The following is a 169,717-nucleotide window of genomic DNA, read 5'->3' as shown; positions in this document are numbered from 1 at the left end:
TGGCCAGCCCGTCCTCCAGGTACTCCCGGATGGAGTCGAACTGGGTCTCGTTGATGACCGCGCCGATGTCGCTGGCCTCGTCCAGCGGGTCCCCGACCCGCATCGCGCCCAGCCGCTCGCTCAGCCGTGCCAGGACCTCGTCGTGCACGTCGCGGTGCAGGAACAGCCGCGAGCCGGCGGTGCAGCTCTGGCCCTGCCGGCTGATCCGCGAGGACAGCACCAGCCCCTCGATCAGCTCGTCGGTCACCGCACCGGGGAACACGATCGAGGGGTTCTTGCCGCCCAGCTCCAGGGACAGGTGGGCCAGCCGCTCCCCCGCCTTGCCGGCGATCCCCCGGCCGACCTCGGTGGAGCCGGTGAAGGAGATCTTGTCCACGCCCGGGTGCTCGACCAGGGCGTTGCCCGCCGCCCGGCCGGTGCCGGTCACCACGTTGAGCACGCCGGGCGGCAGGAACTCCTCGCAGATCTCGGCCATCAGCAGGATCGACAGCGGCGCGTCCTCGGCGGCCTTGAGCACGATGGTGTTGCCCGCGGCCAGGGCGGCCGGGACCTTGAAGCCGGCGATCATCAACGGCGAGTTCCACGGCAGGATCGCGCCGACCACCCCGAGCGGCTCCTGCCGGGTGTACTGCAGCTGCGTCGCCCCGGCCGGCAGGGTCGTGCCCTTCACCTCCCCGGCGACGCCGCCGAAGTAGCGGAACAGATCGACCAGCAACGCCGCCTCGGGCCGGGCCTGGGTGCGCAGCGCGTTGCCGGTGTCCTCGGCGGTGACCCGGGCGAGCTCCTCGGCGCGGCCCTCCAGCGCGTCGGCGATCCGCAGCAGCACCCGCTGGCGCTCCTTGAAGTGCTGGTCGCGCCAGGCGGGGAAGGCCTCCCGGGCGGCGGTGACGGCGCGGTCGACGTCCGGAGCGTTCCCGCGGGGCACGCGGGCGATGACCTGGCCGCGGCGGGCCGGGCTGGTGATCTCCCGCCAGTCGCCGTCGGCGGCCTCGACCCAGTTGCCGCCGATGAGCATCAGCCGGGTCGGCGGGGACGTCGTGCCGGTGGACGGGCTCAGGACGCTCTGCTGGGACATGGACTCCTCCTGTGCCTGGGTGGTGGGAGCCGGCCGGGCCGGACGTCCCGCTCGGCGTGCGGTGCCTCGAATCGTCAGCCTGCCCCTCTCGGTCGGCGACCCGGAACCCCGACGTCGCGCTGCCCGCCGGGCTCGTCCAGCACGTCGGCGCCGGACAGGCCCTCGCCGTACCGGGAGGCGATGACCTTGCAGGCCTCCACCCGGACGGTGTGCCTGGCGGTGCCGATCCGGGTGACGGTCCCGGAGCCCGCTCGACGTCTCACCGCGCCGCGAGGAGCTCGGCGGCGTCGGTGAACGGCAGCTCGTGGGCCTCCGCGACCGGCCGGTTGACCAGCTTCCCGTCGAGCGTGCTGAGGCCCAGGCGCAGGGCGGGATCGGCCTGCGCCGCGCCGACCACGCCGTCGCGTGCGACCCGGACGAGGTACGGCAGCGTGGCCGACGTCAGGGCCAGCGTCGAGGTGCGGGCCACCGCCCCGGGGATGTTGGCCACGCAGTAGTGGACGACCCCCTCCTCGACGTAGGTCGGGTCGGAGTGGGTGGTCGGCCGGCTGGTCTCGAAGCAGCCGCCCTGGTCGATGGCGATGTCGACAACCACGCTGCCCGGCCGCATCGCGGCGATCATCTCCCGGCTGACCAGCTTGGGCGCCTTGGCGCCGGGCACCAGGACCGCGCCGATCACCACGTCGGCCTCGGCGACGTAGGCCGCCGTCCGGGCCCGGTTGGGCGTCACCAGGTCCAGCCGGCCGCCGAAGATGTCGGACAGGTAGGCCAGCCGGCTGGGGTTGGTGTCCAGCACCCGGACGATGGCCCGCATGCCCAGCGCGATCTTCGCCGCCTCGGTGCCGGCCACCCCGCCGCCGATGATCAGCACCTTCGCCGCGGGGGTGCCCGGGACGCCGCCGAGCAGGATCCCCGCTCCTCCGGCGGGGTTCTCCAGGTGGTGCGCGGCGGCCTGCACGGCCATCCGGCCGGCGACCTCGCTCATGGGGGTCAGCAGCGGGAGCTTGCCGTCGGCGGTCTGCACGGTCTCGTAGGCGATGGAGCCGATCCGCCGCTCCAGGAGGAACTCGGTCAGCCCGCGGTCGGCGGCCAGGTGCAGGTAGGTGAACAGCTGCTGGCCGGGGCGGAAGCGGGAGTACTCCGCGGGCACCGGCTCCTTGACCTTGACGATCAGGTCGGCGGCGTCGAACACCTCGTCGGCGGTCGGCACCACCTTCGCGCCGGCGGCGGCGTACTCGTCGTCGGCGAACCGGGACCCGGCGCCGGCGCCGGCCTGCACGACGACCTGGTGACCGTCGTGGACCAGCTCCACGACGCCGTCGGGGGTGAGTGCCACCCGCCGCTCGTTGTCCTTGATCTCGCTCGGTACTCCGACGACCAGCGTGCTCATGACGTGTCTCCTCTCAGGGTCGGTGCGGTGGGGGCAGGACGGCCCCGTCCCGGGGCCCGCCCCGAGCCTGCGAGGGGTGGGGAGGACGGGGTCCTTTCTCAGACCAGGCTCTGGGCCTCGGTCAGCGTGTGCCGCAGGACCTGCTCGATCTCGTCGAACTCCGCCTGGCCGCAGATCAGCGGCGGAGCGACCTGGACGACCACGTCGCCGCGGTCGTCGGGGCGGCAGTACAGGCCGTTGTCGAACAGCGCGCCGGGCAGGAAGCCCCGGACCAGGCGCTCCCGCTCCGCGGCGTCGAACGTCTCCCGGGTGGCCTTGTCCTTGACCAGCTCGACGGCCCAGAAGTAGCCGTCGCCGCGGACGTCGCCGACGATCGGCAGGTCCAGCAGCTTGCGCAGGGTGGCGCCGAGCGCCGCCTCGTTGTCCAGCACCCGCTGGTTGAGCCCCTCGGCCTCCATCAGGTCCAGGTTGGCCAGCGAGACCGCCGCCGCCACCGGGTGCCCGCCGAAGGTGTAGCCGTGCGGGAACGCCACCCCCGGGCGCAGGAACGGCTCGACCACCTTCTCCGAGGCGATCATCGCGCCGATCGCGCCGTAGCCCGAGCTCATCCCCTTGGCACAGGTGATCAGGTCCGGGGTGTAGCCGAACTTCTCGCAGGCGAACGTCGCCCCGTGCCGGCCGAACGCGCAGATCACCTCGTCGGAGACCAGCAGCACGTCGTGCCGGTCGCAGATCTCGCGGACCCGCTCGAAGTAGCCCGGCGGCGGGGTGAGGCAGCCGCCGGAGTTCTGCACCGGCTCCAGGAACACCGCGGCGACGGTGTCGGCGCCCTCGAACAGGATCGCCTCCTCGATCCGGTCGGCGGCCCACCGGCCGAAGGCCTTGGGGTCCTCGGCGAACTCCGGGTGGCGGTAGAGGTTGGTGTTGGGCACCCGGAAGCCGCCCGGGGCCAGCGGCTCGAAGTCCTTCTTCATCGCCGGCAGCCCGGTGATGGCCAGCGCGCCGTGCGGCGTGCCGTGGTACGCCACCGCCCGGCTGATGACCTTGTGCTTGCCCGGCTTGCCGATGAGCTTGAAGTACTGCTTCGCGGCCTTCCACGCCGACTCCACCGCCTCGCCCCCGCCGGTGGTGAAGAAGACGCGGTTCAGGTCGCCGGGCGCCAGGTCGGCGACCCGCTCGGCCAGCTCGGCCTGCACCGGCGTGGTGTAGCCCCACACCGGGAAGTACGCCAGCTCGGCGGCCTGCTTCGCGGCCACCTCGGCCAGCTCCCGGCGCCCGTGCCCGACCTGGACGACGAAGAGCCCGGACAGGCCGTCGAGGATCCTGCGGCCCCGGTTGTCCCAGATGTAGGCGCCCTCCCCGCGGGTGACGACCGGGATGGGCGTCTCCGGGTGGCGGCCCTGGCGGGCGAAGTGCATCCAGAGGTGGTCCGCGGCGCGGGTCGCCGTCGCGTCCGGCACACCCGCCGGGGGCTGCTCGATCGAGGTGGTCATCCCAGGCTCCTCATCGCTTCGGGTCGGACGAGCGTCTGACGTACGGGGAGGCGGTCGACCCGGTGTATCACGCATGCCTGTTCGCGGCTCCTGTTCCCGAGAGAACGGCGACCACGGAGCCCCTGATGAACACGTACGACCCCTCGGACCACATCCGCTACGTGCACCTGTCCGGGCCGGCGTCCGCGCGCTCCGCTCCGGCAGCCGGCGCGACCACGTGCACCACGTTGCCCGGCGGGTACGCCAACCAGTCGCCGCGGACCCGCCTGCAGCGCCGTGCGGCCTCCTCCGTCGGCACCCGGGCGGGAGGCGCCTCGCTGACCGCGTGAGCGGCACCGGCTCGCCGGATCCGACGACCGGGTCCGCTCCTCACGAGCTCGGTCCCGAGGCTCCGTGCAGGACGAACGCGCCGTAGCCGACGACGCGGTCACGCCCCGCTCCGCTGTCCGCCGACGTGGCCAGCCGGAGCAGGTCGACCGTCCACCGGCGCTCGGCGGCGTGGTGCAGCAGCCCGCGCAGGGGGTGGTGGCCACAGGCGTCGTCCGGTCCCAGGGCGCCGGCGTCCCGGGCCAGGACCGCCTCGGCGGTGCGCCGGTCCCGCTCGTGCGCCGCGCGCTCGTCGAGGTGGTGGCTGAGGTCGGTGGAGACGACGGCGAGCGCGCGGTCGGCCGCCAGCACAGCGGTGAGGAGAGCCGACACGGACCCCGGCTGCGTGCGGCCGACCAGCACCGGCAGCACCGCCAGGCCGGGACCGAGGACCCGCTGGAGGAACGGCAACTGGGTCTCCAGGGAGTGCTCGCCGTCGTGGGGACGGTCGTCCACCGCCACGCCGGGCAGCGCGGTGACCGCCGTCCGGGCGTCGTCGTCGACCGCCACGGTGCCCAGCGGTGTGGCGAGGGCGTCCACGGCCGGCACGGCCATCCCGTCGAGCGGCCAGAGGTGCGCCGGCCCGAGCAGCACGACCCGGGCAACGGCGTCCGGTGCCGCGGCCAGCTGCGCGTACGCGGTCGCGGCCACCGCGCCCGAGTACCGGTACCCGGCGTGCGGCGCGACCAGCGCAGCGGGGAGGACCGGTTGCGGCCGCGCCCGCACCTCGCCGAGCAGCCGGTCCACCAGGTCGCGCAGCTCCTCCGGATCCGCGGGGTAGAACCGGCCGGCGACCGCGGGCGGGCGCACGCGCACCGATCAGCTCCCGGCGAGGAACACCGGCAGCCGCCGCGCTCCCCACCGGCCGACCGGCCCGTCGAAGCGGCCCGGGACGGCGGTACCGCAGGAGGCGCAGCGTCCGTCCTCGGTGAGCCGGTAGCGCCCGATGACGTACCAGTCCCGCTCCACGAGGGCCTCGCCGCAGGCCGGGCAGGTGGTGCGGCCGCCGTCCGCGTCGTGCACGTTGCCCGTGTAGACGAAGCGCAGCCCGTGGTCCTGCGCGATCCGCCGCGCGCGGGTCAGCGTCGCCGGCGGGGTGGGCGGGACGTCGCGCATCTTGAAGTCCGGGTGGAAGGCGGTGAAGTGCAGCGGGACGTCGGGGCCCAGGTTCTCGGCGATCCACGCGCACTCGGCGCCGATCTCGGCGTCGGAGTCGTTGTGCCCCGGGATGAGCAGCGTGGTGACCTCGAACCACACGTCGGTCTCGTGCCGCAGGTACACGAGCGTGTCGAGCACCGGCTGCAGGCGGGCGGCCGACACCCGCCGGTAGAAGTCGTCGGTGAACGCCTTGAGGTCGACGTTCGCCGCGTCGACGTGCGCGTACAGCTCCCGCCGCGCCTCGTCGCCGACGTAGCCGGCCGTGACCAGGACCGACCGGATGCCCCGGGCCCGGCAGGCGTCGGCGACGTCCACCGCGTACTCGAGGAAGATCGTCGGGTCGTTGTAGGTCATCGCGACGCTGCGGCAGCCCAACCGCTGGGCGGCCGCGGCGATGTCCTCCGGGCCGGCGGCGTCGGAGAGCCGGTCGATCTCCCGCGACTTGGAGATGTCCCAGTTCTGGCAGAACCGGCAGGACAGGTTGCACCCCGCCGTGCCGAACGACAGCACCGCGCTGCCCGGCAGGAAGTGGTTGAGCGGCTTCTTCTCGATCGGGTCCACGCAGAACCCGCTCGACCGCCCGTAGGAGGTCAGCACGACCTGGTCGTCGACGCGGCCGCGCACGAAGCACAGGCCCCGCTGCCCCTCGTGCAGCCGGCACTCCCGCGGGCAGACGTCGCACTGCACGCGACCGTCGTCGAGCCGGTGCCAGAAGCGGCCCGGCACCGTGGAGGGGTCCTGGAGACTGATGTCGGCCGTCATGACGCCTCCCGTGCTACTCCACCCGGCCGAGGAGCTCCGCGGCCCGCAGGCGCGCCCCGCGGGCGCCGCCGTCCGGAGCGCCGGCCCGCGCCCGTGCTCCCTCCGCGCCCGGTGCAGCCGGGGGGACCGCCGAGCTCAGGCGCACGGTGAACCCGCCCGGTGTGCGGTAGGCGTCGAGGCGGTCGCAGGTCTGCCGGGCGAGCCACAGCCCTGCTCCGGTCCGCTGCGCGTCGAGGTCCCCCCGGCTGTACCCGGCGAACAGCAGGTCCGCCCCCGACCCCTGGTCGGTCACCGTGCACAGCAGCCGCGACGAGGTCGCCCACACCCGGACGTGCACGGGCGGCCCGCCGTAGTGGAACGCGTTGGTCACCACCTCGGCGACCGCACCGGTGAACTCCTCGCCGACCACGGTGCCCGGGCAGGCCGTGTCCACCACGGCGCGCACCTGGCCGCGTGCCCGGGCCACGCCCGCTCGATCGGTGATGCCCTCGACGTCGAGGGAGGGCGGCGTGGCCTCCAGCGGGTCCGGCCGCGGAGGGCTGGTGCCGAGGAGGTCGGCCGGCGCCACGTAGGCACCGCTGGGGACGGGACCGTCCTCGGTGAGCAGGTGGGGGTGGGCGCGCTGGACGTCGTGCACCATCGGCGCGGACAGCCGCCGGACGTCGTACCCGCAGACGCTGGACAGCCGGAGCGCCGAGAGGGTGACGTTGGAGACGGACTCGAAGTCCGCCCACGTCTCCCACGCCCCCGGCTCGCTGCCGTAGGCGGGCTCGCTGACCAGCCGCGTCCCGCGGGCGCCCTCGGCGAGCAGACGGTGCACCAGCCGTTCGTAGGTCACGCCGACGCGCGCCGCGCGGGTGTAGACGGCGTCGCGCGGGAGGACCAGCACGTGGGCGTCGGCGGGCAGCGCTCGGGCCAGCAGGTCGTTGTGCGCCTCCTGGCAGACGACGAGCCCCGCCTCCCCCGCGGACAGCCCCGCCTGCAGGAACGGCAGGGCCTGGGTCAGGAAGTCCTCGTCCGAGTCGAAGAGGAGCGCGGCGTGCCGGTACCCCTGGCGCGTTCCCGGACTCACGGGCTCCCCCCGACCAGCTGGAACCCCGGGAGGTCGTCCAGCCCCAGGAGACACAGGGTCCGCTCGACCGGGGGTGGGGGTGCGACGAGCAGCACCCGTCCGCCGGACGCACGGAGGTCCCGGCTCCCCTCCGCGAGGGCCCGGCAGGCCGCGACGTCGATGAAGGTCAGCTCCGCGAGGTCGAGGCACAGCACGCACGACGGGACGTCGGTGAACGCGGTCACGGCGGCCTCGAGGACCTCCGCGTTGCAGGCGTCGACCTCCCCCCGCAGGACGAGCCCGAGCTCGCTCTCGCCGGTGCGCAAGCAGGTCTCGCGGATCCCCGGCACGTGGACGCCGACGGCGTCGCGGAGTGCCGGTCCCCGGGTGCAGCTGCGTGCGTACTGGCACAGCACCGACACCGGGAGGCTGCGGACCAACTGCTCCAACCGCTGCTCCACGGTGAGGTGGTGGGCCGGCGAGAGGATGGTCAACGCACCGAGGACGCCGACCGACATGCGCACCGCCGGGAACCCCTCGGCCAGGGCGCGGTCGACGACCAGCCGCTGTCCGTCCGCGGGGTAGAACTCGGCCAGCGGCACCAGCGTGAGACGTCCCTCACGGAGCGCCGTGGGGGCATCCACCTCGTGGGCCTCGAGAGCAGTGATCAGGGAGCCCTCCCGCTCGTCGGGACCCTCGGCGTAGAGCACCTTCTCGCCCAGGTCGAGGCCTCGCTGGACCCACGCGGCCACCCCGGCCTGCCGCTCGGCGGCGGACTCGTGCAGCAGCATCAGGTGGCCGTCCCACTCGGGGCCGGTCGTGGCGCCGTCCACGCCCCACACGGGGGGACGCTACCCCCGCGGGACGCCCTGGCGCGCGGCTCGCGCCCGCGGACCGCCGGGTTCCGGACGACCGCGGGCACCGGCTCCCGGGCGCCGGCTCCGCCGGTCAGCGGCCCCTGCGGTCGCGGTAGCGGGCGGCCCGCCGGGCGTTGGCAGCTCGGCGGCGCTCGCTGTCCCGCAGGTCGCGCTGGTGGGCGGCCTCCTCACGACGGGCGGTGGCGGTGCCGGCCGGGTACCCGGCCTTCACGACCCGGTTCTCGGTGGTCTCGGGCATGTAGGCCAGCGAGTAGATGAGCCCGAGGAAGATGCCGCCGCCGGCGACCGCCGCGCGCAGCCCGAACGGGGCGGGCAGGAAGACCAGGATCAGCGCGATCGGGATCGACATCTGGACGAGCATGCGGGCGAGGTGCCGCACCCACCACGTCCCGGTGGTGGTGTCGAACAGCACCCAGCCGCGGTGCCGCGCGGGCAGCCGGCCACCGAACGCGTACCACAGCCAGCGGTGGGGGGCGGGCCGGACGACCGGCTCGGAGGTGTCGTGCTCTGCCGGCTCTGCCATGGCCCCTGGGTGCTCCTGCTCGACGACGGTCACACCCTCATGGTGCCATGACGTCTGGTGCCCCAATGGTTGGGGCACAAAGTGTTGTCCGTCCTACAGCCGCCGGAGCGGCGGACCGCCGTCAGGCGACCGTGGCCTCCGGCCCGGCAGCCTCGCCCGCTGCGGGGTGCGCGAGGGCCTGCTGGGAGGCCGCGATCACCTGGGTGAGCGCCGCGTGCAGGTCCATCAACTGCTCGACCGGCATGCCCAGGCGCTCGACGATGCCGGCGGGGATCCTCTCGGCCTGCTCGCGCAGCGCCGTGCCCTTCTCGGTGAGCGCCAGGGCGAGGTTGCGCTGGTCCCTCGGGTCCCGCTCCCGGCGCAGCAGCCCCGCCGCCTCCAGCCGCTTGAGCAGCGGCGAGAGCGTGCCGGGGTCCAGTTGCAGCAGGCCGGAGAGCTCCTTGACCGACAGCGTCCCGTGCTGCCACAGCGCCAGCATCACCAGGTACTGCGGGTGGGTCAGCCCCAGCGGCTCGAGCACCGGCCGGTAGACGGCGACCACGTTGCGGGCGGCCACCGACAGCGCGAAGCACACCTGCCGGTCCAGGGCGAGCACGTCCTCGGGCCCGAGCGGGGCCCGGGGCGTCGGGCTGGTCGTCACCCTCCCAGCGTAGGAGTCGTGGCGCTCCGCGCGTTGGCGCACCACCCGTCGACCGCCGACGAGTTTTGGTCATCTGACCAAAACTGTGCCACGATGGCGCCGCCGGCCGGTCGGCCGGCGCTCCCGCCGCACTCCCAGTCCCCGAGGAACCCCGTGAGTCCGCTCCGTCGCTGGTCCGCCCTCGCGGTGCTGGCCCTCCCGGTCCTGCTGATCAGCATCGACATGACCGTGCTCGGCTTCGCCGTGCCCGCCCTGACCGCCGACCTGGGCCCGACGTCGACCGAGCTGCTGTGGATCGTCGACATCTACTCCTTCCTGCTCGCCGGCCTCCTCGTGCTGATGGGCAACCTCGGCGACCGCATCGGCCGCCGCCGGCTGCTCGTGGCCGGCGCCGCCGCCTTCGGGTGTGCCTCGCTGATGGCGGCGTTCTCGACGACGGCCGGGATGCTGATCGCGGCCCGCGCCCTGCTCGGGCTCGGCGGGGCCACGCTGATGCCCTCGACGCTGGCCCTGCTGCGCTCGGTGTTCCCCGACGCTCGGGAACGGCGGCTGGCCATCGCGATCTGGGCGGCCGCGTTCTCCGGCGGCGCCGCACTGGGCCCGATCATCGGGGGGTTCCTGCTCGAGCACGCCTGGTGGGGCTCGGTGTTCCTGGTGAACGCCCCGGTCATGGTCCTGCTGCTCGTCGGCGCCCCGGTGCTGCTGCCCGAGTCGCGCAACCCGCGACCCGGCCCGTTCGACGCGCTGTCCGCCGTCCTGTCGATCGCGGGTGTGCTGCCGCTGGTCTACGCCCTCAAGACCGCCGCGCACGACGGCGTCGGCGTGTCGGTCCTCGTCGGCCTCGCGGCCGGCCTCGGGCTGCTGCGGACCTTCGTGCGCCGGCAGCGCCGGCTGGCCGAGCCACTTCTGGACCTGCGCCTGTTCGGCTCCCGCGCGTTCTCCGTCGCGGTGACGACGAACCTGCTCACGGTCTTCGCCCTGCTCGGGCTGCTGTTCTTCCTCCCCCAGTACCTGATGCTCGTGCTCGGCATGAGCCCGCTGGTCGCGGGCCTGTGGATGCTGCCGCTCGCGGGAGCGACCGTGGCCGGCTCGCTGGCCGCACCGTGGCTGGCCCGCCACCTGCACCTGCGGTGGGTCATCGGCGGCGGGACGGCGCTGGCCGCAGCCGGGCTGACGGTCGGCACGCTGCTCGGGGTCGACGGCGACCGGGTCGTCCTGGTGGTGGCCGGCCTGCTCATCGGCGGAGGGGTCGGCGCGGCCGAGGCGCTGACCAACGACGTCATCCTCGCGACCGCTCCGCCCGAGCGGGCGGGTGCCGCCGCCTCGGTCTCCGAGACCGCCTACGAGTTCGGGAGCGCGATGGGCACCGCGGTGCTGGGCACCCTGGGCCTCTCGGTCTACGCGGCACACCTCGGCGCCGTCGACGGCGTGCCGGCGCAGGCCACCGAGGCCGCCCGGGAGACCCTGGGCGGCGCCGCGGAGGTCGCGGCAGGGCTGCCGCCGGACGCCGCCGCGGCCTTCCTGGCCGAGGCCGGACAGGCGTTCGTGACGGGCATGCACGTCGTCCTGCTGGTCGCCGCCGTGCTGGCGGCGTACGTGGCGGCGCAGGCCGTCGTCCTGCTGCGCGACCGCCCGGTGACCGGCACGGCTCCCGTGGCCGACGACCGGCCGGCACCTGAGACCGTGGGCGGGTGACGGAGGCCAGACGCGCGCACCTGCCCGTCGAGCAGCGCCGGGCCCAGCTGGTGGCGGCCGCCATGCGGGTGATGCAGCGCGAGGGGGCGTGGTCGCTCACCACCCGGGCGGTCGCGAAGGAGGCCGGCGTCCCGCTGGGGGCGGTGCACTACGCCTTCGGCTCCAAGACCGAGCTGGTGCGCGCGGTCTTCCGGGCCGACCGCGACCGGTCGACCGCGCTGCTGCGGCGGGCGGTGGACGCGGGTGGCCCGCCCGCGGAGGTCCTGACCCGGGCCCTGGTCGGCTACGCCGACAGCGTCATCGCCGACCCCGGCGCCGAGATCGTGCTCCAGGAGCTGACCATGATGGGCGGCCGGGACGACGACCTGCGGGCCGCGGCGCGGGAGTCCACCGAGCAGTACCGCGGCGACGTCCTCGAGCTGCTGCACCGCGTGGCCGAGGCATCCGGCGGCACCTGGTCCGGCGACGTCGAGGTGCTGGCGGAGTCGGTCCTGGGGCTGCTGTTCGGGGCGTCGGTGAACTGGCTGTGCACCGGCGACGACGACCTCTTCCGCCGGTGCGCCGGCGACGCCGCGCAGACCCTCGCCGCCCGCCTCGGCTGAGACGACCCCGGGCCGGCGCGAGCGGACCGCGCTCCGGGGAGGCACCCGCCTCAGCCGCGGGCGCGGCAGCGGTTGCGAGTGCCCGCTCCGGTCAGGCCCCCGCCGTGGTCGGGTCCCCGGCGGTGTCGCCGTGCGGCGCCTCGACCGCCGTCGACCGAGGGCCGGCAGCAGCTGTCGGCCGGCCCCGACGGCCGAGCGCCATCGTCAGGAACGCCGTCCCGACGCCGGTGCCCAGCGCGGCCAACGCCCACAGGGGCCCGCTGCGCTCGGTCCCCAGGAGGCGGTCGAGGGACAGGTCCCCGGGCCCGGTCCCGGCCAGCGACGTCACGGCCGCGATCAGGACGGCGTTGTGCTCCCAGCGGCCGTTGGCGGCCCACGGACCGTTGGGCAGGTGCACCTCGCGGATCGCCGTCGTCATGACGCCGGTCAGCGCCGCCGACGCCAGTGGCGTCGCCGGCCCCGCGGCCAGGGGACCTCCACCGACCGTCTCGGTCGTCCCCCACCGTCGCCCGACTCGTCGCCGACCTGGCTCCGTGGGATCCGGCCGGCATCGCTCCGGTCGCTGCAGCCGACCCCGCGCCGTGCGGCCATCGCCGCGCCGTCGGTGTGTCGCTCCTGAGCAGTCGCCACCCGCTACAGCGAGGGGCTCGTGCCGGCGAGCGCGCAGCGAAGGCGCTGACCGCTCCGGCGCTCCGCGGCCTGGTGGGGGGCCTCACTGCGTGCAGTACCCCCTCTCGGCCAGCCCGTCCAGGATCATGGGCAGGGCTGCGGGGGTGTTGTGCCCCGTGGCGTCGTGCAACAGCACGACGCTCCCCGGCCGCACGTCCCGCAGCACCCGGTCCCGGATCGTCGTCGCCGGCGGGTCCGCCCAGTCACGGGGGTCGACGGTCCACAACACCATCGCGTCCAGGCCGACCTGCCGGGCGGCCGCCTCCACGACGCCGTTGGTGTCCCCGTACGGCGGGCGCCACTCCCCGGGGGAGCGCCCCGTGGCCCGCTCGATGACCTCGTTGGTGCGTCGCAGTTGCGACTCCACCTGCGCCTGGTCCAGCGTGGTGAGCCTCGGGTGGTTCCACGAGTGGTTGCCGATCCGGTGGCCCTCCTGGCTGGCGCGACGGACGAGGTCGGGTCGGGCAGCGGCCATCTCGCCGGTGACGAAGAACGTCGCCTCCACGCCCCGGTCCGCCAGCGTGTCCAGGATGTCGGCTGTGGCGGTCGCGGAGGGCCCGTCGTCGAAGGTGAGCCGGACGGAGCCGGCTGCACACTGCTGCGGCGCCGACGCCGCCCGAGCCGGCGCAGCGAGCAGCACCAGCAGGAGTGCGCCGGTGACGAGGCCGGTCCAGCGGCTCGGACCCGGCCTCGTCAGCGCGCGTGCCGGTCCGTGGTCCCGGCCCACCCTGCCGCCGCTCCCCCGCCCCTGAGCCCTGGTGGCCCTGCGCCGGCTGGGGCGGAGGAGGGCCTGCGACCCGGCTCCGGGAGACGGCGCGGGGGTCCGGCTCGGCCCACCGGGCCGGCGGGATCGGTCGGGTGGGTCCGCCGTGGCAGGGCACGCCGATCCCGCCGGCGTGCCCTGCCGACGGGTCCCGGGTCCGGGCACGGTGAGGTGCCTCACCCGGGGACCTAGGTCCGGCTGAGTCGGCCGACCGCGGCCCGGGCCGCCTCCAGGTGCTTCCGGTACGAGCCGTTGGTGTAGGCCACCCACGGCTTGAAGTTGGTGCCCTTGGCGGAGATCCGATGGGCGGCGTTGGCGTTGCACTGGGCGTCGTAGGCGCAGCTCTTGGAGACCGAGGGGTGCCAGCAGCTGTTGATCTGCCAGAGACCACGGTCCACCGAGCCGTTCGGACAGCCCTTCGTCGGGCCGTTCGCGTTCTGCGCGTCCGCACGGCAGGACGACTCCCCCATGCCCACCGCGACCGCGGTGACGAGCCGGTCGCCGGTGAAACCGGCACGCGAGGCGACGGTCGCGCACAGGTCCACTGCTGCACTGGTCGAGGCGTCGGAGTCCGCCCTCGCCGGGGCCGGTACCGCGAGGACGGCGAGCGCCAGGACCGCCACGACGGCCAGGCGGAGGGGCAGCACCGCCCGGACGGGACGACGCATGCCGAGGATGTGCTGGTGCATGAGATCCTCCGAGCGCGCCTGCGGGATGAGCTGTCGGGTTCGGGCGGGAGGACTGCCCGGCCGTGGGGAGCACGGCTTCACCCCGAGGACCGCTGAGGCGGCCCGGAGGTCCTGCGATCTCCCGTTCCTGCCTGAGGTGAGTCGAGGTCGGCCCGGCCAGCGGCAGGACTCGGCGTGCTACCGGACCGTCCCGCGGATGCGGGCGGCCTGACCGTAGGTTGTGACGTGGGTCACAGCAAACGGAGCGCGGAGAGACGGCCGGCGGCCGCAGTGCCGTCACCCCTCCCGGGCCGTGCGCTCACGGTCCGGGACCGGCTGGGTGCACACCTCGGGCGGCGTGACCGATGACAGCGCACGCCGGTCGAGCCCGGCCCGGCTCGGCCCTCGTCCCACCCGGCCGGCGCACCTGTGCGGGACCGCGCCCACTGGCTAGCGTCGAGCCGCATGAGGGATCCCGACCTCCGGGTGGCGATCGTCGGCGCCGGCATCGGGGGACTGTCCCTGGCCCTGGCGTTGCGTGAGCGGGGTGTGCGGGCCGAGGTGTTCGAGCAGGCCGCGCAACTGACCGAGATCGGTGCGGCGATCGCGCTGTCGGCCAACGCCACCCGGGAGTACGCCCGGCTGGGCCTGCTCGACGAACTGGCCGCGGCCTCGACGATCCCCACGGAGCTGGTCTACCGCCACTGGCAGGACGGCAGCCGCATCGCCGCCCACCCGGTGGCCGAGGGCGGTACCTACGTGGACCGGTTCGGTGCGCCGTACTTCGGCATCCACCGCGCCGACCTGCAGAGGACCCTCAGCGGCGCGTTCGGCGCCGAGCACCTGCACCTGGGCTGCCGGCTGACCGATCTCGTCCCGGAGCGCGACTCGGTCGTGCTCGAGTTCGCCAACGGTCGGGTGGCACGCGCCGACGTGGTCGTCGGCGCCGACGGCGTGCGGTCCACCGTCCGCCGGTGGGTCACCGGTGCGGACGACGCCGTCTACTCCGGTACCAGCGCCTTCCGCGGCATCGTGCCCACCGAGAACCTGCCCTCCCTGCCCGATCCGCACGCGATCCAGTTCTGGATGGGCCCCGACGCGCACCTGCTGCACTACGCGATCGGCGGTGCCGGCGAGCTGGTCAACTTCTTCGCGGTGGTGGAGGGCCCGCCGACCTGGCTGCACGACGGCACGGTGGCCGAGGTGCACGAGGACGTCCCGGTCGCGTCCTTCCGGGGCTGGCACCGCGCCGTCACCGAGATGATCAGAGCGGCCGAGAGCCCGATCCGGTGGGGGCTGTTCACGGTGCGCCCCCTGCTGCGCTGGTACCGGGGCCGGGTCGTCGTCCTCGGCGACGCCGCACACGGCATGCTGCCGCACCAGGGACAGGGTGCGAACACCTCGATCGAGGACGCCTTCGCCCTGGCCGCGCTGGTCGCCGGCGCCCGGCCCGGCGACGATCTGGAGCCGGTGTTCTCCCGGTACCAGACGCTCCGCCGGGCCCGCACACGCGCGATCCAGCGCAGCTCCTGGGTCACCAACTCCCTGCTCCACCTGCCCGACGGACCGGTCGCCCGGATGCGGGACGCGAAGGTGGCGAGGTTCCCGGAGGACTTCGGCTGGATCCACGAGTACGACGTGCAGCAGGCGCTCCGGGCGTCCGCTCCCGCACCCCGCTGAGCCACGGGACGCCCCGCCACCGACCGGAGGCAGCACCCTGATGACGCGAGACGAGCTGGAGGAGGGGCCGGCGGAGGTCCTGCGGACGGTCGCCGGCACCGACCCCGCCGACATCGCCCCGGAGAAGTCCTTCACCGAGGACCTCGGCCTCGACTCCCTGGCGATGGCCGAGGTCCTCGTCGCGGCCGAGGACCGGTTCGGCGTGCTCGTCCCCGACGACGACTGGGCGCGGTTCACGACGGTGGGCGATGCCCTCCGGTACCTCGAGCAGGCGACCACCGCGCCACCGTGGACGCCGCCCCGAGCTGGGCGGGAGCGGCCCGCCCCGGGCGGCTGATCCCCGACCGTGCGCGCGGCCCGGGCCGGTCCGCCACGGATGGGCCCGGGAGGGTCGGCACCAGCGGCGGTCGCCGATCCCCGGGACCGGCGCTCAGCTCGGGGCCGGGGAGAAGTCCGGGCGCTCCAGCAGCCCGGAGACGGCCAACCCCGCGAGCAGACCCCAGAAGGCGGCCCCGACGTTCAGCACCGTCACGTCGGCGACGGTCACCACGAAGGTCACGAGGGCGCCGAGGGTGAAGCGGGTGCTGAACGCCGCGACGAAGGACCCCTGCAGCACCCGCAGCAGGGCCAGGCCGCCGAGCGTGGCGATGAACGCCGGCGGCGTGGCCAGCATGGCGCTGGTGAACAGCGGCGCGAACAGACCGAACAGCATGGCCAGCAGGCCGCAGGTGATCCCGGCGGTGTACTGCCGGGAACGCTCCCCGGACGCCGAGAGCAGCGCGTTCGTCGGCCCGGTCAGGCAGGTCGACACCGTGCCCACCGCCGCCGTGAGGAGCGACCAGGCGCCGCAGGCGACGGTGACGACGTTGATCGGTGGCGCGTGTCCGGCGGCCCGCAGCACCGCGATCCCCTGGCCGTTCTGCACCACCAGCACGGTGATGGCCAGCGGCACGACCAGCTCCAGCACCGCCTGCAGCGACCACTCGGGCACCTGCAGCACCGGCGCGGCGAACCACTCCGCGGCTCCGGCGGGGCGGAACCGGCCGGACACCAGCACCGTCGCCGCTCCCACGACGAGCGCCCCGATGATCGGCGGGATCCGCCGCCCCAGCCGCGGCAGCGCGCTGAGGAGCAGGAAGGCCAGGACCATGGGGGCGGCGATCCCCACGTCGTCCCGCAGGGAGTGCACCAGGTCGATCCCGAACCGCAGGAAGATCCCGGCGACCATGGCCATCACGATCGGCATGGGGACGACCGCCATGGCCCGGCGCACCCACCCGCTCAGCCCCAGGAGGAGGACGAGCAGACCGGTGGCGGAGAAGGCGCCGACCACCTGCGGCCAGGTGAGGTGGGTCAGGGCCGGCCCGACGAGCACCGTGCCGGGGATCGTCCAGAAGAAGGCCAGCGGCTGCCGGTAGAGCCAGCACGCCACGACGGTGAGGACGCCGTTGAGGAAGAAGGCGCCGAAGACCCACGAGGCCAGCTCCCGCTGGGACAGCCCGCCCTGCGCGCCCACCGCCAGGATCACCGCGACCGGGCCGGTGGCCGCGAAGACCAGGCCGATGAGCCCGTTGGCGGCGTAGACGCCCCCGGCGTCCCGCAGCAGCCGGCGCGGGCCCGGCAGGGGCCGGACGGGGCGTTCGAGCAGGTGCTCACGCACCGCCGCTCCGGTCCCGGCGTCGTCGTCGGCGCGCTGGGGTCCCATGTGCTCCGTTCCCGTCTGGTCGCCGTGCGGAGGAGGCCGTGTCCGGTGCACGGGCGGGGGGAACCGCGGGCGCCGCCCTGCTGCGTCGGCGCGTGCCACCCGGGCCGCCGCGACCCGACCCCGGAGCCGGCCGCGGGCGTCGCCGTCCCGGATCGTCGCGCGCCTGCCCCGCCCGGGCCGGTCGGGGCCACCCCCGGGTCAGCGGGTGGAGCCGGGGCGGTCGACCGGCGGGACCCCCTGTCGCCGCTCCTCCTGGGGTGGCCGGGCCAGCAGGATCGAGTAGGGCGGGTGCCGGTGGATCACCCGCTCCGCGGTCCGGGATCCCCGGTGGTGCTGGTGGCCGAGGACGAGGAGGTCCACGTCGAGGTCCTCGGCCCGCTGCAGGATGACGTCGGCGGCGTCGTGCTCCGTGGCGACGACGATCTCCCCGTGGGCGTCGATGCCGGCGGCGCTCAGCCGGTCGACCAGCTGCTGCACCGCGGCCCGGTCCGCATCCTCGGCGTCGTCGTCCGCCGACCAGACGCCGAGACGGGCCGAGGCACCGGTGATGTCCTCCGGGACGATGTGCCCCCGGGCCACGTGCAGCACGTGCACGGTGGCTCCGGTCAGCGTGCCGATCTGCTCGGTGCGCCGGATCGCCGAGGCGTTCTCCTCCGTCGGGTGCGCGTCGATCGCGACCAGGATCCGCTCATACACCGTTGCTCGCCTCCCTGGACGAGAAGGGGACCGCCGGGCCGGCCGCTCCCGCGATCGGGTCCGCGCGACCGGCGCTCATCGCCCGGGCGAGGGCTGGGGTGCGACGGTCGGCTCCACCGGCACGGCCCTGGCCGCGCCTCCCCGCCGGGCCACGGGCACCAGCAGGGTCAGGAGCGCACCGAAGGCCGCCATGCCGGTCAGCACGTAGAAGATCGCCTCCAGCCCGAGCCCCGCGGCGACGAGGAGACCACCCACCAGGGGGCCGGCGACCCCGCCCAGCCGCCCGAACCCCGCGCACCACGCCACCCCCGCGCCGCGCACGTTCGGGCGGTAGTAGTTCGCCACGAAGCCGTAGATGAGGATCTGCGTGCCGCTGGTGCCCGCCCCGACGACGGCGACGAAGAGCAGGAGCAGCGCCAGCGGGGCGTCGACGGTGAGCAGGAGCAGGGCGACCGCGCCGAGCAGGAAGGACGCGGCGACCACCATCTTGGGCCCGAACCGGTCGGCGAGCCGGGAGGCCAGCAGGGCCGCGACGACCGCGCCGCCGTTGAGGACGAGCAGGAAGGACAGCGAGCCCTGCGTCGAGTACCCGGCGCGGCCCATGAGCTCGGGGAGCCAGGTGTTGAGGACGTAGACGAGGACCAGCCCGGTGGCGCTCATCAGCCCCAGCACCACGGTGGGGAACCAGTACTCGCGCCCGAACAGGCCCGCGAAGCCGGCCCGCTCCCGCCGCCCCGGTGCCGCGGTCGTGGCGACCGGCGTGGCAGGTGCGCTGATCGGCACGCCGGTCCGCTCGGAGACCCTCCGGGCCTCGTCCACACGACCGCGGGACGCCAGCCAGCTGGGCGACTCGGGCATCTTGAGCCAGGCCAGCGGCAGCAGGGTCACCAGCGGGAGGGCACCGATCCAGAACATGCCGCGCCAGCCGATCCGGTCCAGGAGCAGGATCGCCAGCAGCGCGGCCAGCAGGCTCCCGATCGGCACACCGGAGTAGGTGATGGCGTTGGCGAGGTTCTTCCTCCCCGGCGGTGCGTACTCGGCCACCAGGGCGCCGGTGGTCGCCACCAGGGCCCCCACGCCGATGCCGGTGAGGAACCGCATGAGCCCGAACCCGCCGGTGCTGTTCATCACCGCGGTCACGCCCATGCCGACGGAGAACCACGCGTACGCGGTGAGCATGACCGCGCGGCGACCCACGATGTCGGCGACGCTGCCGGCGAGCAGGGCGCCGACGAGGACGCCGAACAGCGCGTAACTGCCGAGTGCGCCGGCGACGGCCGGTGTGACCTGCCCGATCTGGCCGGGATCGGCGAGGAACAGCGGGACGACGGTGCCGTAGACGACCAGGTCGTACCCGTCGAAGACGAGCCCGAGGGTGGCCAGCGAGACGACCCAGACGACGGTGCGGCGACGCCGGGCCTCCTGCTGCGGGGTCGGCTCCGTGGCGGCGTCCGGTGGACCACCGGTGGCGATCGACATCGCGCACCTCCTGGGTGTGCTGGCGTGGCCGGACGGGTCCGTGGGCACCGCTGGGCCCGGGGCCACGGGTCCGCGCCGGGTGCGAGGTGGTCCTCGAGCAGGTCGTCGAGGGTGGGAGGGACGGTCCCGCTCCGCCGCCGGGTACGGCAGGCGGGTGACGCGCCCGGTGGCCGGCGCAGGGACGCCGGCGGTCGTGCCGGTGCCCCGCTCGCGCCCGTGCGGCAGTGCGGCGCAGCAGCACCTCGGGGTGGGGGCGAGCGTCGAGGGACCCTCGCCCGGCATGCCCGGTCGTCACGGTCACGGCCACCCCTCACGTGGCCCGGCGCAGCCCGGTGTGCGCGGCTGCGCGGCTCGGATCGCTGCAGCGTAGAGGTGCTGCCGCGTCTCCGTGTCCCCATCCGTGGTCCGGACGGAGGTCGTGCACAATCGCCACGCATTCAGACGCGACGACCGGTCCGCAGTGGCGAACGGCCTGGCCAGGGGCCGATCGCCAGCGCGACGGCTGGACGGCTCCCCACGGCGTCGGCGACGATGGCAGCTCACCCATCCCGGGATCGCAGGCCCGGCCGGTGACGGACGGTCGGACCACCGCGCTGACATCCGAGGAGCACGCCATGACCGACACCCAGCAGGGCCCCACCGCGGCCGGGTCGGGGGCCAGCGCGACGGAGTCGTTCCTGACCACCGAGATGTACGAGGCTGCCCGCCAGGTGCCACCGGAACGGGTCGACGCGGTGGTCCGGGCGGTCCTGGACGGCGTGCACTCGGCCATCCGGGAGCACAGGGTCACCTATCCGGAGTTCCAGGCCGCCAAGGCGTGGCTGATCCAGGTCGGCGAGGGCGGCGAGTGGCCGCTGTTCCTGGACGTCTTCGTCGAGCACGTGGTCGAGGAGGTGCAGGCCGAGACCCAGCAGGGCACCAAGGGCACCATCCTCGGCCCGTACTACCTGCCCGGCCAGGAGCGCATCCCCTCCCCGGCCACGATGCCGATGCGCGAGGACGAGAAGGGCAGCCACCTGGTCTTCGCCGGGCAGGTCCGCGACGTGGACGGCAACCCGGTCCCCGGCGCCGAGATCGACATGTGGCAGGCCGACGCCGACGGCTACTACTCCGGGTTCGCCCCGCACCTGCCCGAGGGCAACCTGCGCGCCCTGGTGGTGGCCGACGACGAGGGCCGGTTCGAGATCCGCACCATCCAGCCCGCGCCCTACCAGATCCCCACCGACGGACCCACCGGCAAGCTCATCGAGGCCGCCGGCTGGCACCCGTGGCGCCCCGCCCACCTGCACCTGATCGTCAGCGCGCCGGGCCACCGGGCCATCACCACCCAGCTCTACTTCCGCGGCGGCGAGTGGCTCGACAGCGACGTCGCCTCCGCGGTCAAGCCCGAGCTCGTCCTCGACCCCCAGGACCAGGGCGACGGCACCGGACGCGTCGAGTACGACTTCGTGCTGGAGCGCGACGCAGGCGCCCGAGCCGCGTGACCCCCGCGCCCCGGGCCGGACAGCGGTGAGCCGCGGCCGGTCCGGGGCCCCGGGCGGGGCTCGCCCGGTCACCGTCGCCCCGGTCCAGGAGGAACTGAGCATGCTCTTCCACGTCCGCATGGACGTCGCCGTCCCCCACGACCTCGACCCCGAGGAGCGCACCCGGCTGGTCACCACCGAGAAGGCCCGGGCGCTGGAGCTGCAGCGCAGCGGCACGTGGGTGCACCTGTGGCGGGTGGTCGGCCAGTACAGCAACATCAGCGTCTTCGACGTCGGCTCCAGCGACGAGCTGCACGAGATCCTGTGGAACCTGCCGCTGTTCCCGTTCATGACGATCGCGGTGACCCCGCTGACCGAGCACCCGTCGGCGCTGTCGGCCAACCCGTGACGGGTCCCGGGGCGCCGTCCGGCCGCGGATCCGCCCGCGACGCCGCCGTCCCCCGGCGGGCGGCACGACCGCACGCCTGCACGCCGTCGGGGACCGGCCCGCCGACGCCCCGGTGCGCGTGCTCGGCCCGTCGCTGGGCACCGACACCGGCCTGTCCGACCCCCGGGTCGCCGACCTCGCCGGCGCCGGGACCCCGCCTCGGGCGAACTCCTAGCGGGGAGCCGGGACGCCGGCCTGCGGGCCACGTCCCCCGGTCCCCCCGGGGGCGGGTCCGCGGGAGAAGCGCGCGGCCAGTTCGGAGCGGGACCGGACACCGAGCTTGGCGTACACCCGGGTGAGGTGGAACTGGACGGTCTTGACCGACAGCAGCATCGACGCGGCCACCTCCTTGTTGGTCAGGCCGGTCGCGACGAGGGTGGCGACGGTCCGCTCCTGCTCGGTGAGGTGTTCGGTGCCGGTCTCGGCTCCGCGGGGCGCCGGCCGGGCCGTCTTGAGCTCCCGGTCGCAGCGCTCCACGTAGACCCGGGCGCCGAGCGCGGCGAACGACTGCCGTGCCGTGGTGAGCAGCGCGGCGGCGTCCCGCCGTCGGCCGGCGCGGCGCAGGGTGATGCCGTGGGCGAAGTCCACCCGCGCCCGCTCGTAGGGCAGCGGCAGCACGGCCAGTCGGGCCCGCGCCTGCTCGAACGCCTCCTCCGCGCCGGGCAGGTCGCCTCGGGCCGCCAGCAGCCGACCGCGGACGTAGCCGAGCCGGGCGCTCGCCGAGCGGTGCCCCCGGCGCTGCGCCGTCGTCTCGAGCGGCACGAGGAACGCCTCGGCCTCGGGGAGCCGGTCGGTGACGACGAGGGCGTTGGCGTAGACGTCGTGCCAGGGCCAGAACCCCGGTTCGTCGAGACCGGTGCGCGGCGTCCGGACGGCGAGGGGGGCGAGGTGGCGGACCACCGCGTCGTAGTCCGACGCCGCCTCGGCCACGTGCGCCCGCGCGAGCAGCGCGGGGACGGTCATGACGGTGTAGTCGTGCTCGGTGGCCGCGCCGAGCTGCAGGTGTCGCTCGGCGTCCTCGTGCTCTCCCCGCAGCGCGTGGACCTGGGCGCCGGTCCAGTGGACGAGGGGACGCAGCAGGTCCAGCCCGGTGGCGCTGAGCAGGGCCTCGGCCTGACCGACCGCGTCCAGTGCCCCGGACCAGTCGCCCAGGGCGAAGCGGGTGCGGGCGAGCCACACCAGGGCCCACAGGGAGATCCGGTTCGAGCCGGTCTGCCGCACGGTGGGCACGGCGAACTCCAGCTCGCGCCGGGCCGCCTCGGGCTGGTCCTGCGCCAGGTACAACCAGCCCAGGCCCATGCGCGCGCGCTGGTGCTGGGGTCCGGCCGGGCTCTCGGCGACCGCGTGCCGGTAGGTGGTGAACGCCTCGTCGACGCAGCCCCGCGCGGCGTGGCCCAGCCCCGCGATGGCGCGGGACTCGACGGCTGCAGGCGAGCCGGGCTCGGCGTACTCGACCGCCCGGCCGGCCCACCGGACCAGCTCGTCGCCGTCCCAGTCGGCCAGGGCGTGGAGCACGTAGCGCTGGCAGACGACGGCGGCGGCACCGCGGTCGGTCCCCCGGAGGCGCCAGGCGGTGTCGAGGTGGGCGGCGGCCTCGGCGCGGCGGCCGCGCTGGACGGCGACGTAGGCCAGCACGGCGTCGCGGCGGGGGCCGGTGGGCAGCGCCTCGACCTCGGGGAGGGCGTCCACGGCCTGCCCGAGCAGGCCCGCTCCGGCGAGCGCGTCGACGGCCTGCAGGAGGCGGGCCTCGCGGTCGGCCCGGGTGGGGCTGATGCGGCTGGCGTCGATGAGCGCGCCCGCGACGACGGCCCACGCCCCCTCGTCGGCCTTGCGCCGCGCCAGCTCGACCAGCTCCTCGGCGAGGCGCGCGTCCGGGAGCGGTGCCGCCTCGACCCGGTGGCGGAGCCGCTCGGTGTCGTCCGTGACCACGGCGGCCGCGCGCAGGTGGAGCTCGTGCCGCGCCCGCGGCGAGAGGGTGGCGTGGACGGCTCCACGGATGAACCGCTCCGGGAAGGCGAGCGCGTCCAGGCCGTGGCCGGCGGCGGTCGCCAGGAGGCCGGCAGCACAGGCCTCGTCGAGGGCGGCGATCGGGTCGGTGAGCCCGGCCAGGGCCGCGGCGTCGGCGAGCACGGGGTTCCGGCCGAGCACGGCCGCCGCCTCGACCAGCGCCCGCGCCTCCGGGGAGCAGCGGTCGAGGGCCTGGTGCACGCGGCGCTGCACGCTGGCCGGCGCGGGGAGCCGGGTCTGCCAGTCCGACCAGCGGACCGGCGGGGTGTCGCGGAACAGCTCCAGGAGGTGACCGGGGATGCCGGCGGTGTGCTCGCAGAGGCGCCGGGCGACGGGCATCGGGAGGTCGACCGCCGCGACCCGCGCGGCGAGCAGCCGGGTCTCGGCCGGTCCGAGGCGCAGCACGGGGACGGAGGTGGCCGCGAGCCGGTCGAGGACGGCGCCGGCCTCCACGGCGCCGGTGTCCGGCCAGCCGGTCGTCCGGGCGAGGAGCAGCAGCACCGGAGCGCGGTGGGTGCGCGCGACCGCGGAGGCGATCGCCTGCAGTGAGACCGGGTCAGCGTGGTGTGCGTCGTCGACGACGACCAGCAGCGGCTCCTCCCTGGCCCGGGCCTCCCACCGCCGGGCGAGCGCGGTGCCGAGGTCGACGGGGTCGTCGCCGGCCGGCCGCGCCGGGGAGTCCCCCGGGTCGTCGTCGAGGAGCCGACGGGCCAGCGCCCCGGCCCGGCCGCTCTCCCACGGCAGCCCGGTGGCCGCCGTCGTCGGCACCTCGGGGTGCCGGCGCAGGAACCGGCGCAGCAGGGTGGTCTTGCCGATCCCGGCCGGGCCCTCGACGACGACCACCACCGGTCCGCCGGCGCAGGCGCGGAGGAGCAGCGCCTCGAGCTGCGCGGTCTCGGTGGCCAGCCCCACGACGTGGGCGTCCTCGTCGGTCGCGCTCACGCCGACACCGTAGGGCCGGGAGGCCGGGGACTCCCCTGTTCCGCAGCCCCTCGCCCAGCGACTCAGCCCAGGTCGCCACCGGCCACGGGCAGGATGGTCCCGGTGATGTAGGAGGCCTCCTCCGACGCCAGGAAGGTGATGGCCGCGGCCTGCTCGTCCAGGGTCCCGTACCGCTTCATCAGCGAGGACTCGACCGTCTGGTCGACGATCGACCGGTACCAGGACTGCTCGAGCTCCGTCTCCGGCGCCGGGCCGCGCGGGGTGCGGCGCGGTGGGGCGTCGGTCCCGCCCGGGGCGGTGGCGACGACCCGCACGCCGTGCGGGGCCATCTCGAGGGCCAGCGCGGTGGTGATGGCGTTGACCCCGCCCTTGGCGGCGGAGTACGGCAGGCGGTTGACCCCACGGGTGGCCACCGACGACACGTTGACGATGGTGCCCTGCCCCCGCTCGACCATGTGCGGGACGACGGCGCGGCAGCACCACAGCGTCGGCCACAGGGACCGGTTGATCTCGGCCTGGATCTGCTCGGGCGGGTAGTGCTCGAACGGCTTGGCCCAGATCGTGCCGCCGACGGTGTGGATGGCGACGTCGATGCGGCCGAACCGCGCCAGCGCGGCGTCCACGACGGACTTCGCGCCCTCCCAGGTCTCCAGGTCGGCGACGACGGGGATCGCCTCGGCCCCGGGCTGCCCCAGCTCCTCGGCCAGGTCGCGCACCAGCTCGGCGCGGTCGGCCAGCACCATGGTCCCGCCCTCCGCGCTGATCCGCCGGGCCGTGCGCTCGCCGATCCCCTGCCCGGCACCGGTGACCAGGACGACCCGACCGGCGAACCGGCCCGGCGTCACGAACCGGGGACGGCGTCCCGCGGCGAGGTCGTGCATGGCCCGGCGGGTGGTCTCCTTGGAGCGTTCCGCGTGCTCGGTGATCAGGACCCGTGCCCGCTCGCGGTCGCCGTCCCGGAACGCCTCGACGATGTCGAGGTGGTCCTGGGCGCACCGGGGGTGGCACCAGGTGGCCGACCGGAGGGACTCCTCCATGTGCCCCTTGACGCCGAGCGCCTGGTAGGCGCGCAGCAGGTGCTCGTTGCCGGTGAGGGTGAACAGGTAGTCGTGGAAGGCGGCGTTGGTCTCGGTGTACGCCGCCGCGTCGACGAACCGGTCGCCTTCGACGTAGGGCACGGTGGCCTCGGCCAGCACCCGGTAGCCGATGAGCTCCTGGTGCGTCAGGCGACCGATGGTGAGCTCGGCGGCGCCGAGCTCGAGCGCCCGGCGGGCGTCGAAGATGGCGTCGGACTCGTGCACCGACGGGTGCTCCTCACCGATCTCGTACCCGTCGGCCGTGATGGAGTAGCCCTCGGGGGTCAGCGTCGGCTGGACCGCTGCGTCCTCGGTCCCGGCGTCCGGCTGACCGGCCGGTGGCGAGGGCGCCGGCGGGGTGAGCTGCTCCAGCTCCACCCGGGGCAGCATCTCCTGACCGGCGACGGCGCGGGCACCGACGGCGGGCACGAGGTCCTCGGCGTCGTCCACGGGGAGGACGTCGCCGGTGGGGAACGGTTCCCCAAGCTGCTGCCCCGCCAGCCGCCACATGTCCGACGGCGACTCGGTGCGCGGCCCGGCTCCGTCGGCGCCGAGGGGGGTCAGCTCCACCGGCGGGAACAGGCCCTGCCCGGCCGTCGTCCGGCCCTCCCGGCCGTCCAGGGCCAGCAGCTCGGCGACGGTGTCCGGGACGACGACCGGCGGCGGCTCGGGGGCCACCGCCGCGGACTCCGGAACGACCGCCTCGGGCTCCGGCGCGACGACCTCCTCGGCGGCCTCCGTCGGGACCGCGGCCAGCGCGAACTTCTCGTAGTAGAAGCCCGAGGGGGCCACCCCGAGCCCGGCGACGTGCTTGCGGACCGCCTCCACCATGGCCGGCGGGCCGCAGAGGTACACCGCGGCAACGCCGTCGTGCAGGTGCTCGGGCCCGTACAGGCCGGTGACGTAGCCCTGGTTGGGTGCCTTGGTGGCGGGGTCGGCGACGCAGTAGTCCCAGGTGAGCCCCTCGATGCCGCCCGCGAGCTGCTCGATGGCCTCCATCTCGACCAGGTCGTCGTCGGTCGTGACCCCGTAGACCAGGTGCATCTGCCGGTCGCTGCGGTTGCCCTCCAGCGTCCGCAGGATGGACAGGATCGGCGCCAGCCCGGTGCCGCCGGCCAGGAGCAGCAGCGGGGCGTCGGACTCGCGCAGGAAGAAGCTGCCGTGCGGACCGGTGAAGGTGATCTCGTCACCGACCGCGGCGCGCTCCTCCAGGTAGGTCGACATGACGCCGCCGGGCGTCAGCTTGACCAGGAACGTCAGCTCCTGGTCCTGCGGGGCGCTGCTGAAGGAGTACGACCGGGACTCCTCGGTCCCCGGGACGGCGATGTTGACGTACTGCCCGGGGAGGAACGCCAGGGCGTCCCGGTCGTCGATCTCGATGGTGAGCCCGACCGTCGTCGGGGACAGCCGGTCCAGCGCGGTGATGCGACCGCGGTGCGTGGCGGCGCTGGTCTTGGCCACCGCGGAGGTGGTCGCGATCTGCAGCACCAGGTCCGAGCGCGGCTTCATGCTGCAGGGCAGCACGTACCCGTTCTGGGCCTCGTCGTCCGACAGCGCGTCCTCGAGGTAGGTGCCCCCGTCGAACTCGCCCGACTCGCAGAGCGCCTTGCACGTCCCGCAGGCGCCGTCACGGCAGTCCAGCGGGATGTTGATCCGCGCCCGGTAGGACGCGTCGGCGACGGTCTGGTCGTCCCGGCAGGTGATGAAGCGGGTGACCCCGTCCTCGAACGCGAGTGCCACGCGGTGGTCCATGGAGATCTCCGTCGTCTCGGCGGAACAGCAGCTTGGAGGGGAACGGCCGGGAGCCGCCGCTCAGAGGTGGTAGACGTCGACGACGTGGTGGATGTAGTCGTTCTTCAGCACCACGGTCTTGCGCCGGATGAGCGGCGCGGGCCCGGAGAAGTCGATCGTGTAGAACGACGTCCCGTAGTAGGGGTCGACGGTCTTGTACCGGAAGTACATCGTGTGCCAGTTGAACCGGACGTCGACCAGGTCGCCGCGGCGCTCGATGACCTCCACGTTGGTGATGTTGTGGCTGGTGCGCGGCTCGGGCAGCGACGTCGCGCTGGAGCGCTCGGTGCGGATCCGGAAGACGCGGTCCTCGAGGCCACCCTTGTTCGGGTAGTAGATGAGGGACATCTCCCGGTGCGGGTCCTCGGTGAGCCGGTCGTCGTCGGCCCACGACGGCATCCAGAAGACGACGTCGTCGGCGTAGCACTCCAGCCACTTCTCGAACTCGCGGTCGTCGAGGTAGCGGGCCTCGCGGTAGAGGAACTGCTCGATCGCGTTCTGGGTGATGAGCTTGCCGCCCGCAGGTGCCGCCTCGGCCGGGGTCTGCACGGGGTTCTGGGTGGTGGTCACGGGATCAGCCCTCCGAGGTCGCGGTGGACACGCCGGCCTGCTTCTCGACGGCGGCGCGCATGGTCTGCAGCCAGTAGCCGTGCTGGATCGGGTACAGCCCCTCGTCCTCGTTGCGCTGCCCCGCGGAGATGACGCCGTCCATGCCGAGGGCCTTGGCGACCGGGTCCGGCCCGTTCAGCCAGTGCTCGGCACCGCGGCTCATGTCGTTCCAGGGCGCGGCGGTGGCCCGGAAGGTGAGCTGGCAGGAGCGGAACTCCTCCAGGTCGTCGGGGGTGGCCATGCCGGAGGCGTTGAAGAAGTCCTCGTACTGGCGGATCCGGTGCTCACGGGCCTCGGCGCTCTCGCCCCTGGGGGCGATGCAGTAGATGGTGACCTCGGTCTGCTCGGGCGAGATCGGCCGGAAGTGCCGGATCTGGGTGCTGAACTGGTCCATCAGGTAGACGTTCGGGTAGAGGCACAGGTTGCGGGAGCCCTTGACCATGAACTCGCCCTTGGCCTCCCCGAACTGGGCCTTGAGCTCGTCCATGCGGTCCCACAGCGGGCGGTCCTGCGGGTTGGCCGCCCAGGTCCACAGGCACAGGTGCCCGTTGGGGTAGGACCAGTAGCCGCCGCCGGACTTGCCCCAGCCGCCGGCGTCCAGCGCCTTGGTCGTGTTCTTCGACTCCCCCGTGCTGCGCCGCGAGGTCGTGGCCGCGTAGTTCCAGTGGGTCGCGCTGACGTGGTAGCCGTCGGCGCCGTTCTCGGCCTGGACCTTCCAGTTGCCGTCGTAGGTGTAGGTCGAGGAGCCGCGCAGCACCTCCAGCCCCTCCGGCGACTGGTCGACGAGCATGTCGATGACCTTGGTGGTGTCACCGAGGTGCTCGGCGAGCGTGCTCACGTCCGGGTTGACGCTGCCGAAGAGGAACCCGCGGTAGCTGTCGAACCGCGCGACCTTGACCAGGTCGTGCGAGCCGTCCTTGTTGAAGCTGGCGGGGTAGCCGGCGCCGTCGGGGTCCTTGACCTTGAGCAGCGTGCCGTCGTTGCGGAACGTCCAGCCGTGGAAGGGGCAGGTCAGCGTCATCCGGTTGTCCGTCTTGCGGCGGCACAGCATCGCGCCGCGGTGCGCACAGGCGTTGATGAGGCAGTGCAGCTCACCGCTCTTGTCGCGCGTGATGACGACCGGCTGACGGCCGATGTAGGTCGTGAAGTAGTCCCCCGCGTTCGGGATCTGGCTCTCGTGCGCGAGGTAGACCCAGTTCCCCTCGAAGATGTGGGTCATCTCCAGCTCGAAGATCTCCTCGTCGGTGAAGATCCGACGGTTGGCCCGGTAGATCCCGGCCTCGGGGTCTTCGATGACGGCATCGGCGAGGACGTCGCTGAGCTGGTTGGCGTCGACTGTCATGGCGGGCCTCCGGTCGGCATGGGCGGTGGTCGATGGCGCTGCACCCCACTGTGGGTGGCGCCGGTCACGTTCGCGTCAGCAATGTGCCTAGTCCTGACCAGGCACTGATTGAGACTTCCGGCATCTCAATCGAGCGGAACTCGGTCTTTGTGGGTACATGACTGGGGCCTCTACGTTGAGTGCGTCACAGCCGCTGCGGCACGGCGCGTCCCCTCGACGCCCGGGCCCGGAGCCGACCGATCGACGGAGGAGGGCACGTGGAGATCCGCCAGCTGCACTACTTCGTCACCGTCGCCCGGACCCGCCACTTCGGGCGGGCGGCCGAACGCCTGCACATGGCCCAGTCCCCGCTGTCCCAGGCCATCCGCCAGCTGGAGGCCCAGCTCGGGACCGCGCTGTTCACCCGGACGACGCGGCGGGTCGAGCTCACGCCCGCCGGCGAGGCGTTCCTGCAGGACGCCGAGCGCATCCTCGACTCGATCGAGGCCGCGCGGACCCGGGTCCGGCTGATCGGCGCCGGCAGCACCGGCCTCCTGCGCGTCGGGGCGACCGGGCTGGCGGCGCTCCGCCAGCTGCCCCAGCTGGCCCGGATCGCCGCCCGGGAGGTACCCGGCCTGGTGCTGCGGTTCCAGACCGACCTGCTCACCCCGGCGCAGGAACTGGCCCTCGAGGAGGACCGGATCGACCTCGCCGTGCTGCGTCCGCCGCTGCGCCGGGCGGGGTTGTCGTCCCGGCTCATCACCCGGGAACGGCTGGTCCTCGCCGCGCCCGGCAGCCACCGTCTCGCCGGTGACGAGCCGGTCGGGCTGACCGAGCTGCGGGACGAGGACTTCGTCGTCTACGGCGTCGAGGGCTCCGTCGTGAACACCGTCGTGACCCAGGCCTGCCTCGCCGCGGGCTTCCTGCCCCGGCGCACCCACCAGGCCGCGGAGACCTCGGTCATGCTCACGCTGGTCGCCGCCGGCCTGGGCGTGGCCCTGCTGCCCGAGTCCGTGCTGGCGCTGCGCGTCAACGGGGTCAGCTTCGTGCCCGTCGCCGACGACGTGCACATCGACCTGGCCCTGGCCTGGCGGCGCGAGGACCGCTCCCCCGCCCTCGCCCGGCTGCTCGACGCGCTGGAGGCCAACGGCTTCCTCGTGCCCGACGCGGGGTTCCCCAGCCCGACCGCACCCGACACCGCCCCACTGGGAGGGACCCGTTGAAGATCGAGAAGGTCGAGGCGATCCCGTTCGCGATCCCGTACAGGAAGCCGCTGCGCTTCGCCAGCGGCGAGGTGCACGTCGCCGACCACGTGCTGGTCCGGGTGCACACCGACGACGGCGTGGTCGGCGTGGCGGAGGCCCCGCCGCGGCCCTACACCTACGGCGAGACCCAGGAGTCGATCATCGCGGTGGTCGACAAGCTCTTCGCGCCGCAGCTGGTGGACCTCACGCTGCTGGAGCGCGAGACCGCCTCCGCGCGGATGGAGCGCACCGTCGGCAACCCGGCCGCCAAGGCGGCGGTGGACATGGCGATCTGGGACGCGCTGGGCCGCACGCTCGGGGTGTCGGTCTCCCAGCTGCTGGGCGGCTTCACCGACCGGATGCGGGTGTCGCACATGGTCGGGTTCTCCTCCGACGCCGAGATGGTCGCCGAGGCCGAGCGCGTCCGCGACACCCACGGCATCCGCACCTTCAAGGTCAAGGTGGGCCGGCGCCCGGTGGAGCTCGACGTCGGCGCCTGCCGTGCCCTGCGCGCGGCGCTCGGGCCGGACGTGGAGCTCTACGTCGACGGCAACCGCGGGTGGACCCCGTCGGAGGCGGCGCGGGCCCTGCGCGCAATGGCCGACCTGGACCTCACGCTGTCCGAGGAGCTGTGCCCGGCCGACGACGTGCTCGGCCGGCGCTGGCTCACCGCGCAGACGACGGTGCCCACCGTCGCCGACGAGAGCGCCACGACGCCGGGTCAGGTCACCCGGGAGCTGCTCGACGGCGCGGCCACCGCCATCAGCATCAAGACCGCCCGCACCGGGTTCAGCACCTCCCAGCGGATCCTGCACCAGTGCGAGGGCCTCGGCGTCGAGGTCGTCATGGGCAACCAGATCGACGGCCAGGTCGGCACCGCGTGCTCCGTGGCCTTCGGCGCCGCCCACCGGCACTCCGCACGCCGGGCCGGTGAGCTCTCCAACTTCCTCGACATGAGCGACGACCTGCTCACCGAGCCGCTGGAGATCACCGGCGGCGAGCTGGCCGTCCGCCCCGGACCGGGGATCGGCATCGAGATCGACCCCGACAAGCTCGCCCGCTACCGGCAGGACCGTTGAAGGGCCTCCCTGCCCCCCCCACCGAAGAAGGACCCCGTCCTCCCCACCCTTCGCAGGCTCGGGGTGGGACCCGAGACGGGGCCACGGCGGGCCCCTGCAGGGAGACCACCGCATCCCCGTCCCATCCGCACCGCACACGAGGAGATCACCATGACCGCGACCGTCCCCAACCCGACCGCGGCCGGCTCCGGCCGCAACGCCACCGAGCGCTTCGCCCAGAAGGAGCGCAGCGCCGCCGCCGTCGACCAGGCGCGCGTGTCCGCCATCGCCACCGACGCCATCACGGCCCTGCACGAGGTCATCCGCAAGCACGGGGTGACCTACGCCGAGTACGACGCCCTCAAGGCGTGGCTGATCCGGGTCGGCGAGGACGGCGAGTGGCCGCTGTTCCTCGACGTGTGGATCGAGCACGTGGTCGAGGAGGTCGCCAACGCCGGCCGCTTGGGCGCCGTCGGCACGATCGAGGGCCCGTACTACATCCCGGGCTCGCCGGAGTACCGCAGCGAGGCCACCCTGCCGATGCGCGACGGCGAGCAGGGCACGCCGTTCCTGTTCCAGGGCACCGTGACCGACCTCGACGGCACCCCGATCGAGGACGCGCGGGTCGAGCTGTGGCACGCCGACGACGACGGCTACTACTCGCAGTTCGCGCCGGGCATCCCCGACTGGAACCTGCGCGGCACCGTCCTCACCGGTGCCGACGGCCGGTTCGCGTTCCACACCATCAAGCCCGCGCCCTACCAGATCCCCACCGACGGCTCGTGCGGCGCGCTGATCGCGGCGGCCGGCTGGCACGCCTGGCGCCCGGCCCACCTGCACCTGAAGGTGTCGGCCCCGGGCAAGCAGCTGGTCACCACGCAGCTGTACTTCGCGGGCGGGCAGCACGTCGAGGACGACGTCGCCCAGGCCGTGAAGCCGGAGCTGGTCCTGCACCCGGCCCCGGCCGCCTCCGGACAGGGCGAGGAGGTCACCTACGACTTCGCGCTGGACCCCGCGTGACGCAGCTGTACGCGGTGCGGATGGACGTCGCGCTGCCGCCGGACATGGACCCGGCGGCGCGCGACGACCTCCTCGCCCGGGAGAAGGCCTACTCCCAGCGCTGGCAGCGCTCGGGCCACTGGCCGCACATCTGGCGCTGTGTCGGTCAGTACGCCAACCTCAGCGTCTTCGCCGTCGACAGCAACGAGCAGCTGCACCAGATCCTGTGGGGGCTGCCGCTGTTCCCGTACATGAGCATCACGGTCACCCCGCTGGCCGCGCACCCGTCGGACATCGCGCAGGACCCGGCGCAGTAGGCACCGCGCAGGACCCGGCGCCGTAGGCACCGCGCAGGACCCGGCGCAGTGAACACCGCGCAGTGAGCACCACCGCACGACCCGCACCACCGCACGACCCGCACCACCGCACGACCCGCACCACCGCACGACCCGCACCACCGCACGACCCGCACGACCCGCACCGCTGCACCACCCGGCCGCCCGGCGACCTCCCTCCAGCCCGGCGCGTCTCCCCTCCCCCACCCCGTGGCGACGTCGGTCGCCGGGTGTCCCCTGCCCTGCCACGGCTCCCGTGCCGTCTTCGAGCCAGGGCCCGTCCCGAGGAGAACAGCAGTGGCACCATCCACGCAGGACGGAGCCGTCCGGCAGGACGCGCTCCGTCGCAGGTCGGTCACCTGGATCGTCTCGCTGGCCACGGTCGGCCTGGTCTTCGACGGCTACGACCTGGTCGTCTACGGGACCGTCGTCCCGCTCTTCCTGCGCGACCCGGGTCAGATCGGCGAGGTGACGCCGGCCCTGGCCGGCGCCCTGGGCAGCTACGCGCTCATCGGCGTGCTCGTCGGCGCCCTCCTGGCCGGCAGCGTCGCCGACGTCATCGGCCGGCGGAAGGTCATGCTCACCGCCTACGCGTGGTTCTCCGTCGGCATGGCCCTCACCGCCCTGGCCACGAGCGCGACCGCCTTCGGCCTGCTCCGCTTCGTCACCGGCATCGGGGTCGGCGCCCTGGTCGCCACCACCGGGGCGCTGGTCGCCGAGTTCGCGCCCGCGGGCAGGAAGAACCTGGCCAACGCGATCACCTACTCCGGGGTGCCGCTGGGCAGCCTGCTCGCCGCGCTGCTGGCCATCCTGCTGCTGGACGTCATCGGCTGGCGGGGCATGTTCTGGATCGGTGCCCTGCCGCTGCTGACGCTGCTCCCCCTCGCCTTCCTCAAGATGCCCGAGTCGCCGGCCTGGCTGGCGTCGCGGGGACGCCTGGACGAGGCGCGGGCCGTCGCCGCGCGGACCGGGGTGTCGCTGGCCGCGCCGGGCACCGAGGGCCCCCGGGTCCCCGAACCGGTCGTCGAGGGCCGGGCGGGCTTCGCCGGGCTGGCCGGCCGCACCTACCTGCTGCCCACCCTCCTGCTGGGCCTGCTCAGCGCCACCGGTCTCCTGCTGGTCTACGCGCTCAACACCTGGCTGCCCGAGCTGATGGGCCGCGCCGGCTTCTCCACCAACGGGTCCCTGGCCTTCCTGCTGGTCCTCAACGGCGGCGCGGTCCTGGGCGCGCTGGTCGCCTCGCGGTTCGCCGACCGGTTCGGGCCCAAGCCGGTGGTGGCGGCGTCCTTCACGCTGGGTGCCGCGGCGATCGCGCTGCTGACCGTGAGCCTCCCGCTGGGCGTGCTGCTGGCGTTCGTGGCGGTGGTGGGGCTGGGGACGAGCGGGACGCAGATCCTCATCTACGGCTTCGTCGCGACCTACTACCGCACCAACGTGCGCAGCGCGGGTGTCGCCTGGTGCGCCGGGTTCGGGCGCCTCGGGGGCATCGGCGGTCCGCTCATCGGCGGCCTGCTCGTCGCCTCCGGCATCGCGCTCAACTCCATCTTCTACGTGCTGACCGCCCTGGCCGTGCTCGGCGCTCTGCTCACCCTGGTCGTGCCGACGGCGGACGCCCGGCACGCGCAGGCGGCCCGCCGGTCGGCGCCGGCCGCGCTCGCCGTGGAGCCGGGCGACCTGCTCGCCCACCGGACCCGGTAGCGGGTCCCGCAGCCACGGACGCACGATCCGCCGGTCCCGGACGCCGCACCCCGGCGTCCGGGGCCGGCGCGTCCCGGGCCGTGTCCGGACGGCGTCCTACTCCGCCCGGGCGGCATCGGGGCCCCACCGGTACAGGTGCTCGGGGCGGCCGGTGCTGCCGTAGCGCAGGGAGACGCTGGCCTGGTGGGTCTCGGTGAGAGCGGCGAGATAGCGCTGGGCCGTGGCGCGTGAGATGCCCAGGGCGTCGGCGACGTCGGCCGCGGTGAGGGCGGCGTCCGAGGTGCGCAGCCGCTCGGCGACCAACCGCGCGGTGACCGAGGACTGCCCCTTGGGTGGCGAGGCCCGGGAGGCCTGTCTCAGCGCGGCGAGGGCCCGGTCGACGCCCTGCTGGCCGAGCTCGTCGGCGGAGTCGCGCAGCAGCGCGCGGTAGCGGGCGTACGCGGACAACTGCTCCGCGAGCCGCTCCGGTGTGAACGGCTTGACCAGGACGTTGACCGCGCCGGCCGCCACGGCGGCACGGATCAGCCCCGCGGAGCTGTCGGCGGTCACCATGAGCACGTCGCAGCCGAGCTGCGGAGCGAGCTCGACCCCCTGCTGGTCGGGCAGGTAGTTGTCCAGCAGGACCAGGTCCGGGGAGTGCTCGGCGACCAGGTGCCGGGCCTGCTCGGCGGTGTGCGCGACGCCGACCACCCGGAAGTCGGGGACGTCCTCGACGAGGCGCGCGTGCAGCCGGGCGACCCGGAAGTCGTCGTCGACGACGAGGACGGCGAAGCTCACGAGCCCTCCTCGCCGGCGCTCGTCGGCCGCGTCCGCGGCGCCGCTGCGTCCACGCGTGAGCTCGCGAGCGCGCTCACGTGGTCACCTCCGGCCGCTCGAGCACACCGGGCAGCCGGCTGACGAACACGGTCATGGCGCCGTTCCCGCCCGGGTGGGTCACCTCGACCCACCCGCCGAGGCTCTCGGCGGTGCCGCGGGCGATGGCCAGCCCCAGGCCGCGGCCCTCGCCGCGGGTGCTCACGCCTCCGGTGAAGATGCCCGCCAGGCGCTCCGGGGGCAGCCCGTCCCCGGTGTTGGCCACCGACACCACCAGGTCGTCCCCGTCGGCGAGCAGGTCGACCTCGACCGTCGCCGGCCGGACGGCGGAGTCGTGCGCTGCCTCCACGGCGTTGCCGACCAGGTTGCCCAGCACGGTGATCACCTCCACCGGCGCCACCAGGCGGTGGGGCACCCAGCTGCCGTCGGAGATGAGCAGCTGCACGCCGAGCTCCGCGGCCCGGGCCACCTGACCGCCGAGGTAGGCGCGCACCGTGGAGGAGGCGATCGCCTCGCTGTTGTCGGCCATGGCGATCGCGGGGGCGTCCAGCAGGGCGCTGACGTACTCGGCGGCGTCGTCCGCGTCCCCCGTGTGCAGCAGGCCGTGCACCGTGTGCAGGCGGTTGACGAACTCGTGCCGCTGCGCCCGCAGGGCCTGCGTCATCAGCCGGACGGCCCCGAGCTCGTCGGTGAGCCGCTCCACCTCGGTGCGGTCGAGGACGGTGACCACCGAGCCGAGCGCCCGACCGTCGCGTTCGACCTCCCGCCGGGTGACCACGAGCACCCGGTCCCCGGTGACGGTGACCGTGGGGGTGCCGGACCGGTCCGCGAGCGCGCGGGCGAGCGGCGCGGGCAGGTCCAGGTCGGCCAGCGGCCTGCCGGGCACCACCGGGACCCCCAGGAGCCGGGACGCCTCGGCGTTCGCCGCGCTCACCACCCCGCGGTCGTCGACGGCGACGACCCCGTCGGAGACCCCGTACAGCACCGCCTCCCGTTCCCGGACCAGCTCGGCCAGGTCGGCCGGCTCCAGCCCGAACGTCCGGCGGCGGAGCAGCCGGATCAGCAGGAGGCTCCCGGCCACGCCCAGCAGCAGGGCCACGCCGAGGAAGGCAGCCGTGCTCTGCAGCAGTCGCCGGAGGGCGACGGAGATGTCGTTGGCGTCGAAGCCGACGCTGACCTCCCCGACCACGCGCCCCGTGTCATCGCGGAGCGGGACCTTGCCGCGGGCGGACAGCCCCAGGGTCCCGCGTTCGACGGTGGCGACCTCGCGACCGCGCAGCGCGGCGTCGGGGCTCGTGCTCACCCGCTCCCCGATCCTGGCGGGGTCGGGGTGGGCCAGGCGGACGCCCCGGTCGTCGGTGACCACGACGAACAGCGCGCCGGTCGCCCGCTGCACGGCCAGGGCCCGGGCCTGCACGTCAGCACTGTCCTGCGCCAGGACCTCGTCGGCCAGCCGGGGCTCCGCGGCGACGCTCCGGGCGACGGCGAGGGCGCGTTGCTCGAACTGCTGCTCGAGGCCCGCCTCCAGCCGCCAGGCGACCACCGCGAACCCCAGGGCCACCACGGCGACGAGCACGGCGAGCTGCAGCAGGAGCATCTGCCGGGTGAAGGGCAGCGCCCGCCGGAGGCCCGTGCGCGGCCCGGCCGCCCCGGACCCGGCCGGCCTCCGGCGAGCGGCTGAGCGGAACGAGCGAAACGTCGAGAACACGACCTGTGCGGCTTTCCTGCGGAAGAGAGACCTGGGCCACGTGCCTCCCTAGTGTCCCTGGTCACAAGGGCCTGACGGAGGAGCCGACCCGAGCTCTCCGTCGCCGAGCGGGCCCGCCGCCCGGTCGAGCCGTCCGGTCCCGACCAGGCCCCGCACCCATCGACACCACACCGTCAGGAGCCACCCGTGCTGGTCACCCTCGGCTTCCTCATGATCGCGGTCTTCATGTACCTGATCATGAGCAGGCGGACCACCCCCGTGGTCGCCCTCATCCTCGTCCCGGTCGCCTTCGGCATCGCTGCCGGCGCGGGCACCGACATCGGGGACATGGTGATGTCGTCGGTCGAGGACCTCGCGCCCACCGCGGCGCTGCTGTTCTTCGCCATCACCTACTTCGGCATCATGATCGACGTCGGTCTGTTCGACCCGCTGATCCGCAAGATCCTGCAGCTGGTCGGGCACGACCCGGTCAAGCTCGTCGTCGGCACCGCCGCCCTGACCGCCATCGTCAGCCTCGACGGCGACGGATCGACCACGTTCATCATCGTGACGTCGGCCCTGCTGCCGATCTACCTGCGCCTCGGGATGAGCCCGGTCGTGCTCACCTGCGTCGCGGCGGTCACCAACGGTGTGCTCAACGTCGTCCCCTGGGGCGGCCCGACAGCCCGCGCCGCGGCCGCGCTGAACGTGAGCCCGACCGACGTCTTCGTGCCGATGATCCCGTCGATGGTCGCCGGCATCCTCGCCGTCTTCGTCCTGGCCTGGCTGCTGGGGCGCTCCGAGCGCAAGCGCATCGGGCTCGTCCACCTGCCGGTGGACGGGGAGGCCGGGACCGACGGCTCCGGGGGTCCGGCGCCCGCACCGGCCGGGATGCGAGGACTCCGCCCGGCCGCGGCGGGCGTCGGCGGCGCTCCGGTGCGCTCGGGAGGCGTGCTGGTGGGCGCGCGCGTGCGGCAGGACACCGTCGAGGTGGCGGTCGGCGCCACCGAGCCGGTCCCCGTTCCCGCGCACGACCCCGCGGCGAGCCTGCCCGACCGGGGGGAGCGGGCCCGGCCGGGTCTGGTGTGGGTCAACCTGGCGCTGACCCTCGCGGTCATGGTGATGCTCGTCGTCGACCTGGTCCCGATCCCCTTCGTCTTCATGGTCGCCGTCGGCCTCGCGCTGGTGATCAACTTCCGGCACGTCTCGCAGCAGGCCGACCAGTTCAAGGCCCACGCCGGCAGCGTCGTGTCGGTGGTCGGCATGGTGCTCGCGGCCGCCGTCCTCACCGGCGTCCTGTCGGGGACCGGCATGGTCGACGCGATGGCCGACTGGCTCATCGGCGTGATCCCGCACAGCCTGGGCTCGCACCTGGCCGTGATCACCGGCCTGCTGTCGATGCCCCTCACCTTCCTGATGAGCAACGACGCCTTCTACTTCGGTGTCCTGCCCGTCCTGACCGAGACCGCCGCCAACTACGGCATCGAGCCGGTCGAGATGGCCCGGGCCGCGGTCACCGGCCAGCCGCTGCACATGCAGAGCCCGCTGGTCCCGGCGTTCCTGCTGCTGATCGCCCTGGCCAAGGTCGAGATGGGCGACCACCACCGCAAGGCCATCTGGCGGTCGGTCGTCGTCTCCCTGGTCATGCTGGCGACCGGCCTCGCGCTGAGCGTCATCCCCCTGTGAACCCCGACCGGCGCCGCCCCGTGGGGCCGGCGCCGGTCCGTCGACGAGGAGATCTGCGATGCGCAGCACGATCGTGCTGGTGAACGACCGTCCCGAGGGGGACGCCGCCCTGCGCTGGGGCGCCGACCACGCGCGCCGGTGCGGCAACGACCTGCAGGTGGTGCTCGTCCGCGCCGACTCGCCAGCGGCCCCGGAGTACAGCACCCCGGCACTCCGCGAGCGGGTGACGGAACGGCTCGTCGACGCCGGTCTGCCGCACCTGCTCCACGCCCCGGAGGAGGACGTGGTCGCGCAGGTCGACCGGCTGGCCACCGCGGTCGGCGCCGACCTCGTCGTCGTCCCGGTCCGGCGCCGCTCCCCCACCATGAAGCTCCTCGTGGGGAGCATCGCGCAGCGGCTCATCCTCGACGCGCCGTGTCCCGTCGTCGCGGTGAAGGGCCTCGGGTGAGCAGGAGCGGGGACGCCCCGCCCGGAGCCGGCTGACGGACCCGGCACCCACACCACAGCGGCCGCCCGGTCGTCAGCCCGGGCGGCCGCTGTGACGTGCGCCCGGGTCGCGCCGGCCCGGCGAGCCGGGTGCCTGCTCCGCGGGTGCGCCGGTGCGATGCGCGGCGAGCCTTGAGCCGGTCGGGCCACCGGGGTAGAGAGGCGGGACACCGCTGCGCCAGGAGGCTGCCATGAGCCGCAGGCACCGTCTGCTCCGCTCCGCCATCGCGGCCGCCGCGGCCGCCGTCGCCGGCATCCTGACCAGGTCGATGGTGAGGGCCGTCGGTCGTCCCGGGGACGGGACCGGGTAGGGCGTTCGCTGCGGTCCCCTAGAACTGCCGAGGGCAGTGCCGGCGACGACCGGGGCAGCGGTCGTCTCACCGCACCGGCCTGGCCGAGGACGGCGCAGCAGCGGCCGCACCCGGGATCGGTCAGGCCGCGTCGAGGTCGGCTGCGATCGCCGCTGCGGCTGCCGACAGCGCGACCGACCACGCCCGCAGCCGGTCCCCCGAGTAGCGGGCGGTGGGCATGGAGACCGAGATCGCGCTCGCCACGGCGCCCCCGCCGTCCGGGATCGCGACCCCGACCGCGGTGAGTCCGGCCTCGGTGTCCTGGTCGTTGACGGCGAACCCCTGACGCCGGATGGTGGGCAGTTCCCGGCGCAGCCGGGCCGCCGTCTCGTCGTCGTGCTGCCCGAGTGCGAGGTCGAGGTCGTCGGGGGTCAGAGCGGCGAGGAGCGCCTTCCCCCCGGAGGTCAGGTGTGCCGGCAGCGACCGGCCGGTCCGGTCCCCCACCCGGAGGACGTGCTCGCACTCGACGGTGGCGACGAAACGCACGTCCGGGCCGGTCAGGACCATCAGGTTGGTCGTCTCCCCGAGCTCGTCGACCAACCGCCGCAGGTGCGGCAGGGCCAGCTCCCGCAGCCGCGCGACCGGCGCCTGCGGGAGCGGGGTGCGCTCCAGGATCCGGCCGGGGCCGTAGCGCCGGTCGGGCAACTGCTCGGCGAAGTCCCGGTAGACGAGCATCCCGAGCAGGCGGTGCGCCGTCGACGCGGAGACCCCGAGGCGCTCGGCCGCGTCCGTCACGCGCATCGGCCCCTCGTGCTGCAGCAGGGTGGCCAGGAGCAGGGCCGAGTCGACCGAGGCGATCGCATAGGGCGGTCGGTTCTTCACAGCAGAAAAGGCTATTCCGGGCTGCGGCATCGAGGGGACCGTCTGGCTGCGGACCCCACCGGCTCAGGCCAGGGTCCACACGCCGAGCGACGAGGAGGGCCGAGACGATGCAGTTCTACCTGGACGGCTACACCCCCGGCGACCCGCTGGTCGAGGAGCCGCACCCGTCGGTCGCCGACCGGCCGGACGGACTCCCCGAAGAGGTCGACGTCCTGATCATCGGGTGCGGTCCGGCCGGGCTCGTCCTGGCCGCCCAGATGGCCGCGTTCCCGGAGATCAGGACCGCGGTCATCGACCGCAGGGAGGGCCCGCTCGAGGTCGGCCAGGCCGACGGGGTCGCCTGCCGCACGGTCGAGATGCTCGAGGCGTTCGGGCTGGCGGGTCGCCTGGTCGACGAGGGCTACTGGGTCAACGAGGTCGCCTTCTGGCAGCCGGACCCGGACGACCGGAGCCGCATCCGGCGCACCGGCCGGGTCCAGGACGTCGAGGAGGGCCTGTCGGAGATGCCGCACGTCATCGTCAACCAGGCCCGCATGCTCGCCTACCTGCTGGAGCACATGGAGCGGTCGGCCAGCCGGTCGACCCCGCACTACGGCCTGCAGGCCACCGACGTCCGCATCGACACCGACGGCTCCTCGGAGCACCCGGTGACGGTGACCGTGCAGCACGTGTCGGGCGGCGAGGAGACCGGGCAGACCTCGACGATCCGGGCCCGGTACGTCGTCGGCTGCGAGGGTGCGCGCAGCCGCACCCGGTCCGCGATCGGCCGCGAGCTGGTCGGCGACCCGATGAACCAGTCCTGGGGCGTCATGGACGCCTTCGCGGTCACCGACTTCCCGGACATCCGGCTCAAGTGCACGATCCACTCCGCCGACCAGGGGAACATCCTGGTCATCCCGCGCGAGGGCGGGTACATGGTCCGCTTCTACATCGAGCTGGACCAGGTCGGCGACCAGGAGGGGCTCGACCGCCGCACCGTCACCCCGGAGGAGCTGGCCGCGGCCGCGAACCGGATCCTGCACCCCTACACCCTCGGCGTGCGGGACGTCGGGTGGTGGTCGGTGTACGAGATCGGCCAGCGGTTGTGCGACAAGTTCGACGACGTGCCGGCGGAGGAGGTGCCGGGCCGGCTCCCCCGGGTGTTCATCGCCGGGGACGCCTGCCACACCCACAGCGCCAAGGCGGGCCAGGGCATGAACGTGTCCATGGCCGACACCTGGAACCTCGGCTGGAAGCTCGGCGCCGTCCTCAGGGGGACGGCCCGGCCGGAGCTCCTGCACACCTACTCCGCGGAACGGCAGGCGGTCGCCCAGGAGCTGATCGACTTCGACCGCGAGTTCGCCCGGATGTTCAGCGCTCGCCCGAAGGAGTCCGGGGACGTCGAGGGCGAGGGGGTCGACCCGGAGGAGTTCCACCGGTACTTCGTCGCCCAGGGCCGGTTCACCGCGGGGGTCGCCACCCGGTACGCCCCGTCGATGATCACCGCGGAGAGCTCCGTCCAGGACCTCGCGGCGGGCTTCCCGGTCGGGATGCGCTTCCACTCCGCCCCGGTGATCCGGCTGGCCGACGCCAAGCCGCTGCACCTCGGCCACGTCGCCCGGGCCGACGGCGCGTGGCGGCTCTACGTCTTCGCCGACCGGGTGGAACCGACGAGCCCGGACTCCCGCGCGCGGGCGTTGTGCGACTTCCTGGCCTCGGACGCCTCCCCGATCGCCCGGTCCACCCCGACGGGCGCCGATCCGGACTCGGTGATCGACGTCCGCGCCGTGTTCCAGCAGGGGCACCGGGACCTGGCCGTCGACGCGCTGCCGCCGGTCCTGCTGCCGCGGAAGGGCCGCCTCGGCCTCGTCGACTACGAGAAGGCGTTCTGCCCCGACCCCGGGCGCGGCGACGTCTTCGACCTGAGGGGCGTGGACCGGGACCGGGGGTGCCTCGTGGTCGTCCGCCCGGACCAGTTCGTCGCGCACGTCCTCCCGCTGGACGCGCACGAGGCGCTGGTCGACTTCTTCGCCGGCATCCTGGTCGACGCCGCGTAGCGACGCCGTCCACCGCAGCCACATCCGGGCGAGGCACTCAGTTGGGTGTGCGGCGCTCTGCGCGGCCGTGCCTCGGGGCCCACGCGTCCGTCCGACTCGGTCCGCCGGAGCTCTATCCGAGGCGATGCAGGAGAGCAGGTGACCGCACGACTGATCCCGCCAGACCTCGAGATCCCGCTCCGGCCTCAGCTCACGAACTCCACGAGTGCCGAGATCGCGCCGCGGGTCGTTCCCGGCGGCGTCGTCGGTGCCGGTTCCACGTGCAAGGACGCCGCGCACGCCTCTGGCGGGACCTCGATGGGCCGGCAGTCCCCGGCCCTGAGCTGGACTGAGGAACCCGAGCCTGCCCCGAGGAAGCGCACGTCGACGACAATGCTCGGCATCGCACCCGGCACCTGATCGTCGTAGTAGAGCGTCAGGCGCCGTTCTCCGAAACGGATGTCACCGGCACTGACAGGCAGGGGCACGACCCGGTTGATGTGGGCGTTGGGGCCGCTTCCTGCGCTCTGGTCGACATAGACAGCGAATGCTCCAGAAGGCATGTCCGGTTTCCTCGTCTCGAGCCGCACATCGACGACACACCTCGCGCAGGCTCCTCACTTCGGCGCCGCTCCGCCGTGACCGCGCCCACCAGTACGCGTCGACCGGGCGTCTCCCCGTCCCGGAGCCCTGGCCGGAGTCAGGACCGGTGGTCGGCTCCCGGAGAGCCCCGTAGCGCCGACCGCGGTCCTCGCACCCGTCCCCGGCACGCACCCGCTCCGGCTCCGGAGGCGTCCCACACCGACTGCGATGCGGGCCGAGCCGCCGGCGCCATGCCGGCCAGCTCGGCCCGCCGCATCGAGCGCGACGGCGTCGATCGCGCTGGCGTAGCGCCTCCAGGAGCCGGCGGAGCCCCTGCCCCAAGAAGGCGTGAGGTCCGCACCGAGGAGCTCGGCAACCTCCCTGAGGCGCACGGCGGAATCCGGACGCCTACCCGCGCCCCCCACCACCGATCGCGCCTCCCGCGGCGCAGCGACCTCTCCGGTCAGCACACCTGGAGAGGTCTGCAGGCAGCCAGGGAGGACATCGCGGAGGAACCGGGACTCGAACCGGATCAGCGATGCTCGGCGAAGTACTCGTGGCTGTCCGCATTCACCACTGCTCGCGCCGGATCGTCCTTGGCGAGGGCACGACACGCATTCACCCCGTAGGCGATGTCGTCAGTGCGGCACACTGCGTGACTCCACTCATGGATCAAGGTGCCGAACTTGGAATCGGTACCTGACTCCGGCGCGCTGTGGTAGAGAGCGCACAGCCACACCGTCCTGCTGCCTTTGAAGGTGTACGCGTACACGTTCGGCCGGCAACCGGTGCCCGTGAGGTCGTAGGTGACCTGGATGTTCGCGAGGAAGTCCCGCATGTCCTCGAAATGGCTGGTCACGGTGTCGTACCGACCCTGGTCGAAGACACCGAACCACTCGATGAACAGGGCGTTCGTGCTCGGCGTGGCCGACGTGAGTTGTTGGAGGCACAGCCCACACTCCTGCTGCGCCTTGTCGTGCGCTCGTCGGGTCACGGCCTGCTGGGCCGGAGTTCCGCCGTTGAAGTTCGGCGCTGCAGCCTTGTCCTCGGCAGACCTGACCTCGGGTCCTTCCGCCTGCCGCACCGACGCCCCCAACGTCAGCTTCGGTTCCCCGTCCGGAGTCACGGTGAAGCGCGCCGTGGACCCGTCGATGTCATGGGCTTCGAGGGTGTCGCGAGTTCGTGGTGCCGCTTTCGTGTCGCCGGCGACCACGAAGGCGTCGTACAAGCGAGGATTCAGCGTGATCTCGTAATCGCCGGGCCGGTCGATAGCATAGAGCCTCGAGATGTCGACCTCCGCCGAGATGGACTGGCCCGGAGCAAGGAAGACGTAGTCCTCGTCCAGGGGGTCCCCGCGATTGACCAGTTGACCGTCGTACTCGACCGGCTCACCGTCACGCCGCACGATCAGAAAGTCGGCGGCCACATCACCCTCGAACGGCGTACCCCATGCCAGGAACTGCACTGCCTGCTGACCGTCGTTCCGGACTTCGAGCCCCACGGTCACGGGCTCACCCAGCGCATAGGAAGGCGCAGCACTCAGTGCGGCAACGAAGGGTTGATCCTGCATCTCACATCTCCTCACTCGTCCGGTGGCACCCGGGCCGGTGACCCACCGTCAACACACGGTCGAAGTCCGAGTTCGACTGCGTGCTCACTGGTCGCGGATCGCAGCCCCAGGTCGACATTGCACTCCTACTGGGCGATGGCACATGCACCCACGGAGCCATAGCTCCGCCTCCGTCGACCACCGCACGTCCGCTCTAGGTCAGTTCGTCATCGCGCCGATCTCGCCACGGTCGGACCCATGGCGGCGTTCCCTCTGCACCCGGCTCTCCCGACGCTCTCAATCCGGTGTCATCGTGAGCCTCCTCGCGTTGTCCAAGTCCGGTAGGGCTACACGGCAAAAGAATCTCATCCGCAGCGTCACCGTCCTGTCACGGCATCATCACCGCGCATTCTCGAGTGCCGTTGCACGAGCTCATGACGATGTGGCGGCAGGTCGACGCCATGTGCCAGCAGCGCTACCGAATCCGTCAGCCTGCGGAGGATGTCGAATAGCAGACTCGGCATTCCTCCCTGAGGCACCGAGGCGAGGATCAGGCTCGTGCGGTCAGACCCGACCCTTCGTCGAATTGTCGCGAAGTGCTGGTGTCGAGCCACTCACGGAGCACCGTGGCCAGCGTGAACCGCGTGATCCCGGTCAGGTAGTTGTCGTAGTCCAACGTGTCCGGAGTGTCCGACGTGGCGTGGTAGTGCGGGTTACCCACGCCCTCGTAGGCCCCGATCACCACGTGGCCCTTGGCCTCGAAGGGCATGTAGTCGCTGAAGTAGATCGGCCCCTGCTTGATCGGCAGGTCGGTGTAGTCGGCCGCAGCCTGGGTCATCACCGCGCCGAAGGCTCGGGAAGCGGCGTCGTTGGCGGCCACCAGGTTGCCCATGTCGAACTCCACGACCACCGACCCGTCCTCCGGTGGGCGGCCGACCATGTCCAGGTTGATCATGCGGTGGACGTCTACGCCGGCCGCCTGCAGCGCGTCGGCGTAGGCCGAGGAGCCCCACAGTCCCTGCTCCTCCCCGGAGAAGGCGACGAACTGCACGGTCTCGGTGAGGTCGACACCGTGCAGCAGCCGGGCGACCTCCAGGATCGCGGCCACGCCGCTGGCGTTGTCGTCCGCGCCGGGCGCACGAGCGCTCGAGTTGTCGCGGCTCTCCATCCGGCAGTCGTAGTGGGCGCACAGGATGACGATGCGACCGTCGCCGTTCGTGCCGGGTTTCGTGCACACCACGTTGTCGGCGGTGTGCCCGTCGCGGATCCAGGGGAGTTTCACCACCTCGTCGTGACCTGCAGCGGTGAACGCCGCCGCGATCAGGTCGGCCGCCTGGTGGATGTGCGGGGAGAACGTGTGCCGGGTGGGTAGCGCTGCCAGCGCCTCCACCGTGGCGCGCAGTCGGCCGGCCGATACCTGCCCGACCAGCTCGGCGACCCGCTCCTCCGTGGCGGCCTCTTTCCGGGATCGTGCGGTCGGCGGGGATACCGGGACTGCCGGAGCCGGGGGGACGCGCTTGTCCGGCGGCGGGAACCTCAGCGGCCCGGTCACGACGACCGACTCGTGGCGCTGGTCGGCATGCGAGACACAGGAGCGTCGCCGCGGCTGTTCGGCGCGGGCAGGTCTCGGTCCTTGCTCCAGGGGTTCACGGAATCTCCCTGCTGCCGTGCGCTGTGGACGGCGCCGAGGCCGAGCCGACACGTGTGTCGGCCGCGCGGTCGGACACGGTCACCCGTGCGCCCGCCACGCCCTCTGGCTGCACCGCCTGGACGGGGACCTTGCGCTGCCCGATGTTGTTGTCGAAGCGGGCCAGCTGCTCGTGTGACACCGAGCCGGCGAGGGTCGCGGTGATCGCCGGGTCCTCGGTCCCGTGCACCACCACCAGGAGCCCCTCCTCGCCGGCACACTGTGGCGTCCAGGTGATGGGGCCGACCCGGAGTGTCCCGCCGGCCGGGATCGGATCCGCGACGGTCGAGGACCCCAGCGACGTGAAGTCGTCCGGCCACGTGGTGGCGGTCGCCGGGTCACAGCGGAACGCCTCCATCTGGAAGGTGCCGGCCGAGGCCGCCTGAGCGCCGCGGTTGCGGAGCTGCACGTAGAGGTGGTTGGGCCGGCCGGCGAGCGGCGGCTGGTGGCCCTGTCGGGGATCGTCGCCGTCGCTCATGGCGTGGTTGCGCACCCAGATGTCCGGCGAGCTCCAGTGCGGAGCCGGACTGGGGATGACGCCGACGTCCCCGGCGCTGTCGGTGACGTACACGTCGACCGGACGCCGCACCCACAGCCCGCGGTTGACGAAGGCCTCGTCCATCACCTTGCTGTACAGCCCGCCGGTGAGCTGCGTGTCAGCGATGATGAGGTCCTGAGCCAGTCGGCGGGCGTGAGCGGCGCCCGTCGACTGGTCGTCCGGCGTGATCAGCAACATCTCGAGGACGGTCGCGATGAGCGCGTCCGCGGCCTGCCGCCGCACGAGCGGATCAGGCGAGCCCCCGCCCATGCCCAGATAGGACTCCCACACCGCGGTCCCGAGCATGGAATTGCGCAGGTTGAAGCGGTAGCCGGCGAATCCTGGGTCGTCGAACCGCTCGGCGCGGTCCAGGGTGCGCTCGGTGCTCCACCGGTTGGTGACGTTGTTGTCGAACGGGAACGTCTCCGTCCGTCGGTGCTGATTGGCGTTGAACCGGTCGCGGTAGATGGCCGGGACCGCGTCGCAGAAGCTGTGCTCGTAGGAACCGGATCCCCCGTGGTCGCTGCCGAGGAACTCGAACACGCCGTGCATGTACTCGTGGATGATCACACCCATGTCGGCGGCATCCGGCGTGCCGCCCTCACCAAACCGGATGCGTGGTGGGGTCGTTCCCATCCACTGGCTGTTGTCCTCGCCGTCGAACCCCTGTGCATCGACGTCCACCCGCACCATGTTCGCGTTCAAGGTGGGATTACCGAAGGTGCGCAGGTAGCGGGCGAACGAGTCGATCCAGAAGTAGGCGTTCGCACTGAGGGACCTGCGATCCGCCGGGAAACTGTCATAGGCGAAGTCGGGTCCGGGTTCCTCGGGCTGGGGAAATGCCGGGGTGTCCCAGTCGTTGCAGTTGACCCAGTCACCGCGGAGGCGGAATGTCCGACCCGTCGCCGCATCGATCCCAGCCTGCACGGAGTGCAGGAACGGGTTGAGGACGGCGGCGCCGGATCCGCTGTGCAGGGTGGCGTCGTCGGACTCGCTCACCGGGTCGGGCACGAAGACCCGCAGGTTTGCGGTCGCGTACTTGCTGAGCAACTGGACCCACAGCACGGTGCCCGACACCGCGTCGACGACCACCCGGAACACCTCGAACGGCTGACCGGTCTGCACCTCGACGTCATGCACCAGGTGAACCGCACCGTCGGATGGGACGCCGGTCGACAGCAGCGCCACCGACGCCGTCGGATAGTCCGCCTCCGGCACCGAAGGCCGTTCGACGTCTCGGAGATACGCCAGCCGGCTGCGCACGATCTCGGCGGAACCGAACCCGGTCTCGAACGGCGCTAGCACCGCAGATCGCAGTTCGTCGATCGAGCGCGCCTGCTCAGGCGTCGCTGCACCGCTCAGTTCCTGGTCAGCGGCATTGCTCACACTGACGACACTGCTGGTACGCGTGCTCGCCACCGCCTGCAGCGTGGCTCCCAGCACCGGGAGGTCGTTGTGGAACTGGCCGTAGCGCACCCGCAGTGTGCCGGCGCCCTCTGCGGAGTCCAGCTCACGCAGGTCGGCCCCACCGGCCTTCAGGTCTCCACCACGCTGTGCCATGAAGCGGTCGATCGCCGCCCGCGGGCTCTCCGCGCGGTATCGCGTGCCGCCGGGGTCGGTGAACTCCCGCAACACTCCGTCCTGCACGGTGTCCCCGACCTCGGGAACGATGCGCAAGGCCTCCGCGCGTGATTCGCGGCCTTCATCTCCGTCGACAGTCACGTGCTCCCTCCACTGGGTGCGGACTCCCGCCATGAGGCATTCGCCCGGGCAGCGGTGCTCGAATGTCTCGCCGGTACGACAGCAGGAAGCCCGCCCGCCGACCCGCTGACAGCAAAGCGCACGGTATGGGACGTCCGTCACGGAGTCGTCACCGCGGCGTCACAAGATCCCCCTCCTCGACGGCGGACCGCCAGGACGTGGGCTCCCGGTGACGATCGACTGTTCTCGCGTGTCCACCACCTCCTCGAGGTGGGAGTGGTGGATCGCGGGCTCACCTCACACTCGGCCACTCCGGAAACAATCCACGCCCTTCCCCCGATGCCGCGGAATGGACGATTCAGCGAGCACTCCGGCGTGGGAGCTCACCCGCGGCTGCCATTGGGCCGACGCGCGAAGGTGGAGCGGCGGCCGGTCACAGAACGCGGGCCAGGCGCATGGTGACGGTGACAATGCCGTGACGCTGCGGTGATGGAGCCCGTGCAAGCTTGCGTGCCTCCTGGCCATTCGAGGGCCGGGCCGAGAGAGAGGGATCCGGCGATGACCACTGATCAGGCCGTCCAGGTGCAGGCCAAGACCGAGGGTGCGCAGCCGGCGACGAGGGAATGGATGTTCCGCACTCGGCAGACCGCAGAAGAGGTGCGCAATTTCCTCAACGAGGACCCCCGAACGGGGCCCGGTGAAGGCATCGTGGTGTTCCGGGACGGCTGGTACGAGATCTACTACCTCCTCTGATCGTCGAACGGAGGAGCTGTCGGCGTCCGGTCGCCGTCACTCTCCCTGCCGTGCTCGGATGATCGTGCTCCATCGCCGTCGTTCCTCCCCGTGAGCCGACGGCGATGGAGCACCCTGGGAACACCGCCAACCATGCTCGAGGGACGGCCACGAGGCCGGCGAGGACCTGCCTGGTGTCCCTGGACCCGGCCACCTGCGTCGTCGCGGCAGGCGAGCGGCCCGGGCGACCCGGTCGACGCGCCACTTCCCCGGCTGACCGTGGACGTAGCCGGCGCCCCACCGGTCACGCACCCTGGTCCGATGCGCATCCTGATCTGGCACGGCTACCTGCTCGAGGGCAGCGGCTCGAACGTCTACACCCGGGAGCTCGCCCGGGCGTGGAGCCGGATGGGCCACGAGGTTGTGGTCCTCTGCCAGGAGCCGCACCCCGAGCGCTACGACCTGGGCGGCGCCGCGGTCGTCCGGCCGGGTCTGCCCGGGCCGCTCCCGGTCTTCGTCATGGGTCCGTACGAGGACCTGCAGCCGCGGCTGTTGACCGAGCTGAGCCGCGCTGAACGGGAGGCGTTCGTGGCGGCGAACGCGGCGGCCGTCCGGGCACAGGGCCCCGCGGACCTCCTGCTGGTCAACCACGTGCTGCTCGGCGCTCCGGTCGGGGCAGCGTCCGGGCTGCCGTACGTGGTCAAGGCGCACGGGTCGGAACTGGAGTTCGCCATGCGGGGGGACGCCGAGCTGTGCGCCTGGGCCGGAGAGACCCTTCCCGGCGCGGCTGTCGTCCTGGCCGGGTCCGGCCACGTGTCCGGCGTCCTCGGCGAGCTCGTGGTCGTGGACCCCGAGCGGGTCGCCGTCGTCCCCCCGGGCGTGGACGTCGACGGGCTGCGCCCCCGCGAGCGGGCCGCCGCACTGACCGCGCTGATCGAGGAGAGCCGGCGGGATCCGGCTCACCCGGCCGGGGGGCACGACGAGCGGTTGCCCGACGCGGGCAACGCCGAGCGACTGGCGGCGTTCCTGAGCGGGGACCGCAAGACGGTGCTGTACGTCGGCAGCCTCAGCGCCGAGAAGGGGGTCTCGCTGCTGCTGGAGGCCCTGCACGGACTGGACGCCCGGACGGTGGTGGTCGGCTTCGGCCCGGCCCGTGCCGAGCTGGCGGCTGCGGCCGGCCCGGACGTCCTGTTCACCGGCCCGCTGCAGCACCGCCACCTGGCGCACCTGTGGCCGCTGGCGGACGTCAGCGTCGTGCCGTCGGTCTTCCCGGAGGCGTTCGGCATGGTTGCTGCCGAGGCCGCGTCCTGCGGTTCACCCCCGCTGGTCGCCCGGCACTCCGGCCTGGCCGAGATCGCGGCCGGCCTGGAGGCCGAGTACCCGCCGCAGCTGCGCCACCTGGCGTCCTTCACGAGCGGGGACGTCGAGGACCTCCGCACCCGGCTGGGCGAGCTGCTGGACCTGGACGCCGAGTCCTGGCGAGCGCTCTCCTCAGGGGCCCGCAGGGCAGCCGTCCGGCTGTGGAGCTGGGACCACGTGGCCGGCCGCATCCTCGAGCTGGCCGCCGTGGCCGGGGGCGACGGGCCGGAACCGGGTGGTGATGGCGCGGCGCTCTGCCGTCCCCCGCTCCCCGCGGACGAGCGGGACCGGGCAGGAGCCCTCCGGCCCCTCGTCCAGCCGCAGGAGGACCGGGGTCGGGGCGGCAGGATCGGTCGTGGCGGCCCAGCCCCCCGTCGACCGGATCAGTACCGCGGGGAAGCCCCGGGCTGGCAGAGGTGCGGGTAGGACACGGGATCGGTGCCGGGTGGACGACGCGCGCCGTCGCCGTCCACCCGTCGTGTCGCCGACCGTCCTCGTGCACTGGTGAGTCCGCTGCTGCGCTGAGTCCGCTCCCGCCGCGCTGGGCGTGTCCGGGCGCGGGCGGGTCTTGTCGGGGTCACTGGCCCTCCCGACGCTGGACCCCTCACAGCAGAGGGGAGCAGCCATGGCGCGCACCGACATCGACGCGCTCAACGCCACCTTCGTGCAGGGCCTGGAGAAGGGCGATCCCGGGCTGATCGCCTCGGTCCACGCAGAGGACGGCCGGGTGCTGGCACCGGGGTCCGAGGCGGTGAGCGGCCGGGCGGCGATCGAGCAGTTCTGGCAGGGCGCGCTCGGCCAGGGGCTCACCGGGGGCAGCCTGTCGACGGTGTCCCTCGAGGAGCAGGGCGACCTCGCCGTCGAGGAAGGCCGCTACGAGCTGACTGCCGGGAACCAGGTCGTCGACACCGGCAAGTACGTCGTCGTCCACCGGCGGCAACCCGACGGCACGTGGAGGTACGGGATCGACATCTGGAACTCCGACCAGGCGCCGCCGTCCTGACCGGGCCGAGCGGCCGCGCACAGAGGAGGGACCTCGAATGGGCCAGATGTACCTGCAGCGCTTCGCCTACCGCGACGGCGCAACCCGCTCCGAGATCGACGCAGCCTGGATGGAGGGCTACAAGACGTTCGCCCGCTCGGGCAACTGGGGCGGAGTGGACAGCGGGGTGGAGCACCACCGGACGTACGGCACGGCCTGGGGCGGTTACGTGCTGATCGAGGTCGACGACCCCGAGGCGTTCGGCCGCTACCAGGCGCACCACAACCAGACCTACGCCTCGGCGGTGAACATCACCTTCGAGCCGCTGTGGGACCTGGACGCCGCCTCCGCGGAGACCATCGCCCGCCTGAAGTGACGCTCGGGTCGGCGACGCCGGGCGGTGGAACGTGGGTTCGTGGCTGACCTCCTCCGTGGAGTCGCTGGGTCACCCGGCCGCGAGACGACGGCGATCCTCCGTGGAGAGCAACGCGTCCAGGGTCACGAAGGCGTAGCCGGCCGCACGCATCCGCTCGATCACGTCGGGCAGCGCGTCGGCATCCAGGGTCGTGCCGTCCTCCGGGTTCGCCCCGAGGTGCATCAGCACGATCTCCCCGGGTCGAAGGGCGTCCACCGCCCGATCCGCCACCTCCTGTGCGCTCATCCCACCGCTGGTGCCCTTCCACCCCAGCGTGTCCACCGTCCACCGCACCGCGACGTACCCGAGGTCGTTGACCGCGGCGATGGTCCGCTCGTCCCGGTCCCCGAACGGGAAGCGGAACAGCGGCCGGGGATCAGCTCCCGCGGCGAGGATCCGCTGCTCCGCGCCCTGCACCTCGTCCCGGATCGCCTGGTCCGGCAGCGCGGGGAAGTGGGGATGGGTCATCGAGTGGTTGCCCAGGCGGTGGCCGTCCGCGTGGATCACCGCGACGCCGTGCGGGTTGCTGCCGACCCACTGTCCGGTCAGGAAGAAGGTCGCCGGCACCTGCTGGTCGGCGAGGGTCCCGAGGATGCTCGGCAGCCCCGCCGAGTTGGCACCCGCATCAAACGTGAGCGCGACGACGCGGTCCCCGGTCGGGATCTCGGTGACGTCCTTGCCACGCAGGTGAGCCGGGACGGCCGACGGGTCCGCGGTCGTCGGCTCCGGGGTCGCACCGGTGGACGGCGACGCCGGCGCAGCCGGCGGAGCGCTCTCCGAGCCACGCCCGGTGCTGTCCCCCGGGTGCGTGTCCACCAGGGCTGCCATCGACCGGCCGGATGTCCGGGGATCCTCGTGCACGCACGTCGTCATCGTCTGCTCCCTGGTGCCCGGGCGTTCAGCACATCGCGGGACCGGGCCGCAGGCAAGCGGCTGCGACCTCCCGGATCCGATCCAGGACCAACGGCACGACGGACGGAGGTCAGCGGCCGGCTCCCGGGCGGGAGCGCCTCGGAGGGTCGGTGTCCCGCTGGAACCCCCACCGCGGGCTCAGCAGCGTGCCGCGGGTGCTGGCCGGGAGGGACGTCGGGGACGGCCCTCGTGGCCTGTGTCGATGACGCGAGGACGGATCACTGGACGCCCCTCTCGACAGGTTGAGCCGGGGGGAGGAGCGGGTACGGAGAGCTGCCGCAGTGTCGGCCCACCTCGTCGCGGAGGAGGAGGCGGGACAGAGATGTGGACCTGCGCCACCCAGGCCGTCCGCCTGCGCCGTGCGTGGCGGTGCGAGCGGTGGTGGCTGCGCCGAGGTGCTCGCCGGCGCAACGCCCACCGAGCAGCCGTGAGGACGGTGGACCAGTGTCCGGGCGTACCGGCGGCCGGAGACGCCGGCGCTGCGCCGCCACAGGCCCTGGGTCGACGCACCCTCCTCGTCGGCTCGTTGGCGACAGCTCTGGCGATCCCGCTCGTCGCAGTGGTGCCTGAGGAGGCCCGGGCCCGAACCCCCTTCAGGGGGGTCGACGTGCGTCCGCGAGCCGAGTGGGCTCGGGGTCTGGCTCCCACGGGTCCGCTGCAGCAGGAGCGACCGGGCGACACCCGCTTCCTGCTCGTCCACCACACCGCCTCCGCGAACGACTACGACCCCGGCGATGTGCCGGGTCTGCTCCGCGGCTTCTACTGGTTCCACACCGGCCCGGACAGGAAGTGGCCGGACGTTGCCTACAACTTCTTCGTCGACCGGTACGGCACGGTGTGGGAGGGCCGTACCGGCAGCCTGGCCGGTCCGGTGATGGCCGATGCCACCGGTGGCAGCCAGGGGTTCGCCCAGTTGTGCTGCTTCATCGGCAACCACCAGGTCGAGGCTCCGACCCCGGCAGCTCGGAAGTCCATGACGGCCCTGCTGGCGGCACTCGCGGACACCTATGCCATCGAGACCGCGCCGGGGGCCACGACCACCTTCGTGTCCCGCGGGTCCGACCGCTGGCCGGTCGGTACCACGGTGACGACCACGACGATCGCTGGACACCGGGACATGTCTCGCACCACCTGCCCGGGTGATGCCGCGTACGAGCTGGTGCGACACGTGTTCCCCGCGGCAGTCACCGCGCTGAGGCCGACCCCACCCTGACTCCCCACCCACGACCGCGAGTGGTGTCCTCGAGCGGACCGCTGCGTCGGCCGACGCGCGCCACCGGGGCCTGTCCTGCGGATCCACGCGGAGCCACAGCACGACGGCGGCGATGAGCAGGATGGCCTGGCGCCGCCGAGGCGGCCGGTGGCGCACGGCCGACGCCGTCCCCGCCAGTGGTGCCCCGGGCGTGACCACGGTGGCGGAGGATCGCGCTCAGCGGGGGTGCTCGCTGAAGTTGGCGTAGAGGTCGTGCTCGGTGAACTCCCGGCCCAACTGGCGGCGGAAGAACGCGTTCGTCGAGTAGCGGGTGGAGGAGAGGAAGAAGCGCTCCTCGTTCCTCCGGACCATGGCGAAGAAGGGATCCGCCGCGTCAGGGCCGAGGTCGAAGTTGTCGTAGTTGACGACGACGTGCACCCGCCGGTCGAGCGCGGAGAACCGGCGGTCGAGCTCCCGGGCCAGGTCGTCGGCGTCCTGCGCCGTTCGCAGCCGCAGCCCCTCGAAGTTGACGTAGACGGTGTCGGTGGCCGCGTCGAACCGGAAGCGCTCCGACATGGCGACGGGAGGTCGGTCGCGCAACCCCATCGGCCGGTCGCGGAAGATCGCCGCGTCCATCGCGCACAGGTCGTCGCCGATGACGGGAGCGACGTCCATGTGGGCCAGCACGTCCCGGTCCACGTCGACGCCCGGGGCGACCTCGACCAGCTCGAGGCCCCGCTCGGTCAGCCGCAGGACGCACCGCTCCGTGACGTAGTAGACGCACTGCCCCCGCTCCGCAGCCAGGCGCCCGTTGAAGGTCACCTGCCCGACCCGGTCGCGGAACTTCGCGACCGCGCCGGTGTCGTCGACGACCAGCGCGCCGTCCCGCACCGCCACCCGCGAGCGGGCGGTGAACGTGCCGAGGAAGAAGACCGCCTTGGCGTTCTGGCTGATGTTGATGAAGCCGCCCGCACCGGCGACCCGGCGACCGAACCGGCTGACGTTGACGTTCCCCTCCGCATCGGCCTCGGCCATGCCCAGGAACGCCTGGTCCAGCCCGCCGCCGTCGTAGAAGTCGAACTGGTACGGCTGGTCGATGATCGCCTGCGGGTTGGCGACGGCGCCGAAGCTCAGCCCGCCGGCCGGGATGCCGCCGACGCCGCCGGGCTCGACGGTCAGCGTGATCAGGTCGAGGATCCGCTCCTCGGCAGCCACCGCCGCCACCCCCTCGGGGATGCCGATCCCGAGGTTCACCACCGCGTTCGTCGACAGGAACATCGCGGCGCGGCGGGCGATCACCTTGCGCGCGTCGAGGGGCATCGGGGCCAGCCCGGTGCTGGGCGCGGTGATCTCCCCCGTGTAGGCGGGGTTGTAGGCCTCGGCGAAGGTCTGACCGTGGTGGGCGGGCTGCGCGACGACGACCGCGTCGACCAGGATGCCGGGGACCCTCACCTCCCGCGGGCTCAGCGTCCGGTGCTCGGTGACCCGCTCGACCTGCACGATCACCACGCCGCCGGAGTTCTTGGCCGCCTGCGCCATCGACAGCACCTCGAGGGTGAGCGCCTCCCGCTCCATGGTGATGTTGCCCTCGGGGTCGGCCGTCGTACCGCGGAGCAGGGCCACGTGCACCGGCTGCGCGGGGAAGAACAGGTGCTCCTCCCCGCGCAGCGTCACCAGCTCGACCAGTTGCTCCGTGGTGCACTCGTTCATCCGGCCGCCCCCGTGGCGCGGATCGACGAAGGTGCCGAGCCCGACCTTGGTCACCACACCCGGGCGCCCGCCGGCGATCTCCCGGAACAGGTGGCTGATCACGCCCTGCGGCCAGCAGTACGCCTCGATGCGGTCGTCCAGAGCGAGCACGCCCAGGCTCGGCACGAGCCCCCAGTGCCCGCCGATGACCCGGCGCACCATGCCGTCGGCCCCGAAGTGGTTCAGCCCGCGCGTGCCGCCGTCGCCCTGGCCCGCCGCGTAGACCAGGGTGAGGTCCCGCGGCGAGCCGGTGGCCTCGAACCGCCGTTCCAGCGCGAGCGCCAGCTCCTCGGCGAACCCGACGCCGACGAATCCGCCGGTGGCGACGGTGTCGCCGTCGAGGACGATCTGCGCTGCGGCGTCGGCCGAGATGACCTTGTTGCGCTGCACCGGACGACGGTGCTCAGCGCCGGCCGGCGCTGAGCACCGCCCGATCGGCGGCGGGGTCCCGCGTCAGGTCGCTGCGCGCGGTCTCCCGGCTGAGCACGACGGCGATCACCGTGAGCACCGCGGCACCGGCGAGGTACAGCGAGATCGGCAGGGAGCTGCCGTACTCCAGCAGCAGAGCCGTGGCGATGATCGGCGCCAGGCTGCCCGCCACGATCGAGGACACCTGACCGGCCACCGACAGGCCGCTGTAACGCACCTGGGTGGAGAAGAGCTCGGAGAAGAAGGACGCCTGCGGCCCGTACATCGCTCCGTGGAGCACCAGGCCGATGGTGCCGGCGAGCGCCAGCAGCAGGAACGACTGCGAGTCGTACATGGCGAAGAAGACGAAGCCCCACACCCCGACGCCCACGGCCCCGACCAGGTAGACCGGCCGGCGGCCGAACCGGTCGGACAACGCCCCCATCACGGGGATGGCTGCGAAGTGGACCGCGGAGGCGATGAGCGCCGCGTTCAGCGCCGTGCCCCGCGAGATGCCCGCCTCACCGGTGGCGTAGGCCAGCGCGAACGCGGTGAAGATGTAGTAGCCGATGTTCTCCGCCAGGCGGGCGCCGATGGCCAGGATGATCTCGCGGGGGTACTCGCGCAGCACCTGGACCACGGGCAGCTTGGGAGCCTCCTCCGCCTTGGCGGACTGCTCCCGGGCGGCCCGGAAGACCGGCGACTCCTCGATCGAGACCCGGATCCAGAGACCCACGCCCACCAGCACCGCGCTGAGCAGGAACGGGATGCGCCAGCCCCAGGACTCGAACTGCTGGTCGGTGGTCAGCGCAGAGACCAGCGCCAGGACGGCGACGGCGAGGAGGTTGCCCGCCGGCGCACCGGCCTGGGGCCAGGAGGCCCAGTACCCGCGTCGCTCCGGCGTGCCGTACTCGGCGGCCATCAGCACCGCCCCGCCCCACTCGCCGCCGAGGGCGAAGCCCTGCACCAGCCGGAGCAGGATCAGCAGGATCGGCGCCCAGACGCCGATCGCCCCGTAGGTCGGCAGCAGGCCGATGAGGAACGTCGCGCCGCCCATCAGCATCAGCGTGATGACCAGCATCTGCTTGCGGCCGACCTTGTCGCCGAAGTGCCCGAAGACGATGCCCCCGATCGGCCGGGCCGCGAAGCCCACGGCATACGTGGCGAACGCGAGCAGCGTGCCGACGAGGGGGTCGAAGTCGGGGAAGAACAGCGTGTTGAAGACCAGCGCGGCAGCCGAGCCGTAGAGGAAGAAGTCGTACCACTCCACGGTCGTCCCGACGAGGCTGGCGCCGACGACCTTGACGATGGACGTGCGCGATGCCGGCGGGACAGCGGCTTCCTGGTGAGACCTGGACAAGGCTCATCCCCTCTGCGTGTGGAGGTTGCGGATGTCTCCGGCCGTGGGGCGGGAGCCCCCGGCGATCGAGCCGGCCGCTCGCCCACGGGCGGCCGGCTCAGCGTTCGGGGCTGGTGCAGGAGCGGCGCGGGAGGCGACCGGACGACAGGCTGGAGGCCCGGCGCCGGGCACGGGACACGGTCCTCGCGGAGGCCGGTGTGCAGGCGGCCGTCGGAGGTCCGTGGCTCGGCACCGCACGGGAACGGGCAGGGCCCATGGACGACTGCGCAGATCCACGGTCACCTCCTTGCTGCCCGAGCTCCGGCGACAGCATCCCGGGGTTGCGGCGCATCGGCCAATTGTGGGCGTTCCTGATCCGGTGACCGGCGCCGGCCATGGCCGCCCGGCAGGCGGTCAGGGGCCGGTCCGGCTCTCCCCGGACACGGTCCACGCCCGCGCACCGGCGTCGTCGTCGTCCGTGGTGGTCTGGTGACCGGCAGCGGTGCGCCGCTCCGCTGTCCCGATCGAGGGGGACTCCAGCGACACGCAGACCTCCACCCTGCGAGGTGGTCGGGTCACCATCACCGACCGCCGGCCGACACGGATGTCCGGGTCGGGTCGACCCAGGAGCAGCGCGTGGCCCAGCGCTCGGTCGGTGCCGGGGGTCGACGGTGCCGGTCGGGCGTCGCGACACGGCGCGCAGCGTCGAGGGGCCCTCGACGCTGCGCGCCGGCTGACCAGCGAGGTGCCGCGCTCCCCCGTTGGACGTCGGTGACCGCCACGAGGGAGGTGGTGCCTACACGGCAGGTGACGGCGGTCGTTCCCACGAGCGCTCCGGTGGTGGTGAGGGTGCCCCCCGGAGTCGTCCGGTCAGGCCCGGCTGACGACCGTGGTGACCGGCAGACCGAAGCGGCGCTCGACCCGGTGCGGGACGTCCGATCCGAGCCAGCGCGAGACCCGCTTGGGCAGGGTCGCCACGATGACCTCGTCGAAGTCGTGGTCCCTGAGGGCCTCCTCGATGGCCACCAGCGGCTGGGGACTGCCCAGGTGCCCCTCGGCCTCGACTCCCGCCTCGGCGAGGCCGGCCAGCATCCGGGACAGTCGCTCCCGGGCCTCCTCGGTCGCCTCCTCGTCGGTCTCCGGCCCGCCGTAGCTCGTGGCCATGCTCGGCATGGGCACGACGCCACCGGCCGCAGGCACGACGTGGTAGTGGGCAGCGCGGGTGTTGGGCACGAGCACGTAGAACGAGGACTCACCCGCCACCGCACGCTTGCGGACCTCCTCCTGGAGCTCCCGCCCACCGAGGGTCTGGTTCGCGACGACGAGGTACCTGCGCATGTGATCGACCTCCGCCTGTCGACCTACGGGAGGAGTCTAGGAACCCGACCTGCCCCGGGACAGGGTCCGCGCGCCGTGCGGGGCAACGAGCGCGGGCACGGTCGTCAGCCGGAGTGCCCGGCACCGCCACGCACCGCCCCGGCGTCGGCGTGCATCTCCTCCAGCTCGACGCCCTTGGTCTCCCGCACCCAGCGCAGCACGAAGACGAAGGACAGCACCGCGCACACGGTGTAGAAGCCGTAGGCCAGGCCCAGGGACGCGTCGCTCAGCACCGGGAAGCTGACCGTGATCAGCCAGTTGGCCACCCACTGGCCGCCCGCGGCGAAGGCCAGCGCCGCGGCGCGGATCCGGTTCGGGAACTTCTCGCCCAGCAGCACCCAGACCACCGGCCCCCAGGACATGCCGAACGCGACGACGAACAGGTTCGCCGCGAGCAGGGCGATCGGGCCGGTCGTACCCGAGAGCACCGGGTTGCCCTCGGCGCTCAGCGGTGCGGTCCCGAAGATGACCGTCAGGGTGCCGAGCGTGACGGCCATGCCGACCGAGCCGATGAGCAGCAGCGGCTTGCGGCCGAAGCGGTCGACCGTGGCGATCGCGATGAGCGTGGTCGCGATGTTCACCACGGAGGTGATGACGGTGTGGACGAAGGCGTCGTTCTCGCTGAAGCCGACGGCCTCCCACAGGATGTTCGAGTAGTAGAAGATCACGTTGATCCCGACGAACTGCTGGAAGACCGACAGCCCAAGGCCCACCCAGACGATCGGCAGCAACCCGGTCCGCGGGGCGCGCAGGTCGGCCCACGACGGCGGCTTCTCGCGCTCCATGGTCTCCCGGATCCGGTTGATCTTGATGTCGATGCCGCGCTCGCCCAGCAGCGTGCTGAGGATCCGCCGCGCCTCGGGGATCCGGTGGGTGGCGATGAGGTAGCGCGGGGACTCCGGGATGGTCAGGGTCAGCACGCCGTAGACCACGGCAGGGACGGCCATGGCGAGGAACATCCAGCGCCACGCCTCGAGGCCGAACCAGAACGGCTCCCGGGACCCGCCCGCCGCCACCGCGAAGAGGTAGTCGACCAGCAGGGACAGGAAGATGCCGGTGACGATGGCCAGCTGCTGCAGCGAGCCCAGACGACCGCGGATCCGCGCCGGGGCGACCTCGGCGATGTAGGCCGGGGCGATGACGGACGCGACACCGACGCCCACGCCGCCGATGATCCTCCCGAGGACCAGGACCACCAGGTTGGGCGCGAACCCGGTGACCAGCGCGCTGACGAAGAACAGCACCGCGGCCACCTTCATGGTGAACAGCCGGCCGAAGCGGTCGGCGAACCTCCCGGCGGTCAGGGCGCCGGCCGCGGCGCCGAGCAGGGCCGAGGCCACGGCGAAACCCAGTGGGCCGGGGGCCACGTTGAACCGGTCCTCGACGGCAGCCACGGCACCGTTGATCACCGCGCTGTCGTAGCCGAAGAGGAAGCCGCCCAGCGCGGCCACGGACGCGATCCGCACCGCGCTGCGACCGCTGCCGGTGTCCGTCTCGTCGTAGATGGACGCGTGCTGATCAAACGAACCGTGCTCGCTCACCGGATCCCCCTCCGCCGTCCCCCGCGCTCCACCGTGTGCCGCCTGGCTCTGCCGTCTGACATCCCCCGCGAGTCCTCTGCCCCGTACTGCCTCACCGGCGTCGCGCGAGGTCGGCCGCGCCGACGATCCCGGCCTCGGGGCCGAACTCGGCGAGCCGTACGGCCGGCACCTGCCGGTACGCGCGCGCGGTGATCCGCTCCTGCAGCGACCGCTCCGCGGGCTCGCGCAGCAGCTCCCCGGCGGCGGAGACCCCGCCGCCGAGCACGAACAGCTCCGGGTCCAGGACCGCGGTGAGCGCGGCCATGCCCTGGCCGAGCCAGGTGCCGATCACCCGGAACGCCTCCAGCGCGGCCTCGTCCCCGTCCTGCGCCGCACGCGTCACGTGCAGCCCGGTGATCGCCTCCGGCCGGCCACCGGCCAGCTCCAACAACCGACCGGCGATGGCCGGCGAGACCGTGGCGAGCTCCTGCGCCTCGAGGATGAGCGCCCGGCCGCTGGCGTAGCGCTCCCAGCAGCCACGGCCGCCGCAGCCGCACCGCCGTCCGCCCGGCTCCACCGTCACGTGCCCGAACTCCGCGGCGATGCCCTGCCGCCCCCGGTACAGCTCCCCGCCGGTCACGAGCCCGCCGCCGAGGCCGGTCCCGACGGTGAGGACGACGAGGTACTGCTGCCCCCGCCCGGCACCGAAACGGGCCTCGGCCCAGGCCGCCGCGTTGGCGTCGTTCTCCACGACGACCGGCAGCCCGCACCGCTTCTCGACGTTCACGCGCAGCGGCTCGTCGCGCCAGGCCAGGTTGGGCGCGAAGACCACGGTCGATCGCGCGGCGTCGACGAACCCGGCCGCCCCGATGCCGACGGCCTCGACCTCGTGGGAGGCCTGCAGCTCCCGGACGACGTCGGCGATGATCTCCTCGATCCTGGCCGGGTCGTGCGACGGTGTGTCGCGCCGGGCACTGGCGACGATGCCGCCCTGCTCGTCGACCAGGCCGGCGGCGACCTTGGTGCCGCCGATGTCCACGCCGATCGCGAGTGCCATGGTCGCTCCCCGGTGCTGGGTGCGGTGTGATCCAGAGCACTGTGGACTCTGCCCCCTTCCCGCACCCGGTGCCACCGGAACCGGGTCGGGTGGGCCGGTGGCGCAGTCGGGTCCTCGGGCTGACGGTCCGCCGTCCGCCATCGGACCGGGGTTCCGGGGAACGGCGGGCTCAGGACCCCCCACGGACGTCCCCGGCTCCGGTTCCGATCAGGTGCCCCCACGAGCATGATGTGACCCGACTCACGGGAAGGCCTCGCCCGAGGCCCGGAGCCACACGCGCACCCACCACGGGACGACAGGTCGTCGAGGCCCGAGGTGGGCGGCTCAGGAGGTGTGGGATGGCGGAGCCGAGGATCCTCGGGATCGTGCTGGCCGGTGGTGCGGGCACACGGCTCGCGCCGTTGACCGAGGACCGGGCCAAGCCCGCCGTTCCGTTCGGCGGCCTCTACCGGCTGATCGACTTCGCCCTGTCCAACCTCGTCAACGCCGGCATCCTCAAGATCGCTGTGCTCACGCAGTACAAGAGCCACAGCCTCGACCGCCACATCACCACGACGTGGCGGCTGTCGAACCTGCTCGGCAACTACGTCACCACGGTGCCGGCGCAGCAGCGCCTCGGCCCGCGCTGGTACACCGGCTCGGCCGACGCGATCCTCCAGTCGCTGAACCTCATCAACGACGAGCGCCCCGACCTCGTCGTCGTCTTCGGTGCCGACCACGTCTACCGCATGGACCCGGGGCAGATGTGGCGCCAGCACCTCGACGGGGGCGCCGGGCTGACGGTCGCGGGCATCCCCGTGCCCCGCCAGGAGGCCACCGCCTTCGGTGTCATCCAGACCGCGGACGACGGGCAGCGGATCGAGGCGTTCCTGGAGAAGCCCGCCGATCCACCCGGGCTGCCCGGCCGCCCCGACGAGACCTTCGCGTCCATGGGCAACTACGTCTTCAGCACCGAGGCGCTGCTGGACGCCCTGCGAACGGACTCCGCCGACGAGGACAGCAAGCACGACATGGGCGGCGACATCGTCCCGCTGCTGGTCGGGCAGGGCGCGGCGCAGGTGTACGACTTCACCACGAACGACGTCCCCGGGGAGAAGGCCGGCACCGAGCGCTACTGGCGTGACGTCGGCACGCTGGACTCCTACTTCGACGCCCACATGGACCTCTGCGCGACGATCCCGGCGTTCGACCTCTACAACGAGCGCTGGCCGATCCTCACCCACATCCCGTCCCGGCCGCCGGCGAAGTTCGTGCACGACGACGGCGACCGGGTCGGCCGGGCGATCAGCAGCATCGTGTCCAACGGCGTCATCGTCTCCGGCGGCTGTGTCCGCGAGTCGGTGCTCTCCCCCGGCGTGGTCGTGCACAGCTGGGCGTCCGTCGAGCGGTCCGTGCTCCTGGACGGCACGCACGTCGGCCGCCGGGCCGTGGTCCGCGACGCGATCGTCGACAAGAACGTCCGCATCGGCGAGGGCGTCGAGATCGGCGTCGACAAGGACGACGACCGCGCCCGCGGTCTCGTCGTCTCCGCGGCGGGCATCACCGTGGTCGGCAAGGGGCGGGAGATCATGAAGTGAGGGCGGACGCCGGCGGCCGGATCATCATCCGGCCCGACGAAGGCGCGCGAGTGCACGGGATGGACATGGCTCACAAGGTGGACGCACACCATCTCGGCGGTCGTCTGCTCATCATGGAGGGTCAGGTCGCTCCCGGTGCGCTCATCCCGCCGCACACCCACACCCGTGAGGACGAGTGCTCCTACGTCATCTCCGGGAGAGTGGTGTTCCAGGTGGGTGAGGACATCGTCACAGCCGATGCCGGCAGCTACGTGATCAAACCTCGCGGGGTGTCGCACGCCTTCTGGAACCCCGGCAGCGAGCCCGCGCGGGTGATGGAGCTGCACGTGCCGGCGACGTTCGCTCACTACTACGACGAGGTCGCCGTGATCTTCGCCGATTCCGCGATGACCGAACAGGAGCGGCGCGAGGCCCTGGAGGCACACCATGCTCGTTACGGCGTGACCTTCCACTGGGACCGCGTTGCGGATCTCGCCCGTCGCTACGGCGTCGAGCCGTGAGCCGCTCAGGTCGCTCCCGGACGGGGAAACGGCCTGACCGGTGAAGGACTCGGACCGAGGGCACCCGCACCCCGATCTCCGCACCAGCAGGCCCTCACCATCGCGTTCGTGGCGGTGCACCGCCGCCCCCCGGGCCGCCTCACCGTCAGGGTCCCGCGGCCGCGAACTCCCCCGCAGGCCGTCGACGGCAACCACCGACAGGGCTCGTGCCGACCCGCCGGACGCCTGGCACCCACCCCGCCCACGGCCGTGGCCGGTTCGTCGAACCCGAGCAGCCGACCTGAGCCGCCCCGGCGCCGGCGCCAAGGTCTGGGTGTGACCAGCCTCGACGACGTCGCGGCCCTCGCCGCCGACGAGCACCACCTCGCGGTCGTCTCCACCCTGCGGGCCGACTCGACCATCCAGGCCTCGGTGGTCAACGCCGGGATCCTCGCCCATCCGGCGACCGGACAGCCGGCGCTGGCCTTCGTCACCTACGGCACCGGCCCCTCGGACCGATGGGCCCCGGCGACCACCGTGCCCTGGAGTGGCTCTGACCGGCGCGGCGGTGGCCCTACGCAGACGCGGACGCAGCGCCGGCGGCTCACCAGGGCGGTGAGGGTGGAGGACCAGGCCGCTCATGTGCGCCGGTCCCGACCTGCGCAGAGGCGTCGGAGGATTGCGTCGTGTCTGGCGGACCGCGCCCGTTCGCCCGAGCAAGCGCACGGAGCGGGTCGTGCAACGCGTTCGGGACCGGTCGACGTCGTGCCGCCGGGCGCAGCACACTACGCGGGGTTCCCTGCACCCGATACTCCCCGCGCCGCGATCCCTCAGGAGTGGACGATGCCGCGCTCGTACACCAGCTCCGTCATCGGTGCCGATCCCGACACCGTCTGGGACTTCCTCCGCGACTTCAACCGCACGCCGGACTTCGTCGACGCCATCACCGCGAGCGAGATCCTGGACGGGAAGCCCGCCGATCAGGTCGGCTGCGAGCGGAAGCTGACGCTGAACGACGGCTCGCTGGTGCGGGAGCGGCTGGTCGCTCTGAGCGATCTCGATCGCAGCTACACGTATCACCTGCTGGAGGGACCTTTCCCGTTCACCCGGTACTACTCGACCATCCGCGTCAGCCCCGTGACCCAGGGGGGCGCGAGCTTCGTCGAGTGGTGGAGCACGTACGACTGCGAACCCGAGGACGAGAAGGCCATGGACGACCTGCTGGCGGGCACCCTCTACGCAGGCGGCCTCGCGGCGGTGGAGGCCCGTCTCGGCTGAGCCGCCCGTCGTACCGAGCGGGCGTCGGCACGGTGGTCGACGGCAACGCCCTCCAGGTGGAGCACGTGCTCGTCCGAGGCCCTGGACGACGAAGCGGCCGAGGTCGTGCCGCGCAACGGGGTCCGGTCCATCACCTCGCCACCAGCGGGTCCGACGCCGTGGAGTGGTGACCGGCGCCCGCGGGGACGAGACCGCCGACCTGCAGGTCGGTCGGCTCGCTAGCCCTTGAGGTGGGCCACGTCGCTGACCATCGCGACGTGTTGCTGCATCGCCAGAGCGGCCGCTGCGGCGTCACGCGCCCGGATGGCGTCGGCGATCTTCCTGTGACCCCGGAGTGAGCTGGCGGGCCGGTCTGGCTGAGCCAGCGACGCTATCCGCGTCTCCCTGATCAGATCGCTGATCTCGACCATGAGCTTGGCCAGCAGCGGCGAGTGGCCGGCGGCTGTCACCGCGGCATGGAACCGTTCGTCCCCCTCGACGCCTCGTCCTCCGGAGGCGATGTCGCGCTCCATGCAGTCCAGGGCTTCCTCCATGGCGGCGAGATCGCTGTCGGTCCGCCGCTCGGCGGCGAGCGCGGCCAGCTTGGTCTCGAGCGCATCGCGCGCCTCGATGATCTCGGGCAACTGCTGGGCGTGCCGCCGCAGGGCGTTGACGACCTTGGTCGACCCGGCGGGCTCGACGAGGACGACACCGTCGCCGTGCCGCACCGAGACCACGCCGACGACCTCCATCGCCACCAGCGCCTGGCTCAGGGTCGCCCGGCTGACACCGAGTTTGGCGGCGAGCTCCCGCTCCGGCGGCAGACGGGCACCGACCTCGAGGCCGTTCTCGGCGATCCAGGCCTCGATCTCGCTCACGACCTGCTCGTACAGGCGCGGCCGGGCAACCGGCCGGAAGGTGCCGCCCCCAGACATGACACCAGTCTATTGACAGGTGTCCCGATGTGCTATTGGCTCAGCCACTGAGCCACCGTGTGAGGGGTGCCACAGTCAGCGGCCATGCCCCCGGGCTCCCTCCAGTCCCGACCCAAGGACCGCACATGTCACCGGAGTTGGTCTCGATCCTCGCGCTCGTGGCGTTGTTCGTCGTCGGCACCGTTCTGCCGATCAACATGGGCGCGCTCGGTTTCGTCGCCGCCTGGGGCGTGGGGATGTACGCCCTGGGCCTCGACGAACGGGAGATCGTCGACGGCATCAACGGCGATCTCATCCTCACTCTCGTCGGCGTCACCTACCTGTTCGCCATCGCCCGCAACAACGGGACCGTCGACCTGATCGTGCGGGGGGCCGTGCGCGCGGTCGGCGGCCGGGTGGCGCTGATCCCCTGGGTCATGTTCGCCGTGACCGCCGTGCTCACCGCGATCGGCGCCGCCAGCCCGGCGGCCTGCGCGATCGTCGGCCCGATGCGCTCGGGTTCGCCGGCCGCTACTCCATCAGCCCGCTGGTGATGGGCATGCTCGTCGTCCACGGTGCCCAGGCGGGCGGGTTCTCCCCGATCAGCATCTACGGGGTCATCACCAACTCCGTCATGGCCGAGAACGACCTGCCCGTCAACGAGGGAGCGATCTTCCTCTCCAGCCTGCTCGTCAACCTGGCCATCGCCATCGCGCTCTTCCTCGCGCTCGGCGGCCGCCAGTTGGCGTCCCGCCGCATCGGCTCGGAGGAACCCGGCGACGGCAAGCAGCCCGGAGTCGGCGACGTCGTCCCGGCCGGCGCGTCCGGGGGTGGCGCTCCGGCGGCGGCCCCGAGCGGGGGCACGGTCACCGAGACCCGCGGTGACACGACGGTCGCCCGCGGGCGTCTCGCAGACCAGGTCATCACGCTCGTCGCGTTCGCCGCCGTCGCGTTCGTCGCGCTCGCGTTCGATCGCAACATCGGGTTCGCCACGATCACCGCCGCGGTCATCCTGACCGCCCTGTTCCCCAAGGAGCAGAAGGGCGCCATCAAGCAGATCGCGTGGCCGACCGTGCTGCTGGTCGCGGGCGTCAGCTGCTTCGCGGCGATCCTCAGTGCCGCCGGCGCGCCCGAGGCGGTGGGCACCTGGGCAGCCGGTCTGGGCACCGTTCTCATCGGCGCGCTCGTCCTCTGCTACGTCGGCGGCATCACCTCGGCGTTCGCCTCGTCGACGGCACTGCTGCCCATCATCGTCCCGATCGCGATCCCGCTGATCGCCACCGGCGAGGTCAGCGCCGTCGCCGTCGTCGCCGCCCTCGCCGTGTCCTCGACGATCGTCGACGTCAGCCCCTTCTCCACGAACGGGGCGCTCATGGTCGCCAACCGGCCGGACACCATCACCGAGGAGAAGTACTACAAGCAGGTCCTCTACTACAGCGTCCTCGTGACGCTCGCGGGACCACTCCTCGTCTGGGCCGTGCTCGCGGTTCCCGGCTGGCTCTGAGGAGGTGCACACCATGACCGGCACTGCACCCGGGACGCTCCCCGGCACGCTCGTCGCGGACCTCTCCCGAGCCCTCGCCGGCCCCCACGCCACCATGCTGCTCCGCAGCAACCCCGAGCCCCGCAACGTGCTGCGTGGCTTCGAGACGTTCGGCGTAGCGCGCCGGTCCCAACGGCGTCCACCTGCACCCCTGAGGCACTCCGCGGCGAGCTCCCTGCTGGCGGCCGACGCACACCGAGGTCGTCCACGAGCACCTGGGCCACGTGGTGCTACGCCATCAGGGCCGACACCGACGGGCACGTCGGTCCGGATCAACTCTGCGAGGCCGCTGACCGGCTCGACGAGGCGCTCCGGTGGTGACCGTTGCCGTAGGCGGTTCGCCGGCATGCGGGGTCGTACGACCTGCGCAGGTCAGACGGCCGGTTCAGCCAGTGGCTGATGTCGGTGCCGCCGACACGAGCGGTGGCGCTGCTCGACCGGCTGCGGATGTCCCACGAGGCCGCCACCGCCCGGGTCACCGCCCTGCGTGAGCAGCTCACCCTCACCGAGGGCCTTGCCGACGTCCTCGCCGACCACCTGCACCGCGGGGGCTGTCGTGGGATGGGTGCTCAAGCAGCCTGACCGGGTGGGATGAGCACCAGCTTTCCGACGTGCTCCTTCGTCAGGAAGGCCTCCTGCGCAGAAGCGATCTCCGCCAGGGGGTACGTGCGCGAGACGACCGGGCGCACCTCGCCGCGTTCGACGTACTCGATCAGGTTCTCGAAGACCTCGTCCTCCTGGAACGTGCAGCCGAAGAGCGAGAGGTCCTCGAGGTACAGCGTTCGCAGGTCGATCTCCGCGATCGGCCCTCCGATGGCGCCCGAGACGGCGTACCGACCGCCTGGCCGCAGGAGGTCCAACAACTGCGCGCAGCGGGGGCCGCCGACGACGTCGATCACCACGTCGACGGTCGCCCTGCCGAGGTCGTCGACCAGGTCCGCGTCCCGGTCGACGGTCCGATCAGCGCCCTGTGCGATCACGTCGGCGGCCTTCGACGCCGAGCAGACCGCAACGACCGTCGCGCCCCGGCGCTTGGCGAGCTGGACCGCGGCGAGGCCCACTCCCCCCGAGGCGCCGGTCACCAGCACCCGCTCCGACGCCACCGCGGCCCGGTGGAGCATGTTCTCCGCAGTGGAGTAGGCGCACGGCAGCGCAGCGAGTTCCTCGTCGCTCCAGTCACTGCGGACGGCGTACGTCTCGCGAGCGGGAGCCACCGTGAACTGCGCGAACCCGCCGTCACACTCGCTGCCGAAGGTCCAGCACTCGAACGGCCGGTAGCCGACCGGCGTGCGGAGCATGGTGCGAACGAGGACCCGTTCGCCGATGCGGTCGCGGGAGACCCCCTCCCCCACGTCGACGATGCGACCACAGACGTCCCCACCCTGGATCCGCGGGAACTCGAGCGCCGTCCCCGCCCACGTGGCGTCGACGCTCTCGACGGCGTCGAAGCCCGCTGCCCCGCCTTCTCCGGTCCCGGAGGTGATGGCCTTCGAGTACCACCCGATCCGCGTGTTCACGTCCGTGTTGTTGATCCCGGCTGCGGCGACCTGGATGAGCACCTCACCCCTCCCGGGGTGGGGAACGGGTACGTCCGTCCGGTACTCGAGCTTCTCCAGCCCGCCGTGTCCGGTGAGCAGAACGGCGGCCATCGTCTGCGGCAACGACAAGTGAGCTGCTCCATCCTCAGATCGCGCTGCACAGGCGGAAGGAGTCGAGCACGGCCGCGTGGATGTTGCGGCTGCTCACCGCATCGCCCACGCGGTAGATGCTGAACCGGCCGTCCTCGTTGTGGGTCGGCGACTGGGGCGACAGCGCCAACAGCTCCTTCGTGTCGATCTCGCCGCAGTTGATCGAAGCGTCGACGAGTGCGTCGTAGAGGTCGGTCACGGGCAGCGTTCCGTGCTCGATGACGATCGTGTCGGCGTACCGCTCGATCGACCGCCGAGCACCGTCCACGGCGAACGTCGCCTTGAGCCGTCCGTCGGATCGTTCGACACGGATCAGGCGGTGGGCCGGCGTCATCGTCACGCCGTGCTCGGCGAGCATCTGCAGGTAGCCGGCCATCGTCAGCGCACCGACGTCGGGTGAGATGGTCCGCTCCGGGGTGACCAGTTCGACCGAGGCCGCGGCGGGCGCGATGACCTCGATGGCGTCGAGCGCCTGGTGCCCTCCGTGGTCGTCGTAGACGAGCACGTCGCCGGTGGGCTTGACCGCTCCCGACATGACGTCCCAGGAGTCGATCGCGAGGTCGCTGCCCTCGGCGACCTCGACGTCGGGCAGGCCACCGGTCGCGACCACGATGACGTCGAAGTCCCCGTCGGCGAGCTCGCCCGGCTCCACGAGGTGGTTGAGCTCCAGGTGGACACCGAGCCGCTTGCACTCCTCGATCCGCCAGTCGACGATCCCGATCAGGTCACGCCGCCGCGGGGACTTCGCCGCGAGGGCGATCTGGCCGCCCAGACTCGGGTTCGCCTCGAAGAGGACGACCTCGTGTCCCCGTTCGGCGAGCGTTCTCGCGGCTTCCAGTCCCGCGGGCCCCCCGCCGACGACGGCGGCCCTCTTCCGCTGGGCCGCCTTGCGGACGGTGTGCGGGAGGCGCAGCTCCCGGCCGGTCGAGGGGTTGTGGGCGCAGTAGGCCGCACCGGAGCTGTAGATGCCGTCGATGCACATGTTGGCGCCCACGCACGGACGGATGCGGTCCACCTGTCGGGCGGCGACCTTGTTCGGCAGATGAGGGTCCGCGATCAGCGCCCGGGTCATCCCGACCAGGTCCACGAGTCCCTCGGTGACGGCGTACCGCGCCGTCGCCACGTCGCCGATCTTGGCGGCGTGCATCACCGGGACGTCGACGTTCTGCTTCACCCAGCCGGTGAACGCGAGGTGCGGCGCCGCCGGCGTGCCCATCGGCGGGATCACCTGTGCCAACTCGGCGTCGGTGTCGATGAACCCCTTGATCACGCTGAAGAAGTCGATGCCCGCGTCGGTCAGTGCGTGCGCGATCCGCAGGGCCTCGTCGGTCCGGAGGCCGTCGCTGCGTCCCTCGTCGAAGGTCATGCGGACGCCGACCACGAACTGCTCACCGACGGCGGCGCGGATGGCACGGACGACCTGGAGCGGGAAGCGCATCCGGTTCTCGAAGGATCCTCCGTACTCGTCCTCGCGGCGGTTCCGGGCCGGGGTCCAGAAGGCGTCCAACAGGTGCCCGTACGCCATGAGCTCGATGCCGTCCAGTCCTCCCTCCTTGCAGCGCACGGCCGCGTCGGCGAAGTCCCGGACGATGCGGTCGAGATCCCATCGGTCCGCCGGCCGCGTGAACGCCCGGTGCGCCGACTCCCGGAGGGCGCTGACCGACATAGCCGGCAGCCAGTCGTGGGTGTAGTTGCTCGTCCGGTGGCCGAGGTGGGTCAGCTGGGTCATGACCGCAGCGCCGTGCTCGTGGACCTCGTCCGCGAGACGACGCAGCAGCGGGACCGCTTCGTCCTTGAACAGCTGCAGGTTGCCGAATGCCGGTGCGCTCTCCGGACTGACGATGGCGCTGCCGCCGATCATTGTGAGCCCGACCCCGCCTCGCGCCTTCTCGACGTGGTAGGCCCGGTACCGGTCCCCCGGGAGCCCGTCCTCGCTGTACGCGGGCTCGTGGGAGGTGCTGACGATCCGGTTGCGCAGCGCGACGCCCTTGAGCGTGAAGGGACTCATCAACGGGTCTGCGGATTGCACGGGTGCCTCCAGGAGCAACGGCGGCCGATGGCGTCTCCCCGACCTCCTCCTCCGCGCTTCCTGCCTCGTCGGAGCAGTCGGCACGGTCGCGACGTCGACGGCCCCTCGACCAGTCCCTGCTCGGTGGACGGTGCCCATCGCAGGGGCTGCCAGCGGCCCTCGGTCGCGTCGGGAGGAAAGAGTGCAGCGGTGTCCGCCGGTCCGGTAGTACCGCGCCCGGACTCGTACCGGGCGTGAGTCGGTGAGTTACACTATGCACTCCACGCTCGAGGAGTCAGGTGAGCGATCCGCAGCTCGAGGACCTCTCGCGGGACGTCGACGAGGCGGTACGTCTGCGCGCACGACTGGTGCAGGACGTGCTGTCGCTCGGGCCTGCGCGCGCCGCCCGGGAACACGGCGTCACCAGGCAGACGGCCGCCAAGTGGGCTCAGCGCTACCGCCTAGGCGGGGCGGCGCAGCTGAGCCGGCCCGCCCACCGACGCCGGACGACGGAGGAGTTGCGGCACGCCGCCCTCACTGCGCCGCTCTGGATGCCCACCACCAAGTGGTCCAGTCGCTCGATCGCTGACGCCCTCGGCGTCAGCCAGTCCTTCGTGGCGCGCGCCTGGGAGGCCATGCGGTCCGGTACCGCGCTCAGCGATGACCTGACCGCCGCGACGACCGGGCGTCAGCCGGTCGTCCTCGGCCTCCTGGTGACGTCGCAGTACGCCGTCCTGGCCGTTCAGCTGACGCCCGCTCCCCGGCGGGAGGACCCTGCTCCACCAGCACGCGTCGACCCGGCGGTGCAACGGTCACTGCGTGCGGTCCTGGCCTCCGATCTGGTCCGCCCCGAGGTCCCGGCGATCTCCGCTGCCGACACGAGTCCGTTCTGGGACGAGGTGGTTGACGCTGCCGACCCGGACGCGACCCTGATGGCCCTCGCGTCCGCCGAGGCGCCCGTGCCGGCCGAGGTGTCGGTTCGGAGGGTGTGCCGGGATCTCGGCGAGTGGCTGTCCCTCTTCCCGCTCCTCGTCGACTGGGGGGCGCTCCTCTCCCCCGCTTCGGCACTGCAGCTGGAGAACGACCTGCGCGCGTGGGCGCGAGCGCCCCGCCGTGCGTTCACCTGGGTGCGTCCCACACCCCGGGCGGGAGGAGGCCGCGGACCCGCGACCCGATCCGCGGCGCGTCACCTGGGACCGGAACGAGCTCTCGCCGACGAGATCGTCCTGACGATCCGCCAGGGCATCGCGGAAGGCCGGCTCGCCGGTGGTGACCGCGTCACCGAACGCTTCCTGGCGGGTCGGTTGCGGACGTCGCGGGCTCAGGTCAGGACGGCGATGGGACTCCTGGAGAGGGACGGCCTGCTCACGATCACGACGGGGCATGCGGCGGTGGTCCCCGTGCTGACGACGAACGACGTCGTCGAGACGTACGCCGCTCGGCGCGCGCTGGGAGCCCTGGTGATCCGAGCCGCCGTCCGGTGGTCTCCGCAGGAGCGACAGTCGGTCGCGGAGTCGCTGGACGCGCTGGAACAGTGCGCCGCGACCGGCGACGTCCACCGGACAGGCGAGGCGGACATCGCCTTCCAGAACACCCTCGCCGAGGCCTCGGGCCTGGTCCGCATCGCACCCATGCTGGAGGTCCTGGCGGACCACCTGCGCATGTTCATCGCCGTGATGGGGCTGGACTACGCGTATCCGATCGACGCGATCCTGCATGATGATCGCGCCATCTTCGAGGCGATCGACTCCGGGAACGGTGAGGTCGCGGTGGAACGCTGGCGCGTCAAGATCGACGACGCCGCCACCTACATGATCGGACAGCTCGAGGCCACCAGATCGCGGCCGACCAGGAGGTCGTGAGCAGTCGAGGACGACCCGGGCGACTGTCACCGCATCGGTGCGCGGAGGCGCCGAGACCTCCGCACGCCTCGACCGGCTGACCGTTGACAGTGGTCCAGCTCACACTGTTTCGTACGGCGCGACGGAAGCGCTCTGCGGAACGGAAGGTGTCTCATGAGCCCCGACGACCCCGATCACCGGATGCCCGCCCGAGCGGCCGACGGCGACATGACGGTCGAGGAGACGGTCGTCGTCACCGAGCGCTTCGTCCACGCCGCGCCCGATGACGACCGGATGCACCCGCGAGCCGCCGACGTGGACCAGCCGGTCGACAGGACCGTCTTCATCGCCGGCCTCGCCCTGACCCTGGCGTTCGTGCTGTGGGGGGTGATCTCACCGAGCTCGTTGGCCACCGTGGCCTCGACGGTCCTGGCGAAGATGATCGACGCCACCGGCTGGGTGTACGTGCTCGTGACCGTCGGCTTCGTCGCGCTCATGCTGCTGCTCGCCCTCTCGCGCTACGGGCGGATCCGGTTGGGCCGCGACGACGAGCGCCCGGAGTTCAGCACCGTCTCCTGGATCTCCATGATGTTCGCGACCGGCATGGGCATCGGGCTGATCTTCTGGGGCGTCGCCGAGCCGCTGTCGCACCTGCTCACCCCGCCGCTGGACCTCGCCGAGCCCGCGACGCCCGAGTCCGCCGAACTCGGCATGGAGTACACGATCTTCCACTGGGGGCTGCACCCGTGGGCGCTGTACGGCGTCGTCGGGCTGGCCCTGGCCTATGCCACGTTCCGCAAGGGTCTGCCCAACCTGCTCAGCTCCATCGTGTTCCCGCGGAAGGACCCGTCGCACCCTGCCCGCCGGGCCGTTGACATCTTCGGTCTGTTCATCACCACCTTCGGGGCGGCCACGTCCCTGGGGCTGGGCGCCCTCCAGATCAACAGCGGGCTGACGCGGGTGTTCGACGCCCCCCAGAGCAACACGGTGTCGATCGTGGTGATCGTCGTGCTGACCGCCCTGTTCGTGGTGTCCGCGGTCAGCGGGACCGAGCGGGGCGTCAAGTGGATGGCGAACATCAACGCCGGGTTGGCCGTCGGGGTGCTGGTGTTCGTGTTCGCCTTCGGGCCCACGATCTTCCTGATGAACACCCTCGTCGAGTCCTTCGGCGGCTACCTGGCCCAGTTCGTGCCCATGTCGTTCCGCACGGGCGCCGCCGGTGGCCGCGAGTGGCTCGCCGGCTGGACGATCTTCTACTGGGCGTGGTGGATGTCGTGGGCGCCGTTCGTGGGCACCTTCATGGCGCGGATCTCCCGAGGGCGGACCATCCGCGAGTTCGTGATCTGCGTGTTGATCGTCCCGACGCTCGTCAGCACCATCTGGTTCGTCGTGATGGGGGGGACCGCCATCCGGTTCCAGCTGACCGGGGTCACCGACATGGCCGGCTCGCTGGCCACGGGTGTCGAGAACACCCTGTTCACGATGCTCGACGCGATGCCGCTCTCGACCATCACCGCGGTGCTCGTCGTCGTCCTGATCATGCTGTTCTACGTCGCCGGAGCGGACGCGGCGTCCCTGGTGCTCGGGATGCTGTCCCAGGGCGGCTCGCTCCACCCCCGGACCTGGCTGGTGGTGACGTGGGGATCGATGATCGGCGCGGTCGCGATCGCTCTGCTGCTCGCCGGTGGACTGGACGCGATCCAGACCACGGTCATCGTGTTCGGCGTCCCGTTCCTGGTCGTCATGCTCGGGGTCTGCTACAGCCTGCTCAAGCAACTGCGCGCTGAGCCGGTCGTCGCCACGGTCCCGCCTGGTGTCCGAACGGTGGTCACGGAGATGCGTTCGAACACGGTCCAGCAGCAGGACCCGACCCAGCCGCCCCCGGCCGGCCCCGAGAACGGTGCCGCCGCTCCCACCCGCGAACCGACGGCGTCACGAACACCGCTCTGACGAGTGCAGCCACCGGTGCGCATCGACAGGGCCGCACCTCGTCCTGTCCGGCTGGGCGATCACGGCGCGGCCCGCTCGGCTGCACCGCCGCCGGCTGGGAGCCAGTGGTCGGCGCACCACCCCGCGCAGCCCTCCGGCCAGAGCGGTGCCTGACCGAGTGGGCCCCTGCCGAGCACCTGCTGTGGAGAGCCGCTCATGACCAGTACACCGGGCGCGTCGTCAGGCCGGGCCACCCGACCCAGGTACGACGTGCCGCGGTCGGTCGCGCCGGCCCGGACCAGCGAGGCACAGCCGGAGGTGGACACCGCGCTGGTCCGCGGGGCCGTCGAACACGGGCTCGTCCGCACCCGCGACGCGCTGCGCCGCCACGACCTGGCAGCCGCACTGCTCGTGGATCCCGTCAACATCCGATACGTGTCCGGCACCTCCACCATGCCGGTCTGGACGATGCACGTGGTCGACCGCTACGTGCTGGTGCCGGCCGAGGGTGAGCCGATCCTGTGGGAGTACGCGTCGGCACCAGCCGAGCTGGTGTCTCCCCATCCGCACCTGGAGACGCGGACGGCGATCAGCTGGTCGGTCTTCGGGTCTGCGGAACGCGCCTCGGGCCGGGCCGAGCGGTTCGCGGCGGAGGTGACCGACGTGCTGCAGGAGCGCGGGATCCGGGACGCCCGGATCGGGGTGGACAGACTCGACGCGTACGGGTTCCTGGCCCTCCAGGCGGCCGGTCTGCACCTCGAACCGGTGCAGCTGGCGATCGAACAGGCGCGGGCCACGAAGGGAGCGGCGGAGATCGAGCTGATCCGCCGATCGGTTCGCGCCTGCGACGCGGCGATCACCCACCTGCACCAGGCCCTCCGGCCGGGCATGACCGAGAACGAGGCGTGGGCGTTGTTCACCGGCCGAGCGTTCGCCCTGGGGGGCGAGTACGTCGAGGCGCGTCTGCTGTCGTCCGGACCGCGGACGAACCCCTGGTTCCGCGAGGCCAGCGATCGCCGCATCAAGTCCGGCGACCTGGTCTCCTTCGACACCGACCTCATCGGTCCGGCCGGCTACCTCGCAGACGTGTCCCGCACGTACCTCGTCGACTGCACGAAGCCCACCGCTCGGCAGCAGAGGTTGTACGCGGATGCCGAGGCCTTCCTCGAGGAGATCATCAGTGAGTTGAAGCCGGGAGCGGCCTTCGACGAGGTGGGCGAACGACTCAGCAGTCGCCTTCCTCGTGCCTATCACCCGCAGCGGTATCCGTTCATCGCCCACGGCAGCGGGCTGAGCGACGAGTACCCGGTCCTCGTCTTCGAGGACCACCACGCCGGCCAGATCGAGGCCGGGATGGTGTTCAGCGTCGAGGCGTACGTGGGGGTCGAAGGAGAGGCCGAGGGGCTGAAGCTGGAGGAGCAGGTCCTCGTGACGGAGGGCGGCGTGGAGGTGCTCAGCCACGCACCGCACGACGAGCACCTGTCCGACGCGTGACCGGCTCCCCGCGCTGTTGACTCACCTCGAGACAGCGTGCTACCACTCACCTAGTGGACACGCCCATCCACTGGGTGGTGGCCACGGCGCCGGTTGGTCGAGCAGGTCGACGCCGCACCAGCACCGCGATCAGCGAGCACGTCCCCTCCACCCAGGAGACGCACCATGACCATGCAGCTGGAGCGCCCCACCGGACACGACCTGGTCGACCTGGTGGAGCGTCGTGTGCCCGGGTACAGCCTGGAGGCGCCCTTCTACACCAGCCAGGAGGTCTTCGACCTGGACGTGAGCGCGATCTTCGCCAGGCACTGGCTCTTCGCGGCCACAGAGGCGGAACTCCCCGAACCGGGCGACTTCGTCACCGTCGCGGTGGGCAGCTACTCCGTCATCATCGTCCGGGACGACGACGAAGAGCTGCGCGCCTTCCACAACGTGTGCCGGCACCGGGGATCGCGGCTGCTCGACGAGCCGCGGGGCAGCGTGGGGAACCTCGTCTGCCCCTACCACCACTGGACCTACGGCGTCGACGGTCGACTGATGCACGCCGACAACCAGCCGGCCTCGTTCGACCGCAGCTGCTTCAGCCTCAGGCCGGTCCAGGTGCGCAGCATCGGCGGTCTGGTGTTCCTGTGCCTCGCCGATGACCCACCGGCCGACTTCGACGAGGTCGCCGCGCGCATCGAGCCCTTCCTGGCCCCGTACGGCCTGCGCCAGGCGAAGGTCGCCCACCAGGTCGACATCGTCGAGGTCGGCAACTGGAAGCTCGTCATGGAGAACAACCGCGAGTGCTACCACTGCGACGGCCACCCCGAGCTGGTGAGCGCCTACTTCCCCCTGTTCGGCTACACCGCCGAGGACGTCCCGCCGCGGCTACGGGCGGCCTTCCAGCGCTACGACGAGGCCGCCGCCGCGCTCCGGTCGGCGTGCGTCCGGCAGGGCTTCCCCATCGAGGGAGCTCGGGAACTCGACACACGCGCCACGGGGTTCCAGCTCTCCCACGCGCCGCTCGACGGTGCCGGCAAGTCGTTCAACACGAACGGCGAGTCGGTGTGCAGCAGGCTGATGGGTTCCATGACCACGGACCGGTTCGGTGACCTGTCCCTGCACATGCAGCCGAACTCGTGGTTCCACGTGCTGGCCGACCACGCGGTGGTGTTCTCCGTGCTGCCGCTCGCCCCGGACCGGACCCTCCTGCGGACGACCTGGCTGGTCCACCCGGACGCGGTGGCGGGCCTGGACTACGACGTGGCCACCCTGACCAGGGTCTGGCAGGCGACGAACCAGCAGGACGGGACCCTGGTGGCCCGCACCCAGAAGGGCGTCGAGGACCCCGGCTACCGGCCGGGCCCGTACTCGACGGTCGAAGGGGACGTCGATGCCTTCGTCACCTGGTACGTCTCCCGGCTGGCCGCTCACCTGTCCCGCTAGGGACACATCGACGGTCGAGGCCGCAGAACCGCAGAGGTGGGACATGGACGAGACGGAAGGCCCGACGAGGCCATCGGCGCTGCCGAGCCGAGGACCTCGTGGCCGCACGAAGACCGGTGACGAGGGAGCCAAGCTCAACCAGTCGGTCAGGAAGGCGATCACCCTCCTCCGCGCGACCGCCGACGACCACAGGGCGAACGTCTCCTCGCTGGCCCGGGCTGCCGGGCTCCCGCGTGCCACGGCGCTCCGGATGATCCAGACGCTGGAACAGGAGGGCTTCCTGCTCCGGGTCGCCGGTGACGACCGGGTGCTCCTGGGGCCGGAGCTGCTGCGCCTGGCCCGGAACACCGACGAAGGGCTCCTCCTGCTGGAGGCAGCTCGCCCGGTCATCGCCGACCTGGTGGCCGCGGTCAGGGAGACCGGGACGCTGAGCGTGGTGGCTCCCGACGGAGGCCTGGACCTGGTGCACCAGGTCGACGCACCCCACCACCTGCGACCGGGATCCTGGGTCGGACAGCGGTTCCCGCTGCACGCCAGCGCGAGCGGGAAGGTGCTGCTCGCCACGTTCGACGACGAGCAGCTCGAGCGCTTCCTCCGCGAGCCGCTCGTGCGTCTCACCCCCTCGACGATCACCACGGCCGACGAGCTGCGCATCGACCTCGGCCGCGTCCGCGAGCGAGGGCACGCCCTCTCCACGGACGAGGCAGAAGAAGGCCTGTCGGGCGTCGCGACGGGCATCTACGGGCAGGTCGGCGAGCTCGTCGGCGTGCTCACCGTCAGCGGCCCCACGCAGCGACTCGATGGGCGCCGGGCGCGACGAGCGGCCGACCACCTGACGCGCGCGGCCGACCGCATCGAGTCAGCTCTCCATCAGAGGCGGGAGCGCGCTCGGGCCCTCTGACCCGACGCCGTGCGGCCTCTGCCACGCAGCGGCCCGACCCGGGCCTGCGCCCGACCCCGCCCACCCAGCCCATCGCCGGCCGACACGCCCGGCACCCGAGCCAGCACGTCGAGAGGCTTTCCGATGACCGCGCCCCCCAGCCCCGTGGCGGTACTGGATGCAGGTCCGCCGGCGCCGTCCCCCGCTGGTGGGCACGTCGGTCTGACGGCCCACCCGTCCGTGCTCCCTGTCTGGGGAGAGACGGACAACTCCACGCTGGTGTGCCGGCAGGTCCTCGACGTCACCCACGACGTCAAGACATTCCTGTTCCAGTCCGAGGACCCCGCGCTGTTCCACTACGACCCCGGCCAGTTCATCACCCTGCGACTGCAGATCGGCGGCCGCGCTGTCGACCGGTGCTACACGATCTCCACGCCACCGACGCGGCCCCATCTGATCGGGATCACGGTCAAACGACAGCCCGGAGGGCTCGTCTCCAACTGGCTGCACGACACCATGGGGCCTGGCCAGCGCGTCTCGGCGGACGGACCGTTCGGGCTCTTCTCGCCCGCCCGCCATCCGGCAGGCAAGTACCTGTTCCTGTCGGCAGGCAGCGGCGTCACCCCGCTCATGTCCATGACGCGCACGCTGTACGACCTCGGCTCGGACACCGACGTCCTGTTCGTGCACAGTGCGCGGACGCCGTCCGACATCATCTTCCAGCGTGAGCTCGACGTCATGGCGAGCACGGCACCCACCATCCGCGTCGCCCACGTCTGCGAACGGGACTCCCCTCGGGAGCCGTGGGTCGGACTGCGGGGCTTCCTGAGCGGCGAGATGCTGCGTGTGCTCGCGCCCGACCTCCACGAGCGCGAGGTGTTCTGCTGCGGACCCACCCCGTACATGGCCGCGGTCCGCCGGATGCTCGTCGCGGCAGGCTTCGACATGGCGCGTCACCACGAGGAGTCCTTCTCCTTCGAAGACCTCACGGTCGAGGTGCCCCCGGCCCGCGTGGACGCCGCCTGTGCGGACGAGTCCCAGCCGCCGAGCGCCGAAGCGCAGGCTGTCGCCTACTCCGTCGAGTTCGTCCGCAGCGGTCGCACGTTCCGCTGCCGCGCCGACGAGAACGTCCTGGACGCCGCGTACGAGGCTGGGTTGACCCCTCCCTCGTCCTGCGGCCAGGGCATGTGTGGCACCTGTAAGACGACCGTGCTCTCCGGCACCGTGGACATGCAGCACCAGGGCGGCATCCGGCCGCGTGAGATCGCGCAGAACAAGCTGCTCATCTGCTGCTCGAAGCCGCTCAGCGACCTGCGGATCGACGCCTGACTCGCCCGTGCAGGTGGGTCGACCGGCCCGGCGCAGGCCCCCCGGCACGACGGCGGCCTCGGGTTCGCCGTCCGCGGGGGACGGTGTGACGCGGGCGGCAGCCCCTCGGTCGCCTCAGCGACGGCCGAGCGCGCGACGGGCCCCGTGCCGCCGCTCAGCCGCGCTTGGGATGGCCGTTGCGCTGCGAGATCTCGTCAGCCGCCGCTAGGACGTGCTTGGCCAGGCCTGGGATCGTGTCCTCGTTGACCCTGAACGTGGGCCCGGAGACCGTGACGGCGGCGACCACACCGCCGTCGATGGAGCGGATCGGAGCCGCGATGGCCGCCAGGCCCACCTCGTGCTCCTCGCTCGTGGAGGCGTAGCCCCGGTCCCGGACGAGCTCGAGCTGCGTCCTGAGGACGATCGGGTCCACCACGGTGTGCGGGGTGTACCGCTCCAGGTCCTCGGCGAGCACGGCGTCCACCTGGTCAGGCGGCATGTGCGCCAGGAACACCTTGCCGGCCGAGGTCGCGTGCAGGGGGCTGCGCTGCCCCACCCAGTTCACGGTCGTCACTGCCGCGGCGCCGATCACCTGGTCGACGCTGACGACCCACCGACCGTCGCGCACCGCCACGTTGACCGTCTCGCCCACGGTCTCCGCGAGTTCCCGACAGAGTGGGAGACCGAGGAGGGAGAGGTCGCCGGTCCTCGTGGCTCCCGCAGCCAGCTGCACCACCCCGTAGCCGAGCTGATACCTACCGCGCTCAGCGTGCTGCTCGACCAGCCCGCGCGCGTCCAGGGTGGCGAGCAGGCGGAACACGGTCGACTTGTGCAGGCCCAGTTCGCCGGCGATCTCCGTGACGCTGGCGGTGCGATGGCGTGCAAGCACCTGCAGGACCGAGATCGCCCGGTCCACGGACTGCACCGAGTTGTCCCGCGCAGTGCGACTGTCCTGCATGGCGGAAACGTAGTCGTAGCCGGGCTGCCGAGGCCACCGGCTGCGGACGAGCGACACGGCCGCACAGCCGAGCCTCCTGGCCGCGCTCGCGTCCGCACGGACCCACGCACGTGAGACGCCGATCCCGCAGGATCGACGTACGACTCACCGTCCGTGCCGTGTCCGGCGTGGGGACCGGCTGCCGGACGACGAGCGCCTGCCCCGCACAGGGAGAGGGGCCGGTCCGGATCCCTCCGGACACGACCCCTGAGCTGCGGTTTCCGCTGTCGGGCTGACAGGACGTCAACCTGCGACCCCTCGACCTCCAGGCGTCGGCTGTGGGTGCGCCTACGTACGCCTAGATACGTCTTCGCAGGTCAGACGGGACACGGGACGTCAGCGCACTGTGGCGAACGGCCCTGACCCGAGGCCCATGGTGGTGAACACGGTTGGCGAGCAGCGCCATCCCGAGCTGTACGGACAGGGCACTCGAGCAACGGATCGATCCGCAGCAAGGCCAGCGGGGGCAGGGATCATCGGAGTGGGGCACCAGTGGCGCGGGTCAGGCGGCCGGGGAGGCGTCAGCCAGCTCGTCGGAGGTGAGGACGTCCTCGCCGTAGAGGTCGGCCACCCAGTTGGTCTGGTAGATCGTGTCGAGGTAACGCTCCCCGAGGTCGGGGGCGATGGCCACCGCGGTCAGGTCCGGCGTGCCGTGCTCGGTCAGCCAGTCCATGGCGCCGCTGACCACGGTGCCGGTGGAGCCGCCGAACAGGAACCCACGCCGAGCCAGGCGGTGGCAGGCCCGGATGGCGTCGGCCTCCTGGACGTGGACCACCTCGTCGACGTAGGACTCGTCCAGCAGCGGCGGCCGCACCCCCATGCCCAGGCCGGGGATCATCCGCCGGGCCGCCGGGGCGCCGAAGGACACCGAACCGACCGGGTCGACGGCCACGATCCGCACGTGGGGATGGTGCTGGCGGAAGTAGCGGGCGCAGCCCATCAGCGTGCCGGTGGTACCGGCGCCGACGAACAGCACGTCCAGCTGCGGGAACTCCCGGGCGATCGCCGGGCCGGTGGTGCGGTGGTGCGCTTTCCAGGCATTGGGGTTGGTGTACTGGTTGAGCCACACGTACCGGTCGTCACGGGCGCACAGCGCGCGGATGAAGTCCATCCGGGCGCCGAGCAGGCCGGTGACGGGGTCGGGCTCGGTGATGGTGTGCACCTGCGCGCCCAGCGCCTCCATCAAGAGCCGGGTCGCCAGGTTGCACCGGGAGTCGGTGACGCACAGGAACCGGTAGCCCTTGCTCGCGGCGATCATGCTCAGCGCCACGCCCAGGTTCCCCGACGAGGATTCGACCAGGCACGCCCCAGGTTGCAGGGTCCCGTCGCGTTCGGCGGCCTCGACCATCTCGGTGGCGGCCTTGAGCTTGACCGAACCGGCGAAGTTGAAGCCTTCGCACTTGAGGAACAGCGACTGCCCGAGGATCGGCTGCAGGTCCACGTACAGGTCGTGTTCGTTGAAATCCTGGGGAGAAGCGACGACCGGCATGATCACCCTCATCTGGTGCGCTCGAGTTCCCTCACGGGTGTCTCTTGACGCCCATAGGATGCGCACCCGTTGCGCCGGCGCAGTATCCCGCGCGTGGAGCAATCCCGTTGCTTCCATGTGAGGCGCTCCTCATACCGACATAAGGCGCGCCGGTGGCAGCGTCGCCCGACGCCCGGCCCCTCCCCCACACCCCTGGATCGACGAGCAGTCACTGCACAACGCGATGGTCTACGGCGATCGGTGCCGACGCCGCTGGAGCCCAGCAGACCTCGCACCCTCCGTCGTCGGATCACGCGACGGACCGCACCTGCGACTGCTGCAGAAGAGATGAGGGAACGCGGCATCACGCGGGCAGTCGCCTGATGATCGGTTCGCCGCCGTTTCTCAGGCGGTCAAGCTGGACACCTCGACGGGAGCGGGCCGGTCATCCGCGGTGCCGTCGCCGAGCTGACCTTCCGCATTCCAACCCCAGGCCATGACTGTGCCGTCGGCGAGCAGCGCGAGGCTGTGCTGGGTCGACGTCGAGGCGGTGGTCACCTCGGTGAGGTCGAGGACGTCGACGGGAAGGGGTTGATCGTCGAAGGTGCCGTTGCCGAGCTGGCCACGTTCGTTGGCCCCCCATGTCGTGACTCGGCCGTTTCGGCGTAGGGCGAGGCTGAACCGGTCCCCGGCGGCGATGGCGGTGATGTCGGTCAACCCGGACACCGTGACCGGGGACGGCCGGTCGTCCGTCGTGCCGTCGCCCAGCTGACCGAAGGCATTCCAGCCCCAGGCTCGGACGGTCCCGTCTCCCAGCAGGGCCAGACTGTGGAAGTTGCCGGCGGAGATGGCGGTGACATCGGCCAGTCCCGACATCGCGACCGGGGCGGTGATGGCGCTCCGTTCGGTCTGTGCCGAGGTACCTCTGCCGGTCGGGCCGCGCAGACCGTTGTCTCCCCAGGTCACGACGGTGCCGTCGGTGAGCAGGGCCAAGCTGTGCGTGCCGCCGGCGGCGACGGCGCTGACCCCGGTGAGGCCGGGTACCGCGGCCGGTGCGAGGCGGTCGGTGGTGGTGCCGTCGCCCAGTTGTCCGTCGTTGTTGCTGCCCCAGGACCTGACCGTGCCGTCAGCCAGCAGGGCCAGGGTGTGCGCGAAGCTGACCGGATCGCCACGGCCGTCGTTGCCCAGGAATCCGCCGACGGCGATGGCGGTCACACCCGTCAGGTCGGGCAGCGCTGTCGGGGTGGACCGGTTGGTGGCGGTGCCGTCGCCGAGCTCGCCGAACTGGTTGTCGCCCCAGACCCTGACGGTGCCGTCCCGCAGGAGCGCCATGCTGTGCCAGTCACCGGCGTCGACGGTCGTGACATCGGTCAGGTCGGGCAGCGCCACCGGCCTGGATCGCCGCGATGCGGTGGTGCCGTCGCCGAGCTGACCAGAGCCGTTGAAGCCCCAGGCCTTGACGGTGCCATCGGCGAGCAGGACCAGGTTGTGCGTGGCGCCGGCGGCGACCTGTCGCACTCCGGGACCGGACGCCGGCCGCGGTGACGGTCGTGGCTCGGGCGCGGCGGTGTTCCAGACCACGGCTGTTCCGCCGGCCACGAGCACAGCTGCCGAGCCCAGGCCGGCCAGCAGGAAGCTGCGCCGGCTCAGACCGGGGCGGGTTGCCCGCGGGAACTCGCGGTCGGCCGGGAGCGCGGTCTCGAGCGCGTCGACGAATGCGCCGGCGGAGGGGTAGCGCTGGGTGGGGGACTTGGCCAGTGCACGCTGGAAGGCGGCGTTCACCGGCCCCGGCAGGTCCGGATTTCGCTCGGTGGCACGCGGCACCGGATGGGTTCCATGGGCGAGCAGCAGGGCCAGGGTGTCCTGCTCGGTGTAGGGCGGGGTGCCGGTCAGCATCTCGAAGGCCACACACGCCAGGGAGTACAGGTCGGCGCGGTGCCCGATCGGGTCTCCGGAGGCCTGTTCGGGCGCCATGTACGTCGGCGTCCCCAGATACTGGCTGCTCACGGTGACCGAGGTGTCGCCGAGGGCCTTGGCCAGGCCGAAGTCGACCAGCACCGGCCGGCCCTGCGGGTCGATCAGGATGTTGGACGGCTTGATGTCGCGGTGGATCACTCCCCGGCTGTGCGCATGGTCCAGCGCCTCGGCGAGCTGCTCGAGGATCGAGACGGTCTGCTCGGGCGGGAGCCGGCCCTCGGCGAGCAGGTCCTTGAGGCTGATCCCGGTGACCAGGCGCATCGCCAGGTAGAGCCGTCCGCCGGCGTCCCCGGCGTCGAACACCGTGACGATGCCGGGATGGTCGAGGCTCTGCATCACCCGGGCCTCCCGGACGAACCGGGCGCCGAACTCCTCCTGGGTGGCCAGCACCGGGAGGAGCACCTTGAGTGCCACCGGGCGACCCAGTTCACGGTGGACCGCACGGTAGACCTCACCCATACCGCCCCGACCGATGAGCGCCTCCACGGTGAACGCACCGACCGCCGCCCCGGGTGGCAGCGATCCGGTGGTCATGGCGGCGAGTCCCAGAGATCGGCAAGGGGGACCGCGCCGCGGCGAACGGCCTCGTTGGCCAGCTGGCCTCGGCGGCTGCCCGTGCCGGGGGCGATGCCGAACTTGTCGTAGAGCCGCAGGAGGTGCTGCTGTACCGCGGCCTCGGTGACGACCAGTGCGGTGGCGATCTCGTGCAGGGTCGCCGGCTCGGTGAACACCCCACCGCCGACCAGGGGCCGACACAGCGCGCGCAGCACGTCACGCTCGCGACGGGTCAGCTCCGGCGCCGGTGCCGCCCCCTCGGTTCGCGTGGTCCCTGCCGGCTCCGCCGCCCGGAACACCAACTTCGTCTGGCCCACCGCGAGGTCATCGCCGTGCCGCAGGGCGCACATCCCCAGGATGCGCTCCCCCCGCACGAACGTGCCGTTGCGGCTCCCGACGTCCTGCACGCACCAGCCCCCGCCGACCGGCTCCAGGACCGCATGCAGGCCGGAGACCGTCCTGTCGTGGCCGAGGGGGATGTCATTGCTGCTGTTGCGGCCGATCGTCACCCGGCGTGTCTCGAGCAGCACGAGCTCGACACCCAAGGGCTTCCACACCTCCAGGTACGCCGTCATGCCCGCCGACCGCCACCGAGCCATGGCTCCCGGCTCCGCACCGGCGATCCCCCGGCCAGCCCCCAGACCCAGCGTGACGACATGGCGAGTCTCCCTGGAGACCACTGCTACCAGCCCCGGCTGGCCGAGCTTAGCGACCTGACCCGTCATCCGGCCCTGATCGCCGGCCGAGAACTGGGCCGCGACGGGGAGCCCACGGCGGCTTCCACCGCCGCGCCCTCTCGAGCGGGTGCGTGCTCAGCCGTGGACGGACCCCAGGGGGCCACTGTCCTTACGAATCCAGTACAAGACCCTTACCCGCACGTGCTGGAAGTGTGCCGTCGGACACCATGCCGCATCGGATTTGCGCAGACGACCCTGAAGAAGTCCGCAAAACCACGAGCGCCGGCCACAGCGAGCGCTTCTGCACGTCAGGGAATTCGATGTCTGGACGATCTCCCGAATTGCAAGTCGGACGGGCGAGGGGCGCGTCTGCCAATCGTCCCTGTCATCGCCACGCCACCCGCGTGTGGATGGCCTACTGCTCGGAATGCACCGCCTGGCATCTCGGCCACCAGATCGCCACCCCGTCCCCAGGGCTGACGCAGCGCCCCGCGGATCGGGAGCCGGCTCGATCGTCACCGGACGGCCTCGTCAGCGGGCTCGGTGGCACGGACCCGGCGGTGCGCCGCACCGTCGCGGCCGAGAGGACGAGGTCCTCCATGGTCGCCACCCCGCTGCAGTCCAGGGCTCGTCCCGATGGCGTGGCGCACGGCCGCGGGTCCACCGCTCCCCGGACCGGTGGGCACGAGATCACCGCGCAGCTGGTCCGGCGGGCCGCGGGCGGCGACGAGGTCGCCTGGAACGTCATCGTCGACGAGTACGGGCGCCTGCTGTGGTCGGTCGTCCGCGGGTTCCGGCTGACCGACGCACAGGCCGCCGACGCCGTCCAGACGACGTGGGTGCGACTGCTGGAGAACCTCGACGCGATCCGGGAACCCGAGCGGCTGGCCGGTTGGTTGCGGACGACCGCGCGCCGAGCCTGCCTGGAAACCATCCGCCGAGGGAGCCGCGAGAGCCCGGTGGACCCGCAGACGCACACGGTCCTCGAGCAGGTCGCGGAGCGGGCCGAAGACCCGGAGGCGCACGTCCTGCGGCGGGAGCGGGCGGCCATGGTGCGCGAGGCGCTGAGCAAGCTCCCCGAGCGGCATCAGCGGCTGCTCGAGCTGCTGGTCGCGTCACCCCCGGTGAGCTACGAGGAGATCAGTGCGCGGCTGGGTATGCCGGTGGGCAGCATCGGCCCGACCCGCGCCCGTCTCCTCACCCGGCTGCGTACGACGCTGGCCCCGGCCGTCCTCTGACGACCTCGTGCACGGTCAGCGGGCCTGCAGCTCGACGAGCCCCAGACGGACAGGTCCCGCAGGGCCGTGCCACTCCCCCGTTCGGCCGTCGAGGCGCTCCGTATGCACCGGAGCGGACATCTGCAGCCACGTCCGTCCGGCGCAGCAGCGGGAGGCGGCCGACCGGCCCGACCGAGCGCTCCGCTGGTGACCGTTGCTGTCCCTCGGGCCACGTTGCTGTGGTCATGCAAGGGGCGGGCCGGCCTCCTCGGCCGACCCGCCTCTGACCTGCGGTTCCGCTGTCGGGCTGACAGGATTTGAACCTGCGACCCCTTGACCCCCAGCCGTCGGCCGCGGGTTCACGGTCGTCCGCCACAGTGCAACTGCGCAGGTAGACCGGCATACGGAACGACGGCGGACAGGGAGGGACAGTCCCGAACTGACCTCAATGGTGGTCAGAATGGTGGTCAAGACGTCGTCCGGGCTGGGCAGACGCAGGCGGTACGAATCACATTTCGCGGTTGCTGCGCGTGACCGCGTCGCAGGCATGCGGCGGTCCCCCGCGACAACTTCGCGCGGCCGACGTCAAGTGGTCATGTCCTTGACCGTGTTCATCCTGGTTCGCGAGCCGGACACAGCATCCCCGTCCGGGTCGAGCCCGCCAGAGCCGCTGGACGGACGACGGCCCCGCGGGAATCTCCCGCGGGGCCGTCGTCCGTCGGTCAGACGCGTCAGTGCGCCGCGAGGGCGGGGTCCGCGGCGGCCGTCGGTCGGACCAGTCGGACGGCGACCGCCGCAGCGACGGCGACGGCACCCAGGACCAGCAGTGCGGAGCCCAGCCCGTCGAGCGCCCCGGTCAGCCCCAGGACGACGAGGGGGCAGACGAACTGGCCGATGAACAGCGCCGAGGTCCAGACGCCGGTGCCGCGGCCGCGCTGCTCGAAGGTGAGGGAGCCCAGCGCCCAGGTCAGCAGGGACGGCAGCAACAGGCCGTTGCCGAAGCCTGTGACGACGGCGAAGGCGGTGACCAGCGGCACGTTCGGGGCGAGGGCCAGGCCGATCAGGCCGAGCCCGGACAATCCGAAGGCCAGGGGCACGGTGACCGCTGGGCCCAGCTTGGCGAGCCGGCCGAACAGGAAGGCGCCCACGGCGGTACCCAGTGAGCCGATGGCGCTGACCGCGCCGATGGTGCCGGTGGACTCCACACCGATGCTGTCGAGCTTGAAGGACAGTTCGACGATGAGCACGTAGAAGATCAATCCGCCCAGCAGGGTCACGGCGACCGGCTTGACCAGCTGTCCCCACGGCAGCGGCGGCAGCTTCGTGGCGTGGGCGTGCGCCTGGGCTCGGGGGGCGGGCTGCCAGATGTACTTCGCCGCGAGGACGGCCAGCGGCAGGCTGACGACGTAGAGCCAGAACGGCGTCCGCCAGTCCTGCGCGCCCAGCGCACCACCGACGCCGAAGAAGACGGTGGCCGAGACGGTCGTGTAGACGACCTGCAGGCCGAAGTAACGCTCCCGCTTGGAGCCGTGGAAGTAGTCGGCGAGCAGCGTGGTGCAGCAGGTCATGATCGCGGCCTCGGTCAGACCGAGGAGCACCCGGCTGGCCACGATGAGCTGCAGGGAGGGCAGCCACAGCGGCGCCGTCCCGACGAACGCGTAGACGACCAGTGCGCCGACGAGCAGCCGCTTGCGGCCGAGCTTGTCCACGATGCGGCCGGCGATCATAGCGGTCAGCCCGATCACCAGCGCCGGTGCGGTGAGCACCACGGGGGTGAGGGCCTCGACCCCTGGCGTGCCGGCGAAGGCGTCCTGGATGCGTGGGAGCACCGGGGCGAGGAGGACGGCGCCGAGCACCGACAGGCAGCTGGACACCAGCAGCACGAACGCCTGGATGCGGCCGGCGGGTCGGCCGGTGGCCGGATCGACGGCGACCTCGCCGGCGAGGGGCTCCTCGACGGCAGGGATGGAGCTCGCGAGCGGTTGCGACACGGGGCTCTCCGGTTGTCAGGGGTGCCGACCGCGGTGATCGGCATCACTGGCGGAGAAGTGTCAGGACGGCGCGGAGGGAGCGGAAATCACTTCTTCCGGGGTGCGGTATCAGCCAGGTCGATGCCCTCCTGGGCAGCGGGTCCGACGGCCTGTTCGGCCGCCCGGGACACGACGTCGCGCAGGTACTGGTGCTCGGGGTCGTCGTCGTAGGCGGGGTGCCACCACATCGCCTCGACCAGGGGGCCGGCCTCGAAGGGGCACGGCAGGGCACGGATGCCGATGTCCAGGGGCAGCAGGCTGACCAGCCGGCGCTGCAGCAGGGCGATCCGGTCGCTGCCGGCGATGAGAGCCGGCACGGTGAGGAAGTCCTCGTTGACCACCTGCACCCGGGGCTCGATGCCGAGCATGCGCATCTGCCTGGCGGCCGGGGTGGAGGCCGTCTGGCCGTGGTAGGTGGCTACCCACGGGAGCGTCTGCAGGTGCTCGATGGTCAGGCCCTCGTCGACGACGGGATTGTCGGCCGAGACGACGCAGACCCATTCGTCGCGGTAGAGGTCGCGGTGCGAGAGATCCGTGACGAACCCGTGCGGCAGGAGCAGGAGGTCGGTGCCGAGGAGGACCTGGTCGGCGCGTTCGACGATCGCGGGTGAGTGCGGCGTCAGGCGGAGCCGGGTGTGCGGTGCCTCGTCGGCGAGCAGGGCGGCGATGGTGTCGCCGAGGACGACGACCACGTAGTCGCTGACCAGTACGGAGAACTCCCGGTTCGACGACGCCGGGTCGAAGTCCGGCTGGGCGGCGAACACGCGCTCCACTCCGGACAGCGCGATGCGGACCAGTTCCCTGAGCTGCACGGCCAGCGGCGTGAGCCGGTACTCGTTGCCGACCCGGGTCAGCAGCTCGTCGCCGAAGTGCCGGCGCAGCCGGGCCAGCGACGCGGACAACGCCGGCTGGGACAGCCCCATCTGCGCCGCGGCGCGGGTGACGCTGCGCTGCTGCAGCAGCGCGTCCAGCGAGACCAGCAGGTTGAGGTCCAGGCTCGCCAGGTTCACCGGGGCAGTATCCACGGCTCTTATGCCCCGCATCACACATCTCGTCTTCCCGAGTGACACGCGTCCGTAGACGGTGGGACACGTGACCGACATGCCACAGCTGGACCGCACCGACCCGGAGGGCGCCATCGCTGCCGCGGCGAAGCGCTGCTCCAACTGGGGCCGCTGGGGCGCCGACGACGTCCTGGGCACGCTGAACTTCCTGGACGAGGCCAAGCGGGTGGAGGGCGCGCGGCTGGTGCGCCGGGGCGTGAGCTTCTCGCTGGCGCAGTCGTTCGACGCGAACGGCCCGCAGAAGGGCTGGCGCCGACGGACCAACCCGGTGCACACCATGCTCGACACCGGTTTGGACGCTGAGCGCGGGCAGGGCTTTCCGCACGGCCTCGGCGGCGCCGACGACGTCGTGTTCATGCCGCTGCAGGCCTCCACCCAGTGGGACGGCCTCGGCCACATCTTCGACCACGGGACCGCCTGGAACGGCCGCCGGGCAGGGGACGTCGTCACCAGCGAGGGCGACGGCGTGACCGGCATCGAGACCGTCGCCTCCCTCATCACCGGGCGCGGCGTGCTGCTCGACGTCGGCCGCGCGATCGGCACCGACGGCGAGCTGCCCGACGGGTTCGCCATCACCGCCGAGCACCTCGAGGCGACGATCGCCGCCCAGGGCGAGAGCGCCCGGGTCGGCCGTGGCGACCTGCTGCTGGTGCGCACGGGCCGGCTGGCCCGGGCGCGACGGGAGGGCTGGAGGGACTACGCCGGCGGCGACTCCCCCGGCCTGTCGTTCACCACCGCCGACTGGCTGCACGGCACCGAGATCGCCGGCGTCGCCACCGACACCTGGGGCTTCGAGGTCCGCCCCAACGAGTTCGACATCGCCTTCCAGCCGCTGCACCAGGTCGCCATCCCGCACATCGGCCTGTTCATCGGCGAGATGTGGGACCTCGACGCGCTCGCGGCCGACTGCGCCGCCGACGGCGTGTGGGACTTCCTCCTCACCGCCGCGCCCCTGCCCGTGACCGGCGCCGTCGGCGCCCCGGTCAACCCCATCGCCGTCAAGTGAGGGAGCACCCCGTGACCGCAGTGGACAACGTCCTGGTGGTCGGCGCCGGCCTGGCCGGGACCGCCACCGCCATCCGGCTCGCGGAGGCCGGCGTCGCCGTCGACCTCGTCGAGGTCAAGCCCGAGGTCACCGCGCTGGGCTCCGGCATCACCCTGCAGGGCAACGCGCTGCGCGAGCTCGATCGGGTCGGTGTCTGGGAGCGGGTCCGGGAGAAGGGCTTCCCGTTCGACGTCACCGGCATCCGGGCGCCGGATGCGGACGGCACGGTGCTGTTCGAGGTGCCCGACGCCAAGTCCGGTGGCCCGGACTACCCCGCGGTCATGGGCATGTCGCGTCCGGAGCTGGCCCGGATCCTGCACGACCGCGCCGCGGAGGTCGGCGTCAAGCTGCGGTACGGCATCACGTTCACCGAGTTGCGCCAGGACGACGCCGGGGTCGACGTCACGTTCACCGACGGCTCGACCGGCCGCTACGACCTGGTGGTCGGAGCCGACGGCGTCCGATCCGCCGTGCGGCAGGCGCTCGGCATCGAGCTGGAGACCCGGCCGACCGGGATGGGCATCTGGCGTGCCTTCGGCCCCCGGCCGGCCGACGTGACCCGCACCGACCTGTACTACGGCGGGCCGTCGTTCATCGCCGGCTACTGCCCCACCGGCGAGGACTCCCTCTACGCCTACATCGTGGAGGAGGCTCAGGACCGCTCTGCGATAACGCCGGAGGAGCGGCTGGCGACGATGAAGGAGCTCTCAGCCCCCTACCACGGGCCGTGGGACGAGATCCGCGAGCAGCTCACCGATCCCAGCCGGGTCAACTACACCTGGTTCGAGACCCACATCCTGCCCGCGCCGTGGAACCGCGGCCGCGTCGTGCTGATCGGGGACGCGTCGCACACCTGCCCGCCCACCGTGGCCCAGGGCGGCGCGCAGGCGCTGGAGGACGCCGCGGTGCTCAGTGACCTGCTGCTCACCCGGGACACCCTCGACCAGGACCTGTGGAACGCCTTCCACGCGCGTCGGCTCGACCGGGCGACGGCCGTCGTCGACGCCTCCAACCAGCTCGGCCAGTGGCTGCTCGACCACGAGCAGGGCGACGTGCCCGGCCTCATGCGCAGCATCGCCGTCCTCGTCAGCGACCCGGCCTGAAGAAGGACCTCGTCCTCCCCACCGCTCGCACGCTCGCGGTGGGACCCGGGACGAGGCCGCCCCGACCCCCACTCGAGGAGAACCCGTGACCCAGCGCCTGATCACCCACCTGCGGCACGTCGACCTGGCCGTGCCCGATTACAAGAGCCAGCTCGACTTCTACACCCACACCTGGGGCCTGAAGGCCGAGCACAGCGACACCGGCCTGACCTTCCTGGCAGCTGAGGGCAGCCCGGAGCAGTACGTCGTGCGGCTGCGGGAGTCGGCCGACAAGCGGATCGACCTGATCTCCTTCGGCGCCGCGACGCCGGCCGACGTCGACACCCTGGCCGCGCAGCTGGCGGCCGACGGCGTCCGGCTGGTCAGCGAGCCCGGGGACCTGCAGACCCCCGGCGGCGGCTACGGGTTCCGGTTCTTCGACAACGAGGGCCGCACCGTGGAGATCAGCGCGGACGTCGCCGTCCGGCAGCACCGCCCGATCGAGGAGGGCGAGTCGATCCCGGTGCGCCTGTCCCACGTGGTCATCAACTCCGCCGACCCCGAGGGCACCCGCTCCTTCTACGAGAAGCACCTGGCCTTCGCCCTGTCGGACACCCTGATGCACCCGCACATGGGCGAGATGATGTGGTTCATGCGGGTGAACTCGTGGCACCACAGCATGGCCATCGCCCGCTGCCCACACCCCTCGCTGCACCACGCCAGCTTCGAGCTGCGCGGCCTCGACGAGTACATGCGCGGCACCGGGCGCGTGCTGCGGTCCGGGGTCGAGAAGATCTGGGGCCCGGGCCGGCACCTCGCCGGCAACAACACCTTCAGCTACTTCCTGGACCCCAACGGCAACACGATGGAGTACACGACCGAGCTGGAGCAGATCGACGAGGACACCTGGCACCCGCACCTCTACGACTTCACCAACCCCGAGGTCTCCGACCAGTGGGGCACCGCGAACCAGATGAACGAGTTCGTGGCCAAGAAGTCGTTCAACGACCCCGACAAGGGTCTGTTCGTCGCTCCCCCGGTCTGATGCGGTTCGCGACCTGGGAGACCGGGAGCCGCGTGCGGGCCGGCGTGGTCACCGCCGCCGGCCTGCACGCCCTCCCCGACGGGACGACGGTCCTGGACCTCGTCCGCGCCGGACTGCCGACGGCGATGCAGGCGGGCACGGCTGCGCTTCAGGGTCCGGCGGTGCCGCTGGAGGACGTCCGGCTGCTGCCACCGCTGCAGCCGCCGACCCTGCGGGACTTCGTCGCGTTCGAGGAGCACGTCGAGGGGGTTCGCAAGGCCATCGACGGCCAGGCCGGGGTCGTGGCCGAGTGGTACCAGGCGCCGACGTTCTACTTCACCAACCCGCACGCACTGATCGGCGCGCACGACGACGTCCCGGTGCCCCCGGGGTCGCAGCGGTTCGACTTCGAACTCGAGGTCGCCGTCGTCGTCGGCCGGGACGGCGCCTCGCTAACCCCGGAGGCCGCAAGGGAGCACGTCTTCGGCTACACGGTCATGAACGACTGGTCGGCCCGCGACCTGCAGGCCCGGGAGATGAAGGTCAGCCTGGGCCCGGCCAAGGGCAAGGACTCGGCCACCACGCTCGGTCCGTGGCTGGTCACCGCCGACGAGCTCGAGCCGTACCGGGACGCCGACGGGTTCCTGCCGCTGGACATGCGGGTGTCGGTCAACGGCACCCAGATCGGCCAGGACCTGCTGTCCAACATGGGCTGGCCGTTCGAGGAGCTGATCGCCTATGCCTCGCGCGGGACGGAGGTCCGGTCCGGTGACGTGCTCGGCTCGGGCACCTGCGGCAACGGCGGCTGCCTGGCCGAGCTCTGGGGCACCCGCGGCGAGGCGGCCCCTCCCCCACTGCAGCCCGGCGACGTCGTGGAGATGACCGTCGAGGGCCTCGGCACCATCCGCAACCGCGTCGTCCCCGGCCTCGACCTGCCGCCAGTGGCACCCGCCCGGCCGCGGCCGCGCACCCGGCAGCGCCCGTCGTGACGCTCGACGGGAAGGTCGTCGTCGTCACCGGCGCCGGTCAGGGGCAGGGCGCGGCCGAGGCCCGGCTGCTCGCCGCCGAGGGCGCCACCGTGGTCGGTTGCGACCTGACCGACTCGCCGGCCGAGGAGCTGCCGGGGATTGCCTACCGGCGGCTCGACGTCACCGACGCCGCCGGCTGGACGGCGCTGGCCGACGACCTGCGGGACCGGTACGGACGCGTCGACGGGCTGGTCGCCAACGCCGGGATCACCTGGCGGGCGCGGCTGGGCGACCTCGACCCGGCCGACCTCGCCCGGGTCACCGAGGTGAACGTGACCGGCACGCTGCTGGGCATCCAGGCGCTCACTCCGCTGATGACCGACGGCGGGTCCGTCGTGGTGGTCGGCTCGGTCGCGGCGTTGACCGGCCACTTCCCGGTCGCGTACACCGCGTCGAAGTGGGCGCTGCGCGGGCTGGCGAAGGCCGCCTGCCTGGAGCTCGGTCCGCGCGGCATCCGGGTCAACACCGTGCACCCCGGCTACATCGAGACCCCGATGACCGCCTCGGCGGCACCGGCGTTCCGCGCCGCCAACGTCGCCGAGACGCCGCTGGGCCGCACCGGCACCGTCGACGAGGTCGCCCCGCTGGTCGCCTTCCTCCTCGGCGACGGCGCCACCTTCATCACCGGCGCCGAGATCCCCGTCGACGGCGGCATGACCGCCCACGGTGGCGTGAAGTCGATCAGCGACGCCGTCCGGGCGGCGACGTGAGCGGGCGGCTGGCCGGCAAGGTCGCGCTGATCACGGGCACCGCTGGCGGGCAGGGACGAGCGGCGGCGCTGCTGTTCGCCGCGGAAGGCGCCACCGTGGTCGGCACCGACGTCAACGCCGTCGGCGCCGCCGAGACCGTCGAGCTGGTGCGCGCGGCCGGCGGTGCCATGGACAGCACCCACCCGCTCGACCTGACCGACGAGGACGGCGTCCGGGCGTGGGTGGACGCCGCGGCCGCCCGGCACGGCGGCATCGACGTGCTCTACAACAACGCCAGCGCCACCCGGTTCGCACCCGTGGCCGAGACCTCGTACGAGGACTGGTCCTTCGTCCTGCGCAACGAACTGGACGTCGTCTTCCTGGCCACCAAGCACGCCTGGCCGCACCTGGTCGCCCGCGGCGGCGGCAGCGTGCTGCTGGTCGGCTCCACCGCCGGCATCACCGGCTCGCTGACCAACACCCGCATCGCGCACACCGCGACCAAGGGCGGCGTCGTGGCGATGACGAAGCAACTGGCCGCCGAGGGAGCGGTGCACGGCATCCGCGCCAACTGCATCAGCCCCGGCATGATCCGCACCCCCGCCACCGAGGGCGACCTGCTCGCCCCTGATCACCCCATGCGCGCCATCGCCCGGGCCATCCCGCTGGGCCGCATCGGCACCGCCGACGAGGTCGCTCGCTGCGCGCTGTTCCTCGCCTCCGATGAGGCGTCCTACGTCACCGGCGCCAACCTCGTCGTCGACGGCGGCTGGTCCGCCGTCCTGCCCGGCGCATCCTGAGAAACGAGAGGAACCCACCGTGTTCGAGTACTTCCCAGGCAACTACGTCTGGAACCTGGGCGTCGTCGCCGCACTGAATTCCGGCGGCCTGATCGACGAGGTCGACCGCGCCTGCCGACCGATCAAGGACGCCGCGCAGCAGGGCGAGGACGCCGGCACGCCGGATTTCCTGCGCGCCTGGACCGCGCTGACCGACCAGCTCGTCGGCCAGGCGGAGGACGCGGAGAAGGCCGGGCACACGCGCACCGCCGGACAGCTGTACTTCCGCGCCACCAACTACCTGGCTCAGGCCGAACGGATGCTGGCCCACTCCGACCCGAACCGGGTACCCACCTACAAGCGGCTGCTGGAGCTGGCGCAGAAGGCCTTCGAGCTGCACAGCCCGCGCGTCGCACGGGTCGAGGTGCCCTACGAGGGGACGACGCTGCCGGCCTACTTCAGCCAGGCGCCGGCCGCCGACGCCGGGCCGGTGCCGGTGGTCGTGCTCGTCAACGGCCTGGACTCGACCAAGGAGCACCAGTACTCCTCGGGCCACTGGGAGGAGCTGGCCGCCCGCGGCATCTCCTGCCTGATGCTCGACCAGCCCGGCACCGGCGAGGCGTTGCGGCTGCAGGGGCTTCCCGCCCGCGTGGACACCGAGGCGTGGGGCGCGGCCGCCGTGGACTTCCTGCAGGCCCGTGATGACGTCGACGACGCCCGGATCGGGATCGTCGGCTGGTCGCTGGGCGGCTACTACGCCCCGCGCGCCGCGGCGTTTGAGAAGCGCTTCGCCCTCTGCGTGGCCTGGGGCGCCAACCACGACTGGGGCGCGGTGCAGCGCCGCCGGCTCGAGCGCGAGGGCGAGCGGCCGGTGCCGCACTACTGGGAGCACGTGCTGTGGGTGTGGGGCCACGACGACCTCGACGCCTTCATCGAGTTCGCCGACCAGGTGAACCTCGAGGGCGTCGTCGAGAACATCACCGTGCCGTTCCTCATCGCCCACGGCGCCAACGACCGGCAGATCCCCGTCGAATACGCACACCGCTCCTACGACCAGGCGGTCAACTCCCCCAAGCGCGAACTCCGCGTGTTCACCCCGGAGGAGGGCGCCACCGAGCACATCGGCCTCGACCACCTGCCCTACGTCAGCACCTTCATCGCCGACTGGGTCGCCGACACCTTCGCCGAGCTGGCGAGCCGGTCCGCTCGGACGGGGGCGTCGTCGTGAGCATGCTGTTCATCAAGCTCCCGGTGCGTGACCTGTCGGCGGCCCGGGCGTTCTACGAGGCCCTCGGCTTCCGGATCGAGGAGCACTCCTCCGACGAGGAGACCGCCTCGGTCGTCCTGGACGACGACGTCGCACTCGTCCTGCACACCCGCAACCGGTTCAGCGGCCTCGTGCCCGGCGACGTGGGGGATCCCTCGCGCGGGGCGACGGCGGTGCACTGCCTGACCGTGGACAGCCGCGCGGCGGTGGACGACCTCGTCGCGAAGGCCGTGGCCGCCGGCGGCCGGTCCGGACCGCCGACGCGAGCGGAGGACACCCGCTACACCGGCAGCTTCACCGACCCGGACGGCAACGTCTGGGAGGTCGTCTGGATGGACCAGCTGCACGTCATCAACTGACCAGGCTCCGTCTCGACTGCGGTGACCTCGCCCCTCCGGAGCCCGATTCGGCCATCCTCCCGCGACGCTGGACTGGCCGGTCACACCGGGACGCTCGACCGCAGTCGAGGAACCCGGTGCGGCGGCTCCCGATCGCGCGAGGGTGCGAGCGGGGCACGGGGATGCCGCGCGACTGGGCCGGACCGGCGTTTCGGCGTCATGTCCGGCATGCCCGGATGATCTCGAGCGAAGGAGACAGGAATGCTCGGCCCTGAAGTGATCAAGACCCGCGTCGGCATCGTGGGCGGAGGCCCGGCCGGGCTGATGCTCTCCCACCTGCTCGCCGGCGCCGGCATCGACAACGTCGTGGTGGACAACCGCGAGCACGACACCATCCGGACCACCCACCGCGCCGGGATCCTCGAACACGGCAGCGTGGATCTGCTCGTCGACTCTGGGGCCTCGGACCGGGTGCTCACCGACGGACACAAGCACGAGGGCATCGACCTGCGCTTCGGCGGGGAGAGCCACCGCATCGACTTCACCGACCTGGTCGGCGAGGCGGTGTGGCTCTATCCGCAAAACGAGGTGTTCACCGACCTCGCCGCGGCCCGCCAGAAGGCCGGCGGCGACGTCCGATTCGGCGTCTCCGACACCGCCGTCGCCGACCTCACCGGCACACCGCGCATCTCCTTCACCGACGCCGATGGCGTCGCCCAGGAGATCCGGGCCGAGATCCTGGTCGGCGCGGACGGCTCCCAGGGCATTACCAAGTGGGCCATCCCCAGCGAGCACCGCACCGACAACTTCATCGAGTACCCCTTCGCCTGGTTCGGCATCCTCTGCGAGGCACCGCCCAGCGCCGAGGAGCTCATTTACGCCCACTCACAGCACGGCTTCGCACTCATCAGCCAGCGCGACGCGAACATCCAGCGGATGTACTTCCAGTGCTCCCCCGACGAGGACGCCGCCGCGTGGTCGGAGGACCGGATCTGGGCGGAGCTGCAGAAGCGGGTGGACGGCCCGGACGGCCTGGAACTGAAGCAGGGGATGATTTTCGACACGAGCATCCTGCGGTTCCGCAGCTACGTCTGCGAACTCATGCGGTACGGCAACCTCTTCCTCGCCGGGGACGCCGGCCACACCGTGCCCCCGACCGGCGCCAAGGGCCTCAACCTCGCCTTCGCCGACGTCCGCGTGCTGTTCGAGGGGATCGAGTCCTGGGCCGCCACCGGCTCCCAGGACCTCCTCGACCGGTACAGCGAGCGGACCCTGGAGCGCGTGTGGAGGGCGCAGAACTTCTCCTACTGGATGACCTCCATGCTGCACACCCGCCCCGGCGCCAACCCGTTCGATCACAAGCGCCAGCTCGGTGAGCTCAGCAGCATCGTCGGCTCACGCCACGGATCGGCGTACCTCGCCGAGGCCTACACCGGCTGGCCCGCGCAGTAGGCCCCGTGATCACGCGCACGTCCGTGGCCACGGACGCCTCAGAGGGTGTTGGGTAACCGACCCGGCGCGGTCGGCGACGGCCTGACCGGCGGTGCTGACTGATCGGCGGGGCGGCGGACTCGGTGGCGCGGCAGGGTGATGGTTCCGGTGGATGTGCGTGTGCCGGTGCAAGCCCCGCTATGCGACGTCGCTGACCGATCGGCAGTGGGCGGTGATCGCGCCGCTGCTGCCGGTCCGCGATCCCCGCAGCGGTGGGCGGCCGCTGAAGTACGACCGGCGGCTGATCCTGGACACCATCCTGTACGTGCTGCGCACCGGCTGCGCCTGGCGGCACGTCCCGCATGACCTGGCCCCCTGGGACGCCGCCTATCGCTGGTTTGCCGCCTGGACCACCGATGGCACCTGGCACCGAGTGCACCAGGCGCTGCGCGACCAACTCCGTGAGCGGGACGGGCGCAACCGGCAGCCCACCGCGGCGGTGCTGGACTCCCAGTCGGCCAAGAGCGCCGAGGGGGGCGAGGAGATCGGCTACGACGCCGGCAAACGCGTCCGCGGCCGCAAGCGGCATCTGCTGGTCGACAGCGACGGATTGATCCTGCACCGCGTGGTGCACGCGGCTGGCGTGCAGGACCGTGCCGGCGCCAAGCTGGTCCTGCGCGACCTGCACACACGCCTACCCGGCATCGCTGTGGTCTGGGTCGACGGCGGCTACGCCAACGTCGTCGACACCGGCCTGCTCGACTGGGCCGAGCGCACCGAGCACCTGCACCTGGTGGTCGTGCCGCGCAACGCCGACGTGCGAGGCTTCCAGGTGCTGCCCCGTCGCTGGGTGGTGGAACGGACCTTCGGCTGGTTGGCGAGGTGCAGACGGTTGGCCCGGGACTACGAACGCAAGACCGCCCACGCCGAGGCCATGATCGACGTGGCCATGATCCGGCTGATGGCCGCCCGGCTGGCCGGCGAGGACGTCGAGCCGCAAGGGCCCATCGAGACCGAAGCCGCTCGACGCCTCGCCGAAGACCTCAACGAAGACCGGTAGTCAGCCGGTTACCCAACACCCTCTCAGGCCTGAGGTGAGGGTGGCCAAACCGCCTCGGAACGCGATCAGGGGCCGCTCCCGGTCTCCCGGGAACGGCCCCTGAGCTGCAGTTTCCCGCTGTCGGGCTGGCGGGATGTGAACCTGCGACCCCTTGACCTCAGTCACGTTCGGGGCGTTCGCCACGGATCGCGCGTGTCCTGTCTGCGCAGCTCAGAGGCGTAGGACATCCGTCGCCGTCCGGTTCGATTCGCCGCCGTTCCGAGCGTGGTGCTGTACCGGTTGCTGTACTGCTTCCCCGCGCCCGGGCGTGTTGGGCGGGCTGCTGGCCGGGATCTCGGCTGTCGCCACTCATCGCCACCGACGGGCTGCTCGCCGCGGCGTCCTCGCCGACCGACGGCCACTGCACCCCCGAGCCGTCGAGTGGGACACCCTGAAGGACCGCACCGAGCGCTCCGTCGCATTTCCCGAGTGCCGGCAGTGGCGAACCCTCGTCAGCCCGAGCCCACGAGAGTCCCCGTTGTCGGGCACTCCAATCCGCTGCGTGGATGATGGCTCGATGCTGATCACCGAGGATCGGGATGACGTTGCCGTTCTGCGCATCCAGCACGGCCGAGTCGGCGCCCTCGACGTAGAGCTGCTGAACGCCCTCACCGAGGCCGTGACCGCATCCGACCGGGCGGTGGTCATCACCGGCAGCGGCTCGTCCTTCTCCGCCGGGGTGGACCTGCGCCGAATTCTGGACGGCGGCCGGCCGTACACCGAGGAGCTCCTGGCGGCGCTGTCCCGCACATTTCGCGTCGTGTTCGACCATCCGCGGCCGACGGTTGCGGCGGTCAACGGGCACGCGATCGCCGGCGGCTGCGTGCTGGCCCTGGCCTGCGACCTGCGGCTGATGTCGGGCGGCCGGATCGGGTTGACCGAGCTGGCGGTCGGCGTCCCCTTTCCGACCACCGCCCTGGAGATCGTCCGGCACGCGCTCGACTCCCGTGCCGGCCAGGTGCTGCTCGGCGCGCAGACCGAAGACCGCGAGCGGGCGCTGGCCCTGCGGATGGTCGACGAACTCACCGAGCCCGGCGAGCTGCTGCCGCGGGCGGTCGCGCTGGCCACCGAGCTGGCCGCCCGGTCCCCGGAGTCCTACCGGCTGGCCAAGGTCCAGCTCCACCGACCCGCGAACGCAGCGATCGAGGCAACCGCCGACGGCGACGCGGCCGTCCTCGACGGCTGGACCTCCGACGACACCCGGCGGCGGATCGAGGCCGCGCTCGCGGCGCTGGCCCGGCGCTAGATGCAATCCCCGCACTGCCAGGCCGTCGTGATCGCGTTCATGGCGGTTCGCCACAGTTCCGTAAGCCGTGTGACCAGCGGACAAATACGGCCGCGCACGGCTACGAATAGGCGCGAACGCGACCAACTGCAACCAGAACTGCCACCACGCCGGCCGGCTCTGAGCCCTCGTCGTCGGCGCTGACTGTGGCCTCAGCCGGCGGCTGCAGGCTTCACCCGCGCCGCAGCTCTTCGGTCATAGAGGCGACGTTAGACACGTGACGGTCGCTTGCTGGCCGGACGCCGCTCGCACCGACCGCCGCGAGCACGTCCCATGGTGTCCGTGTAGACGGCCCTCAAGAGATTCCGGCGGCACACCGCTCCGGTTCGGCCCTCTGGACAGGCCATGACCGACGCCCTCACTCGCTGCCTCGGCGGCAAGGGCTGGTTCCGGCGCCGTCAGCAGCCGTCGCTCTCTAGGTCGGTTGGCTCGATTCCGCGCCTTGCCCTCGCAGGCAATCAAGGGGGTGTCCCCTTCAGTCGCTGGGCACCCTGAAGTCCCGCAGCGTCGCCGCGCCCGGCCCGACGGCGGCGAACGACACGGCGAGCTCGAACAGCGCCACACCCCCGGCCGGGAAGCCGGACTCGACGCCACGTCGCGCCACCGGATCCCCGCGACCGTCGTCGAGGACGCCCGCCAGCGCACCGATCGAGGGGTTGTGCCCGACGACGGCCACCGACAGCACGTCCTCCGGGGTCTCCCGGATCGCCGCGAGCAGCGCCTCGACGGTGTTGTCGCCGATCCGCGCGTCGCCGATCGGCTGTACCGCCGATGACAGGGCGGTGCCGGCCTGCTCCCAGGTCTGTACCGCGCGACGGGCCGGGGACACCAGCACCCGGTCCGGTACCAGACCGGCGTGCTCCAGCCAGGCCCCGAGCGCCGCGGCCTGCTGCACGCCTTCGGCAATCAGTGGCCGCTCCCGATCGACCGGGCCGCCAGCGGCCCTGGCATGGCGGATCAGCAGAAGTCGACGCGGCCGCACCGGCCGAGTCTGGCACCCATCCCCCACGATGCTCGGCCGGCGACAGGGCGCCGCGCGTCAGAGCCTCGGCCGCCGGGCGCGGCCGTCCGGCGTCCATCGACACTGCGATGCCGAAGATCGACGCGAGCTCCACTGCCGCCCGTGGGAGCTCGAAACACCTTCCAAGCCGGCCATGCGGGTTCCATTCCCGTCACCCGCTGAACTGGGTCGACCTCTACGACGGCGACCAGCCCGGCGTCCGGGTCCAGCCCCGCGACCCTGCCGACTGGGTGCGCATGGACCGCGAGCTCACCGAGGCCGCCGCGACCCTGGAGGCCGAGGGCTGGACCTCCACCCTCGTCCGGGGCGCGATGCGCCAGGCGACGTTCTTCCGGGTAGGCACCGCGCTGCCCGCCGTCCGCCAGCACACGCTGCGCTACCTGCAGGGCGGCCAGCTCTGGTCGACCAACAGGCCCAAGACGCCCGTGCCTGCACCCCAGGTGCAGCACACCCGCCTCGACCTGGGCAGCGACCTGGCCGTCGCGGTCGGCGTGGCCGTCGACCCGACCGACGCTGTCACCGCCTACCTGCGGAGCCAGGCCATTCCCGTCAGCGAACTGGTCACCGTCCAGCCGGCCGCCGGCGCGGACGACCAGGCCGTGGCCAACGCCGGGCGGGCGGTGGCGTACGCCCAGCAAATCCGTAACCTCGTTCGTCAGGGACTCGATCGCGCGGCCGACACCGAGCGTGTCCACCTGTTCCTCGCCGGCCCCGGCGGGCTCGCGCTGCTGTTGGGGCACCGCTGGAACCGCATCCGCCCCACCGTCGTCTACGAGCACCTCGGTCCGGGGCGCGGCTACACCCCGGCGTTCAGCGTCAACGCCTGAGCCGGCCACAGCGCCCCGAGCGCCGGGGAGGCGAAGGCGCTGCAGGACCGTACATCGCGAACTCCGGCGGTGACGCCGGTGAGACCGGCGGGGCGCATGGTGCGCCACCGGCCGCGACGTCCCGGGCAGACGTCCCCGTCCCGATACCGTCCGGTCTCCGAGCCGGTGACGGGGGGACGATGAGCGGGAACAGTCCGGTCTTGGCGGTCGTGGACGCCATCGACGGAGCGCCGGTCGTGTGGTGGGTCGACCTCGGCCTGCGCATGAGCCCCATGTCGCGCATGTGTGGCGCGTGGGTCCTCGACGGCGCGGACAATGCCCAGACGCTGCAGGCGCTGACCGCCGGCCGGCGCCTGATGGCCACCGCGGCCGGCGCAGACGTCCTGCCGGACCCGTCGACGCCCGAGTCGGCGGTGAATCCGGCGGCCACCCTGGCCGCCGTCGCCGCCACCGTGGACGAGCTGCAGGCCGCCTTCATCGACGCCGTCGCCGCGCGCAAGAACGGGCGGTCGCTCACCGCGCCCCGCTGGCCGGCGCTGCCCGATCCCCTGGACCCGGAAACTGCCGAGGACGCCGGCGGCGAGCCGCGCACCCGGCGCGCGCTGGGCATCGCCCGCTGGTTCGAGCGGCTGTGCACCGCCTGGGACGGCATCGAGGACCAGCGCCTCGCGCGCTCCTACCTGCGGGACCTGGGCGGGCCGGCCACCCGGCCGCTGCCCGTCGTCCTGCAGGCCGCCGCGGCCGAGGCCGCGGCATGACCGCCCTGCTGCCGACTCCCCGCACTCCGCTGGAGGGCGGGGCAGCCGTGGGGCTCGACTTCGTCGCCTTCGACGTCGAGACTGCCAACGCCGCCCGCGGCTCCGTCTGCGCCATCGGGGCCGCGGTCGTCCGCGGCGGCACGGTGGTCGCCACGCATTCGTGGCGCACCCGGCCACCGGCCGGGCTCGATGAGTTCGATTGGTTCAACGTCGACCTGCACGGCATCACCGCCGAGATGGTCGCCGAGGAGCCGCCCTTCGCCGAGCGGCTCGACCAGCTGCTCGAGGTCGCCGACGGCCTGCCGCTGGTCGCGCACAACGCCGCCTTCGACATGGGCGCGCTGCGCGAGGCGTGCATCGCCGCCGGCCGGGAGTGGCCGGCCGTGGACTACGCGTGCTCGCTGGTCATGGCCCGCCGGGCGCTGGACCTGATCTCCTACCGGCTGCCGATGGTCGCCGACGAGTGCGGCGTCGACCTCGCCGACCATCACGAAGCGGGTGCCGACGCGGCCGCGTGCGCGCGCATCGTGCTGGAGATCGCCCGCCGCCGCGGCGCCGCGGACTTCGCCAGCTTGTGCCGCGACCTGCAGGTGCTGCCCGGTCGGCTGGAGGCCGCCGCATGGTCGGGCTGCCACAGCAGCAGCCCGAGCGGCGCCGTTCCGGCTGCCGCCGCCGACGCTGATCCCACGCACCCGCTGTTCGGACAGGTCGTCGTCTTCACCGGCGCGCTGAGCATCCACCGGCAGGACGCCTGGGACGCCGTCGCCGGCTGCGGCGCGGTCGTGGAGAAGGGCGTCACCAAGCGGACCACCATGCTGGTCGTCGGCGACGGGTTCACCGGTCGCGACCCGGCCGAGTTCTGGAGCGGCAAGGCGGAGAAGGCCGTCCGCTGGCGTCAGAAGGGCCATCGCATCGAGGTGCTCACCGAGGCCGACCTCGTTGACCTGCTCACCGAGACCCGCACCTCCGGCACCCGCGCGGTCGTCGTGCACTGACCGCGCACCTCCGCGAGGGCCGTCGCGGCGGCCTTCGCAGGATGCGTCGTTGAGCTGTGTCGCGTAGTACGCCCGGGACGGACCAGGCGCGGCATGCCCTCACCCCCGAGAGTGGGGCGTCGGTGCCGGACCGGACCGCGGGCAGGCGGCCGCGATCACGATGGCCTCCGTGCCGACCTTCACCGCGATCACGGCGCTGCCGTATGCCCACCGCGACCGGGCAACCGCGGGGGCTACGGGCGGCGCTGCGGGAGCAGGCCGGGCCCCATGACCGGCTCGACTGGGCCACGCTGACCGTGACCGGTCCTGACGTCACCCAGGATGCCCGCGGCCGGGACTGGTTCGAGTACCGCGCCGAAGTCAGCACCGCCGGCCACCCCGAGCCATGAGGCGGCCGCGCTGACCGACGAGGTCAGCGCCGCCGGGTCGAAGTGCGGCCTGCCGACGCCCGACGCTCCGTCGCTGGGTGAGGTGCGAACCCGCGCACGTACGTGCGGTTGAGGATCTGCTGCAGCAGCACGGTCTCCGACCAGCCGTGCTCCAACGCCGCCACGGCGTACCAGTCGCGGGCCCGCGGGTCAGCGACCTCGTCCAGCAGCACCCGGATGTGCCCCCACGGCAGATGGTTCAGCGGCGGCGCGATGCCCGGGTCCGGCCACGCCGCAGCGAAGCGCCGCATGTAGTCGAGGTTGGTGGGCGAGAACGTGATGTGGCCGGGGAACCGTCTTCGGAGGTCGGTGCTCAACCGGTCGAGGATCTCGGACCGGGGCCTGTTCGAGCGTCACTCGGATTGGTACCGCGATGCCGTGGCCGGCGCCCTCGGCAACCTGGCGATCGACCTGCGGACCCTGGGCAACGACGCAGAGGCAAGGCAGGTGGAGCGCGAACGCGACGCCCTGGGTGGCTGAGGGACGGCACGAAACGACGCGGGACCTGGCGGATCCGCGCGCCCCGTCGTACGGAAGGAAGCATCCCGTGACAAGACCGCCGTACCGCAGTCGGATGGGCTACCATGACTCTGCGCGCAGGCGACCCTACCTATCCCCAGGGTTGCACCTCGCCTTAGCGTTCGGAGGCCGGAAGGCCCTCGACTGATGGGCCGCCCACAACTGATGGGTCGATAGCGAGGCCAGTAGGTCCTCGCACCCGGGAGTTCGCCGATCAGGAGCCTAGCGACCGCTTTGCTTCCTGGAGTCGAACTTGACCGTCGCCTGCCTCGTCCTCGCCGGCATCCTCGTTGTCGTCCTCGCCGTCCTGTGGCGCCAAGACCCCGAAGAGCTGGAATTGGGCGTCAAGTTGCCCTTCGGCATCGGCTTGAACCTGAAGTCCAAGGGGAGGCGGCGCCGGTCAACCGGTCAGGGCCGCCGCGAGCCCGGGCGGCCAGACGTCTTACCCCCACCCGCCGGCACGCTGCCTCCGTCGGAAGCGCCCGGCGAAGCAGGTCCACGCGGTCGCGATGCACACCCCGCGAAAAACCGAGAGCGGGCGTAACGGGAAGGAATAGCGACCCATCGTGTAGCCTGACTCCACCCCGCGACTATGAGACAATAAATCTCATAGGCAGGCGCGGTCGCTATGGCCGACAGGGCCGCTATCGATACGCGCATTTCTGAGGATCGCACCGGCGCTGGCCTTGGCGTCGAGCATCAGGAGAAGGACTGTAGGGAACTAGCCGAGCGCCTTGGTCTGACCGTCGCGTTCGTCTTCTCCGACAACGACCTCAGCGCCTACAGCGGCAAGCCGCACCCGGCCTATAAAGAGATGCTGCGCCGCTTGAAGGCCGCGACTTCGACGCCGTCATCGTCTGGCACCAGGACCGGCTGCTGTGCCGCGTCCAAGACCTCAAGACCACGATCATGCCGCCCGTCATCTCGACGTAGGCGTCGATGCCGTGACGGTCACGCAGGATGCTGACGACTTGATCCATGCTGAACTCGGCCACTTGGCCCCTCTCGTAGGTGTGCCGGTTCCGGTGAAGGTGGCGCTACCCCAAGCCGCCAAGCGCCTCCGATAGTGCGCGTGCCACGCGGTCGGCGGTTGGCTTGGGGTTGCACTCCTTCAAGATAAAGCCCAGCAGGTGTTGTTCCTTCTTGCGATTGCCTGCGGCGGCGGCCCTTGCGTGCTCGGGGTATGAGTGAACGACAGCGACCGCGCGGCGAGCAATCTCCTCGTCACCCAGTGGCGGTTCGGTGAACGTACGTCCAACGAAGTCTGCAGGAGATTCTCCCCCATGGGCCGCTCGCAAGACGTCTAGCGCCTGCGATCGGTCGAGTCGATGGCTGTCAATGACGCGTATTGCATCGGCTACCAGCCGATCTGCTATTCCAAGGTCGAAAGTGGACACGCCGATCTCCCGTGCCAAGGTGGTCATCTCGCCAAGCCACGTGGTGGCGGATCTCCTGATTGCGATCCCGTGCCCCGAAGTCGATCTAACGCGAGCGGATAGACGCCTTCGAGCCACGGCTACTGCCTCGTCCCGAAGTAGCCCTTCTGTCTCAAGGGCGGCAACCAGACCGGCATCGTAAGACCTCGGACCGCGACGGGCGCTAGTCCTTTCGTACCAGTGTGTGGCAAGTTTGGGATCCACGCGTGGCAATAGTCCCTTGTGGTTAGGCACTCCCGGGACGTCTCGGAGGACTGATTCAAGGCGCCCGCCAAGACCTGGAAGGAAGGTGAGCCACCATACTTCGCGCTGGCGTGAGAGTCGTCGCATAAGCCTGCCCTTCGCCTTACGGGCCTCTCGGGTCGGCCTGGCGAGGACCGTGGCAAACCCTGTGATCCTATAGACCTTGGGCTCCCGACTGGCCGGGGCCGGTTCCTTCAGGGACAGTGCTGCGCCATGTGCACCGTCCCCAGGTGCGCACATCGCCCACACCGCCTGCTCAAGTATTTGGGTTCTCTCGGCGAACTCTGTGATGACACTCTCAGCCTCAGGCGCATGTCGTCTGGGCCTCTTCTCGGGCCCGTCGCCGTAGCGGCTCCGCAACCACTTGTTCACGTGCCGCTGTAGCACTGGGTCGGGAATGAGCATCACTCCAGTTTCTAGGTTTGCGAGGCGGTGCTCGTTGAACAGTGGGTCGATCCCGGCGACGAAGGCACCCAGCATCTCATGCTCGTCCGTGAATCGAGGCGCCGCCTTTGCGGTCGCAATCTCTTCGCGGAACTCAAGGTATGAAACGAAGGAAAGTGGCTCGGGCAGGAGGTCGCGAATCAGGAGCATCTCTTGTGCGGAGACCACTAGGGGAGATGCGCCTTGGGGCCACACGCTTTCCGCCATCAACAAGGCATGTTCGGTCGCGACCGCGCCGAAGTCGTCGGCCGTGGGTACTACTACGTAGACCTTGCGAACCTGCTCGGCAACTATCGTCAGCGCCTCGCTGCTCCGATGCAGCGTGACGCTCTTGTCCTGTTCAAGCACTCGGACCAGGCGGAATGCCTGGTAGTAGGCTTCTCCAAGTGTTTCATGAAGGTCTTTGACCGCCGCGTCATGTGATCCCCTTCGGGCTGACTCTGAGATGAATCCTCCTTTCGCCTCTATGATAATGCAGAGGTCCCTCCACAGGATGACGCCATCACATTCCGCCTCTGTCGATCCGTCCGCTGAACGGTACATCGCTGCAGAGATCGACTGGGCTTGAGGGAGGTCTGCGATGGAGTTAAAAGTGATCTCTTCGACGACAGCCCCACGACCGTGGAAGTAGTCCTCGCCGTACCGGTTCGACCAGAGGCTATGGAGGATGGCCGTAAGGTCGGTGTCCAAGCGATGCGGAAGGGCGAGAAGCAGTTGGTCGCCGACACGGAGCATCGGCTGTAGCAGAAGGGCTGAAGCGCCATCCGTGCGCGGCACGCCGGACCAGGTGAGCAGTTGTACCCATCGCTGAATGTCGAGGTCCGTGTATGCGACATCTGGTGCAGCCTTCACGTCCTCTTCTGTCAGCCACATGCCAGCAATGTGCCGGGTCAGGATGGTGAACTCGTGATCCGTGAGATTGTTCTGATCCGATAGGAAGAGGGCGTGGCTGCGAAGGAGCCGGAGGAGCCGAGCGGATGTGCGCGCCTCTTGGAAGAACTGGCCAAGCGCCTCGGTCCACCGCCTGAGGAAGAGGCGCTTCAGGGCCTCGGCCGCCGCAGGCTCTTCTGGGTCGTGGCCGTGTGCTACCAGTCTTGAACGCACTTCCCCAGCGACGATTAGGTCGTAGTAGCCGTAGAAGCGTCCGTGGACCAGGGTGGTACCGGTTACCAATCGGCCTGCTAGCCTATTGCTGTCTCTCGTTCCTGCAAGGTGCCGGAGGTGAAGGACTCTGCGCGCTAGCGCCAGGGATCGAAACGCTGCCGCCACATTCTCGACACTCGGCTCTGCTGGGGGAGCGGTCTGCAGGGTGGCCAAGAGTTCAGTCTCACTCGTGTACGGGCCCGCCCCGGCGGACACGCTTCTGCCGGGTTCGTCTCCCTGTCCAAGTAGGACGGGCAAGGAGAAGAGGACGTTCACCGGAACGGTCCTCACAAGTTGGGTAAGCCGGTTAGAGGCTTCGATCGCAAGGTTCCTGCACGCAGCCTCGAACGCGGCCTTGTCCCCGGCGGATACGGCTGGGTCGTCTGGCACATGGCGTGCAGGCTCAGTCGAGAGGAGTTCCGCCTGGTGAGCGGCCAAAGCCTCGGCTTGCGGCCCGCCGATCTCTCGAAGGAGGGTAAGTTCATCTATGAGGATGTGCCGCTCGGGCGTCGGGACTGCCACTTCTCCCCCTGGATACACATGCAGCCGGGGGTATGCCCACGGCGGTGGTGGCAGTGATCCTGCCCGTGGATGCTCGACGATCGGTGACCGGTGCCGGGTCGCGCGTGTCGTAGCGACCGAGGTCGGCTAATCGGAGCGGAAGCCATCGTGGCGAGATGCGTGCCGACTCGCGGCGTGGGGTCAGCGTCTTGCGGCGGTTAGGCACACCATCCGAGTCGGTTCTTGCCGCTCGTGCCTAGTGCCCGTTTTCCTCGCCAAGCACTGCGCTTAGCCCTGTCTGCCTACGGATCACAAGGTTACAGGGGTTTGAGTCCCCTCGGCGGCACAATGAGGGCTTGACCTACGGTAACGCGGGTCGAGTGCGCATCGTGCAAGAATCGGGCCTTATGCTTCTCCGCTCCGGGCTCGTATTCCCTTATTGCTGGGTGGCGTGCGACAAGTAGCCCGATGCCGCTATAAACTGCACTGATGTCTACTAGCGCTTGCTCAGTGCAGGAACAATCCGCTAGCGTATGGGGAGACTGGACATCGGCATTCACACTGCGCGCTCGTGGACCTAGCAGTCTTAACTTGCTCGAGCGCGCACCCCAGAATGCGGCGCCGGCGCGGCGAGTCGACGCACTCAGTGGCGGTTATCGAAAAAGGCTCGTTATCCGAGGTCCCTACTTCGTGGACTTAGCAGGTCAGCACTCTCCCTGCTCTCTTCGCCTGTCTTGGGCCTCAAGTCGTCGTATTTCCTGAAGCAGTGCCTCCAAACCGCCCAGTCTTTCCTGGAGCAACTCAAGGAGGGGCGTGGATTCGAGTGTGGCATCAAGCACGCGAAGCCTCCGCTCAACGGATTCGAAGGTGGCCCTAAGAAGGCATACGCATGCGGGATCGAACTCGGCGTTGCAGTCCAGCAGGCAGGCGCATGCGGGCAAGCAGCCAAGTTCGTCAAGAGGGGGCATGGACGTCTCCTCGTCGTCCGGCCGCGACAGCAGGGAGGCTTCGGGTTCATCGAGAGCCATCGGCTGCGCCTCTCCTCGCGGTCGTGCCGGTCAGTGTAGGCGGTGCGGCGGCAAGGTGTCATACAGCGTCGTGACAGACCGCTGTCTGTAACTTATGCAGGGGGTGACGAGGTGCCAGGTTGCGAGTCGTCGGCATGTGCGGCTATCTTGGCAAGGTTGCCCATCGTCCGTCGGTAGCAAGTTCATACCTTGGAAGTAGCCCTACGTATGGCGTACTGTCGTAAAACGTGAGACAGTACCCATGCCGTCACACAGCAAAAATTCTCCTCGACCGGAGAGTCGTGACGGTGCGCAACCAGGCGTATGCGGCTAGCACCGGTACCACTCACGCACGGGAGGAGTCGATGGCGCCCAAGTGTTTCAAACTCATCGAGCGCCCTCTGCGCCTCCTTATACCCCATCACCGGTACAAGGAGCAGGCATCGGCCATGCCCAGCATCACTCTTCGGATTAGCGACGAGGAACACGAGACCTTGCGCGCCATGGCGAAGTGGAAGGAGGTGACGCTGAGTGACCTCATCCGGGAGTACAGCCGGGCAGGGGTCCGCGCAGACGCCGCTAACACCGCCATCCGAGAGGAGATCCAGAAGACGATCCAGCAGGAAAGGGAACGGCTGGAGCGGGTTGGAGAACTCTTGGAGCAGGCTGCCCGCCTAGGCCTGAGTAAGGATGCGGACTCCTCTGGGAGCGGCTCCTCAGGTGCCCCGGCCTCTCCCTCTCAAGCCGTCGACGACCCGAACGCCGACGCCGACGATGCTGCACGGGCAGGCATGACAGGCAGTCCGGGGCCCAACAACTGACCGTACGGGACTCGACCACTAGAGGGGCGGCCGACTGCGGCCGCCCCTCTAGACGTATGTAGGACCGTGCCGCTCCCTCGACGGCAATAGCCGCTACCTCAACGGCAATAGTGGTGCATTACCAATAAGCGCTTCGAGTTCCTGCCAAGAGCGCGGCTCTGCGGTGGCGATCCCCGGTCGCTTTCACAAGGCTGAGCAGGCGTGAGGCCATGATGCATCGTCCCCGCGTGCCGACTAGCGCGGGAGGCGGTGCTTGCGCCCCCGTCGCGGGTCGCCAAGCCCGGGGGCAAGGGTCCTACGCAGGCGGACCGCATCGCCTCGTTGAGTCCGCGCATCTGTGGCCTAGTTGGCGTGCGGTGTGGCTGCGGTGTTGACGCAGAGGGGGGAGGTGTTTGTGCCTGGCTGTGGCCCGATAGTTGTCCTGGCCGAAGTGTCTGCGACTCTGCCAGACAGGCCGATGAGGTCGCCCAGTGAGGAACCTTGCGACTTGTATCTCGGTGCGGCGATGGACGCGTCCTAAGTGCGAACCGCTTGATCGCGTGGTCAGGGGCGGGTGCCATGCCGCGAAGCCCGGGGGTGGGGCAACGCCGCGCAACCAATCCTCTTGGTCGCCAAGGCGCCCTCTCCGTGAGGCCTTAGACGCGTTATGTGGGTTGCCCACGCCAACTGATTGCTTGACTTGAGGGCGCCTCTGCGGAACGTGGCGGTTGTCGAAGACCCCTCGCCCGCAGAGGCGCCCATCATGCTGCCCACCGAGGACCTGTTCGTCCACGTCTACGTGCTCGTCGATGACGCCATCACCGCCGGGGAGGTCACCATCCCGGCTCGGCCGGGTCCGACCCCGGCCTGCACTGACGCCGAGCTGTTGACCATCGCGCTGGTGCGCCACCTGCTGGGCCGGCGCAGCGAGGCCGGGTTCGTGGCCGAGGTGGCCCGCGACTGGGCGCAGCTGTTCCCCCGGCTGCCGCACCAGTCGGAGGCCAACCGGCGGATCCGCTGGCTGTGGGCGGCCTTCGAGCAACTGCGCGCCGCGCTGGCGGCCCGCTGCCCGGTCGTTGACTGCGTCCAGATCGACACCAGCGCGCTGCCGGTCAAGCACCCCTCCCGGGTCCGCGGCCCCGACAACTGGGTCGGCCCCCACGACCTGGTCGCCGGCTTCGGCCGCGACGCCGCCCACGGCGAGTGGTGCTACGGCTTCCGGCTCGCGGTCCGCACCGACCTGGGATCCCGGCTGGTGCGCGCCTGGAGCATCGTGCCCGCCGCGGTCAACGAGCGAGACGTCGCCGTCGATCTGCTCGAGGCCGGGCCACCACCGCGCGACCTGCTGACCGACAAGGGCTTCGCCGGGCGGGCCTTCGCCGCCGCCTGCGCGGCTCGCGGCACCGCGGTGCTGACCCCGCCGACCAAGGCGCAGCGCCCGAGCATGCCCACCGCCCTGCGCCAGGCGATCGCCTGCTGGCGCAATCGCATCGAGGTCACCCTCGGCGAGCTCACCGATCGGATGGAGCTGGCCCGCCACGGCGCCCACACCTTCTGGGGCCTGCTGTCCCGCACCGCCGCCACCATCGCCGCGCACACCCTGCTATGCGTCCACTCCATCGACCTCGGGGTTGCATAGGTCAACCCACATCACGCGCCTCAGACGTTGGTGCGTCCTTGCGGATGGGGCGACCGTGTTCAGGATGTGCTCCGGGCCTGCGGACTGCAAAGAGGCGCTGCGCCCTGGCGAGGACTCGCAACTCGCTCTGTGTGGCCGAGCAGGTGGGGGAGCCCCTCCCTTGCCTGTGGGGGCGCTTGGGGCGGACCCCGCCAGTCGGATCCAGGCCATCCTCGGGGGGCACCTCACGGCTTCCGCTTGGACCGCTTCCGCTTCTTCGGCTTTGAGATCTTCTTGGGCGCCTTCACGCGGTCCATGTCCTGGTTGACCGAGTTCAGAGCGTCAAGGGACTCGCGGATGTCCGTCCCCTGGCGAATCGCGCGGCGCACGAGCTGGTGGATGTGGATCCGCAGGGCCAGGTCCACCAGCGTCTTGATCACATCGGTGACCTTGCTGATCACCTTGAGGAACACGTTGGTGAGTCCCCTGACGATCATCAGGATGATCATCGCGATGACCAGCCATTTGGCGAGGGTCTGGGACTCCGGGGAGGACAGCAGCCGGAGCAGTTCAGCGAGCATCGGTTCGACCCGCCTTGGACCTGTTGAGCTGCGGCGCGGTGCCGCTACAGAAGATGCTCTCCCTTCAGAATCTTGGCGTCAAGGCGGTAGGGTTACAGCCGTCTGACGTCTGTATGACGATGGCGGTGCGTGATGAGGCCAGCACCCAGGAGTGGTGTCGCTGCTTCGGGCAAGGCTGAGGCGAAGGTTGAGAGACGCCACTCTGCCCTCGGTGACGTGCCGCTGAGTAGTGGATGTAGTCCTCACCGTGTCGGTCAGCGGTGGGGCGACTATGACGCGATCAGGGCCGGCTGCGCCACCTCCTCGACTGGGGTGAGCCGGTTCAGTTAGGCCATGGAGCTCTCGGAGAGGTAGCGGCGCTCGGAGACCTGCCATTCATCGTGCGCCTCGACCAGCACGGCGCCGGCCAGCCGCAGCAGCGCCTCGGGATTGGGAAAGACCCCGACGACATCGGTGCGCCGCTTGATCTCTTTGTTTCGCCTGCGGGAACTGCCGACCGAGCATGCCGGCGATCACGTCGAGCTGGGCGTGCACGTGGTCGGCGTCGGGCTGGGCGAAGATCGTGCGGATCGCGGCGGCGACCATCTCGGCGTTGCCCTTGGGTACCCGGGCGAGCACGTTGCGCACGAAGTGCACCCGCACCGCTGCCAACTGGCGCCGAGCAGCACCGCGCCGATCGCGGCCTTCAGCCCGGTGTGCGCGTCGGAGATGACCAGCTGGGTGCCGCCCGGGCCGCGGGCTTTGAGCGAGCGCAGGAACGCCGTTTAGAAGGCGCCGTCCTCGGAGTCGCCGACCGCGAAGCCGAGCACCTCCCGGTGCCCGTCGGCGGCCACGCCGGTGGCGATGACGACGGCCTGGGAGACCACCCGCCGGTCGACCCGGGCCTTGCAGTAGGTGGCGTCGAGAAACACGTAGGGGAACGCGGTCTCGGCCATCGAGCGGGCCCGAAAAGAGCTGACTTCGGCATCCAGGTCGGCGCAGATCCGGGACACCTCGGACTTGGAGATGCCGGTGTCGGCGCCGAGGGCCCGGACCAGGTCGTCGACCTTGCGCGTGGAGACGCCGTGCAGATAGGCCTCCATCACCACCGCGAACAGCGCCTGGTCGATCCGCCGCCGCCGTTCCAGCAGTGACGGGAAGAACGACCCGGCGCGCAGCTTCGGGATTCGCAGCTGCAGATCCCCGGCCGTGGTCGTAAGCACCCGCGGGCGGGTGCCGTTGCGCTGGGCGGTGCGGGCGTCGGTGCGCTCGTGCGGCGCCGCGCCGATCACCGCGGTGAGCTCGGCCTCGATCAACGCCTGATAGATCGTGGTGGCCGCCGAGCGGATGCGGTCGTCGACGTCGGCGGCCTTCAGTGCCTGGAGCACCTCGAGCAGGGCTGTGAGGCTGAGGGTGTCGGGTCGTGAGGCCGGCCCGATGCCAGGCTGGCGCCTACAGCCGAGGGCGTGACCCCCGTGGCAAGTAGGGTGGCCCGCAGTACCAGGGCGGTGCCTTGATTCTGACCTGTCCGCCGGAGGCTGCCGGCGCCGGCCTGGGCATCCGCACGTTGGCCTGATCAGAAGCCTGTCCGCCTCGCGGCGTGACTCATCACAGTCCTGCTATGCGGTGTCCTCTCCCTGGCCGGCGCCGGACCGTCTCATCCTGCGCCCGAAGGGAAGCCCGACACATGCTGGCCGAAGAAGTCGACGCGGTCATCGGCGTCGACACCCACCGCGACACTCACACCGCTGCGCTGGTGCGTCCCACCGGGGCCAGCATCGCCTCCACGGTGATCCCCACCGACCCGGCCGGCTTTACGCACCTGCTGGACTTCGCCATCGTCAACGCGCCCGGCCCTCGCCTGGTCTGGGCGGTCGAGGGCAGCCGCAGCTACGGCATCGGACTGATCCGCTTTCTGCAGCGGCACGGTCAGCGCGTCGTCGAGGTCAACCATCCCCGCCCAGCCCCTCGCGGGGGCCGTCGGCGCGCGGGTTGCTCTGCACGGTGCGGGCCAGCGCTTCGCGCGCGGCCTGCACCGCGTCGAGCTGTTCGGACTTGCCGCAGCGACGAGCCGGGCTCGACCGCCTCAAGCGCCCAGCTCGGCGGGCTGAGGCGAAGTCCGATCCGATCGACGCCGAGCGCGCCGCCCGCGACGCGCCCGCCCGCGGCCACCTGGCCCAGCCCTAGACCGGCGCGGAACGGGCGGCGCTGCAGATGCGGCTCACCGCCCGCCGCGCCGCGGTCGAAGCCGCAACCGACGCCCAGCGCCAACTGCGCGCGCTAGTCATCACCGCACCGGAGCCGGTGCGTGGCCGTTTCCGGGGCCGCAGCACCCGCGGCATGCTCGCCACCGCCGCCTGGCTGCGGCCGGCACCGAGCGCGGACGTTGATGTGTGCACGGCGCTGACGGTGCTGCGCGCTCTCGCCCGGCGCATCCACACCCTCGAGGCCGAAGCAGCCGAGCACGAGGTCGCGCTCCGGGCGATCGTCCGCTCGTGGCGACCGGACCTGCTTGAGCTGCCCGGAGTCGGCCCGATCGTCGCGGCCACCGTCCTGGCTGCCTGGTCCCACGCCGGACGCTGCCGCAACGACGCAGCCTTCGCCATGCTCGCCGGCGCCGCCCCCATCCCTGCCTCATCGGGCAAGACCGTCCGTCATCGGCTCAACCGCTCCGGCGACCGACAGCTCAACCGGGCGCTGCACACGATCACGCTCTCCCGCCTGCAATACGACGAGCGCACCCGCGCCTACGCCGACCGCCGCCGCGCCGAAGGCAAGACCGACCGTGAAATCAAACGCTGCCTCAAGCGCCACATCGCCCGAGAGCTCTACCGAGGCGCCACCTTCAGCGGCTCGACGCGTCATAGGAGCGTCGGGGCGATGGCTGCGGGCGACGTGAGCACCGGCCGGACGTCACACCCGTCCCTCGCTCATGGCCTTGATCCCCTCGGCCTCGGCTGTCAGATAGCGATCGGGCGGCGGTAGAAGCGCCCCATCACCACGCCCACGGGCCCGGCCTGCTCCACCGCCAGCGTCACGCGCGAGCTGCCGGGACCGAGAGACTCGAGCAGGTGCCGAGCGGTGGTGCGGACGCCCGGACCAGTGGCCACCCAAGTGAACGAGCAGCCCGGCTTAAGCTCGGTCACCACATACTCGGTCGGGGGGATCCGAGGCTGCTCCACCCGGGCGCGGGACCCGACAGCGAGCGGCCCGTCGTCGAGGCGGCGCACCGAGGTCACCGACGACGCCCACTCCGGCCACCGCTCGACCTCGCGCAGCACCTCCCACACCTGCTCGACCGGGGCCTCGACGTCGATCCTGGTGCTCTGCTCCACCAGGCCATCCTGCTCCTGGTTACTACTGGAGATAGACCAAGATCATGTGCCACACACGTCTTGCACTTCGGGCTGGGAAACTCGTGGTGACGGGTTACAGGAGGATCGCCAGCAGACTGAGGACATGGGAACCAGCGGCACCCCTGAGTACCGGGCCCGACGGCGGGCGCACGAACAGCATCGCCGCAAGCGCCAGCAGCAAACGCCGGAAGGAGGCCCCCGTCCGAGCCAGGCCAGTCCTGCGGCGGACGGGCCGGAACGACGCACCGCCGCGACGACCTGCGGATGGTGCGGCGGACCGATCACCCCGCGCAGCCGCGGCCCGATCCCGAAGTGGTGCTCGACCACCTGCCGGCACCGCGCCTGGGAACAACGCCGGGCGGCGACTTCCAGCCGGACGGCGGTGGAGGTGGTCGAGCGGCGGGTCGAGATCCGTGTCCCGCTCGAGCCGACCCGGCGGGACTGGCCGAGGTTGCTTGGCGAGCTCGCCGGTCAATTAGATGACGGCCGCGTCTACGACCGCGACCTGCCCGCCCTCGGCCGGGCACTGGACCCGGTCCTGCGGTCCTACCGGCGGCGGGCCCGCTGGAGCGGCGCGCCCGACCTTCCCTGAGTGCCCGGAGCCGCAGCTCCCGTACTGCTCCTGTAGGGCACAGGCGTCGACGGTGACGTCGGGACAGTCGTCGTGGAGGGGGGAAGCCAACGGGGGTGACAGGGGCAGTGACGACCCGACCAGCCCGACGTCACCCCAACCGGCGCGCCACCGCTGGCGACGTGACCCCCGGCCCCGTTGGACGGCAGAGCCCTCTGGCCAAGCAGCACGCCCCGCCAGAAGGCGCACCGACCCGGTGCGAGGGGTAACGCGCCCCGGTGACGCCCGCCCGGCATGCCGTCCGGCAGCTGACCGCACCTGTCACCCCCGTCGTCAGCTACTCGTCACAACGGATTGCGCAGTCCTGGATGCATAAGGTGTGTCGGCTCGTGATCTTGTCCCGTTGGGTAGCGGAACCGGGGCCGCGGGCGAGGATCGACTACGCAGCCGAGGGTCGACGGTGCGGCGCTGCGGAGGCCCGTGGCAGGTTGCAAGTTGCACTGCCGCGGAGGCGACTTGCCGAGGAGTGTCATGACGCCCTGAACGAGGACATGTCCGAGATTCCCCACCAGATCACGACTCCACGGGACTCGTGGACGCCGCACCCCGTCCGCGTGGCCCGAAACGGGCGCAGGTCTGCCGCTATTGGAGATGGCGGATACGCAGCAGGCCACGCTGCGCGACGGTGACCGTGCCGGCCAGCGTCGTCAGGTCGTGACCTGCGACCAACTCCGCGAGCGCAGCGGCTACGGTCGGCGGCGACTGATCAGATGGCCGCAGTACGAGGATCCCGGCGTGGCTGCCCGGCGGGTACGCCCGGATGTCGCCCAGTCCGCGATCGAGGGTGATCAACAGTCGTCCGTCAGCGGCTGCAGCGGTCACGACCCGCGGATCCGTTGCACCTGCGAGGTTTTCGTCGACAACGGTGTCGACATCGTGTCCGGCGGCGGTGAGGACCTGGCGGGCCGAACGAGGGATGTTCTCGTCGAGCGCGACCTTCACTCAGGGCCCCGCGGGACCAGTTCCTCACGGGCCAACAGCGCCCCGTAGGCGGCGGCGGCCTGCACGCCTTCAGAGGTAACGGTCGGGTACTCCTCGACGATCTGTTCAGCGCTCACGCCGGCGGCAAGGCAGTCGAGCACCACGCTGACCGGCACGCGGGTGCCGGCGATCACCGCCTGGCCGCTCAGCACGACCGGATCGGTGGCGATCAACCCCAGCCGGTCGGAACTCATGCGCCCAGTGCGCCCGTGCCCGCCAACCCAGCCCAGCACGCCGAGCCCTCGACCGTGCGGACCTTCGTCGAGCCGGACCCTCAATGCCTGCGCTGCGACCGGCGACCGCCCGAACACCTGCGACCGCGGAACACCGCCCGAACCCCTTGACGTACCGGAGGAAAACCGGAGACACCGGAGCCAGCCGGGAGGACGAGGGACTCGAAGGACGCCACCCCTCGGTGATCGAGGCCCCGGACTGCAGGAGAACCGGAGAAGAACAGGAACTTCGCCGTGCAGTGTCACCAATCGGCCGGAAATGGCGCCTTCTCCAGGTGGGCTGCCGCGCCGAACGCCGGCGCACGAGGCCGGCCGACGAGGAGGGCGACACATGGGCGACACTCATCGACCTCGAAAGCCCGTGTCCAGCGACCCGCTGCTGCTCACACCCGAGGAGGCCGCCGAGGTGCTCCGCGTCGGCCGCACCACGATCTACGCCCTCTTGAAGGCCGGCGACCTGCGCTCAGTGCACATCGGCCGCAGCTGCCGGATCTCCCACGCCGAGCTCGAGCGCTACGTGCAGCACCTGCAGGCTCCCCCACCGCCTCAGCTGGCCCGGACGCGCTCTCGACGCAGAAGGACCGGCACGGATCAGGACAGGCTCTTCGACGTTGTCCACAGTCGGCCGGAACGGCCCTGACCTGTGGATCCACGCCGGCCCACGTCGGCCCGACCGCAGACACTCGCCGCCTGGTGACGGCGAGAGGGGCCGGTGGTGAGTCCACGGACGCCGCGGAGCGGGTCCTCGGCGAAGCGTCGCGGCAACAGGGAGGGATCCACGCCGCGACGCCGACCGGACGGGCGCTGGCAGATCAACCTCCGGGTCACCGACGACCTCGGAGTGGCCACCCGTCACACCGTCTACGGCGACACCCCCCAAGAGGCGCGTGACAAGGCGGCCGCAATCCGGCGGAGGGTGGCGGACGGGCAGCCCGCCCGGGACCGCAGACAGACGGTCGCGACCTTCGCTCAGCACTGGATCGACACCACGCTGCAGGCCTCCGAGCGCAAGCAGACAACCAAAGTCATGTACGCCGGCGTCGCCCGGACGCACATCCTTCCCAGCCCCATCGGACGCCTGACCCTGGACAGGGTCCGGCCGTCCCACGTCGAGGGCTGGGTGGTGGAGCTCCGCGGCAAGGGCCTGGCCGAGTCGACCGTTCGCTCGGCGTACACGATCCTCGGCGCCGTGCTGCACACCGCCGTCCGCGACGGTGCGCTGGCGTCCAACCCGGCGGCGGTCATCCGGCGGCCGAAGGTGACCAGCAGGGAGGCCGCTCACCTGACCACTGCGCAGGTAGCCGACCTGCTTCGTGCGGCTGAGGACACCCGATACGCGCCGCTCTTCGCGTTGCTCGTGCACACCGGCCTGCGCCGCGGTGAAGCACTGGCACTCAGGTGGGCGGACGTCGACCTGGAGAAGGGCCTCCTACGTGTGCGGGGCACGCTCGCCCGCGTCCAGAGACGCCTGGTGGTCACCGAGCCGAAGACGGCGAGGTCCAAGCGCTTCGTTCCGCTTTCCGCACCGGCCGAGCGACTGCTCCACGACGTCCGGGGCAGCCAGGACGACGAGCGGCGCCGGGCCGGCTCGGTCTGGCAGGAGACCGGGTTCGTGTTCACCACCGTGACCGGCGAGCCCTGCGACCCACGCAACGCCCTGCGTGCACTCAAGGTCGCCGCCGAAAGGGCCGGGCTCCCGCACGTCGGGCTGCACACCCTCCGACACTCGGCGGCCAGCGTGATGCTCTCCTCCGGAGTCCCGCTCAAGGTCGTCTCGGAGATCCTCGGTCACTCGTCGATCGCCATCACCGGCGACGTCTACGGACACGTCGCGCCCGACGTGGCGCGCGGCGCGATGGACATCCTGGGCGCTGCCTTCGGCGAGTGAGGGCCACCTAACGGTGGTCACAATGGTGGTCAGGCGCCCTCCGGAAGCGGCCAGGGGCCGTTCCGGATCTCTCCGGACACGGCCCCTGACCTCCGCTTTCCCGCTGTCGGGCTGACAGGATTTGAACCTGCGACCCCTTGACCCCCAGTCAAGTGCGCTACCAAGCTGCGCTACAGCCCGAGCGCCGGGCGGCTCGCACCGCCCGGACGCTTGCGTAGAGCAGGTTACCGCACCCGCGATCGCGTCCCGACCGGTGGTCAGCTGCCGGTCGCCACCGGGTCCCGGTCGCCGGCCAGGACCGCGCGCAGCCGCTCGGCCACCGCGTCGACGTCCGGCGGCGGGCCGTAGCCGGCGTCGAGGAAGCTGCCGTGGTCGCCGGGGAACTCGACCGCCGCCGTCCCCAGCCGCTCGGCCAGGGCGAGACCACCCCGGTGCGCCAGCTGCCCCGCCGAGCCGACGCCGACAGCGGCCACGATCCGGGTGGACGCGCGGCGCAGCGCCTCGACGTCGTGCTCGTACGAGGTGCAGGTCAGCAGGTTCTGCGCGAGCAGCACGTCGTCCCGCGAGCCGTCGTCCTCGGTCGGCAGGCCGAAGGCGGCCGGATCGGCGCCGGGCTGCTCCAGGTGGTCGTCGGTCACCGGCCCCGACGCCATGACCAACCGGATGAACTCCGCCATCCCGGCGCCGAACCCGGCGCGCACGTACGTGTCGTGCACGTGCCGGTTGGCGGCCAGCGCGGGCTCGCGGTCGGGCAGCAGCTGCACCGCGGGCGGCTCGTGCGCCACCAGGGTGCGCACCTGCTCGGGGTGGCGGGCGACGAGCACCAGCGCGTTCACCGCTCCCCCGCTGCTGGCGAACACGTCGACCGGCCCGGCGTCCAACGCGTCGACGATCCGGGACAGGTCGTCGGCGTGCTCCTCGGGCGTGGACCCGGCCGCGCCGTCGGTGCGCCGGCTGCGGTCGGCCCCGCGCGGGTCGTAGGTGACGACGGTGCGGTCGGGGAAGCGCGCGGCCAGCGAGGCGAAGCCCGAGGCGGCCATCGGCGAGCCGATGAGCAGCAGCGGCGGCTCCGAGGCCGACGAGCCGGGCCGGACGTCGTAGGTGAGGACGGCGCCCTGCGTCTCCAGGGTGTGCGTCTGCGGTGCGGTCATGCCCGGGTGGACCGGCGGCGAGGGCGGAACTCATCGGCGTCGAGGTCGACCACCCGCCAGCGGGCATCCAGCGCGGCCGCGTCGTGCGTGACCAGCAGGACGGCGCGGGGGTCGCGGGCGAGCAGGTCCAGGACACGGGCCGCCAGCGCGGTGTCGAGGTGCGCGGTCGGCTCGTCGAGCAGCAGCACGTCGGCCCGGCTGAGCAGCGCCCGGGCGAGCGAGACGCGGGCGCGCTCGCCGGCCGACAGGCGCTCCCCCGCCTCCCCCACCCAGCCGTGCAGCCCGGGGTCCGCGAGCAGGCCGGCCAGCCCGACGTCGGCCAGGACGGCGGCCAGCTCCTCGTCGGGAGCGTCGTGCCGGCCGAGGCGGAGGTTGCCGGCCAGGGTGCCGCCGAGCACCTGGGGCGCCTGGGCCGACCAGGCCACCCGGGACCGGACGCCGTCGAGGGCCAGGTCGCGCAGGTCGGTGCCGCCCAGGGTGACCCGCCCGGTGTCGGGGTCCCGCGCGCGCAGGGCGAGGGCGAGGACGCTGCTCTTGCCCGCGCCGCTGCGCCCGGTCAGCGCCACCTTCGCGCCGTCCGGCACGGCGAGGTCGAGGCCCGCGACCGCGGCCCCCGCGGCGCCGGGGTACCGCAGGCCGACGCCCTCGAGGCACAGCGCGGACCCGGCGGGCAGCGGCCGCGGCGCCTCCGGGTCGGTCACCGCGGGACGCAGCTCGCCCAGGGCCCGCACCCGCTCGGCGGCGGCCCGCACCCCGCCCGCGGCGCTCCACGCCGCACCGAGCCCACCCACCGCCTCGAAGGCACCGAGCACCCCGAGTGCGCAGGCCGCGAGGAGCAGCGGGCCGGTCGTCCCCGCGGCGACGTCCGCCCCGACCAGCCAGAGCGCCGCCACGAGCCCCAGGCCGGGAACGCCCTCCCGGCACGCGGTCGTCACCGCGGTGAGCCGCGCCCTGGCCCGCTCGGCCTCCTCCTGCCGCAGGAGGGCCTCGTCCAGCGCCTTCAGGGCCGTGGCCCCGCCGTCGCCGCTGAGGTGGTCGGGCAGGCCGCGGACCAGGTCCAGCGTGTCCGCCGCGACGGCGGTGTCGGCCAGCGCCGCGGCCACCGCCGCCCGCCGTCCGGTGCGGGCCGCGACGGCCGGGACGGCCACTCCCAGCACCAGCAGGAGGACGGCCAGGACGCCGGCCGTGGCCGGTGACACCAGCGCGGTCAGCCCCACCGCCGCCCCGCCGGCGAGCACGGCGACCCCCGCGGGCACCAGCAGGCGGGCGACGACGCCCTGCAGCTCGTCGACGTCCGTGCGCACCCGCGACAGCAGCTCGCCGCCCCGGGCGCCGGTGAGCGCGGCCGGCGCGAGGGGGGTCAGCCGCTCGAGCAGCCGGCCGCGCACCCGCGCGACCACCCGCAGGGTGACGTCGTGGGTGACCAGCCGCTCGGCGTAGCGCAGCGCGGCCCGGGCGACGCCGAACAGGCGCACCCCGGTGATGAGCGGCATGAGGACCAGCAGCGTCGAGGGCCGCTGCGCCGCGCCGGTGATCAGCGCCCCGGACGTGGCCAGCAGCGCCGCGCCGGACAGCACGGTCAGCGCCCCCAGAGCGACGGCGAGCGCCGTCCGCGGGCCCCCGGCCAGCGCGAGGACCTCCCTCATCGCGGCACCGCCGTACCGCGGACCACGCCGTCCTCGATCACCACGACCCGGTCGTGCAGTGCCAGCGGCGCGGTCCGGTGGGTGACGGTGACGACGGTGCGCCCGGCCGCGAGGTCGTCGAGCGCGGCCAGCACCGCGGCCTCGGTGGCCTCGTCGAGCTGGCCGGTGGGCTCGTCGAGCACGAGCAGCGCCGCGTCCCGGACGAACGCGCGGGCCAGCGCCACCCGCAGCCGCTCCCCGCCCGAGAGCCGGGCGGCGTCCTCGCCCAGCGGCGTGGCCACGCCCCGCGGCAGCCGGCGGACGGCGTCGAGCAGCCCCGCCCGGGCCAGCGCCTCCTCGACGTCGGCGTCGGGAGCGCCGGGCCGCCCGAGTCGCACGTTGTCCGCGACGCTGCCCGGCAGCAGCCACGGGCGCTCGGGCACGTAGGCCACCCGGGCCCGCCAGCTGTCGGGGTCGAGCTCGGCCAGGGGGACGCCGTCCACCAGCACGCTGCCCTCGTCGGGGACGGCGAAGCCGAGCAGCACCCGGACCAGGGTGCTCTTGCCCGCACCGCTCGGCCCGACGAGCGCGGTCCGGGACAGCGGCGGCAGGTCGAGCTCGACGCCGTCGAGGGCGGCCCGCTCGCCGTACCGCAGGGTGACCCCGCGCAGCTCGACGTGCGGGACACCCGCCGGCGCCGGCCGGGTGCCGCGGTGCGGTGCGGGCGCGTCCAGCAGCGCGAACACCCGCTCGGCGGCCGGCGCTCCCTCGAGGCTCGCGTGCCGGTCGGCTCCCAGCGCGCGCAGCGGCGCGAAGAACTCCGGCGTCAGGAGCAGCACGAGCAGGGCACGCTGCAGGGTCAGCTCGCCCTCGAACAGCCGCACGCCGACGGTGACCGCGACCAGGGCCGTGCACAGCACCGCGCCGAACTCGAGCACGAAGCCGTTGAGGAACGCCGTCCGCAGCAGCCGCAGGGTGCTCCGCCGGTGCGCCTCGCTGACGTCGGTGAGCCAGCGGGCGCTGCTCCGCGCGCGGCCGTAGGCGACCAGCGTGGGCAGCACCCGGAGCGTGTCGACCAGCGCGGCGCCGAGCCGGGCCAGCGTCTCCCACTGCGCGCGGGACGCGCGGGCGGCCAGGGTGCCGGTCAGCCACAGGAAGAGCAGCACGAGCGGGCCGGTCAGGAGCAGCAGGGCGCCGGCGGCCGGGTCGAGCACCAGCACCGTCGCGGCCACCAGCGGCGGGACGACGGCCGCGGTCACGGTGCCGGGCAGCAGCCGCCCGACCACGCCGTCGAGCCTGCCGACGCCCTCGGTGACCGTGGTGACCAGCTCCCCCGCCCGCTCGCCGGCCACGGCGCCGGGGCCGCGGACCAGCAGCCGGCGCAGCAGCGTGGCCCGCAGCGTCCGCCGGACCCGCGCGGAGGCCCGTGCCGCCGCCCGGTCGCGCACGCCGGCCACGGCGGCGCGGGCGCCCCAGGCCGCCAGGACCCCGGCCAGGAGCCCGGCCAGCGCGCCCGGTGCCCGGCCGTCCTCGACGACCGCCGTCACGAAGGCCGCGACCAGCGCCCACTGCACGACCAGCAGCGCCCAGGTCAGCAGCCCGAGCACCCCGCAGACGAGCGCCAGCCGCCGGGGACCGGGCAGGGACAGCAGGCGTGCTGCGGGGCCGCGGGCCATCAGTACCCGTGGGTGAGGGCGCCCTCGTCGGGGCGGACCCGCTCCCGGAACACGTAGTAGTTCCAGATCTGGTAGCCGATGATCAGCGGCAGGAAGATCCCGCCGACCCACGTCATCAGCACCAGCGTGTAGTGCTGGCTGGCCGTCTCCTGCAGCGTGAGGCCGAAGCCCGGGTCGAGCGTCGAGGGCAGCACCTCGCCCCGGGTGAACAGCGCGATGAACACCGTGACGGTGGCGAACAGGACGGTCAGGCCGCTCATGGTGAACGCCAGGGTGTCCCGGCGGAGCGACAGCGCCAGCCAGATGCTGGCCAGCGTCAGGAAGGCCGCGACCGGGAACACCCAGGACGCGAACCCGAAGTCCTCGAACAGGTCCTCGGTCACGTAGCCCATGACGACGAACGCCACGATCGCCACCGTCGCCAGCGCCCCCCACCGCAGCGCCGCCGTGCGCGCCCGGTCGTACAGGACGGTGTCCTTGTGCAGGCGCAGCAGCAGGAAGTTGGCGCCGTGGAGCATGAACAGCAGCAGCGTGGTGACGCCGCCGACGATCGAGAACGGCGTGAACATCTCGGCGAAGCCGCCCTGCACCCGCCCCTCGGCGTTCACCGGCAGCCCCTCGATGATCTTGGCCATGATCACGCCCCACAGGAACGACGGGACGACGCTGCCGCCGAAGGACATCCAGTCCCAGAAGGAGCGCCACCGCTCGCTGTCGACCTGGTTGCGGTACTCGAAGGAGACGCCGCGCAGCAGCAGGACCAGCAGGATGAGGACGAACAGCGGGTACATGCCGCTGAACACCGCGCCGTACCAGACCGGGAAGGTCGAGAACATCAGCCCGGCCGCGGCGATCACCCAGACCTCGTTGCCGTCCCAGAACGGCCCGATGGTGCCGGTGAGCGCCCGCTCCTCCGCCTCCGTCCGCGCCAGCGTCGGCCGCAGGATGTCGACGCCGAAGTCGAAGCCCTCCAGGAAGAAGTAGAGGGTGAAGGCCAGCGCGATGAGCCAGAACCACAGCGTGACCAGGTCCACCGTCAGTCCCTCTTCTCGTACCCCTGGAACCCGGCGCCCTCGTAGTCCGGCGCCGGCGCGGCGACCAGCTGGGCCTCGGGCCTGCGGTGGATGCCGGCCCGCGCGGTCACCGTCAGCAGGTAGACGTCCAGCCCGATGAGCGCGAGGTAGACCGCCCACAGCCCGATCAGGCCGGCGAGCACCTCACCGGCGGTGTTCGCGCTCACCCCCTCCTCGACGGTGAGCAGGCCGTAGACCATGAACGGCTGGCGGCCCATCTCGGTGACCATCCAGCCGGTGAAGTTGGCGATCCAGGGCAGCGGGATGAACAGCACCAGCGCCCGCAGGAACCAGCGGGTGGTGTCCAGCCCCTGCCGTCGCCGCCACCAGAGGAACAGCCCGAGGAACGCCGTCGCCAGCAGCAGCGAGCCGATGGCCACCATGATCCGGAAGGACCAGTACACCCACGCGACCGGCGGGATGTAGTCGCCCTCGCCGTAGAGCTCCTGGTACTCCTCGTTGAGCGGGATCAGCCCCTCGTAGCGGCCCTCGAGGCTGTTGTAGGCCAGCACCGACCCGACGAACGGGATCTCCACGTTGAACGAGTTCCGCTGCTCGTCCTGGTCCATGACCGCCACCAGCGACCACGGGGCGGGCGAGTCGGAGGTCTCCCACTGGGCCTCCATGGCCGCGAACTTCATCGGCTGGTCCTCGCGCGCGACCTGGGCCTCGGTGTGCCCGCTGACGATCGAGAACACGGTGCCGATGGCGGCGAAGACCAGCCCGATCCGCAGCGACCGGGAGTAGACGTCGGTGTCCTGCCGGCGCAGCAGGTGGAAGGCGCTGATGCCCAGCACGAAGAAGGCGGCGACGACCCAGGCGCTGCCCTGCACGTGCGCGAAGTAGAGCCAGGCCTTGTAGTTGAAGACGACCTCGCTGAAGGAGGTGAGCCGCGCCTGGCCGTCGACGACCTCGTAGCCGACGGGGTGGTGCATCCAGGCGTTGGCCAGCACGATCCAGAACGCGCTGATCTGGGTGCCGATCGCGACCAGCCAGATGCTGGCCAGCCGCATCCACGGCTTGAGCCGGTCCTTGCCGAACCACCACAGCCCGATGAAGGTGCTCTCGAGGAAGAACGCCATCAGCACCTCGAGCGCCAGCGGGACGCCGAAGATGTTGCCGACGAAGTCGGAGTACTCGCTCCAGTTCATCCCGAACTGGAACTCCTGGACGATCCCGGTGACCACGCCCACGGCGAAGTTGATGAGGAAGAGGTGACCGAAGAAGTTGGTCATCTTCCCGTAGACCTCGCGCCGGTCCTCGCGGACGAAGGCGATCGTCTCCATCACCGCGATCAGGAACGCCAGCCCCACGGTGAGCGAGACGAAGAAGAAGTGGAAGATGCTGGTCGAGGCGAACTGGAACCGCGAGAGCTCCACGACGTCCACGCGCACCACCTCGGTCCGGGACCGGGAAGGGGGGAGGCGCGGGGCTGACGCCTCGGCACCGGCGACCGGGGCCACAGACTCGCACGCGACCGGCCGCGTGGCACCCCCAGCGGTCGCCTGCCCCCGGACGGACCCGGCCCGTGCAGCCGCTGGTCAGCCGCGCGGCCGCTCCCGGCCCTCGCGGACCCGCACCGAGATCTCGATCGGCGTCCCGTGGAAGCCGAAGCGCTCGCGCAGCTTGCGCTCCAGGAACCGCCGGTAGCCGGCCTCGAGGAAGCCGGTGGAGAAGACGACGAACCGCGGCGGGCGGACGTCGGCCTGCGTCACGTACTTGATCTTCGGGGCGCGGCCACCACGGGCCGGTGGCGGGGTCTCCTGCACCAGCGCCCGGACGTAGGTGTTCAGCTCCGCCGTCGGCACCCGGGTCTCCCACGAGTCCAGCGCCTCGCGCAGGTGCTGGGCGAGCTTGTCCACGCCGCGGCCGGTCTTCGCCGAGACGTTCACCCGCGACGCCCACCTCACCCGGGCCAGGTCGCGCTCGATCTCCCGCTCCAGCTGCAGGCGGCGGTCCTCGTCGAGGACGTCCCACTTGTTGAAGGCGATGACCAGCGCGCGGCCGGCCTCGATCACCTGGGTGATGACCCGCTGGTCCTGCTCGCTGACCACCTCGTCGGCGGCCAGCAGGACGACGGCGACCTCGGCGGCCTGGATGGCGGCCTCGGTGCGCAGGCTGGCGTAGTACTCCATGCCGCTGGCGGTGTTGACCTTGCGGCGCAGACCCGCGGTGTCGACGAACCGCCACTCCTCGCCGCCGAGGGTGACGATCGAGTCGACCGGGTCGACGGTGGTGCCGGCGACCGAGTCCACGACCGACCGCTCGTCCCTCGCCAGCCGGTTGAGCAGGCTGGACTTGCCCACGTTGGGCCGGCCGACCAGCGCCACCCGGCGCGGGCCGCCCTCCTCCTCCTGCTCCCGCGGGGCCTCGGGCAGCGCGTCGAGCACGAGGTCGAGCAGGTCGCCGCTGGCCCGGCCGTGCAGGGCGCTGACCGGCTGGGGCTCGCCCAGGCCGAGCGACCACAGCTCCGCGGCGCCTGCCTCGCTGCGCTCGTCGTCGACCTTGTTGGCCACCAGGATCACCGGCCGGTCGCTGCGGCGCAGGATCCGCGCGGCCGCCAGGTCGGTGTCGGTGGCGCCCACCTGGCTGTCGACGACGAAGACGATGACGTCGGCGGTCCTCATCGCGTACTCGGCCTGGCGGGTGATCGACGCGCCCAGCCCGCTGGCCTTGGGGTCCCAGCCGCCGGTGTCGACGACGGTGAAGCGCTTGCCGTTCCACAGCGCCTCGTAGGCGATGCGGTCGCGGGTGACGCCCGGGGTGTCCTGGACGACGGCGGCGCGGCGGCCCAGGAACCGGTTGACCAGCGTGGACTTGCCGACGTTGGGCCGGCCGACGATCGCGACGACCGGCAGCGGACCGGTCTGCTCCGTCATCGCGCGACCCCCACCGTCGAGAGCGCGAGCTCCACCACCCGGTCGACCACGCCCTCGCGGTCCAGGTGCGTGCTGTCGACGACGACGGCGTCCTCGGCCGGGCGCAGCGGGCTGTCGGCGCGGCTGCTGTCGTACTCGTCGCGGCGGCGCAGGTCGGCGGCGAGCTCGGCGATCTCGTCGGGCGTGGTGAGGCCGAGCTGGGCGGCCCGTCGCTGGGCGCGGGCCTCGGGCGCGGCGGTCAGGTAGACCTTCAGCGTCGCGTCGGGCAGGACGACGGTGCCGATGTCGCGGCCCTCGACGACGACCGCGTCGGCCGCCGCCACCAGCGCGCGCTGCTGGTCGACCAGCCTGCGGCGCACCGCGGGGACCGCCGAGACCGCCGAGACCGCGCGGGTGACCTCCGGGCCGCGGATGCGCACGGCGACGTCCACGCCGTCGACCTGCACCAGCTCGGTGTCGGCCGCCGTCCCGACCTCGATCGCGGCCGCGGCGACGGCGGCGGCCACGGCGTCGGCGTCCTCCGGGTCCACCCCGGCGTCGAGGACGGCGACGGTGGCGGCGCGGTACATCGCGCCGGTGTCCAGGTAGGCCGCGCCCAGCCGCGCGGCGACCGCGCGCGCGACGCTGGACTTGCCCGTCCCCGACGGCCCGTCCAGCGCGACCTGGCCCACGAAGTCCGCGGTCACTGGGCGATGTCCCGCCGCAGCGCCACGGCCCCGCGCAGGTACACGTGCTGCACCTCGGCGCGCGGCCGGTCGGTCTCCACGTGGGCCATCAGCCGCAGCACCCGCGGCAGCGCGTGCGGCACGTCGATCTCGGTGGCGCACATCAGCGGCACGTCCCCGAAGCCGAGCTCGCGGGCGGCCAGCGCCGGGAACTCCGAGACGAGGTCGGGGGTGGCGGTGAACAGGATGCTGATGACGTCGTCGTGCTGCAGCTGGTTGCGCTCCATGACCGCGGTGACCAGCTCGCGGGTCGCGTCGAGGACCAGCTCCCGCTCGTCGGCGTCCACCTGCGTCGCGCCCCGGATGGCTCGGACGGCCACTACCACTCTCCTCGATCGGTGCGGGGCGACGGGTCGCCGTGCCCCTCGGTCGAGTCTAGGTACCGGCGTCCCGGGGGCTGCCCGGGGCGCAGATCCGGTGGACCCACGGGCCTGGCTCGGTACCCACCACGGAGGTGGCCGCGGCCACGCGGGGACAGGCTCGTCGGCAACCGGCCACCGGTGCCGGCCCGACCCCCACCTCCTCCAGGAGATCCCGAGATGACGACGACCCCGTCGGCCACGGCCACCATCGAGCGACGCCCGGCCGGCCGTGAGCAGCTGACCGGCACCTACGCCCTCGACCCGGACCACACGCGGCTCGGCTTCGTGGCCCGGCACGCCATGATCACCAAGGTCCACGGCCAGTTCGACCGGTTCAGCGGCACGATCCACCTCGACGGCCGCGACCCGGCCCGCTCCACCGCCGAGGTGGTCGTCGAGACGGCCAGCGTCAACACCCGGCTGGCCGTCCGCGACGAGCACCTGCGCAGCGGCGACTTCCTCGGCGTCCCCGACCACCCCACCATGACCTTCCGCTCCACCCGCATCGAGGAGGTGGACGAGGACCGCTTCCTGGTCACCGGGGACCTCACGATCAAGGGGACGACCCGCCCGGTGACCCTCGACGTCGAGTACACGGGCGCGACGGTCGACGACGGTGAGCTGCGCATCGGCTTCGAGGCCTCGGCCGCCATCAACCGCCACGACTGGGGCGTCAGCTGGAACAGCGCCGTGGAGTCCGGCGGCGTGCTGGTGGGCGACGTGGTGCGGCTGCAGCTCGACGTGGCGGCGGTGCGCACCGGCTGAGCGGTCCCGGCGGCGGCGCCCGCCGTGCCACCGCACGGAGGGCGCCGCCCCTATCGTCGGCCCGTCCCCGCGCACGTCACCGTGGGTCGCGAGGCGGAGCTGGCCACCCTCGACCACCGGCTGCTCGACGCCCAGCGCGGCCGGGGCGGCCTGCTGCTCCTCACCGGGGAGGCCGGCATCGGCAAGACCCGGCTGCTGACCGAGGCCACGACCCGCGCCCGCGCCCGCGGCATGGTCCCGCTGGCCGGCCGGGCGGTCGAGGGCAGCGGAGCACTGCGGCCGCTGGCCGAGGCGTTGCTGCCCGCCGCCGGCGCGGACCTCGCCGACGACCCCCGGCTGGCCCCGTACCGCCCCGTGCTGGCCCGGCTGCTGCCCGGCTGGTCCGCGCAGCCGGCGGCCGTGCCCTCGGTCGTCGACCCCGCGGTGGAGATCGGCGAGGCCGTGCTCGCGTTCCTCGGGGTGGTCGCCGACCGCGGCCGCGGGGTCGGCGGCGTGCTGCTCGCCCTCGACGACCTGCACTGGGCCGACCGGGACACCCTCGCCGTCCTCGGCTACCTGGCCGGCCGGCTGGGCAGCGCCCGCGTCGCCGTCGTGGCCGCGGCCCGCGACGAGGCCGCGGTACGACCGGCGCTCGACGGGCTGCTGCGCTCGCCCGGTGCCGACGAGCGAGCCCTGTCCCGGTTGGACGCCCAGCAGGTGGCGGCCCTGGCCGGCGCCTGTGCCGGGGGTGAGCTCCCGCCCCGGGTGCTGCGCGTCGTCACCGAGTCCAGCGACGGCCTGCCCCTGCTGGTCGAGGACCTCGTCGCCGGCCTCACGGGCAACACCTCCGCCCCCCGGCCGGCCGCGCCGGTGCCGCGCACCCTGCTCGCGTTGACCACCGCGCGCCTGGCAGCCCTCCCCGAGGAGGCGCAGCGCGTCGTCCACGCCGCTGCGGTGCTGGGCGAGACGGTCGACTGGCGGCTGCTGCCGGCCACCGCCGGCGTCGACGAGGACGGCGTGGCTCGGGCGCTGCGGCTGGCGGTGGACGGTGCCCTCCTCACCGTCGACCCGCTCGACCCCGCGGTCCTGCGGTGGCGGCACGCGCTGACCCGGGACGCCGTCCTCGCCGGTCTGCTGCCGCCGGAACGGGCGGCGCTGGCCCGCCGCGCGGTGGCCGCGCTGTGCCCGGAGGACGCCCCCGTGCCGAGGGAGCGCCGTCCCCTGGTGGCCGGGCTGCTCACCGAGGCCGGCCGGGACGACGACGCCGCCCGGCTGCTCCTGCAGGTCGCGCGGGACGCCGTGGCCGCCGGTGCACTGCGCGCCGCGGACGACACGCTGGCGCGCGCCCTGTCCCTCGCCGGCCCCGACACCCCGGTGTCCACCGAGCTGCAGGCCGAGCGGGTCCGCGTGCTCGCCCTCGCCGGTCGCGCCGCGGAGGCCGACGCCCTCGGGGACCGGCTGCTCGACTCCGCCGACGGCCGGCAGCGGGTCGACCTGTCCCTCCACCTGGCCCGCAGCGCGGTCGTCGCCGAGCGGTTCGGGAACGCCGCCGGGTACCTCGAGCGCGTCGCCGGCAGCGCCGACCCGCGGGTCGAGGCGCTGCGGGCGGCCGTCGCCCTGGGGCTGGGCGAGGTCGAGGAGGCGCTGCGGACGGCCCGGCTGGTGGTCACCGCGTCCGGGCCCGACCGGTGCCCGGAGGCCGTGTGCGAGGCGCTCGAGGTCGTCGGGCGTTGCCTGCGCCGCACCGACCCGGTCGCCTCGGAGGAGGCGTTCGCCCGCGGGGAGCGGCTCGCCGAACGGCACGGCCTGCGGCTCTGGCAGGTCCGAGCGCTCTCGGAGCTGGGCGCGGCGGACCTGCTGCGCACCGGTCGGTCGGACCGGCTGGAGGAGGCCCGCCGGCGGGCGGTCGAGGCGGGCATGCTGGCCACCGCCGCCGTCCTCGACGTCCAGCTCAGCGGGTGCGTCTCCGTGCGGGACGGGCACGTGGCGGCGCTGCCCACCGCCGTCCGGGGGGTCGAGGAGGGCGACCGGCTCCGGCTGCCCGCGGTGGCTGCGGCCGCGCGGTTCTTCGTGGCGCTCGGCCGGTTGTGCGCGGAGCAGCCCGAGGCGGTGGAGCCGCTGCTCACCGAGGCGACCGCGCTGGCGCCCGACTCCCTCGACGTCGCCTTCCGCGCACCCGGCGTGCGCGGGTGGGCCGCGTGGCTGGCCGGTGACCCCGCGGCCGCGCTGCGCTCCTTCGAGACCTGCGTCGGCGTCCTGCGGGGCCACCGCGAGGCCGCGCCGACACCGTTCTGGGGACAGTGGGCGCTGCTGGCCACGGTCCGCCGTCCCGGCGACGACCGGGCGCGCGCGGAACTGCGTACGGCCGACGTCGGGGTCCAGGCGGGCAACACGGCAGCGCTGGCCTACGCCGACGCGGTGGCCGCCGCCCGCACCGGCTCGCTCCGGGACGCCGAGCGGCTGGTGGCCACCGGGGACGAGGCCTGCGCCGGGCACCCCTACTGGCGCCACGTGCTGCACCTGATGCTGGCCGGGGTCGCCGCCACGGAGGGCTTCGGCGACCCCGCCGGGTGGCTGCGCACCGCCCTCGCCGACCTGGAGCCCGCCGGTGAGGTCGCGCTGGCGCGCCGCTGCCGCCAGCTGATGCGCCGGCTGGGCCTGCCGCTGCCGCGCCCGGGACGCGAGGGGCTCGCCCTGCCGGCCGAGCTGCGGCGGGCCGGCGTCACGGCGCGGGAGGCGGAGGTGCTCGACCTGGTGGCCCAGGGGCTCACCAACGCCCAGATCGCCGGCCGCCTCGTGCTGTCCACCCGCACGGTGGAGACGCACGTGGCCAGCCTGCTGGCCAAGCTGGGCGTCTCGGGTCGCGGCGAGCTGCGCACCGCCCGGCCGGTTCCGTAGACCCGCACCGCTGTCCCCGTGCCGCCCACGGATCCGGCCGGTGCCGGCACGCCGGACGGTGACGGGCATGACCACGACGACTGTCTCCCCCGACCTCATCCGCCCGGGCGACCCCCGCTACGACGCCGCCCGCGGGACCTGGAACGCCGCGGTCGACCAGCGGCCGGCGGCGGTGGCGGTGCCCCGGACACCCGCCGAGGTGGCCGCCGCCGTCCGCGCCGCCGCGGACGCCGGCTGGCGCGTGGCCCCGCAGAGCACCGGCCACAACGCCTCGGCGCTCGGCCCGCTCGACGACGTCCTCCTGCTGCGCAGCACGGGCCTGACCGGCGTCGAGGTCTCCCCGGCGACGCGGACCGCCCGGGTCGGGTCGGGCACGGTGTGGCTGCCGGCAGTCGAGGCCGCGGCGGCGCACGGCCTGGCCGCGCTGCACGGCTCCTCCCCCGACGTCGGCATCGCCGGGTACTCGCTCGGCGGGGGCACCGGCTGGTACGCCCGGTGCCTCGGCCTGCAGACCAACGCCCTCACCGCCGTCGAGCTGGTGACCGCCGACGGCGAGCTGGTGCGGGTGGACGCCGGGCACGACCCCGAGCTGTTCTGGGCGCTGCGCGGCGGCGGCGGCAACTTCGGCGTCGTCACCGCCCTGGAGTTCCGGCTGTTCCCGATCGCCTCGGCGACCGCCGGGATGCTGGTCTGGGACCGCGCCGACGCGGTCCGGGTGCTGACCCGCTGGCTGGCCTGGGCGGCCGACGCGCCGGACGCGGTGAGCACCTCGCTGCGGGTCCTGCACCTGCCCGACCTGCCGCCGCTGCCCGCGCCGCTGCGCGGCCGGTCGGTCGTGGTGGTCGACGGCGCCGTCCTGGGCCCCGACGAGGTGGCCGCCGCCGTGCTCGCCCCGCTGCGGGAGCTGCGCCCGGAGGTCGACACGTTCACCCGCGTGCCGGCCCCGGCGGTGACCCGGGTGCACATGGACCCCGAGGGGCCCACCCCCACGGCGAGCGCCAGCGCGGTGCTGGTCGTCGGGAGGGATCCGGCCGAGCTGGCCGCGGCGGTCGACGCGGTCGCCGGGCGGGACGGGCGGTCCACCCTGCTCATGGGCGTCGAGCTGCGCCAGCTCGGCGGTGCGCTGGGCCGGCCCCACCCGGGCGGCGGTGCGCTGTCGCACTTCTCCGGCGACCTCATCGCCTTCGCCGGCGGCATCCCTCCGGCGGCGGACCTCGTGGCACCCATCGCGCGGCAGGCCGAGGAGGCGATCGGAGGTCTGGCGCCGTGGGCGACCGGCCGGCCGTACCTCAACTTCGTCGAGCAGCCGGGCAGCGCGCGGGACGCGTTCGACCCGGGGACCTGGGCCCGGCTGCGCGCCGTCCGGGCAGCGGTCGACCCCGGCGGGCTGATCGTCGCCAACCACCCGATCCCGCTGCCGGAGCGTGCGGGTCAGGAGGGAGCGGCCCCGACCCGCTCGGCGGTGAGGTCGCGGACCTCGGCGTAGCGCTCGCGGACGGCGGGCACGGGGTCGGCCTCGTGGACCTCGGTGGCGGCGCTCGGCCAGACCGGCGGGGTGTCCCCACCGGCGAGCACCCAGGCGGCCTGCCGGGCCGCGCCGTCGGCCACGTACTCCCCCGGCGGCGGGACGAGCACCGGCACGCCGAGGACGGCGGGGGCGATCCGGCGCACCGCCTCGGAGCGGGCGCCGCCGCCGACGAGGAAGACCCGCCGCACCGGCGTCCCCCCGGCGGCCACGGCCGCGAGTCCGTCGGCGAGCCCGCACAGCAGGCCCTCCACCGCGGCCCGCGCCAGGTGCGCCGGGTCGGCGGTGGTCAGGGTGAGGCCGTGCAGCGCCCCCGTGGCGTACGGCTTGTTGGGGGTCCGCTCACCCTCCAGGTAGGGCACCAGCACCAGGCCGCCGGCCCCGGGCGGCGCGGACAGCGCCAGCCGGGACAGCTCCGCGTGGTCGACCCCGAGCAGCCGGGCCGTCGCGTCGAGCACGCGGGCGGCGTTGAGGGTGGTGACCAGCGGGAGGAAGTGCCCGGTGGCGTCGGCGAACCCGGCGACGGTGCCGGTCGGGTCGGTCATCGGCGTGGTCGAGACGGTGGAGACCACCCCCGAGGTGCCGATGGAGACGACCACGTCGCCGGGCTCGGCGCTGAGGCCGAGGGCCGCGGCGGCGTTGTCCCCCGTGCCCGGCCCGAGCACCGCTCCCCCGTCGGCGGCCAGCGCGCCGGCGGCGACCGTCCCGGCCGGCTCGGCCGGGCCGAGCACGCGCGGGACGACGGGGGTGCGGCCGAACGCCCGCTCGAGCAGGTCGAGGCGGTACTCGCCGGTGAGGGGCGACCAGTAGCCGGTGCCGCTGGCGTCCCCGCGGTCCGTGACGAGGGTGTCCACGCCGGGCGCCCCCGCCAGCTCCCAGGTCAGCCAGTCGTGCGGCAGGCACACCGCCGCGGTCCGCGCGGCGTTCCCCGGCTCGTGCTGCGCCAGCCAGCGCAGCTTGGTGACCGTGAACGACGCGACGGGCACCAGGCCGACGGCGTCGGCCCACGCCCGCCCGCCGGCCTCCGGTCCGCCGAGCTCGGCCACCAGGTCGGCTGCGGCGCCGGCGGACCGGGTGTCGTTCCACAGCAGCGCCGGGCGGACCACCGCGCCGTCCTCGTCGAGGCAGACCATCCCGTGCTGCTGCCCGCCGACCGCGACGGCGGCGACGTCGCCGAGGCCGCCCGCCCCGTCGATCGCCGTCCGCAGCGCGGCCCGCCAGGCGGCCGGGTCGACCTCCGTGCCGTCGGGGTGCGGCGCCCGGCCCTCCCGCACGAGGGCGCCCGTCTCGGCGTCCCGGACCACGACCTTGCACGACTGGGTCGACGAGTCGACCCCGGCCACCAGCGTCATGACGGAGTGCCTACCGGACTCAGCGGGCGCCGAGCACGTGCTCGAGCATCAGCTGGTCGAGGCGGACCACGCCGGCACCGCGCTGCGCGACGGTCTCGGCGTCGAAGTCCTCGAACGCCGAGCGGTCGGCCAGCAGGTCCTCGAACGTCTCACCCTCGGCCAGCGTCGGCCGGCGCAGCTCGGGCACCCGCGCGGCAGCCAGCGCCTCCTGCACCTCCGGGTCGGCGCGGAAGGCCGCGGCCCGTTCCTTGAGCAGCAGGTAGGTCCGCATGTTGGCCGCAGCCGACCGCCAGACGCCGTCCATGTCCTCCGTGCGCATCGGCTTGTAGTCGAAGTGCCGGGGACCGTCGTAGGCGCGGCCGCCCTGCGGGCCGCCGTTCTCCAGCAGGTCCACGGTGCTGAACGCCTGCAGCAGGTCGCCGTGGCCGAACACCAGGTCCTGGTCGAACTTGGGCCCGTGCTGGCCGTTGAGGTCGATGTGGAAGAGCTTGCCCAGCCAGATCGCCTCGGCGATGCCGTGGGTGTAGTTCAGGTTCGACATCTGCTCGTGGCCGACCTCGGGGTTGATCCCGACCAGGTGGGCGTGCTCGAGCTTGTCGATGAAGGCGATGGCGTGCCCGATGGTGGGCAGGAAGATGTCGCCGCGCGGCTCGTTGGGCTTGGGCTCCAGGGCGAAGCGCAGGCCGTAGCCGCGGGCCTCGGAGTAGGCCGCGAGGGTGTCGATGGCCTCGGCGTAGCGGTCCAGCGCGGCGATCAGGTCCTTGGCGATGTCGACCTCGGTGCCCTCGCGGCCGCCCCACAGCACGTAGGTCTGCGCGCCCAGCTCCGCGGCCAGGTCCATGTTGCGCATGACCTTGCGCATCGCGAAGCGGCGGACCTCGCGGTCGTTGGCGGTGAGCCCACCCTCCTTGAACACCGGGTGGGTGAACAGGTTGGTCGTCACCATCGGCACGACCAGGCCGGTCTCGTCCACAGCGGCGCGGAAGCGCTTGATGTGCCTGTCCCGCGCGGCGGTGTCGCTGCCGAAGGGGATCACGTCGTCGTCGTGGAAGGTGACGCCGTAGGCGCCGAGCTCGGCCAGCCGGTGCACGCTCTCCACCACGTCCACGGCGGGGCGGGTGGCGTCGCCGAACGGGTCGCGGGCCGGCCAGCCGACCGTCCAGAGGCCGAAGGTGAACCGGTCGTCCTTGGTGGGCTGCAGCGAGCTCATGCCATCTCCCTCGATCGGATTTGTTCTGCCGTAGAACATAAAGCAGTCGGGCGGCTAACCTCAAGGGGTGCGGACGACGGAGCAGACCGGGGCGCGGCAGTCGACGCTGCGCAGCTCCAACCTGGCCCTCGTGCTGCGCACCGTGTGTGCCGCCGACGGGCCCCTGTCCCGCGCCGACGTCGCCGCCCGCACCGGGACGACGCGGGCGACGGCCGCCCGGCTGGTCGACGAGCTGGTCGCCGGCGGACTGCTCGACGAGGGCGAGCGGCTGGCTCTCCCCCGGCGCGGCCGCCCCGCGACCCCGCTGCTGCCGGGCGCCCGGATCGGCGCCCTGGGTCTGCAGGTGGACGCCGGGCTGCTGGCCGCGCGGGTGCTCGACCTGCGTGGCCGGGCCGTCGCCGAGCACGTGGAGGACGCCGACCTGGTCGGCAGCGACCCGGCGCGCACGCTGGCCCGGCTGGGCGCGCTGACCACGGCGCTGCTGGACGGTCCCGCCGGGGAGCTGCGGCTGGCGGGGGCCGGGCTGGCGCTGCCCGGCCTGGTGGACGGCGAGGTGCTGCTGCGGGCGCCGAACCTCGGCTGGTCCGACGTCCCCGCCGTCGACCTGCTGGCCGCGCACCTGCCCGGCGGGCTGCGTCCGGTGCTGGGCAACGAGGCCGACCTGGCCGCGCGCACCGTGGCCGAGGCCGCGCCGGGGCGCCCCGGTCCGCTGCGCGACTTCCTCTACGTCTCCGGGCAGATCGGCATCGGCGGCGCCGCCGTCCTCGGCGGGCGGGTGCTGACCGGCAGCGCCGGCTGGGCCGGCGAGGTGGGGCACGTCTGCGTGGACCCCGACGGGCTGGCGTGCCGCTGCGGCTCGACCGGCTGCCTGGAGCAGTACGCCGGGCGGCACGCGCTGCTCGCCGCCGCCGGGCTGCCGCGGGACACACCGCCGGCGGAGGTGGTCGCCCGCGCCGGGGACGCCGACGTGCAGCACGCACTCGACGCCGCGGCCGGCGCGCTGGGCGTGGCGCTGGCCGGCGTGCTCAACGTGCTCGACCTGCCGGCCGTCGTCCTCGGGGGGCACCTGGCCGCGCTGGCCGAGCCGCTGCGCCCGCGGCTGGAGGAGCTGCTGGGCCGGCGGGTGCTGTCGGCACGGTGGCGCCGTCCGGTGGTCGAGGCCGTTCCTGGCACGCCCGCGGCGGGCGCGACCGGCGCGGCGCTGCGGGCGCTGGACGGCGTGCTCGCCGACCCGGTGCGCTGGGTCCCCTAGAGACCCACGGCCTCCTCGAGAGCACCGACCTCGGCGCGGGTGAGCCGGCGGATCGACCCGCTGCGCATGCGCTCGAGCTTGACCGGTCCGACGGCGGTACGGGTGAGCCGGGACACCGGCAGCCCGACGTGCGCCAGCAGCCGCCGCACGATGTGCTTGCGCCCCTCGTGCAGCACCACCTCGACGACCGACTGGCCGGCGTGGGTGTCGACGACGCGGAAGGAGTCGACCTTCACCGGGCCGTCCTCGAGCTCCACGCCGCTGCGCAGCCGGCGGCCCAGGTCGCGCGGGATCGAGCCCGACACCTGCGCCAGGTAGGTCTTCTCGACCTCGTACGAGGGGTGCGCCAGCCGGTGGGCCAGCTCGCCGTCGTTGGTGACCAGCAGCAGACCCTCGGTGTCCTGGTCCAGCCGGCCGACGTGCACCAGGCCGGGTGCGAGGTCGCCGACCATGTCACCGACGGTCGGGCGGTTGCGGTCGTCGCTCATCGCCGTGATGACACCGGCGGGCTTGTTCAGCGCGTAGGTGACCCGGTCGTCGCGCAGCTCGATGCGGACCCCGTCGACGGCGATCTTGTCCCGCTCCGGGTCGACCCGCATGCCCTGCACCGTGACCGTCGTGCCGTTCACGCTGATCCGGCCCTGGTCGACCATGTTCTCCACGACCCGGCGCGAGCCGACCCCGGCGCGGGCCAGGACCTTCTGCAGCCGCTCGCCCTCCGCCGCGGCGTCGCCGCGGGCGCGGCCGCGGTCACCGGGGTGGACCGGGGCGAGCTCCATGTCCTCCGACCAGCCCTCGCCGGGGCCGGAGGTCGTGTCGTCGTGCGGGGCGGTGTCCATCCGCTCCAGTCTCCCACCCGGCACCGAGGCGCCGGGCGGGCGGACGTCGCCCCGCGGGGTCGCCCGCCAGGCCGCTGGAGCCGACTCCCGCGCCGTTCCTGCCGCTCTCGCGCGGTTGCCGCAGCGCGAGGACGCGGGGAACCGCGCGAGAGTGCTCGGATCGCCGGCCTCGCGTGGCCACCCTGCAGAGGGGTCCTCCTTCAGGCGTCGGGGTGCTCGTCCAGCACGGTCGACGGGTCGGGCAGCAGCGGCCCCAGCTCGGGCAGCTCGTCGAGGCTCTCCAGCCCCAGCCGCTCCAGGAACAGCGGGGTGGTGGCGTACAGCCCGCCGCCGCTGTCGGGGTCGGTGCCCACCTCGGACACCAGGCCGCGGGAGATGAGCGTGCGCATGACGCCGTCCACACCGACGCCGCGGATCGCCGACACCCGCGCGCGGGTCACCGGCTGGCGGTAGGCGATGACCGCGAGGGTCTCCAGCGCCGCCTGGGTGAGCCGGCTGCGCTGCCCGTCGACGAGGTAGCGCTCGACGACGCCGGCGTGCTCCTCGCGGGTGTAGAGCCGCCAGCCCTCCCCCACCCGGCGCAGCGTGATGCCGGCGCCGCGGCGGTCGTAGTCCTCGGCGAGCTCGGCCAGCAGGGTCCGCACCCGCGGCACGGGGCAGCGCAGCGCGCCGGCCAGCGTGACCTCGTCGACCGGGGTGTCGACGACGAAGAGCAGCGCCTCCAGGCCACCGCGCAGCGCGGCCGGGTCGAGGTCGGGCTCCGGCTCGTCCTCGGGCTCCGGTTCGGGTTCCGGCTCGCGCGGCGGGACAGCGGCGACGGGCGGGGCCAGGGGTGCCGGTTCCTCGACCGGGGCGGGCTCGGCCACGGGTGCCGGCCGCTCGGCGACCCGGGCGGCCAGCTCCGCGGCGACGGCGTCCCACGTGGCGGGGTCGGCGCCGTCGCGCTGCTCCGCCTCCTCACGGGTGGCGGCCAGCTCAGCGGCCAGCGCGTCCCACGAGATCGGCGGCCGCTCCTCGGTCACGTGCCCTCCTCGCCGGCGCTCGTCGGCCACGTGCCGAGCGGTGCCGTACCCCTGCGGGACCTCGCGAGCTCGGTCACGTGTACTCCCCGTCGACGGGGAGGTCGGGCCCGGCGTCCGCGCCGCCGACCCAGCGCACGTGCAGCTCACCGAGCGGGGTGAGCTGCTCGAACACCACCCGCTGCTGGCGGTAGAGCTCCAGCAGGGCGAGGAACCGGGCCACCACCTCGAGGGTGTGCTCGCAGTCGGCGGTCAGCGCCCGGAAGCTCGCCGTCCCGGCCTCGAGGAGCTGGTTGCGCACCAGCAGGAGCTGCTCGGAGACGCTCACCGGGGGTGCGTGCAGGTGCGAGACGCCGACCGTCGGCGGCACCTTCGGGGTCAGCGCCCGGGTGGCCAGCGCGGCGAACTGCTCGGGGGTGACGCCGAGCAGGACCTCGGGCAGCAGGTCGGCGAAGCGGGGCTCGAGCGCGACGTCGCGGGGGTACCGGCGGACGGCGTCGGCCTCCCGCTCGCGCAGGAACGCGGCGGCCTGCTTGTAGGCGCGGTACTGCAGCAGCCGGGCGAAGAGCAGGTCGCGGGCCTCGAGCAGCTCGAGGTCCTCGTCGTCCTCGACCTCGGCGGCCGGCAGCAGCCGGGCGGCCTTGAGGTCGAGCAGGGTGGCGGCGACGACGAGGAACTCGCTGGCCTGGTCGAGGTCGAGCTCGTCGCCGAGCGCGTTCAGGTGCGCGATGAACTCGTCGGTCACCTGCGACAGCGCGATCTCGGTGATGTCGAGCTTGTGCTTGCCGATCAGCTGGAGCAGCAGGTCGAACGGGCCCTCGAAGTTCGTCAGCCGGACGGTGAACCGCCCGCTGCCGACCTCCGGCGCGCTCGTCGCTGTCACACGTTCAGCTTAGGAGCGGTCACCGACGGTGCCGGACACCGCGAGCCTCTACTTCTTCAGGCGCTGGACCAGGACCGAGTCCTCGCCGCGCTCGGCGAGGTCGGCCAGCAGCACGCTGATCGCCTCGCGGACGATCCGACCCCGGTCCGCGGCCACCCCGTGCTGGCCGCGCAGCGTCAGCCGGGCGCTCTCCAGCGCCAGCAGCTCCTCGGCGGAGATGTAGACGGTGATCTTCTCGTCGTGCTTGACGCGCTCCCTGCGCTGCGCCTTGCCGCGGGTGGGCCGGACCGGAGCCACGGTCGGCGGGGGCTGGCGGAAGGACGCCAGCGGGTCGGCGTCGTCGGCACCACCGGGGACGAGCGTCAGCGGCGTGGCCGGTGCGGCCGGCTCGGCCGGGTCCTCACCCCGGCGGGCGGCCCCGCCGCGCAGCGCCGGCGAGCTGACCGTGGCACTGATGCTGGGCAGCTCGGTGACCTCCGGCGCCGGGGCGGCGTCGGTGCGGCGGAACAGCTCCGCCGCACCGGGGAGGGTCGGACGGCGCGTCACGCCGCCACCTCGCCGGCGCTCGGCGCCTGCGTGCCGCAGCGTGCTGTGCTCAGCGGTGAGCTCGCGAGCCCGCTCACAGTGCCAGGACCTCCTTGGCCAGGTCGCGGTAGGCCGACGCGCCCGAGGACGTCGGCGCCCAGGTGGTGATCGGCTGACCGGCGACCGTGGTCTCCGGGAAGCGCACGGTCCGCTGGATGACCGTCTGGAACACGGTGTCGCCGAAGGCCTCGACCACCCGGCTGAACACCTCGCGGCAGTGCACGGTGCGCGCGTCGTACATCGTGGCGAGGATCCCGGAAATCTCCAGCTCGGGGTTGAGCCGCTCCTTGACCTTCTCGATGGTGTCGACCAGCAGGGCCACGCCGCGCAGCGAGAAGAACTCGCACTCCAGCGGGATGACCACGCCCTGCGCGGCGGTCAGCGCGTTGACCGTCAGCAGGCCCAGCGAGGGCTGGCAGTCGATGAGGATGTAGTCGTACTCGTCGCGGACGTCGGCCAGCACCCGCAGCAGCGTCTGCTCGCGCGCCACCTCGCTGACCAGCTGGACCTCGGCGGCCGACAGGTCGATGTTGCTGGGCACCAGGTCCAGGCCGGGGATGTCGGTGGACACCCGCACGTCCTTGAGCGAGGTGCGCCGCTCCATGAGCGCGTTGTAGACCGTCCGGTCGAGGTTCTGCGCCGGGACGCCGAGGCCCACCGACAGCGCCCCCTGCGGGTCGAGGTCGATGAGCAGCACCTTGCGGCCGTACTCGACCAGCGCGGCACCCAGGTTGATGGTCGACGTCGTCTTGCCGACGCCGCCCTTCTGGTTGCACATCGCGATGATCCGCGCGGGGCCGTGCTGCGTCAGGGGCTTGGGGTCCGGCAGCCGGCGCATGCGCGCGCGGGCCGGGTCCAGCCGCGGGGCCGCGGCACCCATCTCGGGCTCGGGGTCGGTCGGGAGCGCGAAGGCCTGGCCGGCCGCGTCCCCTCGGATCGCCATCGCTGTCGTGTCCTCCACCTCGTGCCCGTTCCGGCTCTCGCCGGGTGCGGTCAGCCGTTCTGCCGCGCGGGATGCACCGACGGTAAGGAGATCGACACGAACCACCGAGGAGGCACGCCGCATGTCGTGTCGACTTGGCGACCCGTGCCAACCCACACGTCACACCCGCCCGAAACCGCTGGCAGAAGACGCCGAGGAAGTCCTCGGCCTTCTGTCAGGTGAGCGCCCGCGGGTGGCTGCTGGCGTACACCTCGCGCAGCCGGTCGACGGTGACCAGCGTGTAGACCTGCGTGGTGGTCACCGAGGCGTGGCCGAGCAGCTCCTGGACGACGCGGACGTCGGCGCCGCCGTCGAGCAGGTGGGTGGCGAAGGAGTGCCGCAGCGTGTGCGGCGACACCTCCGCCGTGAGGCCGGCCCGCTCCGCCGCCGTCCGCAGGATGGCCCAGGCGCTCTGCCGCGACAGCGAGCCGCCGCGCGCGTTGAGGAAGAGCGCGCCGCCGCGCACGCCGGTGCGGCCGGCCGCGGCCAGCGCCGGACGGGCGCGCACCAGGTAGTCCTCGACCGCCGCGAGCGCGTAGGACCCCACCGGCACGATCCGCTGCTTGCCGCCCTTGCCGGCCAGCCGCACCACCGACTGGCCGCGGTCGAGGTCGTCGACGGCCAGCCCGACCGCCTCGGAGATCCGGGCCCCGGTGCCGTACAGCAGCTCGAGCAGCGCCCGGTCGCGGAGCCCGCGCGGCCCCTCCAGCGCGGCGGCGGCCTCGATCAGCGCGACCACCGACTCGACCGGGATCGCCTTGGGCAGCCGCCGCGCCGGCGCCGGCGGGCGCACCTCGTGGGCGACGTCGTCGGGCACCAGCCCGTCGAGCAGCGCGAACCGGTGCAGCCCCCGGACGGCGACCACCGCGCGCGCCGCCGACGTGGCCGACAGCGGCGGGTGGTCGTCGTCCCCCTGCCGGAGCGCGGCGAGGAACCCGGCGACGTCGGACTCGGCCACCTCGCCGAGCCCGCGCACGCCGGCGGCGTCGAGGAACTCGGTGTAGCGGCGCAGGTCGCGGCGGTAGGCCGAGACGGTGTTGGCCGACAGCCCGCGCTCGACGGTGAGGTGGTCGAGGTAGCCGGCCACCACCCGCTCGATCGGGGACCTCGTGGCCGTGGCGGTCAGCGGAGCACCTCCTCGAGGGGGACGGCGGTCATCCCGTGCGCGTCGGCGACCTCGGGCAGCACCACCTGCCCGGAGACGACGTTCACGCCGTGCGCCAGCGCCGGGTCCGAGTGGACGGCGGCCGCGGTGCCCTCGTTGGCCAGCGCCATGACGTAGGGCAGCGTCACGTTGGTCAGCGCGTGCGTCGAGGTGTTGGGCACCGCGCCGGGCATGTTGGCCACGCAGTAGAAGACCGAGTCGTGCACGCGGAACGTCGGGTCGTCGTGCGTGGTGGGGCGGGTGTCCTCGAAGCAGCCGCCCTGGTCGACGGCGATGTCCACGAGCACCGACCCGGGCTTCATCCGCGACACCAGCTCGTTGCTGACCAGCGTGGGCGCCTTCGCACCGGGCACCAGCACCGCCCCGATGACCAGGTCGGCGTCGAGGACGGCCCGCTCGACCTCGTAGGCGTTGGAGGCCACCGTCTGCAGGTGCCCCTGGTAGATGCGGTCGGCGGCGCGCAGCTTGTCGATGTCCCGGTCCAGGACGACGACCTCGGCCTGCATGCCCAGGGCGATCGCGGCGGCGTTCATGCCCGACACCCCGGCGCCGATGACGACCACCTTGGCCGCGTAGACGCCGGAGACGCCACCGAGCAGCACGCCGCGGCCGCCGTGCGCGCGCTCCAGGCTGTGCGCGCCGACCTGCGGCGCCATCCGCCCGGCGACCTCCGACATCGGGGCCAGCAGCGGCAGCGCGCCGCCGGCGGTCTGCACCGTCTCGTAGGCGATCGCGGTGGTGCCGGAGGTGACCAGCGCGTCGGTGCACTCCTTGGACGCCGCCAGGTGCAGGTAGGTGAACAGCGTCTGCCCGGCGCGGAGCCGGGGGTACTCCTCGGCGACCGGCTCCTTGACCTTGAGCAGCAGGTCGGCGTCGGCCCAGACGTCGTCGGCGTCGGCCACGATCGTCGCCCCCGCGCCGGTGTAGTCGCCGTCCGGGATGGACGACCCCTCCCCCGCGCCCCGCTCGACGAGCACCGTGTGCCCGGCCCGCACCAGCTCGGTCACCCCCGCAGGGGTGAGCGCCACCCGGTACTCCCGGTTCTTGACCTCTCGGGGAACCCCGACCCGCATCGTCCGCTCTCCTGGTCCCGGTGGGACGTCCCGAGGGTGACGGGCGCCGCACCGCGTCGTGGGCCCGCCCGGTCGGGGCACGCCTCGCGCGGAGTCTAGGAGGGCCGGGCCGCCCCGGGGATCACCCGGCGGTGGTGGCGAACCCGCAGGCGGTGACGGCGGCGCTGCAGACGTCCTCGTCCTGCTGGCCGGTGCCGCCGCTGGCGCCGAGCGCCCCGACCAGCTGCCCGTCGGCGTAGACCGGGACGGCGCCCGGCTGCGGCGTGAAGCGGCCCCCGGTCATCGTGGTCAGCGCGGTGGAGAAGTTCGGCAGGCTGTCCATCTTGGCCTTCTGGCCGGCGCTGGGCATGCCGTAGGCCGCTGCGGTCCAGGCCTTGCCCTGGGCGACGTCGGTGGAGATCCACGGTGCGCCGTCGGTGCGCAGCACGGCCACGAGGTGGCCGCCGGCGTCCATGACGGCGAAGGACATGGGCACGCCGACCCGGGCGCACTCCTCCCGGGCGGCGGAGAGGAGGGCCAGGGCCTGGTCGGAGGTCAGCACGGGGTCAGCCTGCCAGCGCCCCCGAGGTCTCCGCCTGCGGGGAGGGCGGCCGGGGCGGAAGGTGGTCGGGTCCCCCGTCCGGCAGGAGGAGTGCCCGTGCCCCTGTACGCCCCGTCCCCCGCGCTGCGCGGTCGCCAGCTGGCCGCCGACGTCGGGCTGCTGGCCTGGCTGGTGCTCTGGGTGTCCGTGGCCCGGACGGTGCACGGCGCGGTCCTGGCCCTGGCCGAGCCCGGCCGCGCCGTCGAGGACCTCGGCGCGTCGGTGGCCGGCAGCATGTCCTCGGCCGCGGAGGCCGCCGAGGACGTCCCCGTGGTCGGCGACGAGCTGGCCACGCCGTTCGAGGCCCTGGGCTCGGCCGGCGGGTCGGTCGGCGGCGCGGGACAGGCCGCGCAGGACGCCGTGGGCACGCTGGCCACGGTGCTCGCCGTCGTCCTCGTCGTCCTCCCGGTGGGCTGGCTGCTGCTGCGCTGGCTGTCCTGGCGGCTGGGCTGGGTGCGGGCGGCCGGCGCGGCCCGGCGGCTGGCGACCGCCGACCCCGCGGTGCTCGCGGCGCGGGCGCTGGCCACCGCGCCGCTCGGCCGGCTCGCCGACCTGCCGCCCGGCACCGCCGACGCGTGGCGCGCCGGCGACCCGGCCGCGACCCGCGCGCTGGCCGCCGTGGAGCTCGCCCACCTGGGGCTGCCCGCGGACACCCTCGAGCGGGACGAGCGCCGGTTGGGGTTGAGGTGACGCCTGGGACTGCCGATGACCGGGAGGACACCAGGAGGTACTGCGTGGCACGACGGGCACGACGACGGGGACGCGGGACCGGCACGGTCGCCGCGGTGGCGGCGGTCGGGCTGATCGCGCTCAGCGGGCCGGTCACCGGGGTCGCCGCTACGGTGACCGCCTCCCGGACGGCGCTGCCCGCGGCCCCGGCACCCGCGGCGGCGCTCCCCCGCCCGGTCACCGTCGTCGCCCCGCCCCCGGCCGCGCCGGCCGCCGTCCCGCCGGTCAGCGTGGTGGACGTCCCGCGTCCGCGGCAGCTCGAGGTCCGGGTGCGCCCCGGCGTCCCCCACGGCGTCGTGCCCGACACCGACCCGCCGCCCTCGTCGTGCGGCGGCTACGCCAACCCCCGGCAGATCCTCCCCGGCGTGGTGCCCGGCGTCGCGTCGGCCACGGTGAGCTGGCAGGCCGACGGGCACACCGAGGTGCAGCGGTACCGGGTGCGGGGGGTCAGCCAGCGGCTGGTCCCCGGCCTGCAGCCCGAGCCGCCGTCGTTGATCGCGCCCCAGCCCGCCGACTGCGCGCCGGTCACGGTGACCTTCGCCGGGCTGACGTCCGGCGTCCCCTACGTGTTCTGGCTCGAGGAGGAGGTGCCCGACACGTTCGGCGTCCTGCGCTGGGTGCAGGTGGGCACCTCCGCCCCCGCCGTCATCCGGTGAGGACCACCCGTCCCCCCACGCCTCGCACGCTCGGCGCGGGACCCTGGGGGACGGCCGTCCCTGCCGGGGCTACGTGGCGTCGGCGGGGCGCAGCTGCGGCGCGGTCGCCCGGGCCTGCGCCGCGGCGAGCACGCCGATGACCGCCGAGGAGTTGCGGATCCCGCCCGAGAACACCCGCTGCACCGCCTCGTCGAGCGGCACCCGCTCCACGGTCATGTCGAGCTCCTCGTGCTCGACGACGAAGCCCTCCGGCCGGTCGACGGCCGAGAGCCCCTCGGCGAGGTAGATCAGGATCTGCTCGTCGCAGAAGCCCGGCGTCGAGTAGTTGTTCGCCAGCAGCGACCAGCGTTCGGCCGCCAGGCCCGCCTCCTCGGCCAGCTCGCGCTTCGCGGTGGCCAGCGGGGCCTCGCCGTCGGCGTCGCGCAGGCCGGCGGGCAGCTCCCAGAGGTAGCCGCGGACCGGGTGGCGGTACTGGCGGACCATCACGACCCGCCCCTCGTCGTCCACCGCGGCGACGCACACGGCGCCGATGTGCCGGACGATCTCCCGCACGCTGTCCCCGCCGCCGGGCATCGCGACGGTCTCCTTGACGAGGGTGATGATGCGGCCCTCGTGCACGGTCTCGCTGGCGAGGACCTCGTACTCCCCCGGCCGCGCGGGCTCGGCCACTAGATCCCGACCTTCTCGTCCTCGTCCAGCGGCACGGGCAGCCGCGCGGACTCGGAGAAGTCGATCGCCGCCTGCACGAACGCCGCGAACAGCGGGTGCGGCCGGGTCGGGCGGCTCTTGAGCTCCGGGTGGGCCTGGGTCCCGACGAAGAACGGGTGCACCTCGCGGGGCAGCTCGGCGAACTCGACCAGCAGCCCGTCGGGCGAGGTGCCGGAGAAGACCAGCCCGGCCTCGCCGATCCGGTCGCGGTAGGCGTTGGCCACCTCGTAGCGGTGCCGGTGCCGCTCGGTGATCTCCGTGGAGCCGTAGGCCTGGGCGACGACCGAGCCCTTCTGCAGGGACGCCGGGTAGCTGCCCAGCCGCATCGTGCCGCCCATGTCGCCGCGCCCCGCGACGACGTCGACCTGGCTGGCCATCGTCGCGATGACCGCGTCGGGGGTGTCCGGGTCGAACTCGGCGGAGTTGGCCTCGGGCAGCCCGGCCAGGTTGCGCGCGGCCTCGATCACCATGCACTGCAGGCCCAGGCACAGGCCCAGCAGCGGGACGCCGTTGACCCGGGCGTGCCGGATGGCGCCGAGCTTGCCGTCGATCCCGCGCACGCCGAACCCCCCCGGGATGCAGATGCCGTCGACACCGGCCAGCGCGCGCTCGGCGCCCTCCGGGGTCTGGCAGTCGTCGGAGGGCACCCAGCGGATCTCCACCCGGCTGCGGTGGGCGAACCCGCCGGCCCGCAGCGCCTCGGTGACCGACAGGTAGGCGTCGGGCAGGTCGATGTACTTGCCGACCAGCGCGATCGTCACCGTCTGCTTCGGCGCGTGGACCCGGTCGAGCAGGTCGCCCCACACGGTCCAGTCGACGTCCCGGAACGGCAGGCCCAGCCGGCGGACGACGTAGGCGTCCAGGCCCTCGCGGTGCAGCACCTTGGGGATGTCGTAGATCGACGGCGCGTCGGGGCAGGAGATGACGCCCTCGGCGTCGACGTCGCACATCAGGCTGATCTTGCGCTTGAGGCCGGTGCCGATCTCCCGGTCCGAGCGGCACACCAGCGCGTCGGGCTGGATGCCGATGTTGCGCAGCGCGGCGACCGAGTGCTGCGTCGGCTTGGTCTTCAGCTCCCCGGACGGCGCGATGTAGGGCACCAGCGAGATGTGCAGGAAGAAGCAGTTGTCCCGGCCGATCTCGTGGCGCACCTGGCGGGCGGCCTCGAGGAAGGGCAGCGACTCGATGTCGCCGACGGTGCCGCCGACCTCGGTGATGACGACGTCGACGCGACCGGGACCCTCGGCGGCGGCCATGATCCGCGACTTGATCTCGTTGGTGATGTGCGGGATGACCTGCACGGTGTCACCGAGGTACTCGCCGCGCCGCTCCTTGGCGATCACGTCCGAGTAGACCTGGCCGGTGGTCACGTTCGACCGGCCGGTGAGGTCGGTGTCGAGGAACCGCTCGTAGTGCCCGATGTCCAGGTCGGTCTCGGCGCCGTCCTCGGTGACGAACACCTCGCCGTGCTGGAACGGGTTCATCGTCCCGGGGTCGACGTTGAGGTAGGGGTCCAGCTTCTGCATGGTGACCCGCAGGCCACGGCTGGACAGCAACGCCCCGAGGGAGCTGGCCGTCAGGCCCTTGCCGAGAGAGGAGACGACCCCACCGGTGACGAAGACGAACTTCGTCGGCTGGGAGTTGTGGAGCAGAGTCCTCGCCCCGAAGTCATGTACCCCGTAGTCATGGTCACGCGTTCCATGCGGTCGATCCACGGGAGACCACCGTAACACGATCAGCCCCCTCCCCCGCCGGGCCCGCGGCCGTGCCGTCGGCTCCCGCCGCGCCTCCCCCGCCCGGGTCCCGCGGAGCCGCCGCGAGCCACACCAGCAGCGGCACCAGCAGGGACGCCGCCGTCGCCGGCAGGGCCACCCCGGAGTCGTTGGCCGCCGCCCCCAGCGCCAGGCTGAGCGCGACGGCCAGCAGCCCGGCCCGCAGCACCGCGAGGTCGCCCGGCGGCAGCAGGTCGCGGCGGCCGCGGAGCAGCCCGGGCCCGCGCAGCGGCCCCGGCAGCCGGCGCTGCAGCCACCTCCCCCACCGTCCCGCCGCCGGGCGCACCAGCCAGACGGCGGCGACCAGCGCGACCGGCAGCAGCCAGGCCAGCGGGCTGCCGAACAGGATGCCGAGGTTGGCCTCCGCCTTGCGGGTGACCACCGTCCACGCCTCGCCGGTGAGCAGCTGCTCGACGAAGCGGCCCAGGTGGCTGCGTTCGGCGGGCGGCCGCAGCCAGTCGACGTAGGCCAGCGAGCCGACCGCCGCCACGGCCAGCGCCAGCACCGCCGCCATCCGGGTCACCGTCACGCGGGTGCCGGTCAGCAGCATCGCCAGCAGCAGGAAACCGGGCAGCGCCGCCAGCACCCCGCCGAAGTCGCGGCCCAGCGCCGGCGACCCGACGACCAGCACGGTGAGCGCCCCGGCGCCGAGCACGACGGCCGCGGTCACCACCCGCGCCCGGCCCGCGGGGGCCCGGCGGGCGGCGGCGGTGGCGAGGAGGGCGGTGAGCAGCAGCGCGCTGACCGCGAGCAGGCCGAAGCCGAGGTTGCCGTAGCCGGTGAACCGCCCGGCCACGATCGGGTCGTAGCCGAGCAGCCCGTCGAGCTCGAGGGTGGACCCGGTCAGGACGTCGCCGACGAGGGTGCCCAGCGTGACCGCCAGGACGACGACCGGCGGGCCCAGCGGGCGCCGCCGCCAGGGCCCCAGCGCGGCGATCGCCAGCACCGCCAGCGCGGCGAGCAGCACGCTCCCGGCCAGCGCCAGGCGGGGCACGCCGGCGCGCTCCCAGGGCAGCAGCCCGGCGAGGTAGCTGGCGACCGGCACCGCGGCGGCCCCGAGGGCCACCGGGCGCAGCGCACCACGCAGCCGCTCCCCGGCCGGGCGTGGTGCCCGGTCGCGGCGCCGTCCCCCGGCCGCGAGCAGGCCCAGGCCGACGACGGCGGCGTCGAGCAGCACGAGGGCCCAGAAGAAGGTGCCCGTGCTGCGGTAGTGGACGGAGGCGGCGGTGTTGGCCTGCTCGAGCGCCTCGATCGCCTCGGCGAGCGGCGGCCGCTCGCCGTCGGCCTGCAGCGCCTGCCCGTTCATCGACGCCGGCCGCTCCAGGCCCAGGGCGGCGAGGACGGTGGGCGCGACGTCGATCAGCTGCACGAATGGCGCCCGGCCGGTGCTCGCCGAGGTCAGCCAGCGCTGCTCGTCGAACCCCGGCCCGGAGGCGATGCCGACGTGCAGTTGCGCCCGCCCGTCGTTGACCTCGGAGACGCCCTGGACCAGCAGCAGCGTCTCCCCCGGCGCCGCCGCCACGGCCTCGACCATCCGGCCGAGGGCGGCGTCGATGCCGGCGAGTGCGGCGGCGCGGGGCCGCGGCTCGGTGCCGGTGTCGCTGCCCTCGAGCCCCGGCTCCCCGGCGTCCACCAGGTCGTCGAGGCCGACCAGCACCAGCGGGCAGCCGGTCAGCAGCTCGCCGGGGTCGGCGGGCAGCTCGTCGCGCTGGCCGGTGGTCACGCCGGGCGCGGCGACGGCCAGCGCCGGTGCCCGGCCCACGACGGTGGCGCAGCCGACCGCCACCCCCAGCGCCGCGGGCTCGGCGCCGAAGCGGGCCGTGGCGGGGTCGTCGGCGGCCGCGGCGACGGCGGCCTGCGGATCGGCCAGCCCGGCCGCGGCCAGCCGCTCCTGCAGGCCGCAGTGCGACAGCGCGGGGCTGGCCGGCGGCACCGGCGAGGTCTGCTCCTGCGACGGCTGGGCGCCCGGATCGGTCGGCGCCTCGGGAGGCAGCGGCACGGTCGGCAGCGGCACCGGCGGCATCGACTCGTCGGGGGCCGGGAAGCGGGCCCGGTTGCCCGCTCCCAGGGTGGCCCAGCCGTCGAGCACGCAGCTGGTGGCGCGGGCGGCCCGCACCGACACCGCGCCGATCGGGGACCTCTCCGCCAGCGCCCACAGCGCCGGCGTGGCCTGCGGGTCGACGTCCTCCCACACCAGACCGGGGACGCCGACGACGACCACGCGGTCGGCGCCCGCCCCCTCGGCCGGCGCGGCGGCCGCGGGAGCGGCGGGGACCGCCACGGCGGTCAGCAGGACCGCGAGGACGGCGAGCAGCAGCGCCCCGAGCCGGGTCATCGCGGTGCGCCGAGCAGCTCGCGGTAGAGGGCGACCAGCTGGCGGGCGGTGGCGGCCTCGTCGGGCCAGGTCGCCGCCTGCCGGCTGCCGGCCTCGACCAGCGCCCGGGCGCGCACCGGGTCGCCGAGCAGGCCGGTGACCGCGTCCGCCAGCGCCGCGGCGTCGCCGACCGGCACCAGGGCCGCGCCGTCGCCGAGCAGCTCGGGCAGGCCGCCGGTGCGGGTCGCCACCAGCGGGGTGCCGGCGCGCAGCGCCTCCTGCGCGGTGAGCGAGCGGGCCTCCCACCGCGAGGGCAGGACGGCGAGGTCGGCGGCGGCCAGCAGGTCGGCGACGTCGCCGCGCCGGCCGAGCAGCACCACCGGCAGCCGCTCGGCGGCGATGCGGGCGGCCAGCTCGTCGTGCAGCGGTCCGTCGCCGGCCACGGCGACCAGCGGAGGGCGCGGATCGGCGGCCCACCGGCCGGCGGCGTCGAGCAGGACGTCGTAGCCCTTCTGCGGGTGCAGCCGCCCCACGGCGACCACCAGCGGGCGGCCGTCGGCGACCCCCAGCTCGGCGCGCACCTCGGCGGCCGGCCGGGCCGGGGCCGGCAGCGGCGGGGCGGAGACGGGCGCGACCCGGACGTCGCGCGCGCCCTGTCGCCAGGCGTTCTCGGCGAGGTCGCCGGAGGCGGCGAGGACGACGTCGGCGCCGCGGATCGTGGCGCGCTCGGCCAACCGCAGCACCCGGCGCAGCGCGCCCCCGCGCTCGGGCAGGGCGTTGTGCAGCGTGAGCACCAGCGGCCGGCCGCCGCGTCCGCGGGCGGCCGCGGCGACCAGGCCGGCGCGCAGGCCGTGGGCGTGCACCAGATCGGCGGCGGCGGTGGCGCGGCGCAGCCCGGCGATGGCGCGGGCGTCGGCCACCGGGGAGAGGCCCGCGGAGATCTCGACGGGCGCGAAGGCGGCGCCCGCGGCGGTGAAGCGGAACAGCCGCTCGGTCGCGGCGGGCCCGCACACCCGCACGTCGGCGCCGGCCGCGACGAGGGCGGGCAGCACCGCGCGCACGTGCGTGCCCACCCCACCGGTGCTGGTGGCCAGGACCTCGGCCACCCGGCGGCCCTGCAGCGGGAGCCGCTCAGCCACCGTGCACCTCCTGGGGATCGCTCCGACGCAGCCCGCGCACCGCCGCCAGCAGCGGGCGCCGCGCGGTTCCCATCATGACCGCCGCGGCGACGGCCAGTGCGGCTGCCGCGGCGAGCACCCCGGCGCCGACGGTCGCGACGAGGCGGCCCTGCGGGACCGGGTCGGCGCCCAGCGCGCCGGCGACGGCCAGCCCCGCGGCGGCGGCGAGCGCGGCGGCGAGCAGCGCGGGCAGCCCGGTCCGGACGACGCCGGCGAGCCCGGCCGGGCCCACGACCCGCGCGACGACGGCGAGCAGCGCCAGCCCGGCCACGGTGACCCCGGCGCTGTGCCCGGCGGCCAGGGCGACGCCGCGGTCGGCCGCGGGCAGCACCGCGGCGAGGACGACGTCCGCCGCCACCGCGAGCAGCCAGCCGCCGAGCACGCACGCCGTCGGCGCCCGCCACAGGCCGCGGGCGTAGAGCGCGCGGGAGAGCACCGCCACCACCCCGTAGCCGGGCAGCCCGGGGGCGAAGGCGACGATCGTGTCGCGCAGCGCGCCCACCACGCCCGCCGGCTCCCCGGCGAGGAACACGCCCGCCATCGGCCCGGCGACCGCGACCAGCACCGCCGCGGCGACGGTCGAGGCGACGACGACGAGGGCGGTCACCGGGGCCAGCGCCCGGCGGAACCCGGCCTCGTCGCCGGTCTCGGCCCGCTCGGCCAGCCCCGGGTAGGCCGAGGTGGCCAGCGGCACCGCCAGCGCGGCCCACGGCACGAGGAAGACCGTCAGCCCGGCGGCGTAGACCACCTGGGTGCCGTCGGGCGCGCCGGCGTTGGCCAGCCGGATCGCCACCGCGGCCAGCAGCTGCTGCCCGGCGAGGGTGAGCACGCCGGCCACGGCCAGCCGGCGCACCCGCGGCGCGGCGCCCACCGGGAAGCGCAGCGACGGCCGCAACCCGAGGCGCAGCCGCCGCACCGGCAGCAGCAGGGACAGAGACAGTGCGGCCACGCCGAGCGTCGTCCCGACCGACAGCACCAGCTCCGCGGGGGTGCTCAGCCCCTCCGCCGTCCGGCTGCCGCCGATCGCGGCGAAGGCCAGGTACGCCCCGGCGACGACCACGCTCGACAGCAGCGGCGCGAGCGCGGGCGCGGCGAAGCGGCGGTGCGCCTGCAGCACGCCGGTGAGCACGATCCCGATGCCGTACAGCACGACCTGGGGGGCGAAGACGACGAGGAAGCGGGCGGCGAGGTCGACCTGCCCCGGGTCCTGCGAGCCCAGCAGCAGCCGGGCGACCGACTCGGCGCACACCGCGAGCAGCACGGCCAGCGGGGTGAGCACCAGCAGGCTCCAGCCGAGGAGCGCCGAGGCGGTGCGCCGCACCTGCTCGCGGTCGCCGGTGGCGATGCCGCCGGCCAGCATCGGGACGACGAGGCTCGCCAGCGCACCCCCGGCGACCACCTCGAAGACGATGTTGGGGACGTTGTTCGCCGCCAGGTAGGTGTCCCCGGTGCTGCCGGCGCCGACGGCGTTGGTGAACACCAGGGTGCGGCCGAACCCGGCGAGCCGGGCCAGCACGGTGAGGACGGCGATCAGCACGGCGGCGCCGGCGACCCCCTGGACGACCTGCCGGGGGCCCATGCGACCTCCTCGCCGGCGCTCGTCGGCCACACGAGCCGGCCCGCTCCACCCACTGGTGGGCTCGCGCGCTCGCTCACGCACCGCGGCGGCGGCCGAGCCGGTCCAGGTCCCGCAGGACGGGGGTGGCCTCGATGACGCGCGTGAAGCTCACCCGCTCGCTGGCCAGGGTGAGCCCGACGACCACCGCGAGGGCCCCGGCCCGCGCCGGGCGCCCCGGCACCGCGGCCAGCCGCAGCCCGAGGATGGCGCCGACGGCGTTGGCGCCGCAGTCGCCGAGCATGACCCGCTCCCCCAGGTCGGCCGGCAGCACGGCGAGGCTCGCGCCGAACGGCCCGGCGACGAGCGCGCCCGACGGGCTCCCCAGACCCGCGGCGGCGACGAGCGCGGCGGCCTTGGCCGCGCGGCCGGGACGCAGGTCGAGCAGGTTGACCAGGTTGGCCGTCCCGGCGACCAGCCCGGTGGTGAGGACGGCGTCGGCGAGCGTGGTGAGGCGGTGCAGCCCCGCTGCAGGTAGAAGGCCCCCGTCCCCCCCGTGAAGGACCCTCCTGCCCCCCGCCACTCGCAGGCTCGCGGCGGGACCCTGCAGGAGGGCCGATCGAGGCTGGGGGCGGTGCCCTGGACGGGGCCGCTGGGGGGCAGCGGGGTCCTTGTAGAGGAGGGCCGCGGCCGCGGCGGCGGCGCCGATGCCGGCGACCTTCACCGCACCGGCCGACACCCGCCCGGCGCGCAGCGCGCGCAGGTGCCCGGCCAGCCCCTTGTCCCGTGCCTGCTCGGGGCGGGCGCCGGCGAGGTCGTCGTAGCCGCCCACCAGCCCCGACACGCTGCCGACCAGCGCGGCGGCCGCGCGGGTGCCCGCGGGCCCCCCGGCCACCGCGGACGCCGTCGCGGCCAGCGCCAGGGCCGGGCCGCCGAGCAGGGTCACCGGACGGCCGGCGTAGTTGGTGCGCCGCCAGGGCGCGCCGGCCGGGCGCGCGTCGAGCGCGGCGGCCCCGGCCAGGCCGAGCCGGGCCGCGGCGGCACCGGCGAGGGCGAGCAGCGCCAGGCGCCGCGCGCCGCCGTCGGGGCTGCGGCGGGTCACGGGGTCGCGCTGGGGATCGGCGGGACCGGCTGGGCGTCCTCACCCGTGCCGTAGGCGCCCGAGGTGCCCGCGCTCTCCCGCCCGAGCGCGAGCACCGTGCTGATCCGGCCGGACGCCGAGTCGACGTTGTCCACGGTCGAGACGGCCACCGAGTTCTCCGGGTCGGCCCGGATGACGCCGACCAGACCGGTCTCGCCGGCCGAGGTCGCGTCCCCCGCGACGACGGCACCCGAGCCGGCGGCGTCGAGGGCCAGCGCCAGGTCGACGAGCGTGTCGGTGCGCTGCTCGGCGTCCTCCCCGGCCGGGGCGCCGGCGGTCAGCACCACCGCGAAGTCGGCCGGGGTCACCGAGCTGGACTCGACGTCCAGGACGTCGAGGGCCCGCAGGCCGGCCAGCACGGAGGAGAGAGCGGCGGTGTCCGGGGCGGGTGCGCCGGGCGCCGTCGGGCGCATCAGCGCCTGGGCCAGCAGCGAGCCGACCAGCTGGCCGGTGTCGTCGGTCTCGGGCAACGTGAGGCCGGTCGGCAGGCCCGGCCCCGTCACGTAGCTCTGCACCTCGGCGGCGGTGGCCGGGTCGGTGTACTCCGGCTGCAGCCGGATGGTGCCGGTCAGGGTGCCGCCGGCCTGGCCGACGAGGGTGGAGACGTCCTCGACCGTGTCGGCGGCGACGTCCTCGGTGGCGACCAGCACGACGCTGCGCCCGGCCAGGCTGCCGGCGACCAGCGCGGGGGCGACGGCCTCCTCGAAGGCGTCACTCGTGTCCAGCTGGGTCTGCAGCTCCCGGGTCTGCGTCTCCAGGTCCCGCTTGTCCTCGGTGAGCGTGGCCACCTGGCCCTCGAGGTCCTCGAGGATCGGCGCGTTGAGCGCGGTGGTGCCGATGACGATGCCCAGCGCGACGGCCAGGAAGACCGCGATCAGCGAGACCAGGTGGTAGCGGAAGTCGATCACGAGAAGAGGTTCTCCAGCCAGAACACGAAGCTGTTCCATTGGTCGACCATCAGGTCGAGGTAGACGCGGCCGGCCGCGGAGACGGCGAGGGCCGACCCGATGGCGATGAAGGCGGCGAGCACCAGGACGACGAGGGTCAGCGTGGAGATGCGGCTGCGGTAGAGCCGGCTCACGCCCTTGGCGTCGACGAGCTTGCCGCCCAGCCGCAGCCGGGTGAGGAAGGTGGAGGCCATGCCACCGCGGCCCTTGTCGAGGAACTCCACCAGGGTGGCGTGGGTGCCGACGGCGACGATGAGCGAGGCGCCCTTCTCGTCGGCCAGCAGCATCGCGATGTCCTCGCTGGTGGCGGCGGCCGGGAAGGTGATCGCCTCGACGCCGAGGTCCTGGACCCGGGCCAGGCCCGGCGCCCGGCCGTCGGCGTAGGCGTGGACGACGACCTCGGCGCCGCTCTTCAGGACCTCGTCGCTCACCGAGTCCATGTCGCCGATGATCATGTCCGGGCGGTAGCCGGCCTCGACGAGCGCGTCCGCCCCGCCGTCGACGCCGATCAGCACCGGGCGGTAGTCCCGGATGTAGGACCGCAGCGCCTGCAGGTCCTCCTTGTAGTCGTAGCCGCGGACGACGACCAGCACGTGCCGGCCCTCGATCGGCGTGACCACGTCGGGGACGCCGACGCCGTCGAGCAGCAGCGCGCGCTCGCGCTTCATGTACTCCATCGTGTTGGTGGCGAACGCCTCCAACTGGACCGACAGCCCGGCCCGCGCCTCGGCCATCGCCTCGGCGACGGACTCCGCGGTCTGCTGGGTGCCCTCGGCGAGGACGGTGCCGTCCTCCAGCAGCAGCTGGTTGCCGTCGACGCGGACCGCCGTCCCCTCCTTGACCGCCGAGAGCACGTCCTTGCCGACGCCGTCGACGAGCGGGATGCCGGCGTTGACGAGGATCTCGGGGCCGAGGTTGGGGTAGCGGCCGGAGGTGCTGGGGGCGGCGTTGACCACCGCGGCGACCTTGCACGCGACCAGGGAGTCCGCGCTGACCCGGTCGATGTCGACGTGGTCGATGACCGCGACGTCACCCGGGCGCAGCCGCTTGGTGAGGTTCTTGGTGCGGCGGTCCAGCCGCACGGTGCCGGTCACTCCGGGGGCCGCTTCCGGCGCCCGGCCACGGCGGAGAGAGCCGATGCGCATGGCCTGCACTCTCCCACGGAGGCTCAGCACCGCTGTCCTCCGACGCGCATCGACGACTCTATGGTCACTCAGAGTGACCGACACCACGGAACGGCGACACGCCGGGCCCGAATGGCCGACGAGCCCCTCCGGCGCACTCGGGCGGGCTGTCTAGCGTTGTCCGGGTGACTCCAGGGGCGCGGGCGGTCGGTCGTACGGACTCCGACGACGAGGTCCGACCGGAGGCGTCGGACGCGGTCGTCCACGAGCTGTCCGCGCCCGAGCCGCCGGCCGGTGCCGACGACGAGACGCCCCCGCTGCCCGGAGCCACCACCCCGGCCGCTCCGCCTGTGCCGACCGAGCAGGAACAGCCCGCCCGTGGCCGGCGCGGCCGGCGTGCCCTGCGCGGACCGGGCCTGCGCGAGCGGCGCCGCCAGCAGACCCGCGCCACGATCATCGAGGCCGCCGCCGCGCTGTTCGCCGAGCGCGGCTTCGACGCGGTGAGCGTCGTGGAGATCGCCCAGCGCGCCGGCGTCGTCGAGAAGACGGTGTTCAACCACTTCCCGGTCAAGGAGGGGCTGGTCTTCGAGGCCGATCCGCCGATGCGCGCGGCGCTGCTCGAGACGGTGCGCACCCGGCCCGCCGGGGAGTCGGTGAGCGCGGCGGCCGGCACCTTCATCGTCCGGGCGATGAGCGGGCTGGGCGCGCCCGAGGCCGCGGCCGGCGTGGCGGAGATGGCGCAGGTGATCCGCGGCAGCCGCACCCTGCAGGTGCGCGAGCGCGAGATCCTCGGCGAGCTGACCACGGCGCTGGCCGAGCTGATCGCCGAGGAGACGCGGGCCGAGCCCGGTGAGCTGGCGCCGTGGCTGGCCGCGCACGCGGTGCTCGGCCTCTACGCCGCGCTGCTGGAGCTGGCCCGCGACCGGGTGCTCGCCGGGGTGTCCGGTCCGGAGCTGTCGGCCGAGCTCCGCGCCCGCGGCGAGCGTGGCCTGGCGCTGCTGCAGTTCGGCCTCGCCGGCTACGCCAAGCGGCGTTGAGCCTCGCTCGAGCACTGGTCGTCACCGCGAGTGGGCAGTTCGGGTCGGCGTCTTCGGCGTGTCCGCGGATGTCGGCGTCCCCATCTGCCCACTCGGCAGGACAGGTGATCAGACGGGCAGCTGCAGCGCCCGCAGCAACTGGCCGGCGCGGTCGCCGGGGATGTCCGGGTCCTGGGTGAACAGCGCGACGGCGACCATGTACTCGCCCTCCCCCGCCCAGCCCCGGCCCTCGGCGACCAACCGGCGGATGTGGTCGCGCACCTTGGGCTCGCTGCTGTACTCGCCGTAGTCCAGGCCCATCGCGAGGAAGTTGGCGACCCGGTAGCCGAGGTCCTCCGCCGTCCGGACCGTCGTCTCCGGGTCGGCGTAGCTCGGCACCGCGGTGACGACGTTGCGGTAGCCGGCCTTGAGCAGCTGCAGCACGAGGTCGTTGCCGTACACCCCGCCCCACAGCTCGGGCATGAGGATGTCGCGGTCCGGCGCCGGGATGTAGGGCGGGTTGGCGATCACCGTGGACGCCACTGCCCCGGCTGCGGAGTCGGCGCCGTCGAAGAAGTCGCCGAGTTCCACGGTGTACCGGTCGGCGACCCCGCGGGCGGCGATGTTCTCGCGGGCTCGTTCGACCGACGGGGCGCTGATGTCGAAGCTGCGCACCCTCAGCTCCGGCAGGCCGGCCACCACGTCGGCGATGGCGGTGGCGTCACCGGTGCCGAGCTCGACGACGCCCTCGCGCGCCCAGCCCAGCTGTTCTCGGTACTGCGTGAGCAGCATGCAGACACTGAACCCGTAGTGCGCCGACTCGTCGGCGGAGGAGAAGCAGCTCACCGGGCGGCACCGGTCAGCGGGCGGTGGGCGAGGAACCGCGCGACCGCGGCGGTGCGACGTCGGTGGGGCACGATCCGGCCCTACCCCACTCGTTCCGCCGTCACTCCTGCCGTCCCTCGACTGGCTGGTCCCCCCGCCCGGCTGGTCCCTCCGCCGGGTTACGCCGCTGCCCGCGCCGTGGCCGCCACGGCCAGCAGCTCCCGGGCGTGCGCCTGACCGGTGTCGCTGTCGGCGAGCCCGGACAGCATCCGGGCCAGCTCGCGGACCCGGTCCTCGCCGTCGACCGCCCGGATGTCGGTGGCGGTCACGCCCGCACCGGTGTCCGGGGACTTGTCGACGACCAGGTGGGTGTCGGCGAACGCCGCCACCTGCGCCAGGTGGGTGACGACGACGACCTGGTGCCGCCGCGCCAGCCGCGCCAGCCGCCGGCCGATCTCCCCGGCGGCCTGCCCGCCGACCCCGGCGTCGACCTCGTCGAAGACCATCACCGGCACCGGGTCGGCCCCGGCGAAGACCACCTCGATGGCGAGCATCACCCGCGACAGCTCACCACCGGAGGCGCCCTTGTGCACCGGCCGCGGCGGGGCGCCGGGGTGCGCGGCCATCAGCAGCGCCACCTCGTCGATGCCGTCGGGGCCGGGGGCGTCCGGGTCGCTCTCGATGGAGAACGAGACGCGGGCGCTCTTCATCGCCAGCCCGGCCAGCTCCCGGCCCACCTCGGCGGCGAAACCGTCGGCCGCCGCACGCCGCCCGGCCGACACCTGCGCGCCGAGGTCGTCGACCTCGGCCCGGGCGGCGTCGCGCGCGGCCTCCAGCGCCTCGAGCGCCTCGTCGGAGACGTCGAGCTCGTCCAGCCGGCGGCGGGCGTCCTCGGCCCAGGCCAGGACGCCGGCCACCCCCTCGCCGACATCGGCGTACTTGCGCACCAGGGCGGTGATCGCCGCACGGCGGTCCAGCACCTCGGCCAGCCGCGCGGGGTCGGCGTCGAGGTCGGCGACGTAGCTGGCCAGCTGGCCGGCGACGTCGGAGACGACCGCGACCGCGTCGTTCAGGTCCTGGGCCAGCATCACCAGCGTGGGGTCGTCGGAGGCGGCCAGCGCCCGCTCGGCGATGGCCAGCGCGGCGCTGGCGTCCTGCGGCAGGTCGTCCCCGAGGTCGCCCGTGACGTCGCCGACCAGCGCGGTGCGGGCCTCGTCGGCGGCGGCGCGCAGCGCGTCGGCGTCGCTGAGCCGCCGCGCCTGGGTGTCCAGCTCGTCGTCCTCCCCCGGCTGCGGGCCCACGGCCTCGATCTCCTCTAGCCCGTGCCGGAGGACGTCGGCGGCCTGCGCCAGCTCCCGGGCCTGGCCGCGGCGGCGCTCGAGGTCGCCGGCCAGCTGCCGCCACCGGCCGTACGCCTCGCGGTAGCGGTCCAGCAGCTCCAGGTGGGCGGTGCCGGCGTAGCGGTCCAGGGCCCGGCGCTGCTCGGCCGGGCGGGACAGCCGCAGCTGGTCGCTCTGCCCGTGCACCGCGAGCAGCCCCTCGGCGAGCTCGGCGACGACACCCACCGGGACGCTGCGCCCGCCGAGGTGCGCACGCGACCGCCCCTCGGCGCTGACCGTGCGGGCCAGGATCAGCGTGCCGTCGTCGTCGGGGTCGGCGCCGGCATCGGCCGCCCGCTCCCACACCGGGGAGTCGGCGGGAAGCGCCAGCCGCCCCTCGACGCCGGCCCGCCCGTTGGCGCGCACCCGGCCGGGGTCGGCCCGGCCGCCGAAGAGCAGCGTCAGCCCGGTGACGACCATCGTCTTGCCCGCGCCGGTCTCCCCGGTGACCACGGTCAGGCCGTCGCCGAGCTCGAGGGTGACGTCGTCGATGGCGCCGAGGCCGCGGATGCGCAGCTCGGTCAGCCGGCCCTGCGTCGTCCCGCCGTCGGCCGGCTCGGGAGCGGCGACCGGCTCGGCCGGCTGCGCCGCGCGGGCCGGCCGCCGGGTCTCACGCGTCGTCGTCCGTGCCGCCACCGCGGCCTCCCTCCTCTCCGTCCCCGCGGACCCAGCCGCGGGTCAGCACGTTGCGGTCCGGGGCCATCTCGTGGCCCGGGTCGTGCCGGCGGGCGTCGCGGAACCCGCGCACCGGCAGGCCGAACTTGGCCACCAGCCGGTCGCCGAACGTGGTCTTGTGCACCCGCGCGATGCGCACCGGCCGGGCGGCCCGGCGGACGTCGACCCGCCCGCCCTCGGGCACCTCCAGCGCGCGCCTCCCGTCGGCCGACACGCGGGCGCGGTTGCCGTCGGCCGGGATGGCCACGGTGAGCACCGAGTCCGGCGAGGTGACCAGCGGGCGGGAGAACAGCGCGTGCGCGTTGGACGGGACGACCAGCATCGCCTCGACGTCGGGCCACACGACCGGCCCGCCGGCGGAGAACGCGTAGGCCGTGGACCCGGTGGGCGTGGCGAAGAGGACGCCGTCGCAGCCGAAGCTGGTCAGCGGGCGGCCGTCGATGGCCACGACGAGGTCGAGCACCCGGGAGCGCTCGGACTTCTCCACCGACGCCTCGTTCAGTGCCCAGGTGCCGCCGACGACGGCGCCGGTCGCGTCGAGGACGTCGACCTCGATGGCCAGGCGCTTCTCGACCGAGTACTCGCACTGCTCGATCGCGGTGAGGGTCTCCTCGACCGCCTCCGGCTCGGTCTCGGCGAGGAAGCCGACCCGGCCGAGGTTGACGCCCATGAGGGCGGCGTTGCTGTAGCGGGCGAGCTCGGCGGCGCGCAGGAAGGTGCCGTCGCCGCCGAAGACCATGACGATCTCCGCGCCACGGGCGGCCTCGGCGTCCGCGGGCACCACCTGGGCGCCCTCGATGCCGAGCGCCTCCGCCTCGTCCGCCAGCAACCGCACGGTGATGCCGCCCTTGGCCAGGCGGGCGGCGGAGCTGCGGGCGAGCTCGACGATGTCCTGGCGGCCGGTGTGCACGGCGAGCAGCACGTGCCGACGGCCGCTGGGTGCCCAGACGGTGGGGCTGACCTCTGTCACGCTTCCTCCTCGCTGGCGCTCGTCAGTCGCGTGCCAGGCAGTGCGGTGTCCCTGGGTGACCTCGCGAGCTCGATCACTGGCCCTCCTCGGGGGGTGGTGGCCGGCAGGGTGCCGGCGCGGCCGCGGTGCTCGCCGCCCGACGGGTGGTGGGTACCCGTCACGACGGGCCCTCCTCCACGGCGCGGCGCACCTCGTCCTCCCGCGGCGGCCCGGCGTCCCGGCGCAGCCAGAGGAAGAACTCGACGTTGCCGGCCGGCCCGGGGAGCGGGCTGGCGACGACGCCCGCCGTCCCCCACCCCAGCTCGGCGGCCGCCCGCGCCACGGTCAGGACGGCGTCCTGCCGGTGCGCCGGGTCGCGCACCACGCCGCCGGCGCCGAGGCGCTCGCGGCCGACCTCGAACTGTGGCTTCACCATGGGCAGCAGGTCGGCCTCGGGGGTGGCGCAGGCGGTGAGGGCGGGCAGCACCAGGCGCAGCGAGATGAACGACAGGTCGGCGACGACCAGGTCCACCGGGCCGTCGACCTGATCGGGCGTGAGCGTGCGGACGTTGGTGCGCTCCAGGACCCGCACCCGCTCGTCGGTGCGCAGCGACCAGGCCAGCTCCCCGTAGCCGACGTCGACCGCCACGACCTCCCGGGCGCCGCGGCGCAGCAGCACCTCGGTGAAGCCGCCGGTGGAGGCTCCGGCGTCCAGCGCGCGCCGGCCCTCGACCTGGACGGGGAAGGCCTCGAGCGCGCCGAGCAGCTTGTGCGCCCCGCGGGAGACCCAGGTGGGCTCGTCGGGATCGGTGCGGACGACGACGGGCGTGTTGGCGTCGACCCCCGTGGCGGGTTTGGTGGCGGCCCGCCCGGAGACGGCGACCCGCCCCTCGGCGATGAGGGCGACGGCGTGCTCCCGGGAGCGGGCCAGGCCCCGCCGCACGAGCTCCGCGTCGAGCCGGCTGCGGCGGACCATCAGAGCTGGTCGATCGTGCCGAGCTCGCGCTGCAGCCGGGCGTGTTCGGCCTCGAAGACGGCGACGTGCTCGGCCACCGGGCGCGTGGCGAGGTCGGCGAACGTCGTGCCCTCGTCCGCGGCCGAGGCCTCCACCCGCACCGCCTCGGGAGACGCCGTTGCGGCCGGGACCGGCGCCGGACCGCCCCACGGGCCGGGCCGGGGCGGCCCCGGGACCGGTCGCGGTCGGGACGGGTCGGTCATCGCGGGCCTCTCGGGTGGACGGGCGCGGCACGAGCCGGCGCCGGCAGGACCTCGGGGACCGGCGGTCCGGGCACGGCCCGGTGCTGTTCCCCCGGCCCGCGAGGGTACCGGCCGGGGGTGACGCGCACGGGCCGGCGGCGGGCGCTAGCGTTCGGCCGCCCGGTCCCCGAACGCGATGGAGGCGTGCCCGCGTGGCGACGATGGAGCAGTGCATGACCGCCCTCGAGGGCATCCTCGGCGACCTCGCGGCCAAGCCGGCGGCGCAGGGCCTCGACCGCAGCCTGTCCTGCCGGCTGACCGACCTCGGGCAGGTCGTCCGAGGCCGGCTGGCCCGGGGCTCGGTGCGCGACTTGCGGACCGAACCCGACGGCTCGTCGGTGGAGAAGGCCGACATCCGGCTCACCATGTCCAGCGACGACCTCCTCGCGCTGACCGATGGGCGGCTGTCGTTCGGCCCGGCCTGGGCGTCGGGGCGGGTGAAGCTGGAGGCCGGCCTGCGGGACATGCTCCGGCTGCGCTCCCTCCTCTGAGGAAGGCCCCTCCTGCCCCCCACCGTGGAAGGACCCCGTCCTCCTCGCGCCTCGCAGGGTCGGGACGAGCCTCGGGGGGGGGGGGGCGGCGGGCCCCCGCAGGAGGGCCGTGCGGCTCACCGGGCCACCTCAGGACGGCAGGCCCCACTGCCGCAGCACGACGGCGGCGGCCTCGTCGTCGGCGGTCACCTGCACCGGCGCGGCGGCCTCGGGGTGCCGCCCCCAGTGCGCGACGCAGAGGGCACGGAGCCCGTCGAGGCCGTCGGCGCCCGCGGGTGCCCCGACGCCGTCCCGGCCCAGCCGCAGGGGTCCGTCGCCGCACCGGACCGTCCACTCCCCGCAGCGCCACCTCCCGTCCTCGGTGACCACGCCCGGGTGGGGGGTGAGCAGGCCGCCGGCGTCCGGCGCGAGCAGGTCGGGACGCCGGTCCGGGCCGGCGGCGAGCAGGACCGGCGGGTCGGTCACGCCGGTGAGGACCAGCAGCGTCGCCGCGCCGGCCCGGCGCCCGCCCTCGACGTCGGTGTCCAGCCGGTCGCCCACGACCAGCGGACGCCGTGCGCCCGTGCGCCGGACGCACTCGGCGTGCATGGCCGGGTCCGGCTTGCCGGTCACCAGCGGACGCCGGCCGGTCACGGCGCTGACCACGCCCACCAGCGCGCCGTTGCCGGGCAGCGGGCCGCGCGGCGAGGGGATGGTCGCGTCCGCGTTGGTGGCGACGTGTTCGGCGCCGTTGCGCACCGCCACCACGGCCTCGGCCAGCTCGGTCCACCCGACGTCGCGGCCGTAGCCCTGCACCACCGCGAGCGGCTCGTCCTCGGCGCGGCTCACCACGGCGAGTCCCGCGGCCTCGAGCGCGGCGGCGACCCCGGGACCGCCGACGGGCATCACACGGGCGCCGGCGCCGAGCCGCTGCGCGACGACGGTGGCCGCCGCCTGCGAGCTGGTGATCACCTCGGCGGCGCTCGCCGGGACGTCGAGGGCGGTGAGGTGCCCGGCGACCTCCTCCGGCGTCCGTGAGGCGTTGTTGGTGACGAAGCCCAGCCGCATGCCCGTGGCGCGCGCGGCCGCCAGCGCCTGGGGCACGCCCGGCACCGCCTCGGGACCGACGTAGACGACGCCGTCGAGGTCGAGCAGCGCGACGTCGTACACCTGGCAGGGCGGCTCGGCGGTGCCGGCCGACAGCGGGACGAGTGCGTCGGTCACGAGGTCTCCCCGCCGCGGCGGGCCCGCACGCCGCGCAGTGCCCGGGAGTAGTGGCCGAGGTCGGGCCGCATCGCCACGGCGAGTGCCAGGTGCTCGGCGGCCAGGTCCAGGTCGCCCGCCCGGCTGGCCGCCAGGCCCAGGCCGAACTGCGCGTAGTCGTCGGCCGGGTTGCGGACGGTCAGCTCGCGGAAGGTGCCCATGGCCTCGGCGTAGCGGCCGGCGTCGTACTGGGCGCGTGCCAGGGCCTCCAGCAGGCTGCGCGAGCCGGGTTCGGCCTCGGCGGCGCGCGCCAGGATCGTCGCGGCCGCGGCCGGGTCCCGGTTGGCCAGCAGCTGCAGTCCCCGCTGGTACCAGTCGTAGACGTCGCCGTCGGGCACCCCCGCGTCGGTCACCGCCGCTCCCTCGGTCCGGGTGCGGCCGGACGGTGTCGACGCCGCCGGCTCTCCCCCGCAGCCCGCGACCGGCACCGACCGGAGCGCACCGCTCCTACGATTCCCGTCGTGCTCTCGTCGTCGGCGGACTCCGCGCACCCAGCAGCTGCGACGGGACTCGAGGTCCGGCCCTTCCGCGCCCTCACCTACCGGCGACGAGACCCCGGCCACCTGGCCCGGGTGAGCTCGCCAGCCTACGACCTGGTGACCCCGGAGGGGCGGGACCGGCTGACCGCCGCCGATCCGCACAACATCGTGCGCCTCATCCTGCCCGGCGTCGCGTCCGGCCCCGACGGCGCCGACGCGACGCGCCGCTCCGTCGCCGGAGCCGCCGCCACGCTGCGCGACTGGGAGACCAGCGGCGTGCTGGAGCGCGACCGCGGCGCGGCGCTGTGGGTGTACACCATGCGCCCGGCGGACGGCGCTCCCGAGACGGTCGGCTGGCTGGGGGCGGTCGGGTTGCCGCGGGCCGGCTCCCGCGCCGTCCTGCCGCACGAGGACACCTTCCCGGTCGCCGTGGAGGGACGCCGCGCCCTGCTCGCGGCCACCGCGACCGACCTGGAGCCCATCGTGCTGGCGCACGACCCGCAGCCCGACGTCCCGGCGCTGACCGCCACGGCCCAGGACGGCGCGCCGACCCTCGAGGTGACCGACGCCGACGGCGTCCGGCACGCCTTGTGGCGGGTCGCCGACCCGGCGCTCAGCGCCGCGGTCACCACGGCGCTCGCCGAGACGGGCGCGGTCATCGCCGACGGGCACCACCGCTTCGCCGCCGCGCGGGCGTACGGGGCGCACGCCATCCTGGCCCTCGTCACCCCCATGGGACCGGGCGGGCTGCGGGTGCAGCCGATCCACCGGGTGGTGCCCGACCTGGCCCTCGACGAGGCGCTCCCCACGGCGGCGGCCGGCTTCCGGGTCACCGAGCTCGCGGCTGCCGGCAGTCCCGCCGAGGTCGTCGAGCGGTGGATCACCGACCCCGCCGAGTCGGGCCTGCTCGTCAGTGACGGCTCCCGGGTGGTGCGGCTGGACTCCCCCTCGGAGGACGTGCTCGCCGCCGTCCCCGCGGAGGCGCCCGCGGCGTGGCGTGGCCTGGACGTCGTACTCGCCCACCACGGCCTGGTGCAGCGGCTGTGGGGGCGCGACGACGACCACGGGGGTGTGCTCATCGCCCACGGCGTCGAGGAGGCGCTCGACGGCGCACGGAACCGCCGCGGCGTGGCCGTGCTGTTGCGCGCCCCCTCTCCGGCCGACGTCGCCGCCGTGGCCCGGGCGAACGCCCGCATGCCGCGGAAGTCGACGCTGTTCGTGCCCAAGCCGCGCACGGGCCTGGTGCTGCGGCCGCACGGGGACTGACCGGCCGCTCAGGCGGTGCGGGCGTCGGGGCCCGCGGACCGGGGCACTTTGCGCCCGCGCCGGCAGTTGACCTCCGTCACGGACGCGGTGCCGGAGGCGGTCCGCCAGAACCGTCGCTGCAGCGCGCCCTCGACTTCGACGACGTCACCGGCCTGCCAGGCCGTGATCCGCCGCTGCAGCGCCCGGTCGTAGGTGATGCAGGGCAGCGTGTCGGTCGACTGCCCCCTCGCCCGAGGCTCGGGCCGGCGCACCACCAGCCGGAAGCTGACCAGCGTGTCGCCGCTGGGCAGGGTCCTGACCTCGGCGGGGGCGGACAGCCTCCCACGGAGCACCACGTCGTTCCGGTCGATCACAGCCACGCTCATGACGGCAGCCTCACCGCCCGGTCCGGGCCGGACCAGGTCCGTCGGCGGGCTGTGGACCGAGGGGGCCGGTGTGGACGACGCCGCCACGGCTGTCGGTGGTCAGTGCTCGGCGTCGCCCTCGGTCGCGTCGGTCTCACCCAGCAGCTCGGCGACCTCGGCCTCGACGTCCTGGTCGAAGTCGTAGTCGCCGACCGCGACGTCCTCGTCCACGTCGTGGTCGCCGACCTCGACGCCGTCCCGGTCGTCCGCCTCCTCGGCCGCGTCGGCCGGCACGGCGGGCTCCGATCCGGTCCCCGCCGCAGCGGGGTCCTCGTCCGGAGCCGGGTCGGCCGCGGACAGCTCCTCCTCGGAGAACTCGACGTCGTCCTCCGGCGTGTGGGCGGCGACCGCGGCGCGCCACTGCTCGGCGGCCCCTGCCTCGCCGGCCGCCTCGAGGAGGTCGGCGTAGGCGCCCGCCAGGCGCAGCACCGTGGGGTCGGTGAGATCGACCGAGTCCGGCCGCGGCGAGCCGCCCAGAGCGCCCTCCAGGACGAGCCGGGCCGCCGGGAGCTCACCCAGGTCCTGCCGCGCCCCGGCCTCGACCAGGCGGAGCTCCACGGCCTCCTCGGCGTCGGGCTGCTCGGCCAGCGCCTCGCGCACCAGCCGCAACGCCACCTCGGGACGCCCCAGCGCCCGCTCGCAGTCGGCGAGCACCGCCCGGTAGCCGGGGTCGCCGCTCATCCGGCGGTAGGCGCGCAGCTCGCGAGCTGCCTCGGCGTAGTCGCCGGCGTGGTACGCGGCCACGCCGACGGCCTCCCGGACGACGGCGATGCGCGACGCCCGGTCCCGGGCCGCCCGCGCGTGGGCGAGCGCCTCCTCGGGCTGGTCGTCGACGAGCGTGCCGGCGACGACGAGGTGTCCGGCCACCTTCTGGGCGTTGCGCGGGTCGAGGCCGCGCAGTGCCGCCCGCACCGACTGGTCGAGGTCGCGCGGGTCGGCCCACTCGGGGACCTCCGGGCCCGCCGGCACCGGCGGCGTGCGGTTCCCGGCATGACGGGGTCCCTCTCCACGCTCCGGGCGCCCGCGACGGTCGTCGCCGGGACGGCGGTCACGCCAGTCGCTGCGCGGTCCGCCCGAGCGGCCCTCCCGGGGCTGCCACTCGCTCCTCGACCCACCAGGACGCTGCGGACGCCCCTCGCGGCGGTCCGGCCCGGCGCCGTCGGCTCGTGCCGCGCGGGGGCGGTCCCGCCACCCGGTGCGGGCACCGTGGTCCCGGTCCCCGGCCGGACGGCGGTCTTGCCACTCGCTGCGCGCCCGTGCCGGGCGCCGGTCCTGCCAGTCCCCGCGCCCCGGGCGGTCTCGCTCCGCACGGGCGGGGCGGTCGCCCTGCGTCCGGTCACCTTGCGGACGCCGCTCGCGCCAGTCGGCGCGCCCACCGGTGGGCCGGTCGCCCTGCGGCCGACGGTCCTGCCACTCGCGACGGGGACCGTCGACTCCCGGACCGCCCTCCCGCTGCGGACGCCGGTCCCGCCAGTCCGACCGCCCGGCCCTCTCCGGCCGGTCGCCCTCACCCTGGGGACGACGCTGCGGTCGGTCACCCTCGGGACGGCGCTCCTGCCACCCGCCTCGGCTGTCCTCGGAACGGCCGCCGGGGGATCGCCGCCCCTGCCAGGCGCCCTGTCCGCCGCGACCGGCCGTGCCTCCGCGCTGGCCTGCGCCCCGTCCCTGCGGACGGCCCTGTCCGGAACCGCCACGGCCTCCTCGGGGTCCCTGTCCGCCGGTACCGCCGGCGCCTCGTCGCGGTGAAGTCATGACCGTGTGCGTACCTCAGAACTCGGAGCAGCACGCGCAGTGCTGCAGGAAGTGTGCGGAAATGACAGAACGGGGGTCAGAGCACGTGGCTCTGACCCCCGTTCTGGAGGAGTTGTCCGGCGGCGTCCTACTCTCCCACTCCGTTCCCGGAGCAGTACCATCGGCGCTGAGAGGCTTAGCTTCCGGGTTCGGAATGGTACCGGGCGTTTCCCTCTCGCCATGGCCGCCGTA

At 73.2% G+C, this 169,717-nt stretch carries 146 protein-coding genes, 1 tRNA gene, 1 rRNA gene, 4 pseudogenes and 1 riboswitch; of the genes and pseudogenes, 64 read left to right on the top strand and 88 right to left on the bottom strand.

Annotated features, from left to right (window positions below):
* The 3 genes from ACI79G_RS10440 to ACI79G_RS10430 all read right to left on the bottom strand — a co-directional run.
* A partial coding sequence (locus ACI79G_RS10440) for an aldehyde dehydrogenase family protein (RefSeq protein ID WP_456881056.1) occupies positions 1-1,075 on the bottom strand: 1,075 nt, incomplete at its 3' end.
* Between the two features lie 259 nt (positions 1,076-1,334).
* Positions 1,335-2,465: an alanine dehydrogenase gene (gene ald / locus ACI79G_RS10435; protein WP_456881055.1), complete on the bottom strand. Its 1,131-nt coding sequence runs from the start codon at positions 2,463-2,465 to the stop codon at positions 1,335-1,337.
* A gap of 98 nt (positions 2,466-2,563) precedes the next feature.
* Positions 2,564-3,958: an aspartate aminotransferase family protein gene (locus ACI79G_RS10430; protein ID WP_456881054.1), complete on the bottom strand. Its 1,395-nt coding sequence runs from the start codon at positions 3,956-3,958 to the stop codon at positions 2,564-2,566.
* A gap of 125 nt (positions 3,959-4,083) precedes the next feature.
* Between ACI79G_RS10430 and ACI79G_RS10425 the strand changes: the two genes are divergently transcribed.
* The gene (locus ACI79G_RS10425) at positions 4,084-4,287 is read left to right on the top strand and encodes a hypothetical protein (protein ID WP_456881053.1); all 204 of its coding nucleotides are present in this window, start codon (positions 4,084-4,086) and stop codon (positions 4,285-4,287) included.
* A 40-nt stretch (positions 4,288-4,327) separates the two neighbouring features.
* On the opposite strand, the gene amrB is transcribed toward ACI79G_RS10425, so the two are convergent.
* From amrB to ACI79G_RS10395, 6 genes are all read right to left on the bottom strand, one after another.
* Positions 4,328-5,140, bottom strand: a complete 813-nt coding sequence (gene amrB / locus ACI79G_RS10420; protein WP_456881052.1) for an AmmeMemoRadiSam system protein B — start codon at positions 5,138-5,140, stop codon at positions 4,328-4,330.
* Between the two features lie 3 nt (positions 5,141-5,143).
* A complete protein-coding gene (gene amrS / locus ACI79G_RS10415) occupies positions 5,144-6,244 on the bottom strand; it encodes an AmmeMemoRadiSam system radical SAM enzyme (protein WP_456881051.1) in 1,101 nt (366 codons plus the stop codon).
* Between the two features lie 13 nt (positions 6,245-6,257).
* The gene (locus ACI79G_RS10410; RefSeq protein ID WP_456881050.1) at positions 6,258-7,316 is read right to left on the bottom strand and encodes an anti-sigma factor RsbA family regulatory protein; all 1,059 of its coding nucleotides are present in this window, start codon (positions 7,314-7,316) and stop codon (positions 6,258-6,260) included.
* Positions 7,313-8,137, bottom strand: a complete 825-nt coding sequence (locus ACI79G_RS10405) for an MEDS domain-containing protein (protein WP_456881049.1) — start codon at positions 8,135-8,137, stop codon at positions 7,313-7,315. Before ACI79G_RS10405 ends, ACI79G_RS10410 begins: the two co-directional genes overlap by 4 nt.
* Positions 8,138-8,243: 106 nt before the next feature.
* Positions 8,244-8,696, bottom strand: coding sequence for a DUF5313 family protein (locus ACI79G_RS10400; protein ID WP_456881048.1), 453 nt, complete (start codon positions 8,694-8,696; stop codon positions 8,244-8,246).
* Positions 8,697-8,817: 121 nt separating this feature from the next.
* Positions 8,818-9,336 carry a MarR family winged helix-turn-helix transcriptional regulator gene (locus ACI79G_RS10395; RefSeq protein WP_456881047.1) on the bottom strand — a complete coding sequence of 173 codons (519 nt, stop codon included), beginning with the start codon at positions 9,334-9,336 and terminating at the stop codon, positions 8,818-8,820.
* Between the two features lie 153 nt (positions 9,337-9,489).
* Here ACI79G_RS10395 and ACI79G_RS10390 point away from each other — a divergent pair, with 153 nt between their 5' ends.
* On the top strand, positions 9,490-11,031 hold the full coding sequence (locus ACI79G_RS10390; RefSeq protein WP_456881046.1) for an MFS transporter: 1,542 nt from the start codon (positions 9,490-9,492) through the stop codon (positions 11,029-11,031).
* Positions 11,028-11,633, top strand: a complete 606-nt coding sequence (locus ACI79G_RS10385; protein ID WP_456881045.1) for a TetR/AcrR family transcriptional regulator — start codon at positions 11,028-11,030, stop codon at positions 11,631-11,633. The genes ACI79G_RS10390 and ACI79G_RS10385 overlap by 4 nt, the downstream gene beginning before the upstream one ends.
* Positions 11,634-11,724: 91 nt before the next feature.
* On the opposite strand, the gene ACI79G_RS10380 is transcribed toward ACI79G_RS10385, so the two are convergent.
* The 3 genes from ACI79G_RS10380 to ACI79G_RS10370 form a co-directional block, all read right to left on the bottom strand.
* Positions 11,725-12,051, bottom strand: coding sequence for a hypothetical protein (locus tag ACI79G_RS10380; RefSeq protein ID WP_456881044.1), 327 nt, complete (start codon positions 12,049-12,051; stop codon positions 11,725-11,727).
* 294 nt (positions 12,052-12,345) lie between these two features.
* A complete protein-coding gene (locus tag ACI79G_RS10375; RefSeq protein WP_456881043.1) occupies positions 12,346-12,942 on the bottom strand; it encodes a polysaccharide deacetylase family protein in 597 nt (198 codons plus the stop codon).
* A gap of 311 nt (positions 12,943-13,253) precedes the next feature.
* A complete protein-coding gene (locus ACI79G_RS10370) occupies positions 13,254-13,754 on the bottom strand; it encodes a hypothetical protein (protein ID WP_456881042.1) in 501 nt (166 codons plus the stop codon).
* Position 13,755: 1 nt separating this feature from the next.
* A riboswitch (cyclic di-AMP (ydaO/yuaA leader) is annotated at positions 13,756-13,903 on the bottom strand.
* Positions 13,904-14,198: 295 nt separating this feature from the next.
* On the opposite strand from ACI79G_RS10370, the gene ACI79G_RS10365 reads away from it, so the two are divergent.
* The gene (locus ACI79G_RS10365) at positions 14,199-15,413 is read left to right on the top strand and encodes an FAD-dependent monooxygenase (protein WP_456881041.1); all 1,215 of its coding nucleotides are present in this window, start codon (positions 14,199-14,201) and stop codon (positions 15,411-15,413) included.
* Between the two features lie 40 nt (positions 15,414-15,453).
* Entirely contained in the window at positions 15,454-15,750 is a 297-nt protein-coding gene (locus ACI79G_RS10360; RefSeq protein ID WP_456881040.1) for an acyl carrier protein, read from the top strand.
* A gap of 93 nt (positions 15,751-15,843) precedes the next feature.
* Here the strand turns inward: ACI79G_RS10360 and ACI79G_RS10355 are convergent, their stop codons facing one another.
* The 3 genes from ACI79G_RS10355 to ACI79G_RS10345 form a co-directional block, all read right to left on the bottom strand.
* The gene (locus tag ACI79G_RS10355; protein WP_456881039.1) at positions 15,844-17,118 is read right to left on the bottom strand and encodes a benzoate/H(+) symporter BenE family transporter; all 1,275 of its coding nucleotides are present in this window, start codon (positions 17,116-17,118) and stop codon (positions 15,844-15,846) included.
* 198 nt (positions 17,119-17,316) lie between these two features.
* Complete coding sequence (locus ACI79G_RS10350; RefSeq protein ID WP_456881038.1) at positions 17,317-17,814, bottom strand: universal stress protein; 498 nt, start codon at positions 17,812-17,814, stop codon at positions 17,317-17,319.
* Positions 17,815-17,889: 75 nt separating this feature from the next.
* Positions 17,890-19,293: an MFS transporter gene (locus ACI79G_RS10345; protein WP_456881037.1), complete on the bottom strand. Its 1,404-nt coding sequence runs from the start codon at positions 19,291-19,293 to the stop codon at positions 17,890-17,892.
* Positions 19,294-19,907: 614 nt separating this feature from the next.
* Between ACI79G_RS10345 and catA (ACI79G_RS10340) the strand changes: the two genes are divergently transcribed.
* Together catA (ACI79G_RS10340) and catC (ACI79G_RS10335) are read left to right on the top strand one after the other, a co-directional pair.
* Entirely contained in the window at positions 19,908-20,777 is an 870-nt protein-coding gene (catA, locus tag ACI79G_RS10340; RefSeq protein ID WP_456881036.1) for a catechol 1,2-dioxygenase, read from the top strand.
* A gap of 100 nt (positions 20,778-20,877) precedes the next feature.
* Complete coding sequence (gene catC / locus ACI79G_RS10335; protein ID WP_456881035.1) at positions 20,878-21,165, top strand: muconolactone Delta-isomerase; 288 nt, start codon at positions 20,878-20,880, stop codon at positions 21,163-21,165.
* A 210-nt stretch (positions 21,166-21,375) separates the two neighbouring features.
* Here catC (ACI79G_RS10335) and ACI79G_RS10330 read toward each other — a convergent pair whose 3' ends face one another.
* From ACI79G_RS10330 to benA, 4 genes are all read right to left on the bottom strand, one after another.
* On the bottom strand, positions 21,376-24,153 hold the full coding sequence (locus ACI79G_RS10330) for an AAA family ATPase (RefSeq protein WP_456881034.1): 2,778 nt from the start codon (positions 24,151-24,153) through the stop codon (positions 21,376-21,378).
* Between the two features lie 62 nt (positions 24,154-24,215).
* Positions 24,216-26,981, bottom strand: coding sequence for a benzoate 1,2-dioxygenase electron transfer component BenC (gene benC, locus ACI79G_RS10325; RefSeq protein ID WP_456881033.1), 2,766 nt, complete (start codon positions 26,979-26,981; stop codon positions 24,216-24,218).
* Between the two features lie 60 nt (positions 26,982-27,041).
* Complete coding sequence (gene benB, locus ACI79G_RS10320; RefSeq protein ID WP_456881032.1) at positions 27,042-27,590, bottom strand: benzoate 1,2-dioxygenase small subunit; 549 nt, start codon at positions 27,588-27,590, stop codon at positions 27,042-27,044.
* A 4-nt stretch (positions 27,591-27,594) separates the two neighbouring features.
* Positions 27,595-28,971, bottom strand: a complete 1,377-nt coding sequence (benA, locus tag ACI79G_RS10315; protein ID WP_456881031.1) for a benzoate 1,2-dioxygenase large subunit — start codon at positions 28,969-28,971, stop codon at positions 27,595-27,597.
* Between the two features lie 257 nt (positions 28,972-29,228).
* On the opposite strand from benA, the gene ACI79G_RS10310 reads away from it, so the two are divergent.
* The 5 genes from ACI79G_RS10310 to ACI79G_RS10290 all read left to right on the top strand — a co-directional run bounded on the left by ACI79G_RS10310 (position 29,229) and on the right by ACI79G_RS10290 (position 34,284).
* Positions 29,229-30,173, top strand: coding sequence for a LysR substrate-binding domain-containing protein (locus ACI79G_RS10310; RefSeq protein ID WP_456881030.1), 945 nt, complete (start codon positions 29,229-29,231; stop codon positions 30,171-30,173).
* Positions 30,170-31,273 (top strand): mandelate racemase/muconate lactonizing enzyme family protein, encoded by a 1,104-nt coding sequence (locus ACI79G_RS10305; protein WP_456881029.1) that lies wholly within the window; start codon positions 30,170-30,172, stop codon positions 31,271-31,273. Before ACI79G_RS10310 ends, ACI79G_RS10305 begins: the two co-directional genes overlap by 4 nt.
* A 150-nt stretch (positions 31,274-31,423) precedes the next feature.
* Positions 31,424-32,272: a catechol 1,2-dioxygenase gene (gene catA / locus ACI79G_RS10300; RefSeq protein WP_456881028.1), complete on the top strand. Its 849-nt coding sequence runs from the start codon at positions 31,424-31,426 to the stop codon at positions 32,270-32,272.
* The gene (catC, locus tag ACI79G_RS10295) at positions 32,269-32,568 is read left to right on the top strand and encodes a muconolactone Delta-isomerase (protein WP_456881027.1); all 300 of its coding nucleotides are present in this window, start codon (positions 32,269-32,271) and stop codon (positions 32,566-32,568) included. The genes catA (ACI79G_RS10300) and catC (ACI79G_RS10295) overlap by 4 nt, the downstream gene beginning before the upstream one ends.
* A 315-nt stretch (positions 32,569-32,883) precedes the next feature.
* Positions 32,884-34,284, top strand: a complete 1,401-nt coding sequence (locus ACI79G_RS10290; RefSeq protein ID WP_456881026.1) for an MFS transporter — start codon at positions 32,884-32,886, stop codon at positions 34,282-34,284.
* A gap of 96 nt (positions 34,285-34,380) precedes the next feature.
* Here the strand turns inward: ACI79G_RS10290 and ACI79G_RS10285 are convergent, their stop codons facing one another.
* Together ACI79G_RS10285 and ACI79G_RS10280 are read right to left on the bottom strand one after the other, a co-directional pair.
* Positions 34,381-35,061, bottom strand: a complete 681-nt coding sequence (locus ACI79G_RS10285; RefSeq protein ID WP_456881025.1) for a response regulator — start codon at positions 35,059-35,061, stop codon at positions 34,381-34,383.
* Between the two features lie 73 nt (positions 35,062-35,134).
* On the bottom strand, positions 35,135-36,694 hold the full coding sequence (locus tag ACI79G_RS10280) for an ATP-binding protein (protein ID WP_456881024.1): 1,560 nt from the start codon (positions 36,692-36,694) through the stop codon (positions 35,135-35,137).
* Between the two features lie 297 nt (positions 36,695-36,991).
* On the opposite strand from ACI79G_RS10280, the gene ACI79G_RS10275 reads away from it, so the two are divergent.
* Both ACI79G_RS10275 and ACI79G_RS10270 read left to right on the top strand, forming a co-directional pair.
* A complete protein-coding gene (locus tag ACI79G_RS10275) occupies positions 36,992-38,470 on the top strand; it encodes a CitMHS family transporter (RefSeq protein ID WP_456881023.1) in 1,479 nt (492 codons plus the stop codon).
* A 58-nt stretch (positions 38,471-38,528) separates the two neighbouring features.
* The gene (locus tag ACI79G_RS10270) at positions 38,529-38,918 is read left to right on the top strand and encodes a universal stress protein (protein WP_456881022.1); all 390 of its coding nucleotides are present in this window, start codon (positions 38,529-38,531) and stop codon (positions 38,916-38,918) included.
* A 469-nt stretch (positions 38,919-39,387) separates the two neighbouring features.
* Here the strand turns inward: ACI79G_RS10270 and ACI79G_RS10265 are convergent, their stop codons facing one another.
* The gene (locus ACI79G_RS10265; protein ID WP_456881021.1) at positions 39,388-40,128 is read right to left on the bottom strand and encodes an IclR family transcriptional regulator; all 741 of its coding nucleotides are present in this window, start codon (positions 40,126-40,128) and stop codon (positions 39,388-39,390) included.
* 107 nt (positions 40,129-40,235) lie between these two features.
* Between ACI79G_RS10265 and ACI79G_RS10260 the strand changes: the two genes are divergently transcribed.
* Entirely contained in the window at positions 40,236-42,164 is a 1,929-nt protein-coding gene (locus ACI79G_RS10260; RefSeq protein ID WP_456881020.1) for an FAD-binding monooxygenase, read from the top strand.
* Positions 42,165-42,349: 185 nt separating this feature from the next.
* Here ACI79G_RS10260 and ACI79G_RS10255 read toward each other — a convergent pair whose 3' ends face one another.
* The 4 genes from ACI79G_RS10255 to ACI79G_RS10240 form a co-directional block, all read right to left on the bottom strand.
* Positions 42,350-42,733, bottom strand: a complete 384-nt coding sequence (locus ACI79G_RS10255; protein ID WP_456881019.1) for a hypothetical protein — start codon at positions 42,731-42,733, stop codon at positions 42,350-42,352.
* A gap of 524 nt (positions 42,734-43,257) precedes the next feature.
* Positions 43,258-44,295, bottom strand: a complete 1,038-nt coding sequence (locus ACI79G_RS10250) for a M35 family metallo-endopeptidase (RefSeq protein WP_456881018.1) — start codon at positions 44,293-44,295, stop codon at positions 43,258-43,260.
* Positions 44,296-44,824: 529 nt separating this feature from the next.
* Positions 44,825-45,664, bottom strand: a complete 840-nt coding sequence (locus ACI79G_RS10245) for a M28 family metallopeptidase (RefSeq protein ID WP_456881017.1) — start codon at positions 45,662-45,664, stop codon at positions 44,825-44,827.
* A 256-nt stretch (positions 45,665-45,920) separates the two neighbouring features.
* The gene (locus ACI79G_RS10240; protein WP_456881016.1) at positions 45,921-48,221 is read right to left on the bottom strand and encodes a hypothetical protein; all 2,301 of its coding nucleotides are present in this window, start codon (positions 48,219-48,221) and stop codon (positions 45,921-45,923) included.
* Positions 48,222-48,758: 537 nt separating this feature from the next.
* Here ACI79G_RS10240 and ACI79G_RS10235 point away from each other — a divergent pair.
* The 4 genes from ACI79G_RS10235 (at position 48,759) to ACI79G_RS10220 (ending at position 51,649) form a co-directional block, all read left to right on the top strand.
* Positions 48,759-48,953 (top strand): hypothetical protein, encoded by a 195-nt coding sequence (locus ACI79G_RS10235; protein WP_456881015.1) that lies wholly within the window; start codon positions 48,759-48,761, stop codon positions 48,951-48,953.
* A 300-nt stretch (positions 48,954-49,253) separates the two neighbouring features.
* Positions 49,254-50,717 carry a glycosyltransferase family 4 protein gene (locus ACI79G_RS10230; RefSeq protein ID WP_456881014.1) on the top strand — a complete coding sequence of 488 codons (1,464 nt, stop codon included), beginning with the start codon at positions 49,254-49,256 and terminating at the stop codon, positions 50,715-50,717.
* A gap of 199 nt (positions 50,718-50,916) precedes the next feature.
* The gene (locus ACI79G_RS10225; protein WP_456881013.1) at positions 50,917-51,294 is read left to right on the top strand and encodes a YybH family protein; all 378 of its coding nucleotides are present in this window, start codon (positions 50,917-50,919) and stop codon (positions 51,292-51,294) included.
* Positions 51,295-51,331: 37 nt separating this feature from the next.
* Positions 51,332-51,649, top strand: coding sequence for a hypothetical protein (locus ACI79G_RS10220; RefSeq protein ID WP_456881012.1), 318 nt, complete (start codon positions 51,332-51,334; stop codon positions 51,647-51,649).
* A 69-nt stretch (positions 51,650-51,718) separates the two neighbouring features.
* Here the strand turns inward: ACI79G_RS10220 and ACI79G_RS10215 are convergent, their stop codons facing one another.
* A complete protein-coding gene (locus ACI79G_RS10215; RefSeq protein ID WP_456881011.1) occupies positions 51,719-52,516 on the bottom strand; it encodes a polysaccharide deacetylase family protein in 798 nt (265 codons plus the stop codon).
* 511 nt (positions 52,517-53,027) lie between these two features.
* On the opposite strand from ACI79G_RS10215, the gene ACI79G_RS10210 reads away from it, so the two are divergent.
* Positions 53,028-53,813 (top strand): N-acetylmuramoyl-L-alanine amidase, encoded by a 786-nt coding sequence (locus ACI79G_RS10210; protein ID WP_456881010.1) that lies wholly within the window; start codon positions 53,028-53,030, stop codon positions 53,811-53,813.
* Between the two features lie 216 nt (positions 53,814-54,029).
* Here ACI79G_RS10210 and ACI79G_RS10205 read toward each other — a convergent pair whose 3' ends face one another.
* The 5 genes from ACI79G_RS10205 to ACI79G_RS10185 form a co-directional block, all read right to left on the bottom strand.
* A complete protein-coding gene (locus ACI79G_RS10205; protein WP_456881009.1) occupies positions 54,030-55,931 on the bottom strand; it encodes an acyl CoA:acetate/3-ketoacid CoA transferase in 1,902 nt (633 codons plus the stop codon).
* A gap of 13 nt (positions 55,932-55,944) precedes the next feature.
* The gene (locus ACI79G_RS10200) at positions 55,945-57,309 is read right to left on the bottom strand and encodes an MFS transporter (protein WP_456881008.1); all 1,365 of its coding nucleotides are present in this window, start codon (positions 57,307-57,309) and stop codon (positions 55,945-55,947) included.
* 849 nt (positions 57,310-58,158) lie between these two features.
* Positions 58,159-58,626 carry a hypothetical protein gene (locus ACI79G_RS10195; protein WP_456881007.1) on the bottom strand — a complete coding sequence of 156 codons (468 nt, stop codon included), beginning with the start codon at positions 58,624-58,626 and terminating at the stop codon, positions 58,159-58,161.
* A gap of 104 nt (positions 58,627-58,730) precedes the next feature.
* Positions 58,731-60,206: a sugar porter family MFS transporter gene (locus ACI79G_RS10190; protein WP_456881006.1), complete on the bottom strand. Its 1,476-nt coding sequence runs from the start codon at positions 60,204-60,206 to the stop codon at positions 58,731-58,733.
* A gap of 91 nt (positions 60,207-60,297) precedes the next feature.
* A complete protein-coding gene (locus ACI79G_RS10185; RefSeq protein ID WP_456881005.1) occupies positions 60,298-61,242 on the bottom strand; it encodes an ROK family glucokinase in 945 nt (314 codons plus the stop codon).
* A gap of 338 nt (positions 61,243-61,580) precedes the next feature.
* Between ACI79G_RS10185 and glgC the strand changes: the two genes are divergently transcribed.
* The 3 genes from glgC (at position 61,581) to ACI79G_RS10170 (ending at position 64,576) form a co-directional block, all read left to right on the top strand.
* Positions 61,581-62,819: a glucose-1-phosphate adenylyltransferase gene (glgC, locus tag ACI79G_RS10180; RefSeq protein WP_456881004.1), complete on the top strand. Its 1,239-nt coding sequence runs from the start codon at positions 61,581-61,583 to the stop codon at positions 62,817-62,819.
* The gene (locus ACI79G_RS10175; protein WP_456881003.1) at positions 62,816-63,319 is read left to right on the top strand and encodes a cupin domain-containing protein; all 504 of its coding nucleotides are present in this window, start codon (positions 62,816-62,818) and stop codon (positions 63,317-63,319) included. Before glgC ends, ACI79G_RS10175 begins: the two co-directional genes overlap by 4 nt.
* Before the next feature lie 315 nt (positions 63,320-63,634).
* Complete coding sequence (locus ACI79G_RS10170) at positions 63,635-64,576, top strand: SRPBCC family protein (protein WP_456881002.1); 942 nt, start codon at positions 63,635-63,637, stop codon at positions 64,574-64,576.
* A 218-nt stretch (positions 64,577-64,794) separates the two neighbouring features.
* Here ACI79G_RS10170 and ACI79G_RS10165 read toward each other — a convergent pair whose 3' ends face one another.
* Positions 64,795-65,490, bottom strand: coding sequence for a FadR/GntR family transcriptional regulator (locus ACI79G_RS10165; RefSeq protein ID WP_456881001.1), 696 nt, complete (start codon positions 65,488-65,490; stop codon positions 64,795-64,797).
* Positions 65,491-65,615: 125 nt separating this feature from the next.
* Here ACI79G_RS10165 and ACI79G_RS10160 point away from each other — a divergent pair.
* The 3 genes and pseudogenes from ACI79G_RS10160 to ACI79G_RS10150 all read left to right on the top strand — a co-directional run.
* Positions 65,616-66,001: pseudogene (locus ACI79G_RS10160) on the top strand (SLC13 family permease); the annotation flags it as partial.
* A gap of 27 nt (positions 66,002-66,028) precedes the next feature.
* Complete coding sequence (locus tag ACI79G_RS10155; protein ID WP_456881060.1) at positions 66,029-66,973, top strand: SLC13 family permease; 945 nt, start codon at positions 66,029-66,031, stop codon at positions 66,971-66,973.
* A 438-nt stretch (positions 66,974-67,411) separates the two neighbouring features.
* Positions 67,412-67,594 (top strand): hypothetical protein, encoded by a 183-nt coding sequence (locus tag ACI79G_RS10150; protein WP_456881000.1) that lies wholly within the window; start codon positions 67,412-67,414, stop codon positions 67,592-67,594.
* Here ACI79G_RS10150 and ACI79G_RS10145 read toward each other — a convergent pair.
* On the bottom strand, positions 67,582-68,679 hold the full coding sequence (locus ACI79G_RS10145) for an alcohol dehydrogenase family protein (RefSeq protein ID WP_456880999.1): 1,098 nt from the start codon (positions 68,677-68,679) through the stop codon (positions 67,582-67,584). The genes ACI79G_RS10150 and ACI79G_RS10145 overlap by 13 nt on opposite strands.
* Positions 68,680-68,695: 16 nt before the next feature.
* A complete protein-coding gene (locus tag ACI79G_RS10140) occupies positions 68,696-70,729 on the bottom strand; it encodes an oxidoreductase (RefSeq protein ID WP_456880998.1) in 2,034 nt (677 codons plus the stop codon).
* 278 nt (positions 70,730-71,007) lie between these two features.
* On the opposite strand from ACI79G_RS10140, the gene ACI79G_RS10135 reads away from it, so the two are divergent.
* The 6 genes from ACI79G_RS10135 (at position 71,008) to ACI79G_RS10110 (ending at position 79,609) form a co-directional block, all read left to right on the top strand.
* Positions 71,008-72,570, top strand: a complete 1,563-nt coding sequence (locus tag ACI79G_RS10135) for an FCD domain-containing protein (protein ID WP_456880997.1) — start codon at positions 71,008-71,010, stop codon at positions 72,568-72,570.
* A 153-nt stretch (positions 72,571-72,723) separates the two neighbouring features.
* The gene (locus ACI79G_RS10130) at positions 72,724-74,499 is read left to right on the top strand and encodes a BCCT family transporter (protein ID WP_456880996.1); all 1,776 of its coding nucleotides are present in this window, start codon (positions 72,724-72,726) and stop codon (positions 74,497-74,499) included.
* 195 nt (positions 74,500-74,694) lie between these two features.
* Entirely contained in the window at positions 74,695-75,972 is a 1,278-nt protein-coding gene (locus ACI79G_RS10125) for a M24 family metallopeptidase (protein WP_456880995.1), read from the top strand.
* A 165-nt stretch (positions 75,973-76,137) separates the two neighbouring features.
* Positions 76,138-77,400, top strand: a complete 1,263-nt coding sequence (locus ACI79G_RS10120; protein ID WP_456880994.1) for an aromatic ring-hydroxylating oxygenase subunit alpha — start codon at positions 76,138-76,140, stop codon at positions 77,398-77,400.
* A gap of 43 nt (positions 77,401-77,443) precedes the next feature.
* The gene (locus tag ACI79G_RS10115) at positions 77,444-78,301 is read left to right on the top strand and encodes an IclR family transcriptional regulator (protein WP_456880993.1); all 858 of its coding nucleotides are present in this window, start codon (positions 77,444-77,446) and stop codon (positions 78,299-78,301) included.
* Positions 78,302-78,424: 123 nt separating this feature from the next.
* The gene (locus ACI79G_RS10110) at positions 78,425-79,609 is read left to right on the top strand and encodes a 2Fe-2S iron-sulfur cluster-binding protein (protein WP_456880992.1); all 1,185 of its coding nucleotides are present in this window, start codon (positions 78,425-78,427) and stop codon (positions 79,607-79,609) included.
* Positions 79,610-79,763: 154 nt separating this feature from the next.
* Here the strand turns inward: ACI79G_RS10110 and ACI79G_RS10105 are convergent, their stop codons facing one another.
* From ACI79G_RS10105 to ACI79G_RS10090, 4 genes are all read right to left on the bottom strand, one after another.
* Positions 79,764-80,546 carry an IclR family transcriptional regulator gene (locus ACI79G_RS10105; protein ID WP_456880991.1) on the bottom strand — a complete coding sequence of 261 codons (783 nt, stop codon included), beginning with the start codon at positions 80,544-80,546 and terminating at the stop codon, positions 79,764-79,766.
* Positions 80,547-81,087: 541 nt separating this feature from the next.
* Positions 81,088-82,074 (bottom strand): 2,3-diaminopropionate biosynthesis protein SbnA, encoded by a 987-nt coding sequence (gene sbnA / locus ACI79G_RS10100; RefSeq protein WP_456880990.1) that lies wholly within the window; start codon positions 82,072-82,074, stop codon positions 81,088-81,090.
* Positions 82,075-82,458: 384 nt separating this feature from the next.
* Positions 82,459-84,564 carry an RCC1 domain-containing protein gene (locus tag ACI79G_RS10095; RefSeq protein ID WP_456880989.1) on the bottom strand — a complete coding sequence of 702 codons (2,106 nt, stop codon included), beginning with the start codon at positions 84,562-84,564 and terminating at the stop codon, positions 82,459-82,461.
* Positions 84,561-85,160, bottom strand: a complete 600-nt coding sequence (locus ACI79G_RS10090) for an FHA domain-containing protein (protein ID WP_456880988.1) — start codon at positions 85,158-85,160, stop codon at positions 84,561-84,563. Before ACI79G_RS10090 ends, ACI79G_RS10095 begins: the two co-directional genes overlap by 4 nt.
* A gap of 701 nt (positions 85,161-85,861) precedes the next feature.
* Between ACI79G_RS10090 and ACI79G_RS10085 the strand changes: the two genes are divergently transcribed.
* Positions 85,862-86,500 (top strand): RNA polymerase sigma factor, encoded by a 639-nt coding sequence (locus ACI79G_RS10085; RefSeq protein WP_456880987.1) that lies wholly within the window; start codon positions 85,862-85,864, stop codon positions 86,498-86,500.
* A 710-nt stretch (positions 86,501-87,210) separates the two neighbouring features.
* Here the strand turns inward: ACI79G_RS10085 and ACI79G_RS10080 are convergent.
* Together ACI79G_RS10080 and ACI79G_RS10075 are read right to left on the bottom strand one after the other, a co-directional pair.
* Positions 87,211-88,470, bottom strand: a complete 1,260-nt coding sequence (locus ACI79G_RS10080) for an MFS transporter (protein ID WP_456880986.1) — start codon at positions 88,468-88,470, stop codon at positions 87,211-87,213.
* 86 nt (positions 88,471-88,556) lie between these two features.
* Positions 88,557-89,519 carry a LysR family transcriptional regulator gene (locus ACI79G_RS10075; RefSeq protein WP_456880985.1) on the bottom strand — a complete coding sequence of 321 codons (963 nt, stop codon included), beginning with the start codon at positions 89,517-89,519 and terminating at the stop codon, positions 88,557-88,559.
* Between the two features lie 91 nt (positions 89,520-89,610).
* Here ACI79G_RS10075 and ACI79G_RS10070 point away from each other — a divergent pair, with 91 nt between their 5' ends.
* From ACI79G_RS10070 to ACI79G_RS10020, 11 genes are all read left to right on the top strand, one after another.
* On the top strand, positions 89,611-90,579 hold the full coding sequence (locus tag ACI79G_RS10070) for a cyclase family protein (protein WP_456881059.1): 969 nt from the start codon (positions 89,611-89,613) through the stop codon (positions 90,577-90,579).
* An 11-nt stretch (positions 90,580-90,590) separates the two neighbouring features.
* Complete coding sequence (locus tag ACI79G_RS10065) at positions 90,591-91,721, top strand: FAD-dependent oxidoreductase (RefSeq protein ID WP_456880984.1); 1,131 nt, start codon at positions 90,591-90,593, stop codon at positions 91,719-91,721.
* An 85-nt stretch (positions 91,722-91,806) separates the two neighbouring features.
* Positions 91,807-92,745: a VOC family protein gene (locus ACI79G_RS10060; RefSeq protein WP_456880983.1), complete on the top strand. Its 939-nt coding sequence runs from the start codon at positions 91,807-91,809 to the stop codon at positions 92,743-92,745.
* Complete coding sequence (locus ACI79G_RS10055; protein WP_456880982.1) at positions 92,745-93,713, top strand: fumarylacetoacetate hydrolase family protein; 969 nt, start codon at positions 92,745-92,747, stop codon at positions 93,711-93,713. Before ACI79G_RS10060 ends, ACI79G_RS10055 begins: the two co-directional genes overlap by 1 nt.
* A complete protein-coding gene (locus ACI79G_RS10050) occupies positions 93,710-94,462 on the top strand; it encodes an SDR family NAD(P)-dependent oxidoreductase (protein WP_456880981.1) in 753 nt (250 codons plus the stop codon). Before ACI79G_RS10055 ends, ACI79G_RS10050 begins: the two co-directional genes overlap by 4 nt.
* Positions 94,459-95,241 carry an SDR family NAD(P)-dependent oxidoreductase gene (locus ACI79G_RS10045; RefSeq protein ID WP_456880980.1) on the top strand — a complete coding sequence of 261 codons (783 nt, stop codon included), beginning with the start codon at positions 94,459-94,461 and terminating at the stop codon, positions 95,239-95,241. The genes ACI79G_RS10050 and ACI79G_RS10045 overlap by 4 nt, the downstream gene beginning before the upstream one ends.
* Positions 95,242-95,260: 19 nt before the next feature.
* Positions 95,261-96,448: an alpha/beta hydrolase family protein gene (locus ACI79G_RS10040; RefSeq protein ID WP_456880979.1), complete on the top strand. Its 1,188-nt coding sequence runs from the start codon at positions 95,261-95,263 to the stop codon at positions 96,446-96,448.
* A gap of 2 nt (positions 96,449-96,450) precedes the next feature.
* Positions 96,451-96,846: a VOC family protein gene (locus ACI79G_RS10035; RefSeq protein ID WP_456881058.1), complete on the top strand. Its 396-nt coding sequence runs from the start codon at positions 96,451-96,453 to the stop codon at positions 96,844-96,846.
* A 240-nt stretch (positions 96,847-97,086) separates the two neighbouring features.
* Positions 97,087-98,277 carry a 4-hydroxybenzoate 3-monooxygenase gene (locus ACI79G_RS10030; protein ID WP_456880978.1) on the top strand — a complete coding sequence of 397 codons (1,191 nt, stop codon included), beginning with the start codon at positions 97,087-97,089 and terminating at the stop codon, positions 98,275-98,277.
* A gap of 151 nt (positions 98,278-98,428) precedes the next feature.
* Complete coding sequence (locus ACI79G_RS10025) at positions 98,429-99,316, top strand: IS5 family transposase (protein ID WP_456880977.1); 888 nt, start codon at positions 98,429-98,431, stop codon at positions 99,314-99,316.
* A 556-nt stretch (positions 99,317-99,872) separates the two neighbouring features.
* On the top strand, positions 99,873-100,601 hold the full coding sequence (locus ACI79G_RS10020; protein WP_456880976.1) for an enoyl-CoA hydratase/isomerase family protein: 729 nt from the start codon (positions 99,873-99,875) through the stop codon (positions 100,599-100,601).
* A 514-nt stretch (positions 100,602-101,115) separates the two neighbouring features.
* Here ACI79G_RS10020 and ACI79G_RS10015 read toward each other — a convergent pair.
* A complete protein-coding gene (locus ACI79G_RS10015) occupies positions 101,116-101,622 on the bottom strand; it encodes a SixA phosphatase family protein (protein ID WP_456880975.1) in 507 nt (168 codons plus the stop codon).
* A gap of 107 nt (positions 101,623-101,729) precedes the next feature.
* Between ACI79G_RS10015 and ACI79G_RS10010 the strand changes: the two genes are divergently transcribed.
* From ACI79G_RS10010 to ACI79G_RS09995, 4 genes are all read left to right on the top strand, one after another.
* Entirely contained in the window at positions 101,730-102,488 is a 759-nt protein-coding gene (locus ACI79G_RS10010; protein WP_456880974.1) for an SAVED domain-containing protein, read from the top strand.
* Between the two features lie 200 nt (positions 102,489-102,688).
* Entirely contained in the window at positions 102,689-103,246 is a 558-nt protein-coding gene (locus ACI79G_RS10005) for a hypothetical protein (protein ID WP_456880973.1), read from the top strand.
* Positions 103,243-104,241, top strand: coding sequence for an exonuclease domain-containing protein (locus ACI79G_RS10000; protein ID WP_456880972.1), 999 nt, complete (start codon positions 103,243-103,245; stop codon positions 104,239-104,241). The genes ACI79G_RS10005 and ACI79G_RS10000 overlap by 4 nt, the downstream gene beginning before the upstream one ends.
* A 203-nt stretch (positions 104,242-104,444) precedes the next feature.
* Positions 104,445-104,630: a hypothetical protein gene (locus tag ACI79G_RS09995; protein ID WP_456880971.1), complete on the top strand. Its 186-nt coding sequence runs from the start codon at positions 104,445-104,447 to the stop codon at positions 104,628-104,630.
* Positions 104,631-104,653: 23 nt separating this feature from the next.
* Here the strand turns inward: ACI79G_RS09995 and ACI79G_RS09990 are convergent, their stop codons facing one another.
* The 3 genes from ACI79G_RS09990 to ACI79G_RS09980 all read right to left on the bottom strand — a co-directional run bounded on the left by ACI79G_RS09990 (position 104,654) and on the right by ACI79G_RS09980 (position 109,983).
* Complete coding sequence (locus ACI79G_RS09990) at positions 104,654-104,998, bottom strand: DUF1016 N-terminal domain-containing protein (protein WP_456881057.1); 345 nt, start codon at positions 104,996-104,998, stop codon at positions 104,654-104,656.
* A gap of 1,227 nt (positions 104,999-106,225) precedes the next feature.
* Positions 106,226-108,976, bottom strand: coding sequence for a hypothetical protein (locus ACI79G_RS09985; protein WP_456880970.1), 2,751 nt, complete (start codon positions 108,974-108,976; stop codon positions 106,226-106,228).
* Between the two features lie 683 nt (positions 108,977-109,659).
* Entirely contained in the window at positions 109,660-109,983 is a 324-nt protein-coding gene (locus tag ACI79G_RS09980) for a hypothetical protein (RefSeq protein ID WP_456880969.1), read from the bottom strand.
* Between the two features lie 281 nt (positions 109,984-110,264).
* Between ACI79G_RS09980 and ACI79G_RS09975 the strand changes: the two genes are divergently transcribed.
* Both ACI79G_RS09975 and ACI79G_RS09970 read left to right on the top strand, forming a co-directional pair.
* A complete protein-coding gene (locus tag ACI79G_RS09975) occupies positions 110,265-110,783 on the top strand; it encodes a hypothetical protein (RefSeq protein WP_456880968.1) in 519 nt (172 codons plus the stop codon).
* 742 nt (positions 110,784-111,525) lie between these two features.
* The gene (locus tag ACI79G_RS09970; protein ID WP_456880967.1) at positions 111,526-112,401 is read left to right on the top strand and encodes a transposase; all 876 of its coding nucleotides are present in this window, start codon (positions 111,526-111,528) and stop codon (positions 112,399-112,401) included.
* A gap of 224 nt (positions 112,402-112,625) precedes the next feature.
* Here the strand turns inward: ACI79G_RS09970 and ACI79G_RS09965 are convergent, their stop codons facing one another.
* Both ACI79G_RS09965 and ACI79G_RS09960 read right to left on the bottom strand, forming a co-directional pair.
* Positions 112,626-112,961 carry a hypothetical protein gene (locus tag ACI79G_RS09965; RefSeq protein WP_456880966.1) on the bottom strand — a complete coding sequence of 112 codons (336 nt, stop codon included), beginning with the start codon at positions 112,959-112,961 and terminating at the stop codon, positions 112,626-112,628.
* A 326-nt stretch (positions 112,962-113,287) separates the two neighbouring features.
* Positions 113,288-114,379 (bottom strand): annotated as a pseudogene (locus tag ACI79G_RS09960) (IS256 family transposase).
* Between the two features lie 182 nt (positions 114,380-114,561).
* Here ACI79G_RS09960 and ACI79G_RS09955 point away from each other — a divergent pair.
* Positions 114,562-114,834 (top strand): annotated as a pseudogene (locus ACI79G_RS09955) (hypothetical protein); the annotation flags it as partial.
* A gap of 52 nt (positions 114,835-114,886) precedes the next feature.
* On the opposite strand, the gene ACI79G_RS09950 reads toward ACI79G_RS09955, so the two are convergent.
* On the bottom strand, positions 114,887-115,030 hold the full coding sequence (locus ACI79G_RS09950; RefSeq protein ID WP_456881061.1) for a hypothetical protein: 144 nt from the start codon (positions 115,028-115,030) through the stop codon (positions 114,887-114,889).
* Between the two features lie 415 nt (positions 115,031-115,445).
* Here ACI79G_RS09950 and ACI79G_RS09945 point away from each other — a divergent pair.
* Positions 115,446-115,775, top strand: a pseudogene (locus ACI79G_RS09945) (transposase); the annotation flags it as partial.
* 125 nt (positions 115,776-115,900) lie between these two features.
* On the opposite strand, the gene ACI79G_RS09940 reads toward ACI79G_RS09945, so the two are convergent.
* Positions 115,901-116,275, bottom strand: coding sequence for an SRPBCC family protein (locus ACI79G_RS09940; protein WP_456880965.1), 375 nt, complete (start codon positions 116,273-116,275; stop codon positions 115,901-115,903).
* Between the two features lie 403 nt (positions 116,276-116,678).
* Between ACI79G_RS09940 and ACI79G_RS09935 the strand changes: the two genes are divergently transcribed.
* The gene (locus ACI79G_RS09935; RefSeq protein WP_456880964.1) at positions 116,679-116,888 is read left to right on the top strand and encodes a hypothetical protein; all 210 of its coding nucleotides are present in this window, start codon (positions 116,679-116,681) and stop codon (positions 116,886-116,888) included.
* A 621-nt stretch (positions 116,889-117,509) separates the two neighbouring features.
* On the opposite strand, the gene ACI79G_RS09930 is transcribed toward ACI79G_RS09935, so the two are convergent.
* Both ACI79G_RS09930 and ACI79G_RS09925 read right to left on the bottom strand, forming a co-directional pair.
* The gene (locus tag ACI79G_RS09930) at positions 117,510-117,869 is read right to left on the bottom strand and encodes a DUF5615 family PIN-like protein (RefSeq protein ID WP_456880963.1); all 360 of its coding nucleotides are present in this window, start codon (positions 117,867-117,869) and stop codon (positions 117,510-117,512) included.
* Positions 117,866-118,102, bottom strand: coding sequence for a DUF433 domain-containing protein (locus tag ACI79G_RS09925; RefSeq protein ID WP_456880962.1), 237 nt, complete (start codon positions 118,100-118,102; stop codon positions 117,866-117,868). The genes ACI79G_RS09930 and ACI79G_RS09925 overlap by 4 nt, the downstream gene beginning before the upstream one ends.
* A gap of 400 nt (positions 118,103-118,502) precedes the next feature.
* On the opposite strand from ACI79G_RS09925, the gene ACI79G_RS09920 reads away from it, so the two are divergent.
* Together ACI79G_RS09920 and ACI79G_RS09915 are read left to right on the top strand one after the other, a co-directional pair.
* Positions 118,503-118,781, top strand: coding sequence for a helix-turn-helix domain-containing protein (locus ACI79G_RS09920; protein WP_456880961.1), 279 nt, complete (start codon positions 118,503-118,505; stop codon positions 118,779-118,781).
* A gap of 201 nt (positions 118,782-118,982) precedes the next feature.
* Positions 118,983-120,029 (top strand): tyrosine-type recombinase/integrase, encoded by a 1,047-nt coding sequence (locus ACI79G_RS09915; protein WP_456880960.1) that lies wholly within the window; start codon positions 118,983-118,985, stop codon positions 120,027-120,029.
* A gap of 106 nt (positions 120,030-120,135) precedes the next feature.
* Here the strand turns inward: ACI79G_RS09915 and ACI79G_RS09910 are convergent.
* The 9 genes from ACI79G_RS09910 to aroH form a co-directional block, all read right to left on the bottom strand.
* A tRNA-Pro gene (locus ACI79G_RS09910) sits at positions 120,136-120,209 on the bottom strand.
* Between the two features lie 77 nt (positions 120,210-120,286).
* A complete protein-coding gene (locus ACI79G_RS09905; protein ID WP_456880959.1) occupies positions 120,287-121,180 on the bottom strand; it encodes an alpha/beta fold hydrolase in 894 nt (297 codons plus the stop codon).
* Entirely contained in the window at positions 121,177-122,826 is a 1,650-nt protein-coding gene (gene cydC / locus ACI79G_RS09900) for a thiol reductant ABC exporter subunit CydC (protein ID WP_456880958.1), read from the bottom strand. Before cydC ends, ACI79G_RS09905 begins: the two co-directional genes overlap by 4 nt.
* Positions 122,823-124,481, bottom strand: a complete 1,659-nt coding sequence (cydD, locus tag ACI79G_RS09895) for a thiol reductant ABC exporter subunit CydD (RefSeq protein ID WP_456880957.1) — start codon at positions 124,479-124,481, stop codon at positions 122,823-122,825. The genes cydC and cydD overlap by 4 nt, the downstream gene beginning before the upstream one ends.
* On the bottom strand, positions 124,481-125,515 hold the full coding sequence (gene cydB, locus ACI79G_RS09890) for a cytochrome d ubiquinol oxidase subunit II (protein WP_456880956.1): 1,035 nt from the start codon (positions 125,513-125,515) through the stop codon (positions 124,481-124,483). The genes cydD and cydB overlap by 1 nt, the downstream gene beginning before the upstream one ends.
* A 2-nt stretch (positions 125,516-125,517) precedes the next feature.
* Complete coding sequence (locus ACI79G_RS09885) at positions 125,518-126,942, bottom strand: cytochrome ubiquinol oxidase subunit I (RefSeq protein WP_456880955.1); 1,425 nt, start codon at positions 126,940-126,942, stop codon at positions 125,518-125,520.
* A 153-nt stretch (positions 126,943-127,095) separates the two neighbouring features.
* Positions 127,096-128,433, bottom strand: a complete 1,338-nt coding sequence (der, locus tag ACI79G_RS09880) for a ribosome biogenesis GTPase Der (RefSeq protein WP_456880954.1) — start codon at positions 128,431-128,433, stop codon at positions 127,096-127,098.
* The gene (cmk, locus tag ACI79G_RS09875) at positions 128,430-129,119 is read right to left on the bottom strand and encodes a (d)CMP kinase (RefSeq protein WP_456880953.1); all 690 of its coding nucleotides are present in this window, start codon (positions 129,117-129,119) and stop codon (positions 128,430-128,432) included. Before cmk ends, der begins: the two co-directional genes overlap by 4 nt.
* Positions 129,116-129,478 (bottom strand): chorismate mutase, encoded by a 363-nt coding sequence (gene aroH, locus ACI79G_RS09870; RefSeq protein ID WP_456880952.1) that lies wholly within the window; start codon positions 129,476-129,478, stop codon positions 129,116-129,118. The genes cmk and aroH overlap by 4 nt, the downstream gene beginning before the upstream one ends.
* 219 nt (positions 129,479-129,697) lie before the next feature.
* On the opposite strand from aroH, the gene ACI79G_RS09865 reads away from it, so the two are divergent.
* From ACI79G_RS09865 to ACI79G_RS09855, 3 genes are all read left to right on the top strand, one after another.
* Positions 129,698-130,285, top strand: a complete 588-nt coding sequence (locus tag ACI79G_RS09865; RefSeq protein WP_456880951.1) for a YceI family protein — start codon at positions 129,698-129,700, stop codon at positions 130,283-130,285.
* Positions 130,286-130,366: 81 nt separating this feature from the next.
* Positions 130,367-133,162 carry an ATP-binding protein gene (locus ACI79G_RS09860; RefSeq protein ID WP_456880950.1) on the top strand — a complete coding sequence of 932 codons (2,796 nt, stop codon included), beginning with the start codon at positions 130,367-130,369 and terminating at the stop codon, positions 133,160-133,162.
* A 67-nt stretch (positions 133,163-133,229) separates the two neighbouring features.
* Complete coding sequence (locus ACI79G_RS09855) at positions 133,230-134,648, top strand: FAD-binding oxidoreductase (RefSeq protein ID WP_456880949.1); 1,419 nt, start codon at positions 133,230-133,232, stop codon at positions 134,646-134,648.
* Here ACI79G_RS09855 and xylB read toward each other — a convergent pair.
* Together xylB and xylA are read right to left on the bottom strand one after the other, a co-directional pair.
* A complete protein-coding gene (xylB, locus tag ACI79G_RS09850) occupies positions 134,594-136,039 on the bottom strand; it encodes a xylulokinase (protein WP_456880948.1) in 1,446 nt (481 codons plus the stop codon). The two genes, ACI79G_RS09855 and xylB, sit on opposite strands and share 55 nt — an antisense overlap.
* 19 nt (positions 136,040-136,058) lie before the next feature.
* Positions 136,059-137,249 carry a xylose isomerase gene (xylA, locus tag ACI79G_RS09845; RefSeq protein ID WP_091224193.1) on the bottom strand — a complete coding sequence of 397 codons (1,191 nt, stop codon included), beginning with the start codon at positions 137,247-137,249 and terminating at the stop codon, positions 136,059-136,061.
* Positions 137,250-137,316: 67 nt separating this feature from the next.
* Between xylA and ACI79G_RS09840 the strand changes: the two genes are divergently transcribed.
* Entirely contained in the window at positions 137,317-138,501 is a 1,185-nt protein-coding gene (locus ACI79G_RS09840) for an ROK family protein (protein WP_456880947.1), read from the top strand.
* On the opposite strand, the gene ACI79G_RS09835 is transcribed toward ACI79G_RS09840, so the two are convergent.
* From ACI79G_RS09835 to ACI79G_RS09800, 8 genes are all read right to left on the bottom strand, one after another.
* Positions 138,498-139,340, bottom strand: a complete 843-nt coding sequence (locus ACI79G_RS09835) for a pseudouridine synthase (protein WP_456880946.1) — start codon at positions 139,338-139,340, stop codon at positions 138,498-138,500. The genes ACI79G_RS09840 and ACI79G_RS09835 overlap by 4 nt on opposite strands.
* A 200-nt stretch (positions 139,341-139,540) precedes the next feature.
* Complete coding sequence (gene scpB / locus ACI79G_RS09830; protein ID WP_456880945.1) at positions 139,541-140,362, bottom strand: SMC-Scp complex subunit ScpB; 822 nt, start codon at positions 140,360-140,362, stop codon at positions 139,541-139,543.
* Positions 140,363-140,435: 73 nt separating this feature from the next.
* Positions 140,436-141,242 carry a segregation and condensation protein A gene (locus ACI79G_RS09825; protein ID WP_456880944.1) on the bottom strand — a complete coding sequence of 269 codons (807 nt, stop codon included), beginning with the start codon at positions 141,240-141,242 and terminating at the stop codon, positions 140,436-140,438.
* 48 nt (positions 141,243-141,290) lie between these two features.
* Complete coding sequence (locus tag ACI79G_RS09820; RefSeq protein ID WP_456880943.1) at positions 141,291-141,788, bottom strand: hypothetical protein; 498 nt, start codon at positions 141,786-141,788, stop codon at positions 141,291-141,293.
* A 73-nt stretch (positions 141,789-141,861) separates the two neighbouring features.
* Positions 141,862-142,770, bottom strand: coding sequence for a ParA family protein (locus ACI79G_RS09815; protein WP_091224183.1), 909 nt, complete (start codon positions 142,768-142,770; stop codon positions 141,862-141,864).
* A 214-nt stretch (positions 142,771-142,984) separates the two neighbouring features.
* Positions 142,985-143,896 carry a site-specific tyrosine recombinase XerD gene (xerD, locus tag ACI79G_RS09810; RefSeq protein WP_456880942.1) on the bottom strand — a complete coding sequence of 304 codons (912 nt, stop codon included), beginning with the start codon at positions 143,894-143,896 and terminating at the stop codon, positions 142,985-142,987.
* Between the two features lie 35 nt (positions 143,897-143,931).
* Positions 143,932-145,047 (bottom strand): alanine dehydrogenase, encoded by a 1,116-nt coding sequence (ald, locus tag ACI79G_RS09805; protein WP_456880941.1) that lies wholly within the window; start codon positions 145,045-145,047, stop codon positions 143,932-143,934.
* Positions 145,048-145,168: 121 nt separating this feature from the next.
* Positions 145,169-145,588: a GlcG/HbpS family heme-binding protein gene (locus ACI79G_RS09800; protein ID WP_456880940.1), complete on the bottom strand. Its 420-nt coding sequence runs from the start codon at positions 145,586-145,588 to the stop codon at positions 145,169-145,171.
* Positions 145,589-145,684: 96 nt separating this feature from the next.
* On the opposite strand from ACI79G_RS09800, the gene ACI79G_RS09795 reads away from it, so the two are divergent.
* Both ACI79G_RS09795 and ACI79G_RS09790 read left to right on the top strand, forming a co-directional pair.
* Entirely contained in the window at positions 145,685-146,317 is a 633-nt protein-coding gene (locus ACI79G_RS09795; RefSeq protein ID WP_456880939.1) for a hypothetical protein, read from the top strand.
* 44 nt (positions 146,318-146,361) lie between these two features.
* On the top strand, positions 146,362-147,012 hold the full coding sequence (locus ACI79G_RS09790; protein WP_456880938.1) for a hypothetical protein: 651 nt from the start codon (positions 146,362-146,364) through the stop codon (positions 147,010-147,012).
* 69 nt (positions 147,013-147,081) lie between these two features.
* Here ACI79G_RS09790 and ACI79G_RS09785 read toward each other — a convergent pair whose 3' ends face one another.
* The 8 genes from ACI79G_RS09785 to steA all read right to left on the bottom strand — a co-directional run bounded on the left by ACI79G_RS09785 (position 147,082) and on the right by steA (position 157,721).
* Positions 147,082-147,681 (bottom strand): NUDIX domain-containing protein, encoded by a 600-nt coding sequence (locus ACI79G_RS09785; protein WP_456880937.1) that lies wholly within the window; start codon positions 147,679-147,681, stop codon positions 147,082-147,084.
* The gene (locus ACI79G_RS09780; RefSeq protein WP_456880936.1) at positions 147,681-149,435 is read right to left on the bottom strand and encodes a CTP synthase; all 1,755 of its coding nucleotides are present in this window, start codon (positions 149,433-149,435) and stop codon (positions 147,681-147,683) included. Before ACI79G_RS09780 ends, ACI79G_RS09785 begins: the two co-directional genes overlap by 1 nt.
* The gene (locus ACI79G_RS09775; protein WP_456880935.1) at positions 149,410-151,827 is read right to left on the bottom strand and encodes a hypothetical protein; all 2,418 of its coding nucleotides are present in this window, start codon (positions 151,825-151,827) and stop codon (positions 149,410-149,412) included. The genes ACI79G_RS09780 and ACI79G_RS09775 overlap by 26 nt, the downstream gene beginning before the upstream one ends.
* The gene (locus ACI79G_RS09770; RefSeq protein WP_456880934.1) at positions 151,824-152,945 is read right to left on the bottom strand and encodes a glycosyltransferase family 4 protein; all 1,122 of its coding nucleotides are present in this window, start codon (positions 152,943-152,945) and stop codon (positions 151,824-151,826) included. Before ACI79G_RS09770 ends, ACI79G_RS09775 begins: the two co-directional genes overlap by 4 nt.
* Complete coding sequence (murJ, locus tag ACI79G_RS09765) at positions 152,938-154,563, bottom strand: murein biosynthesis integral membrane protein MurJ (RefSeq protein ID WP_456880933.1); 1,626 nt, start codon at positions 154,561-154,563, stop codon at positions 152,938-152,940. Before murJ ends, ACI79G_RS09770 begins: the two co-directional genes overlap by 8 nt.
* Before the next feature lie 73 nt (positions 154,564-154,636).
* The gene (locus tag ACI79G_RS09760; RefSeq protein WP_456880932.1) at positions 154,637-155,641 is read right to left on the bottom strand and encodes a hypothetical protein; all 1,005 of its coding nucleotides are present in this window, start codon (positions 155,639-155,641) and stop codon (positions 154,637-154,639) included.
* Positions 155,638-156,588, bottom strand: coding sequence for a copper transporter (locus ACI79G_RS09755; protein ID WP_456880931.1), 951 nt, complete (start codon positions 156,586-156,588; stop codon positions 155,638-155,640). The genes ACI79G_RS09760 and ACI79G_RS09755 overlap by 4 nt, the downstream gene beginning before the upstream one ends.
* Entirely contained in the window at positions 156,585-157,721 is a 1,137-nt protein-coding gene (gene steA, locus ACI79G_RS09750; RefSeq protein WP_456880930.1) for a putative cytokinetic ring protein SteA, read from the bottom strand. The genes ACI79G_RS09755 and steA overlap by 4 nt, the downstream gene beginning before the upstream one ends.
* Positions 157,722-157,936: 215 nt before the next feature.
* On the opposite strand from steA, the gene ACI79G_RS09745 reads away from it, so the two are divergent.
* Positions 157,937-158,788 carry a TetR/AcrR family transcriptional regulator gene (locus ACI79G_RS09745; RefSeq protein ID WP_456880929.1) on the top strand — a complete coding sequence of 284 codons (852 nt, stop codon included), beginning with the start codon at positions 157,937-157,939 and terminating at the stop codon, positions 158,786-158,788.
* A 108-nt stretch (positions 158,789-158,896) separates the two neighbouring features.
* On the opposite strand, the gene ACI79G_RS09740 is transcribed toward ACI79G_RS09745, so the two are convergent.
* The 5 genes from ACI79G_RS09740 to ACI79G_RS09720 all read right to left on the bottom strand — a co-directional run bounded on the left by ACI79G_RS09740 (position 158,897) and on the right by ACI79G_RS09720 (position 163,705).
* Positions 158,897-159,559: a methylase gene (locus ACI79G_RS09740; protein ID WP_456880928.1), complete on the bottom strand. Its 663-nt coding sequence runs from the start codon at positions 159,557-159,559 to the stop codon at positions 158,897-158,899.
* Between the two features lie 212 nt (positions 159,560-159,771).
* Complete coding sequence (gene recN, locus ACI79G_RS09735) at positions 159,772-161,607, bottom strand: DNA repair protein RecN (protein WP_456880927.1); 1,836 nt, start codon at positions 161,605-161,607, stop codon at positions 159,772-159,774.
* The gene (locus tag ACI79G_RS09730; RefSeq protein WP_456880926.1) at positions 161,582-162,616 is read right to left on the bottom strand and encodes an NAD kinase; all 1,035 of its coding nucleotides are present in this window, start codon (positions 162,614-162,616) and stop codon (positions 161,582-161,584) included. Before ACI79G_RS09730 ends, recN begins: the two co-directional genes overlap by 26 nt.
* A 157-nt stretch (positions 162,617-162,773) precedes the next feature.
* Positions 162,774-163,571 carry a TlyA family RNA methyltransferase gene (locus tag ACI79G_RS09725; RefSeq protein ID WP_456880925.1) on the bottom strand — a complete coding sequence of 266 codons (798 nt, stop codon included), beginning with the start codon at positions 163,569-163,571 and terminating at the stop codon, positions 162,774-162,776.
* On the bottom strand, positions 163,571-163,705 hold the full coding sequence (locus ACI79G_RS09720) for a hypothetical protein (protein ID WP_456880924.1): 135 nt from the start codon (positions 163,703-163,705) through the stop codon (positions 163,571-163,573). The genes ACI79G_RS09725 and ACI79G_RS09720 overlap by 1 nt, the downstream gene beginning before the upstream one ends.
* Positions 163,706-164,025: 320 nt before the next feature.
* Between ACI79G_RS09720 and ACI79G_RS09715 the strand changes: the two genes are divergently transcribed.
* Complete coding sequence (locus ACI79G_RS09715) at positions 164,026-164,343, top strand: alkyl sulfatase C-terminal domain-containing protein (protein WP_456880923.1); 318 nt, start codon at positions 164,026-164,028, stop codon at positions 164,341-164,343.
* Between the two features lie 129 nt (positions 164,344-164,472).
* Here the strand turns inward: ACI79G_RS09715 and ACI79G_RS09710 are convergent, their stop codons facing one another.
* On the bottom strand, positions 164,473-165,546 hold the full coding sequence (locus tag ACI79G_RS09710; RefSeq protein WP_456880922.1) for an HAD-IIA family hydrolase: 1,074 nt from the start codon (positions 165,544-165,546) through the stop codon (positions 164,473-164,475).
* A complete protein-coding gene (locus ACI79G_RS09705; protein WP_456880921.1) occupies positions 165,543-165,938 on the bottom strand; it encodes a tetratricopeptide repeat protein in 396 nt (131 codons plus the stop codon). Before ACI79G_RS09705 ends, ACI79G_RS09710 begins: the two co-directional genes overlap by 4 nt.
* Positions 165,939-166,046: 108 nt before the next feature.
* Between ACI79G_RS09705 and ACI79G_RS09700 the strand changes: the two genes are divergently transcribed.
* Positions 166,047-167,330 carry a DUF1015 domain-containing protein gene (locus ACI79G_RS09700; RefSeq protein WP_456880920.1) on the top strand — a complete coding sequence of 428 codons (1,284 nt, stop codon included), beginning with the start codon at positions 166,047-166,049 and terminating at the stop codon, positions 167,328-167,330.
* Between the two features lie 8 nt (positions 167,331-167,338).
* On the opposite strand, the gene ACI79G_RS09695 is transcribed toward ACI79G_RS09700, so the two are convergent.
* From ACI79G_RS09695 to rrf, 3 genes are all read right to left on the bottom strand, one after another.
* The gene (locus ACI79G_RS09695) at positions 167,339-167,695 is read right to left on the bottom strand and encodes a single-stranded DNA-binding protein (protein WP_091224223.1); all 357 of its coding nucleotides are present in this window, start codon (positions 167,693-167,695) and stop codon (positions 167,339-167,341) included.
* A gap of 99 nt (positions 167,696-167,794) precedes the next feature.
* Positions 167,795-168,703: a tetratricopeptide repeat protein gene (locus ACI79G_RS09690; protein WP_456880919.1), complete on the bottom strand. Its 909-nt coding sequence runs from the start codon at positions 168,701-168,703 to the stop codon at positions 167,795-167,797.
* 897 nt (positions 168,704-169,600) lie between these two features.
* Positions 169,601-169,717, bottom strand: a 5S ribosomal RNA gene (gene rrf, locus ACI79G_RS09685).

Source organism: Geodermatophilus sp. SYSU D00779 (assembly GCF_054050595.1).
This window is presented reverse-complemented; position numbering and strand designations above follow the sequence as displayed.

Bases quoted from the DNA above. Each gene is read 5' to 3' on its own strand.
- ald (WP_456881055.1), bottom strand. From the start codon at position 2,465: ATGAGCACGCTGGTCGTCGGAGTACCGAGCGAGATCAAGGACAACGAG.
- ACI79G_RS10430 (WP_456881054.1), bottom strand. From the start codon at position 3,958: ATGACCACCTCGATCGAGCAGCCCCCGGCGGGTGTGCCGGACGCGACG.
- ACI79G_RS10425 (WP_456881053.1), top strand. From the start codon at position 4,084: ATGAACACGTACGACCCCTCGGACCACATCCGCTACGTGCACCTGTCC.
- amrS (WP_456881051.1), bottom strand. From the start codon at position 6,244: ATGACGGCCGACATCAGTCTCCAGGACCCCTCCACGGTGCCGGGCCGC.
- ACI79G_RS10400 (WP_456881048.1), bottom strand. From the start codon at position 8,696: ATGGCAGAGCCGGCAGAGCACGACACCTCCGAGCCGGTCGTCCGGCCC.
- ACI79G_RS10380 (WP_456881044.1), bottom strand. From the start codon at position 12,051: ATGACGACGGCGATCCGCGAGGTGCACCTGCCCAACGGTCCGTGGGCC.
- ACI79G_RS10370 (WP_456881042.1), bottom strand. From the start codon at position 13,754: ATGCACCAGCACATCCTCGGCATGCGTCGTCCCGTCCGGGCGGTGCTG.
- ACI79G_RS10365 (WP_456881041.1), top strand. From the start codon at position 14,199: ATGAGGGATCCCGACCTCCGGGTGGCGATCGTCGGCGCCGGCATCGGG.
- ACI79G_RS10360 (WP_456881040.1), top strand. From the start codon at position 15,454: ATGACGCGAGACGAGCTGGAGGAGGGGCCGGCGGAGGTCCTGCGGACG.
- ACI79G_RS10355 (WP_456881039.1), bottom strand. From the start codon at position 17,118: ATGGGACCCCAGCGCGCCGACGACGACGCCGGGACCGGAGCGGCGGTG.
- ACI79G_RS10345 (WP_456881037.1), bottom strand. From the start codon at position 19,293: ATGTCGATCGCCACCGGTGGTCCACCGGACGCCGCCACGGAGCCGACC.
- catA (WP_456881036.1), top strand. From the start codon at position 19,908: ATGACCGACACCCAGCAGGGCCCCACCGCGGCCGGGTCGGGGGCCAGC.
- catC (WP_456881035.1), top strand. From the start codon at position 20,878: ATGCTCTTCCACGTCCGCATGGACGTCGCCGTCCCCCACGACCTCGAC.
- benC (WP_456881033.1), bottom strand. From the start codon at position 26,981: ATGGACCACCGCGTGGCACTCGCGTTCGAGGACGGGGTCACCCGCTTC.
- benA (WP_456881031.1), bottom strand. From the start codon at position 28,971: ATGACAGTCGACGCCAACCAGCTCAGCGACGTCCTCGCCGATGCCGTC.
- catA (WP_456881028.1), top strand. From the start codon at position 31,424: ATGACCGCGACCGTCCCCAACCCGACCGCGGCCGGCTCCGGCCGCAAC.
- ACI79G_RS10280 (WP_456881024.1), bottom strand. From the start codon at position 36,694: ATGCTCCTGCTGCAGCTCGCCGTGCTCGTCGCCGTGGTGGCCCTGGGG.
- ACI79G_RS10270 (WP_456881022.1), top strand. From the start codon at position 38,529: ATGCGCAGCACGATCGTGCTGGTGAACGACCGTCCCGAGGGGGACGCC.
- ACI79G_RS10260 (WP_456881020.1), top strand. From the start codon at position 40,236: ATGCAGTTCTACCTGGACGGCTACACCCCCGGCGACCCGCTGGTCGAG.
- ACI79G_RS10250 (WP_456881018.1), bottom strand. From the start codon at position 44,295: ATGCAGGATCAACCCTTCGTTGCCGCACTGAGTGCTGCGCCTTCCTAT.
- ACI79G_RS10235 (WP_456881015.1), top strand. From the start codon at position 48,759: ATGACCACTGATCAGGCCGTCCAGGTGCAGGCCAAGACCGAGGGTGCG.
- ACI79G_RS10230 (WP_456881014.1), top strand. From the start codon at position 49,254: ATGCGCATCCTGATCTGGCACGGCTACCTGCTCGAGGGCAGCGGCTCG.
- ACI79G_RS10225 (WP_456881013.1), top strand. From the start codon at position 50,917: ATGGCGCGCACCGACATCGACGCGCTCAACGCCACCTTCGTGCAGGGC.
- ACI79G_RS10220 (WP_456881012.1), top strand. From the start codon at position 51,332: ATGGGCCAGATGTACCTGCAGCGCTTCGCCTACCGCGACGGCGCAACC.
- ACI79G_RS10215 (WP_456881011.1), bottom strand. From the start codon at position 52,516: ATGGCAGCCCTGGTGGACACGCACCCGGGGGACAGCACCGGGCGTGGC.
- ACI79G_RS10195 (WP_456881007.1), bottom strand. From the start codon at position 58,626: ATGCGCAGGTACCTCGTCGTCGCGAACCAGACCCTCGGTGGGCGGGAG.
- ACI79G_RS10185 (WP_456881005.1), bottom strand. From the start codon at position 61,242: ATGGCACTCGCGATCGGCGTGGACATCGGCGGCACCAAGGTCGCCGCC.
- glgC (WP_456881004.1), top strand. From the start codon at position 61,581: ATGGCGGAGCCGAGGATCCTCGGGATCGTGCTGGCCGGTGGTGCGGGC.
- ACI79G_RS10165 (WP_456881001.1), bottom strand. From the start codon at position 65,490: ATGTCTGGGGGCGGCACCTTCCGGCCGGTTGCCCGGCCGCGCCTGTAC.
- ACI79G_RS10155 (WP_456881060.1), top strand. From the start codon at position 66,029: ATGCTCGTCGTCCACGGTGCCCAGGCGGGCGGGTTCTCCCCGATCAGC.
- ACI79G_RS10150 (WP_456881000.1), top strand. From the start codon at position 67,412: ATGTCGGTGCCGCCGACACGAGCGGTGGCGCTGCTCGACCGGCTGCGG.
- ACI79G_RS10130 (WP_456880996.1), top strand. From the start codon at position 72,724: ATGAGCCCCGACGACCCCGATCACCGGATGCCCGCCCGAGCGGCCGAC.
- ACI79G_RS10125 (WP_456880995.1), top strand. From the start codon at position 74,695: ATGACCAGTACACCGGGCGCGTCGTCAGGCCGGGCCACCCGACCCAGG.
- ACI79G_RS10120 (WP_456880994.1), top strand. From the start codon at position 76,138: ATGACCATGCAGCTGGAGCGCCCCACCGGACACGACCTGGTCGACCTG.
- ACI79G_RS10115 (WP_456880993.1), top strand. From the start codon at position 77,444: ATGGACGAGACGGAAGGCCCGACGAGGCCATCGGCGCTGCCGAGCCGA.
- ACI79G_RS10110 (WP_456880992.1), top strand. From the start codon at position 78,425: ATGACCGCGCCCCCCAGCCCCGTGGCGGTACTGGATGCAGGTCCGCCG.
- ACI79G_RS10105 (WP_456880991.1), bottom strand. From the start codon at position 80,546: ATGCAGGACAGTCGCACTGCGCGGGACAACTCGGTGCAGTCCGTGGAC.
- sbnA (WP_456880990.1), bottom strand. From the start codon at position 82,074: ATGCCGGTCGTCGCTTCTCCCCAGGATTTCAACGAACACGACCTGTAC.
- ACI79G_RS10095 (WP_456880989.1), bottom strand. From the start codon at position 84,564: ATGACCACCGGATCGCTGCCACCCGGGGCGGCGGTCGGTGCGTTCACC.
- ACI79G_RS10090 (WP_456880988.1), bottom strand. From the start codon at position 85,160: ATGACGGCGTACCTGGAGGTGTGGAAGCCCTTGGGTGTCGAGCTCGTG.
- ACI79G_RS10085 (WP_456880987.1), top strand. From the start codon at position 85,862: ATGGTCGCCACCCCGCTGCAGTCCAGGGCTCGTCCCGATGGCGTGGCG.
- ACI79G_RS10070 (WP_456881059.1), top strand. From the start codon at position 89,611: ATGCCACAGCTGGACCGCACCGACCCGGAGGGCGCCATCGCTGCCGCG.
- ACI79G_RS10055 (WP_456880982.1), top strand. From the start codon at position 92,745: ATGCGGTTCGCGACCTGGGAGACCGGGAGCCGCGTGCGGGCCGGCGTG.
- ACI79G_RS10035 (WP_456881058.1), top strand. From the start codon at position 96,451: ATGCTGTTCATCAAGCTCCCGGTGCGTGACCTGTCGGCGGCCCGGGCG.
- ACI79G_RS10030 (WP_456880978.1), top strand. From the start codon at position 97,087: ATGCTCGGCCCTGAAGTGATCAAGACCCGCGTCGGCATCGTGGGCGGA.
- ACI79G_RS10025 (WP_456880977.1), top strand. From the start codon at position 98,429: ATGTGCGTGTGCCGGTGCAAGCCCCGCTATGCGACGTCGCTGACCGAT.
- ACI79G_RS10020 (WP_456880976.1), top strand. From the start codon at position 99,873: ATGCTGATCACCGAGGATCGGGATGACGTTGCCGTTCTGCGCATCCAG.
- ACI79G_RS10010 (WP_456880974.1), top strand. From the start codon at position 101,730: ATGCCGAAGATCGACGCGAGCTCCACTGCCGCCCGTGGGAGCTCGAAA.
- ACI79G_RS10000 (WP_456880972.1), top strand. From the start codon at position 103,243: ATGACCGCCCTGCTGCCGACTCCCCGCACTCCGCTGGAGGGCGGGGCA.
- ACI79G_RS09995 (WP_456880971.1), top strand. From the start codon at position 104,445: ATGCCCACCGCGACCGGGCAACCGCGGGGGCTACGGGCGGCGCTGCGG.
- ACI79G_RS09980 (WP_456880969.1), bottom strand. From the start codon at position 109,983: ATGGCTCTCGATGAACCCGAAGCCTCCCTGCTGTCGCGGCCGGACGAC.
- ACI79G_RS09970 (WP_456880967.1), top strand. From the start codon at position 111,526: ATGCTGCCCACCGAGGACCTGTTCGTCCACGTCTACGTGCTCGTCGAT.
- ACI79G_RS09965 (WP_456880966.1), bottom strand. From the start codon at position 112,961: ATGCTCGCTGAACTGCTCCGGCTGCTGTCCTCCCCGGAGTCCCAGACC.
- ACI79G_RS09925 (WP_456880962.1), bottom strand. From the start codon at position 118,102: ATGAGTTCCGACCGGCTGGGGTTGATCGCCACCGATCCGGTCGTGCTG.
- ACI79G_RS09905 (WP_456880959.1), bottom strand. From the start codon at position 121,180: ATGACCGCACCGCAGACGCACACCCTGGAGACGCAGGGCGCCGTCCTC.
- cydC (WP_456880958.1), bottom strand. From the start codon at position 122,826: ATGAGGGAGGTCCTCGCGCTGGCCGGGGGCCCGCGGACGGCGCTCGCC.
- cydD (WP_456880957.1), bottom strand. From the start codon at position 124,481: ATGGCCCGCGGCCCCGCAGCACGCCTGCTGTCCCTGCCCGGTCCCCGG.
- der (WP_456880954.1), bottom strand. From the start codon at position 128,433: ATGACGGAGCAGACCGGTCCGCTGCCGGTCGTCGCGATCGTCGGCCGG.
- ACI79G_RS09865 (WP_456880951.1), top strand. From the start codon at position 129,698: ATGACGACGACCCCGTCGGCCACGGCCACCATCGAGCGACGCCCGGCC.
- ACI79G_RS09855 (WP_456880949.1), top strand. From the start codon at position 133,230: ATGACCACGACGACTGTCTCCCCCGACCTCATCCGCCCGGGCGACCCC.
- xylB (WP_456880948.1), bottom strand. From the start codon at position 136,039: ATGACGCTGGTGGCCGGGGTCGACTCGTCGACCCAGTCGTGCAAGGTC.
- xylA (WP_091224193.1), bottom strand. From the start codon at position 137,249: ATGAGCTCGCTGCAGCCCACCAAGGACGACCGGTTCACCTTCGGCCTC.
- ACI79G_RS09835 (WP_456880946.1), bottom strand. From the start codon at position 139,340: ATGGACACCGCCCCGCACGACGACACGACCTCCGGCCCCGGCGAGGGC.
- ACI79G_RS09815 (WP_091224183.1), bottom strand. From the start codon at position 142,770: ATGGCGATCCGAGGGGACGCGGCCGGCCAGGCCTTCGCGCTCCCGACC.
- ald (WP_456880941.1), bottom strand. From the start codon at position 145,047: ATGCGGGTCGGGGTTCCCCGAGAGGTCAAGAACCGGGAGTACCGGGTG.
- ACI79G_RS09775 (WP_456880935.1), bottom strand. From the start codon at position 151,827: ATGACCCGGCTCGGGGCGCTGCTGCTCGCCGTCCTCGCGGTCCTGCTG.
- murJ (WP_456880933.1), bottom strand. From the start codon at position 154,563: ATGGGCCCCCGGCAGGTCGTCCAGGGGGTCGCCGGCGCCGCCGTGCTG.
- ACI79G_RS09740 (WP_456880928.1), bottom strand. From the start codon at position 159,559: ATGCTGCTCACGCAGTACCGAGAACAGCTGGGCTGGGCGCGCGAGGGC.
- ACI79G_RS09725 (WP_456880925.1), bottom strand. From the start codon at position 163,571: ATGGTCCGCCGCAGCCGGCTCGACGCGGAGCTCGTGCGGCGGGGCCTG.
- ACI79G_RS09715 (WP_456880923.1), top strand. From the start codon at position 164,026: ATGACCGCCCTCGAGGGCATCCTCGGCGACCTCGCGGCCAAGCCGGCG.
- ACI79G_RS09695 (WP_091224223.1), bottom strand. From the start codon at position 167,695: ATGAGCGTGGCTGTGATCGACCGGAACGACGTGGTGCTCCGTGGGAGG.